The following is a 230686-nucleotide window of genomic DNA, read 5'->3' as shown; positions in this document are numbered from 1 at the left end:
TCCAGATCCGCAGCCCGGGGTCGAGGGCCGTCATCACGTACGGGATGAAGCCACCGCCGGTCGACATCGACAGGATCACGCTGACCCGGCCGCCCTCGACGAACCATTCGGGGGCCCAGGCCTTAGTGGTGAAGGGCGACAACGACGGGCCATCGCTCGAACCCGCCGATCCGGACGAGCCGGCCGAACCGGACCCGCTCGACGAGCCGAGCCCCCGGCCGTCGCCCGTACCCGGCAGGAACGCGCAGCACAGCGGGACGGGCCAGTTGTACAGGAAATCCCAGTTCATGCGGTCCCGGCTGCGCGCGAAGCCGATGTTCGCCCCGTCGGCGGTCGTGTACGTCACGTAGTACCAGCCGTCGGTGTGCCGGAAGATGCTCGCGTCCCGCACGTACCCCGTCGGCGGCCGATACGCGGATCTGCGAACCATGCGGTACTCGAGACCATCGGTGGACTCGTACACGTCCATGTCGCGTGCACTCGAATTGCTGAACGCCACCATCGTGTACCGCCAGCCCGAGGGGGCGGCGTCGCCGATCGCCGGCGTCGGGACGAGGAGTCCGGCCACGGCGAGCAGCACCACGGTCACCGCCGACAGGACGGTACGTCTGGAAAGAGTCACCGATGCAGTATCGACGACGACCGGCACGCGATGTGCAACTTTCACCGGGAACATCAGCGCGTGTCCGCCGAAACCACCGAGCCGCACGGATCGACGAGCAATCCGTGCGGCACGGCGAGGATCACGGGGTCCGTCGGACCCCCACGCGCTAGCTGCCGTTGGCGTACAGCGCCAGGAGCGGACCGATGAAGGCGAGCAGTGCGGTGAGACCGAGTTCAGACGAGGACACTGAGTTACCTTTCGAGATGCCGACTGGATGGCCGGTGAACACGACTGCGCTCATCGGCCAGGCAACACCATCTCATGCAACGTTTTGTTTGTCGGGCGAATGAGCGACAGAACCCGTTCCGGCACAGACTATTTGAGCATCACCGATCGGCCGGTCGTCTCAGTCAGGCGTCCCAGTCGGCGCGTGGGTGCGGCTCACGCAACCGCCTGTCGAGATCGGCCATCAGAACGCCGACGCGCGACGCGCCACGGCCGGGTTCCGGATATCTGCTCAGGATGTCCACGAGTTCGGGTGGCGTGCGGCTGCACACGGTCTCGATCATCTCGCTCCCGACGACGGGGTCGCCCCCGCTCTCGAGTTCGGCGACGAGAGCCCGATTCGCCGCAGCCCGCAAGATGTGCCCGACCTGGTGCGCTTTGGCGATCGGGTGCAGATAGGCGGCCGCCGCGGCGTCGCCGGCGGCCTGTGCGGCCAGTCGCGCGACCTCCGACGGCGCATCCTTCGCAGCCCGATGCGCCGCAAACGCCGAACTCCGATGCAGCGCGGATCTCCGTGCGCCGCAGGCAAATTCCTGCGCCGCCTCGATGGCTGCGCGCGGTCGCTCGTCATCGGGCTGCGCCCGCTCGAAGACCGGCAGGACTTCCGCGGCCCACTGTGCGGCATAGCGTACGACGGCGCGCAGGTCGTCGTCGGTCAACTCGAAGTCTGCCATTGGCCGAACGCTAGCAGCGTTCTCACCCGGTCGTGGACGACCCGTCGGCACCCGGATCGCGGAGCATCGAATGGACTACGAGACCCGTGTCGACCGGAGTCGTCGCGGTGACGACGAACCCGGCACGCTCGTAGAGCATCACATTGCGGTCGTCGGAGGTCTCGAGTGCGACTCGCGCACCAGCAAGGGTCTTGCTGTCGACCACGGCAAGCCCGGCGCGGACCAGAGAGCTCCCCAGACCCTTGCCCTGGCTGTCCGGGTGGACACCGAGGGTCGCCAGGTTCCATGCACCAGCCGGGAACGCGGGGGTCTGCGCCCGCGCGACCGCGGCCAACCGGTCGCCGTGCAGGCCGGCCACTTCTGTCTGGAACCGGCCGTCCGGCTCCGGCACGTCCGGGGGCAGCAAGGCGATCACACCCCGCCGATCCGTGGTGACCAGCACGACGCCGTGGTCGAAGGCATACCCCAGATACATCCGTTGAAGTCGGTGCAACCGTTCCGGATAACCGTCCTCGGGAATGGACCATCGGGTCCAGGGATAGGCGTCGAAAGCGGCGGCGAGAGTGCCGGCGGCATCGTCGAGATCCGCGATGATCGCGTGGTCGATGGAAATGTCACTGCCCTCGATGGTCTGCGTCGGGTGTCGGCGGGTCGACGGGTCACATTACCGCGCACCCGCATTCGGACGACAACGACTATCCCGCGCAACCCCGCCGGAGACACGCTGTGCGCAGGTCAGAAACTGCTGAGAGTCCGCGTCCACCTTGTCAGGAAATCCGCAGGATATCTGTAGCTCTGTTCACATGAGGTCCGGGCATCGTGGTGCCGTGAACACGCCCCAGACCCCCATGCCCCAGACCCCCGACGGCCATGATCCAATCACCGAACCATTTGTGCCGCCGCACGGATCGGCGCATCCGCCCGGGCCGTGGATGATGAACCAGCAGGCCACCTCGCCGCTGCCGCCACCGCCGATGCCGCCGGTGTCGCGGCCCCGTGCCGGGGTGACCAAACCGATCATCGTCACCGCGCTGCTGGCCGGGCTGCTCGGTGGCGCCGTCGGCATGGGCGGCAGTGCGCTGCTCGGGCACGACGCCGCGTCCGTTCCGGTCCTCAGCTCGCAACCGGCCGCGGCGGCCAATGCTGCTGACGCACAACCCGGTTCGGTGACCTACGCCGCGAGCGTGGCATCGAAGTCGACCGCGGACATCAAGGTGCAGACCGCGAACGGCACGGCCGTGGGCAGCGGGATCGTTCTCTCCCCCGACGGCTACGTCCTGACCAACCATCACGTCGTCGCCGGCGCCGGCTCCGGGAGCACCATCGTCGTCACCACCGGAGACGGACATCAGCACAACGCCACGGTGACCGGAACGTCCCCGTCGTACGACCTCGCCGTGATCAAGCTGCAGGGCGCGTCGGGACTGACCCCGGCGGCACTCGGCGACTCCGACGCGCTGAAGGTGGGCCAGCAGGTGGTGGCCGTCGGCAGCCCCGACAGCCTGTCCAACACGGTGACGTCCGGCATCGTCAGTGCACTGTCCCGCACGGTGACCGCCGGAGACCAGAACGGTTCGTCGCTCACCGTGTACAACGGTCTGCAGACCGACACCCCGATCAACCCGGGCAATTCCGGTGGGCCGCTGGTGAATCTGCAGGGGCAGGTGATCGCGGTGAACTCGGCCGTGGACACCGGTCAGGCCGCGAGCGGCGGACCGCAGTCCTTCGGGCTGGGCTTCGCCATCCCGATCAACACCGCCAAGCGCATCGCCAATCAGCTGTTGCAGGACGGCAAGGCGACCAAACCTGTACTGGGCGTGTCGGGTTCGCTGTCGGCCGGCGATCGGACCGAGGGCGCGTCGGTCTCGTCGGTGCAGCGTGGCGGCCCGGCCGCGGCGGCAGGCATCCGGCAGGGTGATGTCATCACGAAGATCGGGGACACCGCCGTCGCCGACTACGCCGATCTGATGGCGCAGATCCTCACCCACAAGCCCGGTGAGACGGTGCCGGTGACCATCGGTTCGGGCTCCGATGCCCGCACGGTCGAGGTGAAGCTGGACAGCGCCGTCGACGAGCAGGAGACGACAGTCCCGGAGTCCGGCAGCGGATCGGGCGGCTCCCCACTGCCGTTCGGCGGCAACCCCTTCGGCCAGAACCCGTGAGTCAGCTCGGCGAGAGTTGCTGGGCGAGCATGACGATGATGTCGCTCGGGCCGCGCACGTAGGTGAGTTTGTACAGGTCCTCGTAGGTGGCGACGCCGCGCAACGGATGACACCCGTGCCGCGCCGCCACTTCGAGAGCCGCGTCGATGTCGTCGACCGAGAACGCGACGCGATGCATCCCGATGTCGTTGGGCTGGGTGGGCCGGGTCTCGACGGCCTCCGGATGTATGTACTCGAAGAGCTCGAGGCGCCCGTGCCCGTCCGGGGTCTGCAGCATGGCGATCTTCGCGTGATTGCCGTCGAGCCCGACGGCGGTGTCGGTCCACTCCCCGCTGACGGTGTCCCGGCCGATGACCTCGAGACCGAGGTCGGTGAAGAAGGCGATCGCGGCGTCGAGGTCGCGCACCGCGATGGCAACGTTCTCGAGTGAGATGGGCATGACGGTCACGCTACGCCGGACCTCGACGCTGAGCGTGGCCGCGACCGCCAGACGTCAACTCGACTGCCAGACTTCGATCGAGGTCTGGCAGTCGAGTTGAGGTCTGGCGGTCGCTTCGTCAGGCCCGGTACTTGGTCAACAGCTCCGGCGGAAGGTGGCACGAGCTCCCCGGGAACCGCGCGAGCCGATCCTGGTGCTCGTCGGCACTGCGCACATAGTTCGTCAGCGGGAGCACCTCGACGGCGATGCGATCCGCGTCGTCCCGCGCCCTGATGAACTGTCGCGCCCGAACGAGGTGCTCCGGATCGTCGGAGTACACACCGGTGCGGTACTTCTCGCCGACATCAGGCCCCTGCCTGTTCAGGCTGTACGGGTCGATGATCTCGAAGAGGTACGCCACCAGTTGCTCGGTACTCACGACGGCCGGATCGAATCGGGTCCGCACACATTCGGCGTACCCGTCGTACTCGCCGTCGAGGGACGCGCTGCTGCCGTTGGCCCGACCGGCCTCGGTGAACGTCACCCCCGGCAGCGTCGCGAGAAACGCCTGCACGCCCCACAGACAGCCGCCGGCGAGGTAGATCTCCTCGTTCGGCGCGACAGACGTCATCGCCCGATCAGACGTTGAACCGGAACTCGACGACGTCGCCGTCCTTCATGACGTAGTCCTTGCCCTCCATGCGCACCTTGCCCGCGGACTTGGCCGCGGCCATCGATCCGGCGGCGTCGAGGTCGTCGAACGACACGATCTCGGCCTTGATGAAGCCCTTTTCGAAGTCGGTGTGGATGACGCCCGCCGCCTTGGGCGCGGTGTCGCCCTGGTGGATGGTCCAGGCGCGGGACTCCTTGGGTCCGGCCGTGAGGTAGGTCTGCAGGCCCAGGGTGTGGAAACCGGCGCGCGCCAACGACGTCAGGCCCGGCTCGTCCTGCCCGATGGAGTCGAGCAGTTCCTGGGCGTCCTCCTCGTCGAGCTCCAGGAGCTCACTCTCCACCTTCGCGTCGAGGAACACCGCATCGGCGGGCGCGACGGCGGCACGCAGCTCGGCCTTCTTCGCGTCGTCGGTCAGCACTCCCTCGTCGGAGTTGAAGACGTAGAGGAACGGCTTCGCGGTCATCAGATGCAGCTCGCGCACCGATGACAGATCAAACGAATCGCTTTGTGAGAACAGCGTTTTGCCGCTGTCGAGCAATTCCTGCGCCTTCTTGGCGGCCTCCAGGGTCGCGGCGAGCTCCTTGTTCTTGCGTGCGTCCTTCTCCAGGCGCGGGATGGCCTTCTCCAGGGTCTGCATGTCGGCCAGGATCAGCTCGGTCTCGATGACCTCGATGTCGGCGAAGGGGTCGACACGACCGTCGACGTGGACGACGTCGCCGTCGTCGAACACCCGGACCACCTGGCAGATGGCGTCGGCCTCACGGATGTTGGCCAGGAACTGGTTGCCCATGCCCTCGCCCTCCGATGCGCCCTTCACGATGCCGGCGATGTCGACGAAGGACACCGTGGCAGGCAGGATCCGCTCGCTGCCGAAGATCTCCGAGAGCCGATCGAGCCGGCGATCGGGCAGTTCGACCACGCCGACGTTGGGCTCGATGGTCGCGAACGGATAGTTCGCGGCGAGGACGTCGTTACGGGTCAGGGCATTGAACAGGGTCGACTTACCGACGTTGGGCAGACCGACGATTCCCAGGGTGAGACTCACGGGCGCCCAGTCTATCGGCAGCGGGCGCAGCGTCCGGCGGGGCGTCGGTCAAGCAGGTCAGTCGCGGTCGAGCAACCCCTTCACCGGGTTCGGTTTGTCCTCCGGCGGGTCCTTGTCGGGAACCCCGACCTGGGTCGTCACCGGGGTGTTCGGCGGGGGCAGCGACTCACCGGCGCGCTCTGCGATCTGCTCGTTCAGATAACGCAGCACGACGGCCAGAGAGGCCACCGCGGGCACCGCGAGGAAGGCCCCGGTGATGCCGAAGAGCGTGCCGCCGAGGGTGACCGACAAGAGCACGATCACCGCGTGCAGGTCCATGGACTTGGCCTGCAGCCACGGCTGCAGGACGTTCCCCTCGAGTTGCTGCACCGCGAGGATGATGCCGAGCACGATGAGCGCGGTGGTCAGACCGTTGGACACCAAGGCGATCAGCACGGCCAGCGCACCGGCGACGAACGCGCCGACGATGGGGATGAAACCACCGAGGAAGGTGATGACCACCAGTACGCCGGCGAGCGGCACGCCCAGGATGAACAGGCCCAGGCCGATGAGTGCGGCATCGACGAAGCTGACGATCGCCTGCGTCCGGATGAAGCCGCCCAGGCTGTTCCACATGCGGGTCAGGACCTCGCCGAGGTGGTTGCCCGACGGGCGGCCGACGGTGCGGTCGAGCCACGGCACGAACTTCGGGCCGTCCTTGAGGAAGAAGAACACCAGCACGAGCGAGGTGAACATCGTGATGAGGACCGAGGTGGCCGTCCCGACGCCGCTGAACACGCCTGCCGCGATGACCGATGCGCTGGACTGGAGCCGCCCGGTGATCGTGTTGACCATGTTGTCGAGTTGCTTGTCGTCGACGTTCAGTGGCGGACCCTGGACCCAGTCCTGCAGGTGCCGGACGCCGTCGGTCGCACGACTCGCGAGTTCGGGGGCCTGATCGACGACCGACGGGACGATCAGCCCGATCACGCCGCCGAGCACACCGAGCCCGATCAGCATCATCAGGAGCGACGCGGCGGCGGCCGGTATCCCGTGGTTGCGCATCCACCGCACCGGCGGCCACAGGATGGTGCACGCGATGATCGCCAACAGAATGGGTAGCAGGATCACCCAGAACTTCGCCAGCAACCAGAACAGCACCCACAACGCCGCGGCGACGAGCACGATCTGGAGCCCCACGGTCGCGCACGAGCGCAGGCCGGTCATCATCACCTGCAGTCGCGTCGGATACGACTTCTTACCGCCGCCGAGCACCGCATCGCCGCCGAGGACGGCATCGGCACCGAGCTTGCTGGTCTCCTGTGTCGCGTCGGCGGACGTGCCGTCCGCGCGCTGATCGTCCGAGCTGTCGGTCACCTGAGGATCCTCACACATCGCGGTGACAAAGCGACATCGACGCGGCGACGATCGGCCGAACATGTGATCGGACCGACGGCAGGATCAGCGACGGCAGGATCAGCGACGCCGGATCGGTGACGACAGGTCAGCCACCACCGATCAGCGACGCCGGAGCTTTCGCCCGAGATAGCGGATCAGGGAGTTGATCGCCTCGAGTTCCGCGTCGACCTGATTGAAGACGACCGGCTCGTCCCTGCGTCCGTCGGAACCGGCTCCCGATCGCGCCCGGTCGGTGTCGGCCGGGGAAAGTGTGGGCGCGGTGACCCGGGAAGACGGCCCGTCCGGCGGGGCCACGACCCCGAGTTCGGCCTCTTCGGCGCAGACACGCCTGATCGTCTCGGGGCCGTACAGGCCCATCATCATCTCCAGGCCCCACGCGGGGAGTCCGGCGAGCGGGAGGTCGTCGTGCCGGCTTCGTCGGCGGCCATCGAACCGGGTGGTCATGGCGCCATGGTGCCACACCCGTGTAACCCAGATCACACTTTTGGCCCGCTTGGTGAGACGACTGCTGTCATGTCCGATTCCCGCCAGACCGAGCCGCTGTCGGATGACACAGTGGACCGGTGAGCACAAGCACCACAGCCGAACCCGACCCTTCGGGTACTGCGCCGGACTTCGACCGGTGCTACCGCGCGGTGCAGGCCCGCGACGCCCGCTTCGACGGACAGTTCTTCGTCACGGTCCGCACCACCGGCATCTACTGTCGACCGTCGTGCCCGGCCCAGACGCCCCGGCCCGCCAATGTCGCATTCGTACTGACCGCCGCGGCGGCCCAGCAGCAGGGCTTCCGTGCCTGCCGGCGGTGCGCGCCCGATGCCGTACCCGGATCCCCGCTGTGGAACATCAACGCCGACCTCTCGGCTCGCGCGATGCGGCTCATCGCCGACGGAGTGATCGAACGCGGAGGAGTCGACGGACTCGCCACGCGTCTGCGGTATTCGCCCCGACACCTCACCAGAGTGCTGACCCAGCACCTGGGTGCCGGGCCGCTCGCGCTCGCCAGGGCACATCGCGCCACCAACGCACGGGTGCTCATCCAGTGCACGACGATGCCGATGACCGACATCGCCTTCGCCGCCGGGTTCGCCAGCGTTCGCCAGTTCAACGACACCGTCCGCGCGGTCTTCGGGCTCACCCCCACCGAACTCCGCCGGCTCCCTCGCCGGAAGAACGCGCCGAACGGCACCGACTCCGCTCCGGGGAGCGTCACCCTGCGACTGCCGTTCCGCGCGCCGTACCGCTGGCCGTGGATGCGGTGGTTCCTCGACGCGCACGCCGCCGCGGGCGTCGAGTCCGTCGTCGACGACCCGGACAGCCACCATGGCTGGCGCTACCGTCGGATCCTCACGCTGCCGCACGGCATCGCCTCGGCAGAAGTGGAGCCACGGGACGATCACGCCGTGGTGGCGCTCCGCGGACTCGACATGCGCGATCTGGGTGTCGCGGTCAACCGGATTCGTCGCCTGCTCGACCTCGACGCCGACATCACCGCCGCGCAGGACGCGCTGGCCGCAGACGACACGATGCGACCACTGCTCCAACGCGCTCCCGGGCTCCGGGCGCCCGGCAGTCTCGACCCGGCCGAGACGGTCATCCGCACCATGCTCGGTCAGCAGGTCAGCCTCGCGGCCGCCCGCAACCAGATCGACCGGCTCGTCGATGTACTCGGTGAACCCGTCGGCGACTGGTTCGGCCCTGCGCCCGGCGACGCTTCGACGGCAGCTGGCGAGCCGCCGTCGAAATCCTTCCCGACGCCGAGCGTGATCGCTGCCCGCGGACACGAGGTCCTGCGCGGACCGAGGCGGCGGGTCGACGCCGTGATCGGTGTCGCCGGGGCACTCGCCGACAAGCGAGTGGAACCGCATGTGGGGGTCGATGCGTCTGATCTTCGTGCCCAGCTTCTCGAACTGCCCGGCATCGGCCCCTGGACCGCCGACATCGTCACGATGCGAGTCACCGGCGATCCCGACGTCCTGCTCACGAACGATCTCGTCGTCGTCCGAGCAGCCGCCGACCTCGGGATCGATCTGCGCAAGACCGATCACTGGGCACCCTGGCGCTCGTACGCGACCATGCATCTGTGGCGGCACCGACTCGACGCCGCCGGGCAGATCGTGTGACGAGCACACATCCGACGACCGACTCCCCCTCGCCGTCCCTGTACCGATCTCCGCCCCACCGAACCCTCAGGAGCGACATGTCCACACCGACCACCACCTCCGACACCCCCCGCGGCACCGCCGGCCCCGAAATCATCGACACCGAATCCGTCGACACCGAGTCCACTGTTGCCGAAACACCGTTACCCACCACCACAATCGCCGGCCATGCCACCGTCGCCACGCCGAACGGTCCGTTCACCGTCGTCGCCGACCGCGACCACAACGTCCTGGCCTCGGGCTGGACCGACGACCCCGCCTACCTGACGGCGCTCGTCCACCGGGCTCTACGACCGGAATCGATCCAGCCGTCGGCCGCGCTGGGCGCGATCACCGACGCGGTGTCGGCCTACTACGCCGGAGATCTCACCGCGCCGGCCGGCATTACCGTCGTGCAACGATCCGGCGGCGTCTTCCTGGGCCCGGCCTGGGACGCCTTGCGCACGGTCGAGGCCGGGCATCCCGTCACCTACACCCGCTTCGCCGAACTGGCCGGCCAACCGGCGGCGGTGCGGGCCGCGGCGGCGGCTTGCGCGCGCAATGCGGCCGCGCTCTTCGTGCCGTGCCACCGGGTGAAGCGCAGCGACGGCTCCCTCGGCGGTTTCCGATATGGCCTGCCGATCAAGCAATGGCTGCTCGATTTCGAGGCCGGCACCCAGGACGCCGCTCCCGGGCGGTGACGCCCGCGGCCGTCAGGGCAGCCGAACTTGTCGGGGGTGTCCGACACCATCGGCGTCATGACTGCTGCTGCGCTCGCCCTCGTCGTCGGACTCGCCCTGGGGATCGCGCTGGGCTGGTGGGCGCACGCCGCCCGCAGCGCCGCCACCGTGGCGGCCGCCCGCGCCGAGGTCGAGATGCTGCGCGCCGGCCGCGAGGATGTCGCGTCCTCGCTGTCGTGGGCCACCGAGGACGCGGCCCGGCGGCAGTCGTCGGCGATCAGCAGTTCGGTCGCCCACATCGTCGAGCCGCTGCGCGCCAACCTGGCGCAGCTCGCCGACGAACTGCGCCGGGTCGAGAACAACCGGATCGGCGCCTACGCGGGCCTGACCGAGCAGGTCCGCGGAATCCACTCGGCATCGATCGCGCTGAACGACCAGACCCGGCAGCTCGCCAACGCGTTGCACAGTCCGCACGCCCGCGGCCGGTGGGGCGAGGTCCAGCTCGAGCGCGTGGTCGAGCTCGCCGGGATGACCAAGCACTGCGACTTCAGCACACAGGTGTCGGTTCCGGACACCTCCGCCTCCAACGGCTCGGGAGGCCGCACCGGCAACACACTGCGGCCGGACCTCGTCGTCCACCTCGCCGGCGGCCGCGACATCATCGTCGACGCCAAGGTGCCCCTCGACGCATACCTGCGAGCGGCCGAGGCCGGCGACTCGTCCGCACGCGACAAGCTCATCGGCGAGCACGCCCGCGCATTGCGCGCGCACATCGCACGCCTGTCGGCGAAGTCCTATTGGTCCGCTTTCGACAACACGCCCGAGATGGTGGTGCTGTTCCTACCCGGTGACGTCGTCCTCGAAGCCGCGGCGCGCACCGATCCGGATCTGCTCGAATTCGGGTTCGCCCGGAACGTGGTCATCGCCACCCCGACCACACTCATCGCCCTGCTGCGGACGGTCGCGCTCGGCTGGCGACACGATGCGATGGCGCGCGATGCCGCGGTCATCCATGACCTCGGCCTGCAACTGCACCAGCGGCTCGCCGGTGTCCTCGGTCATCTCGGCTCGCTCGGGACGTCACTGCAGCGCACGGTCGACGCCTACAACGCGACGATCGGTTCGGTGGACAGCCGACTGGGCGTGACCGCGAGGCGGCTGGCCGAACTCGATGCTCTCGGTGACGTCCCCGAGGCGCCGCGGCCGCCCGTGATCCACGACACCTGCCGGGGCGCAGGATCGAGGGTCACACCTGGGACGACGCCGGAGCCGGCACCGACGCCACGGCCCGGGGGTGGAACGAAATCCATCGACGAACCGGTACCGTGACAATGTGTCTTCCCCGCAACGTCTCCAAACCGCGGTACCTCTGGACCAGCAGTCGGTACTGCCCGCGGTCCGCGGTGTGCCGTGGTGGGGCGCCGTTCTCCTGGGTACCGGGATCACGGCCCTCGGTGCGGCGATCGACGCCGGCAGCAACGATTCGCTCGGGTCGATCTACAAGTTCTGTTACCTCGTCGGCTGCGTGATCGCCGCTCTGGCCGTCCGCCGCCGAGCACTGTTCACCGCCGCCGCGCAGCCGCCGCTCATCGCGTTCTTCGTCAGTATCGTCACCCTCTACGGCATCAATTCCGAGCAGGCGTCGTCAGGTTTGAAGAGCCTGATCTTCAACGTCCTACTCCCCATCGCCGCAGACTTCCCGTGGATGTTGACGACCTTCCTCACGACGCTGGCCCTTGTGCTCGCCCGGTGGTTCCTCACCCGCGACCCGGGCAAGTCCGGGAAGAGCGGGACCCCGAACCGCGCCAAGTCGGGCCGCAACCCGGCGAGCAGGGCCACAGCCGACAGCAGCACCGACCGTCAGCGAGGCCGCGCGACGTCGCATCGCCGGGCCAAGGGCGGTGGAACCTCCGAATCGGCCTCGGATGCCCCGTCGGCGTCGACCCCCTCGGCGAAATCCCCCACTTCGAGGCCTGCACCGAAGACGCAGGCAGCGAAGACGCAGTCACCTGGAAGCCGACCGAGGCCACGGACCAACGTGGCTTCGGACCGGCCGTCGCCGACCTCGCGCTCGGCGGGTGGGTCCCGTTCCACGCCGGGCGGCCAACGGCCGACGGTGGCCGATCTCGGGGCCCCCGACCTCACCCCGTCGGACGCCGCGCCGGCCACCCCGCGCCGCTCCGACATCCCGACCTACGAATCGGCGACCGACATCCCACCGGCCGGAGTCGCCGACACCCGGTCCTGAACCCTCAGCTCACCAAGTTCAGTTCCAGCCACCGACCCAGACGCCGTGCCGCGGCGTCGACGAGTGCGGGCCACTCCATCGCACCCTCGTCGGCATTGTCGGTGACCGCCTTGACCAGTCGGCAGGGCACCCCGAATTCGGCGCTCACATGCGCGACCGCGCAGCCCTCCATGTCGACGAGATGCGCGTGCTCCGCGAGTTCCCGGCGACGAACCGGATCGGCCACGAAGGTGTCGCCGGAGGCGAGCACGGTGCCGTCGCCGTCGGGGAGGTCCCAGCGGTCGGTCATCTCGTAGCCCATCGCCCGCAGCTCGGTGCTGCTGATGTCGTGCTCGAGCACCGTCGACGGCAGGAAGAGGCCCAGTTCGGCGTCGCCGGTGACACCGTCCCGCAGCGCACCGGCCGTGCCGATGTTGACGACCTCCGTGACCGGGGCCCCGCCGGCGAGTTCCCGGCTCAGCGACAGCGTCGCCCGCACCTTGCCGATACCGGTCACGAGCACCCGCGTACCGGGCGGCACATGTCTGGCCTCGGCCCGCGTCGCGGAGACGACGAGGACACCTTGTCGGGGCATTCCGTTGGGAGTCACGCGGACGATTATCGCGCGCGTCAACCACGCGCGAGCGCCGAGGCCGCCCGCGCCGCCCGCCCCAGCGACGACCCGTATCCAGGGCCGTGCCCGGCAGCGTGCACGGCGAGCGGATGCAGTTGATGGACGGCGACGCGGTCCGTCCTACCGGCGACGAGCGGGTGAACGTCCTGGTACCCGTCGACGATCGCATCGAGGTGCGGACAGCCGAAGAGCGCGAGCATCGCGAGGTCGGTCTCCCGATGACCGCCGTGCGCGGCCGGATCGATCATCACGACACCCGCGGGAGTCCACATCACGTTGCCGTTCCAGAGGTCGCCGTGGATCCGCGCCGGCCCCTCGTCGTCGTCGAACACGCCGTCGGCGATCAGTGCGCATGCGTCACGGACCGCGTCCTCGTCGGCGGCGGTGAGGTTGCCGGCCTCGCGGGCGGGCACGAGATACGGTTCCACCCGTTCATGCGCGTAGAACTCGCCCCAGGACCGGTACTCGACCGAACTCAGCGGCCGCCTCCCGATGAACAACTGACCGGAGAACGGCGTACCGTCCGGACCAGCAGGCGGAGAACCGAAATGCGCGGCCCCGGCGTGGTGCATCCGAGCGAGCGCGGCCCCGAAGTCGCGTGCAGCCGCGGGGGTCGGCCGGCCGAACTCGAGACGCTCCAGCTCGATGGCGTGTTCCTCGAGCGAGATCACCTGTACGACAGGAGCACCCGCGTCACGAAGCCAGCGCAGGCCTGCGGCCTCGGCCGCGAAGAAGTCGGGATGGCCGCCCGGCGGGCCGCTGTCGCGCAGCGTCTTGACGAAGGTGGGACTCACCGGGGCGAGTGCTCGTCGGCTGCCCTCGCCTCGAGGCTCCGCGCGCTCACCCGGGCGAGCCGGTCGAAGCGGTCGTTGGCCACCCGCATCGCTATCTCATAGGGCAGCGCGAACTTTCGCGCCCACCAATATCCGAAGCGGATGTCGAACGAGGTGTAGACCAGGAAGCGGTTCTTGCGGACGCCCTTCAGGATCGCGGCTGCCGCGACATCCGGCGACACCGCGACCTTGTGAAAGCCGTTGATGGCGGCCTTGATTCGCGGATTCTCGCGGTCGACACCGACGATCTCGACGGAGTCCACGAGGGGCGTGTCGACGCCACCCGGGCACACCAGCGACACCCCGATACCGTGGCGCCGCAGATCGAATCGCAGCACCTCCGACACCCCGCGCAGACCGAATTTGCTGGCGCTGTAGGCGGCGTGCCACGGCAGCGCCAACAGACCGGCTGCTGACGACACGTTGACGATGTGGCCGCCGCGGCCGCGTCGGATCATCTGCGGCACAAAGCTTTCGATGATGTGAATCGGCCCCATCAGGTTGACGTCGACCAATGTGCGCCAGTGGCGGTGTTCCAGGTTCTCCACCGTCCCCCAGGCCGAGATGCCGGCGATGTTCATCACCACGTCCATCACCCCGACCTCGGCGTCGACCTGCCTGGCGAACCCGGCCACCCAGTCGAAGTCCGAGACATCGCCCGCGACGTGATAGAGAACCGTTCCATCGGCCGCGGTGATGCCCGCGACGACCTCGTCGAGCTGGTCGGCGTGGAGGTCGGTCAGCACCAGTTCGGCACCCCGGGCCGCGGCGGCCTGGGCGGTGGCCCTGCCGATTCCGCTCGCGGCACCGGTGATGAGTACCTTGCGGCCGCGCAGCGACGGCACCGGGGTGTCCATGAACAGCAGCTCTTTGATACCCATGACGCGAGGTTAGCCGTCCGCCGCGGCCCAGCTGCGCCGATCGGCGGATCAGCAGGTCAGGCCCCATCTGTCAGCCGACCACACGCACTCAGCCGATCGGCAGCTTCCCGTCGAACAGTCCGTAGACGATGGTCAGCATCGCCTTGAGCACCTGAGCGGACACGTCTTGACCCTGCGTCATCAGGAGGCGCGCCACGGCTTCGGGGTCTTCGGTGGCGAGGAGTTGCTCGACGAACGGGATGATCGAGGACAGGCCACTCGCGTCGTCGGTGGGTGTCGACGGCGCCGGCCCGGCTCCGGTCGCGGCGTTCCCGTTGACGTAGTTCAGGATGCCGTCGGTGATGGCCATGGCGTACTTGACCTGACCGTCACGCCCGGCGAGGGCCTTCGCCTCCCCCGGATTGGCGAGATTGCCCATCTCGATGAACACCGCAGGCACCTTGGTCAGGTTCACCGCCGCGATGTCGGAACGGGTCTGGATGCCGTCGCGCACGCCGGCATAGTTGGCGGACGGGAACCCGGCCTTGACGAAGGCGTCCCGCATCGTCGTGGAGGCCTTGCGTCCTTCGCCGGACTGCACACGATCGACGGTGGCGTCCGGGACCGGCAGCGAGGGCACGATCATGTGAAAGCCCTTCTTGGACTCGTCGGCTCCACGCGCCGTCGAATCGGCGTGCAGGCTGACCGCGACCGCGGCACCGGACCGACTGGCTGCGGCCGCGCGTTCGTCCACGCAACCGCCCCACCCGGTGTCATCCGGGCGGCTGAGGACCACGCGTGCCCCCTGGCTCTCGAGACCGGCTTTGACGAGCTGGCCGATCTGCCAGTTGACGGCGTGCTCCCTGGCGCCGTTCACCCCGGTGGCGCCGCTGGTCTGACAGTCCTTCTTGCCGCCACGCCCATCGGGAACCTGCGCCTTCAGGTCGTGGCCGGCCGCCGAGGCCTGATGACCCGGGTCGAGGAAGACCGTCTTGCCCGCGAGGGCCGTGCCCCGGGCGGGGGCCGCGTCGGCCGTGGGCGCGAACAGGTTCGACGCCACCACCGTCGAGGTGGCCGCGACCACCGCGAACGCGATCGAGGTCAGGCGTCGTGTTGTCGTCTTTCGGAACATGTTCTGTCGAGGCCGCGACGCACGCTGGGTGCGCTGGTCACTTGCCTCACTCCCTCCCGTTGAGTACCACTGGTCACACTGGTCACAGACTTAACAGTGAAACAAATGAACCCGGGAATCCGAAATGGTCGTCCTGGCACAACGGGATTTCGTTAGGGAGATGTGACTTCCGCGATCGGCGTGTCCGGCGTGGCGCGGTCGGTCGGCGACGTTCAGTCCACCAGGTGCCGTAACACCCCGAGGATGCCGTTCTCGTCTGCAGCGTCCGCCGGGCGGGCGAGGGCGGCGTCGAGTTCGGCACGCACGGCCGCCACGTCGAGTCCACGCCCGATCGTGACCAGCTCGGTGACCGGGCGACGGTCTCCCCACGGCTCGCGCAGCACCCGGACGAATCCGCCCACACCGTGTACGACGAACCGCTGTCGGTGCCGCGGCACATCGAAATGGACGATTCCCTTGATCCGGAAACAACCATCCGGCGGTCGTTCGAGGAATCGGGCGAGGCGACGTGGGTCCATCGGCCGGTCGCTGGAGAACGACACCGACTCGTACGCCGCGTGCAGGTGCTCGTGATGGTCGTGACCACCCTCCTCCAGCAACAGCTCGTCGAGGGTCAACTGGCCGGGGCCGGCCTGTTCGACCTCCCGTCGGGCGAGGTCGAACAGCAGCTCCGGATCGATCGCCGCATTGCGGGTCGCCACCCGCGGGGCGGTCGCATTGAGCTGTGCGACAAGCTCTTCGACGGCGCGTCGGGTGTCATCCGAGATCAGGTCGACCTTGTTGACGAGGACGAGATCGGCGATCGAGACGTGCGCGTCCAGCTCCGGGTGCGTGCGGCGCACCGCTTCGATGTGTGCCGCGTCGACGACGTACACCAGTCCGCCGTAGCGGAGTCGCGCGTCGGCGACCGACGTCACCATCCGGATGAGCGCTTTGGGCTCGGCGATCCCGCTCGCCTCGATGACGATGGCATCGATCCCCACGCTCGGCCGGACCAGCGAGGTCAATGCGTCGGCGAGGCCATCGGCGTCGACGGTGCAGCACATGCACCCGTTGCCGAGACTCACCGTGCCGTCGGCCTGCGCCGAGACCAGCAAGGCGTCGATGTTGACCTTGCCGAAATCGTTGACCAGTACGCCGAGGCGCGTGCCGGTGGCCCCGGCGGACCGCAGCAGATGGTTGAGCAGCGTCGTCTTGCCCGAGCCGAGATATCCGGCCACCACCACGACCGGGACCGGACCGCGACGATCGGAAGTCCTCACGGTGCTCATCCGTGGGCTTCGGGTCCCAGGCAGTCCGGGCAGATGACGGCGAGGTCGCGTCCGTCCCGATCCGGATGGTTCGCGACGTTGCTCGTCGGACGGCCACAGTCGATGCACCGGCCGAGCACCTGAGCACGGTCGGAGAACTGCACGCCCATCCGGTCGTCGAAGACGTACAGCGACCCCTGCCACAGCCCGTCGTCACCGTAGCGCTCGCCATATCGCACGATTCCGCCGTCGAGTTGATAGACCTCGGAGAAGCCACGGTGCCGCATGACCGTGGAGAGGACCTCGCAGCGGACCCCGCCCGTGCAGTAGGTGACGATCGGGCGGTCCTTGAGGTGATCGAAGGCACCGCTCTCGATCAGCGGCACGAAGTCCCGGGTGGTGCGCGCCTTGGTGGTGACCGCGCCGGCAAACCGACCGACCTGCGCCTCGATCTCGTTGCGACCGTCGAAGAAGACCACGTCGTCACCGCGGGCGTCCACGAGCTCGTGCACCTGCTCCGGAGTCAATCGCGTCCCGGTGTCGACCACGCCGTTCTCATCGACCTCGATCTCGTCGGGGACCCCGAAGGTCACGATCTCCGGGCGGACGCGCACGCTCAGCTTCGGGAAGTCCCGACCGGTGCCGTCGGACCACTTGATGTCCGCTCCGGCGAACCCGGGGTACGCGCGGGTCGTCCTGACGTAGCGTTTGACCGCGGCGATGTCGCCACCGACGGTGCTGTTGATCCCGTGGCGTGACACGATGATCCTGCCCCGGACCCCGAGCGACTCGCACACCGCCAGCTGCCACAACCGGATGGCCTCGGGATCGGGCAGCGGGACGAAGACGTAGAACAGAACGATCTTGGGGGTCGGCACAGTGCAAGGGTACGGAAATCGGCGACCCCGCCCCGAATCCACATCGGGGTCTCGCGATCACCGATTCCTGCGCGTGATCTGCGCAACCGCGGCAATCGGGACGCTGTCCGTTTCGGCCGCCCTCGCCGGGTGCTCATTGCCGTCCGAGTCGGGCCCCTCTCGAATCGTCATTCCGCCCACCGACGAGTTGTCGACGGTGACCGAGACAGAGTCCTCGTCGACGACGTCGACAACCGGAGAGGACTCGGCGCAGAATCTGCCCGAGTGGACAATCGGGCGAGTGATCGCCATGGCCCCACGCGTCGACAATTCGCGTTTCCATCAGGGCTCGGTGACCGAGGATTCACCACTGCAGGATTCGTCCGGCTTCCATTTCTCCACACCGGACCGCGCGGTGAATTGCTCCACCGGCACCAACGGCACGTCGACGCTCGCCTGCCGGATCGACGACGAGCAGGGCGACGACTCCCCCGCACGACCTCCCTCGTCCGTCCCCGCGGCCTGCGACTGGGAGCGGGATCTCGCCATCCTCGGACCGGACGGCCCGCAGCGCGGAGCATGTGCCAATCGATATCCCGTTCTCTATCGGAGTTCGATTGTCGACTTCGGCCGGACCATTTCTATATCCCGCTTTTCTTGCCTCGTTGAGACCGCGGGGATGTTTTGTCTCGAATCCAGATCTAAATCGGGATTCGCAATCACACCGAACGGTTACCAAACGATCTATGCAGCAGATCGGGCACCTGAATCGCTGGTGAGCGTATCCCCCGAGGAATCGGACGAATCGTCCCGCCGGACCGCTGGGGCGGACTCCACGACCGTGACCACACCGACATCGAACCGGACCGCCACTCCGCGTAACCCGGGTCCGACCACCAGCACCGAGCCGACCCGTTAACAATCGGCCGTGTCTCGACTTCCCTAATGCTATTCAATGATTTATGGTCTAGGCGGGGGTTCTCAGCAAGTGCTCATGGTTTGAGTCTAAGCTGTGCACAGTTGGAATAGATCAAAACGGGGGGACGCAGGTTTCAGGCCTCGCGCGTCCGTCTTGGTCGGATGACACAATTCGAGGGGACAAGCGTTTCATGGCGAAAAAGGAAATCGTTCAGGTCATCGACGATCTCGACGGCAAGGTACTGGATCAGTACGAAACCGTCCGGTGGTCGCTCGACGGAAAGAACTATGAGTTCGACACATCGTCGAAGCATGCGCAGCAATTCCGCGATTCGCTGTCGAAGTACCTCGACATCTCCCGTCAGACCGGTCGTGTGACCAAGCGCGCGACGACGGCCTCGGCGGCGACCGGGGGCGGCCGCAACAAGGAGACCACCAAAGCGATCCGCGAATGGGCCATCAAAGAAGGTTACGAACTCAGCGATCGCGGTCGTATCCCGCAGAGCATCATCGAGGCCTTCGAAGCCGCACACTGACCGGTCAGACCTGACCGTCACCGAACACGAGACCCACTGCCCGGCCGCACTTCGCGAGCCGGGCAGTCGGCGTCGGGAGGACTGTTCACGATGAGGTCCTTCACCCCGCTGTCGGCCCCGGTCGACCCGGTTGGTGCACTCGAACGCATCTCGTGGCTGCTCGAGCGTCGTCGCGAGAGCACCTACCGCGTCGAGGCCTTCCGCCGCGCCGGACAGGCAGCGGCCGGACTCGATCCGTCTGAGATGCAGGCGCGAGCCGCCGCCGGCACCCTGACCGCGATCAAGGGCATCGGCAAGACCACTGCGGCCGTCATCAGCGAGGCCGCCGCCGGCGAGCTGCCTGGGTACCTCGCGCGGCTGCAGAGCGAGGACCCGCCCACCGCCCCCGACGACGCCGCCGGTCTCGTCGAGGCCGTGGTCGGTGACCTGCACGCCCATACCGACTGGAGCGACGGCGGGGCGCCGATCGACGAGATGGCCGCCGCCGCAGAGGCCTCGGGTCACGACTGGCTCGCCATCACCGACCATTCGCCCCGCCTCACGATCGCGAACGGGCTGAGCGCAGAACGCCTCGCCTCCCAGATCGAGGCGATCGATGCCTGGAATTCCGCTCACGCCACCAGTTTTCGCCTCTTCCGTGGGATCGAGATCGACATCCTCGACGACGGCGCGCTCGACCAGACCGACGAGATGATCTCGCGGCTCGACGTCGTGACCGCATCGGTGCATTCCAACCTGCGGATGGCGCACGCCGCGATGACCTCCCGGTTGGTCGCCGCGGTCTCCGATCCACGCGTGCACGTCCTCGGTCACTGCACGGGACGCCGGGTGCTGAGCGGTCGAGGCCATCGACCGCCCTCGACCTTCGATGCCGAGGCCGTGTTCGCCGCGTGTGCCGCCAACGACACCGTCGTCGAGATCAATTCCCGTCCCGAACGGGTCGACCCGCCCGACGAGTTGATCGAGATCGCGCGGGACGCCGGCTGCCTGTTCGCGATCGACTCGGACGCACACGCGCCCGGACAGCTCGACTTCAAGATCCTGGGCGCACGCCGCGCCGCGGCGCACGGTATCGACCCGGATCGGATCGTCACGACGTGGTCGTCGGAGCGGTTGTCGGAGTGGCTCGCCCGATGAGCCGGGCGATCAGCGGGAACAGCAGCACTGTCGTCGCTCCGGCAGCCACGAGAATCGACGCGAGTTCATCGGACATCAGCTCCGACGCCACGGCGACCTGGGTCACCGCGACGATGATCGGCAGGCCGGTCGCCGCGAAGAACGCCAACTGGGTCCGCTCGCGGGGCCTACGGAGGAAGTAGCCGTCGTCGAGCCGCCCGGCGCCGGCCCACACGGGTCCGCCCCGCGCGATCGCGATGGCGAGGATGAGCACCACCCACAGGCCCGGTTCCGACGCCACCGCCGAGACATCGATGTTCATCCCCGAGGTGACGAAGAAGATCGGGATCAGAATCCCGAAGCCGATGACCTCCAGCGACGTGCCCACCTGCGGGTGTTCGGGACCGATGAGGCGACGCAGGATGAGTCCCGCGGCGAAGGCACCCAACACGACGTCGAGGTCGAAGACGGAGGCCACCGTCATCAGCGAGACCAGCAACAGCACGACCACTCGGACGGGCAACTGCACTGTGCCCCCGGCGGCCTCGCGAATGGCGGCGCCGATGCCCGGCACGCGCGCCAGAATCCGCTGTGGCGCAGCCGATATCAGTAGCGCCGCGATCGCGAACAGCAGGAGTACGACCACCGCCGCGCCGATGCTGCGGCTCGTCAGCAACAGCGACATGGCCACCACCGGCCCCAACTCCCCGACAGCCCCGTGCGCCATCACCGCCCGCCCCAACCGGGTCCGTTCGAGTCCGGCTTGTTTGAGGATCGGCAGCAGCGTTCCCAGAGCGGTGGACGACAGGGCGATGGCCACCGCGACGTGGGCGGTGAAGCCGGTCTCGCCGAGGCCCAGCGCCAGGGTCACCGCGACCAGCGTCACGGCGGCCAGCGCAATCAAGAGACTGACCAGCCAGGAGATCTGCGCGATCCGGCCGGTCCGGCCGCCCAGCAGCTTCGGGTCGAGCTCGTATCCGGCGAGCAGGAAGAGCATGCCAAGCCCCAGCTGGCTCAACACGTCGATGCCGTCCTGCGAGGCCACGTCGAGCGCATGCGGGCCGATGAGGATGCCGAACCCGAGCAGCAGCACGGCGTCGGGCACATATCCGCGCGACATCCGGGACAGGAGCGGCGAGATCACCGCCACGAGCGCGATCCAGAACAGCGACACGGTCACCGAGGTCGCGGAGTCCCCGGACTCCGCGAGAACGAGCACAGGACCACTCGAGGCCGTGTCGACGAGCAGGGTCTCCGCCGGTGTCATGGATGACATGGTGGCACGACGGGCGCCGGGGCGACGTCAGCTCAGGGCACCGACGCGATCCCGGATCACCGGCAGCACACCTTCGGCGAACCAGTGCGCCTCTTCGATGTGCGGATAGCCCGACAGGATGAAGTGTGCGAACCCTTCGGATTCGTACTCGCCGATGAGCGCCGCGACCTCGTCATAGCTGCCCACGAGTGCAGTGCCGGCTCCTCCGCGGATGAGGCCGACACCCGCCCACAGACCGGGATGGATCTCGAGGGCGTCGCGCCGTCCGCCGTGCAGTTCGGCCATTCGTCGCTGACCGGTCGAGTCCGAGCCCGAGTGCAGGGCGAAGGCCGTCGCGATCTCCTCGTCGGAGATCCCCTGCAGCAGGGTGTCGGCAACGCGCCACGCCTCCGCGGAGGTCTCGCGTGCGATGACGTGAAGTCGCACACCGTATTCCAGCGACCGGCCGACGGCCGACGCGCGGCGCGCCACTTCCGCGATCTTCTCCCCCGCCACCGCAGGCGGTTCGCCCCACGTGAGATAGACCTCGGCCCGTGACGCGGCGACCGTCAGCGCCGGGTCCGACGAGCCGCCGAAGAAGATCTGCGGCTTGACCACCGGCGGATCGGGCAGGAACGCCCCGGCGATCTGATAGAACTCACCGTCGAAATCGACTGTCTCGCCGGACCAGAGCCGCTCGACGATCTGCAGGAACTCGTCGGTGCGCGCATAGCGGCGATCGTGGTCGACCCAGTCACCGAATCGTCGTTGCTCCACCTCGTCGCCGCCGGTCACGATGTTGACCGCAACCCGTCCGCCCGAGAACCGTTGGAGCGTCGCGGTCTGCTGCGCCGCGAGGGTCGGCGAGATCAGCCCGGGCCGGAACGCCACGAGGAACTTCAGTTGCTCGGTGTGCGTGATCGCGGCGGCGGTGGTGAGCCACGCGTCCTCGCACCAGGTTCCGGTCGGGGTCAGGACACTCTCGTAGCCGAGCCGGTCGGCGGTGCGTGCGACGTCGATCAGGTAAGGCAGCTCCGGCGCCCGGTAACCCGGGGGATGCCGTTTGGTCGCTGATGCGTGCGAGGCGCCGACGATTCCGCGGCTGTCGCCTGCGGTCGGCAGAAACCAGTGGAAATGACTCACGAAGATCCCTTCCTGCGGATGGATGGGCGGGTCTAGGACTGAGGCGTGCCGAACAGCGGTGCCAGCGATTCGTCGTAGCGGTTGTCGACGAATGACGCGAAATCGACCTGTCCCTGCAGCTGACCGGAGTCGGCGAAGGCGTCGGCGAGTTTCTGCTGCGACGCCACGACGCTGTCGTCGAGTGCGATGGCGGGCCGCAGGCTGCGGCCCTGCGCGACCTTGCCTGCCCGCGGATCGATCCCGACCTCGGCGGAGTACTGCTCGGCCCAGGCATCCGGGTTCGCCTTCGCCCAGTTCGCGGCGCGCGCGATGCCGGTCGCGAGTTCTCGGATCGCGGTGTTGCGACGCGGGTCGGCGAGCGCCTCGTCACCGGCGATACCGAAGCCGAAGCCGTTGGAGACGCCCTCGGCGGTGACGAGCGTCTTCGGAGTGTTCTCGAGCTGCACGATCGCGGTGTACGGATCCCAGATCGCCCACGCGTCGACGTTGCCGGAAGTGAACGCCGACAACGCATCCGCAGGCTGCAGGAACACCGGTTCGACGTCCTTGCCGGGCCCGAGGGTCAGGTTGACCTTGTTCAGTTGCAGCAGCAGATGTCCATGTGCCGAGCTGCCCTTGGCCACGGCGACCTTCTTGCCCTTGAGGTCGGCGACCGAGGCCAGGGGTGAGTCGCCCGGGATCAGGATCGCGTCGCCGCTGGCGTTGTTCGCGTACCCGGTGACGATCTTGACCTTCGCGTTCGCCGCTGCGCCGAAGATGGGCGGCGTGTTCCCGGTGACGGCGAAGTCGATCTTGCCCGCCGTCGCGGCCTCGATCTGCGGTGGGCCGGAGGTGAACGTGGAGAATTCGACGGTGAACGGGAGCTTCTCGAGCTCGCCCGAGGCACGCAGCAGGGCTTCGGTGCCGCCCTTCTGGTCTCCGACACGAAGAGTGAGGTCCTGCAGCGAGGCGACGTCGACCGTCTCGTTCGCGATCGATTCGGCGTTGTCCTCGCGTTGGACGCATCCTGCGAGGCCCATGGTCAGGGCGGCGGTGGCCACCACGGCGGCGAGCACACGGCGCCGTCGGGGACGGGCGGCGCGCACGGGGGCAAGGTCGTTGGTCATCGAGGGTGCCTTCGGGTTCAGGGGTGGACTGGTCAGCGCGTCGTGTCGGCAACGCCGAGAGCGGTCAGCAATTCGGCTCGCAGGCGCGGGATCTCGGAGTCGGGATCGTCGGGTTCACCGGTATGCCGCGGGCGCGGCACGGCGAGGTCTTCGACGATCGTGCCGCCGGCGAGGACGACGACGCGGTCGGCGAGCCGCAGCGCCTCGTCGACGTCGTGGGTGACGAGCAGCGCGCCGAAACCGTTGTCGCGCCAGAGACGAATGAGCAACTCGTGCATCGTGCGTCGGGTGAGTGCATCGAGGGCACCGAACGGCTCGTCGAGCAGCAGGAGCTGCGGACGTGCGACGAGGGCACGGGCGAGTGAGACCCGTTGCGCCTGGCCGCCCGAGAGCTGCGCGGGCCAGGCACCTGTCTTGTCGCTGAGACCCACCTCGTCGAGAGTGTGGCGCGCCCGCTCCCTGGCCTGCGACTTGCCGACCTTCTCGCGCACGAGGCCGAAGGCGACGTTCTGCAATACGGTGCGCCAGGGAAAGAGTCGCGGTTCCTGGAACGACACCGCCGGGTGGCCTGCGGTGCGCACGGTGCCCGCCTCGGTGGTCGACAGGCCGGCGAGAAGTCGCAGCAGCGTCGACTTCCCGCTGCCGCTGCGTCCGATGAGCGCGACGATCTCGTGCGCGCCGACTCGCAGCGTGACGTCGCGCAGCACGGGATTGTCCCCGTAGCTCAGGCTGGCGTGTTCGACTTCGGCGGCGTAGGCGACCGGGCCGGCGGGCTTCTCGGCGAGCGGAACCTCGAGATCTCGGGTGGCGATGGCGGTCATGATCGGGCCTCCTTGACTCGGGATGTTCGGGATGGGACCGTCACCGGTTCTGATACCGCGTCGTGTAGCGCTCCAACGCCCGCACGATGGCGTCGGTGATCAATCCCAGTGCGGCGTAGACGATCAGGCCGAAGAAGATGATGTCGGTGCGTAAGAAGTCACGAGCGTTGTTGATCAGGTACCCCAGTCCGGAGGTCGCCGCGATCTGCTCGGCGACGATCAGGCTCAACCAGGCGATGGCCAGGGCCTGTCGGAGGCCGACGAGGATCTGCGGCATCGCGCCGGGGATGATGAGGTCCCGGACGGTGGTCAGCCGCGAGAAGCCCAGGACCCGTGCGGTTTCCACCAACCGTCCGTCGATCTGGCGAATCGCGGCCGACGTGTTGAGATAGAGCGGGAACAGTGCGCCCAGTGACACCAGCAGGACTTTCGGCATCTCGCCGATGCCGAACCACAGGATGAACAACGGGATCAGACCGAACAGCGGAAGTGCGCGGATCGCTTGCATGTTCGGGTCGATGGCCGAGTCGGCGAACTTGCTCAGTCCGACCAGCAAGCCGAGCCCGATCCCGACCGCGACGCCGATCGTCAGTCCGATCGCGACCCGCTGCGCCGACGCCGCGATGGCGTCGAGGAGCTGCCCATTGCCGAGGACTTCCCAGCCGGCTTCTGCGATCAGCGACGGTGCGGGCAGCTTGTCCTGCGGGATGATCCCCAGTGCGCTGCCCACCTGCCAGAGCACGAGGACCGCGACGGGCGACAGGGCGCGCAGGATCGTGTGCAGCCGGGAGGATCTGGCTGCCTTGACCGACGCCGATGAGTCATCCGGCGAACCCGGCTTCGCTGCTCTCGGGACGCCGGGCGCGCTGATACTGAGTGTTCGGTCGGCCACGTGCGGCAACGTTACGAATCGGGAAACACTCGCGACACCGTTGAGGTCAGCGTGAGCACAAGTAGGTCGCGGGCCCCGGCATTCGCGTACTGCGAGCGTTCGGCCCCGTGTGACTTCAGCTCCGCTTGATCGTGATCCCGGTCATCCCCGACGCCGAACCGGTCAGTTCGATCACCGGTCCGCCCGGACGCGTCGGCGCACCGGCCTTGTCCTTCACCTTCGACCATCCGGACAGTTGTAGGTCGCCGTATCGGATCTCGTGATCGGGACCGATCCGCAGCTTCACCGTGGTGACGGACACCTGAAACTGCAACGTCGTCGACGGCCCGGGGAACGACGCGTGGGTGAAATCCAGATCGACGGTGCCCATGCTGCCAGTGACGAGGGTCGACGGCGGGACGTGCCAGGTCCCCTTGCGTCGAACCGTGTCCCATTCGGCCGCCAGGTGCACGGGTGCGGCCGGCGGCACGGCGACGGCCGGAGTCGCCGCAGCGGCTGGACTCGGGTCGTTGAACAGGCGACCGGCGTTCGGCAGGTTCGCCAAGACGGCTCGCAGGTCGGCGCGGGTCTTCGCCGCATACACCAGGCCGGATCGGTCCTCGAACTCCGCGATCTCCAGGTAACCGGCGGAGAAGGCGTCGTTCAGCAGGGTGACGGCACGTTCGCGTTCCGGGTTTCCGACCCGAAGATCGTCGTCGGGGAGGCGGTCGACCATGCTTGCCACCCTATTGCACCGCGCCGCGGCGTTGTTCGCGGCACGAGCGCCGGTGGTCGCGGCCCGATCAGTTCCGCGGGATCGGCGGCGCGGCGTCGGGTGCCATCAACGCGCCGATCTGCGCGAAGATCGGGTTGCCGCCGTTGTCGTAGGAGCCGTCGGGACCGAACGCCTCGGGGTCATAGGTCACCGACACCGCGATGGCGATCTTCTCCGACGGCAGATATCCCGCGACCGCGGAGTACCCGTTGAACAGCGGGTTCTGCACGACCCAGTCGCCGGTGCGGACGACACCCATGCCGTAGGTGTATCGGTCGCTCATCGTCATGCAGGTCGAGCAGCCGGCCAGTGGGCGCGCCACCCCGCGCAAGCTCGTGGAGACCATCGTGTCGTATGACTCCGACGACAACGTCTCACCCGCGAACAGTTTCCGTGCCGTCGCCTCGACGTCGTAGATGTTCGACGTCTGGATGGCGCCGTGGGTGATGCTCCACGAGGGGTTCCAGCCGGTGGTCTCCTCGTAGAAGGGTGTCGTCGGTGGAAGGTTCAGAATCCCGCGTCGCTCCGACGAATAGGCGTGCAGGGCGGGTTCGGGGATCACCGCTGTCAGATCCGAGACGGTATTGTCGAGGTCGAGCGGTTCGGAGATCCGCTGCCGGAGCAGATCGGCGACCGACTCGCCGGTGATCTTCTCGAGAGCCAGCCCGAGGATCACGTAGTTGGTGTGTGCGTAGTTCCAGTTGGTTCCCGGTTGGTAGAGCAACGGCTTGTCCACGGCGTAGGACAGCATCTCCTCGGTCGTCCACGCCTTGAACGGGTTCGTCAGCTCCTCGGTCTCGAATGCGTCGTTGCCGAGCACGTAGTCCTGGTATCCGGACGTCATTGTCGCCAGTTGCCGCAGGGTCACCCGGTCGCTGTTGGGGATCTGGGGAACCCATTTCGCGATGATGTCGTCGAGACCGACGGTCTTCTCGTCGGCGAGTTGCAAGAGCACGGCCGCGACGTAGGCGATGGCGACGGAACCGTTGCGGAAATGCATGTCCGTGGTCGCGGGGACACCGGTCTGCGATTCGCCGAACGCCTTGGTGATCACGTCCTGCCCGTCGTCGGTGACCCGCACGATCACCGACTTCAGGTGTTTGGTCTCCATCAGACCTTGGACGATCCGCTCGATCTGCGCCGCCTGCTGTGGGTTCGACGACGCGGCCGAGGAGGTCGCGGGTTCGGAGCCGCCGTCGGTACCGCATGCGGCGAGCGCGACCGCAAGGATCACGACAACCAGCGTCGACCAGCGCTTTCGCATCCTGGGATTGTTCCACGAGCGCAGAACTCCTGTCGGCGACTTCGGCGATCCCGGAGTAGCGTCGATCCCGTCCGCGCGGCGGACGGAGGAGGGCGTCGATGACAGCAGGACACGCGACCGGCCCGGCGTCGGTTTCGATGCCGAGGCCGATGCCGACCGCGTTCATCGGGCATGGCAACCCGATGAACGCACTCGAGCGCAACCGGTACACCGAGGCCTGGGCCGCCCTGGGCGCATCGGTGCCCAGACCCCGCGCGATCCTCGTGATCTCGGCGCACTGGTACACCAATGCCACCGCGGTCACCGCGATGCCGCGGCCGCGCACCATCCACGACTTCTACGGCTTCCCGCAGGACCTCTTCGACGTCGAGTACCCCGCCCCGGGAGATCCGGATGTCGCCGACATGGTTGCCGATGTCGTCAAACCCACATGGTGCGGTCACGACGTCGACAGTTGGGGCATCGACCACGGGACCTGGTCGGTCCTCGTCCACACGTTCCCGGATGCGTCGATACCCGTACTGCAGTTGTCGCTCAACGCCTTCAAGGACTTCGAGCACCACTACGACCTGGGCCGCAGGCTCGCGCCGCTTCGAGAACAGGGTGTGCTGATCATCGGCAGCGGCAACATCGTGCACAACCTGCGGGCAGTCGACTTCGCCAAGTCCGACAGCGGATTCGACTGGGCCAACCGATTCGACGATGCCGCCCGAGAGGTGTTGCAGGACAATCCGTCCGACATCCTCAGCCTGGACGGACATCCCGACTTCGACAAGTCCGTGCCGACTCCCGACCACTACCTGCCGTTGCTCTACATCGCCGGACTGGCCGGCGACTCGCCCCTGGACCTGTTGGTGAACGGCCATGCCGCCGGGTCGATCTCGATGGCCGCCTACACGCACGGGCTCGACGTCGAGCCCTCGGGGTCCGGCGCCAACGCTCCGGCCGCCGAACTACCCGAGGGGTTTCCGACACTCAACTCGAACCTGTGAGCCTCAGGCCGCGAGGAACTCGTCGATCTGGTTGATCGCCGAGGATGCACCTTCGACGACGCCCATGTCGAGCACCTTCTGCAATGCCTCGGCCGAGTCATAGGTGCTGATGTAGGTGGCGACCGTCGTGCCGTCTTTCTCGGTGAACGCGTAGGAGTTCCGAGACTCCGGCATGTCGGTGATCGGGTTGAGGTCCCCATCGGCGAAGCCGTCGAGGAAGGTGAAGCCGGTGGGCTCGTCGACGGACTCGACCTTCCAGTAGCCACCGAACTTCTCCCCCTCGGGACTCGTCATGTAGTAGGTGACCCGACCGCCGGGGCGGAGGTCGTGGTCGACGACGGTGGCCGGGTAGGTCGGCGGGCCCCAGATCTTCTCGAGCTGGCGCGGGTCGGCGTAGATCTGCCACACGCGGTCGATCGGCGCCGCGAATTCGGCATTGATGGTGATGGTGCGGGCGTCGAGGTCCGGCGTCACGTCGATGACAGGCATTGTTCATTCCTCCGATGAGGTTGTGGGTGAGGGTGATTCAAGTGAGAGCAGATCGTCGATGCGGGCGATACGACCGCGCCACACCTGTTCGAGCTCGGCGAGCATCGATGCCACCGAACGCACTGCCGCGACGTCGCCACTGGCCAGCTGCTCACGCCCGGAACGACGCTTGGTGAGCAGGCCGGCCTTCTCCAGGACGGCGACGTGCTTCTGCACTGCCGCGAAGCTCATGTCGTATTTCGCAGCCAGCACCGAGACCGAGTGTTCACCGGCGAGCACACGTCGCAGGATGTCGCGACGGGTGCGATCCGACAGCGCGTGGAACAGGGCGTCCGCCCGGTCCTCGTCGGTCGGTTCGCCCGCGTTCTCGGTCACCTCTCAAACATACAACCAATTGGTTGTATGTCAAGAGCCTGTTGCGATCACCCCGGGCGCAACCCTCGCCCTCGGCGTTCGGCGCGCCTTGACTTGTCCCGATCACCTCCTCGCCCGTGGCGGCACCTCCCCGACTCGCTCCGGCGACCCAGACCGAAGGACATCATCCGTGACCCGTCAGCTCCATCTCGGTGGATTCTTGATCGCCTCCCCCGTCACCCACTCACACGCCGCGTGGCGTCATCCCGGTTCGGTGACGGACTATTTCGGGCCGGACCACTATCACCGGGTCGGGCGGATCCTCGAGCGCGGCAAGTTCGATTTCGCCTTCTTCGCCGACCTGCTCGCCGCCCCGGTCCGATTCGGCGGCGATCAGTCCGAACCGTTCCGACGCGGCACGCAGGCCGCCGCGACGATCGACCCGAGCCTGGTGGCGGCGAGCATCGCCGCGGTCACCACCCGGCTCGGAATAGCGGTGACCAAGTCCACCACCTACTTCCACCCCTACGAACTCGCACGCGTCTTCGGGTCCCTCGACCACCTCACCCGGGGACGCATCGCGTGGAACATCGTGACGTCACTGTCGCAGGCCGAGGCGCAGAACTTCGGCTTCGACGACCACGTCGGACACGATGAGCGGTATCTGCGCGCCGAGGAGTTCGTCCGCACGGCGATCAAACTGTGGTCGAGCTGGGACGCCGATGCCGTGACCGCCGACAAGGAGTCCGGCGTCTGGGCGGACCCGGCGAAGATCCACACCGTCGACCACGACGGCGCGCATTACCGCACCCGAGGCCCGCTCAACCAGCCCCGGTCACCGCAGCACCGACCGGTCCTCATCCAGGCGGGGTCGTCGAACACCGGCAGGGATTTCGCCGCGCGGTGGGCGGAGGCGATCTTCGAGATCGACCCGACCCCGGAGGGGCGCCGCGCCTACTACGACGACGTGAAGTCGCGCGCCGTGAACTTCGGCCGTAACCCCGACCACGTCAAGATCTTTCCGTTCTTCATCCCGTTCATCGGCGAGACCGAGTCGATCGCCCGGGAGAAGCAGGCCTTCCACAACGAACTCGCCGACCCGATCTCGGGCCTGATCACGCTCTCGGTCCACACCGACCACGACTTCTCCGCCTACGATCTCGACGCCCCCGTCGAAGACGTTCAGGTGAGCGGCACACAGGGGCTGTTCGATGTCGCTCGACGCCTCTCCGAGCGGGACAGTCTCACCCTCCGCGACATCGGCAAGCTCTACGCGCAGGGAGTCCTGTTGCCGCAGTTCGTCGGCACGGCCGCCGACGTCGCGGACCAGATCGAGGAGTCGTTCTCCGGTGGCGAGGCCGACGGGTTCATCGTGTCGAGTGCCCAGACCCCCGGCACCTTCAACGACTTCGTGGACTACGTGGTGCCGGAGTTGCAGCGCCGCGGCCTGTTCCGGACAGAGTACGAGGGCACGACCCTGCGCGAGCACCTCGGACTCGGGACCGCGGAGGAGGATCTGCCCGCGGACGTGCGCGGGGTCGACACCCGGCTCGCGGGATGAGGCGGGGAGGACCTCAGCGCTCGCTGACCCGGCCGCCGTCGACGTCCCAGTGCCGGTCGACATGGACGTTCTCCAACATGCGCCGATCGTGGGTCACGAGAAGCACTGCGCCGTCGTAGGAATCGAGCGCGGACTCGAGTTGTTCGATGGCCGGCAGGTCGAGGTGGTTGGTCGGCTCGTCGAGGACGAGGACATTGGTGCCGCGCGCCTGGAGCAGTGCCAGTCCGGCCCGGGTGCGCTCGCCCGGTGACAGCTCGCCGACCGGCCGGTCGACGTGATCGGCCCGCAGACCGAACTTGGCGAGCAGGGTGCGCACGTCGGCGGTGGAGTATTCGGGCACGAGGGCCTCGAATCGTTCGGCGAGCGGCCGGGTGCCGGTGAACTGGCCACGCGCCTGGTCGATCTCACCGATCGCGACGTTGGCTCCGAGTTGCGCCGTTCCCTCATCGGGTTCGACCCGCCCGAGAAGCAGTCGCAGCAGCGTCGTCTTGCCGGCACCGTTGTGGCCGGTGATGCCGATTCGTTCGCCGGCATTCACCTGCAACGACACCGGCCCCAGCACGAAATCACCCTGCCGCACAACCGCTTCGTTGAGTGTGGCGACCACCGAACTGGAGCGTGGGGCAGAGCCGATGGTGAACTCGAGCACCCATTCCTTGCGCGGCTCGGCGACCTCGTCCAGCCGCGCGATCCGACTCTCCATCTGCCGGACCTTCTGCGCCTGCTTCTCGCTGGATTCCGTTGCGGCGCGGCGTCGGATCTTGTCGTTGTCCGGCGCCTTGCGCATGGCGTTGCGGACGCCCTGACTCGACCATTCGCGTTGCGTCCGCGCCCGGGCGACGAGATCGGCCTTCTTGGCCGCGAACTCCTCGTATTCCTCGCGGCGGTGGCGCCGGGCGACGGCACGTTCCTCGAGGTAGCTCTCGTAACCACCGCCGTACACGGTGTTGGTGTGCTGCGCGAGGTCGAGTTCGAGCACGCGGGTGACGCTGCGCGCGAGGAACTCTCGATCGTGACTGACGAGGACGACGCCGCCACGCATCCCGGCCACGACCTCCTCCAGCCGCGCGAGACCGTCGAGGTCGAGGTCGTTGGTCGGTTCGTCGAGGAGCACGATGTCGAACCGAGAACACAGCAGCGCGGCGAGCCCGACCCGCGCGGCCTGGCCACCGGACAGATCCGTCATCAGCGTGGCGTCCGGGTCGATGACGCCGTCGCCGAGACCGAGATCCGCGAGAACGGCGGGCAGTCGCTCGTCGAGATCGGCCGCCCCGGTGGCCAGCCAGTGGTCCAGCGCGGCCGCGTAGACCTCGGCCGGGTCTGCCGACGTCGCCGTGCCAGGATCGGCCAGCGCGTCGGCCGCGGCGTCCATCGCCGCAGTGGCCGCCGCGCACCCGGTACGGCGTGCCACATAAGCGCGCACGACTTCCCCGGGAAGTCGCTCGTGCTCCTGTGGCAGCCAACCGACGAAGGCGTCGGACGGCGCCCGGGTGATCGTGCCCTCCAGAGGAGCGAGGTCACCGGCGAGGACCCGCAGAAGCGTGGTCTTCCCGGCTCCGTTCGCACCGACCACGCCGATCACGTCCCCGGGGGCCACGGTGAGATCGAGGTGATCGAACAGAACGCGGTGGGCATATCCCCCGGCGACGTCCTTGGCGACGAGCGTGGCGGTCATCGGTCCATGGTCGCACCCTGGCCGCGGCCGACGAGGACCCGGCGGGCGGCACGGCCGTGTCCCCCGGTTTTCCCGACAGCCCGGCCGGGTATCCCCACGCATGACCTCAACTCGTGAGACCCGACACTTCGACGTCGTCGTCATCGGCGGCGGGAATGCCGGCCTCAGCGCAGCGGCGCGCCTGCTGCGCCTGGGCTTTCCCGACGTCGCGGTGATCGAACCGCAGGCCGTGCACACCTACCGCCCGCTCCTGTCCTATGTCGGCGGCGGCCAGGCGTCGCTTCGTGACGCCGAGCGCACACAGCGATCGGTCACGCCGGACGGGGTGACCTGGCTGCGGGACACGGCTGTCGTCGTCGACGCGGGCAAGCGAACGATCCGCTGTGCCTCGGGCGTCGACATCGGCTACCGAGACCTCATCCTGGCCGTCGGACTCGTGCCGGATCACGACGCGATGCCGGGGATCGACCTCGCGATCGCCGACCCGGCGGTCGCCAGCAACTATCTCGACCGAGCCGAACAGACGTGGGATCTGGTGACCTCGATGCCGCGGGGCGGACGCGCCGTGTTCACCGTCCCGCGTCCGCCGGTCAGCTGCACCGGCACCACCCTCAAACCGTTGTTCCTCGCCGCCGCCCAGTGGCGGCGGGCCGGAATACTCGAATCCCTCGACATCACCCTGACCGTCGACCGGCCGCATCTGCTCGGCGTCGACGGCCTCGATGCCCGTCTGTCGGAGTGCCTCGACGAACTCGGCGTCCGCGTCCTGCTCGACAGCTCCGTCCGGCTCCACCCGGTCGATCGCCGGGTCACCGTGGTGACGGGCTCGGACACGCAGGACGTGCACTACGACATGCTGCATCTCGTGCCGCCGTTCCGTGGACCCGACCTGGTCACCGACTCGGGCCTGTCCGGCACCCGCGACCGGGGACTCGTCGACATCGACCCGCACACCCTCCGACACCGGACCCACCCGTCGGTCTGGGGCGCCGGCGACGGGGCCGCGATCGCCACCGACCCGTCCGGCGGCGGGCTGCGACGACAGATCGCGGTGCTCGTCGACAATCTCGCCGCGGCGCGGGCCGGCGAGGAACTGACGGCCTACGACGGGTACACGGTCGCTCCGATCGCGACCGACGCCCACCATCTGATCGCCGCCGAGTTCGACCGCGACGGAACACTGACGTCGTCGTTGCCGTCGGTGATCGACCCGCTCAAACCGCGTCGGAGCGCGTGGGCCTTCGACCGTTACGTCCTGCCGCGCCTCTACTGGAACGCAATCCTGCGCGGCCGGGTGTGAAACGCGCCCACCTGCCCCATCGGTTCGGAATCGAGAAGCTCTGCGGCCCGACCCGCACTACCGTGGGAAACGCCTCGGCACCGGGGCGTTGACCACGAAAGGAATGCGAATGGGCGACTCGGGAGGATTCTCCGACCAGGAACGTGCCGCGATGAAGGAGCGTGCGGCGGAACTCGAGAAGGAGAAGGCCCGCGGGCGCGGCAACAAGCGCGCGGCCGAGGAACTCGATCTGCTCGCCAAACTGGAGAACATGGAGCCGGCCGATCGCGCGCTGGCCGAACGCATCCACGCGATCGTGACCGCGACCGCGCCGGACCTGGCGCCGAAACTCTGGTACGGGCAACCGGCCTACGCGCTGAAGGGCAAAGTGGTGTGCTTCTTCCGGAGCGGCCAGGACGACAAGGAACGCTACTCCACCTTCGGCTTCACCCAGAACGCGAACCTCGACGACGGCGGCTTCTGGCCCACGTCATTCGCGGTCAGTGCATTGGACACCGACGCCGAGAAGACCATCGCAACACTGGTCGCCCAGGCTGTGAACTGACCGTCCGGGTATCCGGGACAGGCCGCGGAAGCCACCCCTCTGGCCAAGAGGACTGCGACACGGTATATTTCGTCAGGTGTTGACTTCCTCTGAACAAAGATTGGGGGTCCACGTCGTGCGCGGTGAGTGCTGATGCGCCTCCCGCCCACGACTGGAATTCCTCCCCGCCTCGCCCCCTGGCTCCGCGCCCGTCAATTCGCGGTACCACCCTCCATGATCGACGCCGCCACCGCTGCGCGTCGTGCCGCCGACTGGATCGGCGCTTGCGCCGCAGCAGGTTTCGACGCCGACATCGATCTGGACGCCGTGCGCCGAAGGTGCGGCGCCGACCTGGCCGAACACCTTCAGGACGACCTCCTCCATCTCGCGCCCGACCTGCTGCGTTGGCATCTGCCGCGGATGGGCCCCGCCGGACACCTGCGCCCTGGCCTCACCATCGCACTTGCCCGATATGGACACGATCCCGGAAACCGTTTCGGCACAGCAGGTTCGGTATATCTCGTGGCACGGACCGCACCGCGGTGGGCCGACGCCGGACAGCGAGTGACGCTGACCCTGTGGGACGGGTCGACGCCCGTCCCCCATCCACACCCCCGGCCGGACCGCAGATACCGGCTCGACCTGCATCGTCACCTGTGGGACGTCCGCCGCACAGGAGAACTCCGAATGCGTTGCGGTGCCTCCTCATCACCGTCACCGCCGACCCCGCCCCCGCCGAGTGACCCGCCCGACGGATGCGCCGTCGATCGATGGGCAGCCGAAGCCGCCTTGGTCCTCCGCGCCGACGGCCGTCGGTCAGGGTGCGTGCGGATACGGCTCGGATCCGGTCGAGAACTGTTCCTGCACACCGACATCGACGATCTCGACGCCACCCGGTGGGTCGTCGACCCCCCTGCGGGAGGGATCACGGCTCTGCCGGTTCTTCCCGACGCCGCGACCAGGACGCTTCCGGATCTCGAACTGATCCGACACGGCGCGATCACACCCGATCGGTTGCACCCGCTGGTGGCGGCCGCGCTCACGCCCGAGTGCACCTCGGCACCTCGTGATCGAGAAGAGCTGAACGGAAACGGCTTTCATGCGGTGCGATGTCGGGGCGAGCTACATCGCATCGGGATCGCCGACGGACTTCTCTCGGCCCTCGATCACGACCGCGACGAGATCCGCCGCGAGGAGATGCTGGCCTCACTCACGGGCACACCCCTGCCCTGCCTGCAGGCCATCGACCGCGCCCACCGGCGGCCCGATTGCCTCGCCGGAGTACGAGAACGACTCGACTTCGGCGACATCGACGGCGCACTGGCGATCGTGGAACGACTACTCGGCCCGGAGGCGACCCTGCGGAACGGGCCGCTGCGTGATGCGGTCGAACGCACCCGCGCGCAACAGGAGATCTACGACGCGTATCGCGCCGGGGCGACAGATCCTGTTCCGCAGCCGGTTCCGGGCGGGCCCCGCCGTCGTCACCACCGCGGTCGGCGTCGGCGCGCCCGTCCGCGCCACGCAACTCAACTCTGACGCCGACAACACCCCCACTTCTCCCACCCCTAGGTGAATCATGTCCACACACACCATGCCCACTGTCACCACAGCCACTGACATCACGGCCACCGAGGCCCATTCGACATACCTCGGCAGGGCCGAACTCGACAGGGCCGCCTCGCTCCTCGCGATGCTCGAGGAGACGACCACCGAACAGCGGACCCATGACCAGCTCGAAGCGCTCACGCTCGCGGTGGCCGCCGACCTCCCGGTCCTGCTGTGGGGTGAACCGGGGATCGGCAAGACCGCGGCACTGACACAACTCGCCGAGTCCCTGGACCTGCCACTCACGACGGTGATCGCGAGCGTTCACGAGCCCTCGGACTTCTCCGGGCTACCCATCATCGGGGATGACCCGGCCACCCGGGGCGTTCCCATGGCACCACCGGACTGGGCCGTTCGTCTCGCCGACGCCGGCCGCGGGTTGCTCTTCCTCGACGAGCTCTCCACGGCACCTCCGGCAGTACAGGCGGCGCTCCTGCGACTGGTGCTCGAGAGACGAGTGGGCGCTCTGCAGTTGCCTCCCGATGTGCGGATCGTCGCCGCCGCCAACCCGCCGTCGTCGGCGGCGGACGGCTGGGAGCTGAGTGCACCGCTCGCCAACCGTTTCGTCCATCTGCACTGGACCCACGATCACGACGTCGTGGTCCGCGGCCTCGGCGGCACCTGGCCCACGACGGACCTGCCGACCCTGGACGCGGAGAAATTCCCCAGTGCAGTCGATTTCGCGCGCCGAGCCGTGTGCACGTTGCTGGCGGCGCGTCCCGCGCTGGTCCATCAGCTCCCCGGGAGCCAAACCCGTCGGGGCGGCGCCTGGCCCTCGCCGCGAAGTTGGGCCGCGACGGTGCGACTGATCGCGTTCGCCACCGCCGCGTCGGCGTCATCCGACGTCCTGTCGCTGTTGGTCCGCGGCACGGTGGGCGACGGGCCCGGCTTCGAATTGCTGGCGAGTATGGATCACATGGATCTGCCGGATCCAGAAACGCTGCTCGCCGATCCGTCAGCGGCGCAACTCCCCGAGCGAGGTGACCTGCGTCAGGCGACACTCGACGCCGTCGTCGCCGCGGTCCGGCGTCGCCCCGATCGGACCCGGTGGGACGCCGCATGGGAGGTGCTGGCCGTCGCGGTCCAGACCGGCGCACCTGATCTCGTGGTGGTTCCGGCGGCCACCCTGGCGACGCTACGACGGGACGACTGGCAGATCCCCGACACCATCGACCGACTGGCGGGGGTGGTGTCGGTGTCCCGCGCGGCCGATGAGGCCGCCGACCGGGTCGCCGCGCGCCCAGGACAGGACCGGATGCGATGACGGTGACCGAAGCATTGGTGGCGGCGCCATCGGTGTCGGTCTCAGACAAGATCTACGCGGCGCGCCTGCACGCGGTGCGCGCACGGCCGTACATGGCAACCGCGCTCTACGCCCTGCACCTCATCGAGTCGCCGCTCGTCCCGACCATGAGCGTCGACCGCTATTGGCGCTGCTACCTGTCGCCGGCGTTCGTCGCGAGCCGACCCGAGGAGGAGATCGCCGCTCTCCTGGTGCACGAGGTGTCACATCTCCTCCGGGATCACGCCGCCCGGTCCGACCGGTACGCCGAGGATCACGGCTTCGACAGCCCGGCGGAACGGTTGCGGATGAACATCGCCGCCGACTTCGAGATCAACGACGACGTGTACGGGTCCGGGCTTGTCACGCCCGACGACGCAGTGCACCCGTCCGCACTCGACCTGGACACCGGATTGCTGATGGAGGACTACCTCCGCTGGTTCAGTCTGGGTCCGCGGACCGAGGCGATGGCCTGGCTCGAATGCGGTAGCGGAGGCGACGGCCGACATCGCGAGTGGGAACGGGGGCCGGAGGGCGCCGATGGTCTGAGCGGCCAGGAACGCGACGCCGTCCGGTTCAAGGTCGCGACGGCGATCTCCGACCGCGCAGGCGATGTCCCGGCCGGCTGGCGGCGGTGGGCGCACGATGCCGTGCACCCGCCGCAGCCATGGCAGGCCCTGTTGGGCGCCGCGATCCGGGCCGCGGTGTCGACCTCCGGCGTCGGCGACGACTACACCTTCGGGCGGCCGGCGAGGCGGTCGGTCGCGCTGCCCGGTGTGATCGTGCCCAGTCTTCGACGGACCCCGCCGAAGGTGAGTGTCGTGATCGACACCTCGGGATCGGTCAGCGACGCCGAACTCGGCAGCGCGCTGCTCGAGGTCGCCGCGATCGCACGTGCCCTCAGCGGCCGACGCGATCTGCTCACCGTGGTGTCGTGCGACGCCGCGGCGCATGTCGCACAACCCATCTGCCGTGCGGAGAGCATCCCGCTACACGGCGGCGGCGGGACCGACCTGCGTTCCGGGTTCGACGCCGCCCTGCGTACCCGACCCGACGTTGTCGTCGCACTGACCGACGGACACACTCCATGGCCGAGTCACCGGCCCGCCTGCCGCACCATCGTCGGGCTCTTCGCTCGCGAGTATCGCGCGTACGCCCCGCTCAACGCCTCACCCGTGGCCGCATACGCCGGTGGCACCTATTCCGGCGGTGGGTCGGCGCCACCCGACTGGGCGCAGGTCGTGCGCATCGGCGAGCCGGGCCGGTGAGCGCCTCGGAGGGTCCTCACGACCCACACCACGACCCGCCGCGCCTCGATTTCCGTCCACCTCAGCAGGGTCGAAGGGCATATTGCCCTCGGAGGACGCTCACGAGGACGAGAAATTCCCGAACCACCGACCGATCCGCCGCGTCCCGGTCGAATGGTCATCCGCGTCGAGCACCGCCCGACGAAACGCGGGGCCGAACGATCCGGTAGATCTGGGGTGCGGCCAGTCGCAGGGAAGGTGACGCAACCGATGACTCTGTCAGACGTGAACCCCGAGCGGACCCTGTGGCGGGCCTACGAGCCGATCCACGCGATCTGCTACTTCGATCCGCTGTTCGCGACTGTCATGGCCGAGAGCGGGCTGACCGGCTGGTGGAACGGCTACTTCGCCGGGCGCGCCGCCCCGCTCGGCGCGACGCCGCCGGAAGTGGTCTCGGCGCTGTTCTACGGGTTCGCCCCGGCGATGGTCGCCCGAGCGATCCCCAAGGTGTGGACTCGCATCACTCCGCGGGATGCCCTCGACGCTCGTTTCGACGCCGCCGAGCGAGTCCTCGGTGAGCACGCGTCGGCCGGATCGACCGATGACCTGCGCCGGGCCACCGACAATCTGGAACGTGCTGTCGACGCCCTCTCCCACGACGGGCGGGCTCTGGCCGCCGCGTGGAGTTCCGTTGCCCGACCGGCGTCGATGCTGGGGCGATTGTGGTTGGCCACCACCGTTCTCCGTGAACACCGCGGCGACGGTCATGTCGCGGCCGCTACCGCCGCCGGCCTGACCGGACTGCAGGCGTCGATGACCCACATCGCCGGCGGGCACGTCGACCGGACGCTCATCCAGGACAATCGCGGCTGGACCGACCACCAGTGGGACAGCGCACGCCGCTCCCTCGAGGACATCGGAATCCTCTCTGGCGACGGAACTCTGACCGACCGCGGCGCCGCCCTTCGTGAACAGGTCGAGGCGACCACCGACCACCTCGCCAATTCGAGCGTCCGTTTCCTGCCCGACTCCGACTGGACCGTCCGGGTCCTCCGGTCGCTGTCACGTGCGCTCGTCGATCGTGGCGTGATCCCCTTCCCCAATCCCATCGGGGTGCCGCGCCCCTGAGCGGGGCATTCCGGCCGGTTCCGCCGGTGGTCCGACTACTCTGGCCGCCATGATCACCGCGGTACACACACTGATCTACTGCGACGACCCGGAGGCCGCCCGCGCCTTTTTTCGCGACGTCCTCGCCTTCCCGCACGTCGACACCGGTGGCGGATGGCTGATCTTCCAGACCGGCCCCAGCGAGTTGGGCGCGCACCCCGACAAGTGGGAGCACGAAGGGACCGCCGGCCGCACCGATCAGAAGTTCGATGTCTCGTTCATGTGCGACGACCTCGAGTCGACGATGCACGAACTCTCCGCGCGGGGCGCCGAATTCGTCGGCGCTCCGACCGACGAGGGATGGGGCGTGACCGTCGGGATCAAGGTTCCCGGCGCCGGGCAGATCACCTTGTACGAGCCGAAATACCCGCCGCCCGCGCTCCGGTGACCGGTCGGGCCGATGGTCGCGCGTCGCTCATTCGGTCGCATGAAAGCCGATCTCCCCGAGCGTCGCGCGCGGTAATCTCCCGAGGTCACCGACCGTGAGGAGCCGACCGTGGGCAGTCCCTACGACCCCAATCAGCCGACCGCCATGGGTCCGCAGGGGCCGCAGCAACCCGGATGGCCGCCGGCCGGCGGTCACCAACCCGGTGGACCGCACGCGACTCCGGGTCAGCCGCCGCAGGGCGGGCAGCCCTACGGTCAACAGCCATACGGCCAACAACCTTTCGGACAGCAGCCGTACGGCCAACCTTTCGGTCAACAACCGTTCGGTCAACAGCCATACGGCCAGCAACCCGTCGGTCAGCAGCCGCCGCCCCCGTCTTCCGGCGGCGGCAAGAAATGGTGGTTCATCGGCGGCGGCGGAGTCGTCCTCATCGTGATCGTCGTCGTGGCGGTGGTACTGGCCCTCACCCTGAGCGGGGGCGAGGACGAGCCATCGCCACCGACCGCCTCGGCGCTCGATCTCGTCCTGCCCGAGGACCAGTTCCCGGACATCACTGGCGATTTCACCACCGAGACGGGTAGCACCGACGACGACGGCAGCACCGTGGACAACGAGAAGTGCGCAACGCTGGTCGACTCGCAGCAGACCACCGGCGAACGAGCCGAACGTGAGCTCACCGAGACCTCGTCGTCGAGCGAGATCCTCTTCGGACTCGACAACTACAGTGCCGACGTGACCAAACCGGCCGACAACGGTTATGACGACTTCGACGAGATCGTTTCCGCCTGTTCGTCGTTCAACCTGACACTCGACGACGGTGATGTCCCGGTTGCGCTCACGCTCGACGAGGTCGAGCTGCCGATAGACAGTGACTACAAGGCGGTACGGATGACCGGCGCGTACGAGGTCGGTGAATTCCAGCTCAACCTGGCGGGAATCATCGTGATCGGCGAGGAGCGGGGCGTGTCGTTCTCGGTCACGCACAACACCGTCGACGACACCCCGCCCGCCGCGGACCCCGAGGTCAACAACAACCTGGCCGAGATGTTCACGGCGCAGCGACAGATCATCACCGACGCTGCCTAGAGTTACCTCCGCTCGCCGAGGAGCATCTGCGCCAACGCAACCGGGTCGTCGAAGATGCTCATGTGCCAGGCGTCGGCACGGACGATGAAGTCCGATCCCGGTATCCGACGATGCATGGCTTCCATGGAGGCGACGTCGGACACCGTGTCGTGTTCGGCCGCGAGCACGGTCACCGGGCATGAGATCGACGCCGTGCGTTGCGAACAGTCGAAGTGGGCGATCGCGCGGAGCGCCGACGCCCAGGACGCGTGGTCCGCTGCGGCCACGGCCTCGCGAGCGTAGCGGACGACCGGTCCGTCGTTGCGCAATTCGTCTGCGCTGAACCAGCGTCCGAGTGTGCCGTCGACGTCGACGGACCCCACTTCGACGGCGGCGGCCACCGCGTCGAATGCCGGGAAAGGCGTGTCCCGCGTGCACAACAGGGTGAGGCGCGAGACGAGATCGGGCCGCGCGATCGCGAGTTCGAGTGCGACCTGCCCACCGAAGGAATGGCCCACCACATGCCAGGGCGCCTCAACCGCAGCCGACTGCGCGACTTCGGCGGCAAGCCGTTGCTGCAGACCGAAACCTCTGTAGCCAGGCGGAGGCACCATCTCGGGGGTGATCACGTGCCCGTTCCCGGACAGTTGAGCCCGCACGCCGTCCCAGACTGCGGGTGACATCGGGGTTCCGGGAAGGAGCAGCCACACCGGGGGCGCTGTCGTCGTCATCTCTTCTCCTGCGGGATCGGCTCGCGACACGGTCACTGTACGTCCGGTCGACTCGTCCCACCGTGACCAGCGATCCGCCGGCCACCGGATCTCCTCGATTCCCTGCGGAGATGTGTCAGCAAACGCTAACGTTAGTCGTGAACGACGAATCTGGCACAAGGAGTCACCATGGGAGCACCGGTCGTGTTCTTCGAGAACACCTCTCACGACCCCCGCATCGACGACCTGCAGACCTCCCTCGACCGGGCCGTGACACTCGGCAGCAAAGCGATCGGACTCCCGACATGACCGACAAGGCGCCGGGCGTCGACGAGGCCCTGCGCGCGATGGCCGAGCCCCGGCGCCGCGCCATCCTCGAACTCGTCTCCGGCGCAGAGCTTTCGGCGGGCGAGATCGCCGCACGCTTCGATGTCAGCCGTACCGCGATCTCCCAGCACCTCACGGTGCTGAAGGACGCCGGATTGCTCGCCGAACGGCGCGAGGGAACGCGGCGCATCTACCGCACCCGACCCGAGGGCATCGACCGACTGCGCGACCTGCTCGACGACATGTGGGCGTCATCCCTCGACGTCGCGCGGCAGCTGGTAGAGGCCGAACGCGGGCTGACCGACGACGAGGTGAACCGTGCCGGGTGAGCGCGCGACCGGCGAGTCCCCCGGCGAGGGTTCCGTTCTCCCGCTGCGCCGCCCACCGATCCGCCGATCCACCACTGTCCGCAGCGATCTCGACCATGTCTTCACCACGTTCGTCCGGACGATCGGGGTCTGGTGGCCGCTACAACCGATGTCGATCGGTGGGGACCGGGCCCGCACCGTGACTATCGACGAGTACACCGGCGGGCGGGTGTACGAGACCTGGGACGACGGCACCACCGCCGAATGGGGCCGCCTCGCGGTGTGGGAGCCCCCGAATCGATTCGTCATGTCGTGGCTGAACACCCCGGCGCCGACCGAGGTCGAGCTGGCGTTCACCGCTCTCGGTCCGACACTGACGCGAGTGTCCGTGGAGCACCGCGGCTGGGAGCATCTCACCGAGGACCAGTTGCGCGAAGACTGCGCCACCCCCGGCGGTTACAGCTCCGGCGCGTACTCCGGCGGCTGGGCCGCAGCCCTGGCGGCGTCGGTCGCCGCCATCGAATCCACACTCCCCTGATCACAGGAGGCTCATCGCATGTCCCACTTCGTGTACAAACTCGTCCCACCCAGGCCCACCTTCGGTCCCGGGGACATGTCCGACGACGAGGCCGCCATCATGGGCCGACACAGCGCGTACTGGTCGGGTCTCCTCGCCGACGGCACCGCAGTCATCTTCGGACCGGTGGTCGACCCGGCCGGGAACTGGGGCCTGGGCGTCGTGCGCGCAGATTCCGAGGACGCGGTCCGGGCGATCAGTGCCGCCGACCCGGCCGTCACCTCCGGCCTCGCCCGCGTCGAGATACTCCCCATGCCCGTGGGCATCGGGCGCGATTGACCGTCGCGACCTCGCCGCAGCACTGTCCCCGCCGTCGCGTCGGAATGTTGCCGCGGATCGCGCCGACGTGATGTGACCGACTTCCCGCGGCGCCCGCGTCGAGTCACTACACTGGCCAAATGGGCGATCCGGCAACCGATCTGACGCGAGGTCAGTTGACGCGGGCAGTACGGCTGCTCCAAGGCCATGTGCACTTCGACGCCGCGCTGCTCATCCACCAGCCGGAGGGCGCTCGGTCTCGTATCGTGTCCCGGGTCGGGTACTCCTCGGGTTCGGCCTGGGCCTTGCAACACCTGTTCCCTCGTGATTATGAGGTCGGTTTCACGAACCGACTCAACCCCTCAGACGGCCTGCCTCTCTCGATCAGCGACGTCGGTGGACGGGTCCGCGACGAGTTCACCCGCACCGTGCTGTTCGAGCAGTACCTGCGGGCCGAGGGCTTCGCAGACGGGATGACGGTCGAGTTGTTCGACGGTGGCGATTACGTGGGTCTCGCGCACTTCTCTGCTCGACGCCCCGACGCATTCGCAGCGCCACAACGCGCGTTGGCCCGCGACCTGTCGGGTTTGCTGGCGCTGGTCCTGCGACCGGACCAGGCGTCGGAGAACATTCGGCGACCATCGTCGGACGACGCGGGCTCGGCCGTGCCGGCCCCGTCCACCGTCTACCTGCGCCGGGGCGCTCGGACCCTGTCTGCTGGTCCGGTGGACGTCCCGTTCGTCACCGAAGCCGCTTTCGTCCATGTGGTGGACGACTTCGTCGCCTGCGGCGTCGGCGAACTCCGACACCTGTGGTGGCATCGGGGAACCTGGTACCGGGTGATGCTCTCGCGCCTCGGCGACTTCGGCGACCTCAGGGTGACGGCCTGGCCGGTGACCTCCGAACAGGTGTGGCACCTGAGTCGACAGGAGGTGCGCGTACTCAGCGGGCTGGTGGTCGGACGCACCGACGTTGCGATCGCCACGGGACTGAATCTGAGTCCGCGGACGGTGCACACGCACATGGTGAACATCCGACGCAAGCTCGGGGTGGACCGACGGACCGAGGCGGCGGCCAGGGCGACGGCGACCGCAACCGTCGTCCCCGGCCCCGCGACAGCGCCCGTCGCCGAGCTGGCACGGATCTACCGCGACTCGTTCCCTACGTGATATCCGCCAGCAGCTCCGCGGCCGCGTCGACCGCCTCGCGCTCATGGGCGAGCAGGTCATCGCCGCCCATGGGACCCAGGATCGGTGCGAACGCGTCGGCGGTACCGGTGGAGACGCCGGCGAGCTCCTCGACCACCGCAAGCCCGCAGAACGGAACGTAGTACGGGCTGTAGCCACCCTCCTGGAGACAGATGAGTCTCCCGCCGGCCACCTCATCGGCCACGTCGATGATCTTCCTGGCCAGCGATCGGAATCCGTCTGCGCGCAACATCATCCGCGCCAGGGGGTCCATCATCGAAGCGTCGAAACCGCTCGCCACGATGATCAGTTCGGGACGGTAGGCGCGCAGCGCGGGCAGGACCACCGCGTCGAAGGCGTATTCGTATGCGCCACTGCCACCGCCGGGAGGCAGCGGGACGTTGAGGGTGAAGCCGAACCCGTCACCGGAACCCCGCTCGTCGCGGAACCCAGAGTCGGACGGGAAGCAGCGATCCTGGTGCACCGAGATGTTCAACACGTTCGACGACTCGCGGAAGATGTCCTGGGCGCCGTTGCCGTGGTGGACATCCCAGTCGACGATCGCCACGCGTGTCATCCCGAGCACGTCGAGCGCGTGCGCTGCGGCGATCGCGCCGTTGTTGAAGATGCAGAACCCACGGCCGGTGGCGCGCTCGGCGTGGTGCCCCGGCGGGTTGATGAGTGCGTAGGCGTTGCTCACGGTGCCGTCGGCCACCGCGCGAACGGCCTCGATCGCGCCTCCGGCCGCGAGCAGCGCGATGTGGTGCCCACCGTTGCCGAACGGCGACACCCCGTCACCGGCGTCGCCGCCCTTCGGGAGGGCACTCTCGGTGACGATACGGTCGTAGTGGGCGGCGTCGTGGACTCGGAGGACGTCCTCGCGGGTCGCGGGCGCCGGCTCGAGCTGTCGCAGCGAGTTGATCAGACCGGAGGCGCTGATCAACTCGTGGAGCCGCCTCTTGGTGTCGGGGTGTGCGACGTGATGCGCGATGGGCTGGGTCAGGGCGTCGACGCTGGGCGGGAAGATGCCGCCGCTGCCTGTGTCCGCCCAGCCATAAAGCGTGTTCCAGATGTATCCGGTGGTCGTTGCCACGATCGTTCCTTCCGTCCGAACCCGTGTGTCGGTGGACACAGCATCATCGGAGCGGTGACGACTGTCATCGGTACAAATACTGAGGTGGACGAGCCGGGGATCGGCGGTGGGGACGGTCGACAGCCAGCCTGGAGTCGTGGCAACCGATGAGAAAAGCCCGTCCCGACATCAGTCGGAACGGGCTTCGTTCGGTGGAGCTAAGGGGACTCGAACCCCTGACCCCCACACTGCCAGTGTGGTGCGCTACCAGCTGCGCCATAGCCCCGTATTTTGTTGTTCCGCCCTGTTCAAGGGCACTGGCGAAGTTACACCATCTCGGCGATACCAGCCAAATCGCCAGGACGCCGACCCGATTGGTGTCGGGTCGGCGTCCCGCGACTCAGGAGTTGCCCCTCTAGGAGTTGCCACCACCCAGGATGCTGTCGAGCCAGGCGTTGCCCTCGAGGACGCCGTCGACGGGCTCGCCGTCGTGCAGCACGGTCGGGGTGCCGACCTGGCCGCCCGTCGCCTTCGACAGTTCGTCGGTCGACTTCTGCGCGGTCTCCTTTGCCTGGGCGACCTTCGCGTTGTCGGTGATGCAGGTCGCGGTCGCCGGGGTCGCACCCTGTTCGGTCGCCATGCGTGCGAGTTCCGGGCTCGTGATGTTGCCGGTGCCGTCCTCGGGCGGCTGCGCGGCGAACAGCGCACTGTGGAACCGCAGGAACAGGTCGGTGTTCTGCTCGTCGGCCACGCAGGCCAGCGCGCCGGCCGCACGGGAGCTGTAGTCACCGGTCGCCGATCGCGAGTCCAGGAAGTGCAGCGTGTGGTAGCGCACGCGGAGCTTGCCCTCGGTGACGGCCTTGGTGATGGCCGGCCCGGACTGCTGCTCGAAGACCTTGCACACCGGACACATGGGGTCCTCGAAGACGTCGATCAGCGGCGCGGTCTCCGGACCCACGATCATCGTCGAACTCGACGCCAGCGCGGCCTGATCGGTCTCGCCCTTACCGCGTCCGCTCCACCAGATACCGCCGATGACGAGGCCCGCGATCACGAGGATGGCCACGCCGCCGAGCACGTACGTCATCGTGTTCGACGGCGCGCTCGGCTGATACTTCGAGTTGGAGGTGCGGGGCACCGATGCTCCCGGCTTGCGCTTCTTGCTCACATTCCGACAATAACGGCGTCGCGCTGAAAATTGTCTGAGGGATGAGCGCGGGCGGTGACCGCCCGAGACCGGACCGAGCCGGTCAGCTCCCCAACGCCGCGTCGACGACCTGCTGCGCCTCTTGTTGCACCTGCGCGAGATGCTCTGCGCCCTTGAACGACTCGGCATAGATCTTGTAGACGTCCTCGGTGCCCGACGGGCGCGCGGCGAACCAGGCGTTCTCCGTCGTCACCTTGAGACCGCCGATCGGCGCGCCGTTGCCGGGCGCCGACGTCATGATCGCCGAGATGGGTTCGCCGGCCAGTTCGGTCGCGGTCACCTGCTCCGGCGACAGCTTCGACAGCACCGCCTTCTGCTCCCGGCTGGCCGGGGCGTCGATCCGTGCGTAGGCCGTCGTGCCGTACTCCTCGGCGAGTTCGGCATACCGCTGCGACGGCGTCTTGCCCGTCACCGCGAGGATCTCCGACGCGAGCAGCGCCATGATGATGCCGTCCTTGTCCGTCGACCACGGGCTGCCGTCGAACGTCAGGAACGACGCGCCGGCGCTCTCCTCACCGCCGAAGGCCACGCGACCGTTCAGCAGGCCGTCGACGAACCACTTGAAGCCCACCGGCACCTCGAGCAGCGGGCGGCCGATCCCGGCGACCACCCGGTCGATCAGCGACGACGACACGAGCGTCTTCCCGACGGCCGCCGACTCCGACCACTGCGGACGGTGGGTGAACAGGTAGTCGATGGCGACCGCGAGATAGTGGTTCGGGTTCATCAGACCGGCGTCGGGCGTGACGATGCCGTGGCGGTCCGAGTCGGCGTCGTTGCCGGTCGCGATGTCATAGGAGTCGCGGGCGGAGATGAGCGAGGCCATCGCGTTGGCCGACGAACAGTCCATCCGGATCTTGCCGTCGGTGTCGAGGGTCATGAACGAGAACGTCGGGTCCACGGTCGGGTTCACGACCGTCAGATGGTCGAGGTTGTATCGCAGCCCCAGCAGGGCCCAATAGCCGACCGATGCGCCGCCCAGCGGGTCCGCGCCGATGCGGATCCCCGCGTCGTGGATGGCCTTCATGTCCACCACGTCGCCGAGACCGTCGATGTAGTTGAGCAGGAACGAGTAGTCCTGGACGTAGTCACCGCTGCGGGCGCGGTCGAACGGGATCCGCGCGACGCCGTCGAGCTTCTGCTCGAGCAGCTCGTTCGCCCGCGCCGCCACCACGGAGGTGATCGAGGTGTCTGCCGGGCCCCCGGTCGGTGGGTTGTATTTGAACCCGCCGTCGCGGGGCGGGTTGTGCGACGGTGTCACGACGATGCCGTCGGACAGCACCCCGGGGTTGTCGCGATTGAACGTGAGGATGGCGCGACTGACCGCGGGCGTCGGCGTGAAGGAGTCGCTCTCGGCGGTGTAGACGGTCACCTCGTTCGCCGCGAGCACCTCGAGCGCCGTGCGCCAGGCAGGCACCGACAGTGCGTGGGTGTCGAAGCCGATGAACAGCGGGCCGGAGATCCCGGCCGAACGCCGGTAGTCGACGATCGCCTGCGTCGTCGCGAGGATGTGGGCTTCGTTGAAGGCGTTGTCGAAGCTCGACCCCCGGTGTCCCGACGTCCCGAACACCACCTGCTGCAACGGGTCTGACGGATCGGGTGTGTTGTCGTAATAGGCACGCACCAGGGCGTCCACATCGACGAGGTCTTCGGGCAGGGCCAAGGTACCAGCGCGAGGATGTGCCATGACCGCGATTCTGCCACTCCACACGCCGTTCGCCCGGTTGACGAACCGATCCGTCCGGTCGCGGAAACCGAATCGCTACGGTGAGACGATCGTCGTCACCGCATCGGAGGGGCCCGCACACATGCTGATCTCGGGATTGCCGGGGCTGTTGTCACCCGGACGCCGTTCCCCCGGCCTGCTCGTGCTCGTGCTCCCGGGCGGCACGGACAACAGCCGCACACCGTTCAGTCCCTGGCAGCCCTCCGCGCTGCGCATGTACCCGTTCACCTGGTCGCTGCGCCTTCGCTTCGGCCGGTCCGTGCGCGTTCACCAGGTCGGTTATCGCGTCTACGGCTGGAACGGCGACGAGAACTCTCCCATGCTGCCCGCGCGCGCCGCACTCGACGAGATGTGTCGACGACACCCCGGTGTCCCCGTCGTCGCGATCGGCCATTCCATGGGCGGGCGCGTGGCCGCCCACCTCGCCGCCGACCGCCGGGTCATCGGTGTCCTCGGACTCGCGCCCTGGTGGCAGTTCGCCGACTGGCGGCACATCCAGCCCGGCGCGCGGGTCGTCGCGGTACACGGCGACGCCGACACCCGGACCCTTGCGAAGCGGACCCGCAAGGGCATCGACGAGCTGTCGACACAGGGGGTCGACGCCGAGTTCATCCCGGTCCCCGACGGCGGTCACGCCATGCTCGACCACATCGGGTTGTGGCAGCGCAGCGCTCTCGACTTCGTCGGTGAACGGTTGTCCGCGCTACGACCCGCCTGACGCGTCAGCCCTTCCGACGCGCCCCGGCCAGTTCGTCGACGAATTCGGGGTAGAACTCGACGTACTTCTCCCCCGCCAACATGTACAGCGGGTCGTCACCGGTCTCGGCGTACCCCTGCTTGCGCAGCTCGGTGCGCATGTTCTTGAACGTCGACGTGTGCTCGAGTTGCGGGACGATCCGCACGAACAGCGGCAATGCGTAGGCCGGCAGTCCGGTGCGAACGTGCCGCGCCAGCCCGTCCGCGTCGAACGACTCCCCGTCCTGCAAGCTGATGGCGGCCATGCCGGCCTTGCCGTCGACCCCCGGGATCGGCACACCGAACACGACTGCCTCCTCGACGGCCGGGTGGGCGTCGAGCACGGCCTCGACCTCGGTGGTGGCCACGTTCTCACCCTTCCACCGGAAGGTGTCGCCGATGCGGTCGACGAAACCGATGTGCGAGAAACCCTGATCGCGCACGACGTCTCCGCTGTTGAACCACTTGTCGCCCTTACGCTTCGCGTCGCGGACGATTTTCCGCTCGGTCGCCTTCGGATCGGTGTAACCGTCGAAGGGAACTCGCGAGTTGATCTGCGCCAGAAGCAAACCGGTTCCGCCACGGCCGACCGGCTTCACCCGGCCGTCGGGACCGCGCAGCGGCTCTCCGGTCTCCTCGTCGTATTCGACGATCGTGTACGGCAACGGCGAGAACCCGGCCGTCTTGGACAAGCCGAAGACATTGATGAATCCGATGTTCGCCTCGCTCGCCGCGTACAACTCGACGATGCGGTCGATGCCGAAGCGTTCGGTGAACGCATCCCAGATGTCCGGGCGCAGACCGTTGCCGACGGCGAGGCGCAGGCGGTGCGCACGATCGGTCGGCTTCGGCGGCTGCGCAAGCAGATAGCGGCACAGCTCACCGATGTAGGCGAACGCGGTGGCGTCGTTCTCGATGACCTCGTCGATGAACTTCGACGCCGAGAACTGCTTGCCGATGGCCAGGCACGCGCCCGACGCGAGGACCGACGACACCGAGATCGTGAGTGCGTTGTTGTGATAGAAGGGCAGCGCCGTGTACATGACGTCGTCGCCGCGCAGCCGGATTCCCAGACCACCGATGCCGTTCATGGCCACCAGCCAGCGATAGTGACTCATCTTGCTGGCCTTGGGATACCCGGTGGTGCCGGACGTGAAGATGTAGATGGCGGTCGATCCGACCTCGATCGACTCGGTGACCGCCAGGTCGAGGGGCGAGCAACGCGCGGTCAGGGTGGCGAGCTCGTCGAAGGTGAACTCCTTCGCCGGGCGGCACCCGGCGGGCACCGACTCGAGCGCCTCCAACAGATCGCGCTCGTAGAGAACGACTTTCGGCTCGATCAGACCGAGGCTGTGTTCGAGAACAGTGCCCCGCTGGTTGTAGTTCAGCATGCCGCAGATCGCACCCGTCTTGACGATGGCGAGCATGGTGATGACCACATCGGGGTGGTTGCGCGACAGCACGGCGACGACGTCCCCGCGACCGACGCCCTCCCGAATCAGGAAGTCGGCGAGCCGGTTCGCCCGCGCGTTGGCATCGCGATAGGTGATCGAGGTGCCCTCTAACCGGAGAAAATCCCGGTCGGGGTACTTGTCGACGCTCTGCTGGAAGCGCTTGCCGATCGACATCTTGGTCGTCGGCGGCTTGGGCAGCATCTGCGGCAAGGTGCGCAGGATCGTGCCGGCATCACCACGCAGCGACGCGACTCCCGACATCATGTCGGCCAACCGGATGTCCGGCAGGAGTCCCGTTCCCGATGCGTGATCAACCATGTTTTCCAGCCTCCCCTGTGTGTTGGACGACACACACCCTAGCCGGGATTCGTCGTCAATGACACGGCGGGGCGTAATTGTTCCAATCGATCCATGTGCGGTCGGGCCCGGTCACCGCCGCGCAACTCCCAACGCGATCCTCGCTGCGTCGATGTCGGAGCTTGGCGAGCGCCGGGTGACCGGCCACACTGTCCTGATGACCGACACCTCGCGACCGATGAGCGAACGCCCCGCCGGCCCCCTCGACGGCGTCATCGTGCTCGAGTTGGGCACGCTCATCGCGGGCCCCCACGCCGCACGACTGCTGGGCGACATGGGCGCCGAGGTCATCAAGATCGAGGCGCCGGGCAAGCCCGACCCGATCCGCACCTGGGGCCAGGCCGAGGTCGACGGCCACCGCTTCTACTGGACGGTTCACGGGCGCAACAAGAAAGCGGTCACCCTCGACCTGCGGTCCGATCGCGGCCGCGAACTGTTCCTCGATCTCGCCGAGCGCGCCGACGTCGTCGTCGAGAACTTCCGCCCCGGAACGCTGGAGCGGCTCGGCATCGGCCCGGACGTGCTGTCCGCACGCAACCCGGGCATCGTCGTGGTGCGTGTCTCGGGTTATGGCCAGACCGGCCCGGATTCGACCCGCGCCGGTTACGCCTCGGTCGCCGAGGCCGCGAGCGGGCTGCGTCATCTGAACGGGTACCCAGGCCAGCTCCCGCCGCGGATCGCCCTCTCGCTGGGCGACACACTGGCGGGGATGTTCGCGGCGCAGGGCGCACTCGCCGCGCTGGTCCGGCGTTCGGTGACCGGCAGGGGGCAGGTCGTGGACACCTCGCTCATCGAATCCTGTGTGGCGGTACAGGAATCGGCCATCGCGGACTACGACGCCGGGGGCGTCGTGCGCGGGCCGTCGGGCACCCGCCTCGACGGCATCGCGCCGTCGAACCTCTACCCCACCAGCGAGGGCACCCACGTCATCATCGCCGCCAACCAGGACTCGGTCTTCGCGAGGCTGTGCGCAGCGATGGGACAGCCCGAACTCGCGACCGACGATCGGTTCGCCGATCACGCCGCTCGTGGCCGCAACCAGGACGAACTCGACGCCCTCATCGGCGACTGGTCACGACAGCACTCCCCGGAGAAGTTGACCGAGATCCTAGGCGCGGCAGGCGTTGTCGTGGGTCCGGTGAACACCGTCGCCGAGGTGGTCGCCGACCCGCACCTGAAGGAGCGCGGGATGATCGCCGAACACTACGACGAACGTGCCCAGCGCACCGTGCTCGGACCGGGCGTCGTGCCGCAGTTCAGCGACACCCCCGGCGGCATCCGCAACGCCGGTCCCCCGGCCCCCGGTTGCGACAACGAGGCCGTCTACGGCGGGTTGCTGGGGTTGTCCGAAGACGAGGTCGCGGCGTTGCGGGAGGCCGGGGTCATCTGACACTCGGCTACGGTCGAGGCATGTCACTGGTCGCGACCGGGCTCTCGCGCACCTTCGGACGGCACACCGCCGTCGTCGATGCGAGCCTCGAACTCAGATCCGGCAGGATCACCGGCCTCGTCGGCCCCAACGGGGCCGGCAAGACGACTCTGCTCCTGCTCCTCGCCGGCCTGCTCGCCCCCGACACCGGCTCGATCACGGTCGACGACGCCCCGGTGCAGCCGACCGACATGCGTCGGCTGACCGGGTGGATGCCGGACATCTTCGGCACCTGGGAGAGTCTCACGGCGCGCGAGATCCTGACGACGTTCGGCAAGCTCTACGGAATGCCCACCACCCAGGCCCGGCAACGCGCCGCTGAACTCCTCGAGCTGGTCCACCTGACCGATCTCGCGACGCGGCCGGCACACGAGTTGTCGCGCGGCCAGAAACAGCGACTCGGCTTCGCCCGCGCCCTGGTGCATCGGCCCCGGATCCTCCTGCTCGACGAGCCGGCCTCCGGCATGGACCCGCGGTCGCGGATGGACTTGCGCAGTCAGTTACGCCGCCTCGCCGACGATGGATGCTCGATCCTCGTGTCGTCGCACATTCTCTCCGAGCTCGAGGAGATGGTCGACGACGTCGTGCTGATGACCGAGGGCCGGACCCACGCCCCGCAGGGCGCGGCCGGCGGGGTATGGCGCATCAGACTCGTCGGGCAGCCTCCCGGGCAGGCGCGGGACGTCCGTTTCGACGACGAGTCCGACGCCGCGCGGCACCTTGCACAACTGGTGTCCTCCGGGGCCGCGGTCAGCGAATTCACTCCCGTGTCCACCGGCATCGAAGACGCCTACCTCGCACTCGACCCGGAGCGCCGATGATCACGCAACCCGACGCGCCATCGTCGCGCACGTCATTCACCGGCTGGTGGCGCATGGTCGGGGTCATCGTCGAACTCGAACTGCGCCAGCGGCTCCGGACGACGAGGTGGAAGGCCACGCTCATCGTCGCCTTCGTCGTGATCTCGCTGGCGGTCTTCGGATCGATGTACCTGGCCGTGGGAGTGTTCGGCGGCACCTACACCGGATGGGCGTCGAACCTGTACGGGCTCCTGGTCGGATTCCTGTTGCTGCTCGGGATCATCGTGGCCCCGACGCTGGCGGCGACGACGATCAACGGCGACCGCAAGGATGCAACCCTGGCCGTGGTCCAGGACACCGCGATCGGCAACTGGCAACTGGCGCTCGGCAAGCTCATCGGGAGCTGGGTGGCCGGGATGGCCTTGGTCGCCGTCGCCACCCCGTATCTGATCTGGGGCGTGATCGAAGCGCCGCAACCGATCTGGCGCGGCGTGCTCGGCGCGATCGTCCTGGCACTGATCTTCGCCTGCTACGCGGGAATCGGACTCGGATTCTCCGCGGTGACGGCGCGCCCGGCGGGATCCGCGGTGTTGACGCAAGCGGCCGTCTTCTTCCTCCTCCTCGGCCTCCCGGTGGTCTTCGGCCTCCTGTATCCGACGGTCGCACAGACGCATTCGGTGGTCCGCACCGAGACGACGGTGACCGACCCATCGAGTCCGACGCCGACCTGGACGTGTCGGGAGGTCACCCGAGACGAGGAGTTCCACCATCACGAACGCATCTGGTGGCTCCTCGCCCCGAACCCGTTCTTCATCGTGGCCGACGCCGTGTCCTCGCCACCGGAGAACCCGATGAGATCCTCCGACAGCACGGCGGCTCAGGAGATCTCCCGGACGCTGTCGGCAGTGCGGGCGGGTCCGTACATCGGCCCACGGACGTGCGCCGACATCTCCTACGGTTACGTCGACCAGCACGCCCCCACCGGACACATCGCCCGCGAGGCCGCCCACGAGACGTCCGAGATGGGCCACTCGTGGGTTGTCGGCCTGGGGATCTATCTGGTGTTCGGTGGGCTGGGTTACGTCGTCGCCGCACGTCGTCTCCGGATTCCGGCCGGAAAACTCCCGCGCGGCGTCCGGATCGCATGAGTTCAGCTGACGACGACGCCGGGTTCCAGCCCGGATACGACGCGCTCGCCGACCTGTACGCCACGACGTTCCCGTCACCGTTCTCCAACACTCTGCAGCGTCACGTCATCGATGCCTTCGTCGACCATGTCCGCGGGAGCGGCGTCCCCGGAACCGTGCTGGACGTGGGCTGCGGGCCGGGTGGGGTGACGGCGGAAGTGGCGGCCGCGGGCCTCGATGTCATCGGCGCCGATCCGAGTACGGAGATGGTGCGGATCGCGAGAACATCGCATGCCGACCTTCGGTTTGTCCTCGACGATGCACGGCTGAGATCGCCAGAGCTCGACGAGATCGACATCGCCGCGGTGGTCGCGCGATTCAGCCTGATTCATGTGCCGCCCGGATCCGTCCCGGACATCCTCCGCGGCTGGGCCGCTCGGATGAGGCCCGGCGGCGTCGTGCTGATCGCGGGACAGACCACCGAGGCGGACGAGGTCATCGAGTTCGATCATCGCGTGGCGCCCGCCTGGCGGTGGCACCCGGATCGCATGTCCGCCGCACTGGCCGGAGCCGGGCTCGACGAGGAATGGCGAACGGTGCGCCGCGCCGACGACGACCACCGTTTTCCCGAGTTCCACCTGCTCGCACGGCGACGGTAGCTGCGAGCGCGCCCCGAACTAGAAAGTTCGGGCAGCCGAAACTATAGTGTCGGCATGCCCAAGCGCGCGCGTCGTCGGTTCGTCCCCGTCGGGGCCCTCCTTGCCGCCGTCTGCACGATCGTCGCGGGGTGCACGCTGTCGAGCCGGCTCCCCGACGAGAAGGTCGTGCTCACGACGTTCACCGTGCTCGCCGACATCGCCTCCGAAGTCGCCGGCGACCGCCTGGAGGTGGAGTCGATCACCAAGCCGGGCGCCGAGATCCACGGGTACGAGCCGACCCCCGGTGACATCCGGCGCGCCGCGACCGCCTCGCTCATCCTCGACAACGGTCTGAACCTCGAAGCCTGGTTCGCGCAGTTCGTCGACGGCCTCGACGTCCGGCACGTCGTCGTCAGCGAGGGTGTCGAGCCGATCGACATCGCTTCGGATGCATACGCGGGCAAGCCGAATCCGCATGCGTGGATGAGTCCGGTGAACGTGCAGATCTATGTCGACAACATGGTTCGGGCGTTCACGGAACTCGATCCCGACGGCGCCACCACCTTCGAATCCAATGCGGCCGCCTACAAGAAGCAGCTTCAGCAGGTGCAGACCGGCCTCACCTCCGCACTGGCCGGACTGCCTGCCAACGAACGGGCCCTCGTCACCTGCGAAGGCGCGTTCTCCTACCTCGCCCGCGACGCCGGGCTCACCGAACGCTATATCTGGCCGGTCAACGCCGAACAGCAGGCGACGCCGCAACAGGTCGCCGCGGCGATCGATTTCGTCCGGGAGAACCGGGTCCCCGGCGTGTTCTGCGAATCCACCGTCTCCGACGCCCCGATGAAGCAGGTCGTCAACGCGACCGACGCCCGATTCGGCGGCACCCTGTATGTCGATTCGCTTTCCGAAGCCGACGGCCCCGTACCCACCTACCTCGACCTCATCCGCCACGACGTCGCGACCATCGTGTCGGGCCTGACCGGGAGCAACACGTGAACGCCTCAGCGACTAGCGGTTCCGCCATCGAGGTGACGGACGTGACCGTGCGGTACGGCGACATCCTCGCCCTCGACCACGCGTCGGTGCGAGTACCCGCCGGCCAGGTGTGCGGCCTTGTGGGCATGAACGGATCGGGCAAGTCGACGCTGTTCAAGACGATCGTGGGGTCGGTGACCCCGACGACCGGCACGGTCCGGCTCGGCGGTCGGACGCCGGCCGCGGCGCGTCGAGCCGGCGCGCTCGGCTACGTGCCGCAGTCCGAGGACATCGACTGGACCTTCCCGGTCTCGGTCCGCGACGTCGTGATGACGGGTCGCTACGGCCATCTGGGATTCACGCGTCGCCCGAAACGGTCCGACCACGACGCCGTCGACGAAGCCCTCGCACGCGTCGAGCTCACCGACTTCGCCGACCGTCAGATCGGCCAGTTGTCGGGCGGGCAGCGCAAGCGGGCCTTCGTCGCCCGCGGCATCGCACAGGAAGCCGGGATTCTGTTGCTCGACGAGCCGTTCGCCGGCGTCGACAAACGCACCGAGGCCACCATCACCGCGCTGCTGCGCGAGCTCGCCGACGCCGGGACGACGATCCTGGTGTCCACCCACGACCTGCAGGTCCTACCCGAGCTGGCCGACGAGGCGATCCTGCTGATGCGCCGGGTGATCGCCCAGGGCGCGCCGACCAAGGTGATCACCACCGACAACCTCGTCCGCGCATTCGGCCTCGATCCACTCGCCCGACCGACTTCCGAACGCCGCGAGTTCGGGCGCCTCGACTCCGAACACCGCGAGGAGGTCTCGTGACCATCGTCGACATCCTTCTCGACCCGTTCGCCTACGCGTTCATGACGCGTGCGCTCTGGGCGACCCTGATCGCCTCGGTCGTGTGTGCGCTGCTGTCGTGCTGGCTCGTGCTGATCGGCTGGTCGCTGATGGGCGACGCCGTCTCGCACGCGGTCTTGCCCGGCGTGGTCCTCGCCTACATCGTCGGCGTCCCGTTCGCCATCGGCGCGGTGATCTTCGGCTTCCTCGCGGTGGCACTGATCGGCGCCGTCCGCGACGGCGGCCGGGTCAAGGAGGATGCGGCCATCGGCATCGTCTTCACGACCCTGTTCGCATTCGGGCTGGTGCTGATCTCGGTGACGCCGAGCCAGACCGACCTCAACCACATCATCTTCGGCAATCTGCTGGGTGTCTCGACGTCGGATCTGGTGCAGATCGCGATCCTGGGCGCGATCGTGGCGGCCCTGCTCCTCCTCAAGCGGCGCGACTTCACTCTCTACGCCTTCGACCGCACGCACGCCTTCGCGATCGGACTCAGCCCGCGGTTGCTGGGCGCGGCCCTTCTCGCGCTGCTCGCCCTCACGGCGGTGACGGCCCTGCAGGTCGTCGGCATCGTGCTGGTGGTCGCGATGCTCATCATCCCCGGCGCGACGGCCCGATTGCTCACCGACCGGTTCGGCCGGATGCTGATCATCGCACCGGCCATCTCGGCGATCTGTGGGGTCATCGGCCTGTACATCTCCTATTACCAGGACACCTCGCCCGGCGGGATGGTCGTCCTCGTCCAGGGCATCGCGTTCTTCGGTGTGTATCTGTTCAGTCCGACCCACGGGGTCATCACCAAACGACGCAAACACCGCGAGAGTGCGTCCCTCGACGCGCTGACTACCGGTTGATCGGCCCGAGCCCATGACAGACGAAAGCGCCCCACCTGAACAGGTGGGGCGCTTTCTCGTGGAGCTGCCGGGAATTGAACCCGGGTCCTCCGTCGTGTTGTTAGGGCTTCTCCGTGTGCAGTCCGCTATGTCTCTACTTGGATCTCTCGGTCACGCGAACAAGCCGAGATGACGATCCCAGTCGCTGTTTGGTGTTCCGACCTCACCCGCGACCGGCGAGGACGGTGAGCTCCCATGGATGATGCCGGCATCCGGGTCTGGGAGCATAACCCGGGCCGACAGACTAGCCGTCGCTACTCAGGCAGCGAGGGCGTAGTCGCGCTGATTGGAATCGGCGCTTAATTGGTTGCTGCGACGCTCACGGTGGTCTCCAGCCTGCACCGACACGCTTCCCCTATCTCGACGCACGAAGTCGAAACCGATCAGCCCCGAGTAGGACCCGCCGACCGGAGTCAGCGAGCACTTCAGTCTAACAACTCGTTCCGCAGAGTTCATTCCCGTTTCCCCCGAGACCTCCGGCGGGGGTCACTCTCGGCGGCGAAGACCATGGGCGCGAACGCGGTGACGACTCGGTCCTCCCAGTCACCGGCGACACCTCCGGTGCGGGCGCGTTCGGCGACGAGCGCCCCGACGATGCCGTCGACCAGCATCTCCGGCTCCATCGTCGCCGCGAATTGACCGCGCCGTTTGCCCGCGTCGAGTACCTCTCGGAGTTCGGCGCGGTGGCGCGCGAGGACCTGTCGGAAGAGCACGCCGAACTCGGGATCGGAATCGGTCAGCAGGGCCGCCATGCCGCCGAAACCGATTCCGTCGAGCACCATCGACGCCGCGTGGGTCACCACCCAGCGCAGCCGGGCCTCCGCGGGAAGGTCCACATCAGGCGGCTCGACGACAGCGACGTCGAGCAGAGCTGCGCCGAGCATCTCGTTCCGGTTGCGGTAGCGGCGATAGATCGTCGTACGCGCCACCCCGGAATGGGCTGCCACGCTCTCGATCGTGACCCCGGCTGGTCCGCGGGTCCGGAGCAACTCCAGGGTCGAACGGACGATCTTCGGGCCGCTGCCGCCTGCCACGTCGTGGTCACCTCACGCTTTCCCGCCGATTCCGGTTCCGACCGTCGGCAGGAATACTACCGCGCCACGAAACGCTACACGTAGTGTTGCGCTACAGTCACTGTAGCGATCCGGGTCGGGACCACTCAGCGAAAGGACTCCTTCATGCACGACACACCTCGATCGACATCCGTGGCTTTCACCGGATATCTGATCCTGCTTCTCGGATTTCTGTTCCTCGGGTTGTTCGTGATGGCACTGGCCGGCGGCATCGCCGCGCCCGCATGGCCGTTCGGCGCCGCCATGGCCGTCTTCCTGATCACGTCTGTCGCGTGCTTCCGGCATCAATCAGAGCTCAGCCGCCGGTCGCGGATCTCCGGCGGCGACATCGTGTCCGCTGATCCACTGACACCGCTCCTCCGACGAACCGACATCGAGCGCTACGAGCGCACGTACCGCCCCAGAGCCGACGTGTCGACCATGCACCGGACGGAGTGGACCAGCGTCGATCGCGCCGCCTGACGACGACAACCCACGCAATGGCGGAGTCGTCGAGCTGCCAGCTCATTCACAGCTGCCCGCCAGGCCCGGCCCAGGCGCCACCGGGATCGTGGAGACCTCGTGAGCCGAGGACGGACTCGGCCGACCGACGAGAGCGAGACCGACATGACCTCCCCGACCCCCGGCGAGCACGAACCCGACCGCGCCTCCCCCAACCCGCAGGCGCCCGACCCATCTGACGACGCCGCGACCACGCCGATCAGCCCGACGCCGACGCCGGGAGCGAACCCCCATGACTCCCTCGACGCGAACGGCTCCGCCGCCCACGGCATGCCCGCCGAATCCCACCCGGTCGCGCCGAAAACCGCGCCGGCGCGCTCGGCCCTGATCGCCGGCGCAGCCGGACTGGCCATCGTCGCGGGCGCGTTGGGTTTCGGGGCCGGTTACATCACCGGTGACACGACGTCCGAGCGTCCCGCACCGGCCGCCGTCTGGCAGCAGGGCGGCAACGGGCCCGGAATGGGAGGCGGCCCACAGATGAATGGACCCCAGATGAATGGACCCCAGATGGGTCAGCCCGGGATGGGCGGCCTACCGGGCAGGCAGAACCGCGACGGTGAGGGCGACCCCGAGTCCGACGAGCAGGACGGTCAGAACACGACGCCCGGGGCGCCGACGCAGCAACAGGGTCAGGCCGACACGGGCGCCTGACTCACCCCATCCCCTTCACGCGACGCCCGACCTCACGCTCGACCTCGCGTTGGGCGGTGCGCTTGGCGATGTCCTGGCGCTTGTCGTGGGCCTGTTTACCGCGGGCCAGGGCGAGCTCGACCTTCACCTTGCCGTCGTTGAAGTACATCGACAGCGGCACCAGCGTGAGATTGCCGTCGCGGATCTTGCCCACGAGGTTGTCGATCTCGCGCCGGTGCATGAGCAGTTTGCGCTTGCGCCGCACGGAGTGATTGGTCCAGGAGCCGTTGCCGTACTCGGCGACGTGCAGGGCATGAAGCCACACCTCGCCGTCGTCGATCGTCGCGAACGCGTCGACCAGCGACGCCTTGCCTGCCCGGAGACTCTTCACCTCGGTGCCCACGAGCACGATCCCGGCCTCGAAGACGTCGAGGATGGCGTAGTTGTGCCGCGCCTTGCGATTGGACGCGATCACATTGCGTCCCTTTTCCTTCGGCATGCACTCACCTCCTCGCTCTGATGGTGACCGCTGCGTTGCAGATCACCGACGTTCCGAACCGTCGAGACCGACGGATCATTCCCGGACATAGACACGAAGCGTGACATACGCGGTCGCGCCGGCCAACACAATTCCGCCGAGCACGAGCCACGGGGCGACGAACAGCACGTCGGTCAGCTCGATCCGCGCGAAGAAGCTGACCCCGTACAACTCGCGTAACGCGTTGTCGAAGAAGAACTTCTTGGCCAGCAGCAGGCCACCGATGGCCAACACCGAGCCGACGAAGGCCGACACCACCGCCTCGAGCAGGAACGGCAGCTGTGTGTACCACCGGGTGGCGCCCACCAGGCGCATGATCGAGACCTCGGTCCGTCTCGTGAAGGCCGCGACCTGAACGGTGTTGATGATCAACAGGATCGCGGCAATCGCCAGCACCGAGGCGATCGCGAACGTCGCGTTGCGTACGCCGTCGAGCACGCTGAAGATCCGCTGCACCAGTTTGCGGTCGTCCTTGAAGGCGTCGACTCCCAGATCCTTCCGGGCCGCGTATTTGGTGAGCACCGCATCGAACTGATTCGGGTCGGACACCCGCACACGCAGGGAGGCCGGCAGCGTGCCCTCCACGATGTTCTCGGCGAGGTCGGGGTTGTTCGCGAAGATCTCCTTGGCGCGCTTGAAGGCCTCGTCCTTGTCCAGGTAGGTCACCGAGGTGACGCCCGGCTCGTTCTCGAGACCCCGACGCAGCTGGGCACACGGGTCGGATTCGCACTGCGGATCCCGCTCGGTCACCTCGGGATTGAGATAGAACTCCATCTCCACCCGGTCGAGGAAGATCTGCTGGCTCTTGTCCGCCATCTGGATCACCAGCAGACCACCACCGAACATTCCCAGTGTGATCGCGGTGGTGATGATCATCGCGATGGTCATGGTCGCGTTGCGGCGGAGTCCGTGGAGAACTTCGCTGATGATGAAATTCGCTCGCATGTCTGCTCAGACAGTCCTTGGGTCTCGGGGAAGTGTGTCGGGGCCGGCTGCGCGTCAGCCGATCCCGTACACGCCCTGCGGGTCGTTGCGGACGAGTTGGCCGCTGTCGAACTCGAGAACCCGTCGTCGCATCGCATCAACGATGTGACGGTCGTGGGTGGCCATCACCACCGTGGTGCCGCGGCGGTTGACGCGATCGAGCACGTCGACGATCTCTTCACTGGTCTCGGGGTCGAGGTTGCCGGTGGGCTCGTCGGCCAAGAGCACCAGCGGCCGGTTCACGATGGCGCGGGCGATCGCCACGCGCTGCATCTCACCACCGGACAGTTCGTTGGGCATGCGGTCGTGCTTGCCTTCGAGGCCGACGTACTCGAGCACTTCCGGCACCACCTTCTGGACGGTGGAACGCGGTCGTCCGATCACTTCGAGGGCGAAGGCGACGTTCTCCGCCACCGTCTTCTTCTGAAGCAGTCGGAAGTCCTGGAACACACATCCGATGGACTGGCGCAGCTTCGGCACGGACCCTGCCCGCAGTTTGTTCACGTGGAACTCGCCGAGGTAGACCTCGCCGCTCGTCGGCCGGTCCTCCTTGAGAAGGAGTCGGAAGAACGTCGACTTGCCCGACCCCGACGGACCGATCAGAAACGCGAACTCCCCCTTGTCGACCTCGAGGCTCAGATCTTTCAGAGCGGGTCGACTGGACGCCTTGTACTGCATCGTGACGTTCTCCAGCTTGATCACGATGTGCCAGTGTAACGACGACTCCTGAGAGTGCGTTCAGGCGCGACACCCCGTTGCATCCACCCGCCTGACCAGCCGTTTTCCGGCCGGGTCAGCGTGTCGGGACCGTGGTGGTCGGGGTCTGCCCGCCGAAATTCGGGAGAGGGATGTTCGGCAGCCCGGGGATGGTCTCGCGGCTGGTGCTCGGCGTCTGCGACCGCGTCCCGTCCGTCGACGTGCCGTCCGTGCCGTCGACACCGCCGGTGGTGTCGGTCGTCGACGATTCGGTGGTGGTGCTCGTCGTCGACGACGTCGTGGACGGCGGCGGCTCGTAGGTCGGTTCGACCGTCTGCGATGACGTCGGCGCGGGCCGCGCGGGCGCCGGCGCCACGACGCCGTAGCGCTGCGAGGTGTACCCGTACAGCACACAGCACGCCAGGAACACGGCGACGAGGATCGCTGTGCTGGTCCGGATCCGCGTACGCGCGATGTGACCCCAGTCGATGCGCCGTCTGCGGTCGGATCCGGACGGCGACTCCTGCGGGGGCGGATCCTGCGGGGGGATGCCCTGCGTCGGGATGATCTGGGTGGGGTCGTCCGCGCCGGGGATGGGTCGGGCGGTTCTGTCCTCGTGGGGCCCGTCGCGGCCCGGGGTGTCACCTGGGATGTTCGAGTCGGCCATCAGTCTCCCCCGTCCCGGTTGCCCTGGTCGGCGTGCGTCGCCGGCGGACCTCCCGCGGACCGCACCTCACGTGCGGGGACGTTGATCCCCTCCCGCGCCAGCGCCCGGATGATGTGCACACGCAGCGCGCGCCCGACCTCGAACTGTTTGCCCGGCAGGGTGCGCGTCACCATGCGCACGGTGATCGCGTCGAGCTCGAGGCTGGTGACGCCGAGCGACGACGGCGCGTCGAGCAGGAGGTCGTGCCAGCGCGGCAACGCGTAGAACTCACGGCCGACCCGATCGAGCGTCTCGTTGACCATCCCGATGTCGGCCTCGGACGGGACCGGGACGTCCACGACCGCGCGTGCCCAATCCTTGGAGAGGTTGGTCGCCTTGACGATCTGACCGTTGGGAACGGTGATGACCTCTCCCTCGGCGGTACGCAGCTTGGTCACCCGGAGCGTGACGTCCTCCACGGTGCCCTCGGCCGGCGCGTTACCCGTCACCGTCAGGTTGACCACGTCGCCGTAGCCGTACTGCTTCTCGGCCACGACGAAGAATCCGGCCAGGATGTCCTGCACGATGCGCTGCGCGCCGAAACCGAGTGCCGCGCCGATCACCGCGGTGGGTCCGGTCAACCCGCTGAGTGGGATGCCGAACACCGACAGTGCGTGGATGATCACGATGATCGCGATCACCACGATCAGCGTCCAGGCGACGACGTCGACCAGTGCCCGCCGGTGCTTCGCATCTTCGGTCTGCACGATGAGATCGCTGGTCGAGAACCGCGAGTCCACGCGCGAGGCGTATTTGTCGGCACCCCAGCGGATCAGCCGGGCCAGGAGCACGGCACCCAGGATCCAGATGACGATCTCGAGTCCGCTCGTCGCCAACCAGACGTAGACCCGGCCGAGCAGAACTTCGGTCGGGGTCGGCGCAGCGGCCAGCACGAGGTCGGCGGCTGAGGTGATCACGCTTCGGTGGTCGCCATCCGCCAGCGGATCCCGGCCTCGATGAACTTGTCCAGCTCGCCGTCGAGCACGGATGTGGGGTTGTTGTCCTCGACGCCCGTCCGCAGGTCCTTCACCATCTGGTACGGGTGCAGCACGTACGACCGCATCTGGTTGCCCCAGCTCGAGCCACCGTCACCCTTCAGGGCATCGAGTTCGGCGCGTTCCTCTTGCCGCTTGCGGTCGAGGAGTTTGGCCTGCAGGACTCGCATCGCCGACGCCTTGTTCTGCAGCTGGCTCTTCTCGTTCTGACACGTCACGACGATCCCGGTCGGGATGTGCGTGAGGCGGACCGCGGAGTCGGTCGTGTTGACCGACTGCCCGCCGGGGCCGGAGGACCGGTACACGTCGACCTTGATGTCGTTCTCGTCGACGTCGATGTGGTCGGTCGTCTCGACCACCGGCAGCACCTCGACCTCGGCGAACGACGTCTGGCGCCGGCTCTGGTTGTCGAACGGACTGATGCGCACGAGTCGATGGGTGCCCTGCTCGACGGAGAGAGTGCCGTACATGTACGGGGCCTTCACCGCGAAAGTCGCGCTCTTGAGGCCCGCCTCCTCGGCGTAGGACGTGTCGTAGACCTCGACCCCGTACCCCTTCTGCTCGGCCCACCGGATGTACATGCGCATCAGCATCTGAGCCCAGTCCGCGGCGTCGACGCCGCCGGCACCCGAGCGGATGTTGACGACCGCGTCGCGCGAGTCGTACTCGCCGGCGAGCATCGTCTTGACCTCCATCGCCTGGATGTCGGTCCGCAGACTCTCGCGCTCGGCATCGGCGTCGGCCAGGGCGGCGACCTTGTCGTCACCCTCTTCGGCATCGGCGAGCTCGTACAGCACGGGGAGATCCTCGAGCCGCTGGCGCAGCTCGGAGACCTTCCGGAGTTCGGATTGCGCGTGCGACAGCTCGCTGGTGACCTTCTGGGCATGGTCCTGGTCGTTCCACAGGTCCGGGTCCGAGGCCTGCATCTCGAGCTCGTCGATGCGACGGCGCAGCTCTTCGAGGTCGAGCACCTTCTCCACAGTGGTCAAGGTGGCGTCGAGGGATTCGAGGTCTGCGGTCACGTCGGGATGCACGGTTATCCAGAGTACCGACAGTCCGGCGCGGGAGCGCCCGGGAGGATCAGAGTGGGTCGGGGCCGGGCTCGGGCATGACGCCGAACCGCCACGATGTCGCGGCCTTGTTCGGCTTGTAGAGAACCGGCAGATCGTCGCCGATCTGCGGCCAGGGGTCCCCTGCCCCGAGCACCAGCGTCCCGTACACCTCGGTGGGGCTGGTCTCGGGACCGACGATCGTTCCGGAGATCGTGCAGAAGCGGTCGCCGTTCTTGTCGGTGGCGCTCCGGGTCGGCTCGTCGTCGCGGTCGGAGACCCCGACGATGGTGAACGTGCCCTGCACGAACTGGGAGGCCTTCGCCGCCGACATCGGCTGCGGATTGCGTCCGCGCTGCCACTGAACCACCAGCACCACCACGAGTGCCGCGATCAACAGGGTGAACGTCACGGTCAGCAACATGACAGCTACCCTACCGGGCATGTCCGTCCCTCCCGGCCCGACGAAGTACAGCGACGACGTCGAACTCGCACTCTCACTCGCCGACTCCGCCGACGCGCTGACGATGGACCGGTTCGGGGCGGTCGATCTCCGCGTCGACGACAAGCCGGACCTCACACCCGTATCCGACGCCGATCTCGCCTGCGAGACGATGATCCGCGAACGGCTCGCGGCGCGCCGGCCCACCGACACCGTTCTCGGCGAGGAGTTCGGCGGCGACGCCGCACTGTCCGGACGGCAATGGGTCGTCGATCCCATCGACGGCACCAAGAACTTCGTGCGCGGCGTCCCGGTGTGGGCCACCCTGATCGCGCTTCTCATCGACGGCGTGCCGACGGTCGGCGTGATCTCGGCGCCGGCCCTCCGCCGACGCTGGTGGGCGGCAACGGGTCTCGGCGCCCATACCCGGTTCGACGACGAAGACGTGCGTCGCCTGTCGGTGTCCGGGGTCGCCGACCTCGGGTCGGCGAGCCTGGCGTTCTCGAGCCTGTCCGGGTGGGCCGACCGCGGTATCCGGGACCGGTTCGTCGACCTCACCGACCGGGTGTGGCGCGTGCGCGGTTACGGCGACTTCTTCAACTACTGCCTCGTCGCCGAGGGCGCGGTCGACATCACCGCCGAACCCGAGGTCTCGCTGTGGGACCTGGCACCCCTCGACGTCCTGGTGCGCGAGGCGGGCGGACGCTTCACCGCACTCGACGGCACACCCGGACCCGCCGGCGGTAGTGCGGTGGCCAGCAACGGGCTGCTCCACGACGAGGTCGTCGAGGCCCTGCGCGCCTGAGGACGTTCAGTCGGTGAAGGTGATCCGCACCGAGATCGGGTCACTCTGGAGCGCGCGGAACCCGGCCGAGGTCAGACCGGCGAACAGGGGGCGGGTCGCGAAGGAACGCACCCGTGCGGCCACGTCGTCGTCGGGGACGAACTGCGCAGTCCCCGTGCGCCACTGACGGCCCTGGCGGATGCGCACCGTCGGATTCGCCGTGATGTTGATTCCCCATCCCGAGCGCTTGCCATGCTGACTGATGACCCACGCGCCGTCGGCGTCGAAGGCGGCCGACACCGGAACCGTGCGAGCCAGACCGGATCTGCGGCCGACGGTCTCCAGATCCGTTGCCAGGTGGGTGCCGATCCCGAGTCGATTGAGCGCGGCCACAGCCGGATTGGCGAGGTGGCGTCCGACCCATCGCTCGAACCGGAACTTCCGGGCCGCCCTGGCGTCGGCCGAGGTCACGTTCCGGGTGCTCCGCAACGCGCCGATCCCGTTGCGCCGTACCGTCGTCACCGCGGTCCGCCACAGCGCACGGGCGGGGTCCGGGTCTCCGCCGCCGGCCATCCGGTGCAGTTGGTCGGTGTGCCACTGGAGATCGAGTGCCCCCTCCAGAGACCGGGCCGTCGCGGCGCTGGACAACCGGGCCGGAAGCGGCAACCGCTGCTGTTGTGATGTCAGACGATCGGCGTCGCCGGTCATCACGTCCCTTGCCGCCGTCGGCGCGGTCACCGTCGGCCGGCCTATCCCGACGATGTCGCACGCGCCCTCGGCGATCGCCGCCGCCATGGCCGTGTGCGTGCGGAAACCGCCGGTGACGGCCAGCGGAATCCCGGCGGCGAGTTCGCGGACGGTGACGGCATACTCGAGGAAGTACGCCTCCCGCTCGCGCGTGCTCGCCGACTGGACAGGTCGACCCATCATCGCGGGGGACTCGTAGCTCCCGCCGCTGATCTCGATGAGATCGAGCGCCTCCGCCGCGAGCAGCGCGATCACGGTGCGCGACTCCTCCTCCGAGAATCCACCGCGCTGGAAGTCCGCGGAGTTCAGTTTGATGCCGACACCGAAACCCGGCCGGACGGCGGCGCGCACCGCTCGGACGACCTCGAGGGCGAAGCGGGCCCGGTTCTCGATGGAGCCGCCCCACCGATCCTCGCGCCGGTTGGCCAGCGGCGAGAGGAACTGCGACAGCAGGTATCCGTGGGCACCGTGGATCTGCACACCGTCGAAGCCCGCGGTCTCGGCCACCGCGGCGGTGGTGGCGAACCGCGTGATGATGTCCTCGATCTCGGCCTCGGCGAGCGCACGAGGCGTCGGCACCCCGGGGATGGCCAACCGGACCGCCGACGGGGCCACCACACGCCCCTCGGTCGTCAGCGGATTGGCCTGCCGCCCCGGATGATTGATCTGCATCCAGATGGGTGATCCACCGTCCTGGGTGGTCTTCGCCCAGCGCGTGAGCGCGTCGAGGTGACGGTCGTCTTCGACCACGACGTTCCCGGGTTCCCCGAGATACCGGCGGTCGACCATCACGTTGCCGGTGATGACGAGACCGTAAGAGCCTGCGGCCCAGCGGGAGTAGAGACGCTCCAGACGAGCGTCCGGGCCGGCGTCCGCGTCGCCCAGCCCCTCGCTCAGAGCCGCTTTCATGATCCGGTTCGGCAGAACCTGGCCCGACGGAAGCGTCAAGGGTGCGGACAGTGTCACCGTGTCGGTCATGTTTCGTCTCCTACGACTGATCGCGCGTCCCCCGCGTGACGGACCGCTATGTATACCGATTGGTCTACCGCCCTGAACCCTAGTAGACCGCTTGGTATACTGCAAGCGTCGGTGGCCAGCGACGCCCCGGCACGACGAGGAGTGGCACCGATGGCAGCGCGCGACCAATTGATCGAGGCGACCGCAGATCTCATGCGACGGCACGGCGTCGCGGGCACCGCCATCTCGGACATACTCGAGAGCAGTGGTGTCGCCCGGCGATCCATCTACCTCAACTTCCCGGGCGGCAAGTCGGAATTGGTGGCGGCGACGACGCGCAGTGTGGGCGACACGATCACCACACTCCTCACCGACATCGTCGCCGAGCCCGATCCGATCATGGCGTTCGCCGAGATGTGGTCGGCAGCGTTGTCCGCGACCGACTTCGAGGGCGGGTGCCCCGTGGTGGCCGCCGCACTGGGCCGCCTCTCGGCACCGGAGGCGGCGGCCGCGGCCACCGAGGTCTTCGACGAATGGCGAGGCCTGATCGAGCGCCGGTTACTGGATGACGGCGTCGCGCCCGACGTGACCGCTTCGCTGGCCGCCACCATCGTCGCGGCGATCGAGGGTGCGGTGGTCCTCGCCGAGGCCGCACAGACCACCACGCCGCTGATCCAGGTGGCGACTCATCTCAACGAGCTCGTCGCCCTGCACCGACCGAAATCGGACGACACCCGGAGCGAGTGAGGCGATCTCCTGCTCCCTGCGGTGCGAGCGAAGCGACCTCCTGCTGCGAGTGGGTCTGTGGTTCTTTCGGATCAGCGAGCAGGGCGGGGTGACACTCACACCTGCGTGGCGTGTTCCTTCTCCAGCACCGTGAACTCGGTCGCGTCGTCCTTCATGTCGGCGAGTCGTCCGTAATGGATTCCACTACCGGCGTCGGACAGGATCGCCTGATGGATCGGCACCGCGACCCGGGGTGCCATCGCCCTCAGATAGTCGACCGACTCGCTGAGTTTCATCCACGGAGCGGCCGACGGCAGCGCGAGGACGTCCACCTGCTCGAACGGGATGTAGAACGAATCACCGGGATGCATGAACTGCCCCGGCTGCTCGGCGGTACCCAGGACGTAGGCGACGTTGTCGATCACCGGGATCTCGGGATGGATGACCGCGTGCCGGCCGCCGGTGAAACGTGCGGTGAGCGAACCGATCCCGATCTGATCGCCGCTGCGGGCGGCCGTCCACTCGCCGGCCACGGCGTCGCCGTTGAGCTGTTTCGTCGTCTGCGGATCGGCGTACAGGATCGCGTCGGGGTTGGCCGCGACGAGATCGGGCAACTTCGCGACGTCGCAGTGGTCGGGATGCTGATGGGTGATCAGAATGGCGTCGAGGCCGCTGATGCCGTCGAATCCGTGCGAGAAGTTCCCCGGATCGAAGAGCACCTTGGTCCCGTCGATCTCGACGAGCAGACAGGAATGGCCGAAGTGGGTGATCTGCATATGTCCACTGTGCACGTTCACACGGCGGCATGGTCGGACAAACGCTCGCTCACACGACGATCGCGAAGACTCCCCAACCGAACACAGCGTCGAGAATGCGCACGACACCATAGGTGAGCCACACTCCCAGCAGAACGGCACCGACCGGGCCGAGTACGAGGTCGCGCCACGTGGACAGCGGCGCCCCGCGACGGCGCACCAGGGTGAGGGTCGCGGTCACCACGGTCACGGCGGTCAGCACCAGGAACACCGGTCCGAACACATTGAACGTGAACGCCGACCCGACGTCGCCGTGCATGAGCGCCACCCAGCTACGAGTGAGGCCACAGCCGGGACACGGAAGGCCGGTCATCACCGCGAACGGGCAGAGTTGCGGCCCGTTGTCGACACCGCCCGGGGTGAACACGCAGGCGGCACCGAGTGCGGCCGCGCCGGCCACCGCGACGGTTGTCGCGCCCACCACCTGATTGGCCGATAAGCCCTGTTCGCGGCGGTGATCGAGGGTCATGCGGCCAGCCTAGCGGGTGGGCGGGCAGGCGGTGTCGGACAAGTGCGTGACAAACTTCTTACTCCAAAGTAAGGTTGGGACTTACTACCGAGTAAGATCGGTCGCATCGACCCTGTCCACCCATTCCGGTGGATCCACGCAGAGACCCCGACCGGGGCGACTGGAAAGAAACGGCTGGTGATCATGACAACTCACACCGAACCGCGCGACACCTCCGCAGTCGGCCGCAACCCGCACCCGCGTAACTTCATCGGCACCGCGATGCGCGTCCTGACCACGGTGACGGGCTCGGAGTTCGCCGAGAAGTACAACATCCGCGAACCGATCAACCGCATCGCCTACCAGGGCACCAAGACCGGGTTCCAGACCCTCGGTGCGGCGAACCGCGCCTTCAGGGCAGCCCAGGGCGGCGGGTCCGGCCAGGCCAAGCGCCTCACCAGCGCGCCGAAGGACTACTTCAACCTGACGCCCGACGACGAGCAGCAGATGATCGCCGAGACGGTGAAGGAGTTCGCCACCGAACTCCTGCGCCCGGCGGCCCACGACGCCGACGCCGCTGCAGCAGCGCCCGAGGAGCTCGTCGCGCGCTCGGCCGAGCTCGGCATCACGATGATCAACGTCCCCGAGGAGTTCGACGGCGCCGCGTCCGAGCGTGGTGTGGTGACCAACGCGCTGGTCGCCGAGGCGATGGCCTACGGCGACATGGGACTCGCACTCCCCCTCCTCGCGCCGAGCGGTGTCGCCACCACGCTCACCAACTTCGGCACCGACGAGCAACAGCGCACCTACCTGCCCGACTTCGCCGGTGAGAACGTGCCGCAGTCGGCGGTCGTCATCGCCGAACCGCGCCCCCTCTTCGACGCGTTCGCGTTGAGCACCAAGGCAACTCGCGTACCCAGCGGATTCCGGTTGAACGGCGTCAAGTCGTTCGTCCCGGCCGCCGGATCGTCGGAACTGTTCCTCGTCGGCGCGCAGCTCGACGGCAAGCCCGCGCTGTTCGTCGTCGAGTCCGACACCAAGGGACTCATCGTCGAGGCCGATCCCGGGATGGGCGTGCGTGCGGCGGGTATGGGTCGTCTGCTGCTGCAGGACGTCGCCGTCCCCGCATCCGCCATCGTCGGCGGTGAGGGCGATGCCGCGGCAGCCGCATACCGCGACGTCGTACGCCTCTCGCGCCTCGGCTGGTCGGCGCTGGCCGCCGGCACCGCACGTGCCGTCCTCGACTACGTCATCCCCTACGTCAACGAGCGTGAGGCCTTCGGCGAGCCGATCTCCAACCGCCAGGCGGTGGCCTTCATGGTCGCCACGATGGCCACCGAGGTCGACTCGATCCGCCTCGTCACGCTGCGTGGTGCCGCCCGCGCCGAGCAGGGCCTGTCCTTCGCCCGCGAAGCCGCACTGGCTCGCAAGCTGACCATCGACAAGGGACTGCAGATCGGTCTCGACGGCGTCCAGCTGCTGGGCGGCCACGGGTTCACCAAGGAGCACCCCGTCGAGCGCTGGTACCGCGACCTCCGCGGCGCCGGCATCGGCGAAGGCATCGTCGTCCTCTGACCAGCTCTCTGACCAGCTCTCCGACGTAGCGAAAGAACCTCTCATGAGCATCAATCTCGAACTCCCGAAGAAGCTGCGCGTCACCGTCGATCAGGCACACCAGGCGGCGGCCGAGATCTTCCGGCCCATCTCGCGCAAGTACGACCTCCGCGAGCACGACTACCCCGTCGAACTCGACACTCTCGCAAGCCTGTACGACGGTCTGTCCGAGACCGGCCAGGCCGGTGCGGGCGCGGACGGCGGCCGTAGCCAGCAGAAGAAGGAGAAGCCCCGGGCCGAGGGCGCCGTGGTCAACGGCGGCAACATGCAGTCCGTCGTCAACGTCATCGAAACGTCCTGGGGCGACGTCGGACTCATGCTGAGCATCCCGTATCAGGGTCTCGGCAACTCGGCGATCGCCGCCGTGTCCACCGACGAGCAGCTCGAACGCTTCGGCAAGGTGTGGGCGGCCATGGCCATCACCGAACCCGGTTTCGGCTCCGATTCGGCCGCCGTCTCGACCACCGCCACTCTCGACGGTGACGAGTACGTCATCAACGGCGAGAAGATCTACGTGACCGCCGGGTCGCGCGCCACCCACATCGTCGTCTGGGCGACCGTCGACAAGAGCGCCGGCCGCGCCGCCATCAAGAGTTTCGTGGTCCCGCGGACGCATCCGGGCGTCACCGTCGAACGTCTCGAGCACAAGCTCGGCATCAAGGTCTCCGACACCGCCGCGATCCGCTTCGAGAACTGCCGCATCCCCAAGGAGAACCTGCTCGGTTCACCCGAGGTCGACACCAAGAAGGGGTTCGGCGGGGTCATGCAGACCTTCGACAACACCCGTCCCCTGGTGGCGGGTATGGCGGTGGGTGTGACCCGGGCGGCTCTCGAGGAGTTGCGCCGGATCCTCGACGAGGCCGGCATCGAGGTCGATTACGATCGCCCCGCCGCCGACCAGCACGCCGCCGCGGCCGAATTCCTGCGCATGGAAGCCGATTTCGAGGCCGCCTACCTCCACACGATGCGGGCCGCGTGGATGGCCGACAACAAGCAGCCGAACTCCACCGAGGCGTCGATGTCGAAGGCCAAGGCCGGGCGCACCGCCACCGACGTCACCAACAAGGTCGTCGAACTGACCGGCACCCTCGGCTACTCGGAGCGGCTCCTCGTCGAGAAGTGGGCGCGTGACTCCAAGATCCTCGACATCTTCGAGGGGACCCAGCAGATCCAGAACCTGATCATCGCGCGGCGTGTGCTGAACAAGAGCAGCGCCGAGCTCAAGTGATCGCCTGACCCAACGCCTCTCGGCCCCGCCACGGAGTTTCCGTTGCGGGGCCGAGTCGTTGGTGTGCCGAATCGTCGGTGGGCCGAGTCGTCGGTGTGCCGGCGATCAGACGAGCCAGGCGACCCACATGCCGACTGCGCACGCGGTCACCGACGCGACGAGTGTTCCGACGGCGTACGCCCCGGCCCGCCACCGGTCGTTCCGCTGCACCAGCCGTACCGTCTCGAACGAGGCGGTGCTGAATGTCGTGTAGCCACCGCAGAACCCGGTGCCGACGATCAGCTGCCACTCGTGTGGCGCCCCGTGGAAGACCACGACCCCCGCGAGCACACCCAGCAACGCCGAACCGCTGACGTTGATCGCGAACGTGCCCCACGGCGTGGTCGTCGGCCATCGGTGTCTGACCGCTCCGTCGACGACGAACCGGGTGACCGCACCGAGCGCCCCCGCCACCATCACGGCCAGCGCGATCATACCCGCGCCGCCCGGGCGGCGAACGCGATCCCGCAGGCTGCCGCCGCGAGACCGAGTACCACGCTGACAACCGCGTAGGTCAGCGCGGTCACCACCGCGGACGCCCGTGTGAGTTCGGTGATCTCCAGCGCGAAGGTGCTGTACGTGGTCAGCGCTCCGCAGATGCCGGTACCCCCAAAGAGGCGTATGCGCTGGCGCCACCCCTCGTCGTGACCGAGTCGGGCAAGCAATTCCAGGAGCGACCCCAGGATGAACGCGCCGACGATGTTGACCCCGAACGTCGCCCACGGCCAGTGCCCGTGCTGGGCCGGGAACATCTCCTCCGCCCAGTACCGTACGCCCGTGCCGATCAGTCCCCCGGCGAACACCCAGGCGAGCGCATGCACCCGGAGGTGGAGCGGACGTTCGTCTGGGTCGACGGGGAGTTCACGGTGCTCGTCTCGGTGCACGGGCCAAGTCTCCGCTACGTGACGATCACGTACAACACGATCAGATAGATCGGAACGAGCACGTCGAAGAAGAAGATGGGTCCGGCGTTGCCCGCCGTGAAATTCCGGCGGGTCACCATCTCCCGCACATGGCCGACGGCGGCGCCCAGGTAGAACACCGAGAACGCGATGATGGTGGCCAGGGTGAACTCGTCACCGAAACCCGAGGCGATCACGCCCAGCACACCCGTCGCGAGACTGGCGAGACCCACCTCCCACTGCCACGGCGTCTTCGGGGGCCACCCGATCGACTCGGCGATCGGCTCGCCGACGAACATGTGACCGCAGCCGGTCATCCAGCCCTGGACGCCGATCATCCACAACACGGAGTTCTCGAGCAGGTCCCGGCCCAGATCACCGCCGGGAGTGAACGAGTCGACGACAGTGGCGATGATCGTGCCGACGATCCCGACGAACGGTACGAGCCGGATCGCGGTGCGCACCGCGGCGTCGAGCACTGCTCAGTCCTTCAGCTGTTCGGCCAGGGCCGCCAGGACATCCGGGTCCTCGATGGTCGACGGCACCGTGTAATCCTCGTGATCGGCGATCTGGCGCATGGTCTTCCGCAGGATCTTGCCCGATCGGGTCTTCGGCAGTGCCGGCACGACCGTGACGTCGCGGAACGTGGCGACCGCCCCGATCTCGTCGCGCACCATGGACACGAGCTCGCTGCGCAACGTCTCGGACTCGATGTCGACGCCGGACTTGAGCACCACGTATCCGCTGGGGCGCTGGCCCTTCAGGTCGTCGCGGATGCCGATGACCGCGCACTCGGCGACGGCCGGGTGCGACGCCACCACCGCCTCGATGCTGCCGGTCGAGAGTCGGTGTCCGGCAACGTTGATCACGTCGTCGGACCGGCCGAGCACGAACACGTAACCATCGGCGTCGACGTAACCGGAGTCGCCGGTGAGGTAGTAACCGTCGAACGCCGACAGATAGGACTTGCGGTAGCGCTCCTCGTCGCGCCACAACCCGGCGAGGGTCCCGGGCGGCAGCGGCAGGCTGATGACGATGTTCCCCTCCTCTCCCGCTCCCAGCAGCGTGCCCTCTGCGTCGACGACTCCCACCCGATACCCGGGCACCGGCACCGTCGGTGAGCCCGCCTTGATCGGCATCGGTTCGAGGCCACGGAGATTCGCCGCGATCGCCCAACCGGTCTCGGTCTGCCACCAGTGGTCGACGACCGGGACGCCGAGCACCTCCGACGCCCAGGTGAACGTGTCGGGGTCGAGGCGCTCGCCGGCGGCGAACAGCGTCTGCAGCGATGAGGTGTCGTACTCGGCGAGTTCGGTGGCGTCGGGATCGGCCTTGCGGATCGCGCGGATCGCTGTCGGCGCGGTGAACAGTGCCTTGACCCCGTGATCGGCGATGACCCGCCAGAACGCGCTCGCATCGGGGGTACCGACCGGCTTGCCCTCGTACATCACGGTCGTCGCCCCCACGAACAGCGGCGCGTAAACGATGTAGGAGTGCCCGACGACCCATCCGACGTCCGACGCCGTCCACCACACGTCACCCGCCGAGATGTCGTAGATGTTCTTCATCGACCACGTCAGCGCCACCGCGTGCCCGCCGTTGTCCCGGACGACCCCCTTGGGCTTGCCGGTGGTCCCCGACGTGTAGAGGATGTAGAGCGGATCGGTCGCGGCGACCGGCACCGCGCCGACCGGGTCGGCGGCGTCGGTGACCTGGTCCCAGTCCAGCCAGCCGGTGTGATCGGCTGCGCTGCCGACGATCTCGGGGCGATCCTTGACGATGACCGTGCGCGGTGGCGTCGCCGACATCTCGATGGCCCGGGCCACCATCGGCAGGTACTCGACCGTGCGTCCCGGTTCCAGACCGCCCGACGCGGTGACGACGGCGACGGGTTCGGCGTCGTCGATGCGGGTGGCCAGCTCCCGCGCGGCGAAGCCGCCGAACACCACCGAGTGCACCGCGCCGATGCGCGCGCAGGCGAGCATCGCGATGGCCGCCTCCGGGATCATCGGCATGTAGATCACCACGCGGTCGCCGGCCGAGACACCCTGTGCGGTCAGCACTCCCGCGAAGCGGGCGACCACGTCGAGCAGCGCCGCATAGGTGTAGTGGCGTCGCTCCCCGGTCATCGCCGAGTCCCAGATCAGCGCCGTCCGCCCGTCGTTGCCGTCCACCAGATGGCGATCGAGCGCGTTGTGGCAGGTGTTCAGCGTGGCGCCGGGGAACCACCGGTAGAACGGGGCATCCGAGTCGTCGAGCGCGGTGGTCGGTGGGGTGTACCAGTCCACCGCTTCGGCCGCGGAGAGCCAGAACGCCTCACGATCATCGCTCGCCTGTGTGAACGCCTCGCTGTAGCTGCCCATGGCCTTCCCTTCACCGTCTCGTCGTGGCGCGCACCCGAAATCGTCGCGGGGTGCCGCATCGCCCTTAGAGGGTATCGGTGTGATCGCCGCCACGAAACGCAATCGGCGGTCCTGCGCCGACCGGCCGGCGACCCGCGCCGAGCGGTCAGTACAGGTACTTGCGGTACTGCTCGTCGGTCTCCCGGTCGTCGACCAACGGGACATCGAGCTCGGGCATGACCATCCTGGTGATCGCCGCCACCGACGGCAGCGTCCGCGGAGTCCACGACTCCGGTTTCCACAGATCCGCACGCAGAAACGCCTTGGAGCAGTGGTAGAAGACCTCGTCGACGTCGATCTCCACGGCCAGGATCGGACGCTTCCCCGTCACCGCCAGGGCGTCGAAGTAGTCGGCGTCGTCGACGATGCGGGCGGCCCCGTTGACGCGCAGGGTGTCGTTGCGGCCGGGGACGACGAAGATGGTGCCCGCGTGCGGGTTGCGCAGGATGTTCAGGTAGCCGTCGACGCGTCTGTTCCCGGGACGTTCGGGGATCGCGATACGCGTGTCGTCGACGATGTGCACCACTTTGCCTGCGGGGTCGCCCTTGGGTGAGACGTCGACGCGTCCGTGGTCATCGGAGGTGGCCAGGAACACCACCGGCGAGGCGGCCAGCCATGCTCGATCGATGTCCGAGAGCGTCGGCCTGACCTTGTCACGAACGACGGCGGCCGGTTCGCCGACGATCTCCCGCAGCCTCGCCTCGTCGGTGATGTGCATGCGGACATCGTGTCACGTGGGCAGAGCTACGCGGGTCCCGGCGCCGGCGTCGGCCACCGCAGAATCCACTCGGAGCCGCGCGAACGCCCGGTGACCACGGACCGCCGACGGAGATGGGACGACCCGTCGGTCACGATGAGGGTGACGTCCTCATCGAGGCGTGTGGCGAGGCGCCGGGCCGTCCAGCCCGGGCGTGCGTTCCCGGTTCCGATGACAACAGCGCCGGCGCCGGCGCGTTGCGCGGCCCGGTGCAGGACCGCCGTCGGGTCACCGACCTCACTCGTGGTCGACACCGTCCGCGCACCGTGCCATCTCGCCAGTTCGGCGGCGGTCCGCAGGCATTCGTCGATCGCGGCCTGTCCGGACAGCAGATAGGACTCGTCCTTGAGGGCGTCGTGGAGACCGGTGCTCACTTCTCTCCGGCGGCCGCGGGTGGCGCAGATCAGGATCAGATCGCCGGAGTCGCCGAGCAGGCGAACCGCGACCTTCACCGCCCGCAACGAACCCTCGCTCCCGTCGACGCCGACGACGACCGGATGGCCGAGTCCGGCCGACGGGGCGAGAGCAGTTGGCACGTCTCGGGTTTCGAGAGGTTCCCAGCGCCGGGGTTGTGTCCGCAGCGTCATCATCGTGTCCTCCTGGGTCGGCGATATCAGCTGCTCACAACGCTATGGAGACAACGAGCCCGAATCGCCATCCCGCGGGTTGACCGTTTCTCCACCCCAGGGTGGACATCGGAATCCACCGTGGGGCGGTCGTCCGACCGCGGTGCGGAACTATCCTGGAACGGTGACGGGCTTCACAGCGAACGCGGGCGCCGGGCTGTGGCGTCTCATCGAACGGGCCGGCGGCGACTATCCCCCGCTCTATCCCGCGGTGATCCTGTCGTCCAGCGTGGTGGTCACGCTGGTGTCGACAGCACAGCGCTTTCCGTTCGACCAGGTCTGGTGGGTGGTCGCGGCCCTGGTGCTGGCGGCACTGACGCTGGCGATGGATCTGTCGCTGCCGCCGACCTCGTACGCGTGCTTCGGGATCATCACCAGTTCGGTCTGCTTCCTGATGATCCCGACGCCCACCGACGCCGCGCCACTCCAGCTCGTCCTCATGGCGGCGATCGCGGCTGCGATGTATCCCCTGCTGACCGGCGTCGCCGTGACGGTCGTGTGCATCGCGGTGATCGTCTGGTTCGGCGCTGTCGGCGGCCTCGACTCGCCTGCGCTCTACGCACTCGGCGTCGCCTGCGGGTGGTTGATCGGCTACATGATGCTGATCCAGAAACGGCTGGCCGACAACCGGGCTCGCGTCCTCGCCGAACGGGCCGATCGCGCCGCGGGCGACGAGCGGCGGCGGATCGCGCGCGAGATCCACGACGTGATCGCGCACTCGCTGTCGATCACGATGCTCAACGTCACCGGTGCCCGCCGCGTGCTCGAACAAGATCGCGACGTCGACGAGGCACTGGAGGCGCTCGCCGACGCCGAGCGCCAGGGCCGGCAGGCCATGACCGAGATCCGCACCATCGTCCACGTGCTGGGAACAGCCGGGCCGGCGGGGACGACCTCGCCGTCGCCGGGTGCCGACGATCTGGAGCGGCTCGTGGCGGACTACCGCAAGGCCGGGGTGGACATCGACTTCACCCTCGACGGTGATGTCACCGAGCTCTCACGGCCGGTCGGTGCGGCCCTGTTCCGCATCGCCCAGGAGTCCCTGGCGAACGTCGTCAAACACTCGGCGGGCAAGCGTGCGTCGGTGTCGGTGACGGTGTCCGACGAGGTCGCGCTCACGGTCGAGAATCCCGCGGCAGAGGGCAGGCCGCGGCACTGCGACGGCACCGGCATCGAGGGGATGACCCAGCGCGCGGCGTTGCTCGGCGGCACCCTGCACGCCTCGCACCGCGCGGGCACCTGGTCGGTGCGAGCGACGTTGCCCGCCCGGTCGACCGCCGACGGGGTACCGGTATGACGACGAGCGGCCCGGCCGAGACCACCTCGGTCCCGATCAGGGTCCTGCTCGTCGACGACCAGGAACTCATCCGCACCGGGCTGCGTCGCATCCTCCGCCTCCGGGACGGCTTCGACATCGTGGGTGAGTGCGCGGACGGTTCCGAGGTGCTCGCCGGGATCGCCGAGCACCGGCCCGACATCGTCCTGATGGACCTGCGGATGCGCAATGTCGACGGCATCACCGCCACCACCATGGTCCGCACCCTGCGGGAACCGCCGCCGGTGCTCGTGCTGACCACCTTCGACGACGACGACCTGCTGTCGCGGGCCCTGCGCGCGGGAGCCGCCGGGTTCATCCTCAAGGACTCGCCGGCCGAGGCACTGATCTGGGCGGTCCGTGCCGTGGTTCGCGACGGCGCCTTCCTCGACCCCGCGGTCACCGAACGAGTCCTTCAGGGATTCCGGCGATCGGGCCGCGAACAGGTGACCACCGCGCCCGGGCTGACCGACCGCGAGACCGACGTCCTACGACTCATCGCGCGCGGCCGGACAAATGCGGAAATCGGTTCGGCTCTGGGCATCTCGCAGGTGACGGTCAAGAGCCACGTCAATCACATCTTCACCAAACTCGACCTGCGTGATCGCGCGGCGGCGATCGTGTACGCCTTCGACCGCGGACTCGTGGTCGCCGAGTACGACTGAGCCCCGCGTCGATCAGTCGTGCGCGGATCAATCGTGCGCGTCGAGCACCTCGACGTCGACCCCGTCGACGAACCGGTACGGGCCCGCGACGAGCAGACCGCCGAAGTGTTTGCGCAGACGGGACATCTCGGCACGCACTGTGACCGTCCGGTCGTCGACGCCGAACAGATGAGTCGACATCCGGGCCGCGGTGACTCCGTCGGGGTGACGCGCCAGGAAGGTGAGGATGTCACCGTGGCGCGGCGAACAGCGGTGTGTCCACGCGCCGCTGGCGCCTTCGACGGTCACCTCGACATTGCCCGCACCCGGCGGACCGGTGGGCACCCGTACGACCACCCGCGTGGTAGACGCGTCCGACGTCTCCGCGACCCGCACCAACCACCCACCGGGTAGCGCCTCGACATCGCACTCGCCGAGCGCGCTCACGAAGATGCGGCCGGGACCGAGGCGCGGCGGCAGGATGAGGCGTGATCGAGGCGACACGGTGTCCACCGCGGCAACCCACCCGTCGGTGTCGACCGCCAACGCCGGGCCGGGCATGCGGGCGAGAATCGGTGCGGCAACCGCGCGCAACGAGTCGAGGCGACGGTGATGACTCTCGCGGAGTTGCGACTCGGCGAGCCGGGCGACCGCGTGCACCAGCGCCAGGGTCGTCGGATGGATCGTGGCGGCCGGACCGCTGACGTCGACCACACCCAACACCTCACCGGTCCGCGGATCCTTGATCGGCGCACCGGTACAGGTCCACGAGTGATGACTCCGCACGAAGTGCTCCGCCGAGAACACCTGTACCGAACGACCCGACATCAGTGCCGTACCGATCGCGTTGGTCCCCACCGAGCCCTCGGCCCAGTCGGCACCCTCGACGAATCCGAGGGTGTCCGCGCGCGTGAGCACCTTCGACGACCCGCTCCGCCACAGCACGTGTCCGTCGGCGTCCGAGACGACCAGGATGTTGTCTCCGTCGGCGATCAGCGAGTCGAGACCTCGTGCCAGTTCGTCGACGATCTCCGCCAGGCCGGAGCGCCGGCGGCGCTCCTCCAGCTCGTCGAGCGGAAGCGTCCGTTCCCCGACGCAGTCCACGTCCGGGTCCAGGCCGGCACGTCGGAGTCGCTGCCACGAGTCGTCGATGACACCGCGCGGACGGGCCGGCATGCGCCCACCCGACATCGCGGCGTCGTGGACCGCGCTGAGAACCGACGCGAACTCGCGCGGATCGTCGCCGGCATGCACCGCGGGCTCCAGCTCGGAGGCCGACTCGTAAGCGTTCATTACCTCGATTGTGCGTCACGTCACAGGCCGACGACAACGGGCCCACCCCTCGCAACCCCCTGCAACCCTTGCCGCGACCCGGCGCGGAGGCGTCTGCTGTCCACAACCCGCTGTGTTCCACATCACGTTCGCGGGGCGCACATATGAGGAGGCATCATGACCCAGACCCTCGAGCCGGTCGTCGCGCTCGATCGCACCCCGCAGCAGCGGGTGGAGACCTGGCTGCAAGAATTCGAGTCCGCACTCGCTGCACTCGACATCGCTCGCGCGACGAACGCCTTTCTGACCGACAGCTACTGGCGCGACCTGACCGCGTTCACCTGGAACATCAAAACCGTCGAGGGTCACGAGCAGATCGCCGACATGCTGTCCGCCCGTCTCGCCGACACCCGGCCGTCGAACTTCACCACCACCGAACCGGCGACCGACGACGGCGACGGGGTTGTCTCCGCGTTCATCGCATTCGAGACCGCCGTCGGACGCTGCGAAGGTCACCTTCGAATCCGTCCCGCCGACGAGGGTCGGGACGGCGGCGATGAGGGTGCCGGGGCGGACAAGGCCTGGACGCTGCTGACGACGATGCAGGAACTCAAAGGGCACGAGGAGTCGGCCGGACCGAGCCGACCGCTCGGGGCGGTTCACGGCACCGATCCCGACACCCGCTCCTGGGCAGAGAAGAAGGCCGACGAGGAGCTGGCGCTCGGTCGGACCGCGCAGCCGTACGTTCTGGTGATCGGCGGTGGACAGGGGGGCATCGCGCTCGGAGCACGGCTCCGGCAGCTCGGCGTACCCTCGGTCGTCGTCGATCGTCATGACCGGCCCGGAGACCAGTGGCGCAAACGCTACAAGTCGCTGTGCCTGCACGACCCGGTCTGGTACGACCATCTCCCGTACCTGCCGTTCCCCGACAACTGGCCGGTCTTCGCACCGAAGGACAAGATCGGGGACTGGCTGGAGTTCTACACGAAGGTCATGGAGGTTCCGTACTGGAGCAAGACGACGTGCCTGTCCGCCGAGTACGACGAAGCCGAGGCACGCTGGACCGTCGAGGTCGACCGGGACGGTGAACGTCTCACGCTTCATCCGACGCAGCTGGTCCTCGCGACAGGGATGTCCGGCAAGCCCGCCGTCCCATCCGTTCCCGGTCAGGATGTGTTCGCCGGCGAACAGCACCACTCGAGCGCCCACCCCGGACCTGATGGCTACGTCGGCAAGAAGGTCGTCGTCATCGGCTCCAACAATTCCGCGCACGACATCTGCAAGGCTCTCGTGGACAACGGGGTCGACGCCACGATGGTGCAGCGTTCCTCGACCCACATCGTGAAGTCCGACTCCCTCCGGTCGATCGCCCTCGGCTCCCTCTACAGCGAGGAGGCTGTCGCCTCCGGAATGACCACCAAGAAGGCCGATCTGACCTTCGCCTCACTCCCGTACCGGATCATGCACCAGTTCCAGGTACCCGTGTACGACCAGATCCGGGAGCAGGACAAGGACTTCTACGATCGGCTCGAGGCGGCCGGCTTCCAGCTCGACTTCGGCGACGACGACTCCGGACTCTTCATGAAGTACCTGCGCCGCGGGTCCGGCTACTACATCGACGTCGGTGCGAGCGAGCTCATCGCCGACGGCACGATCAAGCTCGTCCACGGCCAACTGGACCACCTCACCGAGAACTCGGTGGTCCTGACCGACGGCACCGAGATCGAGGCCGACGTGGTCGTCTACGCGACCGGCTACGGATCGATGAACGGCTGGGCCGCCGATCTCATGGGGCAGGAGGTCGCCGACCGTGTCGGCAAGGTCTGGGGACTGGGTTCCGAGACGACCAAGGACCCGGGCCCCTGGGAGGGCGAACAGCGGAACATGTGGAAGCCAACCCAGCAGCCGGGCCTGTGGTTCCACGGCGGGAACCTGCACCAGTCGCGTCACTATTCGCTGTATCTGGCCTTGCAGCTCAAGGCTCGCTATGAGGGAATTCCGACGCCCGTGTACGGCCTGGGCGACGTCCATCATCTGAACTGATGGGGATATGAGAAAGGCCCCGCAACCTGAGGTTGCGGGGCCTTTCTGAAATTGTGTTCGGCGGTGTCCTACTCTCCCACACTGATTAGGGTGCAGTACCATTGGCGCTGGAGGGCTTAGCTTCCGGGTTCGGAATGGGGCCGGGCGTTTCCCCTCCGCTATAGCCGCCGTAACTTTGTGAAACACTTTTTCACACAACAGTGTTTGTTTGTTGTGTGTTGTTTCAGAAGTACATAGTGGATGCGAACACCACCACAGTCACTTGCGTGGTGATGTTGTGGGTGTTGTTGGTAAGTCCTCGGCCGATTAGTACCAGTCACCTGAACACATTGCTGTGCGTACAGTTCTGGCCTATCAACCCCATGGTCTGTAGGGGGCCTTAACCCCGCTGAGGGGGTGAGAAACCTCATCTTGGAACAGGCTTCCCGCTTAGATGCTTTCAGCGGTTATCCCTTCCGAACGTAGCTAACCAGCAGTGCCCCTGGCGGGACAACTGGCACACCAGAGGTTCGTCCGTCCCGGTCCTCTCGTACTAGGGACAGGTTTCCTCAAGTTTCTTACGCGCGCGGCGGATAGAGACCGAACTGTCTCACGACGTTCTAAACCCAGCTCGCGTGCCGCTTTAATGGGCGAACAGCCCAACCCTTGGGACCTACTCCAGCCCCAGGATGCGACGAGCCGACATCGAGGTGCCAAACCATCCCGTCGATATGGACTCTTGGGGAAGATCAGCCTGTTATCCCCGGGGTACCTTTTATCCGTTGAGCGACACCGCTTCCACTTGCCGGTGCCGGATCACTAGTCCCGACTTTCGTCCCTGCTCGACATGTACGTCTCACAGTCAAGCTCCCTTGTGCACTTACACTCAACACCTGATTGCCAACCAGGCTGAGGGAACCTTTGGGCGCCTCCGTTACCTTTTAGGAGGCAACCGCCCCAGTTAAACTACCCACCAGGCACTGTCCCTGAACCCGATCAGGGTCCGAGGTTAGAAGTCCAATACGATCAGAGTGGTATTTCAACAACGACTCCATGAACACTGGCGTGCCCACTTCACAGTCTCCCACCTATCCTACACAAACCGAACCGAACACCAATACCAAGCTATAGTGAAGGTCCCGGGGTCTTTTCGTCCTGCCGCGCGTAACGAGCATCTTTACTCGTACTGCAATTTCGCCGAGTCTGTGGTTGAGACAGCAGAGAAGTCGTTACGCCATTCGTGCAGGTCGGAACTTACCCGACAAGGAATTTCGCTACCTTAGGATGGTTATAGTTACCACCGCCGTTTACTGGGGCTTAAATTCTCAGCTTCGCCACCGAAATGGCTAACCGGTCCTCTTAACCTTCCAGCACCGGGCAGGCGTCAGTCCGTATACATCGTCTTACGACTTCGCACGGACCTGTGTTTTTAGTAAACAGTCGCTTCTCTCTGGTCTCTGCGACCCACACCAGCTCAAGCAGTACATGCCGTCACCAGGATGGGTCCCCCTTCTCCCGAAGTTACGGGGGCATTTTGCCGAGTTCCTTAACCACAGTTCTCTCGATCGCCTTAGTATTCTCTACCTGACCACCTGTGTTGGTTTGGGGTACGGGCCGTGTACCAACTCACTAGAGGCTTTTCTCGGCAGCATAGGATCATGGAATTCACCTCAACGGCTACGCATCACCTCTCAGGCTGCATGAGTGACGGATTTGCCTATCACTCGCCCTACAGGCTTACACCAGTACAACCACTGACTGGCCCCACTACCTTCCTGCGTCACCCCATCGCTTGCCTACTACCAGCCAAGGTCCCATGCATCACCCCAACTCGGCACCCGAAGGTGCTCCCGGGGGATCAGGATGGTTAGTACAACTGATTCAGCATGGGCGCGGATACACGGGTACGGGAATATCAACCCGTTGTCCATCGACTACGCCTGTCGGCCTCGCCTTAGGTCCCGACTCACCCTGGGCGGATTAGCCTGGCCCAGGAACCCTTGGTCATTCGGCGGCAGAGTTTCTCACTCTGCTTTCGCTACTCATGCCTGCATTCTCACTCCCACACCCTCCACACCTGGATCACTCCGGCGCTTCCACGGATGCAGGACGCTCCCCTACCCACCCACACACCTGGCCGACCCTCCGTAGAAGATCGACGGGCTATATGTGAGTGCCGCGGCTTCGGCGGTGTACTTGAGCCCCGCTACATTGTCGGCGCAGGATCACTTGACCAGTGAGCTATTACGCACTCTTTCAAGGGTGGCTGCTTCTAAGCCAACCTCCTGGTTGTCTTCGCGACCCCACATCCTTTTCCACTTAGTACACGCTTAGGGGCCTTAGCCGGCGATCTGGGCTGTTTCCCTCTCGACTACGAACCTTATCGCCCGCAGTCTCACTGCCACACTCTCACTTACCGGCATTCGGAGTTTGGCTGACGTCAGTAACCCTGTGGGGCCCATCGGCCATCCAGTAGCTCTACCTCCAGTAAGAAACATGTGACGCTGCACCTAAATGCATTTCGGGGAGAACCAGCTATCACGGAGTTTGATTGGCCTTTCACCCCTACCCACAACTCATCCCCTCCATTTTCAACTGAAGTGGGTTCGGGCCTCCACGACGTCTTACCGACGCTTCACCCTGGCCATGGGTAGATCACTCCGCTTCGGGTCTAGACCCGGCGACTCAAACGCCCTATTCAGACTCGCTTTCGCTACGGCTACCCCACACGGGTTAACCTCGCCACCGAGCACTAACTCGCAGGCTCATTCTTCAAAAGGCACGCCATCACCCGCAGCCACAAGGACTCACAGGCTTTGACGGATTGTAAGCGTCCGGTTTCAGGTACTATTTCACTCCCCTCCCGGGGTACTTTTCACCTTTCCCTCACGGTACTTGTCCGCTATCGGTCACCAGGAAGTATTCAGGCTTACCGGGTGGTCCCGGCAGATTCACAGCAGATTCCACGAGCCCGCTGCTACTTGGGGACACCGTCACGCAAGACCATGTGTTTTCAGCTACCGGACTCTCACCGACTACGGCAGACCATTCCAGGCCACTTCACCTAACACATGATTTTCTCACTCACGCTTCCACAGGCAGATGGAAGAAGACGAACCCCACAACCCCACACGCACAACCCCTACCCGGTATCACATGCGCATGGTTTAGCCTCCTCCGCTTTCGCTCGCCACTACTCACGGAATCACAATTGTTTTCTCTTCCTATGGGTACTGAGATGTTTCACTTCCCCACGTTCCCCCCACACAGCCTATACATTCAGCTGGTGGTAACACGACATCACTCGTGCTGGGTTTCCCCATTCGGACACCCTCGGATCACAGCTCGTTTGACAACTCCCCGAGGACTATCGCGGCCTACCACGTCCTTCATCGGCTCCTGGTACCAAGGCATCCACCGAACGCCCTTACACACTTACAACAACACCTACAAACAACCCCCACAACCACAACCCCACAACAGGGCCGCACCGCGAGGACCGAATGTAGACATCACACACTACATTTTTCTGCTAAATCACAGACCAACAAAAAAGTTGATTTGAAATAAAGATGCTCGCATCCACTATGCACTTCTCAAACAACACACACCGTTCCACCGCACACACCTCCGCATCCCATCACAGGACACCTCACCGGCATGACTGATCGAACAGCAAGGTCAGAGACAACACTCGCGTGTTCCCTCAGAACCCCGATAGCGTGACAATGAACCCGCCGGCCCTCACAGGCACGGCCGTAACCCCCGACCCTCCCACACGTGTGGAAGCGGTGAGTCTGTCTGATGTTTCACCCTCGAACACACACCCACCGCAACACAAACGGTCACGTAGAAGGTGTTGTTGTGTGCTCCTTAGAAAGGAGGTGATCCAGCCGCACCTTCCGGTACGGCTACCTTGTTACGACTTCGTCCCAATCGCCGATCCCACCTTCGACAGCTCCCTCCCACAAGGGGTTAGGCCACCGGCTTCGGGTGTTACCGACTTTCATGACGTGACGGGCGGTGTGTACAAGGCCCGGGAACGTATTCACCGCAGCGTTGCTGATCTGCGATTACTAGCGACTCCGACTTCATGGGGTCGAGTTGCAGACCCCAATCCGAACTGAGACTGGCTTTAAGGGATTCGCTCCACCTCACGGTATCGCAGCCCTCTGTACCAGCCATTGTAGCATGTGTGAAGCCCTGGACATAAGGGGCATGATGACTTGACGTCATCCCCACCTTCCTCCGAGTTGACCCCGGCAGTCTCCTGCAAGTCCCCGGCATAACCCGCTGGCAATACAGGACAAGGGTTGCGCTCGTTGCGGGACTTAACCCAACATCTCACGACACGAGCTGACGACAGCCATGCACCACCTGTACACCAACCACAAGGGAACGACTATCTCTAGCCGCGTCTGGTGTATGTCAAACCCAGGTAAGGTTCTTCGCGTTGCATCGAATTAATCCACATGCTCCGCCGCTTGTGCGGGCCCCCGTCAATTCCTTTGAGTTTTAGCCTTGCGGCCGTACTCCCCAGGCGGGGTACTTAATGCGTTAGCTACGGCACGGATCCCGTGAAAAGGAACCCACACCTAGTACCCACCGTTTACGGCGTGGACTACCAGGGTATCTAATCCTGTTCGCTACCCACGCTTTCGCTCCTCAGCGTCAGTTACTACCCAGAGACCCGCCTTCGCCACCGGTGTTCCTCCTGATATCTGCGCATTTCACCGCTACACCAGGAATTCCAGTCTCCCCTGTAGTACTCAAGTCTGCCCGTATCGCCTGCACGCCTGCAATTGAGTTGCAGAATTTCACAGACGACGCGACAAACCGCCTACGAGCTCTTTACGCCCAGTAATTCCGGACAACGCTCGCACCCTACGTATTACCGCGGCTGCTGGCACGTAGTTGGCCGGTGCTTCTTCTCCAGGTACCGTCACTCACGCTTCGTCCCTGGTGAAAGAGGTTTACAACCCGAAGGCCGTCATCCCTCACGCGGCGTCGCTGCATCAGGCTTGCGCCCATTGTGCAATATTCCCCACTGCTGCCTCCCGTAGGAGTCTGGGCCGTGTCTCAGTCCCAGTGTGGCCGATCACCCTCTCAGGTCGGCTACCCGTCGTCGCCTTGGTAGGCCATTACCCCACCAACAAGCTGATAGGCCGCGGGCCCATCCCACACCGCAAAAGCTTTCCACCAACCACCATGCGACAGTTGGTCATATCCGGTATTAGACCCAGTTTCCCAGGCTTATCCCAGAGTGCAGGGCAGATCACCCACGTGTTACTCACCCGTTCGCCACTCGAGTACCCAGCAAGCTGGGCCTTTCCGTTCGACTTGCATGTGTTAAGCACGCCGCCAGCGTTCGTCCTGAGCCAGGATCAAACTCTCCATGAAAAAACAGTGAAACAAAACCAACCCCCAAAAAGAGCCGGCGTTTCAACACAAATCAGGAAAGCACAACCTGACCAAAATAAACCTAGCAGTATGTGACACCCAGACGGGGCCGAGCGCCACACAAAAAAACAAACATCAACATCCACAAAAGATGCTCGATGCCATCACATTGGCATCAGACAATTCATCATCACACTATCGAGTTCTCAAAGAACACACACCCACCAGCTACCCACCCCTTCACAGGGCCCTCACCAGCAGACTTGCATGTCAACCAACCAAGCCACCCCGTCTCCGGGGCAACTCTTCCAGCCTACCAGACCCAAACCGCAGTCCGCAACTCCGAAAAACTTCGGACTCAAGGAACCTGGCAACCCTCACCATCCTACCCGAGACACAAACAGTCCCAACCAGAACAAACAAGGGGCGGCCAACGAAAAACCCGGTCTCCACTCCCCGCCATCAGACCCTCTCAGGCCCTCCGGGGCGGCGCCGTGGCTCGCTGACTTGAAGAAAGTTACGCAACGGGATCGCCGGGGTCAAATCGCCTGGTCAGCAGGGGTCGTGAGCAACCGACCGAGGTTCGTCTGCGCAGACTCCATCGGTTCTGCCGGCGGCCCTGGTCCGGGTCGACTCCCGGGATGCCGGCCGGGCATCCACGCGCCGTCGGCTCTCCCCCGTCCCCACCTCCGCACGCATGGTGCCGGCGGCTCTGAAAACCAGGCTTCGAATATTCACGGTGTGAGATCACGCGGATCGAGGACCGACGATGTGCAGAGCTGACAGCTCGAGGACCGACGCCGACCCGGCCGGCGGCTCTTCCTCGCCGGCGCTCGTTCGCCGAGAGGCGCCCTCGGTCACCGGCCCCGACACAAACCAAGAACCCCCGCCCGGCATCCCGGGCGGGGGTTCTTGGTGTTGGTAGCGGGGACAGGATTTGAACCTGCGACCTCTGGGTTATGAGCCCAGCGAGCTACCGAGCTGCTCCACCCCGCGTTGGTGAACACAACGTTACACACCGGTTCGTCAGCGATGCAAATCGATACCCCAACCCGCTGCGACCTGGGCAAATGACAGTGACGGCGGTCACTCGCACACGTGTACCCGCAGGTCGGCGGTGGCCCACTGACCGATGTCCGATCACCTGTCGATATGTGATGCCCATCACATCGGGCGTACACTCGGCACACGAGAAGCCACCGCCGAGGAGGAACCATGAACACTCACCGCTTCCACCACGAGAGTCACGGCAACCACCCGATGAGCTTCGTCGGTTTCGTCCTGGCTCTCGGCGGATTCGCGATGGCCGCACTCTGGCTGGTCCACATGGCGGTCGGCAATGTCGGTCCCGCCATTCTGTGCGGCCTGCTGATGGTGGCCGCCTTCGCCACTGCGGTGTCGATCTTCTTCTCGCTCGGCCATCGCCATCACCACAGCCCCGTCCTCCCCGACAACACCCCCAACGAAACCGAGCGCTACCTGCGGAAATACCGCGGATAGCGGCACTTCGCGCAGACAGCGCTCGGTGTTCGGGCAGCCCGTGACTAGTTCGGGGCGGCCAGCGACTCGTACCTGGCAACCGCCTGACTCAACTGGTCGAGCGCCTGACCGTACGCGGCGAAGTCGCCACCCTGCTGGGCCTCACGCAGGGCCGTGATCGCATCGCCGATGGCCTTGGCAGCGGCATCGCGCTCAGGCGAATCACCCTGCTGCGGAGGTTCATTCGGCGTCGGCGTGTTGGTGTCCGGCGTCCCGGCCTGGTCCGGCTCGGTCGGCTGCTGATCGTCGGGCACCACGCCGGCGGCGGGCGTGATGCCGACCTGCCGAAGTGCCTCGCCGGTCGTCGGCGCATACCCGATCCGGGCCTCCCGCTCGGCGGGCTCATACCGGGTGATCACGCGGAAGAGTCGGGGGAACGCTTCCTCACCCTGGGCCTGCGCGTACATCGGGACGACGTACAGGATGCCGTTGTCCCCCACGGGCAGCGTCAAGAGGTTTCCGAAGGTCACCGTCGCCGTGTTCTCCAGCGACTTCAGTGATTCGGCGACACGTCCGTCGGTCCGCATCGGGTTGAAGGCCTGCTTCGGACCCGATCGTTGGGCATTGCCGGGCAACTGTTTGACCGTCATCTGCCCGTAGTTCTCAGGGTTCGACGAGACCGTCACGTACGCACCCAGGATCGGCCGGTTGAGGCGGGTGAGCACCGAGGTCAGCTGGAACGTCGGTTGTCCGCTCTCCGGATCGGACGCCACGAAGTAGTACGGCGGCTGATCGAGCCCGCGCTGGTCGGCATCGGGATCGGTCGGGTCCGAGGGAACCGACCAGAAGTCGCTCGCCTGGAAGAACGTCTGCGGCGAATCGACGTGGTAGCGCGTCAGGAGCTGCCGCTGGATCTTGAAGATGTCCTCGGGGTAGCGGACGTGATCCCGCAGCGAGGTCTGCGCGTCGAAGTCGGCACGCGACTTCACCGTTCCGGGGAAGACGTCCATCCAGGTCTTCAGTACCGGGTCCTCGGTGTCGAACTCATAGAGCTCCACCTCACCGGTGTACGCGTCGACAGTCGCCTTTACCGAGTTGCGCACGTAGGACACGGTCTTGTTGATCTGCGTGCGTCCGGTCTGCCCCGGGTTGAGGTCCTGGGCGTCGGCGGTCGCGCTCTGCAGCGAGGTGGGCTGCGAGTACGGGTAGTTGTCGAGGGTCGTGTATCCGTCGACGATCCACTTGATCGAGCCGTCCTCCATGACCGCGGGATACGTCTTCGAGTCCACGGTCAGCCACGGTGCCACCTGTTCGACTCGGTCGCGGGGGTCGCGGTTGTAGATGATCTTCGACGCCGAGTTGATCTCACCCGACAGCAGGAAGTTGCGCTCGGCGTACTTGCCCGCATAGAGCACCCGGTTGAACCAGTTGCCCAGGGACACCCCGGCCGGCCCCTGATAGGTGTACTTGTCGTCACCGATGTCGTGCTCACGTGCCTGACCGTCGTCGGAGCCGACGATCGCGTAGTCGGGGTCGATCTTCGCGAGCAGCTCGCCGAAGTAGATGCGGGGCTGGCTCACCTGGATCGGTGCGTCGCGCTTGTACTCCTCGGACTGGTAGTTCGAGGTGTCGCTGACGTAGTAGAACGGGTCGCCACCGCCGTCGATGTCGTTGACGTCGCGCGACTCGTTGACCCGGTTGGCCGGAGCTGCGACGAACCCGTCGCCGTGGGTGTAGACGAGGTGCTTGTTCAGCCAGTTCTGCTGGTTCTCGAGGTAGCGGCTGGGGTCGAGTTCACGGACCGCGACCACGAAGTCGCGCAGTTCACCGTCGATGCGGTAGCGGTCGACCGCCAGCTGCGTGGGGAAGCCGTAGAAGTTCTGCCGCTGCTGCTGCTGGATGAACGTCGGCGACACGACGTTCGGGTCGAGGATGCGTACGTTCGACAGCGTCGGTACGTCGCTGTTGACCAACGCAGGCGTTGCCGGCCGGGCGGTCCAGTCGTTCTGGGTGACGACCTTGTCCGGCCCGATCCCATACGCCTCACGTGTCGACGTGATGGCGCGGTCTATGTACTCGGCTTCCTTCTGCGCGGCATTCGGCTTGACCGAGAACTGCTCCATCGTGAGCGGCCAGCCGACACCGATGAGCAACGCGGAGAACAGCATCAAGACGGTGGCGAGTGCCGGCACCCGTAGGTCGCGCAGCACGATCCCGGCGAAGAACGCGACCGCACAGATGATCGCGATCGCCATCAGGATGAGCTTCGACGGCAGCACCGCGTTGATGTCGGTGTAACTGGCACCGGGGAAGATCTCGGCTTTCCGCTGACTCGAGAGCAGCGAGTACCGGTCGAGCCAGTAGGCGGCCGCCTTCAGCAGGAGGAAGGTCCCGGCCAGGACCGCGAGCTGGATACGTGCCGCGGTGGTCACCGAACCGCCGCCCTGCCCCAGCCGGATACCGCCGAAGAGATAGTGGGTGACGAGGTTCGACAGGAAGGCGACCACGACGACCACGAACAGCAGGTTCAGCACGAACCGGTAGAACGGCAGGTCGAAGGCATAGAAGCCGATGTCGAGATTGAACTGGGGATCGGTCCGCCCGAACGACTGCCCGTGCAGGAACATCTGGACGGTCGCCCACGAACCCTGCGCGACGAGGCCGGCCAGCGCGCCGATGATCACCGCGGGGACGATCGCGAACCAGCGGACCTTGCCCATGATGGCGGTGCGGTAGCGCGCGAGCGGATCATTCGGGCCCGCGGTCGGGACGAACACCGGACGGCTGCGGTATGCCAGGGCCACCGCGCCGAAGATGATGGCACCGACGACGACCGTCGTGATCAGGAACAGGATCACGCGCGTCCAGATCACCTTGGTGAAGACGCCCGAATACCCGACGTCGGAGAACCAGAGCCAGTCGGTCGCGAGACCGATCAGGCGCGGTCCGACGAGCAACAGCACCAGGACGGCCACACCGAGCCCGATGATGATCTTGCTCCTGCGTGACAGTGTCGGCATTCCCGCCGGCCCTCGGACGCCCACCAGACCCACTCTCCAAAGCTCTCAATCCGGACACCGCCCGCACACGACTGCCTGCTGGGCGTGGTGCCCACTGTACTGGCACCACCCGGGTGACCATCTCACTCGGGGCGCCCGCTCAACGATCGCGACACGTATGCGGTTCCCCACCGGCACCGCGGACTCGTCGTCGAACCGCGCCTCGGGGCAGGATGAGCACGTGGCCGACCAATCGAATGCCCCGCGTGTCTACTCAGCCGACGACCTCGGCAGCGCCCTGAGCGAGATCATGGAACATGTCGACACGCGCGGTTGGGGACAACAACCCTCGGTATTCGCGCTGGCACCCACGGACCTGCTCGCCGAACGGCTCCCCGACGTGATCTCTGCGGACGGCCCGGCCCTCACGCCCGTGGAAGAGGACGTCGACGACCTCGACGAGTTCCTGGCGTCGGCGGTCTGGCCGCGAGACGTCGTCGGCGCGGCGGTCGCGATCGAGATCCTCGTCGTGGAGCCCGAAGACGACGACCACACGCCTCGCTACGTCGTCACCGAGACCGGCGACCAGCATGCGGACGAGGAGGTCGCCCGCCTGGTGGTCGGGGTACTGCGCAGCGGCGCGGACCTGGCGTTGATGCGATTGCGTCCGGGAACCGACGAGGAACGCGAGCTGCTGACCCATCCTCAACTGGCCCTCGAACTGCGTGCCGCGCTCCGCGGCACCTTCGCTCCCGACGTGCCCGAGGAGTCCGCGCGGGGCTGACCCCACGCGTCCGGGACCGTGTCAGCAGGTCGGCGCCGGACGTCCGGCGCCGATCGCACCCAGCGCGTCGACGGCGCCGTCGAGGGTGTCGACCTTGACCAGCTCGAGCCCGTCCGGTCGCTCGGAAACAGCTTCGGCACAGTTGCGGGCAGGCACGAGGAACACCGTCGCACCGGCGTCGCGCGCGGCTCGGGTCTTGTGGGTGATGCCGCCGATCGGGCCGACCGCGCCCTCGTCGGTGATGGTGCCGGTGCCGGCGATGAACTTCCCGGAGGTCAGCTCGCCGGGACTCAGCTGGTCGATGACCGCCAATGCCAGCATCATCCCGGCCGACGGCCCGCCGATGTCGCCCACCGTGTAGGTGACCTCGAGCCGGGGATCGGCGTTCACGACCTCCGGGACGACGCCGAGGTAGCCGGCCTCGGGGTCCGCGGGATGCTTGCCGAGCGTGACCGACACCGTCTGCTGTGCGCCGGCCCGGACGATCTCGAGCGGCAGCACCGTTCCGGGCGGATTGTCACCGACGACCTTCCGGAGCTGTTCGCCCGTCTCCACCGGTACGCCTCCGGCCCGCACGACCTCGTCGCCGGCGCGCACCACCCCGACGGCCGGTCCGTCGGGTCCGACGCTCGCGATGCGCAGGGCCGTCGGACGGTCCAGGTAGCGGAGTGCGGCGACCGTCGCGTTCTCCTCCGAACCCGTCATCTGCTGGGCGTTCTCCTGCTGCACCTGTTCGGTGGTGCGATCCGGCGGATAGACCTGGTCACGGGGAGTTAGCGAGTAGGTGCCCGACAACCACATCCCCAGGGCGTCGAAGAGCGACAGCCCATCTCGGACGGAGACGGTGGTGAGATTGAGGTGGCCGGTCGTCGGATCGGTTGCCGCACCGTCGATCTGCACGACCTTGCGCTCGACGACCGCGCCGTCGTCCTCCACCTTCGCGGTGCCGAGGGTGTTCAGCGTCGGTCCGGGTCCGAGCGCGGCGTAGGGCACCTGCACCTGTGTGCCCAGGACCAGCAACGCCAGCAGGACCACGGTGGAGACCGCGGCCGCGGCGATTCTCCGGAAGCGGGGGCTCGAACTCATTCCGCACACGATAGTGCCCCGCGGCGGGGCCGAGCGGGTGCGCCGAGGACGCCGCGGCCACGCAACGCAAACCATGAGCCGACTACGCGCAGGGCGAACAGTCGTCGCCGTTCACCTACCTCACCGGGCGGTACGGTGGAACCCATGAGTGATCTGCCCTTCGGCTTCTCGTCGTCCGGTGACGGCGACGACGACCGCGACAAGAACAGCGGTGACAAGAACAAGCCGGGCGACAATCCCGGCGGCAACCCGTTCGGCGGGTCCAACCCGTTCGGATTCGGGGGCGCCCAGGGCTTCGGGGGCGGCCCGGGCGGCGACTTCGACCCGTCGAAGTTCGATCCCAACATGATCGGTCAGATGTTCTCGCAACTGGGCAACATGTTCAGCGGTATGGGCGCCGGTATGGCCGGTGGCGGGCAAGGTCCGGTGAACTACTCGGTGGCCACCAACCTCGCCCGGCAGCAGATCGGTTCGTTCACCCCGATCCTGGAGAAGGAGAACACCGCATCCGCAGACGCCGTCCGTCTCGCCGACGTCTGGCTCGATGACGCGACCAACTTCCCCAGCGGGGTCACCCAGACGGTGGCGTGGACCCCTGTCCAATGGCTCGAGGAGTCGATGGACACGTGGAAGGGACTGTGCGATCCGGTTGCCGAGCAGCTCGCCCGCACCTGGCAGGACAACCTCCCCGCCGAGGCCGCGCAGTTCGCCGGCCCCATGATCGGGATGCTGACGCAGATGAGCGGCATGGCGTTCGGCACACAGCTCGGACAGGGCCTCGGCCAACTCGCCAAGGAAGTGCTGACGTCGACCGACGTCGGCCTGCCGCTGGCACCCGAGGGCATCGCCGTCCTGCTTCCCGAGGCGATCGCGAAGTTCGCCGAGGGACTCGAACAGCCGGCGCAGGAGATCATCGTCTTCCTGGCCGCGCGTGAGGCCGCGCACGTGCGCCTGTTCACCCATGTCGGCTGGCTGCGTCAGCGGCTCCTCGCCACCGTCGAGGAGTACGCCCGCGGGATCAGTATCGACTTCAGCGGCATCACCGACGCCACCGCCGGGATCGACCCGACCCAATTGCTCTCCGACCCTTCGAAACTCGAAGAGCTCATCAGTTCGTCGACGACGTTCGAGCCGACGACGACGCCGGAACAGAAGGCAGCACTCGGCCGCCTCGAGACCCTGCTGGCGCTCATCGAGGGCTGGGTCGAGCAGGTCGTGACCCGAGCACTGGGCGACCGGATCCCGAGCACCGGGGCACTCACCGAGACGATGCGGCGCCGACGCGCCTCGGGCGGTCCGGCAGAGCAGACGTTCGCAACACTGGTCGGTCTCGAGTTGCGACCCCGCAAGGTCCGTGAGGCCTCGGAGTTGTGGCGTCGCGCGCTGGAGGCGACCGACGTCGCGACCAGGGACGGCGTGTGGGCTCACCCCGATCTGCTGCCGGATTCCGACGACCTCGACAACCCCGCCGGTTTCATCGACCGACTCCTGGGCGGCGACGAGCTCGACGACCCGATCGCGCAACTCGAGAAGACCATCGCCGACGAACGGGCTCGCGGCAAGGGCGATGACCGCGAGAGCCCCGATGGCGAGGGTGACAGCGGTGACGGCTCCGCCCGAGGCGGATCGTAGAAGTCCACACCCCCGGTGGATCCGGCCATGTTGTGGATAACCCGCTCGCCGAGCGTCCGTGAGGGCGTCCGGCTGGCACAGTTGCCGCATGTCGCCAGTCCGGACGAGTGCCCGCGCCCTCTCGGCTCACATCGTCGCGGGGAGTCCGTTCGCGGTGCCACGGCTGCGTCCGGGTACCCCGATTCTCGTCCAGCCCGGGAACTCGGTCCGCGTCGGGATAGATCCGGCCGACAGCCTGCTGCTCGATCTCGACGCCTCGGTGTCGGCGCATTCCGTTGCGGCGCTGCTGCGTTCACTCGAGGACGCATGTACCTCGGACACGTTCTCTCGCCGAGCACGCCGGGCGGGTCTGCAGGACGACGATCTCGTCCTCGTCCTGAGCAGTCTGGTGTCCGCAGGTCGGGCGGTCGCCGAAGTCGAGCGCCGCAGCTCGGACTTCCACGTCCTGATTCACGGGCAGGGACCGCTCAGCGAGCATCTGACGAGTTCGCTGTCCGGATCGGGCACGTCGTCGGCCCGGCACACCATGCGTCGGCTCCCCGACGGCTCGCTCGACGCCGTCGACACCGACCTGGTCATCCTGACCGACTTCGTCGTCCACGACCCGCAGGTGGTGTTCGCGCTGACCCGCGCCGGGATTCCGCACCTGCTGGTGCGAGTCCGAGACGGGGTCGGGATCGTCGGTCCGCTGGTGCTGCCCGGGCTGTCCGGTTGCCTGATGTGCGCCGATCGTCACCGCTCCGACGCAGACCCGGAATGGCCGGCATTGGCTGCGCAGCTGATCCGCACGTCGGGACAGGCGAGCGCGACCGTTCAGGCGATGACCGCCGCCATCGCGTACTCCCAGATCGAGTGGCTGGTGGCCGCCGTGCACAGCCGTCGGTCCGGGTCGGACTCGCCTGCGGCCCCGCAACTGCTGGACCGAGTTCTGGAGGTGCGAGATGACCCGACTCGACTGGACATCAAGCGGTGGTCGCCGCACCCGGGCTGTGATTGTCGTGCCGTACGAGATCAACGAGCCAGGTCGTCTATTGTGTGACGCGGAAAGGATGCTATGACCGACATCACCAAAGGACAGGGTCGCCGCAACGCGAAACTGGCTTCTCTTCCGATCGGTATGGCCGGTCGGGCCGCTGCCGGCTTCGGCAAGCGCATGGTCGGCAGAGACAAGGACGAGGTCAACCAGGAGCTCCTGGAGAAGTCCGCCGAACAGCTCTTCGCCGTCCTCGGCGAGCTGAAGGGCGGCGCCATGAAGGTCGGGCAGGCGCTCTCGATCATGGAAGCCGCCATCCCGGACGAGTTCGGTGAGCCCTTTCGCGAAGCCCTCACCAAATTGCAGGCCGACGCTCCCCCGATGCCGGCGGAGAAGGTCCACAAGGTGCTCGACCAGCAGCTCGGCACCCGCTGGCGCGAGCGTTTCCAGGAATTCTCCGACGTACCGGCCGCCTCGGCGTCCATCGGGCAGGTCCACAAGGGTGTCTGGTCCGACGGCCGTGAGGTCGCGGTCAAGGTGCAGTATCCCGGCGCGGACCACGCACTGAAAGCCGATCTGAAGACCCTGTCCCGCATGTCCGGACTCCTGCAGCGGCTGTCTCCCGGCACCGATGTCAAGGCGATGATGGACGAACTCATCGACCGGACCGAAGCCGAACTCGACTACCTCGGTGAAGCCGACAACCAGCGCGCTTTCGCCAAGGCCTACGACGGACATCCCGACTTCCTCATCCCGAAGGTCGTCGCGAGCGCCCCCAAGGTCGTCGTGTCGGAGTGGGTCGACGGCGTCCCGCTGTCGAAGATCATCACCACAGGCGATCAGAAGACCCGCGACGATGCGGCCGCGAAGATGGCCGAGTTCGAGGTCAGCTCCCCCTACCGGGTCGGACTCCTGCACGGCGACCCGCATCCGGGAAACTTCTTCGTGGCGACCGATGGACGTTTCGGCGTGCTCGACTTCGGCGCGGTGGGTCACTACCCGGAGGGGCTCCCGCCCGAGACCGGTCCGATCCTGCGGCTGGCGCGTGACAAGAAGTACGACGAACTCAAAGAGCTCATGATCTCGGCCGAGTTCATCCGCCCGTCCCACGCGAACAAGGTGACGAGTGCCGATCTCGAGGCCTACCTTCGTCCGTACGTCGATCCGCTCTACTCCGAGTCCTTCCACTTCACCCGGAAGTGGATGCAACGAGCCGCGGGCAAGGCCACCGATGTCCGCGGCGACGTGTACAAGACCTCACGAAACCTCAACGTGCCCAAGCGTTTCGTGATGGTCTTCCGTGTGCTCGGGGGCTGCGTCGGCATCGCCTCGCAACTCGAGGCACACGCCCCCTACCGCGCCATCATGGAGGAGTGGGTTCCCGGCCTGGGCGACTGACACCACTCCACAGACACGACACCGACGCCGCGAGCATTTCTGCTCGCGGCGTCGGTGTTGTCGTCACGCAGCGTTCTTGCGCGGACGGCCGCGGGGACGCTTGCGCGCGATGACGGCGCCACGCTCGAAGATCTCGCCGCCCCAGACCCCCCAGGGTTCGGACCGGTCGAGCGCGGCCTGCAGGCACTGGGCCCGCAGCGGGCACTCGGCGCACATCGCCTTCGCACGCTCGAGGTCACGGGGGTCTTCGGCGAACCACAGATCTGCGTCGGCGACCTGGCAGGGCAGGTCGAGCCGGGCGGTCGCTGCGCGGTCCGCCGACATACAGGACTCGAGTACGCATTCGACAGTCATTGGGAATCTCCACATCTGCTCGTTTGGGGTGTTGAACCCGAGTCCTCGATGTGGCTCTGTGTCCGAGACCCCGGAACGGGGCGGAGATTCGGATGACAGAAAAAGAGGGCCACGGGTGTCGCCTCTGCGATTCGCCCGTGGCCCGGATTGTCTCGGAGATCTAACTCCGGGAACTTCGGAACAGAACGGGGAACCGACGCGGCGCGGGTGCTACTGCTGCTGCGGGCGGTGCGATTCGCGCTACGCGCGCTTCGGCTGCCAGGTGCAGAGCCGCCGGAGGGAGGGCGACCGGGCGTGCGAAGCTGGTGCACGCTCGGGCGACCGGCATCCAGGAGCGGGTGCGACCGGTACGCGCGATGGCGGGCTGATTGCGCTTTGCAGCATGCGATGTCGTCGCATGCGTGTTCGCCGCACTCAGTTTCGCCGCAGACTGGCAGGTGCCGGCCTGGCGCACGATGATTCCGTTCACTGATCCACTCCCTTCTGGTGTCGTGGCTTTCCGCGTTGTCGTCGGTCGTCGGTGACTGTGGGGGCCTCGTGACGGACGCACTCGACCCATCCCCGTACTGACGGGAATCAGACTAGACGCTGGGCCGAAACCCGCACAACCTATTTTTGACCTGCAGTTTTGACGAGTTCGAGGATGTCGTCGCCGTAGTCGTCGACCTTCTTGGCGCCGATTCCCGAGATCGCCACCAACGCAGCGGTATCGGTGGGTCGTTGCTCGGCGATCGCGGTGAGTGTCTTGTCGGAGAAGACGACGAACGCCGGTACCTTTTTCTCCTGCGCCCGCTCACGACGCCATTCCTTCAGCGAGACCAGCAGCCCTTCGTCGAGATCCGAGGGGCACCCCGCGCAGCGACCGAGCAGTGTCGCGGTCGAGTCCATCAGGCGCGAACCACAGACCCGGCACGTCGGCCCACGACGGGGTGCTCGCTCCTTCGCTATCGGCGAGGCGGGCGAGTCGTCGGGAACGAGATCGGCAAGGAAACGTGACCGCCGTCGAGCGCGGCCACCCTCGTTGCGGGCCAGCGCCCACGACAGATGCAGATGCTCGCGGGCGCGGGTGACGCCGACGTAGAAGAGGCGTCGCTCCTCCTCGACCTCTTCCCACGACCCCTTGATCGCCTGGCTGATGGGCAGGGACCCGTCGGTGAGTCCGACGAGGAACACCGCATCCCACTCGAGTCCCTTGGCCGCGTGCAGCGACGACAGCGTGACACCCTGCACGGTCGGTGGGTGACGAGCTTCGGCGCGCGACGCGAGCTCGGCCGACAGCTGCGGCAGCGTCAGCTCGGGATTCTCGGCCACCATGTCCTCGGTCAGCTGGACCAGCGCTTTCAGCGACTCCCAGCGGCTCCGCGCCTGGGCGCCCGACGGCTCCTCCTCGGTGAGTCCGAGCTCGCCGAGGACCGCGCGCACGACGTCGAGGATCTCCACGTCGGGCCTGACCTCCCGGCCGGCGACCGTGGCGAGCTGCCGCATGGCCTGCCGAACCTCGGTGCGCGCGAAGAACGCCTCGCCCCCGCGGACCTGGTACGGGATACCCATCTCGGTGAGCGCCTGCTCATAGTTCTCCGACTGCGCGTTGACCCGGTACAGGATGGCGATCTCCGCGGGTGCGACCCCGGCGCGGAGGAGGTGCTTGATCTCGATGGCGACGGCAGTCGCCGCAGCGGGCTCGTCGTCGTACTCGGCGAACTGCGGCGCCGGACCGGCGGGGCGTTGTCCGACGAGGCGGAGCCGGGTTCCCGCGATCCGGCCGCGGGCCGCACCGATGACCCGGTTCGCGAGGTCGACCACCTCGGGGGTGGACCGGTAGTCCCGCTCCAGCCGGACGACCGTCGCCTCCGGGAACCGGCGACTGAAGTCCAGCAGGTGGTTGGGGGACGCGCCGGTGAAGGTGTAGATCGTCTGGTTGGCATCGCCGACGACCGTCAGATCGTCGCGCTCCCCCAGCCAGGCGTCGAGCAGACCCTGCTGCACGGGGGTCACGTCCTGGTATTCGTCGACGACGAAACACCGGTACCGCGAACGGAACTCATCCGCCGCGCCGGGCTCGGCGGTGAGGATCTGGGTCATGTAGATGAGCATGTCGTCGAAGTCGAGCAACCGGTCACCATCGGGCGAGACCTTGGCGTCCTCGTAGTGTCCGTACACGGCGGCGACCTTCGCGGGCGGCGCCGGCGACTCCCGGCCGAGCCGGCCCACGGCCTCGACGTAGCTCTCCGGCGAGATGAGCGAGGCCTTGGCCCACTCGATCTCCGACGACAGGTCGCGCAGGGTGTCGGTGGCGGTGTCCAGACCGGAGCGTCGGGCCGCCCGCGAGATGAGCGGGAACTTGTTGTCGAGGAGTTCCCAGCGGGCGTCACCGAACGCGCGCGGCCAGAAGTACCGCAGCTGCCGCATGGCGGCGGCGTGGAAGGTCTGGGCCGCGACGCTGCCGCCCGAACCGCCGCCGACACCGAGACCGCGCAGTCGGGTCCGCATCTCCCCCGCGGCCCGGGCAGTGAACGTGACCGCGAGAACCTGACCGGGGTTGACCTGGCCGGTGTCGATGAGGTGGGCGATCCGGCGGGTGATGGTCCGGGTCTTGCCCGTGCCCGCGCCGGCCAGTACGCACACCGGTCCTCGCGGCGCGAGGACGGCGGCGCTCTGTTCGGGATCGAGCCCCTCGACCGCGCCACGACTCACCGGCGCCGAGGCGCGACGCGAGGACTCGGGATTCGCGGCAGAAGTCGGGTGAGGCACGGCGTCCACTATGTCACCAACCACCGACGCCGCCCCCAGATGGGAACGGCACAGCAGCGAACAGCACAGCAGGGAACAGCTACGGGCGAGAACGATGCCGACGGGAACAGCGGGCCCGGACATGGTGTTATGGGACCCATGAGCAACGTGATCGACGACGAGGCCGGCGCCCGCACCTCCGACACCGGCGAACTGACCATGTACACGACGTCGTGGTGCGGATTCTGCGCCCGCCTCAAGCGCGGCCTCAAGAGCAGCGGAATCACCTGGCAGGAGATCGACATCGAGCTGAACCCCGACGCCGCCGAGTTCGTGGGCAGTGTCAACGGCGGCAATCACGTCGTGCCCACCGTCCTCTACGCCGACGGCACCACAGCCACCAACCCGTCGATCGCCGACGTCAAGGCCAAGCTGGGCGTCTGAGACGCATCGGGTCTGCTCGGCGCGGGTTACCCGGCCGCCCAGGCCTCGATCATCGATCGCGCGATGGAGATCGACCCGGGAAGGCGCAGACGATCCGCGTCGTCGGCGCCCGGCGCCTCGGCGCGTGACCAGCCGTCGCCGCGGGCAAGAGCCTCCCGGACCTCATCGCGGTGGAACCACTGCGCGTCGCCGATCTCTCCGTCGAGGAATGCCAGCTCGTCGGTCGGGTCGCCGATGGCCGCGAAACCCAACATGAGCGACCGTGGGAACGGCCAGGGCTGGCTGCCCAGGTAGCGCGGTTCGCGCACCACGATGCCGACTTCTTCGTGCACCTCGCGGAGCACGCACTGTTCGAGCGACTCCCCCGGCTCGACGAAACCGGCAAGCGTCGAATACCAGCCGTCCGGCCACACGGCCTGCCGACCGAGCAGGATGCGGTCGGCACCGTCGTGGACGACGGTGATGATCGCCGGGTCGGTACGCGGGAACTCGTCTCGTCCGGAGTCGACGCTGCGCCGGACCCACCCGCCGCGAGCGGGTTGGGTGGGCGAACCGTCGACCGGTGAATGACGGGCGGTCTCATGCCAGTTCAGGATCCCCAGTGCGGTGGCGAGCAGGCCCGCCTCGTCGGCGGACAGCCGCGTAGCACCACGCCGGGCGTCGTCGGTCGGGCCGTCGATGTGGTGCACACGACGCGTCCACAGGTCGGCGCCACCGTCGGCCGCGTCGAAGCCGAGGATGACCGCGTCGGCCGGTGGAGCCTCGGCGACAGTGGTGGCGGCGACCCAGTGCAACGCACCGGCATCGCTCACCGGGTATCGACCGGCCGCGTCGATCAGCAACACCTTCGCCGTCGGCCATCCGGCGGCCATCCGGTGCGCGTCGTCGCGGATGGCGTCCGCGCGGTCGAACACCGCACGCGACAGCAGGGGCGGTTCGGGCAGCTCGAAATGCACTGGCGCACAAGCCTTTCTCAGAAGCGGCGGATCGGTCAGTCGTCGTTGGGGCTCTTGCGGACATACAGCAGGCGGTCGCCGACCTCGATCTGTTCGACCGCGCTGTCGTCGACACGATGCAGTACGCCGTTGCGCACGACGCCGAGGACGATGTCGCGGGTGTGGGCAGGCGACCCGCCGGTCTCGGTCGGATCGACCTCACGTTCGGCGATGGCGTAACCGGCGTCCGGGGTGAGAAGGTCCTCGATCACCTCCACCACCGACGGGGTCATCGTCGCGATGCCGAGCAGGCGACCGGCGGTCTCCGACGACACCACCACCGAGTTCGCACCGGACTGCCGCATCAGGTGGGTGTTCTCCGATTCCCGGATCGACGCGACGATCTTCGCCCGCGGGTTGAGTTCGCGGGCGGTGAGTGTGGCGAGGACCGCGGTGTCGTCGCGGCTGGTGGCCACGACGATGCTCGCGGCGTGGGCCACGCCGGCCAGCCGCAGCACATCCGACTTCGTGGCGTCGCCGCGCACCGTGACCAGTCCGTCGGAGGCGGCCGCCTCGAGGACCGTGGCGTCGGCGTCGACGACGACGATCTCGGAAGGCTTGATGCCGTCACCGCGCATCGCGTCCACCGCGGTGCGGCCCTTGGTGCCGTAACCGATGACCACGGTGTGATTGCGCACGGTATTCCTCCAACGCTGGATCTTGAGCGCCTGTCGAGACCGTTCGGTGAGCACCTCGAGGGTGGTACCGATCAGCACGATCAGGAACAGCACGCGCAACGGCGTGATGATGACGAGGTTGATGAAACGGGCGAACGGCGTGATCGGCGTGATGTCGCCGTAGCCCGTCGTGGAGAGGGTCACCGCGGAGTAGTACAGCGCATCCAGGTACGACAGCTCGTTGTCCTGTGCGTCGCGGTAGCCGGCGCGATCCAACCAGACCACGACCGAGGTGAACAGCAGCGCCAGGGTCGCCCAGAAGACGCGTCGGCCGATCGCCCGGCTCGGACTCTGCTGGAGTTCGGGGATACGGACGACGCCGACCAGTGCATGGTCGGGCCGGTTGACCAGATCGGTACCGCCGAAGCGTCGGCGCAGGCGGTTAGCCACCGGCGCGCTCGCGCTCGTCGAGTTCGCTCACACGCTGCAATGTAGCCCACCACGGCGCCCCACAACTCATCTGGCGGGACTCCCCTCGCGTCACGGGCCGGCTCATCGGGCGAGCTTGGCGGCGAGGGTCGCCTCGTCGGGCAGGTCGTCGGCCTCCAGCGTGTGCCCGTCGCGCACATAGTGGAAGGCGGCCCGGACCTTCGTCGCCTCCACCCCGGCCAGCTGCGCCCACGCCAGGCGGTACGCGGCGAGCTGGATGAACAACGATTCCCGGCGGGCGGGTTCGGGGATCACACCGGTCTTCCAGTCGACGACCGTCCACGAGCCGTCCTTCTCGGCGAAGACCGCATCGATCCGTCCACGCACCACGATCCCGCCGATGACGGTCTCGAAGGGCACCTCCACCTCGGTGGGACTGCGATTCGCCCAGGGCGAGGAGAGGAACGCCGCCCGCAGTTCCTCGAGATCGGCGTCCGGGCTCGCGGTCGCGTCTGCGGCACCGGGTAATTCGTCGATGTCGAGGAGTCTGGTCGCGCCGAACCACCGTTCCACCCACGCGTGGAACGCGGTGCCGCGCCGAGCCATCGGGTTGGGCCGGAACGGCGTCGGGCGGCGCAACCGACGGGCGAACTCGGCTTCGTCGGCGTCGAGTTCGACCAGCTGGCTGACGGACAGGTGGGTCGGCAGCGACACCTCGACGAGCGCCTGATTCGCCTGGTGATGCTCGGCGAGCAGGGCCGACACCTCGGCCTCCCAGGCACCGATCTCGTCCGCCGGATCGGCCGGAGGCGTGGTCGCGGTCGCCGAGTCGACGGCCGGTGCGTCGAACAGCGCGGGCGCTGCGCGGGTGGCGATGGCGTCGGTGACCAGGTCGGCCGCGCGCTGCACCGAGTCGCGGCGGCCGCCGAGCGGATCGCGCGGCCACGGTGCTGCGATCGCACGCTCGGCCAACGGATTCGGGCTGTCCGGCTCCGGCGGCGGCGTGCGCACCGCGATCGACAGCCCGGTCGAGTCGACACTCGGGTCGGTGATCGCCTCGTCGATGCCGACCATCAGCTCGTCGAAGAAATCCGAGCCGCCGCGCGGCTTGTCGCCGGTCTCCGACCAGTGGTGCGCCGAGATGAGCAGATCGTGCCGAGCGCGGGTGAGCGCCACGTACAGCAGCCGCCGATCCTCTTCGAGGCGACGCTCGCCGATCGCGGCCTTGTGGTCGGTCAGGGCGTCCTCGAGTTGTTTGCGGTCGGCGACCGTGTCGATCGTCAGGATCGGAAACCCTTCCGGCGCACCGTCGGCCGCCTCGGCCGGGATGGCCAGATCACCGCGCAGGTCGGCCGGGAGCTCGCGTGCACTGCCCAGCCACGTGGTGTCGGCCTTGGCGCTGGGGAAGATCCCCTTCGCCAGGTGCGGTATCGCGACGACGTCCCATTCGAGTCCTTTGGCCGCATGCACGGTGAGGATCTGTACGCGCTGTTCGGCCACCTCGATGCGCCCCGGCTCCAGACCCTTCTCGATCGTCTCGGCGGCGTCGAGGAACGCCAACAGGCCGGGCAGGTTCGCGCCCGGGCGATCGGCGTAGTGGCTGACGTAGTCGGCGAAGGCGTCGAGATGTTCCCGGCCGGTGATCGCGCCCCGCATGCGGCGCGCCCGGATCTGGGCCTCGACGCCGACCCCGATCGTGTTCTCCACGTCGGCGACGAGTTCGGGGAGCGGCTGTCCGATCCGACGCCGCAAGGACTCCAGCTGCGCACCGAACGCCCGGATGCGCGCGTACCCTTCGGGGCTGTAGTCGGTGGGTTCGCCCGGATCGACGACGGCGTCGGCGATTCCCGCCCGGTCCACGATCTCGGTGGGCAGCACGGCGTCGAGTGCCGCGTCGAGCGCCTCTCGGCTGGTGACGACGCCGCCCGCCTCGGCGAAACTCTCCGCCGCGAGAGTGGTGGCCCGGCGCCACAGCGCGGCGAGGTCCTTGGCGCCCAGCCGCCAGCGGGCCCCGGTGAGCAGACGCATCACGGCGGTCCCGGCCATCGGGTCGGCCATCACGCGCAGGGTCGCGACGATGTCCTCGATCTCCGGGACGTGCAGCAGACCGCCGATGCCAACCACCTCGGTGGGGATGCCCCGGCTCTCGAGTTCGGCGGCCAGCGGTGCCGAATCCTCGTTGCGCCGCACCAGGATCGCGGTGGTCGGCGGTGCCTCGTCCGCGGCCTGGGCCGCGCGGTAGCGTTCCTCGATCGCATCGGCGATGACGTTCCGTTCGTCGACGACGGTCTCGGTCAGCGCGATCGTCGCCGTGCCGTGGGGGGCGTCGGGACGGGGCCGGAGCACGCTGACCGGGATCCCGCGGCGTCGGAGCTCCTCGGAGATCTGATTGGCCAGCCGCAAACCCTGGGCCGCGTTCCGCCAGCTGGTGAGGAGCTCCAGGCGACGGGCGGGAGTCCCGTCGGGACGCGGGAAGTCGCGGGCGAACCGCGGCAGGTTGGCCGCGGAGGCACCCCGCCACCCGTAGATGGACTGGATCGGGTCGCCGACCGAGGTGACCGCGACCGGGGCGCGCCCGTGCCCGCCGAACAGCGTCGACAGCAGCACCCGTTGCGAGTGACCGGTGTCCTGGTACTCGTCGAGCAGGACCGCGCGAAACGCGGTGCGTTCGGCGGTGACGACCTCGGGGTTGGACACCACCAGCCGTGCCGCGAGTGACATCTGGCTGCCGAAGTCGAGCGCGGACTGCGCCCGCATCGTCTCGCCCAGCGCGATCACCATCGGGATCAGCTCACGCCGTTCGTCGATGACCTCCTGCACCTTCAGCAGCGCCTGCGTCGGCTTGTCGCGCTGTTTGGGACCCTTCGGAAGGGTGTCGACGAGCTCGTACAGCGTCGAACCCGCCTGCGCGAGGTCGGTGATGTCGACCAGGTGCTCCGACATCTCGCCGTACAGTTTGAGCACCGCCTCGGTGACACTCGCCGGCACCTTCTTGGTGTTCAGTTCGCCCGGCCACGCGGAGACGAGTGAGAACGCCAGCTGCCAGAGCTCGGTCTCGGTGAGCAGTGTCGACGACGGTTCGACCGGCAGGAGCAGCCCGTAGTCGGCGATCAGCCGCCCGGCATAGGCGTGGTAGGTGCTCACCTCCGGATCGGCACCGCGTAGCCGGGCGGCCAACGCGCCGTCGGGATCCCAGTTCCGCAGCGCCGGCGACCCGGCGAGCATCGAGAGGCGCCGCCGGATGCGGGCGCCGAGTTCGCTCGCGGCCTTGCGCGTGAACGTGAGTCCGAGGATCTCGTCGGGGGCCACGAGCTGGTTGGCCACCAGCCACACCACGCGCGAGGCCATCGTCTCGGTCTTGCCCGCACCCGCGCCGGCGACGACGAGCATGGGTTCCATCGGCGCCTCGATCACCGCGACCTGCTCGGGCGTGGGGTCGGGCAGTCCCAGCGCGGCCGCCAGCGACTTCGCCCCGACGATCGGCCGGTCGATCCGGTCCTGCAGATCAGTCATCGGTCACCGCCTTCCCCGGGATCTGTGCGGGACAACTCGTGGTGAGAGTGCAGTGCACACAACCGGGATTGGGTGTCGCGCTGTACGTCGGTCCGACGCTGGCCCGGGCCGCGCGGCGTACCACCCCGATCCACTCGTCGAGCAACTCCGGTGTCAGCGGCGACTGGACGCGTTCGGCCGCACCGGAATTGCGGTTCGCGGTCGACACGTAGACCAGTCGAGCACCGCCGGGCGGGGTGTCGCCGAACTGCGGCACCCCGCCGTGCGCCAGCGCCACCTGATAGGCCGCCATCTGGGCGTGCTCGTCGGCGTCGGCCTTGGTGATCGGCGTCTTGGAGGTCTTGACGTCGACCACGACCGGCCTGCCCTCGGCATCGGTCTCGAGTCGGTCGACGCGTCCGCGGAGGCGGACCTCGAGCTCGTCGGGGCCCGCGGTGGGGTCGGCGGGAATGGTTGCGTCGACGGGCAACTCGACGCCCACCTCCTCGAGTTCGGAGCGCGAGATGCGCAGCCACTCCCGGAAATGCCCGAGCATGCCCTCGGCGCGCTCGAGTTCGCGGGCCGAGTACCAGCCGGCACCGGTGTCGACACGTTCCCAGATGTCGCGGAGCGCTGCGGTCACCTCGGCCGGATCGAGTTGGCCGGCGACCGCCTGGACGAGCGTGTGCACGAGGCTGCCGGTCAGTGCCGGGGTGCCGTCGCCGTCGCGCCCGCCGTTGCGTTCGAGAACCCACCGCAACGAACAGCGGGTCAGCGCATCGACATTCGACGGCGAGAGGGTCAGCGGACCCGACTCCGGCGTCCACAACGGAGCGTCGGTGCTGGGTGCGGCGAGCCCGAACCAGTCGCGCGGATGCGCACCCGGGATGTCGGAGTCGGCGAGTTCGGCCAGCAGACGCGCCGCGGCCGTCGTCCGGGGCGCATCGGGTTCGTCGGCGCCGGCGATCACCGCCGATCGCAGCGTCGCGACCAGTGAGGGCAACGAGAGCACCCGGTCGACGCCGGGGTCGAGCCGGACCTCGGCGCGGGCCGACTCCGCCGGATCGTCGGGATCGCCGACCAGATCCGCGAGTTCGGTGATGAAGCGCGACGGTGACGCGTCCCCGCTGCCGTCCTCGACCGCGGTCACGAGCAACCGGCTACGGGCCCGCGTGCACGCGACGAGGAACAGCCTGCGCTCGTCGGCCAGTGCGGTCGCCCCGCGGGCGACGGTGTCCACGGCGTCGGCGTCCATGCCGTCGAGGATGTCGACGAGTTGTCCGGTGGCCAGAACGCCTCCGCGACTTCGCAGCGACGGCCACAGCCCGTCCTGGACGCCCGCGACGGCGACGACCTCCCATTCGCGTCCCACCGCGGCGTGTGCGGAGAGCACCGTCACCGATTCGGTTGCCGCCGTGGCCGTCCGGCTGTCGCGCGGGATCTGCAGCTGGGACAGGTAGTGCACGAACCCGGCCGGCCCGGCCGCGGGCAGCGTGTCGGTGAAGTCCGCGGCGGACTCGAACATCGCCATGACCGCGTCGAGGTCGCGGTCGGCCTGCTCGCCCGCCGGGCCGCCGCGAACGGCCGATGCCGCCCACCGCCGCTCGAGCCCGGTGGCCTGCCACGCCGCCCACAGGGTCTCCTCGATCCCGCGCCGCGCGTCGTGCACCCGTTGGGCCGCGCCGACGACGTCGAGCACGCGCGCCAGCGGCATCGCCTCGGTCTCGGTGAGTCGGCGACGGTAGCGCGCGCCGACCTCGGGGTCGAGGATCGCGCGGGTCAGGGACGTGAGCGAATCCGGTTGTCCCGCCGGGTCGTCGGCGTCGTCGAGGCGGCGCACACCGCGTCGTAACCGGCGCATCGATCCCGGATCGGCCGCACCGATCGGACCGGACAGCAGCGTGAGCGTGTCCTCGGTGGTGAAGTGGTCGAGCGTGTCGGTGGAGTGCGCGTCCGGCGAAGCCGGGCTCGCCGCACGCGCGGCGACCGCGCGCAGCACCAGCATCAAACCGATGACGGCACGTTGCCGATGCAGCGGCAGGTCACTGGCGGGCGTCGTCAGGGGTACGCCCGCGGACCGGAAGGCCCGTCGCAGCGGCGGCAGCGCCAGCGACACCGACCGGACGACGACCGCCATCTGCGACCACGGCACCTCGTCGAAGAGATGGGCACGCCGCAGCAGGTCGGCGATGGCGGTGGCCTCCTTGGCCGCGGACCCGTACACCCGCACGGCGGCCGCGCCGCCCCCGTTCGCGGGGCCCGACCCCTCCGACTCCGGCTCGGCGGCATCCACATCGGTGGCCGGCCGGGGATAGGGATGCGGGCGGGCGCCGGGCAACCGGGCGGCGATCGCGCGTCCGAGCCGGGACAGCTCGGGCCGGGACCGGAAGTCGTCCTCGAGGAGGATGTCGAGCGGGCTGCCCGGTTCGGCCAGCCCGTCGGCGAAGCGCGGACTCGCACCCCGGAACCCGAACACGGACTGGTCGGTGTCGGCCGCGATGATCGTCGAGAGGGTTCCGGTCCCGACCAGCGTGATGAGCTGCGCCGCTTGCGGATCGAGATGTTGCGCATCGTCGACCAGCAGGTGCCGGATGCGGCGGCGCTCGCCGCTCAGCAGGTCGGGATCGGTGGCGAACGCCGACAGCGCCGAACCGATCAGCTCGGCCGCGTCGACCGCGGGTGCCGAGGCACCCGGCGTCTCGAGACCGACCGCCCCGCGCAGCAGCATGTTCTGCTCGTACTGGGCGTACGCGCGAGCGGCCGCGGTCCACTCCGGCCGCTTGTGTGTACGTCCCAGCGCGGCAAGCTCTTCGGGGCCCACGCCGCGTTCGGCGGCGCGCATCATCAGGTCGCGCAACGCCTGGGCGAAACCGTCGGTGCCCAGCGCGGGCCGCAGGTGAGCCGGCCAGTAACCCGCGCCGTCCTCGATGTCACCGGCGAGGAGCTCGCGCAGGACGACGTCCTGTTCGGAGCCCGTGATGAGCCGCGGCGGCGGATTGTTGTGGGCCTGGGCCTGCAGGCGCAGGATCGCGAAGGCGTAGGAGTGCACGGTCCGCACGAGCGGCTCGCGCAGCGCACCGCCGAGAACCCGGCGGCCGCTCGATCCGGCGGACAGGACGCGCCGGGTGATCTCCTCGCGCAGGGCGACGGCCGCGCGCCGGCTGGACGCCAGGACGAGAACGGACTCCGGATCGGTGTCCGGGTCGAGCAGTCGGGCCACCGCGGCGTCGACGATCAGCGCAGTCTTCCCGCTCCCCGGACCGCCGTGCACCCGTACCGGACGCCAGGCCTGTTCCTCGTCGGCCGGGCGGCTCGTGGGCGGCTCGATGACCTCGGCCACCGCAGGCGGCCAGTGCCGGGGACGATCCGTGGAGTCGGGGGCCGCGACAAGTCGCGCGAGCAGCGCGCTGCGCGGGGTCTGGGCACCCGGTCTCCGACTCATGCACCCATCGAATCACGGCCCACCGACGCTCTCGGCGGGGCGCCGCCACCTGCGTCGGTTCCCGTCCGCCACCTGCATCGGTTTCCGCCGGGGGCCGTACGGCAGGATGGACGGGTGGCAGCTCTCAACACCCATGTCTTCGGCAGCGGTCCTGCGGTTCTCGCCATCCACGGGCTCACCGGCCACGGCCTTCGCTGGGCAGCGCTGGCCGACCACCTCCCCGGTGTCCGGCTCGTCGCACCGGACCTGATCGGTCATGGCCGGTCACCGTGGCGCCCGCCGTGGAGCATCGAACACCAGGTGCGGGCGCTGTCGGCGGTGATCGACGACCACATCCCCGCCGACGAGCAGCCGGTCGTCGTCGTGGGGCACTCGTTCGGCGGCGCGCTGGCGCTGCACCTGGCCAACCGCCGCCCGGACGCGGTCAAGGGCCTGGTGCTGCTCGATCCCGCGCAGGGCCTCGACCCCGAGTTCGCGCTCGAGGTGGCCACCGACAGTCTCGACAACTGGGACTACGCCGACGCCGAGGCCGCACGCTCGGCGAAACGTGCCGAGGGCTGGGCGGCCGTTCCCGACGCGCTCATGGAGAGCGAGCTCGCCGAGCACCTCGTCCCCCGGCCGCGAGGGCGGGTCGGCTGGCGGGTCAGCGCCCCGGCCGCCGCGGCGTCGTGGAGCGAGATGGCAAGACCCGCAGTGCTTCCGCCACCCGGCACACCAACCCATGTGGTGGTCGCCGATCAGGTCCAGCCGCCGTTCGTGCGGCCGGCCTTCCTGGATGCCTGCGCAAGCGAACGCGGCACCGAGGTCACCGTCCACCACGCCGACTGCGGGCACATGGTGCCGTTCCTCGAACCCGGGCTCAGCGCCACCCTGATCCGATCGCTGCTGTAGCGCGGATCATCCACGCGGCTCGCCGAGTCGGGCCCGACGAGAACGACGGGAGGTCTGCGCCGATGGCGGCCATCACCGAGGAGCAGGTGGAACGGGTCCGCGCACTGGTGTCGGCGATCCCGGTGGGGCAGGTGAGCACCTACGGCGACCTGGCCGTGGCAGCCGGATTGTCCAGTCCCCGGATCGTGGGCTGGATCATGCGGACCGACACCGCCGACCTGCCCTGGCACCGCGTGGTACCCGCCGGCGGCCGGCCGGCACCCCACCTCGCGACCCGGCAGCTGGAACGCCTACGGGCGGAGGGTGTTCCGATCACCGACGGGCGGATCCGACTGCGGGAGTGCCGCTGGGACCCCTCCGCCTGAGGGGTTGCCTACCTCAGACGCGCCGCGGCGGTCCGCCGATACGGACTGATCGCCGCGCGCATCCGCGTCACGATCAGGTCGACGATCCGCGGGTCCGGCCCCAGCGGTGCGGCCACCGCGTCCGCACCGTAGGTGTTCAGCCGCTGATGGAACAGGCCCGGTGCGAGGAGATGGCTCGCGATCACGACCCGGCGACCCGTTCGCCGCGCTCGTTCGACGGCGTCGGGCACACTGGGCGTCGCTGTCGTGATGAACCCGACCTCGACTCGCCCGCCGATGAGCGATTCGAGCTGCCGGGCCGCGAGATGCACCTGGCCACAGGCACTCTCGTCCGACGAACCCGCAGCGGCGAGCACGACCGCGTCGCCCGGTTCCCAGCCCGCTTCGGCCAGGCGGAGTCGCGCGACCGCGGCGATGGCCGGGTCGGGTCCGAGCGCCCGGGTGACCACGGTGTCCTCCCGGCCGGCGGCCGCGACGTGTTCGGGTAGGTCCTTGCGGACGTGGTAGCCCGAGGCGAGGAACGCCGGGACCAGGACGGCGGGGCGATCCAGGTCGGCGATGACCTCGCTCGGTGTGGGCCCGAGGACGTCGACGAACGCGGTACGGGTGAGACCGATCCGGTCGCTGACGGCCTCGGCGATCTGGGCGATGACCGAGACCCCGTGGGGATTGCGGGTCCCGTGCGCGACCAGGACCGGGCTGTACCCCTGTAGACGGTCGCCGTGCGGAAGCCGTACATGGTTGTCGTGCATGTGTTCTCGCTCCTTCCTCACTCGTCTTCGGCGTCGTACTCGAGGTCGACGGCGAGTCGGTAGCCCCGTTTGACCACGGTCTGCACCATCTTCGAATCCCCCAGCGCGGCACGGAGTCGCGCGACGGCGACCTCGACCGCATGGGTGTCGGAGCTGTCCCCGGGCAACCCCGCGAGCAGCTCCTGGCGGGAGACCACGCGGCCGGGGTTACGGGCCAGCAGCTTGAGCAGGAGAAGACTCGTCGCCGACATCTCGCGGAGCTCGCCGTCGACAACCACGGCCTGTCCGCGGATGGCGGTGTCGTGACCGGCGACCCGCAGCAGATGGCTGCGGCGCGGCAGTTCGTCGGTGATCAGCCGCGCCAGCGCACCGAGCCGGAACCGGCGCGGGTAGATCGTGGGGATCTGCAGTGCCTCCAGCGGACTGGCGGTCACCGAGCCCACACACATGACCGGCACCGCGGTCCGCAACGCATGGACGAACTGCTGCAGCTTGCCCAGCTCCTTGGCGCGGGTCAGGATCGATGCCGCCGCCGGCGCACTCGTGAAGGTGATCGCATCGAGATCGCCGCGGAGCACCGCCGCGATCATCTTGTCGATGCGCGCCACGTCGGGATGCATGTTCCAGCGGTACACCGGGATGGGCACCACCTCCGCACCGGCGGCGCGCAGAACCGTGCAGAAGTCCGGCAGCGGCTCCCATTCGCTGGTGGCGCCGTGCAACTGCACGGCGATCCGGACGCCCTCGACGCCCTCCTCCAGCAACCGGTCGAGCACCTCCGAGGAGGACTCGCTCTCCGGCGACCACTCCTCGCGCAGACCCGCCGCCCGGATCGCACCCTTGGCCTTCGGGCCGCGGGCGATCAACCGGCTCGCGGACAGCGCCCGCAACACGGCTTCGGCGTTGCCCCAGCCGTCGGCGGCCTCGACCCATCCGCGGAACCCGATGCCGGTCGTCGCGACCATCACCTCCGGCGGGTTCCCGATCAGTTCCTCGGTCACCCGCTCGAGCTCGGTGTCGTCGACCAGCGGCAGGATGCGGATGGTCGGGGCGTGCATCACCTCGGCACCGCGTCGTTCCAGCAACACCGCGAACTCTTCGGCGCGCCGGGCCGCGGTGATGCCGATGGTGAATCCGGCGAGTGGCAGCGGATCCGCTCCCGGGGGGCCTGAGCCGGCGGGGTCTGCACCGGTGGGGGTCATGGTGTTCACGCCGGGAAGTACACCTCGACGATGCGGTTGCTCACGCGTACTCCGTAGCTCGGGACCGACACCGTCTCGTCGTCCAGGCAGAGTCCGGTCCGGAGCGCGAAGACCTGCTTGCCCAGCGGCGAGGCGACGGTGGGTTCTCCCCCGCGGTCGCCGGTGAGCCCCCGCGACAGAACCGCGGCACGGCCGAACGGATCGATGTTGCCGATGGCGTACAGCCGGGAGCGGCCCGGTGCCGCCTCGCGGTCCGACTCGGCCGCGGGCAGCCGGAACAGGGCGGCCTGGACGCCGTCGGGACCGAGCACGGCGACCCCCCGTCCGACGATCAGATCGTCGATGGAACAGGCGCGCACCCAACTCCCCTCGCGCACCCCGACGGCGGTACCGGTGGGTGTGGTCTCTGCGGACATGGTGTCGGCCTCCCCTGGCGCGATGGTCATGTGGGCACTCCTTCTCTCACCGGTGCGGTGCTCGACGCTCCCGGGCTCGACACGTCTGCTCCCGGGCGGACCGACGGCATGTCGAGCAACACCGGCGCCTTCCGTTCGTGGTCGGCGAACCGGATGGTCGGGTCGACGACATCCGGCGCGTTCACGAACGACACGAACCGCTTGAGCTTGTCCTCGTCGGCGAGTACCGCCGCCCACTCGTCCTGATAGCCGCCGACGTGGCGGGCCATCGCGTCCTCGAGTTCGGCGGCGAGGCCGAGGCTGTCCTCGCAGACGACGTCCTTCAGATGGTCGAGGCCACCTTCGAGCGACTCCAGCCACGGCGCTGTGCGCTGCAGTCGATCGGCGGTTCGGATGTAGAACATGAGGTACCGATCAATGTAGGCGACGAGGGTCTCGTCATCCACTCCGCTGGCGAGCAGGACCGCGTGCTTCGGGCTCTGGCCGCCGTTGCCGCCCACGTACAGGTTCCAGCCGTGCTCGGTGGCGATCACGCCGACGTCCTTGCCCCGGGCCTCGGCGCATTCACGGGCACACCCCGACACCCCGAACTTGATCTTGTGAGGCGAGCGCAGACCCCGATATCGCTTCTCCAGCAGCACTGCCATGCCGACCGAGTCCTGCACGCCGTACCGGCACCACGTCGAACCGACGCAGCTCTTCACCGTCCGCAGACTCTTGCCGTACGCCTGGCCCGATTCCATCCCGGCGTCGACGAGGCGCCGCCAGATCTCGGGCAGCTGGTCGACGCGCGCCCCGAACAGGTCGATGCGCTGGCCACCGGTGACCTTGGTGTACAGCCCGAAGTCGCGGGCGATCTCGCCGATGACGATCAGCTGTTCGGGGGTGACCTCGCCGCCGGGCATCCGCGGCACCACCGAGTACGACCCGTTCTTCTGCATGTTCGCCAAGAAGTGGTCGTTGGTGTCCTGCAGCGCGGCCTGCTCGCCGTCGAGGATGTGCTCGCTGGAGGTCGACGCCAGGATCGACGCGACCGTCGGCTTGCAGATCTCACATCCCAGGCCGGTGCCGTATCGCTCGATGAGCTCGGAGAACGTCCGGATGCCCGTGACCGCGACGATCTCGAACAGTTCGGCGCGCGACTGGGCGAAATGATCGCACAGCGACTTGCTCAGTTCGACCCCCGACGCGGCGAGCAGCTGCTTGATGCTGGGCAGGCAGCCGCCGCACGTGGTGCCGGCCGAGGTACAGCCTTTGACCGCGGCGATGTCGCACGCCCCGTCGGCGATCGCCGAGCAGATCGAACCCTTGGAAACCCCGTTGCACGAGCAGATCTCCGCGTCGTCGGGCAGTGCGTCCATACCGACCGCCGCACCGCCCTCGGGTGCGATGAGCGCCGCCGGGTCGCCCGGGATCTCTCGGCCGACCATCGGCTTGAGCATGGCGTAGGCCGATGCGTCGCCGACGAGGATGCCGCCGAGAAGCGTCTTTGCGTCGTCGCTCACGACGATCTTGGCGTACCTGCCGGCGACGGCGTCGTGATAGGTGATCTCGAGCGCGTTCGCGGTGGCGCCGAATGCGTCCCCGAAGCTGGCGACATCGACGCCGAGGAGCTTGAGCTTGGTGGACAGGTCGGCACCGGGGAACTCCGACGTGCCGCCGAGCAGACGGTCGGCGACCACCTCGGCGGTCGAGTACCCGGGGGCGACGAGGCCGTAGCAGCGGCCCTCCACGGCCGCGACCTCGCCGATGGCATAGATGTTCTCGTCATCGGTGACACAACCGGTGTCGACGAGCACGCCGCCCCGCTCACCCACCGCCAGTCCCGATTCCCGCGCCAGCTGATCGCGCGGCCGGACACCCGCCGAGAAGACGACCAGCGAGGCGTCGATCGTGGATTCGTCGGACAGCGTCACCCGCAGGCCACCGCCTTCGGCGTCGGCGATCTCCGATGTCCCGACCCCGGTGTGGACCTCGAGTCCGAGATCGGTCACCAGGTTCTTCAGGATCGCGCCACCGCCCTCGTCGACCTGCATCGGCATCAGGCGCGGGGCGAACTCCACCACGTGCGGGGTCATCCCCATGAGCTTGAGGGCGTTGGCCGCCTCGAGCCCGAGCAGCCCACCGCCGACGACGACGCCGGTCGCCCCGGGACCGGCCGCCTCGGCCGCGGCCCGGATGTCGTCGAGGTCGTCGAGGGTGCGGTAGACGAAGCACCGGTCGTTGTCGTGCCCGGGAACCGGCGGGACGAAGGCGTAGGAACCGGTCGCGAGAACCACGGCGTCGTAGTCGATCTCCCGGCCGCCCGAGGTGACGACCCGCCGCGCCTCGCGGTCGATGCCGGTGACGGTCTCCCCGAGATGCGTCACCACGTGGTCGTCGCCGGCGTACGTGTTGCCCTCGAGTGCGAGTGAATCCCTCAGCCAGGCACCGACATACGAGGACAACCCCACCCGGTCGTACGCCGGGTCGATCTCCTCGCTGACGATCTCGATCCGCCACCGGTCGGTCGCGTCACGCGCGCGGAGCGCCTGCACGAAGCGGTGACCGACCATGCCGTGGCCCACCACCACCACTGTCTTGGTTGTGCGCGTTGCGGTTTCGCTGTTCACTGCTTTTGACTCCCTTGCCTCGCCGGACCCGTGCGGATCAGGCCAGCGCTTCGTTGGTTGCCTGCTTGTCGGTGCCCTCGGACGCGACACCGGTCGGTGCGCCCTCGTCGCCGGTGGAAGCCCCACCCTCCGGGGTGCCGGCCACCGACAGATCGGTGGTCTCCGCGAGGACGATCGGGCGTCGGGCGTAGAACCACCAGGTCACGACCGCCGCCAGGACGTAGAAGAGCATGAACACCCAGAAGGCCATCGTCGCCGACTTGTTGGTCTGGTAGCTGGCCCGCAGCACCAGGTTGATACCCACGCCGCCGAGACCTCCTGCTGCACCGGCGATCCCGATGAGAGCGCCGGACATGCTCCGCGACCACTTCGTCTTGCCGAGTGAGTTCAGTCCACTCTGCGTCCGCGCCTTGTGCTCCCAGATGGTCGGGATGATCTTGTAGACCGACCCGTTGGCCAGGCCCGACAGCAGGAACAGCAGGATGAAGCCGATGATGAAGGCCGTCAACGTGGCGCCGGTGATCGTCTTGCCGTTGTTGTCGGCGATCGTGCCGGCGACGACGAGGATCGCCGCGGAGAAGACCATCGCGATGAAGGTGTACAGCGTCACCTTGCCACCACCCACGCGATCGGCCAGCTTCCCGCCGTAGGGGCGGATGACCGACCCCAGCAGCGGGCCGATCCACACGATCTGCGCTGCCGCCAGCGCCGGCTTCGCCACTCCGGCCTCGGTGAAACTGATGTTGAGGACCTGGCCGAAGGCGAACCCGAAGCCGATGAAGGAACCGAACGTGCCGATGTAGAGCAGGCAGATGAGCCACGTGTCGCGGTACTTGAGGCAGTCGATCATCGCCCGACCGCTGGCCGTCTGGTGGTCCAGGTTGTCCATGTAGATGGCGGCACCGATGCCGGCGACAGCCAGGGCGACGAGGTAGATGGCGCACACGATCTCCGGCTGGTCGGCGAAGAGCCAGATGACCAGCAGACCGATGACCTGGACGACCGGCACGCCGATGTTGCCGCCGCCCGCATTGAGGCCCAGGGCCCAACCCTTGAGCCGCTGCGGGTAGAAGGCGTTGATGTTGGTCATCGACGACGCGAAGTTGCCGCCACCGAAACCGGTGATGGCCGCGACGGCGAGAAACCAGCCGAACCCGAACTCGCCCGGGTTCATCATCAGCATCATCGTCAGCCCGGTGGGGATGAGCAGCACGACGGCGGAGAAGATCGCCCAGTTGCGCCCGCCGAACCGGGCGGTGGCCTGGGTGTAGGGGATCCGCAGGCAGGAACCGACCAGGGTCGCGGTGGCGGCGATGACGAACGTCTGGTCCATGCTGATGCCGTACTCGGGGCCCATGAACAGGGCCATCACCGAGAAGAGCGACCAGATCGAGAAGCCGACGTGCTCGCAGATCACCGACCAGATCAGATTGCGTTTGGCGATCGCGGCGTTGCCGTTGTCCCAGGCGACCCGATCCTCGGGATCCCAGTCGGTGATGGTGTGGTCGCGTTTCAGGTTGGCTGTGAGGTCTGCGAATGCCAAGGCTCCGCCTCCGATGGTTGCTGGTCTACGTGGTGTCACTGCCGTGCACGGGGCCGGACGTGCAGTGGTGGCTGTCGTGGAAGACGCCGACACCGATGTCGTGCGACTCGAGACCAAGTGTGGAGGGGGTGTGTTGCGCGGATTTTCCGCGAGGTGACCGCATGGTCACGTTGTCCTCACTCCGTCACAACGACGGTGTGAGAACCCTGTCAGCTCTCGATCAGGGCTGTGAGCTGCGGTTATACGAGCAAACGTACATGTTCGACGACTCGCTGCAACCCGGGCAGTGCGCCCGAGGTCGACCGCGGGTGCAGGGCGTGGACGGCCAGCCGGAACATCGTCGCCCGCAGCATCATCTGCGGCCACTCGGGCTGATCGGACCAGCGCTGGATGAGCTCGGTGTCGGCACCGCCCCAGGCGAGGGCGTCGACCACCGCGACCGCCGCAGCCCACGGCGCGGGCCGCCAATACGGGACGATGTCGGTGATGCCGGGGGCCGCGGCCCCCGCGAACAGAACCGTGCCGAAGAGGTCACCGTGCACGACCTGAGACGGCAGATCCACCGGTTTGCGAAGCTTCGCAAGGGTTTTCAGCATGTCGACGCTCTGCACGCCGTCCGGCGCGGTCGGTTCGGCCATCCCCGCGGCACGGGCCGATCGCAACGGAACCTCTTCCCACGCGGCGCGGTCGGCGGCGGTGAAGACATCGACATCGGTGTGCGGCGGGGCCGGCGGCTGGAGCAGGAACCGGGGCCGTTCGAGCGAGGCGGTCGCCTCGTGCAGGCGGTCGGCGACCAGCACGACCTCGTCGTGCCTGGGTTCGGGGGTCCCCGCGATGTAGGTGTCCGCCCGCCACCCGGACACCACGTACCGCCCGTCGGTGGCGCGGAAGGGACGCGCGATGCGCATGCCCTCGACGAACAGGGACTCCCGCACCGACGCCGACCACGCCGCACGCGCGTGGTCGGGAACCAGGGACAGCACGACTTCGCCGACACGCCACCCGCCGACCCACGATTCCCCCATCGCGATGGGCGGGTGGGCGGTGAGCCCGAACGTGTTCAACACATGTTCGGGCGGCTCGACGGTGTTCACGTTGGCCAGATTACCGAGCGCGGATGCCCGGTCACGGAAGGCACGCGGCAGCCATCACGCGCAGACAGCCGGATCGACGGACGGGATCAGTAGACCGGAAGCGTCTTGTCGACCTGGTTGGCCCATGCGGTCACGCCGCCCTGCAGGTGTGTCGCGTCGGCGAAACCGGCTCGCTTGAGCGCGGCCAGTGCCTCCGCGGAACGGATACCGGTCTTGCAGTACAGGACCGTGGGGCGGTCGTGGGGTACCTGCGCGAGCCCCTCACCGGAGAGGATGTCGCCCTTGGGCACGAGTGTGGCGCCGTCGATGCGGACGATGTCCCATTCGACGGGCTCCCGGACGTCGATGATCGCCAGCTTCTCCCCGGCGTCGATCTTCGACTTGAGTTCGACGGCGGTCAGCGTCGACCCCGCTGCGGCATCGGACGCCTCGGAGGAGACGACGCCGCAGAAGTCGTCGTAGTCGATGAGGCCGGCGATGCGTTCGCCTTCCGGGTCCTTGCGGATCTTGATGGTCCGGTAGGTCATGTCCAGCGCGTCGTACACCATGAGACGGCCGAGGAGGGGTTCGCCGATCCCGCAGATCAGCTTGATCGCCTCGGTGCCCATGATCGAGCCGATCGAGGCGCACAGGATGCCGAGGACGCCGCCCTCGGCGCACGACGGCACCATGCCGGGCGGCGGCGCCTGCGGGTAGAGGTCGCGGTAGTTGAGCCCGCGACCGTCGGGAGCGTCCTCCCAGAAGACCGACGCCTGACCCTCGAATCGGTAGATCGACCCCCACACGTAGGGCTTGTGCGCGAGGACCGCGGCGTCGTTCACCAGGTACCGGGTCGCGAAGTTGTCGGTGCCGTCGAGGATGAGGTCGTACTGCGAGAACAGTTCGATCGCACCCTCGGGCTCGAGCCGCTGGTCATGCAGGTTGACGGTGACGAACGGATTGATCTCCAGGATGGAGTCCCGCGCGCTCTCGGCCTTGGGCCGCCCGATGTCGGACTGGCCGTGGATGACCTGGCGCTGCAGGTTCGATTCGTCGACGATGTCGAACTCGACGATGCCGATCGTGCCGACCCCGGCCGCGGCGAGATACAGCAGTGTCGGCGAGCCCAGTCCGCCGGCGCCGATCACCAACACCTTGGCGTTCTTCAGACGCTTCTGACCGTCCATGCCCACGTCGGGGATGATCAGGTGACGGCTGTAGCGGGCCACCTCTTCGTTGCTCAGTTCCGCGGCCGGTTCCACCAGCGGCGGCAGCGACCCAGTGGGCGACCCTTGCGACGACACGAACGCCTCCATTGTTCAGGCTGACTACGGACTCCTGACACAACGGCAGAGCTCGCGGCCGCATTCCCTCAGCGGGTGGGGAACGGCCACGGGTTGGGCCGGCACACGAAGGTGCGGTTGGCCTTCATCTGCGGGTCGAGGGCCATGATCTCGGCGTTCGCGACGCCGAAGGACTGCTGCATCATGATCGGCGCGAGCGCGCCGTCCTCGCGGCACGCCTCGTGGGATTCATAGCCGATGCCGTGCCCGACCTCGTGATTGATGAGGTACTGCCGGTAGGCGACGTCGTCGCCCTGATACGACAGGGCCCCGCGCACCCAGCGCGCCTCGTTGAGCGTGACCCGGGCCTGCGGCGGGTAGTAGCACGACGTCTCCAGCCGGATCTGGTAGCCGCAGAGCTCACGGGTGGTGCCGGTGGAGGTGAGGGTGATGCGCAGGTCGGGCTCGCCACGGTCGACCCTGCGGAAGGACACCCGTCCGTCGCCGATCCAGCTGCGCGGGTTGGCCAGCGTGGTGTCGACCATCTTCGCGAAGGTCGGGTCACCGCCGTAGTCCTGCGGGTCGAGACCGTTCTCGACCTCGACCGTGTAGGTGTAGACCTGACCGCCGGTACCGACGGGCGGACCGCCACCGCGCAGCACCCGGAAGGTCTTGCGGGCCCGCTCGGTGAACGGGCCACCCTGCGGCAGCGTGCCGGCCGGCAGCGCGGCCGCCTGGATGTCGCCGGTCGGCGCTCCGATCGGGCGGGTCTCCTTGCTGATGTCGGTGTTGCGCGCCGCGGAGTCGGGGCTGGCGGCAGCAGCCGGTTCGAGCGCATCGGTGCGGCCGTCCCGGACGGTGACGACGATGAGCGCGATCGTCAGGATCGAGAGCACCGGGATGGCGTACGCGCGCCAGCCGTAGGTCGAGACGAACCGCCCGAGAGCGGACTGCTTCTTGTATTCCGGCTGTGCATCGCGGTCGACGCGGGGACGTCCGCTGTCGTCGGTCGGATCCCAGCGCGCTCGAAGCGGCTGGTCCGGTCTGGGGCGTCCCGACGATCTCGGGCCGACGTCCTTGGCACGCACCCGGCCGCGTTCGGGCTCGGGGCCACCGTCCTCAGTGCGGCTCACCGGTCAACTTTCTCACAGCAGACCACCGATACTGCGCAGGAAGCTCCCCCGAGTACTCTCTTGGGCATGTCGACCGCAACCAATGCATCCGCCGTGCCTGGACGCAGCACCCGCCTGCCGCGCAGCGCACGACGTATGCAGTTGCTCGACGCGGCCAGTGAGATCTTCGTCGAACGCGGCTACCACGCCGCCGGCATGGATGAGATCGCAGTGCACGCGGGCGTGAGCAAACCCGTTCTGTATCAACACTTCCCATCCAAACTCGACCTGTACATCGCGGTCGTCGATTCGCACGCCGAGAAGCTGGTCAGCGACGTCAACACCGCTCTGCGGACGACGACGGACAACCGCCGGCGCGTGCGCGCAGCGGTCCAGGCGTTCTTCGACTTCATCGACCAGGACAACTCGGGTTACCGGTTGATCTTCTCCTCCGACGCCTCCGACCCCGCGGTCATCCGGCGGGTGGAGGGTGCCACCGAGGCGTGTGTCGACGCGGTCTACGGACTGGTCATGCACGACTCCGGTCTCGATCCCTATCGCTCACGCATGCTGGCGTCGGGACTCGTCGGCGCCAGTCAGGTCAACGCGCGCTACTGGCTCGAGGCCAAGCGGCCCGTCGACAAGCAGACCGCCGTCGACACCACGGTCGCGCTGCTGTGGGGCGGGTTGTCCCACTTCCCGCGTCAGACGGCTGCGGCCGAGGCGCAGCCTGCGGGCGCCGAGTCCGAGGGTGTGACCGGCGCCGGGAGCCAAGCGAGCGGGCCGAATCTGACCGGCGCCGGGAGCCAAGCGCGCGGGCCGAGTGTGACCGGCACTGCCTGAATCCACTCGAGCACATGAGAAGGGGCCTGTACGCCATCGGCGTACAGGCCCCTTCTCGTCGATCTACGCGCTCGGGTGTCTCGTCAGGAACCGAACCCGACGCGCCGGTTCTCCGATGCCCCCACCTCGACATAGGCGATCTTGGTGACGGGGATGAGGTAGCGCGCGCCCTTGTCGTCCACGAGGGACAGCAGTTGCTGCTTTCCACCCAATGCCGCCTCGACCTCGGCGAAGGCCTTGTCGCTGGTCAGGGTCGACGCGATGGTCAGCTCCCGCGGGCTGTCGGTGATGCCGATCTTCACTTCCACGGCCATGTGCCGCCCTCCTCGGTGTCTAACAACGCTTGCCGCACAAGGCTAGTGCAGCAGCTGCACGGCGGGACAGGCACTCCGCTGAGAGCGAAACGCGCCGGCGGCAATCGCGGAGGTCAGGTGCGACTCAAGCGAGTCCGAGGTCGGCCATCCGATCGGCGTGTTTGCCGGCGACGACGTCGAAGAATCCCGCGACACCGGTGAGCGAACTCGCGCCGGCGAAGAGCAGATCGGTGACCTCTTCCTCGGCGGCGAGGACCCACTGTGCATGTGTGATGGCCTCGCCGAGCAGCCGGCGGCCCCACAGCACGAGTGCCGACTTGATGGACGGATCTGCCTCGACCGCAGCCCGTACCTGGTCCCGGGCGAACTCCGAGTTGGCGGTTTCCGACATCACCTCGGCCATCACCGCTTGCGAGTCCGGGGGCAGCATGTCGGAGAGTTCCGCGTAGAAGTCGGCCGCCAGTCCGTCGCCGACGTACGCCTTGACGAGCGCTTCGTACCAGGTCTTCGGCGTGGTCGCGCGGTGGTACTGGTCGAACACCGAACGGTAGCGCTCGACGGCCTCTGCCGCCCCGAGGCCGGTCATCGCCTCCACGCGCTCGGCGAGGCGGTCGAAGTGGCCGACCTCCGAGGCGGCCATGCGGGCGATCGCGATCCGACTGGGCACGTCCGGCGCCATGGCCGACTCCTCGATGAGCCGGTGGAAGGCGGCGAACTCGCCGGCAAGCAGCACGGCGAACAGCTTCCCGATGGCCGAATCCTGCATCTCGGCCGACACCACCGTGGTGGACGTCGCAGCTGACGGGATCGACTCGGACGGGTCGGGTGCAGGCGCCATGAGGTGATGGTAGCGGGCCGCCGCCGGGCACCAAGTACACTCGACGGCGGTGCACTCCGACGGGACCCCCCGTCGCTTGCCCGCTGAGCTGCGCGGCCGCGCGTGCTCGCCGGCGCGAGCGTGTGGATGTGACGACGGCGGTGCTCGCGAGTGATCTCGCGGGACCTGCGAGTTCTTCGCGATACCCGGTCACATCCCCGGTGCCACTACGACATATGCGCGTGCACTTTCGAGCCTTCCTCGTGCGCGCACCGAAACACATCGCGCGCAGACCGGCCCAGAAAGGCATACAACCGCACATGAGCGATTCCGCCGTGCAGACGACCATCGTCGACGACACCCACACCGCGCCCACCTTCGCCGAACTCGGCGTCGACGAGCGTATCGTCTCGGCCCTCGCCGCAGACGGCAAGACCCACACCTTCGCGATCCAGGAACTGACCCTGCCGCTCGCGCTCGAAGGCCACGATCTCATCGGTCAGGCCCGCACCGGCATGGGCAAGACCTTCGGCTTCGGCATCCCGCTGCTGCATCGCCTCGCACACGCCGAGGAGACCGGGGTCCGTCCGCTGGACAACACCCCCCGCGCGCTGGTCATCGTGCCCACGCGTGAGCTGTGCGTGCAGGTGACCGGCGACCTCCAGGTGGCGGCGCCGTCGCTCGAGGTGACCTTGGCCGACGGGCGCAAGCGCCCGTTGAAGGTCACCTCGATCTATGGTGGCCGCCCCTACGAGTCCCAGATCGCCGAGCTGCAGTCCGGCGTCGACGTCGTGGTCGGCACCCCGGGTCGTCTCCTCGACCTCGCCCAGCAGGGCCATCTCGTCCTCGGCAAGGTGTCGATACTGGTCCTCGACGAGGCCGACGAGATGCTCGATCTCGGCTTCCTGCCCGACATCGAACGCATCATGTCCGCGCTGCCGACGCCTCGTCAGACGATGCTGTTCTCGGCGACCATGCCCGGCCCCATCGTCACCCTGGCCCGCACCTTCCTGAACCGGCCGACCCACATCCGGGCCGAGAACGCCAACGATTCAGCAGTCCACGATCGCACCAAGCAGTACGCCTACCGCGCACACGCGCTGGACAAGGCCGAACTCGTCGCCCGCATCCTCCAGGCCGACGGCCGCGGCGCGACGATGATCTTCACCCGCACCAAGCGCACCGCGCAGAAGGTCGCCGACGACCTCGCCGAGCGCGGCTTCAAGGTCGGCGCCGTCCACGGCGACCTCGGCCAGGTCGCCCGCGAGAAGGCACTCAAGCGGTTCCGCGACGGCACCATCGACGTGCTGGTCGCGACCGACGTGGCCGCCCGCGGCATCGACATCGACGACGTCACGCACGTCATCAACTACCAGTGCCCCGAGGACGACAAGACCTACGTGCACCGCATCGGTCGTACCGGTCGCGCGGGCCGAACGGGTATCGCGGTGACCCTCGTCGACTGGGACGAGCTGCACCGTTGGGAACTCATCGACAAAGCGCTGAACCTCGGCATCCCCGACCCGCCGGAGACCTACTCGACGTCGGAGCACCTCCGCTCGGATCTGTCGATCCCCGAGTCGAAGACCGGTCGTGTCGCCGCGCCCAAGCCGCCGCCTGATCCCGACGAGACCAGGGAGACGCGCGCGGACCGCGAGCCCCGCAAGCGCTCGACCCGCACCCGCCGGCGCACCCGAGGTGGGCAGACGGACGGCGACACGGCATCGGTGGCATCCGGTACAGAGTCCGCCTCGACCGAGTCCGCCGGCTCGGCCGACGCGGCGCCCGCCGACGCCGGCACCCCGGCCGGTGACGGCACCTCGAAGCCGCGTCGCCGCCGTCGTCGCCGCGGGGGCGCCAACCGCACGCCCGCCGGCGACCAGACCGCGTCGTCCGGCAGCGAGGCGAGCGCCGAGTCGTCAGCGGCCGTCGCCGACTGACCTGACCCACGTGGCACGAGTCCGGCCCGAACGGCGCCGCCCGATCGACCTCGCGGTCACCGCGGCCATCCTGGTCGTCGTCGCAGCCCTCTGCGTCACCGCCTGGGCGCTGAGCCCGGTCCGTCACACGACCAGCGTGCAGGCCCAGGCCGAGCCCGCCGCGATCGAACCGGCGAAGTCCGTGCCGGAGCGCTTCGTCGCCCGCTGGCAGGCCGACTCCGACGCCACCACCGTCCCGGCCGTCGGTACCTCGGTCGTCGTCACCGGCAACGGTGGCCGGGTGGTCGGACACGACCCGTCGACCGGACGCGAACTCTGGTCGTACAGTCGCGATCTCGATCTGTGCACCGTCGGCACCGCCTGGACCGCGAGCTCGGACCTGGCGCTGGCGGTGTACCGCAACAGCCGCGGATGCTCGGAGGTGACCGCACTTGACGCGGGCACCGGGGGGCGTGCGGGTGCCCGTACCAGCGACGCCGACCCACAGATCCGGCTCGTGACCGACTCGGGATATGCCGTCGCGCAAGGCTCCCGGCGGATGGAGACGTGGGGGTCCAACCTCGTCCGCGGCATCGAGTACGGACGGGTCGAGGCACCTGTTCGCCCGGAGGACGCGCCCGACCGTGCCGACTGCGAGTTGTTCTCGTCGGCGGTGTCCGGTGATCGCGTCGCCGTCGTCGAACGCTGCGCCGACGATCCCGGGTATCGGCTCACCGTCCTCGGCGCGGTGCTGGGGAACGACGAGAACGTCGAACAGTACGGGTCGTCACTCATCACCGGCGACGTGAGCGGCCCGCCACCGACACTGATCGCGATGTCGTCCTCGGGGATCGCCGTCTACGACGGCGGGGCGGCACCGGCCGAGCCCCCGACGATCGGCGCGGAGAGCGGCCCGGCGATCCGGCGCTTCGACACCGACGGCATCGCGGCCGGGACCAACACCGTCGCCGGTGACGCCACACCCCCGGCGGGAAGTGTCCCGATCTCCTCCGACGGGGTGGTCACCTACTGGACCGGCAAGGCGACGGTCGTCCTGAACGCGCAGACGCTCAACCCGATCTATCAGGTTCCGGGCACTCTCGGACCCGGCCAGGTGATGGCGGGACAGCTCCTGTTGCCGAGCGCGACCGGGATCAGCGTCCGCGACGTGGCGACCGGCCGTGAGATCCGGTCGATCCCGTTGGCACGGAGCGCACCGGCCGCGCCGGTCGTGAGTCTGCGGGTACTGGGCGACGTCGTGGTCGAGCAGCACGGACCGCGCGTCGAGGCCTTCGGTCCGGGCTGACCGGCACCCGCAGACCGCCGACGCCGGGCCTCAGACCTGGAAGGTGCCGACCTTCTCGCCGGCCTCCCAGTGCTTCCACAGATTCTCGGCCAGAACGCGATATGCCGTGGCGCCCTTGTTCTTTCGACCCCGCATCACCGAGGTTCCGGATGCCGAGGCCTCCGCGAAACGCACGGTGCGCGGGATCGGCGGGTCGAGCACGGGCAGATCGTAACGATCGGAGACGTCGGCGAGCACGTCGCGGCTGTGCGTGGTGCGGGCATCGAAGAGAGTGGCCACCGCGCCCAACATCGTCAGATTCGGGTTGGTGATCTGCTGGACCTCCCGCACGGTGCGCAACAGCTGCCCGACGCCACGATGGGCGAGCGTCTCGCACTGCAGCGGCACGATGACCTCGTCGGCCGCGGTCAGACCGTTCAGGGTGAGCACGCCGAGCGACGGCGGGCAGTCGACGATGACGACGTCGAAGTCCTCGGCCACCTCTGCGAGCGCCCGCTTGAGCGCGTACTCCCGACCCGGCCGCATCAGCAACAATGCCTCGGCGCCGGCGAGATCGATGGTTGCCGGCAACAGCGTGACCTTGTCCTCGGTGTCGAGCAGGACGTCGGCGATCTCCTCGTCACCGAGCAGCACGTCGTGGACCGAGGAGCTGAGCTGGTCGGGATCGTGCCCGAGCGAAAAGGTGAGACAGCCCTGGGGGTCGAGGTCGACGACGAGCACCGAGACGTCGAGGTCGGCGAGGGCGGCCCCGAGGGACTCCACCGTGGTGGTCTTGGCGACCCCACCCTTCTGGTTGGCAATCGCGAGGATGCGCGTCATGCGCCCTACTGTACGACCGCCCGGGCCGGAACCGTCGGGTAAGACCCCCGGCGGTTCGACTCTCAGGCGCCGGGCTCGGGCCCCTCGGCGAGCCAGCGCACCGAGGGCGGACTGAAGAGCATCACGAGGGCGGCGAGGGCCGCCAACGCCAACGGGACCGCGAAGACGGCCCACCCGCTGGTGAAGATGTAGTAGGACACCGGCAGGAGCAGGATCTGCGCCATCATCGCGATCGTGCGACCCCACCGCCGGCCGGTGAGCAGTGCGAGCCCGCCGAGCAGGACCCCGCCGCCGATGATCCCGAACCATCCCGCGGTGCCGTACCCGCTGATCGCCGCCTCTTCGTGTCCGGCGAGGCCACGGACCACGAGAACCACCGCGACCAGGACCCCGGCCAGCCCTTCGATCGTGGTCACCGCACCGGCGATCTTGATCTGGCGCGGGGTCACCGACGGATCGGTGTCGGGTTCCGGACGGCCGCTGTCGGTGCTCACCGCCCCAGGATATTTGGTGGGCTCGCGCGCACCGCCGGGGGTCCACACACGAGCGCGATCACACCTGTCCGCACGAGCGCGATTACGCGCGGGCGGGCCCGACCCCATATCCTCGGGTGTCGTGCGCGTCATGCTCATCGTCAATCCGTTCGCCACCGCGACCAGTCCCGCTGGACGCGACGCACTGGCGCACACCCTGAGCGCGCACTTCCACCTCGACGTCGAGCTGACCACCCACCGCGGACACGCGTTCGAACTCGCCGCGCGCGCCGCTGCCGAGGACTTCGACACCGTGATCGTGCACGGCGGCGACGGATCGGTGAACGAGGCCGCCAACGGTCTCCTCGACCCGCCGTCGAGCAGCGACCCCGACCGGGACCGTCCCGCACTGGCCGTGATCCCCGGCGGCAGCGCCAACGTCTTCGCCCGCACGCTGGGAATCGACCCCGACCCGTTGCTCGCGACGCAGCAGATCATCTCGCTGCTCGACGCGGGCCAGAGCCGCCGGATCGGCCTCGGTCACACCGACGACCGGTGGTTCCTGTTCAACGCCGGCATGGGCATGGACGCGGTGGTCGTCCACGCGATGGAGGACAAGCGCCACGCGGGCAAGACGGCGACCCCGGCCCGCTACCTGTGGACCACGATCACCAGCTTCCTGAAACAGTCCGGCTCGTCGGCCACCTTCGACGTCGAGATCCCCGGGCGTGACCGGATCATCGGCGCCCGTTTCGGTTTCGTCTCGAACACCAGCCCCTGGACCTACCTCGGACCGCGGGAGATCCGCACCAACCCCGACACCGGGTTCCATACCGGCCTCGGCGTGTTCGTCGCGACCTCCACCGGCGTCCTCCGCAACCTCCCACTGGCGACCAGGCTCCTGTCCCAGGCAGACCCCAAGGCGCGCCATCTCTTTCGAGACGACGACGTCGACGAGGTGTGCTTCCACGCCGAGGCACCGATAGACGTGCAGATGGACGGCGATTACATCGGGGCGTTCCGCGACATACGCTTTCGCCATCGCCGCGACGCGCTGACCGTCATCGCACCGCCGATCAACATCCCCGAGACCACGACGTAGGGCAGCGCGGCGACGACGAAGAGGCCGGCAGGCCCCAGCCACGCCGAGCCCAGCGCCCAGCCGGCGTACGCCAGGATCGCGACCACTTCCTCACCCATCCCGGCCAGCGACGTGACGGTGGCGCGCGAAGTCGAACTCAGCCGGTCCTGCAGTTCGGCGTCGGCGACGACCCGCGCCCAGCCCAGGACGCCGAATGCGACGGCGACGCCCAGCGCTGCCACCGGGTGCCCCCACAGCGCGGCTCCGATGAGCGCGATGGCGCCGAGGCCCACGGCGGGCCCGATCGCGGCAACCGACCGAAACCGGCCCGCGGCGAGCGCGCCCGCGATGTCGCCGACCGACACCACGGTCATGAGCAGGGCGACCCCGCCCGGATCGGTGTGCCCCGACCCGCCCGCGTCGTCGCCCAGGAACGACCCGATCAGCAGCGGGAGGTATTCGTCGAGCGCCGCGACCCAGGTCAGGGCGACGCCCAGCAGCAACATCCGTCGCGCCACCGGTTGTGTCCGCAGCGACCGCCGGCCACTGCGGACGATCGCGTACCAGCCCGGGTCCGGTTCGCCGTCTGCGGACCCGAGGTCGTCGTGGTCCGGCCGGTTCCGATCGGCGCGCGTCTCGGGCAGCATCGCCGACAGCAGCGAACACACCAGGCAGGCGACGACGCTCGCGACGCCGACCAGGCCATAACCACCCCAGGAGAACAGCGGCGCAGCCAGGGCGGTGCCGCCGATGACCCCGAGCGCCGCGGCCGCCCGCATGCGCCCGGACAACCGTGCGTAGTCGTGCGTGCGGCCCAGTCGAACCAGTTCGTCGTAGACCAGGGCCTGGGTCGTACCGGACCGCAGGGAACCCCCGAGTGCCCACAGCACGAATCCGGTGGCGAAGGAGAGGAACGACGGCGCCGCCGTCCAGAGCGCGAAACCCGAGGCAGTGATCAGCGGACCGACGACGAGCAGCTTCCGCCGGGACAGGCGGTCGGCCAGCACTCCGGTGGGAACCTCGACGATCACCGACGACACCGACCAGATCACGAACAGGGCCGAGATCTCGGCGGGCCCGAGGCCGGCGCCCGGGACTCCGGGGTCGGCGAAGAGCACGGCGTAGAGCGGATAGAGCGGATAGAGCGGGATCAGGTCTTCGAGGAGGGCGGCACCCACTGCCGCGACGGTCAGCCTGCGGTGGGTCCGATCAAGCGGTGTGGATCAACATCGTCGGCGCATGTGGTGAAGAATACCCTCGCGCGTCCGGCCACGTCACGAGCTGTTTCACACAGGGTCGAGGTCGCGACCAGCAGAAAGTCGTCGACAGTACCGTCGCGAGACGAGTAGGCTACTACAAGGCCGTGAGACACACTGCCCGGACCCCCCTCCGGGGGGTCGGCGACCGAAGTGCTAGGCGAGCGACGTGATGTTGCCCACGTGTTAAGCAAACCCATTGACTTCGGCTCGATTCGTGAAAGTATTCACAAGCAACAACGCGGAAACATTTGGTGCGCCGCGTGAACTGAGAGTTACAGCCAACAATCACCAGCACGACGATCGAGTGGTGCAAACGCGCCCGAAGGAGTAGAGGAATGGACTGGCGTCACAAGGCCATCTGTCGCGACGAGGATCCGGAACTGTTCTTCCCCGTGGGGACCAGCGGCCCGGCCATCGCGCAGGTCGCCGACGCGAAGCTCGTCTGCGCACGGTGCCCCGTCACCGCCGACTGCCTCTCGTGGGCTCTCGAGTCCGGCCAGGATGCCGGCGTCTGGGGCGGCATGAGCGAGGACGAGCGACGCGCCCTCAAGCGCCGTACCGCACGTACGCGTACCCGGAGCAGCGTCTAGGCCTTCACCGGCCGGCCCTGTTCCGGATTCGAAGAAACCCGGCCCCGGCCGGGTTTTTTCGTGCTCGCGCTCGTCGCCTCCGGCCGAAGCCTCTGCCGGCCAACCGGGTTCGCGACCGGGGTCTCACGCGCGCAGCGGAATGTAGACACCCACTTCGGTTCCCACGCCACCGGGGTTGGCGCGGACCTCGAGCTCGCCGCCGAGCTCGATGGACACCAGCGTCTTCACGATCTGCAGGCCGAGGTTCTCCGAGGTCGTCAGATCGAACTGCGCAGGCAGCCCGGAACCGTTGTCGCGGACCGCTATTCGTAACCCACGTACATCCCGTTCGGCGACGACCGCGATCTCGGCGTCGTCGCGCGGAGCTCCGTCGAAGCCGTGTTCGATCGCATTCTGGATGAGCTCGGTGAGGACCATCACCAGCGGCATCGCGAGTTCGGCGGTCAGCACACCCAACCGATCACGGTGGCGCACAGCCACCCTCGCCTCCCCCGACGCGACATCGACCAGGATCGGTACGAGCCGATCGACGACCTCGTCGAGATCGACCTCCTCGTCGACACTGCCCGACAACAGCTCGTGGACGAGTGCGATGGAGGCCACTCGGCGGACCGCCTCGTTGAGGGCCTCTCGCGCGTCCGAGTTGGACGTGCGCCGCGCCTGGAGCCGCAGCAGCGCCGACACCGACTGCAGATTGTTCTTCACCCGATGATGGATCTCGCGAATGGTGGCGTCTTTGCTGATCAGGGCGCGATCGCGCCGCTTGACCTCGGTGACGTCGCGGATCAGGACCACGGTGCCGGTGATCTCCCCACGCGGACGGAGCGGCACCGCGCGGATCAGGGCCGTGGCCCGTCGCGCGTCGGCCTCCACCCGCATCCCGATGTCACGGTAGGGACCGGTGGGCACCTCGGTCACGCCGGCCGCGATGTCGAGCATCAGGGCGACGTCGTCGGCTTCGAACGGCTCGGTGATGAGTTGCTTCACGACGTCGGAGAGGTGCGTGTGATTGAGTTCGGCGGTCCATCCCATCCGGTGAAATGCCGACAGCGCATTCGGGCTGGTGTAGGTCACCATCCCCTGGCCGTCCAGACGCACGAAGCCGTCGCCCGCACGCGGTGTCGACAGTCCGCGCGGATTGCCCTCCTCGTGCGGGAAGGTCCCATCCGCGACCATCTGACACAGGTCGTCGGCCGAATCCTGGTACGCGAGCTCGAGCGGCGACGGCAGGCGCGGGTGGGTCAGATCGACCGCCCGGGTGGCCACCGCGATCACTGCGCCGTCGTGGCCGACCGGGACGGCTTCCTGCCGCATCGCCGTCGCGCCGAACCAGGTCGGATCCTCGTCACGGAGGATGCGGTCGGAGGTGAAGGCGCGCAACACCTGCGGATGGGCGTCCGTGTCGATGACCCGGCCGACCTCGTCGGTCGGGAAGACCGTCGACGCGGTGTTGGGACGGCACTGGGCGACGGTGACCACCGCCCCGGACTCCGTGCGCACCGACAGCAGGAGGTCGGCGAACGACAGATCGGCGAGCAACTGCCATTCGGCGACGAGCCGTTGCAGGTGGGCAGCTGCCGAGTCGGACAGCGTGGTGTGTTCGGCGAGGAGATCGGAGAGGGTCGACATCTCAGGACACGGGGCGTCGAGCGGCCGGCGCGGGGCGCCGCTACTCGAAGACGGCGATCACATCGCCGGCCTGGATGACATCGCCAACCTCGACCTTGACCTCGGCGAGCGTGCCCGGCTCCTCGGCCAGCACGGGGATCTCCATCTTCATCGACTCGAGCAGGACCAGCGTGTCGCCGACCTCGATCTGCTCGCCCGCAGCGACGCGCACCTCGAGGACACTCGCGACGATCTCTGCCACCACGTCTTCTGCCATGCACCCAAATTAGCCCACGGCGCCCCGCCCGGAAGCTCCGGTGCCGGGGCGTGAGCGGAGGTGTTTTTGGCGCATGGGAGAATCCCTGAGACACTGTGATGTCCCGATCAGCAGGGATGTCCTCCCCGGCCGATGTCAGGGTTGTCTCAGCACTCTGTGCGAACCAGCACACGGGGCGAACCAGTACACGGCGGGCCCGCTATCGGCGACGCCCGCCCCGCAATGAAGGAGATGCGTCATGGGAAAGCGCGGACGCAAGAAGCGTGCTCGTAAGAAGAACGCTGCCAACCACGGCAAGCGCCCCAACGCCTGATCACCGCTCACCGCGGTCTCGGCGAACGAGCAGCGAAAAACGCCCGGGTACGGCCATCAGGCCGCCCGGGCTTTTTCGTGTGCTCGTGGCGTCACCGTTCGGATTCGGTGACCTCGTGCACGATGACGGTCTTGCGGATCTCGATGCGCAGGCGATCCCGCAGACCCTGCGGGGCCTGATCGCCACCGCACTTGCGATTGACGAGCGCCTTGAGCTGCTGCTCGATGCCATAATGCGCCAGGCAGGACGGGCAGGAGTCGAGATGCCCCTGAAGGCGTTCGCGGGCGTTCTGGTCGCACTCGTTGTCGAGCAGGAGCCAGACGTCGGCGATGACGGCGGAACAGTCGAGCTGGGTCAGCTCCGGATCGACGTCGCTCATCGGGCCACCTCCGCATCCGTCACGCGTGCGGAACGGTTGAAGCCGCGCTCGCGCGCGACGTCGGCCAGCAGCTCACGCAGCTGGCGACGTCCGCGATGCAGGCGGGACATGACGGTACCGATCGGGGTGTCCATGATCTCGGCGATCTCCTTGTACGGCAGGCCTTCCACATCGGCGTAGTACACGGCCATCCGGAAGTCCTCCGGCAACTCCTGCAGTGCGGCCTTGATCTCGTCGTCGGGAAGGGCGTCGAGCGCCTCGATCTCCGCCGACCGCAACCCCTGCGAGGTGTGCTCGGCGGTCGCGGCGATCTGCCAGTCGGTGATCTCGTCGGTCGGGTACTGCGCGGGCTGACGCTGCTTCTTGCGGTAGCCGTTGATGTAGGTGTTGGTGAGAATCCGGTAGAGCCAGGCCTTGAGGTTGGTGCCCTCCCGGAACGAGGCGAATGCGGTGAACGCCTTGATGTAGGTCTCCTGGACCAGGTCCTCGGCGTCGGCGGGATTGCGGGTCATCCGCAGCGCGGCACCGTACATCTGGTCGAGCAGCGGCAGCGCATCGCGCTCGAACCGTTCGGTCAGCTGCTCCGGCGACTCGTTCGGATCGGCCCGGCGGGGCGCCTTGGCGGTCCCGGTTCGGCCGGTCTCGGACGACTCTGTGTCGGATGCTTCTGTGTCGGACACTACGATCCCTTCGATGGGAGGCATCACGGAGATGTTGTCGATCAAGCTTACCGACCCGTCCCCCACCGAGAGCGACCTCGGTTCGGTGCGCTGCGGGAGTTCCATCACGGCCGCGGTACTCATCTGCCTCCCGACCTCCTTCGTGTCCGTGTGCGTACGTCCGTTGTCCGAACAGTCCCAACAGAGCACGACCGGCGGTTTGTTCCCGGGTCGCCGTCGTGATCGCCACGCCCGGCCCACACCGGCGACGGGTCGCGTCCCCACGATGTCCCTGTCCACCACCAGGAGGTGACCGAACGATGGCGTCCACTCCGGCGATCGCCGCTCTCGAACGCGCTCGAATCGCCCACTCCGTGCATCGGTACGCACACGATCCCCGATCCGAGGCCTACGGTGCGGAGGCCGTCGCCGCGCTCGCCGACGCCCTCGGCGTACGCGCCGAGCAGATCTTCAAGACACTGGTCATCGAACTGTCCGGCGGCGAACGATCCGGACTGGCGGTCGCGGTGGTCCCGGTGCCCGGCAAGCTCTCGCTGAAGTCGGCGGCGGCCGCGCTCGGGGCGTCGAAGGCGACGATGGCCGAGACCAAGGCCGTCACCCGGACCACCGGTTATGTCCTCGGGGGCGTCTCCCCGGTCGGCCAGCGAACCCTGTTGCCCACCGTGATCGACTCCTCGGCGACGGCGTTCGACAAGGTACTGTGCAGCGCGGGCAAACGCGGCCTCGAGATCGAACTCGCCCCGGCCGATCTGGTGACGATCACCGAGGCCGTTGTCGCCGACATCGCCGCAGGCTAGTCGCCCGCTGTCGCACCATTAGGGCAGCATGGACACCATGTGCGGACGCTATGCGGTGACCACCGACCCGGCGAAGCTGGCGGCAGAGATCGACGCCGTGAACGAGGTACCCGACCCCGCGGGTGAGGATTCCACCGATCTCGATGCCACTCCCCGGTCGCCGGGCGTGAACTACAACGTCGCACCGACGACGACCGTGATGACCGTCGTCAAGCGACACTCACCCGGGCAGCCCGACGACGATCCGTTGTTGCGCATCCGGGCGATGCGTTGGGGCCTGGTGCCGCCGTGGGCCAAAGAGGTCGGGAAGGGGCCGCTGCTGTTCAACGCGCGAGCCGAGAGCGCAGCGGAGAAGAGTTCGTTCCGTTCCTCGGTCAAGTCGCGGCGTTGCCTCGTACCGATGGACGGCTGGTACGAGTGGAAGAAGGGGCCCGCCGACAGCAAGGGCAAGCCGACCAAGATCCCGTTCTACATGTCCCCGCAAGACGGAACCCGGCTCTTCATGGCGGGCCTGTGGTCGGTGTGGCACCCCAGGACCGGCCCCGACTCACCCGATCAGCCCCCGCTGCTCAGCTGTTCCATCCTCACCACCGACGCGGTCGGCGACCTCCGCGATGTCCACGACCGGATGCCGCTGATCATGCCGTACGACAGCTGGGATGCCTGGCTCGATCCCGACGGCCGCGCACCCGACGACCTGTTCGCCCCGCCGGCCGAATCGCTGGTCGACGCCATCGCGATCCGCGAGGTCGCCCCACTCGTCAACCGGGTCGCCAACAACGGACCCGAGCTGCTGAACCCTTCGTGACGCTCGCAAGCTCGCTCCTCAGGGAACGGTGGACGCCCGCAAGCTCGCTCCTCAGGGAACGGTGGACGCCCGCAAGCTCGCTCCTCAGGGAACGGTGGACGCCCGCAAGCTCGCTCCTCAGGGAACGGTGGACGCTCGCAAGCTCGCTCCTCAGGGAACGGTGGACGCTCGCAAGCTCGCTCCTCAGGGAACGTGGTGAGCGAGGTGTTCTCGTGAGCGATCAGCTGAACTCGTAGTCGCGCAACGGGAACGAGTTCATCTCGCGCAGGGTGCGCAACGTGGAGGCCGGACGCAGGAGCGTCGCCTCGCCGTGCTGGTTGAAGTAGTAGCTGCGCGAGGTCGCACAGTCCCCGTTGTAGAAGACCGAGGACTGCAGCCGGTCGGTCACCTCGTCGAGGAAGGCATCGTTGGCCGCCTCGGTGACCTCGAAGGTGTGCCGGCCGCGGCGTCGGAGTTCGCCGAAGAGGCGTGCGATGTGTTTCATCTGCCCCTCGATGGTCGTGAAGTACGACAGCCCGCTGTACGAATACGGACTGTTGAGGGACAACAGATTCGGGAACTTGGGGACCGTCACACCCTCGTAGGCCTGAAAACGGTTCTCGCGCCAGAAGTTCCCGAGGTTGCGTCCGTCCCGACCGATGATGTCGAAGGCCGGGAAGTTGACGTCCCAGAGGTTGAACCCGGTGGCGAGGACGAGGGTGTCGATCTCGGTGCGCGTGCCGTCGGCCGCGAGGATCGCATCGGCCTCGAGGCGGGCGATGCCACTGGTCTCCAGCGTCACGTTCGGCTTGGCGAAGCTGGCGAAGTAGGTGTTGGAGAAGGTCGGACGCTTGCATCCGAAGTCATAGTCCGGCGTCAGCTTCCACCGCAGTTCCGGGTCGTCGATCTGCGAGCGCAGGTGCGCCTTGGCCAGTCGGGCGGCCAACCGGTTGCCCGGCTTGACCTGCTTGAAGTGCAGGACGCCGAACACCATCAGCAGCTCCAGCAGCGACGAATTGACTCCTCGCGCAGCCCGTTGCGTGACCGGAATCCGCCGGAACAGCTGTTGCACGACCGCCGGGATCGCGAAATCGATCTTGGGGACCACCCAGATCGCGGTGCGCTGGAACACGGTCAGGGCGTCGGCGCGGGCGGCGATCTCCGGGATGAGCTGCACGGCGGTGGCTCCGGTGCCGATCACCGCGACCTTCTTGCCCGTGAAGTCGAAGCCGTCCTTCCAGGCAGCGGTGTGCAGGATCGTGCCCGCGAAGTTCTTGATCCCGGGGAACTCCGGGACGTGCGGTTGCGACAGGAACCCCGTCGCGGTCACCAGATAGCGGGCGGTGCGCTCGCTCCCGTCACCGGTGCGGACACGCCACAGCTGATCGTCGGGGTCCCATGAGGCGGACTCCACGAGCGTCCCGAACTCCATGTGCCGCTTCAGGTCGTATTTGTCCGCGACGTGATGGGCGTAGCGCTTGAGCTCGGCGCCCGGCGCGAACAGCCGGGACCAGTTCGGGTTCGGTTCGAACGAATAGGAATAGGTGACCGAGGCGATGTCGACGGCCAGTCCGGGGTAGTGGTTCACGTGCCACGTACCGCCCAGGTCGTCTTCGCGTTCGAGGATCGCGATGTTGTCCAAGCCCTGGCGCTTGAGTTCGATCGCGGCGCCCATTCCGCCGAAGCCGGCACCCACGATCACGACGTCGAGTTCTGGTTGCATCCGACACCCCCAACTAGCTGTTCGGCGAACTTAACTGTTACCACCAGTTACTGTAACTCAGCACACAGCGCCGGACCAGAGCCGGACCCGTCGGACCGCGTCGGTAGCGTGTCAGCTGCCATGTCTGACCGTGCGAATACTCCCGCCTCCCCCGCCCCGACCGGCGCATCCTTCGCCGCTGCCGTCTACGCCTTCGCGGTGATCATGCTGGGCACCACGCTGCCCACGCCGCTCTACGCGATCTACGGCGAGGAACTCGGTTTCGGCGTCACCACCACGACCGTGATCTTCGCCGTCTACGCGGCCGGCGTCATCGCTGCACTGATCGGTTTCGGACGCTGGTCCGACGTCATCGGCCGACGCAAGATGCTCATCGCCGGCGCGATCCTGTCGGCGATCAGCGCCGTCGTCTTCCTGACCGCCGGCCCGGTCTGGCAGTTGCTGCTGGGCCGCGTACTGTCCGGCCTGTCCGCAGGCATCTACGCCGGCGCCGCCACCACGGCGGTCATCGAACTGGCCCCGGCCTCGTGGCGCGGCCGCGCCCCGGCCGTGGCGACCGCCGCCAACATCGGCGGCCTGGGGCTCGGACCGCTGATCGCCGGACTCCTCGCCGAGTACGCCCCGTCCCCGCTGCACACCCCGTTCGTGCTCGATCTGGCCCTGCTGGTCCTGGTCTTCATCGGCATCTGGCGGCTGCCCGAGACGGTCGACGTCGTGCCGGGCGCGCGGCTGAGCGTGCAGCGGCTCTCGGTCCCGGCCGACATCCGCGGCGTCTTCGTCCGGGCGTCGATCGCGGCGTTCGCCGGGTTCGCGGTGATGGGCACCTTCACCGGCGTGATGCCCTCCTTCGTCACGAACATCCTCGGCATCGACGACCACGCCTTCACCGGTTTCCTGGTGTTCGTGCTGTTCGCGTCCTCGGCCGTCACCCAGATCGTCGTGCGCCGGATGCCCACCGAACCGGCCCTGATCGCCGGCTGCGCCATCCTCATCCTCGGGACGGGCCTGTCGATCCTCGGACTCGTCGCCGCATCGACCCCGGCGTTGCTCGGCGGAGCGGTGATCTGCGGTGTCGGGCAGGGTATGTCGTTCAGCAAGGGACTGGCGTCGGTGGTCGCGGCGACCCCGGCGGGCCGCAAGGCCGAGGTCACCTCGACCTACTTCGTCGTCGCCTACGTCGCGATCTCGATCCCGATCGTCGGCCAGGGGATCACCGCGCAGCACTGGGGCCTGCGGCCCGCCGGGATCGCGTTCAACATCGGGGTCGCCGTGCTGGCCCTCGTCGCACTCGTACTGACCATCGTCTCGGTCAGGAACCTGGCACGCCCGACTCGTTGAGAACCGACACGAGGCGCCGGAACCGCACGCTGCTGACGAGATCCTCGACGAGGACCACATCGCCCTCCGCATTCGCGAGTGGGACACGCCAGTTCGGATATTGGGTGCTGTCGGTACCCGGTTGGTTCTGAATCCGTCGCTCCCCCACCGCATCCACGAGGGCGACGCTCAGCAGCACCGACGGGGTACATGCGATCACCGCGTACAGCGCGTCGACGACCGCGGGATCCGTCAGCGGTGTGTCCCGGGACAGCAGGCCGCGTTCGTAGGCCAGTTCGAGCACGGCGTCGCGTTCGCGCGCATCGCGCCCCCGCTCGGCGTCCTCGCCGGAGGCGAGCAGGCCCAGCCGCGATCGCAGCGCGATGTGGTCGCCCGCCAGATATCCCACGGTCGGGGGCAGGTCGTGCGTCGTCACCGAGGTCAGACACAGCTCGCGGTAGTCCTCGGGCGGGATCGCCGCGTCGGGTCCCTGCTCGAACCACAGGATCGAGGTGCCGAGGATTCCCCGTTCGCGGAGCGAGTCCTGCACCGACGGTTCGAAGACCCCGAGATCCTCACCGACGACCACGGCGTCGGCGCGTTGCGCCTCGAGCGCCAGGATGCCGATCAGTGCCTCACTGTCGTAGTGCACGTACGTCCCCTGCGCGGGACTGCTCCCGTCGGGAATCCACCACAGCCGGAACAGGCCGAGGATGTGGTCGACCCGCACACCTCCCGCGTGCCGCAGGACGGTGCGGATCATGTCGCGGTACGGCTCGTACCCTGCCTCGGCGAGGCGCCGCGGATGCCACGGCGGTTGGTCCCAGTTCTGTCCTTGCTGGTTGAAGCCGTCGGGCGGCGCCCCCACGGTCGCCCCTGACGCGAGCACGTCACCGAGCGCCCATGCGTCGGCGCTGTGCCGGGCGACACCCACCGCGAGGTCGGCCATCACGCCGATCCCCATGCCCGCGGAGCGCGCCGCGTGAGCGGCGGTGGCGAGTTGCTCGTCGCAGAGCCATTGCAGCCACATGTGGAAGTCGATGCGGCGGGCCAGTTTCCGGCGCTTCTTCGTCAGGTACTCGCGGTCGAGGAACTTGCCGTGCCAGCGCGGGTCGTCGGCGTCGTAACGCTCGGCGAGCGCGCACCATGTCGCGAAACGCTTGAGGCCCTTGCCCTCCCGACGCCGGAACTCGCGGTACGCACCGGCGCGGGCGGGGGCGAGCGGGACGCCGTAGATCAGTTCGAGGGCCTCCATCTTGGCGCGGAAGGCCTTGTTGCGCCGGATCTTGTCGGTGGCGGTGTTCTCGGCGAGGAAGCTGCGACCGAGAGCCCGGACCGACTTGCGCTGCGACTTCGACAATCCGTCGAGTTCGGGGATGTCGGTGATCCGGATGTAGAGCGGATTGACGAAGCGTCGTGTCACCGGCAGATACGGTGACGCCTCGATCGGCACCTGCGGCTGTGCGGCATGCAGCGGATTGACCTGGACGAAGTCGGCGCCGTACGCGCTCGCGGCCACCTCGCAGATACCGGCGAGATCGGCGAAGTCGCCCACGCCCCACGAATCCGCCGACCGGATCGAGTACAGCTGCACGGCAAGGCCCCACCGCTGCCGGCCGGTCAACCGGTCCGCGGTGTGCAGGCGGCGCGGCGTCACGATCAGCGGCGCACTCGACGCCGACGAATCGTCGAGATCGAGCGCTTTGATCTGGTGATACCCGGGTGGCAGGTCATCGGGCACGGCGAACGTCGCGCGCCCGACGAGCACGGCGTCGACCTCGCGCGGTTCGACCCAGACGTCGAGTTGCGGCGCGGCGACGTCGTCGCCGGTCTCGCTGACGATCCACACCTTCACCAGATGTCCGTGCGGGACATGGACGGCGAACGTGGCACCGGACCCCTCGGTCACGACCGTCACCGCAGGCACGAATTCGCGCCACGGTTGGTCGTCGATCTCGCGGATCGACTCCTCGATCTCCTCGTCCGACCCGGCGGGCACCTCGAGCGCCCGGAGGACAGCGACCAGGGTCTCGGGGTCGACGTCGTGGCGCTTCTCACCCCAGCCGACGTAGTCGGTGGCGACACCGTAGCGGTGCGCCAGTGCGGTCAACCGATCGAGGTTCACATCAGCCACCTGTGCATGATCGCAGTAATTCCGCACGCGCGCCGTGCTCGTCGCCCGGTTCCCTCCGAGAGCACGGTGCTCACCCGAACAGCACCCCCGGATTGAGCAACCCCCGCGGGTCGAGTGCCGTTTTGATCGCGCGCATGGTCGCGAGATCGGTGGTGTCGCGGCCGAGGTGGGTCCAGGCCACCTTCGCGCGCCCGATGCCGTGCTCGGCGCTGATGCTGCCACCGTTGGCGGCGACGATCCCGAACACGGTGTCGGTGACCGCAGTCGTCTGTTCCGGCGGGACGTCGAGCAGATTGACGTGGATGTTGCCGTCGCCGATGTGTCCGAAGAGAATCGGCCGGCAGGGGAAGGGGTCGTGGACGCCGACCCGGGACAGTTCCGCGAACGCCTCGGGCAGGGCTCTGATCGGCACCGAGATGTCGAGTTTGACGACCGGCGTCGAACTGGAGCGGGCGATGGCCTCGGTATGACCTTCGCGACCGGCCCAGAGTGCGCGGGCGGGCGCCGGCTCGAGCACTGCATCGATGATGCCCGCCGTGGCGTCGAGGAGTTCGGTTGTCGCCGACTCGATGTCACCGGTTCCCGACAGCTCCACGAGGACGTAGAACGGTCCGGGCGTCGTGGTCGGTCGCCGATGCCCGTGCCGAGCCACGAGCGCGACACCGGCGTCGGTCATCAGTTCGGCGGCCTCGACGGTCAGCCCCGCCGACGCCGCCGCGCCGAGCAACTCGACGGCGTTCTCGACACGTTCGACCGACGCGACCGCGACCGTGGCGGCCGCGGGCGGTGCGACGAGCCTGAACAGAACGCGGGTGATCACCGCGAGGGTTCCTTCACTCCCGGCGAGGAGAGACGGGAGGTCGTATCCCACGTTGTCCTTGACCAGCGAGGTCCATCTGCGCAGGACGCTGCCGTCCGCGAGGACCGCCTCGATCCCCAGGATCTGCGATCTGGCATTGCCCCGGCGGATCATCCGCGTGCCACCGGCATTGGTCGACACCACCCCGCCCGCGGTCGCGCTCTGCCGGGAGGCGAGGTCGACGCCGAACGCCAGACCGGACTGTTTCGCCCGGTCATCGATCGACTCGACGGTCGCGCCGGCCTGGACGCCGACGCAACGGCCGACGGTGTCCACGTCGTCGATGTCTGTCATCCGCACCGTCGACAGCACGATCAGCGGATCTGCCGACCCGTCGCGCGCCGGTGGTACCGAACCGCCGACGAGCCCGGTGTTGCCGCCCTGCACGCAGATCCGCACCCCCGAGCGGGCGCACCCGGCGACCACGCGCGAGACCTCGTCGGTGGTGCGGGGGCGGATCACCGCGTCGGCCTCACCGCGGTACCGGCCGGTCCAGTCGGTCAGGAAGCCGGCCATCGCGCCGGGGTCGGTGAGGACATTCGTCCCGCCGACGATCTCCCGGAGCGAGGTCAGGACTCCGTCGATCTCCGGCGGCGGGGTTGGGTCGGGATCGCCCCGGCGAGAACCGAGATCGTCAGGACCGTGGGAACGCATCGAGGATCGGGGTGTCGCCGTCGTTGAACTCGATCACCTCGTGCACCGACGCGGGATGGCCGATCACGGCGGCCGCGACCTGGGCGACATTGTCACGGCTGACCTCGTCACCCTCGACCCGGTCGCCGCCGAGCGTGATGCTGCCGCTGCCGTCCTCGTCGGTCAGCTTGCTGGGCCCGAGGATCGTCCAGTCGAGTTCGGTGGATTTCAGGTACGTGTCCGCGGCCGCCTTGGCCTCGGCATAGACGTGGAATGAGTTGTCCTCGGGCACACCGTGATCGGGTCCGGCGCCGAAGTAGGACACCATCACGTACCGGCGAACCCCGGCGCGCACGGCAGCGTCCATGGACCGGATCGCGGCATCCCGGTCGACGGCATACGTCCGCGACGCATCCCCGCCGCCGGCGCCCGCGGTCCACACCACGGCGTCGTGGCCGGAGATCGCGGTCGCGATGCCGGTGGTGTCGAGGGTCTCGACGTCGGCGACCACGGGCACGGCGCCGGTGTCCGCGACGTCCTCGGCGTGTTCGGGGTTACGGATGATCGAGGTCACCTCGTCACCGCGGGCCGTCAGGATCCGGGCCAGTCGCACTGCGATCTTGCCGTGTCCGCCGATGATCGCCACTCGAGTCACTGGATGCTCACTTTCGGTTGCTCATTTGGGCCGTCGCCTTGTCCTCGTACCCAATCCAACGTACGCACATGCGCTGGGTCGGCCGATCTCCTGCGGACACGACTCCGCCCCGGCGCCGAGATGTCGGCGCCGGGGCGGAGTCGGGCTGTACGGGTCCGAAGAGACCTCTAGACGCGGGTACGGCCGCGCCCGGTCACCAGCTTGACGAGGAACAGCAAGATGCACGCACCGGCCAGGCAGGTGATGAAGCTGAAGATCCACCCTCCGCCCTCGACGTCGACCCCGAACAGGGTCAGCAACCAGCCACCGAGGAGGCCGCCGATGACGCCGACCACGATGTTGAGGATGATCCCCTGCTGTGCATCGGTCTTCATGATCTTGCTGGCGATCCAGCCGGCCAGTCCACCGATGATGATCCACGCGATGATGCCAATTCCCAGCATGTCTACCTCCTGAGGTTCGTCGTTGATCCGTTGTGCGAATCGTTTGGGATCGCGAAGATCCCTCGAATCGCTACAAATCGGAACGTACCCAGGCGTGCAGCGGTTGAAACAGCCTCCGCGTGAAATGTGTACACATCGAGACCGGACCCGTCACCGGATCGAGACCCGGGGGCCGGGAACCCGGCTCAGGGGCAGGTCACCTTGATCTCGTAGGACTTCGTGACCTGTTCGGTCGGGTTCGCCAGGTCGATACCGGACGCCTCGCCGCTCACCGTGTAGGTGTCACCGTCTTTGGTGACATCGGCGCTCCCCCCGCCCGCACCCTTCTGGTAGCCAAGTGTCACCCCGTCGAGCGAACCCAGACCCACCGATTCGACCTCGGGGGAGTCACCCGAGGTCAGGACCACGCCGATACCCGAGCCCGAGCCCGAACCGATTCCGATGGTCACCTTCCCTGCGGAATCCGTGCAACCGACCGTCTTGTCCGCCAGTTCCAGCTCCTTGCCGTCGACGGTCACCGTGGCCTCCGCGTCGGTGCCACCCGACGCCGAGTCGTCGGAACCGCATGCGGTGAGGGCTACGGCCAGTGCCGCGGCGCCGAGAACCGAAGTGATGTGCACTTTGCGCATGATGGGAGGTCTCCTGAGGAGTCGACGAGGTGCCACCGGTCGGCGGCTGAGATGAATTTAGACGCCTGAGCTGCGGTTCGGCGTCAGTTGATCGAATGGGCGCGGGAACCCGCCGTGGTCACGGGGAGTTTGGCGTCGGCCTCGACCATGACCGCGCGGGTGAGGTCGCGGAGCTGCTCGTAGTGCCCGTGGTAGCCGTACTTCGCGTGCACGCTGGGCCACGACGCGAACTCGGCGGCCGCACCGATCGCGTTGGCCTCGTGCACGTAGGCGGGTAAGACGTTCTGGATGGTGGGGTCCCGACGGAGTCGCCGCACCGTGTCCTGGTGGAGGCCCGATCCGGCACGGTACTTGGTGATCACGACCCCCAACTCGACGATGTCGCGCCCCAGTTCGGCGCCGAAACCGGCGACCTGCCGCTGCACGTGTGGGATCGCGTACGTGGACAACACATCGGGGATCGTCGGGATCAGGTACCCGCCGGCCATGGCCAGGCCGTTGAGACTGAACGGTCCGACGTTGGGCGGGCAGTCGATGAGGATGTAGTCGTACCTGCCGGCAACCGGGTCGAGGACGTTTCCCAAGACCTCGACGGCCGCCAGGTGATCGTCGGCCGCGACCCGATGGGCGCTCAGCTCCTCGGCCAGTTCGATGAGGTCCAGCGAGGACGGCAGCAGGTCGATCCCGGTCAGTCCGCTGACGGTCGAGACGTCGCGCTGCACGCTGCTCTCGAGATCGAAGTCCCGGGTGCCGTCGAGTACGTCGGCGAACAGTGTCGCGACGGTCTGCCGTCGCGCATTGCACGCGAGCCAGCGCTCCTGCCCGATCATCATGGTCGTCAGGTTCGTCTGCGCGTCCAGGTCGACGAGAAGGACCTTCTTACCGAAGACGCCGGCGAGGAAATCGGCGAGCGCTCCGGTGAGCGTGGTTTTCCCGACCCCGCCCTTGAGGCTGATGGTCGCGATCACCGTCGGCATGATGTCCCCGGTCTGCTCGGTCGTCGTGCGTCGCGAGTCAGATTACCGAGCCGACGCCGAGGCCACCGGGCGTAATCGGAACCCCGTCCGCCGGAGGTCGCCCCGTCGGGAGTCCTCGATCCGAAGTCCCGCGGTCGAGATGGGGTCCGGCGAACCTGGCGAGCCCATTCTGCGAGAATTCTCCGAATCTGTGACAATGTTCGCGTCGAGAGTATTGATGGGCTATTTCGGTGAATTCGATATCCGTATTCGGAATTGGATGAGAAACGATCATCGAAACAAAGCCTCGAATTCGGCGACGTGCGAACTCTCGTGAGCACCGACCCGCAGAATTCCCACGTGGAAGGACAACCGTATGAGTATCCGAGTCCGAAAGGTCACCGCCGGCCTGGCGGTCTGCGCCGCAGCGGCCTTCGGCGCGGCCCACACGCCCGCAGCCGAGGCCGCGCCGACCGATGTCACCGCGACGGCCTCCGTGTCCGGCAGCACCGTCACGCTGACGGTCACGAACAATTCCGCTAAACGCATCGGCTGCGAGATCGTCGGGGTCCCGGCAGGCGGTGCCCCGACCAACGTCGTCTTCGGATACCAGACCCCCGAGGAGCTGGGCGCGCTGATCACCACCGGATCGTCGAAGTCGTTGCCGCTGCGGATTTCTCAGGGCACTCCGCCTGCCCCGACCGGAACGACGACGATCCCGGACGGTGCTTACGACATCTACTGGGGCTGCACCACGATCACCCTGCCGCCGGGCACCGGGGCAGCCGAGGAGTTCTGGGGCACCAACCCACCGGTGACGGGAACGACCCCGACGGTCGCGGAGCCGATCCGGGTGACCGTGCCGGGCGGCGCGGCGACACCCCCGGCGCCGAAACCCGACGCCCCGGCCGCCCCCGGTCTGCCGACCATCCCGGGGCTGCCGAACATTCCCGGACTCCCCGAGATCCAATTGCCCGCGGAGATCTGCTCGACGTCGTCCTGCCTCCCCGTCGGATGACCTGCCGGGTGTGACCGCTCGCCCTCGGTCACACCGGCGGAGTCTGTCACCGAAATCCGCGGTGTGTCCGATCGAATATGTGCCGACAGCGGCCCGGTGAATCGTGCGCGGGCGAGGGCACGGCGCGAATCCGCGGATTCGTCACCGGGGATTCGCCGTCGTGATCACCGTGATCTCGATTCGCCGCGACCGGCGGCGAAGGGGGTCTCACCGGGCGAGTGATGACCGGTTTGGGCAATGCACTTCCGGGACCCGGGTGCGGTTGTGCATACTTCGACCATGCCAACATCCGATGTCACGCCTCTGCATCTCGCGGCCGAAGGCGGCGGGGCGGCGCTCGATCAGGTCTTCCTGATGTCCGCGGTGGCCGCCGTCGTGTCGATCGGTCTGCTCTGGATCGGATACCTGCACCGCACACGCAAGATCACCTGGCTGACGACGTTGTCCGAGTGGGCCGCGCGCCGCGTGAACCGGCCGCCGTGGGCGGCCCTGCCGATCTTCCTGTTCACCAGCACGATCATCTGCGCCCTGTTCGGCTTCCTCTGGGATGTGAGTCTGCACATCGGCGATGGCCGCGACGAGGGACCGCTCGCGAACCCCGCGCACTACTTCATCCTGGTGGGCCTGTTCCTGCTGTTCATCTCCGGCATGCTGTCGGTGTTCCTGCCGTTCGACAAACCCGGCCGCTCGGCGGTCCGGATCACGCGCCACTGGTATGCGCCGGTCGGTGGAATCCTGTTGGCCGGCTGTGGTTTCTACGCGTTGCTGGGATTCCCGCTCGACGACGTCTGGCACCGGATCTTCGGCCAGGACGTCACACTGTGGGGGCCGACTCACCTGATGCTGATCGGCGGCGCGGGTCTGTCGCTCATCGCGGTCGTGATCCTCGACCGGGAGGGGCGGGCCGCGATGGGTCCCGACGCCCCGCAGGACGGGCGGAGTCAGTGGCTCGTACGCTGCTTGGCCTTCGGCGGACTGGTGATCGGGATGTCGGTGTTCCAGATCGAATACGACTTCGGTGTCGAGCAGTTCCGTCTCGTCCTGCAGCCCATGATGATCGCCGGCGCCGGCGCATTCGCGCTCGTGGCCGCACGGATCAGCCTGGGGCCGGGCGCGGCGCTCGTCGCGGCGGTGTTCGCGATCCTGTTGCGCGGTGTCGTCGCCGTCGTCGTCGGACCGGCTCTGGGCGCACCGATCAACGTGTTCCCGCTCTACCTGGGCGCGGCCGTGGTCATCGAACTGCTCGCGCTGACCCCCCTCCTCAAACGCCGGGTGCTCTTCGGCGCGGTGGCCGGTCTGGGCGTCGCGACTCTCGGGCTCTGGATCGAGTCGTGGTGGATCGCCGCGGCCTATCCGTTCCCGTGGGTCACCGGAATGTGGGGCGAGGCACTGGCCATGGCCATCCCGGTGGGGGTCGTCGCCGGAGTGTGCGGCGGACTGCTCGGCCTCGTCAGCGTCGGCGAACGACTCCCCCGACGCTGGATCAGTGTCACCGCCGTCGTGCTCTCGGTCCTGGTGATCGGCGGCGCCGTCGCCAACGGGCTGCGGGTCTCGGTGCCCGCGGACACCACCGCGCGCATCGTCCTGACCCCCGCCGGCCCCAACGCGGCCGCCGAGCAGAACGTCACCGCCGAGGTCTTCCTCAACCCGACCGACGCACTCAGCGGTGACCCGGAATGGGTGACGCTGATGTCCTGGCAGGGCGGGATCGACAACGACCGCGGCATCGTCATCGACCGCCTCGAGCGGGTGGGTCCCAACCGGTTCCGGTCCACCGAACCGATGCCGGTGTCGGGATCGTGGAAGACCATCCTGCGGGTGCAGGACGGGACCACCATGGCCGGTGTACCCGTCTACCTCCCGGCGGATCCCGCGATCGGCGCGGAAGGCGAACCGGCGCAACAGACGTCGACGAAGCCGTTCGTCGCGGAGATCTCGATCCTGCAGCGCGAGCGCACCTTCGACTACCCGTCGTGGCTGTTCGGTGCCGCGTCCCTGGTGGTTCTCGTGTGCTCGCTGCTGCTCATCGCCGCACTCTCCTGGGGGGCCGGCCGGGTGAACGCCCGCGAGGCGACCTCGGGCGCACGGGAGCCAGAGCTCCAGCCGCAGCCGTGACCGGTTCCGCGGCGGCCGTTGCCGTCCACCATCTCGCCACCCATCCGCTCGTGCTGGCCCTGCCGGCCGTGATCCCCGCGTTCCTGCTGGTGGGCGTCATCGTCACGATCGCGATCCTCGACCGCCGTCGCGGGGACGAGGACGAGGACGAGGACGACGGTGACGCCGCCGGCACCGGCGGCGTCGATCACTCCACCGACCCGGATCCCACCGCTCCCCCGACCCGGAACGAGGCCGATGACCCCGCCCGCGAGGCCGACTGACACTCTGCTCGCCCACGGACTGGGAGGTTCGGAATACCTGCCCGTTCCGCTGACCGCGGTGTTGATCGGCTGCGCGTGGGCACTGACGATCTCTTTCGCGATCATCGCCTTCGCTTGGCGCACACCGCGGTACGGACGACCCGACGCCGGCCGTGAGCTTCCGCCGTGGGTGACGACGACCGTGGACAACCGCTGGGTTCGCGGTGTGATCAGCGGACTCGCGGTGGTGCTCACCGCGTGGCTCATCGTCGCCGCCTTCGGGCCCGACACCGACGAGAACCCCCTGCCCGGCGCGTTCTACGTCCTGCTCTGGGTGGGCATGACCGTGCTGTCGGCGCTCCTCGGCCCGGTGTGGCGGCTGTTGTCGCCGGTCCGGACCGTCCTTCGCCTGGCGCAGGGCATCGCGGGCCCGCGTGTCGTCGGCCTGACGGACTATCCGCGACGTCTCGGGTGGTGGCCCGCAGCGCTGGGTCTCTTCGCCTTCGTCTGGCTGGAACTGGCGTCTCCCGACCCGAGTTCGGTGGCGTCGGTGCGGATCTGGTTGATCTGCTACCTCGTGATCACCTTCGCCGGTGGCGTGGTCTTCGGACTGCGCTGGACTGATCGCGGCGACCCGTTCGCGGTGTACAGCACGGTTGCATCGCGTCTGTCCCCGTTCGCCCGGAACCGCGAGGGTCGGGTGATCGCCCGGAGTCCGATGAACTCGCTGACCACGCTGCCGGTGCTCCCGGGTACCGTCACGGTCCTCGCGATCCTGCTCGGCTCCACCGCCTTCGACAGTTTCTCGGCGATCCCGCTCTGGCGGGATCTCGTCGCCGAGGGCGCGGGCGACAACCAGGTGATCGCCACCTGCTACTCGACCGCGGGCCTACTGGTGTTCATCGGCATCGTCGCGGCGACGTTCTGGACGGCCGCCCGCGCCGTCGGCGGTGTGCAACCGGATCTCCGGCGCCGCCTGCCCGGCCTGATGGCGCACTCGCTCGTCCCGATCGTGATCGGCTACATCCTCGCCCACTACCTGCAGTCGCTGGTCGAGCAGGGCCAGGAGACCGTACTCGCACTGGGCGATCCGCTGGGGCGAAGCTGGAACGTGCTGTGGCTCAGCGATGCCCATCCGGTCTACGTGATGTCGGACCATCCGACCGTCACCGTGACCCTCAAGGTGGCGTTCGTCCTCGGCGGGCACCTGCTGGGGGTCGCCGCCGCGCACGATGCGTCACTGCGGCTGCTACCGCGGAAGCACCAGCTGACCGGGCAGCTCACCATGATGGTGACGATGGTCTTCTACACGTTCCTCGGCCTGTACCTGTTGTTCGGCGGATGAGTTCGGCGGAGAGGTCCGCCGGTCGGTCGGCCGGGCTCAGTAGGTGGTCGGCGGGGTGCCCTTCTTGTTCGAACGGAACAGCATGTAGCCGCCGTAGAGGGCGAGTGCGATGAGGGCGATCCAGAACAGTCCCTCGAGCAGCGGGCCGAGGACGGCCAGCGCGATCAGTGCGACCGCGAGGACGCCCAGGACTTTCCAGAAGGTCATGCCGGTGGTGGTGTTCGTCGATGTGCTCATGCGCCCAGTCTGCGCCCGCCGAAGCGGGAAAGCGATGGTCGAGGGCACTTCTGGGGCGAACTTCAGGGACTTCCCTGAGAGAGCCCCCACCGCGGGAACCCCTACCGCGCGAACCCCTACCGAGCGAACCAGGCCTCGGCGTTGCCGCTGAGTGCCTTCTCGATGCGCAGCGCGGACGTGTCGGTGAGGTCGGACGGCAGTGCGTCGGGTGCGAACCACGCGACGTCGGAGTTCTCGTCGTCGGCGGCCCGCGGATCGCCGTCGACGTATCGCGCGAGAAAGCAGACGTCGAGATAGCGGGTCTGGTCGCCATTCGGGTAGGTGATCAGCGGGGTGACGTCGATGCTGGTCAGCCGCACGATGTCGGCGGTGACCGCGGTCTCCTCCCGTACCTCGCGCAGGGCGGCCCGCGCCGGCTCCTCCCCCGGTTCGAGGACGCCGGACACGACGGCCCACTGCCCGTTGTCGACGCGCCGGGTGAGCAGCACGCGCCCCGAGTCGTCGAGGACGACGACGCTGACGCCGGACAGCCAGAGTGCGCGGTGACCGACCTGGGCTCGCAGATCGCGGATGAATTCGGGGATGGGCACCCCCAAATCCTGCCCGGCGGGGTCACACGGTGCCGACGGAGCGCCGTCGGGGTGCGGGTCGGACGACGATCTCCGCGCCGCGCACAATGTGACCCATGAGGATCTCCCGACGCGCCGAAGGGATCGCACCGTTCCAGGCGATGGAGTACGCCAAGCGCGCGGCCGAACTCGAGGCGGCAGGTCATCCGGTCGTGAAGCTGAACATCGGCGAACCCGACTTCGGGCCGCCGCCTGCGGTTCTGGCCGCGGCCCGCGAAGCGACCGGGCGCCCCCTCGCGTACACCGGCGCTCTCGGTCTCCCCGCATTGCGCGAGGCCATCGCGGACTTCTACGGCCACCATTTCGGGGCCACGGTGGATCCGGCTCGGGTCGCGGTGACCGCCGGCGCGTCGGCGGCACTCCTGATGGCCTGCGCGGCGCTGATCGACCCGGGCGATGAGGTGCTCATCGGCGATCCCTCCTATCCGTGCAACCGTCAGTTCGCGCACGCGTTCGGCGCGCGGGTGAGGCTTCTGCCGACCACCCCGGCGACCCGGTTCCAGCTCACGACCGCCGAAGTCGGGGAGGCGTGGACGGATTCCACCCGCGGGGTCATCGTCGCCACCCCCTCGAACCCGACCGGCACGTCGATGCCCTACGAGGAACTCGTGGCCATGTGCGATCTGGCTGCCGTGCGTGGCGGATGGTCGATCGTCGACGAGATCTACCTCGGGTTGTCCGACCCCGCGCCGGACGGACGGCCGCCGCGCAGTGTCCTGGCCACCGACTCGCCCGGCGTCGCGGAGACGGTGGTGGTCAACAGTTTCTCCAAGTACTTCGGGATGACCGGGTGGCGGTTGGGTTGGTGCATCGTCCCCGACGAACTCGTGGGAGTGATGGAACGGCTGGCGCAGAACTTCTATGTGTGCCCGCCGACCCCGTCGCAGTACGCGGCGCTGGCCTGCTTCACCCCGGAATCCCTCGCGGTCGCCGAACACAACCGCCGTGAGTTCGCGCGTCGACGCCAGCTCGTCGTCGACGGACTGGCCGATGTCGGACTCGAGGTGCCCGTCATCCCCGACGGCGCTTTCTACGTCTACCTCGACGTGAGTTCCACTGGGTTGACGTCGACCGAGTTCTGCGACCGGGTGCTCGCCGACGCCCACGTCGCCATGACCCCGGGCAACAACTTCGGCGTGGCGGGCGCGGACCGGCACGTCCGGCTGTCCTACGCCGCTTCCACCGACGACCTGACCCTCGCCATCGAACGGATTCGCACGTTCGTCGGCGCCGGTCACGTCCCACTTCGATGAGGAGAAACCAGCACATGAGCTTCGCGGGCACAGTCCGTTCCGAACGCCTCGCCGACGAGGTGACCCCGATCCTGACCGCGCGCACCGAGGGCGATCCACGGGTTCCGGGTGTGGTCGCGGGCGTGACGACCGACGAGGAGACGGTGTTCCTGGGCGCCGCCGGGGTCCGCGCCCTCGACGACCCACAACCGATGACCGTCGACTCGGTGTTCGCGATGTTCTCCGCGACGAAGGCGGTCACCGCGACCGTTGCGCTCCAGCTCGTCGAGGACGGGGATCTCGACCTGCACGCACCCGCGCGCTCCTACGTACCGGAGCTCGGCGAACTACAGGTGATCGACGGCTTCGACGACGACGGTCAGCCGCGCCTCCGCCCACCCGCCTCCGATGTCACAACACATCAGTTGCTCACCCACACTGCCGGTTTCGGTTATGACTTCTTCAACGAGACCTATCGACGACTCACCGCCGACCACGGCGTTCCCCCAGTCGCCACGGCGACCCGGGCGTCATTGCGGACCCCACTGTTGTTCGATCCCGGCACGGAGTGGGAATACGGTTCCGGAGTGGACTGGGCCGGACAGGTCATCGAGGCCGTCGCCGGACGCCGGCTCCGCGAGGTGATGGACGACCGGGTCCTCACACCACTCGGCATGTCCGACACCGGTTTCGCGCTCTCCGACGACGCCCGCAGCAGGCGGGCCGTCCTGCACATGCGCAAACGGGGCGAGCTGGTACCCAACCACCGTTGGGAACAGCCCGCCGATCCCGAGATCGACATGGGCGGACAAGGCCTTTGGTCCACGGTCCCCGACTATCTGACATTGCTGCGAATGTGGTTGCGCGGCGGGCGTTCCGACAGCGGCGAGCAGATCCTGCGACCGAACACCGTCGAGGGCGCGTTGCACAATCAGATCGGCGACTTGGCGGTTCGACGGTTACCCGGCGTGATCCCGCCGTTGAGCCACGACGTCGAATTCTTCCCCGGCACACCGAAGTCGTGGTCCTATCCGTTCATGGTCAACGACGCCGACGCGCCGACCGGCCGCCCGGCCGGGTCCCAGTCGTGGGCCGGGCTGGCGAACCTCTACTTCTGGATCGATCCCCACACCCGCATCGGCGGCTTCTGGGCGACGCAGGTCTTCCCGTTCTTCGACCCTGCCTCGGTCGACGGCTACCTCGACTTCGAGGCAGCCACGTACCGGGCACTGCAGGCCTGAAACACATTCTGAAACCACCCGTCAGAACGTCGCCGCCGACATATCGTCGACGGCGCCCCTCCTGAGGGTGGTTTCCAGGGTCGCCGCCCGACACCCCCAGACTTCTGGGAAGGCACTGCCCCAGAACTCTGGCGCGCACAGTTCCCGCGTTCGAGGGATGGCGGGAACAAAAGGGCCTCAGCCACTCTGAGTCGCATGGAGCAGCCGGTCCCCGGCGCACCACCGACTCGAAGGAAGCACCGTGTCCATCACCTCCGAACCTCTCGACTCCACCGACTTCGACGCCCTGCTCTCCGCGGTTGCCGGGCCGGTCCTGACCCCGGCTGACGAGGGTTACACCGGCGAACTGTCCGGCTTCAACCTCGCGGCGATCCCGGCAGCCGACGTGGTCGTCGGGGCGACGAACGCCGCCGATGTCGCCGCCGCCGTGCGGTACGCGCGGTCCAACGGATTGCGCATCAGTGCGCGCGCCACCGGGCACGGCTCCCCCATCGAGGGGCGGGGCACGGTCGTCGTCACGACCTCCCGGATGACCGAGATCAGCGTCGACCCGGTCACCAGGACCGCTCGTGTGGGCGCCGGTGTGCGGTGGCGCGACGTGGCCGCCGCGACCGCGCCCCACGGTCTCACGGGGCTCGTCGGCTCGTCGTCGTCGGTGGGCGTCGTCGGGTACACCCTCGGCGGCGGCCTCAGTCCCCTCGGTCGGCAGTTCGGTTACGCCGCCGACCATGTCCGTTCGATCGAGCTCGTCACCGCCGACGGCATCGTCCGGACAGTCGACGCGTCGGCGGGTTCGGACCTGTTCTGGGCGCTGCTGGGCGGCCGCGACGGTTTCGGCATCGTCACCGCACTCGAGTTCGAGCTGTTCGATCTGCCCACGGTCTACGGCGGCGGGATCTTCTTCACCGGTTCGGCGGCCGGCGACGTCTTACATGCGTGGCGGGAGTGGGCCCCTTCCCTTCCCGAGAAGGCCGGGACCTCGGTGGCCATCCTCCGGCTCCCGCCGGACCCCAACCTGCCGCCGCCCCTGCAGGGTCAGCTCGCCGTCCACGTGCGCTACACGCATACCGGCGACCCGGCCACCGCCGCCGCCCTGCTGGCACCGATGCGTTCGGCCGGGCCGATCCTGCTGGAGAACATCGACGTCTTGCCGATCGCCGCACTCGATGCCGTGCACATGGACCCGCCCGGGCCGATGCCCAGCGCCGAGCGTGGCTGCCTGCTCACCGGTTTCCCGCCATCGGCCGTGGACGCACTGCTCGCCGTCGCCGGCCCCACGGTGACGAGTCCGCTGGCCATCGTCGAGGTCCGTCTCCTCGGTGGCCGGTTGCGGTCGCCGCAACGTGTACCCAACGCCGTGGTCGGACGCGACGGCGCGTTCTCCGTCATCGCCATCGGCGTCCCCGCGGGCCCGATGGGCCACCAGGTCGGTGAGCATCTCGCCGCCGTGAACGACGCGCTGGCCGCCCACTCGTCGGGAGCCCTGCTGAACTTCTCCGGGCGGACGTCCGCCGAGCGCGACGCGTTGTGGCCCGACGATCAGCGGATGCGTCTGGAGACCATCCGGCGTCGCCACGATCCGAACGGTGTCCTCCAACCAGGTGATCCCACGATTGTGGGATAGACATCACCGCAGCTCACGCCGACAATTGTCGGATGACATCGAGTCTGACCGCCGAGCGTGTGCGCCGCGACATCGAGGTCGTGGCCCACGCCGGCCTGACTCTCGACGAGTTCTTCGCCGAGACCGTGGCCTCGCTGGGCCGCGCGGTGCCCGCCGACGCCTTCTGCATCGGCACCTTCGATCCCAACACCGTGCTGCTGACCAGCGCCCGCAAGTACGGCGCACTGCTCGGCCAGGATCATCGGGATCCCGATTGGGGCCTCCTCGAGTACGGTCAGGTGGAGCCGACCGCGTTCCGTCAGATGGTCGCCGAGAGGCGCGACGCAGTCGGCATGAAGATGCTCGAACGAGATGCGCCGGAACACTCGAACCGCATGTCGCAGTTGATGATCCCGGAGTACTGCTTCCACGACGAGGCGAGGCTCGTACTGCGCGACGGCGACCGGGCGTGGGCCGGTATCTCGCTGTTCCGCAGCGGTTCCGGATGCCGGCCGTTCGATTCCGACGAAGTGGAGTTCCTGGCCTCGCTGTCACGCACGCTCGCACACGGCGTCCGGGTCGGCCTGCTGAGCAGCGTGGTCGCCGACATGCCGAGCGTGCCGGGTCCGGTTCCCGCGGCCGTGCACGGCCCGGCGGTCCTGATCATCGACCGCAGCAACGAGATCGTCCAGATGAGCGCCGGCAGCCAGGAGCGCATCGCCGACCTCGCGTCCGGTCCCAACGGTGCGGCGGTGATGAACCCCATCTACGGCCTGATCGGGGCCGCACGACGGTACGGGTCCGGTGAGTCCTCCGTCCCGCCGCGCCTCCGGGTGCGGGGTGCGTCGGGCATGTGGCTGGTCATCCACGCATCGCCGCTGTCATCGGCCGACGGCCGGGTGGGCGAGGTCGTGGTGACGATCGAGGAGGCGCGCCCGCCCGAGATCATTCCGCTGGTCGTCGAGGCATTCGGGCTCACCGCTCGCGAACGCGACGTCACGCAGATGGTGCTGCAGAGCGTGGCCACCAAGGACATCGCCACCGCCCTGCACGTCTCGGCCTACACCGTGCAGGACCACCTGAAATCCATCTTCGACAAGGCCGGCGTCCGCAGCAGACGCGAGCTGATCGCGCGGATCTACTTCGATCAGTACGCCCAACGTCTCAACGAACCGCTGTTGCCGTCCGGATCGTTCGCCGCAGCCGACAACGAGCTGTAGCGAGCTCCTCCCCCTCCGAACCCCCAACGAACCCGCCCTGTGCGCGCCGCACTCGGCGGGTTCGTTGTCGTCGTCTCACAGTGAGACGTTTGTAATCCACGTCACAGGGTTGTATCGAAGTCGCTCCAGTCCATGCGGGCCGGCAGTCCGCCGGCTCTCCACCAAGGAGGCGCACTTTGAGCAGGCAGAGCTTGACAAAAGCCCATGCGAAGATCACCGAGTTGTCCTGGGAGCCCACCTTCGCCACCCCGGCCACCCGGTTCGGTACCGACTACACATTCGAGAAGGCCCCCAAGAAGGATCCGCTCAAGCAGATCATGCGGTCGTACTTCCCGATGGAGGAGGAAAAGGACAACCGCGTGTACGGCGCCATGGACGGCGCCATCCGCGGCAACATGTTCCGCCAGGTGCAGGAACGTTGGCTGGAATGGCAGAAGCTGTTCCTGTCGATCATCCCGTTCCCCGAGATCTCTGCGGCCCGCGCGATGCCGATGGCCATCGACGCCGTCCCCAATCCCGAGATCCACAATGGCCTGGCCGTGCAGATGATCGACGAGGTTCGTCATTCGACGATCCAGATGAACCTCAAGAAGCTGTACATGAACAACTACATCGACCCGGCCGGCTTCGACATCACCGAGAAGGCGTTCGCCAACAACTACGCCGGCACCATCGGCCGCCAGTTCGGCGAGGGTTTCATCACCGGCGACGCCATCACCGCGGCCAACATCTACTTGACCGTCGTCGCCGAAACAGCCTTCACCAACACGCTTTTCGTCGCCATGCCCGACGAGGCCGCCGCCAACGGCGACTACCTGCTGCCGACCGTGTTCCACTCCGTCCAGTCCGACGAGTCGCGACACATCTCCAACGGCTACTCGATCCTGCTCATGGCACTCGCCGACGAGCGCAACCGCCCCCTGCTGGAGCGCGACCTGCGCTACGCATGGTGGAACAATCACTGCGTCGTCGACGCCGCCATCGGCACGTTCATCGAGTACGGCACCAAGGACCGTCGCAAGGATCGCGAGAGCTACGCCGAGATGTGGCGTCGCTGGATCTACGACGACTACTACCGCAGTTACCTTCTGCCGCTGGAGAAGTACGGGCTCACCATCCCGCACGACCTTGTCGAGGAGGCGTGGAACCGGATCACCAACAAGCACTACGTCCACGAGGTCGCCCGCTTCTTCGCCACCGGCTGGCCGGTCAACTACTGGCGCATCGACGCCATGACCGACAAGGACTTCGAGTGGTTCGAGCACAAATACCCCGGCTGGTACAACAAGTTCGGCAAGTGGTGGGAGAACTACAACCGGCTCGCCTACCCGGGCCGCAACAAGCCGATCGCCTTCGAAGAGGTCGGGTACGAGTACCCGCACCGGTGCTGGACCTGCATGGTGCCCGCCCTCATCCGCGAGGACATGGTCACCGAGAAGGTCGACAACCAGTGGCGCACGTACTGCTCGGAGACCTGCTACTGGACCGATGCGGTGGCGTTCCGGGGCGAGTACGAGGGTCGTGAGACCCCGAACATGGGTCGCCTCACCGGTTTCCGTGAATGGGAGACGCTCCATCACGGCAAGGATCTCGCCGACATCATCCAGGACCTGGGTTATGTCCGAGATGACGGCAAGACCTTGATCCCGCAGCCGCACCTCGATCTGGACCCGAAGAAGATGTGGACGCTCGACGATGTCCGCGGCAACGTCTTCAACAGCCCGAACGTGCTGCTCAACGAGATGTCCGACGAGGAACGGGACGCCCACATCGCGGCGTACCGCGCCAACACCAACGGGGCCGTTCCGGCCTGAGGCGGCAGGGGTGGTGGACGGCGCGAACCTCCGCAACCGCGCCGTCCACCACATCCGCAACTGAACCGTTTCGTCGCAATTCCCTTCGCTCAGGAGCTTCCGTGGCCGACACACATCGCATCAACTTCGCCCCCGTCGACATCGAGATGGAGGTGGGCGAGGACGAGACCATCCTCGACGCCGCATTCCGGCAGGGCATCCACCTCATGCACGGGTGCCGGGAGGGTCGGTGCTCGGCGTGCAAGTCCTACATGCTCGACGGCGACGTCCAGATGGACGACTACTCGACCTTCGCCTGCAACGACGCCGAAGAGGCCGAGGGGTACGTCCTGCTCTGCCGCACCTATGCCTACAGCGACTGCGACATCGAGTTGCTGAACTTCGACGAGGACGAATTGCTCGGCGGCGCACCGATCCAGGACGTCAAGACCCGCGTCGCGGCGGTCGAGTCGATGACCAAGGACATCGTCTCTCTTCGTCTGGACGTCGTCGAGCCGGCGACCTTCGAGTTCAAACCCGGCCAGTACGTGGACCTCTCGATCCCCGGGACGGATGAGAAGCGGTCATTCTCGATCGCCACCACGCAATCCACCCCGGACACACTCGAGTTCCTCATCAAGAAGTATCCGGGCGGCGTGTTCGCCGGCATGCTCGAGAGCGGACTCGAACCGGGCACCGAGATCATGGTCAACGGTCCCTACGGATCGTGCACCCTCCGCAACGGACATGTGCTCCCGCTCGTCTGCATCGGCGGGGGCGCGGGCATGGCACCGCTGCTGTCGCTTCTGCGGCACATCAGCGAAGCCGGAATTCAGCGCCCGGTGCGCTTCTACTACGGCGCTCGCACCGCGGCCGATCTGTTCTGTCTCGACGAGATCGCCTCGCTCGGTGAGAAGATCGCCGACTTCAGCTTCACCGCATGTTTGTCCGAGTCCGCCGCCGACGCACCCGCAGGCGTCTCGGTGGCCGAGGGCAACGTCACCGACATCGTCAACGAATGCGAATCCGACCTGTCCCGAACGGAGGTGTATTTCTGCGGACCCCCGCCCATGGTCGACGCGGCGTTGGCTCTCGCCGAACAACATTCGGTGCCCCGTGACCAGATCTTCTATGACAGTTTCACCAGCCCGGCATTCGACTAGCCCACTCAGATCCCCGACAGCCGCCGACATCCCGAGGAGCGCGCAGTATGTCCGCACCCACCGCACCCAAACCCAACCAGCGGGAACGCAGTTTCCCGTCCATCGAGTTCACCGACGCCGAGGCCGGCGCCAAGGACTTCCCGAGTTCGAAGAGCCGTAAATACAGCTATTACCAGCCGGCCAAGAAGCGGGCGACGACGTACGAGGACGTGACCGTCGATGTGCAGCCCGATCCCGAACGGCACCTGAGTCAGGGCTGGATCTATGGCTTCGGCAACGGTCCCGGCGGCTACCCGCAGGAGTGGACGACGGCGAAGTCGAGCAACTGGCACGCCTTCCTCGACCCGAACGAGGAGTGGGACCAGACGATCTACCGGAACAACTCGGCGGTCGTCCACCAGGTCGACCTGTGCCTGCAGAACGCCAAACGGGCACGCGCCTACGATTCCTGGAATTCGCCGTGGCTCAAGTTCATCGAGCGCAACCTCGGCGCCTGGATGCACGCCGAGAACGGGTTGGCGCTGCATGTGTTCACCTCCATCCAGCGGTCCGGACCGACCAACATGATCAACACCGCCGTGGCGGTGAACGCCGCGCACAAGATGCGCTTCGCCCAGGATCTCGCACTGTTCAACCTCGACTTGTCCGAGGCCGAGGAGGAATTCGACGGCGGGGCGCACAAAGAGGTGTGGCAGGCAGCGCCGGAGTGGCAGCCGACCCGCGAGGTCGTCGAGCGTCTCACGGCGGTCGGCGACTGGTGCGAGCTCCTCTTCGCCACCAACATCGTCTTCGAGCAGCTCGTCGGATCGCTGTTCCGTTCGGAGCTGGTCATGCAGGTCGCCGCCCGAAACGGCGACTACATCACCCCCACCATCGTCGGCACCGGTGAGTACGACTACGACCGCGACCTGGCCTACACCCGGAGCCTGTTCCGAATCCTCACTCGCGACGGGGAATTCGGAGATCAGAACAAGGAGCTGTTCGCCCAGTGGCTCGCCGTGTGGGTACCCCGGTGCCTCGAGGCGGCCCGTGCGCTGCAACCGATCTGGTCCCAGCCGGCCGACAAGTCGATCACCTTCGCCACCAGCCTGGACGCGGCGACCGCCAAGTTCACCGACCTGCTGACATCCATCGATGTCGCCATCCCCGAGGAGTTGACCAAGTGACCATGCAATTCGGCGCGGAGACCGAGTTCTCCAACATGTGCGGCGTGACGCTGATGAACACCCCGATCGGCCGCGTCGTCGCCGACGTCATGGGTTCGAAGGACGGGGTCGAACTCACCGAGTACCCGTCGATGATCCGCGTGGACGGGGTCAACCGGCTCGAGTTCGACTACGACGAGCTGACCGACGCACTCGGCCAGGACTTCGACGGATCGATCTTCGAGGAGATCAGCTCGACCCATTACGGGCGGATGGTGCACCTCGACGACCGGACCTTCCTGTTCGCCAGCCCGGAGGACGCCGCCGAGTACATCGGTTTCGACCTCACCGCCCAGAGCTGAGAACTCGCACCAGGCCTGCGTCGTGACCGCCGGCGGACCGTTCCCGGCGGTCACGACGTACACCAAACCATCTCTTCCAGCCCCTGTCCCCCGCCCCGCCGACCACATCCGAGACAGCCCGGCACCACCCGCCGAGACCACCCCGCCGAGACCACAGCCCACGATCGTCAGGAGCACACGATGTACGAGAAGAATGGCGACAAGTACTTCATCGTCGACGCCCACGTCCATCTCTGGGACGGACGCGAATCCAACCAGAAGAACATCCACGGCAAGCAGTTCATCGATTGCTTCTACGACTATCACCGCAACCTCAGCCCCGAGGACAAGGTGTGGGACTACGACACCTACACCTACTACGGCCCGGACCGGCTGATGCGTGACCTCTTCGAGGAGGGCCCGGCCGACCACGCGATCTTCCAGGCCACCATGCTGAGCGACTTCTACGTCAACGGTTTCGCGCAGGTCGACGACTCGCTGAAACTGTGCGAGGACAATCCCGGTCTGCTGACCTACAACCACGCCTACGATCCCCGGCACGGCGAGGCGGGTCTCGAGCAGTTGCGCCGCGACGCCGAGGTGATGAACCTCAAGGGGGTCAAGCTCTACACCGCCGAATGGTTCGGTGACTCACGCGGATACAAGCTCGACGACGCCTGGTCGCGCCGCTATCTCGAGGAGTGCATCAAGCTCGGCATCAAGAACGTCCACATCCACAAGGGCCCCACCATCCGGCCGCTCGACCGCGACGCCTTCGACGTCGCCGACGTCGACAAGGTGGCCACCGACTATCTCGACCTCAATTTCGTCGTCGAGCACGTCGGTCTCCCGCGGCTGGAGGACTTCTGCTGGATCGCGACCCAGGAGTCGAATGTGTTCGGCGGCCTGGCCGTGGCCATCCCGTTCATCCACACCCGCCCGCGGTACTTCGCCCAGATCATCGGTGAGCTCCTGTACTGGATCGGCGAGGACAAGATCCTCTTCGCCAGCGACTACGCGCTGTGGACACCGCAATGGCTGGTCGAGCGGTTCGTGGATTTCCAGATCCCGGAGGACATGACCGAGTACGCGCCGATCACCGTCGAGCAGAAGAAGAAGATCCTCGGTCTCAACGCAGCCGCGCTGTACCCGCACATCGAGGTGCCCGAAGAACTTCGATTGCCCACGAGCGCAGCCGATCCGGATGCCGAGGTGGCCGCGGGCGCGAAGGATGCGGTGAACGCATGACCGCGCTGGACCATCGTCCGGCGCCCGGCGTCGAACACCCGACCCGTCTCGAGCACGACATCCTGGCCGCGCTGGACACGGTCCTCGACCCCGAACTCGACGAGCCGATCACCGATCTCGCCTTCGTCCGGTCGATCCTGATCGACGACGCCGGGGTGACGGTCCACCTGCGACTGCCCACCTCGTTCTGCTCGCCGAACTTCGCCTACCTGATGGGATCGGACGCCCTCGACGCGCTCGAGGACATCGACGGGATCGGCCAGGTCCGGGTCCTGCTCGACGACCACCACGACAGCGACAAGATCAACGCCGGCCTCGACGCCCACGCGGGATACCGGGGCACATTCGGGGTGGAGGCACTCGACAGTCTCGACGAGCTGCGACTCACGTTCCGGCGCAAGGCACACACCGCCGCGATGGAGCGTTGCGTCGCAGCCGAGATCACCGCCGGACGGGTCCTGGTCGCCGAGGTCGAGCGTCTCGCGCTCCGCGATCTCCCGCGCGGCCACCGGAAGTCGGCGTTGGTGCGCCGGCGGATGGAGCTGGGACTCAGCGTCTGTCCCAACAGCCTTGTGGTCGTCGACGAGGAGGGACGCCCGTTGCCCGCCGAGCAGGTGCCCATGCGCCTGCGTTTCGCACGGTCCGTGCGGATCTCGATGGAGGGCAACAGCCACTTCTGCCGCGGCCTGCTCGCCACCCGCTACGCCGACGACACCGTCTGCGACGGCCGGAGCGGACCCGTCATCACCGATCTGCGGGCCACGCGCAGCGGCACCACCCGAACGGAACAGGAGTAGATCATGCGCGCAGTACAGGTCGTGGGCTACCACGACAAGTTGCAACTCAACGAGGTCCCGGCGCCGGAGGTGACCGGCCCCCTCGACGTGATCGTGAAGATCGGTGGCGCCGGGGTGTGCCGCACGGACCTGCACATCCTCGAGGGGCAGTGGGAGGAGAAATCCGGTGTGTCGCTGCCGTACACGATCGGGCACGAGAACGCCGGCTGGGTCGACGCGATCGGGGACGCGGTCACCAACGTCGCCGTCGGCGACAAGGTGATCCTGCACCCACTCATCACGTGCGGCCTGTGTCGAGCGTGCCGGTTCGGCGACGACGTCCACTGCGAGAACAGCCAGTTCCCCGGCATCGACACCAACGGCGGGTACGCCGAGTATCTGAAGACCACCGCCCGCAGCGTCGTCCGGATCGACGATTCGCTCGAGCCCGCCGACGTCGCGGCACTCGCCGACGCGGGCCTCACCGCCTATCACGCCGCCGCCAAGGTCGCGCGTATGACGCGGCCCGGTGACACCTGCGTGGTGATCGGCGCCGGAGGACTGGGCCACATCGGGATTCAGGTCCTCGCCGCCATCTCTGCCGTCCGGCTCATCGTGGTGGACCGCAACCCCGATGCCGTCGAACTCGCCCAGCAGATCGGGGCCGACGTCGGCATCGTCGCCGACGGCACACACGTCGACAAGGTCCTCGAACTCACCGGCGGGCACGGCGCCGAGGCCGTGCTCGACTTCGTCGGAGAGGGCGGGGCCACCGCCGAGGGCACCGCGATGCTGCGGCGCGCAGGCAACTTCTTCGTCGTCGGTTACGGCGAGAACATCGACGTGCCGACCATCGACGTCATCTCGACCGAGATCAACTACATCGGCAACCTCGTCGGTTCCTACAACGACCTCGGGGAGCTGATGGACCTCGCCGCACGGGGAAAGGTCAAGCTGCACACCAGCACCTACGCCCTCGACGACTTCCAGCAGGCCCTCGACGACCTCGACGCCGGCCGGGTCCGCGGACGGGCGATCCTCGTTCCCTGACCCTTCGTGACGCTCGCAAGCTCGCTCCTCAGGGAGCGGAGGGATGAGCAGCACAACAGATTCACCGCAGTACACAGCCGAGAACACCGAACGAAAGGCAGGACGACCATGGCCAAGGAGTTGCGCTACAACGCCGAAGCGCGGCTGCGGCTCGAGCGAGGGGTCAATGCACTCGCCGACGCGGTCAAGGTGACGCTGGGACCGAAGGGACGCAACGCCGTCCTGGAGAAGCTCACCGGCCCTCCCACCATCACCAACGACGGGGTGACCATCGCCCGCGAGATCCAGTTGCGCGACCCGTTCGCCAACATGGGCGCCCAGTTGGTCAAGGAAGTGGCGATGAAGACCAACGGGGTGGTCGGTGACGGCACCACCACCGCAACCGTGTTGGCGCAGGCGATGGTTCGCGAAGGTCTGCGTGCGGTCGAGCAGGGCGCCAACCCGATGCGGGTGCGGCGCGGCATCGAACGTGCCATCGCCACCGTGATCGAGTCGCTGTCGGAGCAGTCCGTCGCGCTCGGCGGTCGCAGCGACCTCGAGCGGATCGCCACCCTGGCCGCCAGCGACGACGAGGTGATCGGGTCCGCGATCGCGGCGGCCGTGGAATACGTCGGGCGCAACGGCGTCATCACGACCGAGGAGAGCGACACGCTCGGGCTCGGAGTCGACGTCGTCGACGGCATCGAGTTCGACCACGGGTACATCTCGGGTTACATGGTCACCAATCACGAACGCATGGAAGCGGTTCTCGAGAACCCGGTGGTCCTGCTCACGAACAAGAAGATCACCACGGTCCAGGAGATCATGCCGAGCATCGAGGCGGCCAAACGCGCCGACCGACCGCTGCTGGTCCTCGCCGAGGACGTCGACGGCCCGGCACTGCAACTCCTCGTCGGCGGCAACATGCACAAGACGATGCAGTCGGTGGTGGTCCGTGCCCCGGGCTTCGGGCATCGGCGTGTCGCCGAACTCGAGGACCTCGCCGTCGCCCTGGGCGGTCAGGTGATCGCCAAGGACACCGGTCTGGAGCTATCGGAGGTGTCCGTCGAGCAGCTCGGCACGTGCGACCGGGTGACCATCACCGAGGACGCGACGACGATCGTCGGCGCGCGTGGCGACCAGGGTCTCGTCGACGCGCGCGTGGCCCAGCTCGAGGCACAGCACGGCCGTGCCCGCATCGACGCCGACCGCGACAGCCTGGAACTCCGGATCGCGCGGCTGACCGGCCGGGTGGCGGTGATCCGGGTCGGCGGGGTCACCAGTGTCGAACTCAAGGAACGCATGCTTCGCGTGGAGGACGCGCTCGCCGCCACGCGTGCAGCGGTCGAGGACGGCATCGTCTCCGGCGGCGGGACGGCCCTGGCCCAGGCGCACCGGGCCCTCGAGTCGATCGCCGACGTTTCGGGCGACGAGGGCGTCGGCGTCGACGTGGTCCGCCGCTCCATGGCCGAACCGCTCTTCTGGATCGCGACCAACGCCGGGTTCGACGGCGACGAGGTGGTCCGGGTGGTGAGCGGACTGCCGACGGGACACGGCTTCAACGCGATGAGCGGCGGCTACGGCGACATGTTCGACGAGGGAGTCATCGACCCGGCGAAGGTCACCAAGGCGGCGCTGGAGAGCGCGGCGTCCATCGCGGCCCTGCTCATCACCACCGAGACGGCCGTCGTCGAGGAGGTCCTGACCCACCCCGGCGCCATCGAGGCACCCGGCTTCGGCGACCTCGCCGAGGGGATGGTCCGGCCCTCCAACATCTACTAGCGCCGACATCCACTGGCGCGGACACCCGAACCGCCGCCGGCCGTCCACCCCGGCCGGCGGCCACCGACCCCGGCGGGGACGTCACCGCACAACGGTGACGGGGGCCGGTCGCGATCGGAATTCGTTCTCGGCGTCGATCGCGGCCGGCCCACTGCCGGGCCGTCGGCGGGACCGTGCAACCCAGGGGCGTCCGGACCAACCGGCTCGCCGGACTCGTACCCGGTTCGACGCCCGTCACCAGCACTTATTCTGTACACTGCTGTTGATGTGAGACGTACATCACAGTAGGGAGTTGTCTACCGCGGTGAAGCACCAGCCCACAGCCCAGGCCCGCAGATCGACCACCTTCGTCGCACGTGCGCGCGAGCGTTTCCTCAGCGACGACGAAGTCCCTGACGACCGCATCGACGGCACCGTCCGCGATGCCATCTCCACCTCATGGCGGCGCTCGCGCTCCTTCAAGGTGCAGGCAGACCGCCTCGAGTTGCCGTTCGTCCGGGAACCGAACACCGACAGCCCACTCATGAGCGCCGCCCGCCCGGTGCTCGATCAGCTGGCCATTGATCTGTCGGACGAACCGGTGAGCATCATCCTCACCTCGCCGGACGGTGTCGTGCTGTCGCGCGCGGCCGGCAGCGGTGAACTCCTCACCCAACTCGACGCCGTATCCCTCGCGCCCGGTTACAGCTACAGCGAAGAACACGCCGGTACCAACGGAATCGGCACCGCACTGGAGTCGAGGCAGGCAACCCTCGTCACCGGACCCGAGCACTACGCGGGCGCTCTCGCCCAGTTGAGCTGTGCCGGCGTCCCGATCCGGAATCCGTTCTCCGGCGGCATCGTCGGCGCGCTCGACCTCACCGGCTGGGTCGAGGAGGGCGGTTCGCTGCTGCTGTCGCTGGCCAAGTCGGCCACCGTCCAAATCGAACAACAGATGCTGGCGAACGCCAGTGAGCGCGAATCACGCCTTCTCGCAGCCTACCTCGCCACCTGTCGACGAGCGCCCCAGATGATGGTCCTCGCGCTCGCCGCCGACGTCGTGCTGATGAACCGCCGGCTCCGCCAGAGCATCGACCCGCAGGACCAGGTGTCGATGCTCGAGCACGCGGTGGACCAGGCCCTCGACGCCGGTGCCGTCCGGCGCGTCAACACGCTGCCCAGCGGCCGCACGGTCCGGCTGGCGCCGGTCGCCGAATTCTCCGACACCGATGCCGGCATCGCGGTCTTCCACGTGCATTTGATGGACCCCGGGTCGTTCTCTGAACCACGCCGTCGACCGGCCGCGACCGCAACGCTGCCGGGGATCGTCGGCCGCAGTTCGTCGTGGCGGGAATGCTGCGACCGAATCGCGCAGCACGTCGGGGCGGGGCGCTGGATCGCGGTGTCGGGCGAGCGCGGAAGCGGCCGGGCCGCGGTGCTGCGCGCAGCCGCGGGCCAGTACCGCCGCGGCACCATCCGGGTCTTCTCCGCCGAGGATTTCTCCGACGCCGACACCCTCGACAGTTTCAGCGCCGAGATCGAGCGCGACGACTTCGCCATCATCCTGCGGGACATCGACGAGTTCGACGACGACATGCTCTTCGACGTCGCCGACGTGCTGCAGGGGCGCGAACACGCGGGATGGCTGGGCATCACGCTCAGTACCGTCGACACGCTGCCCGCCCTCGGCGCGACGCTGCTGCCGTTCTTCTCCCACACCGTGGAGGTCCCGCCACTCCGGCATCGCATCGAGGATCTGCAGGTCCTGGTGCCCGCCATCCTGCGGCAACTCACCCGGGGGAAGGAACTCCCGGTCGCGCCGGACGCGATGCGCCAACTCAGCAAGTACACCTGGCCCGGCAACGTCGCCGAACTGCGACAGGCACTGCGCGACGTGGTCACCCATCACCGGTCCGGGACGATCACCGTCAAGCAGCTCCCCCCGACCTATCGGGCACAGAGCCGGCACACCCTCACCCGCATCGAAGCGCTCGAACGCGACGCCATCGTGCGCAGCCTGGAGGAGAACGGCCACAACAAACTGGCCGCCGCCCACGCGCTGGGCATCTCCCGCGCGACGATCTACCGCAAGATCAAGGAGTTCGGCATCGACGTCTGACGGCGGATGCCGCACGCACCGGGGTCTCGCGAGCGGCCGTGTCCGGCCGGGGCATGATGGACGGGCGACGGACATCCGAACCAGCGTCCGACCGCCCGATCCACGAGGAAGTGCGATGACCACACCCATGTCCCGGCAGGACCTCGAGTTCCTGCTGTATGAATGGCTCGACGTCGAGACCCTGACCTCCCGAGACCGTTTCGCCGCGCACTCACGCGAGACCTTCGACGCGGTCCTCGAACTCAGCGCCGACATCGCGATGAAGTGCTTCGCGCCCGCCAACAAGATCGGCGACGCCCACGAGCCCTACATCGGGGACGACGGCAAGGTCGTGCTGCCCGACGAGGTCGTCGCCGGCCTCGCCGAGTACCGCAAGGCAGGTCTGATCTCTGCCTCCTTCGACGACGAACTCGGCGGCATGCAGTTGCCGACCGTCATCCGCCAGGCCTCGGCCGTGTGGTTCCAGGCCGCGAACGCCGCCATGTCGTCGTACAACTTCCTCACCGTCGGCAATGCCAACCTGCTCGCCGAGTACGCCACCGACGAGCAGCGCGAGACCTGGGTCCGCCCCCTCGTCGAGGGCCGCTTCTCCGGCACGATGTGCCTGTCCGAACCACAGGCCGGGTCGTCGCTCGCCGACATCACCACCAAGGCCGAACCCGTCGGCGACGGCACCTACCGGATCACCGGCACCAAGATGTGGATCTCGGCCGGCGACCACGAGCTGACCGAGAACATCGTCCACCTCGTGCTGGCGAAGATCCCCGGCGGCGGCCCCGGCGTCAAGGGCATCTCCCTGTTCATCGTGCCCAAGTACCTCGCCGACGGAACCCGCAACGACGTCGCACTCGTCGGCCTCAACCACAAGATGGGCAACCGCGCCACCACCAACACCCTGCTCAACTTCGGCGACGGCACCTTCGGAGCCGACTCCGCTCCCGGTGCTGTTGGTTTTCTCGTCGGCGACGAGCACCGCGGCCTCTCCTACATGTTCCACATGATGAACGAGGCGCGCATCGGCGTCGGATTCCTCGCCACCGCACTGGGTTACGCCGGATACCGGGCCTCGCTCGACTACGCGAAGGTGCGCACCCAGGGCCGGCCCGTCGACCAGAAGGACCCGTCGACCAAGCCGGTGCCGATCATCGAACACGCCGACGTCCGGCGCATGCTGTTGGCGCAGAAGTCCTATGTGGAGGGCGCACTCGCCTTCGGGCTGTACTGCAGCGTCCTCGTCGACCAGGCTGCGACCGCCGCCGACGCCGCCGAACGAGCGCGGATCGAGTTGCTTCTCGAGGTGCTGACCCCGATCGCGAAGAGTTGGCCGTCGCAGTGGTGCCTCGAGGCCAACAGCCTCGCGATCCAGGTACACGGCGGCTACGGTTACACCCGCGAGTTCGATGTCGAACAGTACTACCGGGACAACCGTCTGAACCCCATCCACGAAGGCGCACACGGCATCCACGGGATCGACCTGCTCGGCCGCAAGGTGATCATGCAGGGCGGCGCCGGCCTCACGGCCCTGGCCGAGACCATCGAGGCCACCGTCGATCGTGCGCGCGGCGCAGACGGGCTGGCCGGTTACGCCGACGAGCTGCACTCCGTCGTGGACCGCCTGGTGAAGGTGACCGCGCACATCTGGTCGGCGGGCGACCCCAAGCTGTCGCTGGCCAACGCGACCGTCTACCTGGAGACCGCCGGGCACATCGTGATCGCCTGGATCTGGCTCGAACAGCTCCTCGCGGCCGGCAACCGGTCCGGCGACTTCTACGACGGAAAACGCGCTGCGGCACAGTACTTCTTCCGCTACGAGCTACCCAAGACCGGGCCGCAGCTCGACCTGCTGACCGCCCTCGACCGCACCACCCTCGACGTCGAGCCGTCCTGGTTCTGACGCGTTCCCGCGCCGCCGACGCGCCGCGTCGGAAGAGTTGCCGACTATCTAAGGGAGACAACGATGTCCGTGATGGATCTGTTCGACACCGCCGGCAAGGTGGTCATCGTGACCGGCGCCTCGTCCGGGCTGGGGGTCTCGTTCGCGCGTGGCTTCGCCGAGGCCGGTGCCGACGTGGTCCTCGCCGCACGGCGGGCGGAGAAGCTCGCAGACACCGCCGCGGCCGTCGAGGCGCTGGGCCGAAAGGCGTTGGTGGTACCCGCCGATGTCGCCGACCCCGAGCAGTGTCAACGCGTCGTCGACGCCGCGATGGAGACCTTCGGCAAGGTCGATGTACTCATCAACAACGCAGGCATCGGAACCGCGTTCCCGGCGACCCGCGAGACACCCGAACAGTTCCGCGGGGTCATCGACGTCAACCTGAACGGCTCCTACTGGATGGCCCAGGCCTGCGGTCGGGTCATGCAGCCGGGCAGCGCGATCATCAACATCTCGTCGATCCTCGGCATCACCACCGCCGGCCTGCCGCAGGCGGCGTACGCCGCGAGCAAGGCCGGCGTCATCGGACTCACCCGCGATCTCGCCCAGCAGTGGGGCGTGCGCAAGGGCATTCGGGTCAACGCCATCGCCCCCGGGTTCTTCGAGAGCGAGATGACCGACACCTACCAGCCCGGTTACCTCGACTCGCAGATGCCGCGGGTCCTGCTCGGCCGGACCGGACACGGCGAGGAACTCGCGGCCACCGCGATCTGGCTGTCGTCGGCGGCTGCCGGATACGTCACCGGTCAGACGCTCCCCGTCGACGGCGGCATCACGGTCACCTAGCGCCGGGGGGACCACCCCTAGACTGACGGCAATGGACCCTTCACCTGATCCGCAACTGCCGGCGCACGCCGAGGTGCATCCGACCCTGCGCGAACCGGCCAATCGGGTCGATCCGCGCGCGAAGACCCTGTGGCGCATCGGCCCGCTCGTCCTCGGCGTACTCGGCGTTGCCGCCGCCGTCGTCGTGGCCGTCGTGGTCGGCGAGGCTCGATGGATCGCGGCGCTCGCGGCCGTCGTCATCGCCGTCCTGGCCGCTGCCTACGCCGCGGTCGTCCCGCAGTGGCGCTACCGATTCCACCGGTGGGAGGTCAGCGACGACGCGGTGTACTCGCAGTCGGGATGGTTCGTCCGGCACCGCGTGATCATTCCCATCGCCCGGATCCAGGTGGTCGACACCGAGGCCGGCCCGATCGAGCAGTTCCTCGGCCTGGCGACGCTCACCGTGACCACGGCCTCGTCGGCGGGGACCATCCACGTCGCCGGCCTCGACGCCGAGGTCGCGCGGGCGACCGCCGCCGACCTGACCATCCGTACCCAGGCGTTCACCGATGACGCGACCTGACCGGTTCGTCGTCGACGGGCCCGACGACTGGCACCGGCTGTCGCCCTGGATGATGGCGGTCAAACCCGTCGAGCTGCTGCCCTCGCTGGTGCCGGTGGTCATCGCGCTGGTCTTCGCCGGGTCGGGCGCACCGCTGTTCACGCTGATCGCCACCGCGGTGATCGTGCCGTTCGTGACGGTCGTGCCGTGGCTGACCACGCGTTATCAGGTCACCGACGAACACGTCCGGGTGCGCAGCGGACTGATCACCCGCAAGGTCGCGACCGCGCGCCGGGACCGGATCCGCAGCGTCGACCTCACCGCCTCCCCCGTGCACCGCGTGCTGAAACTGCAGAAGGTCAAGATCGGTACCGGCGGCGACGACGAATCGTCGGCGGTCGTCCTGACGGCACTCACCGCCGACGAGGCGCGGGCGCTGCACGACAACCTGATGGCGACCCGCGCCCGTCGGGGGCCGTCGTCGCCGGCCGTCGGAGTCGCCCCCGCCGATCCGACCGCTCCGGAGCCCGACGTCGAGGTCCTGGCCCGGTTCCAGTCGTCCTGGTTGCGCTACTCTCCCTTTTCCGTCGCCGGCCTCGCGCTGGCCGCCGGTGCGGCCGGTCTCGCTGCCCAGATCGCCAATGACGCCGGCGTCTTCACCGAGGGGATCGGCATTGCGCGCGACGCCGTCGACGCGGTACGCGAGACCGCGATCGGCCTGGTCATCCTGGGGGTGTGCCTTGTGGTCGTCGTCGTCGGCGGGGTGCTCTCGGTCCTGGGTTATGTCCTGAACTACTGGAACTTCCGGCTCCTCCGCCACCCGGACGGGACGCTGCGCACCGAGCGCGGCCTGCTGACGACCAACGCGATCAGCTTCGACGAGCGGCGCATCCGGGGCAGTCACCTCACCGAGCCGGTCCTCATGCGACCGCTGAAAGGCGCTCGGCTCCAGGCGATCGCGACCGGCAGCACCAAACACCCGCTGCTGCTCCCGCCGGCGCCGATCGACGAGGCCATGCGCGTCGCCGGTCTCGTCACCCACGAACGAACCGAGCTGACCACCCCGCTCGTCGGACACGGGACCACCGCCCGACTGCGTCGCCTCAACCGCGGATTCCTCAGCGGGGCAGCCGCACTCGCCGTCATCGGCGTCGCCGTGGTCACCCACGCCATCCCGGCCCCATGGCTCGCGGTGGGTGTCGTCGCGGTCCTCGGCTCGACCGCACTCGGCATGGTCCGCGCCCGCCATCTCGGACACCGGTTGACGGCTCGTTCGGTGGTCATCGCCCCGCCGAGCGTCGCCCGGCAGCGCGTCGTCGTCGACCGGGACGGCGTGATCGGCTGGGCGAGCCGCACCTCACTGTTCCAGCGTCGGGCCGGCGTGACGACGCTGATCCTCGCCACCGCCGCGGGCGCCGAACACTACGCACTCGTCGACGTCGACGAGGAGACCGCGGCGGGCGTCGCCCACGAGGTGTCGCCCGACTGGATCCGACCGTTCCTGACGTCGTGACCGAGCCGGACAGCAGGTCGGGCTCGGTCAGGTCAGCGGCAGACCGACTGCCGCGGCGAGCAATCCGAGCACCGCGCAGACGGCCAGGGTGCGGAGCACGGACTGCTTGAGCGGGTAGATCAGGACGAAGGCGATCACGGTGATCACCACCGCGAGCGGCCGCAGGGTGTCCAGGTGTGGGACCGCGAGGTGCAACGGTCCGGCGGTGACGACCGTGGTGTCGCGGAAAAGCGTGTGCAGGGCGAAGTAGAGCGCGAGATTCGCGATCACACCGACCACCGCCGCGGTGACACCGTTCAGCGCGGACGTCAGATGCCGGTTGTTGCGCAGCTTCTCGATGAACGGCGCCCCGAGAAAGATGAACACGAAACTCGGCACGAAGGTGACCCAGGTGGTCAACAGCGCGCCGATCGTCGCCGCGACCCAGGGATCCAGTCCCCCGGGATCGCGGTAGGCGCCGAGGAACGCGACGAACTGGACGACCATGATGAGCGGGCCGGGCGTCGTCTCGGCGAGTCCCAGCCCGCGCACCATCTCGCCGGGGCTCACCCAGCCGTAGACGTCGACCGCCTGCTGGGCGATGTAGGCCAGGACGGCATAGGCACCGCCGAAGGTGATCAGCGCGGTCCAGGTGAAGAACGTGCCCTGCTGGGTGAACACACTGCCCGTCCCGGTGGTCGCCACGACGATGCCCATCGGGACGACCCAGGCCAGGACACCGAGCCCGAGCACGATCCCGGCGCGCCGCCACGACGGGGAGGCCGTGTGGATCGCGTCGTCGGCGATGACCGGCGCAGGGCCCTCGTCGGACGGTTCTGAGTCGGCCACTTCTCCGCCGGTGCCGACCCGATGGCGCCCGGTCAGCCAGCCGATGACACCGGCCACGACGATGACGATCGGAAAGGGCACGGCGAACACCGCGAGCGCGATGAAGGCGGCCACCGCGATCCCGATGTGCAACGGGCCGTGCAGCGCCCGCTTGCTGACCCGGGTGACCGCCTGGGCCACGATGGCCAGCACCGCCGGTCCGATACCGGCGAACAACCCGGCCACGATGGTGGTCGCCCCGAAGGCGACGTAGATCGCCGACAGTCCCAGGATCGCGATCGCGCCCGGGAGGACGAAGAGGATGCCGGCGATCAGCCCCCCGGCGGTGCCGTTGAGCAGCCAGCCGACGTAGATGGCGAGCTGCTGCGCCTCCGGGCCGGGCAGCAGCATGCAGTAGTTCAATGCGTGCAGGAATCGACGCTGACCGATCCAGCGTCGATCGTCGACCAGCGCCCGCTGCATCACCGCGATCTGTCCCGCGGGACCCCCGAAGGTCTGTAGGGAGATCAGGAACCACGCCCGCGTCGCGGCTCGGAGCGACACTCCTGCCGACGGGTCGACCTGAGGGCCCGCTTCCGGTGGCGCCTCCGGACGCCTCGAGGCGTCAGACCCTCCGGACACACCGGATCTCTCCGACATCGCCCACCCAACCCTTCTCACCTACCGCGTGCCTTCGGCGCCGCGTGTGTGCGCCAACCCAGCAGATGCAACCACGGTTACAATCATGTTGTCCAGGGTTGAACGCATGGTGATCGACGGGTCACGACATCGATGGCAGGCGCATGATCTGATGGCAAGGCGAGGGGGTGCTCGATGGCCGAAGACTGGGTGATGCTCGTGTACCGGGTGCCACGAGAACCGTCGACCCCGCGGATTGCCATCTGGCGCAAGCTCCGCAAGTACGGCGCGTACCAACTGACCGACGGGGTGGTGCTGCTGCCCGCGAGCCCCCGAACGCGCGAGCAGCTCGAATGGGTGGCCGAGGACGCGGTCAGCGCCGGGGGTTCGGGCGAGGTCTGGGAGGCCGCGCCCACCAATCCGTCCGAGTGCGAGCGAATTCGGACCGAACTCGAACTCGCGCGCGGCGCCGAATATGCCGACATCGTGGCCGAGGCACAATACGCGCTGGAGCACGCCGATCCCGCCAAACAGCTCGGCGCGCTGCGTCGCCGGCTCCGCGAGATCACCCGTCGGGACCACTTCCCGACCGAGTCCCGGGAGACGGCCCGGCAAGCGCTCCGCACACTGGCCGACCAGATCGCCGACACCGAACCCGCGCGGCCGTCATGAGGTGGGCGACGCGCGTCGGCGTACACATCGACCGGGCCGCCTGCGCATGGCTCATCCGCCGCTACATCGACCCCGCGGCAGAGTTCGTGTTCGTCACGAGTGCCTCCGAAATCCCCTCGGATGCCACACCTTTCGACATGCGCGGGGTCGAGCTGGGCCATCACGACGGCGACTGTACGTTCGAGACCATCCTCCGCATACACGATCTGGGCGACCCCGTTCTGTGGGCGATCGCCGAGATCGTTCACGAGGCCGACATCGAGGACGGTCGATACGACGCCCCGGAGGCGCCGGGACTCGACGTCGTCCTGCGCGGGTTGTCACTCTCCGGCGACGACGCCCGGACGCTTCAGGTCGCGGATGCCGTCTTCGACGGCCTGTACGAGTATTTCCGGCAGCGCACCCTCACCGGCCGCGAGCCGTCGTAGGCCCACGCCCCACGAGCCGCGCACCGACCCTGAGACGATTTTCCAAAACCGTCCGACCCCGCTTCGTGCTGTGGTAGACATCACACCAGATGAGTCAATGCTGACTGTTCTCGGTCGGCGGCGATCGTATCGACGAAGGGGTCGTGGGGATGTCGGACACCAAAACCAACTCGAAAGTGAACTCGCCGAACGGTTTTCCACGCCGATCCGTGCTGCGCGGCTCGGCTGCCGCTGCCGTGCTCGCCGGGACCGCGGTGGCGTTGCCGGGGATCGCCGTTCCCTCCGCACGGGCGGTGCCCCGCCACGGCGCCGGCCGCGGACGCGACGTGGCGATCTTCGGCGGCGGGATGGCCGGCCTGTCCGCGGCGCATGAACTCGTCGAGCGCGGTTTCACCGTCACCGTCTACGAGCCGTCGCGACTCGGCGGCAAAGCCTACAGCCACGACGTCCCGGGCACCGCGCAGGGCGGCCGCCTCGCGCTCCCCGGCGAACACGGCTTCCGCTTCTTCCCCGGCTGCTATCAGCACGTGCCCGACACCATGGAACGAATTCCCGTCGGTGGCAGCAATGTTCGTGACCGGCATCTCATCAACGTCGAGTCCGCGGTCATCGCCTTCGACGACGCCGGGTACGCCCCGACCACGGCCCCGGCATCGATCATGGGCTTTGTCCAGCATGCGAACGAGATCGTGACGCTCGACAATCTGCGCAACGCGTTCATGACCGGACTCAAGTTCGTCGTCGACGTCCCACCGCCCGAGCTGGCGTTCTTCGTCACCCGCGAACTGATCATCGCGACGAGTTGCACCGAGCGTCGGATCGGGCAGTGGGAGAACCAGTCTTGGATGCAGTTCGTGAAATCCAAGGGCAAGTCCCGCGCCTATCAGCGATACCTCGTGGGCGCGCTCACGCGGGCGCTCGTCGCGGCCAAACCCGACACCGCGTCGGCACGCACCATCGGTCAGATCGGCTTGGCACTGGCCACCTCGGCGACCGGACTCATCAGCGGCTACGACGCCGGGCTCGTGCACGGCGGTGTCGACCGAATCCTCAACCGTCCCACCAACCATGCATGGATCGACCCCTGGGTCGCCCACCTCCGCGGCCGCGGGGTGCGCTTCGAGATGGGGACCGGCCTCACGCGATTGAACCTCGCCGGCGGCCGCATCACCGGGGCGCAAGTGAGCTCGGGTGCGTCGGTGGATGCCGACTGGTACGTCGCCGCGATGCCGATCGACCGGCTCCGTCCGCTGCTGTCGCCCGAACTGGTCGACGCCGATCCGTCGCTGGCCGGTCTCCATGCGCTCAAGGACGACTGGATGGTCGGCATCCAGTACTTCCTCTCCCGCCGCGCCGACATGCCGCCGAGTCACATCGCCGCGCTGGGAACCCCGTGGGCGCTGACCGGCCTGTTCCAGGCGCGGCCGTGGAACGTCGACTTCGGGCGTACCTACGGGGACGGACGCGTGAAAGACTGTCTGTCCATGGACATCTCGGAATGGGAGAAGCCGGGCATCCTCTATGGCAAGCCCGCCAAACAGTGCACCCGGCAGGAGATCGCACGCGAGGTGTGGGCGCAGATGAGCCGCGCGATGAACTCCGGGGCTCGCAAACTCCTGCGCTCGGAGGAGATCGTCACCTGGTCCCTCGACCCCGGGATCTCCTGGTCGCCGTCCATCGCCAACGCCACCCCGCTCATGGTCAACACGGCCGGCTCGTACAAGAACCGGCCGCACGCCCACACGTCCATTCCGAATCTGTTCATCGGTGGCGACCACGTCCGGAGCAACATCGACCTCGCCACGATGGAGGGCGCCAACGAATCCGGGCGCCGGGTGACCAACGCGATCATCGCGGCCGCCGACAGTCCCGCCCGCGCGGCGACCGTGTTCCCGCTCTGGGAACTGCCGATGCTCGAACCGCTGAAGCAGATCGACCGCGACCGCTACCGGGCGGGACTCCCCCACATCCTCGACGTGTGACGCGTCGATGATCCGCGCCGCGCCGAACTACGATGCCTCCGTGACCACCTCTCCCGGCGCCGCCCGGCGGGCGCGGCAGCAACGCAGCGGGGTCACCCAGACCCGCATCCTCGACGCCGCGATCCGCGTCCTCGTCGACCGCGGATACGCCGCGGCGAGCACTGTGGCGATCCAGAACGAGGCGGGCGTCAGCCGCGGCCGGTTGTTGCACCACTACCCCTCGCGCGACGTGCTGCTGATGGCGGCGGTCGGACACCTCGCCCGGACCCGCATCGCCGAACTGCCCAGCCGCGTGGACTGGCCTGCCGACCCGATCCAGCGCATCGCGCTCGCGACCGATGTCGGGTGGTCGACGTTCCACCAGCCGTACTTCGTGGCGTCGATGGAGCTGTGGGTCGCGGCGCGGACGAACACCAACCTGCGGACGGCCCTCCTGCCGACCGAGCGGGAGATCGGACAGACCGTGCGCCGCGCAGTGGCCGGTTTCCTCGGTCCCGAGCTGACCGCGTCGCCACGCTACGCCGACCTCTATCCGCTGCTCCTGACCAGCATGCGCGGCGCGGCGACCACCTACCTCATCGACCGTCGCGACCCGCTGACCGATCCACACCTCCCGCTGTGGCGCGACCTCACCCGCGTCTACCTGCTCGGCGACAGCGCCTCGAGCAGCCGGTCGACGAACGGCGCCTGAGCGGGGTTCAGCCTGGTCCGCGCGAGATCGGTCGAGCACCACTCGGCGCGATCGATCTCGGGGAACGCCTGCATCCGGCCGGAGCGCGGCGGCCACATCAGATCGAAGGTGTTGCTGACGACCGTCGCCACGTCGAGGTCGCCTTCCACGGCGAACCCGGTCACGCGCTTGCCGCTCTTCAGGGTGACCTCGCCGAGTTCGATCGGCGGGCCGTCCGGAACCGGGCTGCCGATCTCCTCGGCGTATTCACGCCGGGCGGCGGACCACTCGTCCTCTCCCGGTTCGACGAGGCCCTTGGGCAGCGACCACGACCCGACGTCGGGCTTGCGCGCCCAGATCGGACCACCGGGGAACACGAGCAGGACCTCGACACCGGTGTCGGCGCCGTCCGCCGACGTTCGGCGATAGAGCAGGATTCCCGCGCTGCGGCGGGACGAGGTGGAGGTCACGGATACATCTTGGCGGAAACCTCGCGGACATACGTCTGCACAGTCGCCGAAACGTGGGAACCGTAGAACTCTGACCATGTCGATTCTCGATGTCGTCCGGAACGGGAGGGCCGCCGCACACCCGGTGGACGAGATCCCGCCGTTCGTCCGCCTCTTCCCACTCGGCCTGCAGCACGTCCTGGCCATGTACGCCGGAGCCGTCGCGGTACCTCTCATCGTCGGCGGCGCGATGGTGGGTGCCGGACAGCTCGAGCAGGGCGACATCGTGCACCTGATCATGGCCGACCTGTTCGTCGCCGGGATCGCGACGATCCTGCAGGCCGTGGGCTTCTGGCGGTTCGGCGTCCGCCTCCCGCTCATGCAGGGCGTCACCTTCGCCGCCGTCGGACCGATGATCACGATCGGGACGTCGTATGGGATCACCGCCATCTACGGTTCGGTGATCGCCTGCGGTGTGTTCATGATCGCGGTCGCGCCGATCGTCGGGAAACTGATCCGGTTCTTCCCACCACTGGTCACCGGGACGATCATCCTCATCATCGGCGTGTCTCTGATGCGGGTGGCGGCAGGCTGGTTCGGTGGCGGCACCGCCGCGGGTCCCGACTTCGGCGACCCGAAGAACATCGCCTTCGGATTCCTGACGCTCGCCGTCATCGTCGGCATCGAACGCTTCGCCCCCGCCGCGATCCGCCGGGTGTCGATCCTGCTCGGTCTCGCGATCGGCACGGTCATCTCGATCCCGTTCGGGATGACGCACTGGGATCAGGTCGGCGAGTATCCGTGGGTCGGCATCCCCCAGCCGTTTCAGTTCGGCGCGCCCACCTTCGAGGTCAGCGCGATCATCTCGATGATCATCGTCGGGGTCGTGATCATGACCGAGACCACCGGTGACATCGTCGCCGTCGGCGAGATCGTGGACAAGAAGATCACCCCGCGCAAGCTGGCCGACGGCATGCGCGCCGACGGTCTGGGCACCGCGCTCGGCGGCGTGTTCAACACCTTCCCGTACACGGCGTTCGCGCAGAACGTCGGCCTGGTCGCGATCACCGGCGTCAAGACCCGGCACGTCGCGACGTGCGCGGGCGTCATCCTGGTCGTCCTGGGCCTCCTGCCCAAGATGGCGGCCGTCATCGAGGGCATCCCGCTGCCCGTCCTGGGTGGGGCCGGCGTCGCCCTGTTCGGCATGGTCGCGGCCAGCGGCATCCGGACGCTCGCCAAGGCGAAGCTGAACAACACCAACATCCTGGTCGTCGCGATCTCGGTCGGTGTGGCGATGCTGACCGAGGCGAAGATCTACTACACCGATCGCGAACTCGGTGAGGCGCCGGTCGACGTGGTCCTGGATCTCTACTCACAGTTCCCCGACTGGTTCCAGACCATCTTCCACTCGGGGATCTCGGCCGGCGCCCTCACCGCGATCGTGCTGAACCTCCTGTTGAACACCCGGAGCGTCTCCGCCGACCCGGTCGACTACCACAACACCGGGGACATCGCGGTGGTCGGCGCCCCGGGCGGATCGACCGATCTCTCCGGCGCGGACGGTGTGCGCGCCGCCGCCTTCGACCCGCGCGACGCACTGGCGGCCGCCGACCCCGACACCCCGGCCGACACCCTCCGTTATCTGGCCGACCACGACGCGTCGCTGCACCCGTTCATCGTCACCAACCCGGCGACGCCCAAAGACCTGGCCGATCACATCAAGGGCCTCGGCGACCCGAAGGTGTTGCGACTCTTCGACACCTGGGACGGTTACACCTCGGGTGGATTCTCTCGTCGCGGGTCCTGACCGGATGGACTCACCCGGTCGCGGACCTCACCCGTGCTGTTTCGCGTAGTTGCTGGCGCCGTAGAAGTCCACGAGGACCACGGGGTCGTCGCCGACCACCCAGGCGTCGTGGCCGGAGGGCAGCGAGGTGATCTCGCCGGGTCCCGCGTCGAACTCGGTTCCGTCCGCCATCACGACGTGTAGGACACCGGCGGCGTGGTACTGGAAGTGCGGCGCCTCGCAGAGTTCGGTGCCGGCCATCGGTTTGACGTCGACCGACCATCGCCAGCCGGGCTGCAGGGTCATCCGGCCGATGTCCGAGTGCCCCACGTTGAGTACTTCGATCTGGCCGTGTCCGAAGGTGCGGACCTCGTCGGGTTCGGCGAAGGCGCGGTGTTCGGTCCGGTGCTCGGTGCTGGTCATGATCCCTCCCGGTGATCGCATGCGAATCCCCCGGCCCACGACAACGCTAGGCCCGCGACCTTGCGGTTGTACTGCGACGACCGCACGATCGCGCAACGGTGTCCGTCCCTCGAGTCCCGGCGCGCTCGCACCGGTTCGGCCTATCGTGGAGCCCATGTCCCCCAGACACGACCCCGAGCCGGCAGACGACGACGGGCGCATCATCGACCCCGACGTGCCGCACGAATGGCCACATGACTCCGCGTTCGCCTTCGGCGATTCGGCGCCGATCGGTGAGACCGACCGCCTGGCCCGCGAACGCGCGGCCTACGACGCGGCCAGCCACGGCAGCGATGTCAACCGCGGTCACGCGCTCGGCGGTTCCGCCGGAACGACCGAGGGGCAGTAGATGGAGGTGCTGTCCAGCCGGGTGCTCCTGCTCTCGGCCGATCCCGAACGCCTGCAGTCGTTCTACCGCGACCGGCTCGGGCTGCCGATCCATCGCGAGTATCCGGGCGGCGTGGTGTTCTTCGCCGGCAACGGGCTCATCGAGATCTCGTCGCACATGAAGACCGACGCGCCCGCCCCGGCGAGCGATTCGGTTCTCTGGCTGCAGGTCCGGGACGCCGAGGCGGTCGCCATCGAGTTCCGCGAGAGCGGGGTTCCCGTGACCCGCGAGCCGCGTACCGAGCCCTGGGGTCTGATCGAGATGCACGCGACCGACCCGGACGGCCGCACCCTCATCGTCGTCCAGATCCCCGCCGATCATCCGTTGCGCAAGGACACCCGGTAGACACGGACACCGGTCCGATCGGTGGCCGAGGACGTGGACGCACCATGACAGACTGGACGCCATGAGTTCCTGGAACGCGCCGACCGTCACCGGTGGACACGATGCGCCCAGCGGAAGCGGCCTCGATGCCCCCGCCGGAGGCGGCCTCGATGCGACCGTGGAGTTGCCGGGTTCCAAGTCGATCACCAACCGCGCACTCGTCCTCGCCGCCCTCGCCGACGGACCGTCGACCGTCCGCGGAACCCTTCGGAGTCGCGACACCAACCTGATGCTCGCCGCGCTCGAGGCACTCGGCACCGAGATCCGGATCGACCCCGCGAGCGAGACCACGGTGTCCGTCCTGCCCGGACCACTCCACGGCGCCGCGGTGGATTGCGGCCTCGCCGGGACCGTGATGCGTTTCCTGCCCCCGGCCGCCGCCCTGGCCACCGGTCGCGTGCTCTTCGACGGCGATCCCCATGCGCGCGAACGGCCGCAGACGACGATCCTCGACGCCCTGCGCGGGCTCGGTGTCGCCGTCGACGGCGATCGGCTGCCCTTCACCATCGACGGCAAAGGTTCCGTCCCGGGCGGCGAGGTCACCATCGATGCGTCCGGATCCTCGCAGTTCGTGTCCGGACTCCTGTTGTCGGCGGCGCGATTCGACGCCGGCGTCGTGATCCGGCATGACGGACCACCCGTCCCGTCGACCCCGCACATCGACATGACGGTGGAGATGCTGGCGACGGCCGGCGTCGTCGTCGACACCTGTGTCCCCAACGTCTGGAGTGTCGCGCCCGGACCCATCGCGGCCGTCGACTGGACCGTCGAACCCGATCTGTCGAATGCGGCCGCATTCCTCGCCGCGGCGGCCGTCACCGGCGGCACCGTTCGGGTGCCGTACTGGCCGGCGGTGACCACCCAGCCGGGCGCGCGCATCGCGGACGTCCTGGCCGGGATGGGTTGTGCCGTCGAACATCTCGACGGAACGCTGTCGGTCAACGGACCCGGGGTGCTCAAGGCGGTCGACCTCGACCTCCGCGACATCGGCGAACTCACCCCCACGATCGCCGCACTGTGCGCACTGGCCGACGGGGAGTCGGTGCTCTCCGGGATCGCGCATCTCCGCGGGCACGAGACCGATCGGCTCGCCGCACTCACCACCGAGATCACCCGCCTGGGCGGGACGTGCGCCGAGACCGACGACGGCCTCCGCATCATCGGCACCGCGGGCGCACCGTTGCACGGGGGCACGTGGGAGTCCTATGCCGACCATCGGATGGCCACCGCGGGCGCGATCATCGGCCTCGTCACACCCGGCGTGACAGTCGCCGACATCGAGACGACGAGCAAGACGCTGCCCGATTTCCCGGGTATGTGGCAGCGGATGCTGGGGCGCGCATGAGTGGTCGAGGACGGGCGCGCCGTTGAGTCGCCGCGCGGCGAGCTACGACGAATCCGACGTTCGGGTTCGTCCCGGAAAGGGCACCCGACCGCGCACCAAGACGCGACCGTCGCATGACGACGCCGAGCAGGCCATGGTGGTGTCGGTGGACCGGGGCCGCTGGGGCGTGGTGCTCGACGGCGACCCGGCCCGGCGGGTGGTCGCGATGCGCGCCCGGGAGCTGGGACGCACTCCGATCGTCGTGGGCGACGACGTCTCCGTCGTGGGTGACCTGTCCGGACGGCCGGACACGCTGTCGCGCATCGTGCGCGTCGCCGAGCGACGAACCGTGTTGCGACGCACCGCAGATGACTCCGATCCGTATGAACGGATCGTGGTGGCCAACGCCGACCAGCTCCTCATCGTGACCGCCATGGCGGACCCGCCGCCGCGCACCGGCTTCGTCGAACGCGCGCTGGCCGCGGCGTATGTGGGCGGACTGTCCCCTGTCCTGTGTCTGACCAAGTCGGACCTCGCCGATCCGGCCGAGTTCACCGCCGCATTCGCCGATCTCGACCTGCCGGTGGTGTGCGCGGGGCGTGATGACCCCCTCGACGAGATCCTGGCGACGCTACGGGGCCGGATCACCGCGTTCATCGGCCACTCCGGGGTGGGCAAGTCCACCCTGGTCAATCGCCTTGTGCCGGACGCCTATCGAGCGACCGGCGTGGTGTCGGGCGTCGGCAAGGGCCGGCACACCTCCACCCAGTCGGTGGCCCTGGCACTGCCGGACGACGCGGGCCCGCGCGGCTGGGTCATCGACACACCCGGCATCCGGTCCTTCGGACTCGCACACGTCGGACCCGACGACATCGTCGCCGCCTTCGACGACCTACATGCCGCGATCGAGGAATGTCCGCGCGGCTGTACACATCTGGGCCCACCGGCGGATCCCGAGTGCAGGCTGGACGAACTGACCGGTCACTCGTACCGCCGCGCCATGGCGGTGCGCCACCTCCTGGTGGCGGTCAGCGGCGGCGACGGCGATGTGGCCGAGGAGCCGCGGACGCCGGAGGGGTGACCGGACTGATCGTCACCGCCGACGACGACGGGCGCGCAGCTCGCGGATGGCGGTCTTGAGGCCGGTCGCGCGGGGAGCCATCCCGGCAAAGCGCTTCTCCGACGCGGTTTCCGGGGCGTCGTCGGCGGTGTCGCGCAGGAACGAGTCGGGCAGCGCCAGCTTGTTGATGGTGCGCAGAGTCTGAAGATACTGCACCACAATCGATCCCGTGGTGTACGGCAGGTCGTACTTGTCGCACAGTGCCCGCACGCGCACCGCGATCTCGGCGTACCGATTGCTCGGCAGGTCCGGATACAGGTGGTGCTCGATCTGGTAGCAGAGGTTGCCGCTGAAGAACGCCATCGCCGGGCCGGCGTCGAAGTTCGCCGTACCGAGCATCTGCCGCAGGTACCACTGGCCCTGTGTCTCGTTCTCGAGCGTGTCCGCGGTGAACTTCTCCGCGCCGTCCGGGAAGTGGCCGCAGAAGATCACCACGTAGGCCCACACGTTGCGGATGAGGTTCGCGGTGAGGTTGGCCGTGAGCGTGTGCGTGAAGTTCGGTCCCGACAGCGCCGGGAACAGAACATAGTCCTTGGCGAGCTGCTTGCCGACCTTGCGCGCGAAGACCTTCAACTGCGGGACGGCGACCTCTTTGGGCTTCTTGCCCGAGATGGCGTCCTTGATGTCGAGGTCGTGCAGGCCGATGCCCCACTCGAACAGTGCGGCGAGCAGGATGTTGGTGACCGGCTGGAGAAGCTGCTTGGGCTTCCACGGTTCGTCGCGCGTGACGCGCAGCGTCTTGTAACCGACGTCGTGGTCCATGTCCAGGACGTTGGTGTACTTGTGATGGATGTAGTTGTGGGAGTGCTTCCAGTGCGGGGACGCGCACACCATGTCCCATTCCCAGGTGGTCGAGTGGACCTCCGGGTCGTTCATCCAATCCCACTGCCCGTGCATCACGTTGTGCCCGAGCTCCATGTTCTCGATGATCTTCGAGAGTGCGAGCGCCCCGGTGCCCAGCAGCCACAGGGGCCGTGAGCGGCTGCCGAGCAGCGCGACGCGGCCCGCGACCTCCAGGGCGCGATGCGCGAAGATGGTGCGCCGAAGATATCGGACGTCACGCATGCCGCGGTCCGCCTCGATCTCGCGGCGGAGCGCGTCGAGCTCGGCGCCGAGTGCTTCCACGTCGGCGTCGGTCAGATGCGCGTACTCGTTGATATCAGTGATTGCCATTGCGCCTCATTATGCCCCTGCCGGGGCCACTGCCTCGTTCACGCTGACTGTCGGTCGCCTGACCTGCGCGGATCAAGCGGCCCGCTCGTCGGAACGGACGTCCGACGCGTCGATGTCGTTCCGGGTCCGACGGGACCGGAGCGCGCCCGGCATGGTCCGACCGCCCCGCCGGGAGCGAAGCGACGCGATGGCCGAACGCAGTCCCCGGCGCGCACCGGTCGCCTCGTCGATCGTCGCCTGCAGTCGCGCACCTTCGGGCAGCCCCTGCTTGAAGCGACGTTCCGAGGCGGTCTCGGGAGCATCGTCCGCGGTCGCCGACAGGTACTTGTCCGGCAGCGAGAGCTTGGCGATCGTCCGCCACGCCTTCGCATACTGCACCGGGAAGGGCCCCGAGGTGTAGGGCAGGTCGTACTTGTCGCACAGGGCTCGCACGCGCACCGCGATCTCGGCGTACCGGTTGCTCGGCAGGTCCGGGAAGATGTGGTGCTCGATCTGGTACGACAGGTTGCCGCTCATGAAGGCGAGCGGGAACCCCGCGTCGAAGTTGGCGCTGCCGAGCATCTGCCGCAGGTACCACTCCGCCTGCGTCTCGTTGTCGATGTCCTGCTTGGTGAACTTCTCCGCACCGTCCGGGAAGTGCCCGCAGAAGATGACGGCGTTGCTCCACACGTTGCGGATGACGTTGCCGAGCGCGGTCGCGGTCGCCGCCTTGGCGTAGGCGCGGCCGTACCCGACCTTGTGTCCGGTCGCGGCGCTGACCAGCGCCGGGTATGCGAGATAGTCCTTGGCGACCTGCTTGCCGATTTTCGACAGCACGTCGTTGCGGTTGCGCCGGAACTCTTCTTGCGCCTCGGGGGTCTTGCGCTTCTTGCCGAGTTCGAGGTGCTGCACCGCGACGCCGTACTGGAACGCCAGCGCGAGAATGGTGTTGTAGACGAGGTTTCCGTAATTGAACGGGCGCCACCGCTGATCGCGGGTGACGCGCAGGAGACCGTAACCCACGTCGTCGTCCATGCCGAGCACGTTCGTGTACTTGTGATGGATGTAGTTGTGGGTGTGCTTCCAGTGCGCCGACGGGTCGGTGTTGTCCCACTCCCAGGTGGTGCTGTGCACCTCCGGATCGTTCATCCAGTCCCACTGCCCGTGCATCACGTTGTGCCCGAGCTCCATGTTCTCGACGATCTTCGCGACGCCGAGCGTGCAGGCACCCGCCCACCAGGCCGACTTCCGGGTCGACCCGAACAGCAGCACGCGACCGGCCATCTCCAGGCCACGCTGGAATCGGATCGTGTTCCGCAGGTAGCGCGCGTCGCGCTCGCCGCGATCGGCTTCGATGTCGGCGCGGATCACGTCGAGCTCGGCGCCCAGGGCGGCGACGTCGGATTCGGTCAGATGTGCGTATTCGGGGATGTCGGAGATCGCCATGTGTGTGGTTCCCTTCGCCGGTGGTCGGTCGCGCGGGTGCTGAGGTGCGCCTGTTGACCGCTGCCTACGCCTACGTTTCCGTAACTTACGCAAGCGTAGGTTGGCGGCGGCGTCGTGTCCAGTGAGTGTGACGAACCTGGGCTCGGACAGTGGAGAACGAGCTCGGGCGATCGCGAACGAGCTCCGTCGTGGGACCGCCCGGGCGCACAGTCGACGGAAATCAGCGCACAGTCGACGAAAGCCGCGGTCCGGTCAGTTGTTGCGGTGGGCCTCGTAGTCGTCGCAGAACAACTCGAAGCCGACGAGATCCTCGAAGACGCCGTCGGATCGGGCGGCGAGCTTCTGGGTGCCGAATTCGCGGAAGCCGGCGTTGCGGGCGAGCTTCTTGCTGCCCTCGTTGCTGTCGGCGGCGAACAGGGTCAGGCGACGGAATCCCAGCTTGTCGAAGGCGTATCGAACCGCAGCCGGGAACGCTTCGGCGAGAACACCTTTCCCACGCGCCTCCGGGTGCGTGTAGAAACCCGCCTCGGCTCCGGTGACCTCGTCGATGTGCAGGAGGGTGATGTCGCCCAGATAGTCGTCGGTCTCGCGGTCGGCCACGGCCCACGTGCACGTCGTGCCCTGCGCTGCGGTCCACCATTTGCGGAGACGCTCGGCGGCGGCATGTTCGAGCTCCAGCGGATCGGGCCGCGCGAAGAGGTACTTGCGCGACGCCGGGTCGTCGAGCGTCTCCCGGATCCGGGGGTCGTCGGACTCCGCGAGCGGCCGGAGACGGAATCGCTCCGTCTCGAAAACGTCTGTCCGCCAGTCGGTTTTCGGGTGTTGCGGATCGTCCGCGTGCAGCGATCCCACCCAGGCGTCGCGAATGTGACCGCGGACCTCGACGCCGTTCTGCACCGCGGCGTCGAGACGGAAGCCGCACGAGTGGGCCACCCGCAGCGCGTCGATGTTGCCGGCCACGGTCGTCCAGCGGACGACTTCCTTGCCTGCCTCGCCGAACGCATAGTTGACGGCGAGCAGGACGGCGCGCTTCATCACGCCCCACCCGCGGGCGTCGGGATGCAGGTCGTAGCTGAGCCGCGTCAGCGGGCCCTCACCCTCGATGTCGACGGTGCCGACGAATCGCCCGTCGAATTCGACAGCCCACAGCATCCGGGTGCCGTTCGCCCAGCTCCGCGGTGCATAGTCGAGCGCGAAGCGCTCTGCTGCCGCACGGCTGTACGGAGCGGGGATCGGGGTCCACCGCATCATGGCCGGATCCGCCGCGAGTTCGACCATCCGATCGAGATCGTGGGGCTCGTGCGGCCGCAACGTGACCCCTCCGTCACTCAGGACGGGGATCGGGCTGGGGACCGGGGCCTCAGCTCTCACTGGTGCCTTCGCCGGCGTTTCCACGGGCCGGTTTCCTCTCACCACGCACGTCGTTCACCCTACCGGGTCACTGGTCGGCACGAGCGGCACGCGGCGAACTGCCTGGTCAGACGTCGAGTGTGCAATCCCCCGCCGCGGCGCTGACACAGGTCTGGATTCGTTCGCCCTCGACATGTTCGACTCCCGAACGCAGATCGCGCACACATCCCTTGTCGAGCATGACCACACAGCTCTGACAGATACCCATCCGACATCCGAAGGGCATCATCGCGCCCGCCGACTCCCCCGCCTCGAGCAACGTGGTCGCTCCGTCGACGGCCGCCGACTTCCCGGACCGCGAGAACGTGACGGTGCCGCCCTGGGCCCCGACGACGCCGCGCTCGAGGGCGAACCGCTCGATGTGCAACCGGTCGGCGAGATGCGCCTCCGTGTACAGACGCTGCAGGCCGTCGAGGAAACCGGCGGGGCCGCAGGCCCAGGTCTGACGTTCGCGCCAGTCGGCGCACAGGGACGGCAACACCTCCGGGGTGATCTGCCCGTCCGATCGCGTGTACTGCACGTGCAGATCGACGATGCCGTCGGCCGCCAGGCTCTCGAGCTCGTCGGCGAACAACAGGTCGGCCGGGGTCGGTGTCGAGTGGACGAGCCGGATGTCGGAGCGCTGGTCGCGGTGCCGGACGGTGCGCAGCATCGAGATGATGGGCGTGAGACCACTTCCCGCGGTCACGAACAGCACCTTCTCCGGCAGCGGGTCGGGCAGGACGAATTCGCCGCGCGGCGCCGCGAGACGAACGACGGTCCCCGGCTGCAGACCGTTGACCAGGTGGCTCGACAGGAATCCCTCGGGCATCGCCTTGACCGTGATCGAGATCGTCTTGTCGTCCGCGGATGAGTCGGGGGTCGAGGTGAGCGAATAGGAGCGCCACGCCCAGCGCCCCTCCATCAGCACGCCGATGCCGACGTACTGGCCCGGGGCGTAATCGAAGGAGAAGCCCCACCCCGGCCGGATTCGGATCGTCGCGGTGTCCTCGGTCTCCCGGGTCACGGAGACGACCTTGCCGCGCAACTCTCGCGCCGACCACAGCGGATTCGCCAGGTGGAGATAGTCGTCGGGGAGAAGCGGGGTCGTGATCCGGGTGAGCGCGGCCCGAACCCATTGCGAGCCGCGGCTGCGCGCCGCGACCCCCGAAACCGGTTCCTCGAATCGTTCGAGCAAGCCCATCTCACAAACCGCCTTCGACGTGGGAGCGTGTCGGGGACACAGTAACCTACGGAACCGTAGGTTGGCCTGCCGGCTCAGAGAAGTTCGAGGAGGAACGGCAGCTCCTGGGTTGCGTACCACGCGAGATCGAAGTCCTCGACATCGCCGACGGCGAGTTCGGCGTCGAGGTCACCCATGTCGGCGGCGTCGATGACGACCACGGCCGCCCGGACCTTCGGCTCCGCCTCCTCGACGTCGACGTGAACCGATGCGATCGCCGACAGCGGGATCGGTCCGGAGACCTTGACCACCGCGTCGTCCAGGTCGGGGCGGGGCGTCACGTTCTCGACGTCGGCCGCGATCACCACCCGCCGAGGCGGAAGACGCGGGGTGTCCGCCGACTCAGTGACCGACTCGTCGGCGGCGAGTTCCGCCTCGGCATCGGTGTCACCGTCCTCCGGGGCCTCCCCGGCGAGCAGGCGGAGCGACGCGCGCGCCGCCTCGCGCAAGGCGACCTCGGACAGTTCTTCGTCGTCGCCGGAGACGAAGGCCTCGCGCAGCGCGGGCGTCAGCGCGAAGCCCGTGCCACCGAGCGGATGGAACTCGCCGTCGGCGTTGAGCCGCATCAGGATCGCCAACGTCGCCGGCAGGTACACCCTCATTCGTCAATTGCTCCCGTCGGCTCGCGGTAGGGCTGGCTCAGCTCTTCGAAGGACTCGGACACGTAGTCGGCCATCGCCGGTAGATCGGCGATGACCCCGCGGTCGGCGACGAAGGCGAAGTGCAGATCGTCACGGTACTCGACGATGCTGATCGCCAGCGCACGCTGCGACACGAGGGTGGGAATCGAGAACGCCTGAGACACCGGCGCGCCGAGCACGAACCGGTCCGGGACGGGGGCGGTACCCATCGCCACCGGCACGTTATAGGCACGGCTGTTCAGTGACCGGAATGCGCGCGAACTGAACTCCGGGAACGGCACCACACCCAACTCGGGGAACAGCGGGCTCGGGCCGAGATTCATCCGACGGGAGGACTGCGCGTACCGGTCGGCGAGCCCGGCCACCTGGGCCAGTCGAACAGCCGGATTACTTTCTCCCACCGGAAGATCGGTGACGAAGCTGGGCCTGCCCACCCCGATCCAGCCGGGTTCCGACTCTGCCGCGTGTTCGACCCCCGGGTCGCGCGCGGACAGCGGGACGACGACGCGCACGGTGTCGGCGGGGACCTCGGCCGGGTCGAACGAGAGCATCCACCTGCGCATGACACCGGAGATGATCGCGAGTTCGACGTCGTTGATGGTGCAGCCGTGATGTTCGGCGACCTTCGCGCACCCGCGCCGCGGCAGCGTGACGGTGGTGAACGACCGGGTCGTGGTGCCCGCGTTGTTGAGTGGACTGCGCGGCGCGGAGTCGGACAGCTGCGACACCACATCCCCGACGCGTCGCACGGTTGTTCCGACGGCGGACCGCATCTCAGAGACGATCCCGTTGCCGTGCAGCACTGTGTCGACGAGATCTCCCGGACGCGCGAACGCCTCGGCGAGAGCACCGACCACGAGGTGGGTGCCACCCGGTGGCGAGCCCGGCATCCACAACTCCTCCGGCAGCGTGTCGGTCTGCTCGCTGCCGTCGCAGATGATCTCGCTGATCTCCCGGCTGCCCGCCTCGTCGATGAGGCACCGGTGCGACTTCGTGAGGATTGCGAGCCGGCCGTCGGCGAGGCCCTCGATGAGGTACATCTCCCACAGCGGCCGGGTGCGGTCGAGCGGCCGCGACATCACGCGCGCGACGAGGTCGTCGAGGTCGACGGTGCCGCCCGGTCGAGGCAGGCCGGCACGACGGATGTGGAAATTGATGTCGAAGTCGGGGTCGTCGACCCACACCGGGCGCGCCAGCCCGAGGGTCACCTCACGGACGACCTGCCGGTACCGCGGGATGAGTTGCAGACGGTTCTCGACCAGAGACACCAGGCACGCGTAGTCGAGGGTCGACTCGCGGGGCGTCTCACCGGCCGGGGCGTCGGAGTCGGTGACGGGAGACTCGCCCGAGGGGTTGTGTTCCGCCGTGGGATCGACGATCAGCAGAGCCCCGAGGTGGGTCGTCGACCGCGAATCGTCGAGGAAGTAGTACATCGCGTCGCGGGGCGACAGACGGGTGACCACCTCGCCGATCCTAGTCGGCGACGCTGATTCTCGTGGCCTGCGGAGTCCGATGGCCCCGCGATGGCCTCCCGTCGACGAGCGTGTCGTCAGTTGAATTCCAGCGCGATCATCTGCCAGCGGTACTCGACACGGCGCAGTGAGCCACGGCCGGCGGGTCCGGCGCCTCGGACCCGGATCGGCTTGCGCTCGATGCGCCCGGCGAACGCCCTGGTCCGTCCCCCGCCCTCATACGATCCGAACACCTCCGCGGCGCTGGGATCGCACAACTGGACGTGCACCCGCCGCAGCACGTTCCCGGTCGGGACCTGCGTCGCGGCGGGCGTCGACACCGCTCCTGACGCCGCGGCGGCGTGTGCCTCGGGAACCCGGAAGGCGTCGTGCCGCACAAGCGCCGCGACCTGGTCGGCGACGGCCGGCGACACGACATCACCGAGATGTGTGACCGAGCGGCGACGGTCCACCACCTCGAACAGCAGGCGGGACACCGCCACGGCGAAGCGGCGGGCCTCGGCGGCGGCCGACGCGGTCTTACGGGCCGAACCCGTGCCAGGTGTGGACGCCGGGAACGGACGGACGGTCGACGAGGGCGCGACGCCGGGCATGGCGGCCACCACCGGACCGGCCGGCTCGTACGGCGGGGCGGGACGAACCCGCACCCGTGGTGTCTGCATCGGCCCGGACACGTGCGGCCAGGACGTGCCGGCCGGGGCGGGTTCAGGACCCGTGAGGAGTGGGTGCATGGGACTTGGACGCACCAGGCGGCGTCCCGGTTCCCTATGGTCCGAAAAAAAATCGCCGGCGGCCGGCCCCGGAGAACCAGGGCCGACCGCCGGCGGTCAGAACACGTGTCAGCGGCGCTGCTTCTTGGACTTCGGGGGCTTGGGCCGGGCCCCCTTGGTGGTCGCACGGGCCGCTGCGCGGCGCTCACGTCGGCTGGCGGATTCCGCCGCGCCCGAGAGCTCCTCCTCCTCGGAGTGCACGACCGTTCCGCCGCCCTCGCCCGGACCGGAGTACGTGACGGCCGGGTCACCCGACTGCGCCGGTGCCCGCAGGGCGGCCGGGGCCTGTGCACCGGACTCGGCCACCGGGGCCGCCGGCACGGGGGCCGGGGCGCCCGCGCCCACCGCCGCGCGCAGGTCGGCCGCGCTCGGGAGCGGCTGCTGCTGGGCCGGCTGCTCGGTCTGGACCTGGGCGTTGAACAGGATGGTCAGCGCCTCTTCCTTGAGGCCCTCGAGCATTCCGTGGAACATGTCGAAGCCCTCGCGCTGGTACTCGACGACCGGGTCACGCTGCGCCATCGAACGCAGGTGGATGCCCTCGCGCAGGTAATCCATCTCGTAGAGGTGGTCGCGCCACTTGCGGTCGAGCACGCTCAGCAACACACTGCGCTCGAGCTGGCGCATCGCGCCCTCGCCGGCGATCGAGTCGATCTGCTTCTCGCGGGCGTCGTATGCGGCACGAGCGTCGTCGACGAGCTTCTCGCGCAACTCCTCGGCCGAGATGTCATCGCGCTCACCGTATTCGGACTCGCCGACGACATCTTTCGGATCGAGTTCGATCGGATACAGCGCGCGCAGGGCCGACCACAGCTCGTCGAGATCCCAGTCCTCGGCATATCCCTCGGCCGTCGCGCCCTCGACATAGGCCCCGACGACATCGGAGACCATCTGCTTGACCTGCTCGTGGTGATCCTCGCCCTCGAGGATCGTGCGGCGCTCGGCGTAGATGACCTTGCGCTGCTCGTTCATCACCTCGTCGTACTTGAGGACGTTCTTGCGCATCTCGAAGTTCTGCTGCTCGACCTGCGTCTGAGCGCTACGGATGGCCTTGGTGACCATCTTGGCCTCGATCGGCACGTCGTCGGGCAGGCGGTTCATGATCGCCTCGAGCGCACCGCCGTTGAATCGGCGCATCAGTTCGTCGGCGACCGACAGGTAGAACCGCGACTCGCCCGGGTCGCCCTGGCGGCCCGAACGACCGCGCAGCTGGTTGTCGATACGACGCGACTCATGTCGCTCGGTACCGAGCACGTACAACCCGCCCGCCGCGCGGACCTCCTCGGCCTCCTTGGCCGCGCCGGTGCGCGCGACCTCGATGGCCTCGTCCCACGCGGCCTCGTACTCGTCGGGCGTCTGCACCGGGTCGAGTCCGGCCTTGCGCAGCCGGGTGTCGGCGATGATGTCGGGATTGCCGCCGAGCACCACGTCGGTACCACGACCGGCCATGTTGGTCGCGACGGTCACCGCACCGAGCCGGCCCGCCTCGGCGATGATCTGCGCCTCCTGCTCGTGGAACTTCGCGTTCAGGACGCTGTGCGGCACCTCGCGCTTCTTGAGCTGGCGCGACAGGTACTCCGAACGTTCGACGCTGGTTGTACCGATCAGGACCGGCTGGCCGGTCTCGTGGCGCTCGGTGACATCGTCGACCACGGCGGCGAACTTCGCCTCTTCGGTCTTGTAGATGAGGTCGCCCTGGTCCTTGCGGATCATCGGCTTGTTCGTCGGGATCGGCAGCACCCCGAGCTTGTAGATCTGGTCGAACTCGGCGGCCTCGGTCTCGGCGGTACCGGTCATACCGGACAGCTTCTCGTAGAGACGGAAGTAGTTCTGCAGCGTGATCGTGGCCAGCGTCTGGTTCTCGGCCTTGATCTCGACGCCCTCTTTCGCCTCGATGGCCTGGTGCAGACCCTCGTTGAAGCGACGACCGTCGAGCACACGCCCGGTGAACTCGTCAACGATCATGACGTTGCCGTTGCGGACGATGTAGTCCTTGTCCCGCTGGAACAGCTCCTTGACCTTGATCGCGTTGTTCAGGTAGCTGACCAGGGGCGAGTTGGCGGCCTCGTACAGATTGTCGATGCCGAGGCGATCCTCGACGAACTCGACGCCGGCCTCGTGGACGCCGACCGTCTTCTTCTTGATGTCCACCTCGTAGTGCACGTCGCGCTCGAGGAGCGGGGCGATCCGCGCGAACTCGGTGTACCACTTGCTCGACCCCTCGGCGGGACCGGAGATGATCAGCGGCGTCCGGGCCTCGTCGACCAGGATCGAGTCGACCTCGTCGACGATGGCGAACGCGTGACCGCGCTGGACGAGATCCTCGAGGGAATGCGCCATGTTGTCGCGCAGGTAGTCGAAGCCGAACTCGTTGTTGGTGCCGTAGGTGATGTCGGCGGCATAGGCCTCCCGACGCGCGGCCGAGCTCATCCCGGTCAGGATCACCGCGGTGTCCAGACCCAGGAACCGGTGCACGCGACCCATCCACTCGGAGTCGCGTTTGGCCAGGTAGTCGTTGACGGTGACGACGTGGACGCCGTCACCGGAGAGTGCGTTCAGGTACGCCGGGAGCACACAGGTGAGCGTCTTGCCCTCACCGGTCTTCATCTCGGCGATGTTCCCGTAGTGCAGCGCCGCGCCGCCCATGATCTGGACGTGGAAGTGCTTCTGGTCGAGGACGCGCCACGCGGCCTCACGGGCCACCGCGAACGCCTCGGGCAGCAGCTCGTCGAGCGACGCCCCGTCGGCGATCCGCTCCTTGAACTCGTCTGTCTTGGCGCGCAACTCGGCGTCGGTCAACGCCTCGACATCATCGGACAGCGCCTCGACGTGCGATGCGATCGCATCGAGTCGCTTGACCATGCGGCCTTCGCCGACACGCAACAGCTTGTTCAGCACCGTGGATCGAGTCCCTCACCTGTAGAAAACACACGGAATCCGGCCCGCGCGAACGCACAGACCGGATCCCATGGTAGCGAGGTGAGCTGAGCAGACCCTGATCGGACCGTCAGGTGGTCCCGAGTTCCTCGCTCGGGACCGAACCGGTGACCGCCGATCAGGGCCGCTCGGGGGTCACGTCAATCTGATGAGGCCGTAGTCGAAGGCATGCCTGCGGTAGACCACGGACGCCTTGTCGGTCTCCTTGTCGTGGAACAGGAAGAAGTCGTGGCCGACCAGTTCCATCTCGTAGAGCGCGTCGTCGACGGTCATCGGTACCGCGGTGTGCTCCTTGACGCGCACGATCTGGCCCGGCGTGTACTCCTCCACACCGTCGTCCCACCGTTCGGCCGTGTCGACGGAGTCCGTCCCGGGATCACCGACGAGGCCGTCGACCGACAACTGGTTGTCGCGCAGGGGTGGCGCACCGATCTCGGTGGCCTCGGCGACCGAGAGCGGCCGACGGTTGCCGTGGTGGACACGCCTGCGGTCCTTGACGCGACGGAGTCGGGACTCGACCTTGTCCAGCGCGTGTTCGAGCGCGGCGTAGAAGTTCTCGCCACAGGCCTGCGCCCGTACGATCGGCCCCTTGCCCGTCGCGGTGATCTCCACCTGCTGACAGGACTTGGACTGTCTCCGGTTGCGTTCGTGGTTCAGCTCGACGTCGAATCGGTAGATGGTCGGATCGAAACGCTCGAGGCGAGCGAGTTTGTCGCCGACGTAGATGCGGTAGTGGTCGGGGATCTCGACGTTGCGGCCGCTGAACACGACCTTGGCTGTGGGTTCGGCGGGATCGTCGGATTCCACCGTTCCCGGTGGGCGGACGAAGGCGAACTCTGGATCGTAGGAATCGTTCTCGGCTGGCTGGCGGTCGGGCGCGAGGCCCTCCTCCACGGTCGGCCGTGGGTCGGCGGTCTTCGGTTCGCGCTGGCCTTTGCGGTGGATGACTGTGGACATTCAACTACCTCCTGAATTGTCCCGAAGCCGGTTGAGTCATCGTGATCTGTTGTCGCACTGATGATTCGAACGGCACCGAGGATGTGTCCATGTCAGCTGACAGCTGACACTCTGGCTACAGGGGCATCACCTCCCGGCAAAAGCGGTCGTGGCCGGCGCCGGCCTCGAGGGCCGCCGGCAACCTGCTGTACCCCCGACCGTAGCCGCAAGTTCCGGTATCGGCCACGTTTTGCGGCGCCGCGTCGGCATGTCGGGACGATCGGGGTAGAAGGTCCCGGCCGAGCCCCCCGCGCCGGTTGTCCACAGCCTCGGCCGGGACCCGCCGCACCGGATCGGGTTGGTCTACCGTCGGCGGGTGACACGGCAGTGGGGCATCTTCCGTGCCGGGGCCGATCTCGTGCTCCCGGTCCTCTGCGGTGGGTGCCGGCGCCCGGGGACCCGATGGTGCCCGCGGTGCGAACACGCCCTGTCCGACGTTCCGATCGCCGCCCGTCCACGGGTCGAACCGGGCGTCGCCGTGTGGGCGCTCGGCCGTTATCGGGGTCCGCACCGGCAGGCGATCATCGAGATCAAGGAACACGACCGCCGAGACCTCGCGCGCCCGCTCGGCACCGCACTCGCCCGCGGCATCCGCGTGCTCGCCGGCTGGGGCGAGCTCCCCGACGCCGACCGGATGCTGTTGATCCCGGCCCCCACACGCCGGATGACCGCGCGCCGGCGGGGTGGCGACCCGGTCACCGCGGTGGCGTCGTATGCGGCGCCGGTCCTGGGCCGACGCGTACGCGTGGCACCGCTTCTGAGGACGGCGGCGACCGCACGGGATTCCGCCGGACTCGATGCCCGGGCCCGTGCCCAGAACCTTCGAGGTGCGGTGCGACTACACGCTGGCGGCCCGCCGACCCGAGGGTCGACCGCCATCCTGGTCGACGACGTACTGACCACCGGCGCGACCGCGGCCGAGTCGGTACGCGTGCTGTCCGAGAACGGGATCGACGTCGTCGCGGTCGTGGTGCTGGCCGCTGCCTGAGGACCGTTCTCGACCCGGATCTCGCCGCGTCGAGCGCACCGGCCGAGGTCGCATGCGTTCTCGATCCGACCGGCGGCCGCAGAGACCGTCTGCCGATCAGGGCAGAACGGGGATCGCGCCGCCGATCATCGCCGGCTCGACCTCGGTCCAGTACTGGTCGGGCTGTCCGTTGCTGCTGCCCAGACGGAGGACCCCGCGCTGATCACCGACGTAGATCGTGGATGTGTTGGCGACCACGGCCCGCACCGGCGGTGACACGTTGCCGCTCAGCAGGCCCACTGCCGGGGTGCCGTCGATCGACAGCTGCACGACCGGCGACTCCGGCGCCTCGCGCGCGATCATCAATGTCGTCGGCGACGCCCAGTCCACCGAGACCGCACGGTTGCCGATGTTGTAGGCGGCTATCCGTGGACTCGTCAGCGACACCCCGCCCTCGGCGTTGGTCGACAGGACGGCGAAGACGATCTGTCCCCCGACCACGAGGGCCGCGCGCACCCCGTCCGGCGCCACCTGCATCTCGGTGATCGCACCGCGGGCCACCGTCGGGATCGACGACGCCTCGACGGGCACCGTCTGGGTACCGTCGTCGTCGCGTTGCCACTGGATCGGCTTGCCGTCGACCACGACCCAGACCGTGTTCTCGTCGGCGCCGAAGGACGGACGGGTGATCGAGGAGCCGCCGACGATCGGACCGATGTCGCCGCCGTAGTCACCGATCACCAACTCGAGCCTGCGATCGGGCCCGGACAGGCCGCGGACCGCCGCGACCCGCGCCCCGTTGTCGGAGATGGTCGCCGAACGCAGGTCGCGAGCGGTACCCAACGGCCCCTGAACGGGCACCGTCGCGGTGTCGGTCACCGCGCGCAGGGCTCCGCCGGTGATGATGTTCAGCCCGACATCGGTGGTGGGCACGGAGTTGGGGTCGAAGGCCCGGACGTCGGCGGTCTGCCATCCGGAGGCCCGCTCGGCGGCCAGCGGGGCGCCGTCGGCGTCGATGACATAGGGGCCGGAGATGTCGGCGCCGTCGAGAGTCCAGATGATCTGGGCGGCGAGCACGGCGCGATCACGGGCCGGCGCGCTCCCGATGCCGTCGAGGTCCACCCGCACCCCGCCGCCGGCGAGACCCACGACCGGGCCCCGCAGCGCGGCGTCGTTGGGGAAGCCGCTGTCCACGGCCGCCGCCAGATCCGAGGCGGGGCCGGCGATCAGACGGTTGACCAGGACGGTGGGGTCGGTGGCCTGGCCGGCATAGAGCCAGCGCGGGTCGGGCACCAGTCGGCGCCCGGTTCGGTCGCTGAAGTACAGCGAGACCGGGCGGTAGGTGTTGTCGAACTGGTCGCGGTCGATCATCGTTCCGCTCGGCAACGGACCATCGATCCGCCACTGATCACCGGATCGCGTGAGGCTGATGCTCGTCTCCACCCGCCCCGACGCCGGGAGCAGCTGACCGTCGGACTTGAGGGTCCCGACGTTGTCGCCGATCAGCCGCATCCGCACCGAGTCCTCGTTGCGCTGGTCGACGAAGGTGTTGATCTCGTCGACGATGAGCGCGTCGCCGCGATCGTCCCATTGCTGGGAGGCGACCGGGGTCAGGAATGCCCGGGCTGCACGATGAGCCGAGTCGGGATCGACCGTGGACTTGAGGAAGGCCCGCACCAGCGCCTCGGGGTCCATGTCGGCCTGCGGCACCGGGACCGCGTTGGTGGCGCCCTCCCGCTCGAACGACTTGATGGGTTGCGGCGAGGAGTCGTTGGGGATCGCGCCGCACGCGGAGACCACGAGGAGCGCCGCGACGGCCAACGCCAGCGCGAGAACACCGCGGGCCGACCGGGATGACCGGCTCATTCCGCACCCACCCCCGGGCTGCCCGGAACTCGGCCGGACGTCTTGGGCACGGACGTGCGCTGCAGGGTGCCCACCGACTTCAGCGGCAGCGGGGAGCCCAGGACCTTGTGCCCGCGCACGAGCGGCAGGGTCAGCCGGAAGCACGCACCCTTGCCCGGCTCGCCCCATGCCTCGAGCCTCCCCTGGTGCAGGCGCGCGTCCTCGATGCTGATCGCCAACCCGAGACCGGTACCGCCCGAGCGCCGGAACCGCGACGGGTCGGAACGCCAGAATCGGTTGAACACCAGCTTCTCCTCCCCCGGACGCAGTCCGATGCCCTGATCGCGCACGGTGATCGCCACCGCGTCACCATCCGAACGCATGGTCAGCGTCACCGGTTTCCGTTCACCGTGGTCGATGGCATTGGCGAGCAGGTTCCGCAGGATGCGCTCGACGCGACGCGGGTCGATCTCGGCGAGGACCGGTTCGGCAGGCAGGTCGAGGACGAGCTCGGTGCCGGTCTCCTCGGCCAGATGACCGACCGTGGCGAGGGCGCCGTCGATCGGGATCGCCATGTCCATGCGTTCGGCGGCGAGTTCGGCCATGCCGGCGTCGTGGCGCGAGATCTCCAGCAGTTCGTTGAGCAGCGTCTCGAAACGGTCGAGCTCCTTGTCGAGCAACTCCACCGACCGCTTGCGGACGGGGTCCAGATCCTCGCGGCCCTCGTAGAGCACGTCCGAGGCCATCCGCACCGTGGTGAGCGGGGTGCGCAACTCGTGACTGACGTCGGAGGTGAACTGGCGCTGCAGCCCGCCGAACTCCTCGAGATGGGTGATCTGTTTGGACAGACTCTCGGCCATGTCGTTGAACGACATCGCGAGCCGGGCCATGTCGTCCTCACCGCGGACCGGCATCCGCTCCTTGAGTCGGCCATCGGCGAACCGCACCGCGATCCGCGACGCCGACCGCACCGGGATGACGACCTGCCGCGAGACGAGCCAGGCGATCGCGGCCAGCAGACCGAGCAGCACGATGCTGCCGGTCAGCAGGGTGCCGCGGACCAGATCGAGCGTGTTCTGTTCGGCGGTCAGCGGGAAGACGAGGTACAGCTCGAGGCCGGGCACCGAGGCGTTCGTGGGACTGCCCACGATCAACGCGGGCGCCCGCCCGCCCGTCCCATCGGGGACCTGGGTGTACTGGTAGGCCACCTGCCCGCCGCGCACCATGTCACGCAGGTTCGACGGCACCTCGGCGGTCGGTCCGACGCCGCTCGCGACCCCGTTGTCGGAGCCTCCCGGCACCAGCAGCACGGTGTCGAAGGCACCGACCGCGCCCGACGCCTGGCCGGTGTCGGCATCTCGGTCGGTGAGCAGCGATCGCGTCTGACGCAGTCGGTTCTGCACCGACATGTTGCCCGCACCGCTCGAGAGGTCACGTTCCACGGAGATGCGGGCCCGGTCGATCTCCTCGGTCGCCGCGGCCAGCTTGACGTCGAGCAGCCGGTCGGTGATCTGGGTGACCAGAACGAAGCCGAGGATGAGGAGCACGACGACCGACAGCACCAACGTGGACACGACGACCCGCAACTGCAGCGAGCGCCGCCAGATGTGCCCGAAGGCACGTCCGACAGCGCCGGCGGTGCGGGTGAAGCGTCCGAGAGTGCTGTTGACCCGTCGTCGAGATCGACCGATCACGGCGGGCCGGCCTTGTAGCCGACCCCCCTCACCGTCAGGACGACCTCGGGATTCTCCGGGTCGGTTTCGACCTTGGCGCGTAACCGCTGGACATGCACGTTGACGAGTCTAGTGTCCGCCGGATGCCGGTATCCCCACACCTGTTCCAGGAGGACATCGCGGGTGAAGACCTGACGGGGCTTGCGCGCCAGTGCCACCAGCAGGTCGAACTCGAGCGGGGTCAGCGAGATCGGCACGCCGTCGCGCGTGACCTTGTGCGCCGGGACGTCGATCTCCACCGGCCCGATCGACAGCAGCTCGGCGGGTTCCTCGTCGGTCCGGCGCAGTCGCGCGCGTACTCGGGCGACGAGTTCCTTGGGCTTGAACGGCTTCACCATGTAGTCGTCGGCGCCGGACTCGAGTCCCAACACCACGTCGACGGTGTCGGACTTCGCGGTCAGCATCACGATGGGCACACCGGAGTCGGCGCGGAGCACCCGGCACACATCGATGCCGTTCATGCCGGGCAGCATGAGGTCGAGGAGTACGAGATCGGGTCGGATCTCCCGGACGGCGGTCAGAGCCTGTGTGCCGTCGCCCACCACGAAGGGCTCGAAACCCTCGCCGCGCAGCACGATCGTCAGCATCTCGGCGAGCGCGGCGTCGTCGTCCACGACAAGGATGCGGGGCTTCATGATGTCAATGGTGACATCACCGTGATGAAACCGTGGTGATCGACGCGCCGGGACGGACGTTCTGACCCGATCGGTCCAACCCCCTAGACTCCCCCGCGTGGGTCAATTGATAGCCGTCGAAGGACTCGACGGCGCCGGGAAGAACACGTTGGTCACCGGTTTGATCGATCGGTGGTCGGCGGCCGGACTGCGGGTCGCGACCTTCACGTTCCCGCGCTACGGCCGGTCGGCAACCGCCGACATCGCCGCCGAGGCCCTGCACGGTTCGCACGGTGATCTCAGCGACAGCGTGTACGCCATGGCCTTGCTCTTCGCGCTCGACCGAGCCGGCGCGGTCGATGACATCCAGGCCGCGACCGACGCCCACGACATCGTGATCCTCGACCGCTATGTCGCGTCCAACGCCGCATACAACGCGGCGCGGCTCGACCAGGACGCCGCCGGTGAGGTCGTGCGCTGGGTCGTCGACCTGGAATTCGGACGATTCGGCATGCCCGTCCCCGACCGCCACGTACTGCTCGGGGTCTCCCCCGAGGTCGCGATGCAGCGCGCCGCGGCGCGGGCCGAGCGGGATGCGACACGGGCCCGGGACGCCTACGAGCGGGACGAAGCGCTCCAGCGTCGCGTCGACGCCGTGTATCGCGACCTCGCCGACGCCGCGTGGATGTCACCCTGGTACCGCTACGACGGCGAGAACATCCAGGACCTGGCCCTCCATCTGAGCGCAGGCCGGACGGCACCGACCGAATGACTCGATCGATGCTCCCGTCGCGCGGTTTCGATAGCCTTGGACCAACGATTTCGGAAGGCGTTCCATGACCTATCAGCCACCTCCACCTGGTGGCGGGCCATCGCCCTACGGCCCACCCGGCCCCGGTCAGCAGGGTCCCGGTCAGCAGCGTCCCGGTCAGCAGGGTCCGGGACGTCCGTATCCCGGTCCGCCCGGCCCCCGCGGGTACGGCCCCCCGCCCGGCCGCGGCCCGGTGCCGCCACCCGGCGCTCCGTATGGCCGTCCGCCGTTCGCTCCCGGACAATACGGGCCGCCCGCGCTCGCCCCGGGCTTCGGCGGTCCGCCCGGGCCACCACCGCCGCCCCGCCGCAACACCGGGGTGATCGTCGCGTGGGTGCTCGGCGGCGTCGCGGTCGTCGCGGTGATCGCGCTCGTGGTGACGGTCGTGGCGACCAGATCGTCGTCGGAGGACTCCGCGGCTGCCGGCACGTCGAGCCCCTCATCCGCCCCGACCTCGACCACGAGCGACCCCTCGCCGAGCGGGACCGGATCGGAGCCGGGGTCGACCGACTACACGGCGCTGGCCGAGATCCGCTCCGCGTTGCTCGCCTACATCACGGCACACAACGCGCGCGACGTCGGCCGGATGCGCGCCGCGGTGTGCACCCAATCCCGCGATCGGGTCACCGAGGCACCACCCGCCGACGGCGGCGACATCGTCCTCGACGGTTTCCTCGACACGGCCTTCGACGGCAACGTCGCCCAGTCCGAGGTCGTGTCTCACCTCGAGAAGGGCACGGAGAGAACGGCTTCGGAGAAGTCGAGGGAACGGTTCCTCAAGGAGCAGGGTTCGTGGATCTACTGCCCCGACGCCGAACCCGACATCGGCACCTGACCACATCCGTACCTGACCGCACCCGCACCATACGACGCCGGCACCATACGACAAGGGGCGTCCCACCTCGGTGGGACGCCCCTTGTGTCGTTGACGATCAGTAGCGGTAATGCTCGGGCTTGTAGGGGCCCTCGACGTCGACGTTGATGTACTCGGCCTGCTCCTTGGTGAGCTTGGTGAGCGTGCCGCCGAGTGCCTCGACGTGGATGCGCGCAACCTTCTCGTCGAGGTGCTTGGGCAGACGGTAGACCTCGTTGTCGTACTCGTCGTTCTTCGTCCACAGCTCGATCTGCGCGATCACCTGGTTCGAGAAGCTGTTGCTCATCACGAACGACGGGTGGCCGGTCGCATTGCCGAGGTTGAGCAGGCGCCCCTCGGACAGCACGATGATCGACTTGCCGTTCTCGAAGATCCACTGGTCGACCTGCGGCTTGACGGTGATGCGCTTGGCACCCGACCGCTCGAGCCCGGCCATGTCGATCTCGTTGTCGAAGTGACCGATGTTGCCGAGGATCGCCTGGTGCTTCATCGCCCGCATGTGCTCGAGGGTGATGATGCCGAGGTTGCCGGTCGAGGTGATGACGATGTCGGCGTTGCCGATCGCGTCCTCGACGGTGACGACGTCGAAGCCGTCCATGAGCGCCTGCAGTGCGTTGATCGGGTCGATCTCGGTGACCTGGACACGGGCGCCCTGGCCGGCGAGCGACTCCGCGCATCCCTTGCCCACGTCGCCGTAACCGCAGATCAGCACCTTCTTGCCGCCGATGAGGACGTCGGTGCCGCGGTTGATGCCGTCGATCAGCGAGTGCCGGGTCCCGTACTTGTTGTCGAACTTCGACTTGGTGACGGAGTCGTTGACGTTGATCGCCGGGAAGGCGAGATCGCCGGCGGCGGCGAACTGGTACAGGCGCAGAACGCCGGTGGTGGTCTCCTCGGTGACGCCCTGGACCGATTCGGCGATCGCGGTCCACTTGCCCTTGTCGGTCTCGAAGCGCTTGCGCAACAGTTCGAGGAACACCTTGTACTCGGCCGGATGATCGTCCTCGGCGGGCGGGACCACGCCGGCCTTCTCGAATTCGGCGCCGCGCAGCACGAGCATCGTCGCGTCACCGCCGTCGTCGAGGATCATGTTCGCCGGTTCACCCGGCCAGGTCAGCATCTCCTCGGCCGCCCACCAGTACTCCTCCAGGGTCTCGCCCTTCCAGGCGAAGACCGGCACACCCTTCGGCTCTTCCGGGGTGCCGTTCGGGCCCACCACGATCGCCGCGGCGGCGTGGTCCTGGGTGGAGAAGATGTTGCACGAGGCCCAGCGGACCTCTGCGCCGAGCGCGGTCAGGGTCTCGATGAGAACGGCGGTCTGCACGGTCATGTGCAGCGAGCCGGAGATCCGAGCCCCCTTGAGCGGCAACACGTCTGCATACTCGCGTCGCAGTTCCATGAGTCCGGGCATCTCGTGCTCGGCGAGCTCGATCTCCTTGCGGCCGAAGTCCGCGAGGGACAGGTCGGCAACCTTGTAGTCGATTCCGTTGCGGCTGTCGGCCTTCAGCTCGTCCTGAGCAGTCGTCATCTGATCCCCTTGTCGTTCGCGTCGGGCGCCTGATGATGCAGGCGCGAATGCGTTCGATCCAGGCTATCGGAACGACCGGCCGGTTCCGAGGGGCAGGGGCGTCGGATTCAGCTACCGCGCGCGGGACCGTCGTCGGCGGCGACCCCGTGGGCAGACGCATCGACCTCGCCCACCAGCTCCCCGCGCTCCCTTCGCGCGAAGACCGACTTGCGATAGCCGTAGGCGAAGTACACGACGACGCCGAGGACCATCCACACGACGAACCGGATCCAGGTCTCGACCGACAGGTTCAGCATCAGCCACAGGCACGCGAGGATCGACAGGATCGGTACCAGCGGGACGAGCGGCACGCGGAAGCCACGCTCGAGATCGGGCCGGGTCCGGCGCAGGACGATGACTCCGACACTCACCAGCACGAAGGCGAAGAGCGTGCCGATGTTGACCATCTCCTCCAGCGTCCCCATCGGGAAGAAGGCCGCGAGCACGCCCGAGACGACACCGACCAGGATGGTGAATCGCACGGGGGTCCCGCGCTTGCCCGTACGGGCAAGCGATCGGGGCAGCAGGCCGTCGCGGGCCATCGCGAATCCGACGCGGGTCTGGCCGAGCATCAGCACCATGACGACCGTCGTCAGACCGGCGAGGGCACCGAGGTTGATGACCCAGCCGGCCCAGGTCACCCCGTGATACTCGAACGCGGTGGTGAGGGTCGACCCGGACACCTCACCGGTCGCCGGGTCCGTCTTGTCGGCCAGTTCCGGGTACGGAACCATGCCGGAGACGACCAGGCTGACGCCGACGTAGAGAACGGTCACGATCGCAAGGGATCCGAGGATGCCGCGGGGCATGGCCTTCTGCGGATTCTTGGTCTCTTCGGCGGTGGTCGCCACGACGTCGAAACCGATGAAGGCGAAGAACACCAGCGACGCGGCGGCGAGCAGGCCGTACCACCCGAAGGTGCTGCCCTCGGCACCCGTGATCGCCGAGAACAGCGTCTGGTGCAGACCCGACTCTCCTTCGGCCGGCGGAGCAGCGGGGGGTACGAACGGGTCGTAGTTCTTCGCCGAGATGTAGAAGGCGCCGACAACGATGACGAGCAGGACGACGAAGACCTTGATCGTCGTGATGACGAGCGACACCCGCGACGACAACTTGGTTCCGAGGGCGAGCAGGACCGTCAAGACCGCGATGAGCAGGACCGCACCCCAGTCGAAACTGATGGAGTCGGTGATCTCGATGGATGCCGACGTCCCGAGGATGTTGCCCAGGTAGAGGGACCACCCCTTGGCGACCACGGACGCCGCCAACGCGAACTCCAGGATCAGGTCCCACCCGATGATCCAGGCGATGAATTCGCCGAACGTCGCGAAGGTGAAGGTGTACGCACTACCGGCGACCGGCACCGTCGATGCGAATTCGGCATAACAGAGGGCGGCGAGTCCGCACGCGATGGCGGCCAGCACGAAGGCCAACGACACCGAGGGTCCGGCGAGATTGCCCGCCGTGCGCGCGGTGAGAGTGAAGATTCCGGCGCCGACCACGACGGCCACACCGAAGACGGTCAGATCCCACGAGGTGAGGTCTTTGCGGAGTTTGGTATCGGGTTCGTCGGTGTCGGTGATCGATTGCTCGACCGACTTGACGCGCCTGAACGGGCTACTCATCGGGTCCTCCCATGGTCCGGCGGAACCAGAGTCACTGGCCCACCCGCGGTCGTGCGACGAGGACGAACTCGCCTGGAGCGAATGCCTACGCTATCCGAACGATGTTCGGATCGAAGCACATCCGCAAAGGCGTGTCAGTCGACGTGCGAAGCACCTTTCCCAGTTGCCCGACACCGGAAACCTCGGGACGGCTCCTGACCGACGCCGTTGTGCCCGCCCTGGGAGGCGGGCGAAGCGAACGGGGACCCTTTCGGGCGCGTGCCCGGTGGGGTCCCCGTCTGGCGTCTGGGCAGTGCGAGGCTTCGGCGGTCAGACGAGACCGCGGAAACCCGTTCCGATCGCTGCGTCGGTGTCCTGCATGACGCGGCTGGCGTTGCTCACACCCTGCTCGAGCGAGGTCAGCGAGTCACGAGACTGGGTGAAGATTCGATCGAACGCGCCCTGCGCGTCGACGTAGGCAGCCTTGGCCTGCTGCGAGTTCCAGTTCCCGTCGAGCGCGGCGACCTGCGCCTTGAGCTGAGAGTTGAGGTCCTCGAGCTGGGTGAAGGCAGCCCGGAGGCCGCCGCTGAGATCGCCGAGAGCGGCGAAGTCGTAATTGATCGAGCCGTTCATGGATGTTCCTTTCGCAGAACGTGGAGTTGAGAAGGCAGGCCGTGGTCAGACGCCGGTGTCAGACGCTGGTGTTCAATCCGCGCGCCGCAGCCGCGTCCTGGTCCTCGTAGCCGGCGAAGCCGTTGGTGAGCTGGGTCTTGATCTGCTCCAGCAGCTGGTTCATCGTCAGCGCGGCCTTGTTCCAGTCGGTGTGCGTTCCGTCGAACGCGACGCCGGCCGAGCCCTGCCATGTCGGCGTCGCATTGCCGGCGTGCTGCGCGATCTGGTTGATGACAGCCTTCATGTCCTCGACGAGACTGCCGACCTTGGCTGCGGTGGCCTGTCCGTCCGCGACGTTCACGGTGACGCCGGCGCCGCCGCCTGCTCCGGGCAAGTTCAGCATGAGTGCTCCTCCTGTGTAACGGCACCGTTTGGCGATGCCCCCGTTGGTATCCGTGACACAGATACCCCTGACAGTTGATTCCCGCGGCGGTCTGTTCCGCGGAATCCCCCGATGCGGATCATGGCATCCATTTCCCGTCGGGCAGGGTCTCTATCAACAGGCTGACCGCCTGTGCGATTCGATGACCCGTTCCCGGCGAGAAGGTGGTCCACACCCGACCGTCCGGGGACTTGCTGGGACTGGACACGATTCGACCCCGCTCGGTGTCGAAAACCGCCACAGCTCCAGAAGATTGAGCGAATCGTCCGTCCTCGTTCATCGAGGCGACGATCTCGGTGCGCGTCCGGCACGACGCGAAGGCGGCCGACACGACGGCGGCATCCGCCGGAGTCGCTCCCAGCGCGTGCAGGGCGTCGGTCGTCTCGATTCCCGTCCGACAGCGGCCGAGCCGGTCGACCACCTCGTCGGACGGAGCCGCGAAGGCCGTGAAGTCAGCCGGCGTCGACGCATCGGATCCGGGTGCGTCGAACTGTGCCCGCACGATGCCGGCGAGTTCCGCCACATCGCCGACGTCGACAACCGTGATGTCGACCCCCGGCCCGGTTCGCTTCGCGAGTACATGCTGGTGACCGTTGCGCGCCAGGCATATTCGGCGAACGGCACCGTCGGAGAACGATCGGATCTCGATCTCGCGCCATGGTTGCGCCAGCACCCTCAGCACCGTCGCGGCCCACGCCGACGGCTCGCCGTGCTCGACGAGTCCGAGTGCCTCGATCGTCGCGTCGGCTTCGGAGTCCGAGTCGGAGTCGGCGGTCGTAACGGATTCCGTGTCAGCGCCGTCATTCTCGGCGACGTCGCCCAGATCGAGAACGACCGGCCAGGTCTGGACCCCGAAGCGTTCGCCCAGCCTGCGCAGGACCGCGGCGTCGACGAGCAGCCCGGCGTCGTTCGTGATCGGCATCATCGGCGCTCACCCGGGTTGCCGAGCATGAGCGTCTCCGATAGGTATCGGGGATCGACATCCGGACGGAGGTCGGTGTCCGGCTCCGAGACATAATGTGCGGCAGGGCGATCCGACGTGGCCAGATCGGCCCACGTGGCCGTCTGCTCCGTCGTTTCGCTCGCCGAGGACGTCGGTGCGTCCGGCGAGTCGAGATCAGCGGCGACCGTGCGAACGACTGCACCGCGGTCTGCCGCGGCGACGCCGGGGGCCACCGGAGGTGGTACGCCGGGACCCGGACCGGGAGCCGACGTGGCCGGCGCCCCGCCGGGCGTCGTGGTGGTGACCTGCGGTGAGCTGCTCGCCACGATGGTCGGTGCGTACTTGAGCTTCTCGGGCGGCGGTACGAACACTCCCCCGAAGCCCACGGGCGTCACCGCACCGGGAGGCGCCGCGGACGCCGGAGTCGGCAGCGGTGGTGCCGATGCACGCGCTGCGGCCGCCTGCTCGGCAGCGAGCGGGTCACCGGACACCAGCACCGGCGCCGGCCGTGCCGATTCCCATGGCGCGGCAACCGATTCGGTGGCGTTTTCATACGTCTGCATCACCCGCGCGGCGCGCATGCGCTGGTGCGCGACCGCGCGCTCGGCCTGGGCGGCGGCGCCGGCGATGATCGGGGCGACCGCCGTGGCCGTGGTGGCGATCTCATGCAACTTCTCGACGACGTCGACCTCCGCGAGGTCGGGCATGTTGAGCCGCGCGACGGTGATGGCTGCGGCCTGCGATTCGGCGCGCGCCGCATTCTCGACGGCCTCGGCCGCGACGTCGGCGAACCATGGTGCCAACCGCGTCAGTTTCTCGAAAGCCGCACTTGTGTGGGCTGACTGCCAGTGTGCGCCCAGCCGTGCCAGCACGGCCGCGTACTCGACGCCCGCTTCCCCGACCTCGGCGGCGAGGGCGGCCCAGGCCAGCCCGGCTTCCGCCAGCGGCGCGGGGCCGGGCCCCGCGCCGAGGTCGGCGGCGAGTTGTTCGGTCGGACGGGTGTCCCAGTTGACTCCGGTGAAGCCGATCACGAGCGCCTCCCTTCGATGCCGGCGGATTGTGGGTGTGTGAGCTGAGTGGCGCTGCTGCGCAGAATGTTTCGGGCGCTACTAGAGCGCCACCCGGAAGGCGTCCGACGCCGCGGCATCGCCCTCGATGAAGCCGGCGGCCTGCGCTCGGAGGACGGCGGCGATCTTCCGCATCTCCGTGACTCCCGTCGCCGTGTCCGTCTCGAACTTCTCGGCGACCGCGGTGAAGCTCGCGGCGGCCGCGGTCGACACCTCGTCTCGGCCCTGGGCCGCGACCGGGAGTGCGCGGCCCGCGCCGGTGAGCGCCAGTTCGAGGCGATCGGCGATCCGGTCGAGGTCGCTTGCCGCCGAGATCAGTTCGGCGGGTTCGACGCGGAGTCGGGAGTTGCTCATACTTCCTCGTTTCGTTTCGGACCGGGCACGCCCAGTCGGAGTTCGATGTCCGGACTCGGATCGCTGTCGGCGGCTTCGTCGAAGCCGATGACAGCCGGCGCGACCTCGGGTGACTCACCGACCACGCGACGACCGTTGTCCTCGGTGACCAGATAGTCGGGGACCGCGTGCTGGTCTTCTGCGGCGCCCGCGCCCCGCGCACCGGCCGCACCCATCGGGGCACCGGCCATCGGCGCGCCGCCCATCGGCATCGCCGCGGGTCCGGTCACGGTTCTGGCCGTCGTCGATCCCCCGAGGGCGGGTTCGCCGAGGGAGAAGTTCGTCGGGACGGTCGGCCGAGAAGCACCGAGCGGCGTCATGACTCCACCCACGCCGCCGATGCCGCCGCCACCACCGCCGCCTCCCCCACCGCCGCCACCGCCGCCTCTGGACTTCGGTGACAGCGCGGCCGGGACCACGGCCGGCGATTCGTGATCGACGTTCAGCATCTTGCTGATCGGCTGCATCAGGGAGGTCGGCAACTCGGTGGCTGTGGACATGGCCGGCGACACGACGTCGAGAATGGAACTCGCGAGCGTGAACGGCGATTGTCCGGCGCCGGCCGTGGGTGCGCCGGTGACCGCGACCGGTGCTCCGTTCACCGCCATGGCAGTTGTCGGGCCGAGTAGTTCGGCCCGGGTCACGGCGACCGCGGCGGTCGCCTGCGACAGTCCGATGGAGGCGAACCCGGCCGCAGCCGCGAAGCCCGCGCCGACCGCCGGTGTCATCATCATGGGGACCGCCATGCTGGTGATCTTTGCGACTGTTGCCGCGATGATCCCCTGCACCACCGCCAGCCCCTTCGCGACGATGGCGGCAGCGGTCTTGGTGTCCAGCGAGATCCCGGAGCCCTGCGTCGCGAGTGACGAACTGTTGGCACCTGCTTCCGCGGTCTTGGCGCCGGCACTCACCGCACCCTGCCCGGTCCACAACTGGTCGGCGAGCTTGAGTGCGCTCTGCCCCATCGTCATCGACGTCTCGAGCACCTTGGTGAGGCTTTCGAAGATGACCGTCGGGTCGAAGCCGCCGCCGGAGAGGTCACCGGTGCCGAAACCACCCAGCAGATCGGTCATCGGCTTGATGAACATGTCCAGATTCGGCGGCTGCAGCGGAGGCAGTCCCGGCAGCGGCGGCAGCGGCGGCAGAACGGGCAGCGGCGGCAACCCCATCCCGCCGAGCACGTCTGCGACGGTTCGGTCCAGGATCGGCCCGAGCGGTGTCGCCTCGATCATCTGCTGCACCGTCATGTGGTTCAGGGCCGGCACATCGGGGATGCCGGGTGGTGCCGGCATCTGCGGTGGAACCGTCACAGCACCGAGCGGATGGCCGCGGCGCTCGAGGCATCGGTGCCCTCGAATTCGGCGAGACCCGCCGCGGTGGACGCGGCGGTGGCTGCGTGTACGGCCGCCAGCTGGCCCACCGACATGAGATGACTGGCCTGCGCCGCGATGAACGCGGCGAGAAACTCCTGGCCGATCAGCCCGAAGACGGGGACCATCGCTGCCGTGTTGGCCGCGGCGTCGATGGAACCCGCGGTCCCGACCGCGGTCGCCATCGCAGCGTTCGTTGCGGCGAAGCCCTCGAGCACCTCCGGCGTCACCTTGACGTCCGTCATTCTCGAACCCCCTCGTTCTCGTGAGTCTGATGAAACGATTCCGTGTCGGCCGAACCCGTCATTCGGCCGGACGAGCGGCCAGCATGTCGCCGAACGACTCGTTGAACTCCTCGGTCACCGCGGCGATCCGGGCGTAGACCTTCTGCGCGGCCAGCGCGGCGGTCGTCACGACCTGGTCGGCCAGGCGGCTCGCACCGAGTTCGTTGGCGCCGTAGGCGAATTCGAGGTCGACGAGCGCGCCCTTGCCGTCCACCTCGGCGGTGACCAGCCCGTCGGACGACGTCTCCCGCACCGAGATCCCGCGCAGTTTCTCCTGGAACTCGTGCAGGCCGTCGAGCTGCCGTTGCGCGCGCGCCTCGAGTTCGTCCATTCCCCAGGTCATCGCTGCAACCACGACGCGGGGGCGTCGGCTTCCTCGTCGTCGCGCCATTCGGCTCGCGCGAGATCGTCCGGGCGGGGCAGCTGCATCTCCTGCACAAGGTCACGGTCGATGCCGGCGGCAAGGAGGTTCTCGCGGAGCCGGATTCCCGCGGACGTCGCCGCCTGCTGACAGAGTCGGAGGATGTCACCGGCGAGCAGAGCCGGGTCCTTGGCGAGCTCAGACGGTTCGATACGGACCGATACGGGCAGGCCCTGGGCGGTGGTTCGGACGCCGAGCCCGCCGGATCGGGATCGAGCGGTCGTGTACTCGTGCATCACCGCCCACGGGTCGTCGGCGTCACCGTCGACGGGATCCCGAGGATCGTTGGAGTAGGTCATGGAAAGCTGCACCCCCTTCACGCCGAATATGACGCAGCCGGGGCCCCTTTCGGTTCCATCGAATTCTCGTTCGACGGAAGCAGACCTCCCACATGCGGATCGGTGAAGATCCGCGCACCCCGCTGCGCACATGTGTGAGTGCCTGATACTGCCATACTCACCTCAACGCCACCACACCAGCGATACGCAATGCCAAACGTATGCCCTGAGACGGTGTGTGGATCTCGTCCGGACCAGGTCGACGGGCTTCGGTAGACTGCCGCAGGACGCAGCCGGGGTTGATCGACAAAACGGGGTGGATTCGCTGCACGCCTCGCCGAACTCGCAGCCTGTCGCGATCGGCGCCCGGCCGCTTGACCAGAGGATTCCCCGATGACGTATGAGAACCCCACGAGGCCCGACGGACCTGGGGCCGACGGCTCGAATGCCGACGCGCCTGCGCCGCCGCCGTGGCTGCAGTTCGCGCCGCCGCCGGCCGATTCCGGGCCGCCACCGCCGACCCGGCCGTCCGCTCATCCGAATGACAGTGGATCACCCGCCGGCGCACCGACTCCCCCGCGACCCGAGGCCGACGCCGGCCGCGTCGCTCCGATGTCCGATCAACACGACTCCCCACACCCGCCTGTCCACGAATTCGGCCCGGCGACGTATCCCGGAGCCGCGCCCGCCGATCCCCATCCGGCCGGCGGGGCTCCGTCGCCACACTTCCGTCCCGAGTTTCCGCCGCCGACGAATCCAACCGCTGCCCCGTGGCCGCCGCACGTTCCGCCCGGCCCCAGATCGGATCACCTCGGCCCGGATCACTTCGGCCCCGACCAGTTCAGCGGGCCGGCACCGGCGTCCGGAGGATCGCCGCACCCCGTCGACCCGCGCTTGGCTCCTCCGCCGCCCGTCCCGCCCGCGTCTCATCCGGGCGATCCGGGACCTGCTCACCAGTCGATGCCGGTCACCGCTCACCAACCGCCCCCACACCCGGGTCCCGCTCCGGTCGGTCCCGGCCCCGGCCCTGCCCCGAACTTCCCTGGACAGCCCTTCCCCGGACAGCCGATGCAGCACGGATACGGGCCGCCGCCGGGAGGCCCGTCGCTCGACGAGGTCGCGCTGATCCGCAAGGCCCGTCGTGCCCCTAGCCGCGGCTGGCGTCGCGCGGTGCACACGTTGTCGGCCGGTGCGATCAATCCCGGAGAGTCGCAGGGCGACATCGAATACCAGCAGCTGCTCGAACGTGTGAACCGGCCGGTCCGTGGGGACTATCGCATCGCTGTGCTGTCACTCAAAGGCGGCGTCGGCAAGACCACGACCACCGTCGGCCTCGGCTCCACGTTCGCCTCGCTGCGCGGCGACCGCGTCATCGCCGTCGACGCCAATCCCGACCTCGGTACACTCGCACAACGGATTCCGCAACAGACACGGTCGACGGTCCGCGACCTGCTCGCCGACGAGAACGTCTACCGCTACTCCGATGTCCGGGCACACACCTCGCAGGCCCCGAGCCGACTCGAAGTCCTTGCCTCCGAGCGAGATCCGGCGATGGCCGAGGCGTTCAACGAGGAGGAGTACCGGGGCGTCATCACCGTGCTCCAGCGGTTCTACAACATCATCATCACCGACTGCGGCACCGGCCTGAGCCACTCGGCGATGAACGGCGTCCTCGATCTCGCGAACATGATCATCCTCGTCAGCTCTCCTGCTCTCGACGGTGCTCGCAGCGCCGGGGCCACCCTCGACTGGCTGGAGGCGCACGGGTTCGGACATCTCGTCTCGCGGGCCGTCGTCGTCCTGAGCTCGTCGCGGCCCGGTTCGTCGACCATCGACACCGACCAGCTGGGCCAGCACTTCCTCACGCGATGCCGCGCCGTCCACAAGGTCCCGTTCGACGATCACCTCGCCGAAGGCGCGGATGTGGACCTGGAACTGATGTCGAAGCCGACGAAGCGTTCTTTCGTCGAGCTGGCGGCCACCATCGCCGACGATTTCTCCGGAGGTCCCGCGCACCGGGAGGAGCCGTTCCTCCGGTGATGTTCCGGATGCCGAGGGCGCCGACGCCTACGCGGCTTCCGAGCGGTCCGCTCGCCGGTCCCGCCGCGCGATCCGCCACCGCCGCGCCAGATGGATGAATGTCGGTATGACGATCGTGCACACCGAGGCGATGATGAAGATCTCGATGTTGTCGCGGATGACCGGGACGTTGCCGAGGAAGTAGCCCAGCAGGATGATCCCGGCCGCCCAGACGAAACTGCCCAGCACGCTGAAGAAGGTGAACGTGCGGTGCGGCATGCCGCTGAACCCGGCGACCAGCGGGGTGAGAGTGCGGACGATGCCGATGAACCTGCCGAAGAACACGGTGAGCGGGCCGAAGCGATCGAAGTAGTGGTTGGTCTTGGCGAGGTACTCGGGTCCGATGGTGCGCATCAGCTTGCCCTCGACGACACCACGACCCACCCGGCGGCCGATGAAGTAACCGCACTGGTCGCCGATGATCGCTGCCAGCGGCACGGCGAGGCACAGCAGCCACAGCGGTGCGAAGGGATCGGGTTGCGCCGCGAACACGCCGGCTGTGAAGAGCACCGAGTCACCGGGAAAGATGAAGCCGACCAGGATTCCGGTCTCCACGAAGATCAGCACGCAGAGACCGATGAGGCCACCGGTGGCCACGAATGACTCGATGTCGAAGGGATTCATCGAATCCCACAGTAGTGGGGCGGAATGCCCAGTGGAGTACGGTGACCGGCTCCACCGGCTGGGCGTCGGCAATCGTTCAGCCCCCGGTAACCCCGACCCCGCCCGGACCCGACGCGCATGGCGGCCGGGGATGCGGTTTACTCGACGTCTGAGGAGTACGACGGCCGCGGCCGTGTACCGGTCCGTCGCCGAGGACGCGACCTGACGCCCGCACGCGCGACACCGAGGGGAGACGCAGTGCCCACCACGCATCGGGATTCGTCCCCGACCGTAACCGGCCCGACGCTGCGAACGGTGGCCCGCACCGACGTCCGCGTCGATTACCACACCATTCACGGCTACCGCCGCGCCTACCGGATCGCCGGCAGCGGTCCCGCGCTGCTGCTCATCCACGGCATCGGCGACAACTCGTCGACGTGGGACGAGGTCATCCCGATCCTCGCGCAGCACTACACCGTCATCGCGCCCGACCTCCTCGGGCACGGGAACTCCGACAAGCCCCGCGCCGACTACTCGGTGCCCGCCTTCGCCAACGGGATGCGCGACCTTCTCGTCGTCCTGGGGATCAGCAAGGTGACGGTCGTGGGCCACTCACTGGGTGGCGGCGTCGCGATGCAGTTCTGCTATCAGTTTCCGCGCTTCGTCGAGCGCCTGGTGCTGGTCGCGGCCGGCGGGGTCACCCGCGACGTCAACCCCGCCCTGCGGCTGTTCTCGCTGCCCGTCGTCCCGCAGGTGCTGTCGGTGCTCCGCGTCCCCGGCGTGGTCCCGGGTCTCACGACACTCGCGAAAGCGATCGTCGCCGCTCCGGCGCCGCCCCTGTTCCCGTCCTCGGCGACACCCGAACATCTCCTGGCCGACCACGAGGACCTCATGCGGGTCCTCGGCGGGCTCGCCGACCCGACCGCATCGGCAGCCTTCCTCCGCACGTTGCGCGCCGTCGTCGACTGGCGCGGGCAATCCGTCACGATGCTCGACCGCTGCTACCTCACCGAGCGCCTGCCGGTCCTGCTCGTGTGGGGTGACCGGGACATCGTGATCCCGCACCACCACGGTGAACTGGCGCATTCGGCGATCCCCCACTCCGAGTTCGAGACCTTCACCGGGTCAGGCCATTTCCCGTTCCATGACGATCCGGAGCGTTTCTGCCGAGTCGTCATCGACTTCATCTCGCGCCACGCGCCGGTCGAGTTCGACCCCCTCAACTGGCGGCATCTCATGTCCGAGGGCGCCCATCCGGAGCAGTTCGTCGGGGACGACGACACCGTCGACGAGGTGCTCGAGGCCTTCGAAGACGAGCGCAACGCCACCTGACCCGAAACACACACGCGTATGCCACCATTGCTGGATGACCTACCCGGGCAGTGACGATCACGGCACACGTCCGTTGCCACCTCAGCCGAACGCGTACGATTCCAGCCCCGGATTCGTGCCGACTCCTGCCGACTACTCGCATCCGGCCCAATTCCCGAGCGCCGGTCCGGCTCCCGCGTACGGCGGCCCCTACGTCGACGCGGGTGCCGCAGCGCTGCCCGAACCGCCGCTGGTGGTCATCGGCGACATCACGTGCACGCAGCACTACGTGATCACGCCGTCGGGCACATTCCCACTCGCGGGTTCGCAGTGGGAGGTCACCGACATGTCCGTGTCCTCCGAACAGATGTCGCAGACGGGCCTGGTGCTGGCGCTGGTCGGGTTCTTTCTGGTCTGCTTTCTGAGTCTGCTGTTCTTGCTCATGAAAGAGCGGCGCACGACGGGTTACATCCAGGTGCGGGTCCGGGGGGCGGGCGGCGTCATGCACGTCACCAACATCCCGGCGACCTCACCCTGGGCGATGAGCGACGTCTCCGGTCGCGTGTACTACGCACGACAACTGGCCGCAGCCGTCTGAGTCGCCTGACCCGTGATCCCACGATCCGAGCACGCCGTCCCACCCGAGTCACGAGGAGGATCCACCCGATGACCACACCAGAGAATCCCGGCGACAAGCCCAACGACCCGTTCGTGAAGCAGCCACCGCCTGCCGACCCGGCGCCGTCCCACGGCACCGACTCCACCCAGCAGCCGGCGGGTCCGGATCACGGCGCGGCGACGTCGCAGCCCGGCTTCGAGAATCCCCAGTACGGCGACCAGCAGTATGGAGGACAGCAGTACGGGGACCAGCAGTACGGCGCACCCCAGCAGTACGGGAATCAGCAGTACGGCGCACCCCAGCAGTACGGGAACCAGCAGTACGGGGGTCAGCAGTATGGGGCACCCCAGCAGTACGGGGCTCCGCAAGGCGGGTATCCGGCGGCACCCGGGTACGGCTACGGCGGCGCACCCGACCCCACCGCGCCGTACGGCCGGGACCCGGCCACCGGTGAACCGCTCTCCGACAAGTCGAAGCTCGTCGCGGGCCTGTTGCAGATCTTCCTCGGCAGCCTGGGCGTCGGCCGCTTCTACATCGGCGACAACACCACCGGCGCCATCCAACTCGGTCTGACCATCATCGGGTACATCACCGCGATCTTCATCGTCGGGATCTTCATCGTCTTCGGTGTCGCCGTGTGGGCACTGATCGACGGCATCATGATGCTGACCGGCAATGTGCGGGACAAGAACGGTCTCAAGCTCGGCAACTAGCCCCCGTCATCGCCAGCACGCCCCGGCAAGCCGCCCACCAGAGAGCCACGGCCGACCTATCGTCGCCGGTCATCTCCCGGAGGACGGGTTCCCGGGGCGTCGTGCGTCAGCCGCCGCAACAACCGATGGGCCCGCGTACGTCGCGGGTCACGGTGTTGCGCGCGGCGAGTTCGTCGTCGGCGGGATAGTCGACACCGACCAGGCACAGCCCGCGGGCCTCGGCCACGGGCACTTGGCTGCTGCGTTCCCGCTCGCCGAGAAGCCCACGGCACCAGGCGATGTCGCGCCTGCCGTCGCCGACACTCGCCACCGCACCGACCAGCGAACGCACCATCGACCAGCAGAATGCATCCGCGCTCACCTCGCCGACCAGGACACCGTCGGAATCCCTGGTCCAGGCGAATCGCTGGAGATCCCGGATGGTCGTCGCACCCTCGCGCCGACGACAGAACGCCGCGAAATCGTTGAGGCCCAGCAACACCGACGACGCAGCGTTCAACGCGTCGACGTCGAGAGGTCGACGCCACGTGGCAGTCGTCCGTGCAACCACCGGCTCGGCACCCCACCGGGCATCGGTCAGGCGGTACCGGTAGTGACGGCGTAGGGCCGAGAACCGCGCGTCGAATTCGCCGGGCACCACCCGTGCCGCCGTCACCCGCACGTCGTCGGGACACATCTTCGCGAGACGTCCGACGAGGGTCGACGGATCGCCGCCGATCGATCTGGTCTCCAGCGTCGTCCGCGGGACATCGGCGTGTGCGACCTGCCCCGTCGCATGGACACCGGCATCGGTTCGGCCCGCCACGGTCAGGCGCACCGGCACCCGCAGCACCGTCGACAACCGGGTCTCGAGTTCCTCGCAGACGCTGCGCTGACCGACCTGCCGTGCCCATCCGGCGAAGTCGGTTCCGTCGTAGGAGATGTCGAAGCGGAGACGACAGAACCCGCCGGCACCGGGATCCGGGCCGACGGGTTCGGTCTGCGATTCTCGACTCAGTCGACTACTTCTTGTCGCCGTCGACGTCTGCTCCGGCTGCCTCGGCATCGGGAGCGGTCGCCGCGGTGGACTCGTCGTCGACGGCCTCGGCCACGGCCTCGGCGTTGGCGACCTCGGCATCGGTGGCGTCGGCCTCGACGGCCTCCACCACGTTGTCCGCGCCATCAGCCGAATCGGTATCGGCGACAACCTCTTCGGTGGCGTCGAGCTTGTCCTCGGCGGCCTTCTTGGAGGCGGCGACGCGGGTCGCGCGGCTGGCCTCGCTCGACGCGGTGGTCTCGCGCACCAGCTCGATCACGGCCATGGGGGCGTTGTCACCCTTGCGCGGCAGCGTCTTGATGATGCGGGTGTAGCCACCCGGACGATCGGCGAAGAACGGGCCGATCTCGTCGAACAGTGTGTGCACGACGTCCTTGTCACGGATGTCCTTCAGCACCTCACGACGGTTGGCCAGCTTGCCGGCCTTGGCGTGGGTGATGATCTTCTCCGCGTACGGACGCAGGCGCTTGGCCTTGGCTTCCGTGGTGGTGATGCGGCCGTGCTCGAAGAGCGAGGTGGCGAGATTCGCCAGCATCGCCTTCTGGTGGCTGGCCGACCCGCCGAGGCGGGCACCCTTGGTGGGCTTGGGCATTGTCTTCTCCTAGGAGGACCCCGCATCACTCGATGCGGAAGTCAGGGTTGGGCAGTGACAGCTACCGCCGCGTCAAAGCGACTACAGCTGCTCGGTCTCCGCGAAATCCTCACCGGAATCGGCGTCGAAGGACGCGTCTTCCGACCACGTGCCGGTGGCCGGGTCATAACCTGCGACCTGCGACGGATCGAAGCTCGCCGGGCTGTCCTTGAGCGACAGACCGAGCGCGTGCAGCTTGACCTTGACCTCGTCGATCGACTTCTGACCGAAGTTGCGGATGTCGAGCAGATCCGACTCGGTCCGGGCAACCAGCTCGCCGACGGTGTGCACACCCTCGCGCTTGAGGCAGTTGTAGGACCGGACGGTCAGCTCGAGATCCTCGATCGGCAGGCTGAACGACGCGATGTGGTCGGCCTCGGCCGGCGACGGCCCGATCTCGATGCCCTCGGCCTCGACGTTGAGTTCCCGGGCCAGCCCGAACAGCTCCACCAGGGTCTTGCCCGCCGATGCCAGCGCGTCACGCGCACTGATCGAGTTCTTGGTCTCCACATCGAGCACCAGGCGATCGAAGTCGGTGCGCTGCTCGACACGGGTTGCCTCGACCTTGTAGGTCACCTTGAGCACCGGCGAGTAGATCGAGTCGACCGGGATACGGCCGATCTCGGCACCCGACGCCTTGTTCTGCACGGCCGGAACATAGCCGCGGCCCCGCTCGACGACGAGCTCGATCTCGAGCTTGCCCTTGTCGTTCAGGGTGGCGATGTGCAGATCGGGGTTGTGCACGGTGACACCGGCCGGGGGCACGATGTCGGCGCCGGTGACGGTGCCCGGACCCTGCTTGCGCACGTACATGGTGACCGGCTCGTCCTCGTCGGAGCTGACCACGAGGCCCTTGAGGTTCAGGATGATGTCGGTGACGTCTTCCTTGACCCCGGCCACGGTGGTGAACTCGTGGAGCACGCCGTCGATACGAATGCTGGTGATGGCAGCACCCGGGATCGAGCTGAGCAGGGTACGACGCAGCGAGTTGCCGAGGGTGTAACCGAAGCCCGGCTCGAGCGGCTCGATGACGAACTTCGAACGGTCCTCGGCAAGGACTTCCTCGGTGAGGGTGGGTCGCTGTGAGATGAGCATTTCTTGGATATCTCCTTTGGCCGACCGCTATATGACGGCCTCGAGGGTGAACCGAACAGCTGCTGCTGTCTGGCGGTGTGTCTTACTTCGAGTAGAACTCGACGATGAGCTGCTCGGTGAGCGGGACGTCGATCTGAGCACGCTCGGGCACGCTGTGCACGAGGATGCGCAGGGTCGACGGCACGACCTGGAGCCAACCCGGGACCGGACGATCGCCGACGAGCTCCTTGGCGATCTGGAACGGGACGGTCTGCAGCGACTTCGGGCGGACGTCGATGATGTCGTACTGGCTGACGCGGTAGCTGGGCACGTCGACCTTCACACCGTTGACGGTGAAGTGGCCGTGGCTGACCAGCTGGCGGGCCTGGCGACGGGTCCGGGCGATGCCCGAGCGGTACACGACGTTGTCGAGACGGGTCTCGAGCAGCTTCAGCAGTTCGTCACCGGTCTTGCCGGTGCGACGGTTCGCCTCTTCGAAGTAGCGGCGGAACTGCTTCTCCATGACGCCGTAGGTGAAGCGCGCCTTCTGCTTCTCCTGCAGCTGGAGCAGGTACTCGCTCTCCTTGATCCGCGAACGGCCGTGCTGGCCGGGCGGGTAGGGGCGACGCTCGAACGCTGCGTCTCCACCGATGAGGTCGACGCGGAGACGACGGGACTTCTTTGTTGCGGGGCCGGTATAACGAGCCATGTCTTATCTCTTCCTTTCCCGCTAGACCCGGCGCCGCTTGGGCGGACGGCAACCGTTGTGCGGCTGCGGGGTCACATCGGAGATGGTGCCGACCTCGAGGCCGGCTGCCTGCAGGGAGCGGATGGCGGTCTCGCGACCCGAGCCCGGTCCCTTGACGAAGACGTCGACCTTCTTGACGCCGTGTTCCTGGGCCTTGCGCGCAGCATTCTCGGCCGCGAGCTGAGCCGCGAACGGGGTGCTCTTGCGCGAACCCTTGAAACCGACGTGGCCCGACGATGCCCAGCTGATGATGTTGCCGCTGGGGTCGCTGATCGACACGATGGTGTTGTTGAACGTCGACTTGATGTGCGCGTGGCCGTGCGGGACGTTCTTCTTATCGCGACGGCGGGTGCCCTTCTTGGGGCCTGCGCTACGTGACTTCGGAGGCATTACTTCTTCTTCCCGGCGATGGTCTTCTTCGGGCCCTTGCGAGTGCGGGCATTGGTCTTGGTGCGCTGTCCGCGCACAGGCAGGCCACGACGGTGGCGCAGACCCTGGTAGCAGCCGATCTCGATCTTGCGACGGATGTCGGCCTGCACCTCGCGACGCAGGTCACCCTCGACCTTCACCGAGGCTTCGATGTACTCACGCAGCTTCGAGACGTCTGCGTCGGTGAGATCCTTGGCTCGCAGGTCGGGGCTCAGGCCCGTTCCCTCGAGGATCTCCTTGGAGGTGGTACGCCCAACTCCATAGATGTAGGTCAGTGCGATCTCCAGCCGCTTCTCGCGGGGGAGATCCACACCAGCAACACGTGCCATGTGGCGGATTTCCTTTTCGATTCTCAGAGGTCTGCTCCCAGTCCGTCCCGCGAGCTGGTGCCGAACCGTGTGTCCGGCCTCGTGGGCTCCGGCCTCTGATCCGGAGGTAGGCGGTGACGCGTCTGTCGCCGCTGGTGTTGGGAGGTCCTTGTGTGTTCAGTTGTCGATCTTCAGTTGTTCTGACTCAAGCGACCCGGAGGGTGCGCGTGATCAGCCCTGACGCTGCTTGTGACGCAGGTTCTCGCAGATCACCATGACCCGACCGTTGCGGCGGATCACCTTGCACTTCTCGCAGATCGGCTTGACGCTCGGCTGAACCTTCACGTCAATCTCTCCTGCTCGGCTCGCCCGCGCGCACGCCGAAAGCGGCCGTGCACGTGGGTGTCGGTCTCCTCCCGAACGGATGTCCGGGAAGTCTGTCCCCGGCATCGCCGGGAAAGTCTCACTTGTAGCGGTACACGATTCGCCCACGAGCCAGGTCGTAGGGCGAGAGTTCCACGACGACCCGATCCTCGGGCAGGATGCGGATGTAGTGCTGTCGCATCTTGCCGCTGATGTGGGCGAGAACCTTGTGTCCGTTCTCCAGCTCAATACGAAACATCGCATTGGGCAGGGGTTCGATCACTCGACCCTCGACCTCGATGGCCCCGTCTTTCTTCGCCATGTCCTCCGCGATCCTGGCCGTGACCACGACATCCGGGTGATGCCGCGGCGCATCGGCCGGGTTGAATCAGTGTTTGTCCGTTAGGGTGTGGGCACCGGTCCGCGAGGACCTGCACCCGGTGTGCGCCGACCGGGCCCACGTGCTGACACGCTGATGCCCGGCACGCGATGCGCACCGACGATCCATGTTACGCGAACGAGCAGGCCAGGCCAAATGCGTGCTCAGCGCCACGGAGAGAGGCCGCACCGGATGGGCACTGTCGACGACTATCTCGACGGACTCGACCCCGCCGACCGCGAGGTGGTCGGACGCATCTACGCCGTCGCCCGCACCGCGGTCCCCGACACCGCTCAGGGCAAGGGCTACGGCATGCCGGCCCTGACATATCGCGGGAGCCCGCTCCTCTCGGTGATGCGCACCAAGAAGCACATCGGTCTGTACCCGTTCAGCCCGGAGGCGGTCGACGCCGGGCGACCGTTCCTCGACGGTTTCGACGTGGAGAAGGGCACCGTTCGGTTTCAGCCGGGGGCTCCTCCTTCCGACGATGCGATCCGCGCGATGATGTCGTTTCGGCGCGATCAGATCGACGGCTGACCGCCCGACGTCGAACTACCGGTGTTCAGCGGGTCGACTTTGCTGGGCTAGGGTCGAAGACGCATGTGGTTCGCCGCGTCGGAGGTCGTGTCAGCTCTCCGTCCGCGGCGTCGAGTCGCCGGCATCCCGCCGGCGGACGAGAGGGAATCCGGTTCGAATCCGGAGCTGTCCCCGCAGCGGTATGCCGTAACGACCACCGTCATCAGCACTGAGCTCCGGCTTGGGAAGCGACGGTCAGTAGGAACTTCGATCAGAGGGATCTCGATCGAGAGCGACGGTGAGCCCGAAGACCTGCCAGGTGTACCGGACGCGCCGCGTCCGGTGGCTCGCCGCCTCGAGGATTGGGCGCAGGTCGAACCGGCGATCGTCGCGCGCCCTCTGCCGGGCGTGACGTGGGTCCGATCGATCTCCCCTGCTGGGCGGTGAACCATCCACCGTCAGTAGGAGAAGTCGACGTCCATGTCCGACACCGTCCGCCGCAGCTCCGCGGCACCGTTCACCACCACCGTCCTCGGCACCGCACGCATCGGCCCCCGGCGCGAACTGAAGAGGGCCGTCGAAAGCTATTGGTCCGGCCGCATCGACCGGACCGAGCTCGCCACCGTCGCGCAGCGCCTACGCAGCGAGCAGTGGGCCGAGCTCACCGAGGCCGGCCACGACTCCGTCCCGGTCAACACGTTCTCGTACTACGACCAGGTGCTCGACACCACGGTCCTCCTCGACGCACTGCCGCCGAGGTTCGCCGAGATCGACGATCCGCTCGATCGCTACTTCGCGGCGGCCCGCGGAACCGCCGAGGTGACCCCACTCGAGATGACCAAATGGTTCGACACCAATTACCACTACCTGGTCCCCGAGATCGGCCCGTCGACCACGTTCCGGTTGAATCCGGCGAAGGTACTGGCCGAGGTCGCCGAAGCCGGGGAGCTGGGTCTCCCGGCCCGCCCGGTGATCGTCGGCCCGGTGACGTTCCTGGCGCTGTCGAAGGCGGTCGACGGGGCGGGTGCGCCGCTCGATCGCCTCGACGAGTTGGTGCCCCTGTACCGAGACCTCCTGACGCGGTTGGCTGACGCCGGCGTCGAGTGGGTTCAGCTGGACGAACCCGTCCTGGTGACCGATGCCGCCGCGGACCTGGGTCCGCGGACCGAATCGGTGTACAACGCCCTGGGCTCCCACGAGCGCCGTCCGGCCATCGCGGTGGCGACGTACTTCGGTGACGCCGGTGATCGGTTGGCACACTTGGCCCGGACGCCGATCGAGGCCATCGCGGTCGACCTCGTCGACGGCTCGGTCGAGACGGTGGCCGGCACCCCGGGCCTGGCCGACAAGCTGCTGATCGCCGGCGTGGTGGACGGCCGCAACGTGTGGCGCACCGACCTGGACCAGGCCGCGGCGACGCTGGCCACCGTGCTCGGTTCCGCCCGCTCGGTCGCCGTGTCGACGTCGTGCTCGACCCTGCATGTCCCCTACACCGTGGACGCGGAGGACGAGCTCGACACCAACCTTCGCGGTTGGCTCGCGTTCGCTGCCGAGAAGTTCCGCGAGGTGGCGGTGTTGTCGTCGGCGTTGAGCGAGGGGCGCGCTGCTCAGGCCGCCGCCTTCGCCGAGAGCTCGACGGCACTGGCCAGCCGTGCCACTGATACTCGCCTGCACAACGCCGACGTCCGCGCACGCCTGGACGCCGTCACCGATGCCGACGCGACGCGCGGCCCGGCCGAGCAACGGCTCGCCGCACAGAAGGAACATCTGGGACTGCCCCCGCTCCCGACCACCACGATCGGTTCCTACCCACAGACCTCGGCCATCCGACTGGCGCGGGCCGCGCTCCGCTCGGGCGAGATCGATCGCGCCGAGTATGAGAACCGGATGAAGACGGAGATCGCGGATGTCGTGGCCCTGCAGGAGTCGATCGGCCTCGACGTTCTCGTCCACGGGGAACCCGAGCGCAACGACATGGTGCAGTACTTCGCCGAACAATTCGAGGGCTACTTCGCGACGGCGAACGGTTGGGTGCAGTCCTACGGCTCGCGGTGCGTGCGGCCACCGATCCTGTTCGGCGATGTGAGCCGACCGAAGCAGATGACAGTCGACTGGATCACCTACGCACAGACGCTGACCAGCAAGCCGGTCAAGGGCATGCTGACCGGCCCGGTGACGATTCTTGCCTGGTCTTTCGTTCGCAACGACCAGCCACTGTCGGCGTCTGCCGAGCAGATCGCGCTCGCCATCCGTGACGAGACCGTCGACCTCGAGAGGGCAGGGGTCGGGATCATCCAGGTCGACGAACCCGCTCTGCGCGAGTTGCTGCCGTTGCGTGACGCGGACAAGCCCGCGTACCTGGCGTGGGCCGTTCGGGCGTTCCGCATCGCGACCTCCGGGGTCCGCGACGATACGCAGATCCACACGCACCTCTGCTATTCGGAATTCGGCGAGGTCATCGGAGCGATCGCCGACCTCGACGCCGACGTCACCTCGATCGAGGCGGCGCGGTCGCACATGGAGGTGCTCGACGACCTCGACGAGGCCGGCTTCCGTAACGCGGTGGGCCCGGGTGTGTACGACATCCACTCACCGCGCGTGCCCGACCAGGACGAGATCTTCTCGGCCCTGTCCTCGGCATTGTCGAGCGTCGGCGCCGGGCGCCTGTGGGTCAACCCGGACTGCGGTCTCAAGACCCGCGGGACCCCGGAGGTGGTGGACTCGCTCACCAACATGGTGGCCGCGGCAACACGACTGCGCGAGACGATCCCGCTGTCCGGCTAGGCAGTCAACCGGCGCCACAAATGACCCCGGCCGTCGCACTCTCCCGTGAGTGCGACGGCCGCGGTCTGCAATGCCGACTGCGTTGTTGTGCGTCAACCGATCTCGACGAGCAGATCGCCAGGCGCGACCTGCGTGATCGCGTCGATCGCCAGCCTCGCGACCCTGCCGCCGACGGGTGCGGTGATGGTGGCCTCCATCTTCATGGCCTCGATGGTGCCGATGGCCGCGCCGGCGGCGACCTCGTCGCCGACACCGACACTCAGCGAGACGACCCCGGCGAACGGTGCGCCGACGTGACGGGGATTGGACCGGTCCACCTTCTCGGCGACGGCCACCTCGGCGTCGACCGATCGATCGCGCACCTGCACCGGCCGCAGCTGTCCGTTGAGGATGCACATGACGGTGCGCATGCCCTTGTCGTCGGGTTCACTGATCGCCTCGAGTCCGATGAGCAACTCCACACCCGGTTCGAGCTCGACGCGGTGCTCCTCGCCGTACCGCAGGCCGTAGAAGAACTGGTTCGCCGACAGTCGTGAGGTGTCGCCGTAGGTTTCTTGATGGTCGTCGAACTCCTTTGTGGGGCCGGGGAACAGGAGCCGGCTGAGGGTGTGCTGCCGTTTCGGTCCTGGCGTGTCGAGTGCCACCGAGTCCTTGGCCGACAGGCCCTCGGTCGACGCCGCGTCGGCGCGTCCTTCGAGCGCGACCGTTCGCAACGGTTCCGGCCACCCGCCGGCCGGGTCGCCGAGCTCGCCGCGCAGGAAGCCGATCACCGAGTCCGGGATGTCGTGGGACCGCGGATCGGCGGCGAACTCTTCGGCGGTGATCCCCTTGCCCACCAGTGCCAGCGCGAGATCGCCCACGACCTTCGACGACGGGGTGACCTTGATCAGCCTGCCCAACATGCGGTCGGCGTCGGCATATGCTTCCTCGACCGCCTCGAACCGGTTCCCGAGCCCGAGCGCGATGGCTTGTTGCCGCAGGTTCGACAGTTGCCCGCCCGGGATCTCATGGGTGTACACACGTCCGGTCGGCGACGGAAGCCCGGATTCGAAGGGCGCGTACACTTTTCGCAGCGCTTCCCAGTATGGTTCGAGATCGCAGACCGCCTGGAGGTCGAGGCCGGTGTCGCGGTCGGAATGCGCGGCCGCGGCGACGATAGCGGACAGCGCGGGCTGGCTGGTGGTGCCGGCCAGCGCGGCGCTGGCGCCGTCGACCGCTGACGCTCCGGCCTGCCACGCTGCGAGATAGGTCGCCAACTGCCCACCGGGGGTGTCGTGGGTGTGCACGTGCACCGGTAGGTCGAATTCGCGACGCAACGCCGACACCAGCGTTGTCGCAGCAGGGGCACGCAGCAGCCCGGCCATGTCCTTGATGGCCAGCACGTGCGCACCGGCGCCGACGATCTGTTCGGCCAGGCGGAGATAGTAGTCGAGGGTGTAGAGGTCCTCGTCCGGATTCGCCAGGTCACCGGTGTACGACATGGCCACTTCCGCCACCGCCGTGCCGGTCTCGCGGACCGCGTCGATCGCCGGTCGCATCGCCTCGATGTTGTTGAGCGCGTCAAAGATCCGGAAGATGTCGATGCCGGTTTCGGTCGCCTCGGCGACGAACGCGGTCGTCACCTTCGTCGGATACGGGGTGTAGCCGACTGTGTTCGCGCCACGCAGCAGCATCTGCAGGCAGATGTTGGGCACCGCCTCGCGCAGCTGTGCCAGCCGGTCCCACGGGTCTTCCTTGAGGAAGCGCAACGCGACGTCGTAGGTGGCACCACCCCAGCATTCCAGCGACAGCAACTGCGGGGTCATGGCTGCCACGTACGGGGCGACCATCATCAGGCCGTTGGTGCGCACCCGGGTTGCCAACAGTGACTGATGGGCGTCGCGGAAGGTTGTGTCGGTGACACCCAGTGCTTTCGAATCGCGCAGGTCGTCGGCGAAACCCTGTGGTCCCAACGCGAGCAGTCGCTGCCGGGACCCGTCCGGCGGCGATGCCAGTGTCGCCCGGTCCAGGATGGGTAGCTTGTCGCGCGGGTAGACCGTGGTCGGGCGCTCGCCGTGGGGCTTGTTGACGGTGACATCGGCCAGGTACGTCAGGATCTTGGTGCCGCGATCCGCCGACGACCTCGACGTCAGGAGCCAGGGCCTGTCCTCGATGAACGAGGTCGTGACCCGGCCCTCCCGGAAGTCGACATCGTCGAGCACCGCCTGCAGGAACGGGATGTTCGTGGCCACACCGCGGATGCGGAACTCGGCCACCGCGCGCCGGGCACGGCGCACCGCGGTCGCGAAATCACTCCCACGACAGGTCAGTTTGACGAGCATGGAGTCGAAGTGACCGCTGACCTCCCCACCGAGTACCGCGCCACCATCCAGGCGCACCCCGGCACCCCCGGGACTGCGGTAGGCGGTGATACGCCCGACGGCAGGCCGGAAGTCGTCGGCCGGATCCTCGGTGGTGATGCGGCACTGCATCGCCGCACCGCGGATCTGTAGCCCGTCCTGACTCAGACCCAGGTCGTCCAACGTTTCGCCCGAGGCGATACGCAATTGCGCGGCCACCAGATCCACGTCGGTGATCTCCTCGGTCACCGTGTGTTCGACCTGGATGCGCGGATTCATCTCGATGAACACGTGCCTGCCCTGTTCATCGAGCAGGAACTCCACGGTCCCGGCGCAGGTGTATCCGATGTGACGAGCGAATGCGACGGCGTCGGAACAGATCTGTTCGCGCAACTCCGGCGACAGGTTCGGCGCCGGGGCAAGTTCGATCACCTTCTGATGGCGCCGCTGCACCGAGCAGTCCCGCTCGAACAGATGGACCACGTTGCCCTGGGTGTCGGCAAGGATCTGCACCTCGATGTGGCGCGGGTTGACAACAGCCTGCTCCAGGAACACCGTCGCATCACCGAAAGCGGCCTCGGCCTCGCGGGAGGCTGCTTTGATCGCCTCGGCCAGGTCGGCGATCTCCCCCACCCGACGCATACCGCGACCCCCGCCACCGGCCACGGCTTTGACGAACACCGGGAAAGTCATGTCGCCGGCAGCCCGCACCAACTCGTCCACGTCGGCCGAGGGCTCCGACGACGCCAGTACCGGCAGCCCGGCCGCTTTCGCCGCCGCGACGGCGGTCGCCTTGTTCCCTGTCAGCTCCAGCACCTCGGCCGACGGACCGACGAAGGTGATCCCCGCATCGGCGCACGCCCGGGCCAGGCCCTCGTTCTCCGACAAGAATCCGTATCCGGGGTAGATCGCGTCGGCGCCACAGCGTTCCGCGGCCGCGATCACCTCGTCGACGGACAGATACGCGCGGACCGGATGTCCCGGGTTCCCGATTTGGTAGGACTCGTCGGCTTTGGCGCGATGCACGGAGTTCCGGTCTTCATAGGGGAAGACCGCAACTGTGCGGGCGCCGAGTTCGAAGGCCGCGCGGAAGGCGCGCACAGCGATCTCGCCACGGTTGGCGACCAGGACTTTCTCGAACACGTGGCTCTCTCTCGTCGGGCTGGGTGTGGTGGCTGGGCCGCGGTGGTTGTCAGGCCGCGGTGGTGTCAGGCCGCGGTGGTTGTCAGGCCGCGGTGGTTGTCAGGCCGCGGTGGTTGTCAGGCCGCGGTGGTTGTCAGGCCGAGGTCAGCGACCGTTGGGGCAAGCCCGAGTACTGACTGAGCGGACGTATCAAGGCGTTGGAGGCGACTTGTTCCATGATGTGGGCGGTCCAACCGGTGATCCGGCTCATCACGAAGATCGGCGTGAACGAGGCGATGTCGAAGCCCATGAGGTAATACGCAGGGCCGGTGGGGAAATCGAGGTTGGGTTTGATCCCGGTCCGCGCGTCCATGACTGCTTCGAGTTCGGTGTAGATCTCACACCATTTGGTCTCGCCGAGATGATCAGCGACGTCGAGGAAGGCCTTCTTCATGGTCGGCACGCGCGAGTCACCGTTCTTGTAGACGCGGTGGCCGAATCCCATGACCTTCTCTCTGGCGTCGAGTTTGGCGGTGAGCCATTGCGCGGCACGGTCGGGGCGGTCGATGTCGATCATGTCGTACATGACCGCTTCGTTCGCCCCGCCGTGCAGTGACCCCTTCAATGCCCCGATCGCGGCGGTGACCGCGCTGTAGATGTCGGACTGTGTCGAAGTGACCACGCGGGCGGCGAAGGTCGACGCGTTGAAACTGTGCTCGGCGTAAAGCACCATCGACTTCTCGAAAGCCCGGACGATCACGGGATCGGGAACTTCACCGAAGCACATACTCAGAAAGTTCTCGGCGTAGCCCAGTCCGTGGTGCGGGGCGATGGGATCCTGACCGCGCCGGCGGCGCATGTCCGCTGCGACGATGGTCGGCAGGACCGCGAACATCCGTAGCGACTTGTCGTAGTTGGCCTCCGGGGTGCTGAGTTCCTCGTCGGGATCCTCGGTGCCCAGGAAGCTGATGGCCGTCCGCACGACATCCATCGGGTGGCAGTTCTCCGGGATCCGCTGCAGGACAGACTGAGTCGTTCGATCCAGGCGCCGACTGGCGCGCTCACGCTGCATGAACAGCGCGAGCTGCCCGTCGGTGGGCAGTTCGCCATGCCAGAGCAGGTAGGCGACCTGCTCGAACGAGCGGTGTTCGGCGAGATCCTGCACGGCGTAACCGCGATAGGTCAGCGAGTTGGTCTCGGGCACGACCTTGGAGATGGCGGTGGTGTCGACGACGACGCCGGCGAGCCCTTTGTAGATGGTGGGGGTCTCGACCGCGTTCGCGGCGCCCGCTTCGGCTGTGGTCATTGCGGTGCTCCCTCGATGGTGAAGTTGAACAGGTCGGAGTCGAAGTCGTTGTAGTCCTCATACCGGAGCAGTTCGTACAGCCTGCTGCGGTGCTGCATCTCGTCGAGCAACCCGGATTGCGTTCCCTGCGTGAGGATGTCACGCAGTCCGCGTTCCACCGCACCCATGGCGATACGCAACGTGGTCACCGGATAGATGACGGCGTTGTAGCCGACACCCGCCAACTGTTCAGCGGTCAGCAGATCGGACTTTCCGAACTCGGTCATGTTGGCCAGCAGCGGCACGTCGACGGCCTTGCGGAACTGCTCGAACTCGCCGAGGTCGCGCAGGGCCTCGG

The 230686-nt window shown here is 67.9% G+C and carries 215 protein-coding genes, 2 tRNA genes, 3 rRNA genes, 1 other RNA gene and 1 riboswitch (2 of these 222 cut by a window edge); of the genes, 95 read left to right on the top strand and 126 right to left on the bottom strand.

Annotated features, from left to right (window positions below):
• The 4 genes from AB4Z55_RS10445 to AB4Z55_RS10430 all read right to left on the bottom strand — a co-directional run.
• Window positions 1-676: the 5' portion of an arabinofuranosidase gene (locus tag AB4Z55_RS10445; RefSeq protein ID WP_180819425.1), read on the bottom strand. Its footprint begins 365 nt before the window's first position; only the first 676 of its 1041 coding nucleotides appear in the window; its start codon is at window positions 674-676; the stop codon falls past the left edge of the window.
• A 94-nt stretch (window positions 677-770) separates the two neighbouring features.
• Entirely contained in the window at window positions 771-905 is a 135-nt protein-coding gene (locus AB4Z55_RS10440) for a hypothetical protein (protein ID WP_257881275.1), read from the bottom strand.
• A gap of 109 nt (window positions 906-1014) precedes the next feature.
• On the bottom strand, window positions 1015-1563 hold the full coding sequence (locus AB4Z55_RS10435) for a putative immunity protein (protein ID WP_369519680.1): 549 nt from the start codon (window positions 1561-1563) through the stop codon (window positions 1015-1017).
• Between the two features lie 22 nt (window positions 1564-1585).
• Window positions 1586-2038 (bottom strand): GNAT family N-acetyltransferase, encoded by a 453-nt coding sequence (locus tag AB4Z55_RS10430; protein ID WP_082932103.1) that lies wholly within the window; start codon window positions 2036-2038, stop codon window positions 1586-1588.
• A gap of 328 nt (window positions 2039-2366) precedes the next feature.
• Here AB4Z55_RS10430 and AB4Z55_RS10425 point away from each other — a divergent pair, with 328 nt between their 5' ends.
• Complete coding sequence (locus tag AB4Z55_RS10425) at window positions 2367-3725, top strand: S1C family serine protease (protein ID WP_369519679.1); 1359 nt, start codon at window positions 2367-2369, stop codon at window positions 3723-3725.
• A gap of 1 nt (window position 3726) precedes the next feature.
• Here the strand turns inward: AB4Z55_RS10425 and AB4Z55_RS10420 are convergent, their stop codons facing one another.
• From AB4Z55_RS10420 to AB4Z55_RS10400, 5 genes are all read right to left on the bottom strand, one after another.
• Entirely contained in the window at window positions 3727-4164 is a 438-nt protein-coding gene (locus tag AB4Z55_RS10420; protein ID WP_033205734.1) for a VOC family protein, read from the bottom strand.
• Between the two features lie 118 nt (window positions 4165-4282).
• A complete protein-coding gene (locus tag AB4Z55_RS10415; protein WP_369519678.1) occupies window positions 4283-4774 on the bottom strand; it encodes a peptide-methionine (S)-S-oxide reductase in 492 nt (163 codons plus the stop codon).
• 7 nt (window positions 4775-4781) lie between these two features.
• Window positions 4782-5861, bottom strand: a complete 1080-nt coding sequence (gene ychF, locus AB4Z55_RS10410) for a redox-regulated ATPase YchF (protein WP_101821086.1) — start codon at window positions 5859-5861, stop codon at window positions 4782-4784.
• 57 nt (window positions 5862-5918) lie between these two features.
• Window positions 5919-7217, bottom strand: coding sequence for an AI-2E family transporter (locus AB4Z55_RS10405; protein WP_239402617.1), 1299 nt, complete (start codon window positions 7215-7217; stop codon window positions 5919-5921).
• A 141-nt stretch (window positions 7218-7358) separates the two neighbouring features.
• Window positions 7359-7703, bottom strand: a complete 345-nt coding sequence (locus tag AB4Z55_RS10400; protein ID WP_369519677.1) for a hypothetical protein — start codon at window positions 7701-7703, stop codon at window positions 7359-7361.
• A gap of 119 nt (window positions 7704-7822) precedes the next feature.
• Here AB4Z55_RS10400 and AB4Z55_RS10395 point away from each other — a divergent pair, with 119 nt between their 5' ends.
• The 4 genes from AB4Z55_RS10395 to AB4Z55_RS10380 all read left to right on the top strand — a co-directional run bounded on the left by AB4Z55_RS10395 (window position 7823) and on the right by AB4Z55_RS10380 (window position 12325).
• Complete coding sequence (locus AB4Z55_RS10395) at window positions 7823-9379, top strand: AlkA N-terminal domain-containing protein (RefSeq protein WP_369519676.1); 1557 nt, start codon at window positions 7823-7825, stop codon at window positions 9377-9379.
• Window positions 9380-9576: 197 nt separating this feature from the next.
• On the top strand, window positions 9577-10098 hold the full coding sequence (locus AB4Z55_RS10390) for a methylated-DNA--[protein]-cysteine S-methyltransferase (protein ID WP_369520998.1): 522 nt from the start codon (window positions 9577-9579) through the stop codon (window positions 10096-10098).
• Window positions 10099-10155: 57 nt separating this feature from the next.
• Window positions 10156-11406: a DNA recombination protein RmuC gene (locus AB4Z55_RS10385; RefSeq protein WP_369519675.1), complete on the top strand. Its 1251-nt coding sequence runs from the start codon at window positions 10156-10158 to the stop codon at window positions 11404-11406.
• Between the two features lie 4 nt (window positions 11407-11410).
• Window positions 11411-12325 (top strand): DUF6542 domain-containing protein, encoded by a 915-nt coding sequence (locus AB4Z55_RS10380; RefSeq protein WP_369519674.1) that lies wholly within the window; start codon window positions 11411-11413, stop codon window positions 12323-12325.
• A gap of 4 nt (window positions 12326-12329) precedes the next feature.
• Here the strand turns inward: AB4Z55_RS10380 and AB4Z55_RS10375 are convergent, their stop codons facing one another.
• The 6 genes from AB4Z55_RS10375 to AB4Z55_RS10350 form a co-directional block, all read right to left on the bottom strand.
• Window positions 12330-12899: a nucleosidase gene (locus AB4Z55_RS10375; RefSeq protein WP_033205737.1), complete on the bottom strand. Its 570-nt coding sequence runs from the start codon at window positions 12897-12899 to the stop codon at window positions 12330-12332.
• Between the two features lie 35 nt (window positions 12900-12934).
• Window positions 12935-13732, bottom strand: a complete 798-nt coding sequence (locus AB4Z55_RS10370; protein WP_369519673.1) for a fructosamine kinase family protein — start codon at window positions 13730-13732, stop codon at window positions 12935-12937.
• Window positions 13729-14652, bottom strand: a complete 924-nt coding sequence (locus AB4Z55_RS10365) for an SDR family oxidoreductase (protein WP_004022565.1) — start codon at window positions 14650-14652, stop codon at window positions 13729-13731. Before AB4Z55_RS10365 ends, AB4Z55_RS10370 begins: the two co-directional genes overlap by 4 nt.
• Before the next feature lie 88 nt (window positions 14653-14740).
• Window positions 14741-15763 carry an N-acetylmuramoyl-L-alanine amidase gene (locus AB4Z55_RS10360; RefSeq protein WP_369519672.1) on the bottom strand — a complete coding sequence of 341 codons (1023 nt, stop codon included), beginning with the start codon at window positions 15761-15763 and terminating at the stop codon, window positions 14741-14743.
• Window positions 15764-15975: 212 nt separating this feature from the next.
• On the bottom strand, window positions 15976-17034 hold the full coding sequence (locus tag AB4Z55_RS10355; protein ID WP_369519671.1) for a GTP-binding protein: 1059 nt from the start codon (window positions 17032-17034) through the stop codon (window positions 15976-15978).
• Window positions 17031-17891 (bottom strand): rhodanese-related sulfurtransferase, encoded by an 861-nt coding sequence (locus AB4Z55_RS10350; protein WP_369519670.1) that lies wholly within the window; start codon window positions 17889-17891, stop codon window positions 17031-17033. The genes AB4Z55_RS10355 and AB4Z55_RS10350 overlap by 4 nt, the downstream gene beginning before the upstream one ends.
• Window positions 17892-18171: 280 nt before the next feature.
• On the opposite strand from AB4Z55_RS10350, the gene AB4Z55_RS10345 reads away from it, so the two are divergent.
• The 3 genes from AB4Z55_RS10345 to AB4Z55_RS10335 all read left to right on the top strand — a co-directional run bounded on the left by AB4Z55_RS10345 (window position 18172) and on the right by AB4Z55_RS10335 (window position 20461).
• Window positions 18172-18789: a hypothetical protein gene (locus AB4Z55_RS10345; RefSeq protein WP_231895983.1), complete on the top strand. Its 618-nt coding sequence runs from the start codon at window positions 18172-18174 to the stop codon at window positions 18787-18789.
• 190 nt (window positions 18790-18979) lie between these two features.
• Window positions 18980-19324, top strand: a complete 345-nt coding sequence (locus tag AB4Z55_RS10340; RefSeq protein ID WP_004022570.1) for an Lsr2 family protein — start codon at window positions 18980-18982, stop codon at window positions 19322-19324.
• 90 nt (window positions 19325-19414) lie between these two features.
• Complete coding sequence (locus tag AB4Z55_RS10335; RefSeq protein WP_004022571.1) at window positions 19415-20461, top strand: PHP domain-containing protein; 1047 nt, start codon at window positions 19415-19417, stop codon at window positions 20459-20461.
• On the opposite strand, the gene AB4Z55_RS10330 is transcribed toward AB4Z55_RS10335, so the two are convergent.
• The 7 genes from AB4Z55_RS10330 to AB4Z55_RS10300 form a co-directional block, all read right to left on the bottom strand.
• Window positions 20415-21707 carry a cation:proton antiporter gene (locus AB4Z55_RS10330; protein ID WP_354562262.1) on the bottom strand — a complete coding sequence of 431 codons (1293 nt, stop codon included), beginning with the start codon at window positions 21705-21707 and terminating at the stop codon, window positions 20415-20417. The genes AB4Z55_RS10335 and AB4Z55_RS10330 overlap by 47 nt on opposite strands.
• A gap of 36 nt (window positions 21708-21743) precedes the next feature.
• Entirely contained in the window at window positions 21744-22838 is a 1095-nt protein-coding gene (locus AB4Z55_RS10325; protein ID WP_004022573.1) for an LLM class flavin-dependent oxidoreductase, read from the bottom strand.
• A 32-nt stretch (window positions 22839-22870) separates the two neighbouring features.
• Window positions 22871-23944, bottom strand: a complete 1074-nt coding sequence (locus tag AB4Z55_RS10320) for an ABC transporter substrate-binding protein (RefSeq protein WP_369519669.1) — start codon at window positions 23942-23944, stop codon at window positions 22871-22873.
• Between the two features lie 32 nt (window positions 23945-23976).
• Window positions 23977-24765: an ABC transporter ATP-binding protein gene (locus AB4Z55_RS10315; RefSeq protein ID WP_004022575.1), complete on the bottom strand. Its 789-nt coding sequence runs from the start codon at window positions 24763-24765 to the stop codon at window positions 23977-23979.
• Window positions 24766-24805: 40 nt separating this feature from the next.
• Window positions 24806-25657 (bottom strand): ABC transporter permease, encoded by an 852-nt coding sequence (locus AB4Z55_RS10310; protein ID WP_064571109.1) that lies wholly within the window; start codon window positions 25655-25657, stop codon window positions 24806-24808.
• A gap of 115 nt (window positions 25658-25772) precedes the next feature.
• Entirely contained in the window at window positions 25773-26372 is a 600-nt protein-coding gene (locus tag AB4Z55_RS10305) for a DUF1707 domain-containing protein (RefSeq protein ID WP_369519668.1), read from the bottom strand.
• A gap of 67 nt (window positions 26373-26439) precedes the next feature.
• Window positions 26440-27675, bottom strand: coding sequence for a serine hydrolase (locus AB4Z55_RS10300; protein ID WP_369519667.1), 1236 nt, complete (start codon window positions 27673-27675; stop codon window positions 26440-26442).
• A gap of 98 nt (window positions 27676-27773) precedes the next feature.
• Between AB4Z55_RS10300 and ygiD the strand changes: the two genes are divergently transcribed.
• Window positions 27774-28667, top strand: a complete 894-nt coding sequence (gene ygiD, locus AB4Z55_RS10295; protein ID WP_369519666.1) for a 4,5-DOPA dioxygenase extradiol — start codon at window positions 27774-27776, stop codon at window positions 28665-28667.
• Between the two features lie 3 nt (window positions 28668-28670).
• Here ygiD and AB4Z55_RS10290 read toward each other — a convergent pair whose 3' ends face one another.
• Window positions 28671-29156, bottom strand: coding sequence for an SRPBCC domain-containing protein (locus AB4Z55_RS10290; RefSeq protein ID WP_004022580.1), 486 nt, complete (start codon window positions 29154-29156; stop codon window positions 28671-28673).
• A gap of 3 nt (window positions 29157-29159) precedes the next feature.
• On the bottom strand, window positions 29160-29531 hold the full coding sequence (locus AB4Z55_RS10285) for a helix-turn-helix transcriptional regulator (RefSeq protein ID WP_101821105.1): 372 nt from the start codon (window positions 29529-29531) through the stop codon (window positions 29160-29162).
• A 169-nt stretch (window positions 29532-29700) separates the two neighbouring features.
• Here AB4Z55_RS10285 and AB4Z55_RS10280 point away from each other — a divergent pair, with 169 nt between their 5' ends.
• Window positions 29701-31071, top strand: a complete 1371-nt coding sequence (locus AB4Z55_RS10280) for an LLM class flavin-dependent oxidoreductase (RefSeq protein WP_369519665.1) — start codon at window positions 29701-29703, stop codon at window positions 31069-31071.
• A 13-nt stretch (window positions 31072-31084) separates the two neighbouring features.
• Here AB4Z55_RS10280 and abc-f read toward each other — a convergent pair whose 3' ends face one another.
• Entirely contained in the window at window positions 31085-32746 is a 1662-nt protein-coding gene (gene abc-f / locus AB4Z55_RS10275; protein WP_248643158.1) for a ribosomal protection-like ABC-F family protein, read from the bottom strand.
• 100 nt (window positions 32747-32846) lie between these two features.
• Between abc-f and AB4Z55_RS10270 the strand changes: the two genes are divergently transcribed.
• The 8 genes from AB4Z55_RS10270 (at window position 32847) to AB4Z55_RS10235 (ending at window position 41347) form a co-directional block, all read left to right on the top strand.
• A complete protein-coding gene (locus tag AB4Z55_RS10270; protein ID WP_101821108.1) occupies window positions 32847-34046 on the top strand; it encodes an NAD(P)/FAD-dependent oxidoreductase in 1200 nt (399 codons plus the stop codon).
• Window positions 34047-34155: 109 nt separating this feature from the next.
• Window positions 34156-34590: a DUF1801 domain-containing protein gene (locus tag AB4Z55_RS10265; protein WP_369519664.1), complete on the top strand. Its 435-nt coding sequence runs from the start codon at window positions 34156-34158 to the stop codon at window positions 34588-34590.
• A 213-nt stretch (window positions 34591-34803) separates the two neighbouring features.
• A complete protein-coding gene (locus AB4Z55_RS10260) occupies window positions 34804-36108 on the top strand; it encodes a hypothetical protein (RefSeq protein WP_369519663.1) in 1305 nt (434 codons plus the stop codon).
• Between the two features lie 154 nt (window positions 36109-36262).
• Window positions 36263-37441, top strand: a complete 1179-nt coding sequence (locus AB4Z55_RS10255; protein WP_369520997.1) for an AAA family ATPase — start codon at window positions 36263-36265, stop codon at window positions 37439-37441.
• Complete coding sequence (locus tag AB4Z55_RS10250; RefSeq protein ID WP_369519662.1) at window positions 37438-38727, top strand: VWA-like domain-containing protein; 1290 nt, start codon at window positions 37438-37440, stop codon at window positions 38725-38727. The genes AB4Z55_RS10255 and AB4Z55_RS10250 overlap by 4 nt, the downstream gene beginning before the upstream one ends.
• 249 nt (window positions 38728-38976) lie before the next feature.
• The gene (locus AB4Z55_RS10245) at window positions 38977-39834 is read left to right on the top strand and encodes a hypothetical protein (RefSeq protein ID WP_369519661.1); all 858 of its coding nucleotides are present in this window, start codon (window positions 38977-38979) and stop codon (window positions 39832-39834) included.
• Between the two features lie 49 nt (window positions 39835-39883).
• Entirely contained in the window at window positions 39884-40261 is a 378-nt protein-coding gene (locus AB4Z55_RS10240) for a VOC family protein (protein WP_064571672.1), read from the top strand.
• A gap of 108 nt (window positions 40262-40369) precedes the next feature.
• Window positions 40370-41347 carry a hypothetical protein gene (locus AB4Z55_RS10235; RefSeq protein WP_369519660.1) on the top strand — a complete coding sequence of 326 codons (978 nt, stop codon included), beginning with the start codon at window positions 40370-40372 and terminating at the stop codon, window positions 41345-41347.
• A gap of 2 nt (window positions 41348-41349) precedes the next feature.
• On the opposite strand, the gene AB4Z55_RS10230 is transcribed toward AB4Z55_RS10235, so the two are convergent.
• Window positions 41350-42057, bottom strand: a complete 708-nt coding sequence (locus AB4Z55_RS10230) for an alpha/beta fold hydrolase (RefSeq protein ID WP_369519659.1) — start codon at window positions 42055-42057, stop codon at window positions 41350-41352.
• Between the two features lie 284 nt (window positions 42058-42341).
• On the opposite strand from AB4Z55_RS10230, the gene AB4Z55_RS10225 reads away from it, so the two are divergent.
• The 4 genes from AB4Z55_RS10225 (at window position 42342) to AB4Z55_RS10210 (ending at window position 44675) form a co-directional block, all read left to right on the top strand.
• Entirely contained in the window at window positions 42342-42692 is a 351-nt protein-coding gene (locus tag AB4Z55_RS10225) for an ArsR/SmtB family transcription factor (protein WP_369519658.1), read from the top strand.
• Window positions 42682-43209, top strand: coding sequence for a hypothetical protein (locus tag AB4Z55_RS10220; RefSeq protein ID WP_248643170.1), 528 nt, complete (start codon window positions 42682-42684; stop codon window positions 43207-43209). Before AB4Z55_RS10225 ends, AB4Z55_RS10220 begins: the two co-directional genes overlap by 11 nt.
• An 18-nt stretch (window positions 43210-43227) precedes the next feature.
• Window positions 43228-43527, top strand: a complete 300-nt coding sequence (locus AB4Z55_RS10215; protein ID WP_064571669.1) for a YciI family protein — start codon at window positions 43228-43230, stop codon at window positions 43525-43527.
• Between the two features lie 119 nt (window positions 43528-43646).
• The gene (locus tag AB4Z55_RS10210; RefSeq protein WP_369519657.1) at window positions 43647-44675 is read left to right on the top strand and encodes a LuxR C-terminal-related transcriptional regulator; all 1029 of its coding nucleotides are present in this window, start codon (window positions 43647-43649) and stop codon (window positions 44673-44675) included.
• On the opposite strand, the gene AB4Z55_RS10205 is transcribed toward AB4Z55_RS10210, so the two are convergent.
• From AB4Z55_RS10205 to pgm, 4 genes are all read right to left on the bottom strand, one after another.
• Window positions 44668-45786 (bottom strand): class II histone deacetylase, encoded by a 1119-nt coding sequence (locus tag AB4Z55_RS10205; protein WP_369519656.1) that lies wholly within the window; start codon window positions 45784-45786, stop codon window positions 44668-44670. The two genes, AB4Z55_RS10210 and AB4Z55_RS10205, sit on opposite strands and share 8 nt — an antisense overlap.
• A 192-nt stretch (window positions 45787-45978) precedes the next feature.
• Window positions 45979-46051 (bottom strand) — tRNA-Ala (locus AB4Z55_RS10200).
• Window positions 46052-46180: 129 nt separating this feature from the next.
• Entirely contained in the window at window positions 46181-46933 is a 753-nt protein-coding gene (locus AB4Z55_RS10195; protein WP_004023680.1) for a DsbA family protein, read from the bottom strand.
• Window positions 46934-47015: 82 nt separating this feature from the next.
• Window positions 47016-48659 carry a phosphoglucomutase (alpha-D-glucose-1,6-bisphosphate-dependent) gene (gene pgm / locus AB4Z55_RS10190; protein ID WP_033205641.1) on the bottom strand — a complete coding sequence of 548 codons (1644 nt, stop codon included), beginning with the start codon at window positions 48657-48659 and terminating at the stop codon, window positions 47016-47018.
• Between the two features lie 121 nt (window positions 48660-48780).
• Here pgm and AB4Z55_RS10185 point away from each other — a divergent pair, with 121 nt between their 5' ends.
• A complete protein-coding gene (locus AB4Z55_RS10185; RefSeq protein WP_101821122.1) occupies window positions 48781-49416 on the top strand; it encodes an alpha/beta hydrolase in 636 nt (211 codons plus the stop codon).
• A gap of 4 nt (window positions 49417-49420) precedes the next feature.
• On the opposite strand, the gene AB4Z55_RS10180 is transcribed toward AB4Z55_RS10185, so the two are convergent.
• Window positions 49421-51205, bottom strand: coding sequence for a long-chain-acyl-CoA synthetase (locus AB4Z55_RS10180; protein ID WP_369519655.1), 1785 nt, complete (start codon window positions 51203-51205; stop codon window positions 49421-49423).
• A gap of 196 nt (window positions 51206-51401) precedes the next feature.
• On the opposite strand from AB4Z55_RS10180, the gene AB4Z55_RS10175 reads away from it, so the two are divergent.
• From AB4Z55_RS10175 to AB4Z55_RS10145, 7 genes are read left to right on the top strand one after another with little or no spacing between them, the layout of a single operon-like run.
• Window positions 51402-52634: a CaiB/BaiF CoA transferase family protein gene (locus AB4Z55_RS10175; RefSeq protein ID WP_369519654.1), complete on the top strand. Its 1233-nt coding sequence runs from the start codon at window positions 51402-51404 to the stop codon at window positions 52632-52634.
• Window positions 52635-52654: 20 nt separating this feature from the next.
• The gene (locus tag AB4Z55_RS10170) at window positions 52655-53494 is read left to right on the top strand and encodes an ABC transporter ATP-binding protein (RefSeq protein WP_064571666.1); all 840 of its coding nucleotides are present in this window, start codon (window positions 52655-52657) and stop codon (window positions 53492-53494) included.
• The gene (locus AB4Z55_RS10165; RefSeq protein ID WP_064571665.1) at window positions 53491-54621 is read left to right on the top strand and encodes an ABC transporter permease; all 1131 of its coding nucleotides are present in this window, start codon (window positions 53491-53493) and stop codon (window positions 54619-54621) included. Before AB4Z55_RS10170 ends, AB4Z55_RS10165 begins: the two co-directional genes overlap by 4 nt.
• The gene (locus tag AB4Z55_RS10160) at window positions 54618-55259 is read left to right on the top strand and encodes a bifunctional 2-polyprenyl-6-hydroxyphenol methylase/3-demethylubiquinol 3-O-methyltransferase UbiG (protein ID WP_004023687.1); all 642 of its coding nucleotides are present in this window, start codon (window positions 54618-54620) and stop codon (window positions 55257-55259) included. The genes AB4Z55_RS10165 and AB4Z55_RS10160 overlap by 4 nt, the downstream gene beginning before the upstream one ends.
• Before the next feature lie 54 nt (window positions 55260-55313).
• Window positions 55314-56237 (top strand): metal ABC transporter substrate-binding protein, encoded by a 924-nt coding sequence (locus AB4Z55_RS10155; protein WP_101821126.1) that lies wholly within the window; start codon window positions 55314-55316, stop codon window positions 56235-56237.
• Window positions 56234-57040 (top strand): metal ABC transporter ATP-binding protein, encoded by an 807-nt coding sequence (locus AB4Z55_RS10150; RefSeq protein ID WP_369519653.1) that lies wholly within the window; start codon window positions 56234-56236, stop codon window positions 57038-57040. The genes AB4Z55_RS10155 and AB4Z55_RS10150 overlap by 4 nt, the downstream gene beginning before the upstream one ends.
• Window positions 57037-57915 carry a metal ABC transporter permease gene (locus AB4Z55_RS10145; protein WP_369519652.1) on the top strand — a complete coding sequence of 293 codons (879 nt, stop codon included), beginning with the start codon at window positions 57037-57039 and terminating at the stop codon, window positions 57913-57915. The genes AB4Z55_RS10150 and AB4Z55_RS10145 overlap by 4 nt, the downstream gene beginning before the upstream one ends.
• Before the next feature lie 56 nt (window positions 57916-57971).
• On the opposite strand, the gene ssrA is transcribed toward AB4Z55_RS10145, so the two are convergent.
• Window positions 57972-58345, bottom strand: a transfer-messenger RNA (tmRNA) gene (gene ssrA / locus AB4Z55_RS10140).
• A gap of 61 nt (window positions 58346-58406) precedes the next feature.
• On the bottom strand, window positions 58407-58988 hold the full coding sequence (locus AB4Z55_RS10135; RefSeq protein WP_369519651.1) for a TetR/AcrR family transcriptional regulator: 582 nt from the start codon (window positions 58986-58988) through the stop codon (window positions 58407-58409).
• Between the two features lie 144 nt (window positions 58989-59132).
• Between AB4Z55_RS10135 and AB4Z55_RS10130 the strand changes: the two genes are divergently transcribed.
• Both AB4Z55_RS10130 and AB4Z55_RS10125 read left to right on the top strand, forming a co-directional pair.
• The gene (locus tag AB4Z55_RS10130) at window positions 59133-59489 is read left to right on the top strand and encodes a hypothetical protein (protein WP_239402656.1); all 357 of its coding nucleotides are present in this window, start codon (window positions 59133-59135) and stop codon (window positions 59487-59489) included.
• 144 nt (window positions 59490-59633) lie between these two features.
• Window positions 59634-60179 carry a hypothetical protein gene (locus AB4Z55_RS10125; protein WP_354562291.1) on the top strand — a complete coding sequence of 182 codons (546 nt, stop codon included), beginning with the start codon at window positions 59634-59636 and terminating at the stop codon, window positions 60177-60179.
• A gap of 1 nt (window position 60180) precedes the next feature.
• On the opposite strand, the gene smpB is transcribed toward AB4Z55_RS10125, so the two are convergent.
• From smpB to AB4Z55_RS10090, 7 genes are all read right to left on the bottom strand, one after another.
• A complete protein-coding gene (gene smpB / locus AB4Z55_RS10120; protein WP_004023694.1) occupies window positions 60181-60657 on the bottom strand; it encodes an SsrA-binding protein SmpB in 477 nt (158 codons plus the stop codon).
• A gap of 75 nt (window positions 60658-60732) precedes the next feature.
• On the bottom strand, window positions 60733-61641 hold the full coding sequence (gene ftsX, locus AB4Z55_RS10115; RefSeq protein ID WP_004023695.1) for a permease-like cell division protein FtsX: 909 nt from the start codon (window positions 61639-61641) through the stop codon (window positions 60733-60735).
• A gap of 54 nt (window positions 61642-61695) precedes the next feature.
• Window positions 61696-62382 carry a cell division ATP-binding protein FtsE gene (gene ftsE / locus AB4Z55_RS10110; RefSeq protein ID WP_004023696.1) on the bottom strand — a complete coding sequence of 229 codons (687 nt, stop codon included), beginning with the start codon at window positions 62380-62382 and terminating at the stop codon, window positions 61696-61698.
• 91 nt (window positions 62383-62473) lie between these two features.
• Complete coding sequence (locus AB4Z55_RS10105) at window positions 62474-63043, bottom strand: hypothetical protein (protein ID WP_004023697.1); 570 nt, start codon at window positions 63041-63043, stop codon at window positions 62474-62476.
• A complete protein-coding gene (locus AB4Z55_RS10100) occupies window positions 63043-63999 on the bottom strand; it encodes a mechanosensitive ion channel family protein (RefSeq protein WP_004023698.1) in 957 nt (318 codons plus the stop codon). The genes AB4Z55_RS10105 and AB4Z55_RS10100 overlap by 1 nt, the downstream gene beginning before the upstream one ends.
• Window positions 63996-65111: a peptide chain release factor 2 gene (gene prfB / locus AB4Z55_RS10095; RefSeq protein WP_004023699.1), complete on the bottom strand. Its 1116-nt coding sequence runs from the start codon at window positions 65109-65111 to the stop codon at window positions 63996-63998. The genes AB4Z55_RS10100 and prfB overlap by 4 nt, the downstream gene beginning before the upstream one ends.
• 46 nt (window positions 65112-65157) lie before the next feature.
• On the bottom strand, window positions 65158-65550 hold the full coding sequence (locus AB4Z55_RS10090; protein WP_064571658.1) for a hypothetical protein: 393 nt from the start codon (window positions 65548-65550) through the stop codon (window positions 65158-65160).
• 19 nt (window positions 65551-65569) lie between these two features.
• Between AB4Z55_RS10090 and hisN the strand changes: the two genes are divergently transcribed.
• Window positions 65570-66373: a histidinol-phosphatase gene (gene hisN / locus AB4Z55_RS10085; protein ID WP_101821144.1), complete on the top strand. Its 804-nt coding sequence runs from the start codon at window positions 65570-65572 to the stop codon at window positions 66371-66373.
• Window positions 66374-66379: 6 nt separating this feature from the next.
• On the opposite strand, the gene AB4Z55_RS10080 is transcribed toward hisN, so the two are convergent.
• Window positions 66380-68077 carry a nitroreductase family deazaflavin-dependent oxidoreductase gene (locus AB4Z55_RS10080; protein WP_369519650.1) on the bottom strand — a complete coding sequence of 566 codons (1698 nt, stop codon included), beginning with the start codon at window positions 68075-68077 and terminating at the stop codon, window positions 66380-66382.
• Between the two features lie 150 nt (window positions 68078-68227).
• Between AB4Z55_RS10080 and AB4Z55_RS10075 the strand changes: the two genes are divergently transcribed.
• Window positions 68228-68803: a TetR/AcrR family transcriptional regulator gene (locus AB4Z55_RS10075; RefSeq protein WP_369519649.1), complete on the top strand. Its 576-nt coding sequence runs from the start codon at window positions 68228-68230 to the stop codon at window positions 68801-68803.
• A 95-nt stretch (window positions 68804-68898) separates the two neighbouring features.
• On the opposite strand, the gene AB4Z55_RS10070 is transcribed toward AB4Z55_RS10075, so the two are convergent.
• Together AB4Z55_RS10070 and AB4Z55_RS10065 are read right to left on the bottom strand one after the other, a co-directional pair.
• The gene (locus AB4Z55_RS10070) at window positions 68899-69558 is read right to left on the bottom strand and encodes an MBL fold metallo-hydrolase (RefSeq protein WP_101821147.1); all 660 of its coding nucleotides are present in this window, start codon (window positions 69556-69558) and stop codon (window positions 68899-68901) included.
• 49 nt (window positions 69559-69607) lie between these two features.
• Window positions 69608-70066 carry a DUF2752 domain-containing protein gene (locus AB4Z55_RS10065; protein ID WP_354562299.1) on the bottom strand — a complete coding sequence of 153 codons (459 nt, stop codon included), beginning with the start codon at window positions 70064-70066 and terminating at the stop codon, window positions 69608-69610.
• Between the two features lie 183 nt (window positions 70067-70249).
• Here AB4Z55_RS10065 and AB4Z55_RS10060 point away from each other — a divergent pair, with 183 nt between their 5' ends.
• Window positions 70250-71620 (top strand): acyl-CoA dehydrogenase family protein, encoded by a 1371-nt coding sequence (locus tag AB4Z55_RS10060; protein ID WP_369519648.1) that lies wholly within the window; start codon window positions 70250-70252, stop codon window positions 71618-71620.
• Between the two features lie 43 nt (window positions 71621-71663).
• Window positions 71664-72887, top strand: coding sequence for an acyl-CoA dehydrogenase family protein (locus AB4Z55_RS10055; protein WP_004023707.1), 1224 nt, complete (start codon window positions 71664-71666; stop codon window positions 72885-72887).
• A gap of 105 nt (window positions 72888-72992) precedes the next feature.
• Here AB4Z55_RS10055 and crcB (AB4Z55_RS10050) read toward each other — a convergent pair whose 3' ends face one another.
• The 6 genes from crcB (AB4Z55_RS10050) to AB4Z55_RS10025 all read right to left on the bottom strand — a co-directional run bounded on the left by crcB (AB4Z55_RS10050) (window position 72993) and on the right by AB4Z55_RS10025 (window position 77523).
• Window positions 72993-73361, bottom strand: coding sequence for a fluoride efflux transporter CrcB (gene crcB / locus AB4Z55_RS10050; protein ID WP_369519647.1), 369 nt, complete (start codon window positions 73359-73361; stop codon window positions 72993-72995).
• Window positions 73358-73810: a fluoride efflux transporter CrcB gene (gene crcB, locus AB4Z55_RS10045; RefSeq protein ID WP_369519646.1), complete on the bottom strand. Its 453-nt coding sequence runs from the start codon at window positions 73808-73810 to the stop codon at window positions 73358-73360. Before crcB (AB4Z55_RS10045) ends, crcB (AB4Z55_RS10050) begins: the two co-directional genes overlap by 4 nt.
• A 14-nt stretch (window positions 73811-73824) precedes the next feature.
• A complete protein-coding gene (locus AB4Z55_RS10040; RefSeq protein WP_248643194.1) occupies window positions 73825-74307 on the bottom strand; it encodes a DUF6790 family protein in 483 nt (160 codons plus the stop codon).
• 3 nt (window positions 74308-74310) lie between these two features.
• Complete coding sequence (locus AB4Z55_RS10035) at window positions 74311-76191, bottom strand: propionyl-CoA synthetase (RefSeq protein ID WP_369519645.1); 1881 nt, start codon at window positions 76189-76191, stop codon at window positions 74311-74313.
• A gap of 145 nt (window positions 76192-76336) precedes the next feature.
• Window positions 76337-76948: an MSMEG_1061 family FMN-dependent PPOX-type flavoprotein gene (locus AB4Z55_RS10030; protein WP_369519644.1), complete on the bottom strand. Its 612-nt coding sequence runs from the start codon at window positions 76946-76948 to the stop codon at window positions 76337-76339.
• A gap of 26 nt (window positions 76949-76974) precedes the next feature.
• Window positions 76975-77523 carry a universal stress protein gene (locus AB4Z55_RS10025; RefSeq protein ID WP_369519643.1) on the bottom strand — a complete coding sequence of 183 codons (549 nt, stop codon included), beginning with the start codon at window positions 77521-77523 and terminating at the stop codon, window positions 76975-76977.
• A 214-nt stretch (window positions 77524-77737) separates the two neighbouring features.
• On the opposite strand from AB4Z55_RS10025, the gene AB4Z55_RS10020 reads away from it, so the two are divergent.
• Together AB4Z55_RS10020 and AB4Z55_RS10015 are read left to right on the top strand one after the other, a co-directional pair.
• Window positions 77738-78910 carry a sensor histidine kinase gene (locus AB4Z55_RS10020; protein WP_369519642.1) on the top strand — a complete coding sequence of 391 codons (1173 nt, stop codon included), beginning with the start codon at window positions 77738-77740 and terminating at the stop codon, window positions 78908-78910.
• Entirely contained in the window at window positions 78907-79593 is a 687-nt protein-coding gene (locus AB4Z55_RS10015; RefSeq protein WP_064571653.1) for a response regulator transcription factor, read from the top strand. The genes AB4Z55_RS10020 and AB4Z55_RS10015 overlap by 4 nt, the downstream gene beginning before the upstream one ends.
• Window positions 79594-79620: 27 nt before the next feature.
• Here AB4Z55_RS10015 and AB4Z55_RS10010 read toward each other — a convergent pair whose 3' ends face one another.
• Window positions 79621-80865 (bottom strand): GAF domain-containing protein, encoded by a 1245-nt coding sequence (locus AB4Z55_RS10010; protein ID WP_369519641.1) that lies wholly within the window; start codon window positions 80863-80865, stop codon window positions 79621-79623.
• 156 nt (window positions 80866-81021) lie between these two features.
• On the opposite strand from AB4Z55_RS10010, the gene AB4Z55_RS10005 reads away from it, so the two are divergent.
• A complete protein-coding gene (locus tag AB4Z55_RS10005) occupies window positions 81022-82887 on the top strand; it encodes an NAD(P)/FAD-dependent oxidoreductase (RefSeq protein WP_239402669.1) in 1866 nt (621 codons plus the stop codon).
• Between the two features lie 55 nt (window positions 82888-82942).
• Here AB4Z55_RS10005 and rrf read toward each other — a convergent pair.
• The 4 genes from rrf to AB4Z55_RS09985 all read right to left on the bottom strand — a co-directional run bounded on the left by rrf (window position 82943) and on the right by AB4Z55_RS09985 (window position 89262).
• Window positions 82943-83059: ribosomal RNA gene (gene rrf / locus AB4Z55_RS10000) — 5S ribosomal RNA — on the bottom strand.
• 114 nt (window positions 83060-83173) lie between these two features.
• Window positions 83174-86307 (bottom strand): 23S ribosomal RNA (locus AB4Z55_RS09995).
• A 436-nt stretch (window positions 86308-86743) separates the two neighbouring features.
• A 16S ribosomal RNA gene (locus AB4Z55_RS09990) occupies window positions 86744-88266 on the bottom strand.
• Together the 16S, 23S and 5S rRNA genes form the textbook arrangement of a ribosomal RNA operon.
• A gap of 919 nt (window positions 88267-89185) precedes the next feature.
• A tRNA-Met gene (locus tag AB4Z55_RS09985) sits at window positions 89186-89262 on the bottom strand.
• A 219-nt stretch (window positions 89263-89481) separates the two neighbouring features.
• Here AB4Z55_RS09985 and AB4Z55_RS09980 point away from each other — a divergent pair.
• Window positions 89482-89766: a hypothetical protein gene (locus tag AB4Z55_RS09980; protein WP_004023415.1), complete on the top strand. Its 285-nt coding sequence runs from the start codon at window positions 89482-89484 to the stop codon at window positions 89764-89766.
• A gap of 44 nt (window positions 89767-89810) precedes the next feature.
• Here the strand turns inward: AB4Z55_RS09980 and AB4Z55_RS09975 are convergent, their stop codons facing one another.
• Entirely contained in the window at window positions 89811-92798 is a 2988-nt protein-coding gene (locus AB4Z55_RS09975; protein WP_004023416.1) for a UPF0182 family protein, read from the bottom strand.
• A gap of 187 nt (window positions 92799-92985) precedes the next feature.
• On the opposite strand from AB4Z55_RS09975, the gene AB4Z55_RS09970 reads away from it, so the two are divergent.
• A complete protein-coding gene (locus AB4Z55_RS09970) occupies window positions 92986-93528 on the top strand; it encodes a PPA1309 family protein (protein ID WP_354562894.1) in 543 nt (180 codons plus the stop codon).
• A 21-nt stretch (window positions 93529-93549) separates the two neighbouring features.
• On the opposite strand, the gene AB4Z55_RS09965 is transcribed toward AB4Z55_RS09970, so the two are convergent.
• A complete protein-coding gene (locus AB4Z55_RS09965; RefSeq protein ID WP_033206044.1) occupies window positions 93550-94614 on the bottom strand; it encodes a PDZ domain-containing protein in 1065 nt (354 codons plus the stop codon).
• Window positions 94615-94758: 144 nt separating this feature from the next.
• Here AB4Z55_RS09965 and AB4Z55_RS09960 point away from each other — a divergent pair, with 144 nt between their 5' ends.
• The 3 genes from AB4Z55_RS09960 to AB4Z55_RS09950 all read left to right on the top strand — a co-directional run bounded on the left by AB4Z55_RS09960 (window position 94759) and on the right by AB4Z55_RS09950 (window position 98617).
• Entirely contained in the window at window positions 94759-96246 is a 1488-nt protein-coding gene (locus tag AB4Z55_RS09960; RefSeq protein ID WP_004023419.1) for a zinc-dependent metalloprotease, read from the top strand.
• 88 nt (window positions 96247-96334) lie between these two features.
• On the top strand, window positions 96335-97285 hold the full coding sequence (locus AB4Z55_RS09955; RefSeq protein ID WP_354562895.1) for a hypothetical protein: 951 nt from the start codon (window positions 96335-96337) through the stop codon (window positions 97283-97285).
• Window positions 97286-97300: 15 nt separating this feature from the next.
• Entirely contained in the window at window positions 97301-98617 is a 1317-nt protein-coding gene (locus tag AB4Z55_RS09950) for an AarF/ABC1/UbiB kinase family protein (RefSeq protein ID WP_004023421.1), read from the top strand.
• A 63-nt stretch (window positions 98618-98680) separates the two neighbouring features.
• Here AB4Z55_RS09950 and AB4Z55_RS09945 read toward each other — a convergent pair whose 3' ends face one another.
• Window positions 98681-98971 (bottom strand): WhiB family transcriptional regulator, encoded by a 291-nt coding sequence (locus AB4Z55_RS09945; protein ID WP_033206051.1) that lies wholly within the window; start codon window positions 98969-98971, stop codon window positions 98681-98683.
• A 609-nt stretch (window positions 98972-99580) separates the two neighbouring features.
• The gene (locus AB4Z55_RS09940; RefSeq protein ID WP_369520996.1) at window positions 99581-101731 is read right to left on the bottom strand and encodes an ATP-dependent helicase; all 2151 of its coding nucleotides are present in this window, start codon (window positions 101729-101731) and stop codon (window positions 99581-99583) included.
• A 129-nt stretch (window positions 101732-101860) separates the two neighbouring features.
• Between AB4Z55_RS09940 and AB4Z55_RS09935 the strand changes: the two genes are divergently transcribed.
• A complete protein-coding gene (locus AB4Z55_RS09935; protein WP_004023425.1) occupies window positions 101861-102145 on the top strand; it encodes a mycoredoxin in 285 nt (94 codons plus the stop codon).
• Window positions 102146-102171: 26 nt separating this feature from the next.
• Here AB4Z55_RS09935 and nudC read toward each other — a convergent pair whose 3' ends face one another.
• From nudC to AB4Z55_RS09915, 4 genes are all read right to left on the bottom strand, one after another.
• Window positions 102172-103101, bottom strand: a complete 930-nt coding sequence (gene nudC / locus AB4Z55_RS09930; RefSeq protein ID WP_248643203.1) for an NAD(+) diphosphatase — start codon at window positions 103099-103101, stop codon at window positions 102172-102174.
• A 35-nt stretch (window positions 103102-103136) separates the two neighbouring features.
• A complete protein-coding gene (locus tag AB4Z55_RS09925) occupies window positions 103137-104207 on the bottom strand; it encodes a TrkA family potassium uptake protein (RefSeq protein ID WP_369519640.1) in 1071 nt (356 codons plus the stop codon).
• A gap of 102 nt (window positions 104208-104309) precedes the next feature.
• Window positions 104310-107699 carry an ATP-dependent helicase gene (locus AB4Z55_RS09920; RefSeq protein WP_369519639.1) on the bottom strand — a complete coding sequence of 1130 codons (3390 nt, stop codon included), beginning with the start codon at window positions 107697-107699 and terminating at the stop codon, window positions 104310-104312.
• Window positions 107692-111120 (bottom strand): ATP-dependent helicase, encoded by a 3429-nt coding sequence (locus AB4Z55_RS09915; protein WP_369519638.1) that lies wholly within the window; start codon window positions 111118-111120, stop codon window positions 107692-107694. The genes AB4Z55_RS09920 and AB4Z55_RS09915 overlap by 8 nt, the downstream gene beginning before the upstream one ends.
• Before the next feature lie 114 nt (window positions 111121-111234).
• Here AB4Z55_RS09915 and AB4Z55_RS09910 point away from each other — a divergent pair, with 114 nt between their 5' ends.
• Complete coding sequence (locus AB4Z55_RS09910; protein WP_369519637.1) at window positions 111235-112011, top strand: alpha/beta fold hydrolase; 777 nt, start codon at window positions 111235-111237, stop codon at window positions 112009-112011.
• A gap of 62 nt (window positions 112012-112073) precedes the next feature.
• Window positions 112074-112376 carry an MGMT family protein gene (locus AB4Z55_RS09905; RefSeq protein ID WP_239404023.1) on the top strand — a complete coding sequence of 101 codons (303 nt, stop codon included), beginning with the start codon at window positions 112074-112076 and terminating at the stop codon, window positions 112374-112376.
• 8 nt (window positions 112377-112384) lie between these two features.
• Here AB4Z55_RS09905 and AB4Z55_RS09900 read toward each other — a convergent pair whose 3' ends face one another.
• The 8 genes from AB4Z55_RS09900 to AB4Z55_RS09865 form a co-directional block, all read right to left on the bottom strand.
• Window positions 112385-113128: a sirohydrochlorin chelatase gene (locus AB4Z55_RS09900; RefSeq protein ID WP_064570860.1), complete on the bottom strand. Its 744-nt coding sequence runs from the start codon at window positions 113126-113128 to the stop codon at window positions 112385-112387.
• Window positions 113129-113145: 17 nt separating this feature from the next.
• Window positions 113146-114330 carry a uroporphyrinogen-III synthase gene (locus AB4Z55_RS09895; protein ID WP_033206084.1) on the bottom strand — a complete coding sequence of 395 codons (1185 nt, stop codon included), beginning with the start codon at window positions 114328-114330 and terminating at the stop codon, window positions 113146-113148.
• A gap of 5 nt (window positions 114331-114335) precedes the next feature.
• Window positions 114336-114746: a nitrite reductase small subunit NirD gene (gene nirD, locus AB4Z55_RS09890; protein ID WP_172622109.1), complete on the bottom strand. Its 411-nt coding sequence runs from the start codon at window positions 114744-114746 to the stop codon at window positions 114336-114338.
• Between the two features lie 26 nt (window positions 114747-114772).
• Window positions 114773-117358, bottom strand: coding sequence for a nitrite reductase large subunit NirB (gene nirB / locus AB4Z55_RS09885; RefSeq protein WP_369519636.1), 2586 nt, complete (start codon window positions 117356-117358; stop codon window positions 114773-114775).
• Window positions 117359-117395: 37 nt separating this feature from the next.
• Entirely contained in the window at window positions 117396-118901 is a 1506-nt protein-coding gene (locus AB4Z55_RS09880; protein ID WP_369519635.1) for a nitrate/nitrite transporter, read from the bottom strand.
• A 239-nt stretch (window positions 118902-119140) separates the two neighbouring features.
• Entirely contained in the window at window positions 119141-119995 is an 855-nt protein-coding gene (locus AB4Z55_RS09875) for a TIGR02569 family protein (protein WP_004023438.1), read from the bottom strand.
• An 86-nt stretch (window positions 119996-120081) separates the two neighbouring features.
• A complete protein-coding gene (gene moeZ, locus AB4Z55_RS09870; RefSeq protein WP_004023439.1) occupies window positions 120082-121290 on the bottom strand; it encodes an adenylyltransferase/sulfurtransferase MoeZ in 1209 nt (402 codons plus the stop codon).
• A gap of 56 nt (window positions 121291-121346) precedes the next feature.
• Entirely contained in the window at window positions 121347-122390 is a 1044-nt protein-coding gene (locus AB4Z55_RS09865; protein WP_064570863.1) for a DUF3152 domain-containing protein, read from the bottom strand.
• 66 nt (window positions 122391-122456) lie between these two features.
• Between AB4Z55_RS09865 and AB4Z55_RS09860 the strand changes: the two genes are divergently transcribed.
• Window positions 122457-123212 (top strand): TetR/AcrR family transcriptional regulator, encoded by a 756-nt coding sequence (locus AB4Z55_RS09860; RefSeq protein ID WP_354562904.1) that lies wholly within the window; start codon window positions 122457-122459, stop codon window positions 123210-123212.
• Between the two features lie 83 nt (window positions 123213-123295).
• On the opposite strand, the gene AB4Z55_RS09855 is transcribed toward AB4Z55_RS09860, so the two are convergent.
• Entirely contained in the window at window positions 123296-123526 is a 231-nt protein-coding gene (locus tag AB4Z55_RS09855; RefSeq protein ID WP_004023442.1) for a DUF3107 domain-containing protein, read from the bottom strand.
• A 124-nt stretch (window positions 123527-123650) separates the two neighbouring features.
• Window positions 123651-124364, bottom strand: a complete 714-nt coding sequence (locus AB4Z55_RS09850) for a ferritin-like fold-containing protein (protein WP_064570864.1) — start codon at window positions 124362-124364, stop codon at window positions 123651-123653.
• A gap of 299 nt (window positions 124365-124663) precedes the next feature.
• On the opposite strand from AB4Z55_RS09850, the gene AB4Z55_RS09845 reads away from it, so the two are divergent.
• Both AB4Z55_RS09845 and AB4Z55_RS09840 read left to right on the top strand, forming a co-directional pair.
• On the top strand, window positions 124664-126283 hold the full coding sequence (locus AB4Z55_RS09845; RefSeq protein WP_369519634.1) for a DEAD/DEAH box helicase: 1620 nt from the start codon (window positions 124664-124666) through the stop codon (window positions 126281-126283).
• A 10-nt stretch (window positions 126284-126293) separates the two neighbouring features.
• Entirely contained in the window at window positions 126294-127568 is a 1275-nt protein-coding gene (locus tag AB4Z55_RS09840) for a hypothetical protein (RefSeq protein WP_354562907.1), read from the top strand.
• Between the two features lie 30 nt (window positions 127569-127598).
• Here the strand turns inward: AB4Z55_RS09840 and AB4Z55_RS09835 are convergent, their stop codons facing one another.
• Together AB4Z55_RS09835 and AB4Z55_RS09830 are read right to left on the bottom strand one after the other, a co-directional pair.
• A complete protein-coding gene (locus AB4Z55_RS09835; protein WP_248643212.1) occupies window positions 127599-128387 on the bottom strand; it encodes a ParA family protein in 789 nt (262 codons plus the stop codon).
• A gap of 62 nt (window positions 128388-128449) precedes the next feature.
• A complete protein-coding gene (locus AB4Z55_RS09830; RefSeq protein ID WP_004023447.1) occupies window positions 128450-128881 on the bottom strand; it encodes a hypothetical protein in 432 nt (143 codons plus the stop codon).
• A gap of 130 nt (window positions 128882-129011) precedes the next feature.
• Here AB4Z55_RS09830 and AB4Z55_RS09825 point away from each other — a divergent pair, with 130 nt between their 5' ends.
• A complete protein-coding gene (locus AB4Z55_RS09825; protein ID WP_354562992.1) occupies window positions 129012-129962 on the top strand; it encodes a diacylglycerol kinase family protein in 951 nt (316 codons plus the stop codon).
• Here AB4Z55_RS09825 and AB4Z55_RS09820 read toward each other — a convergent pair.
• Window positions 129866-131119, bottom strand: coding sequence for an MFS transporter (locus AB4Z55_RS09820; RefSeq protein ID WP_369519633.1), 1254 nt, complete (start codon window positions 131117-131119; stop codon window positions 129866-129868). The two genes, AB4Z55_RS09825 and AB4Z55_RS09820, sit on opposite strands and share 97 nt — an antisense overlap.
• Before the next feature lie 416 nt (window positions 131120-131535).
• Between AB4Z55_RS09820 and AB4Z55_RS09815 the strand changes: the two genes are divergently transcribed.
• Window positions 131536-131790: a WhiB family transcriptional regulator gene (locus AB4Z55_RS09815; RefSeq protein ID WP_004023450.1), complete on the top strand. Its 255-nt coding sequence runs from the start codon at window positions 131536-131538 to the stop codon at window positions 131788-131790.
• Window positions 131791-131913: 123 nt separating this feature from the next.
• Here AB4Z55_RS09815 and AB4Z55_RS09810 read toward each other — a convergent pair whose 3' ends face one another.
• The 4 genes from AB4Z55_RS09810 to AB4Z55_RS09795 form a co-directional block, all read right to left on the bottom strand.
• A complete protein-coding gene (locus AB4Z55_RS09810) occupies window positions 131914-133419 on the bottom strand; it encodes a sensor histidine kinase (RefSeq protein WP_101820608.1) in 1506 nt (501 codons plus the stop codon).
• A 40-nt stretch (window positions 133420-133459) separates the two neighbouring features.
• Window positions 133460-133675 (bottom strand): biotin/lipoyl-binding carrier protein, encoded by a 216-nt coding sequence (locus AB4Z55_RS09805; RefSeq protein WP_033206071.1) that lies wholly within the window; start codon window positions 133673-133675, stop codon window positions 133460-133462.
• Window positions 133676-134079: 404 nt separating this feature from the next.
• Entirely contained in the window at window positions 134080-134367 is a 288-nt protein-coding gene (gene rsrA / locus AB4Z55_RS09800; RefSeq protein ID WP_004023453.1) for a mycothiol system anti-sigma-R factor, read from the bottom strand.
• The gene (locus tag AB4Z55_RS09795) at window positions 134364-135170 is read right to left on the bottom strand and encodes a sigma-70 family RNA polymerase sigma factor (protein ID WP_033206094.1); all 807 of its coding nucleotides are present in this window, start codon (window positions 135168-135170) and stop codon (window positions 134364-134366) included. The genes rsrA and AB4Z55_RS09795 overlap by 4 nt, the downstream gene beginning before the upstream one ends.
• Here AB4Z55_RS09795 and AB4Z55_RS09790 point away from each other — a divergent pair.
• Genes AB4Z55_RS09790 through AB4Z55_RS09780 form a run of 3 tightly spaced genes read left to right on the top strand, consistent with a single transcriptional unit; the run spans window position 135061 to window position 136652 of the window.
• On the top strand, window positions 135061-135339 hold the full coding sequence (locus AB4Z55_RS09790) for a hypothetical protein (RefSeq protein ID WP_248645708.1): 279 nt from the start codon (window positions 135061-135063) through the stop codon (window positions 135337-135339). The genes AB4Z55_RS09795 and AB4Z55_RS09790 overlap by 110 nt on opposite strands.
• Window positions 135340-135346: 7 nt before the next feature.
• Window positions 135347-135844, top strand: a complete 498-nt coding sequence (gene ybaK / locus AB4Z55_RS09785) for a Cys-tRNA(Pro) deacylase (RefSeq protein ID WP_248643214.1) — start codon at window positions 135347-135349, stop codon at window positions 135842-135844.
• Window positions 135845-135881: 37 nt separating this feature from the next.
• Window positions 135882-136652 carry an SOS response-associated peptidase gene (locus AB4Z55_RS09780; RefSeq protein WP_064570896.1) on the top strand — a complete coding sequence of 257 codons (771 nt, stop codon included), beginning with the start codon at window positions 135882-135884 and terminating at the stop codon, window positions 136650-136652.
• Window positions 136653-136872: 220 nt separating this feature from the next.
• On the opposite strand, the gene AB4Z55_RS09775 is transcribed toward AB4Z55_RS09780, so the two are convergent.
• A complete protein-coding gene (locus AB4Z55_RS09775; RefSeq protein ID WP_369519632.1) occupies window positions 136873-138354 on the bottom strand; it encodes a flavin-containing monooxygenase in 1482 nt (493 codons plus the stop codon).
• Window positions 138355-138474: 120 nt separating this feature from the next.
• On the opposite strand from AB4Z55_RS09775, the gene AB4Z55_RS09770 reads away from it, so the two are divergent.
• The gene (locus AB4Z55_RS09770) at window positions 138475-139692 is read left to right on the top strand and encodes an MFS transporter (protein WP_004023458.1); all 1218 of its coding nucleotides are present in this window, start codon (window positions 138475-138477) and stop codon (window positions 139690-139692) included.
• On the opposite strand, the gene malQ is transcribed toward AB4Z55_RS09770, so the two are convergent.
• The 6 genes from malQ to AB4Z55_RS09740 all read right to left on the bottom strand — a co-directional run bounded on the left by malQ (window position 139664) and on the right by AB4Z55_RS09740 (window position 146001).
• Window positions 139664-141796, bottom strand: a complete 2133-nt coding sequence (gene malQ, locus AB4Z55_RS09765; RefSeq protein WP_369520995.1) for a 4-alpha-glucanotransferase — start codon at window positions 141794-141796, stop codon at window positions 139664-139666. The genes AB4Z55_RS09770 and malQ overlap by 29 nt on opposite strands.
• A 79-nt stretch (window positions 141797-141875) precedes the next feature.
• The gene (locus AB4Z55_RS09760; protein WP_369519631.1) at window positions 141876-143318 is read right to left on the bottom strand and encodes an FAD-binding oxidoreductase; all 1443 of its coding nucleotides are present in this window, start codon (window positions 143316-143318) and stop codon (window positions 141876-141878) included.
• Window positions 143299-143952: an SDR family oxidoreductase gene (locus AB4Z55_RS09755; RefSeq protein ID WP_369519630.1), complete on the bottom strand. Its 654-nt coding sequence runs from the start codon at window positions 143950-143952 to the stop codon at window positions 143299-143301. Before AB4Z55_RS09755 ends, AB4Z55_RS09760 begins: the two co-directional genes overlap by 20 nt.
• Before the next feature lie 167 nt (window positions 143953-144119).
• Window positions 144120-144395, bottom strand: a complete 276-nt coding sequence (locus AB4Z55_RS09750) for a GlsB/YeaQ/YmgE family stress response membrane protein (protein WP_004023462.1) — start codon at window positions 144393-144395, stop codon at window positions 144120-144122.
• Window positions 144396-144580: 185 nt separating this feature from the next.
• Window positions 144581-145024, bottom strand: coding sequence for a lipoprotein LpqH (locus AB4Z55_RS09745; RefSeq protein WP_239404083.1), 444 nt, complete (start codon window positions 145022-145024; stop codon window positions 144581-144583).
• Between the two features lie 83 nt (window positions 145025-145107).
• Window positions 145108-146001, bottom strand: a complete 894-nt coding sequence (locus AB4Z55_RS09740) for a ParA family protein (protein WP_354562914.1) — start codon at window positions 145999-146001, stop codon at window positions 145108-145110.
• A 355-nt stretch (window positions 146002-146356) separates the two neighbouring features.
• Between AB4Z55_RS09740 and AB4Z55_RS09735 the strand changes: the two genes are divergently transcribed.
• The 4 genes from AB4Z55_RS09735 to AB4Z55_RS09720 all read left to right on the top strand — a co-directional run bounded on the left by AB4Z55_RS09735 (window position 146357) and on the right by AB4Z55_RS09720 (window position 150700).
• Window positions 146357-146998: a hypothetical protein gene (locus tag AB4Z55_RS09735; protein ID WP_239404081.1), complete on the top strand. Its 642-nt coding sequence runs from the start codon at window positions 146357-146359 to the stop codon at window positions 146996-146998.
• Window positions 146999-147277: 279 nt separating this feature from the next.
• The gene (locus AB4Z55_RS09730; RefSeq protein ID WP_101820598.1) at window positions 147278-149113 is read left to right on the top strand and encodes a hypothetical protein; all 1836 of its coding nucleotides are present in this window, start codon (window positions 147278-147280) and stop codon (window positions 149111-149113) included.
• Complete coding sequence (locus AB4Z55_RS09725; protein WP_369519629.1) at window positions 149110-149376, top strand: hypothetical protein; 267 nt, start codon at window positions 149110-149112, stop codon at window positions 149374-149376. The genes AB4Z55_RS09730 and AB4Z55_RS09725 overlap by 4 nt, the downstream gene beginning before the upstream one ends.
• Window positions 149351-150700, top strand: a complete 1350-nt coding sequence (locus AB4Z55_RS09720; RefSeq protein WP_354562919.1) for a hypothetical protein — start codon at window positions 149351-149353, stop codon at window positions 150698-150700. The genes AB4Z55_RS09725 and AB4Z55_RS09720 overlap by 26 nt, the downstream gene beginning before the upstream one ends.
• Window positions 150701-150736: 36 nt before the next feature.
• Here the strand turns inward: AB4Z55_RS09720 and AB4Z55_RS09715 are convergent, their stop codons facing one another.
• Together AB4Z55_RS09715 and AB4Z55_RS09710 are read right to left on the bottom strand one after the other, a co-directional pair.
• Window positions 150737-150937, bottom strand: coding sequence for a hypothetical protein (locus AB4Z55_RS09715; RefSeq protein WP_354562921.1), 201 nt, complete (start codon window positions 150935-150937; stop codon window positions 150737-150739).
• 116 nt (window positions 150938-151053) lie between these two features.
• Window positions 151054-151527 carry an NUDIX domain-containing protein gene (locus AB4Z55_RS09710; protein WP_369519628.1) on the bottom strand — a complete coding sequence of 158 codons (474 nt, stop codon included), beginning with the start codon at window positions 151525-151527 and terminating at the stop codon, window positions 151054-151056.
• Between the two features lie 95 nt (window positions 151528-151622).
• Between AB4Z55_RS09710 and AB4Z55_RS09705 the strand changes: the two genes are divergently transcribed.
• From AB4Z55_RS09705 to AB4Z55_RS09625, 17 genes are all read left to right on the top strand, one after another.
• Window positions 151623-152819, top strand: a complete 1197-nt coding sequence (locus AB4Z55_RS09705; RefSeq protein ID WP_369519627.1) for an aminotransferase class I/II-fold pyridoxal phosphate-dependent enzyme — start codon at window positions 151623-151625, stop codon at window positions 152817-152819.
• A gap of 14 nt (window positions 152820-152833) precedes the next feature.
• Entirely contained in the window at window positions 152834-154039 is a 1206-nt protein-coding gene (locus AB4Z55_RS09700; RefSeq protein WP_369519626.1) for a serine hydrolase domain-containing protein, read from the top strand.
• A 241-nt stretch (window positions 154040-154280) separates the two neighbouring features.
• Window positions 154281-155663, top strand: a complete 1383-nt coding sequence (locus AB4Z55_RS09695) for an FAD-binding oxidoreductase (RefSeq protein ID WP_369519625.1) — start codon at window positions 154281-154283, stop codon at window positions 155661-155663.
• Window positions 155664-155695: 32 nt separating this feature from the next.
• On the top strand, window positions 155696-156862 hold the full coding sequence (locus AB4Z55_RS09690; protein ID WP_004023475.1) for a helix-turn-helix transcriptional regulator: 1167 nt from the start codon (window positions 155696-155698) through the stop codon (window positions 156860-156862).
• A 176-nt stretch (window positions 156863-157038) separates the two neighbouring features.
• Window positions 157039-158676: an aromatic/alkene/methane monooxygenase hydroxylase/oxygenase subunit alpha gene (locus AB4Z55_RS09685; protein ID WP_004023476.1), complete on the top strand. Its 1638-nt coding sequence runs from the start codon at window positions 157039-157041 to the stop codon at window positions 158674-158676.
• A 101-nt stretch (window positions 158677-158777) separates the two neighbouring features.
• Window positions 158778-159818 (top strand): 2Fe-2S iron-sulfur cluster-binding protein, encoded by a 1041-nt coding sequence (locus AB4Z55_RS09680; protein ID WP_239404073.1) that lies wholly within the window; start codon window positions 158778-158780, stop codon window positions 159816-159818.
• Window positions 159819-159865: 47 nt separating this feature from the next.
• Complete coding sequence (locus AB4Z55_RS09675; protein ID WP_004023478.1) at window positions 159866-160984, top strand: aromatic/alkene monooxygenase hydroxylase subunit beta; 1119 nt, start codon at window positions 159866-159868, stop codon at window positions 160982-160984.
• Window positions 160985-160986: 2 nt separating this feature from the next.
• Window positions 160987-161325, top strand: a complete 339-nt coding sequence (gene mimD / locus AB4Z55_RS09670) for a propane 2-monooxygenase effector subunit MimD (RefSeq protein ID WP_172622110.1) — start codon at window positions 160987-160989, stop codon at window positions 161323-161325.
• A gap of 180 nt (window positions 161326-161505) precedes the next feature.
• Window positions 161506-162552 (top strand): amidohydrolase family protein, encoded by a 1047-nt coding sequence (locus AB4Z55_RS09665; protein ID WP_004023480.1) that lies wholly within the window; start codon window positions 161506-161508, stop codon window positions 162550-162552.
• The gene (locus tag AB4Z55_RS09660) at window positions 162549-163349 is read left to right on the top strand and encodes an iron-sulfur cluster assembly protein (protein ID WP_239404070.1); all 801 of its coding nucleotides are present in this window, start codon (window positions 162549-162551) and stop codon (window positions 163347-163349) included. Before AB4Z55_RS09665 ends, AB4Z55_RS09660 begins: the two co-directional genes overlap by 4 nt.
• Window positions 163350-163352: 3 nt before the next feature.
• Window positions 163353-164378 carry an NAD(P)-dependent alcohol dehydrogenase gene (locus AB4Z55_RS09655; protein ID WP_004023482.1) on the top strand — a complete coding sequence of 342 codons (1026 nt, stop codon included), beginning with the start codon at window positions 163353-163355 and terminating at the stop codon, window positions 164376-164378.
• A gap of 108 nt (window positions 164379-164486) precedes the next feature.
• Window positions 164487-166139 (top strand): chaperonin GroEL, encoded by a 1653-nt coding sequence (gene groL / locus AB4Z55_RS09650; protein ID WP_248643227.1) that lies wholly within the window; start codon window positions 164487-164489, stop codon window positions 166137-166139.
• A gap of 304 nt (window positions 166140-166443) precedes the next feature.
• Window positions 166444-168237 (top strand): sigma-54-dependent Fis family transcriptional regulator, encoded by a 1794-nt coding sequence (locus tag AB4Z55_RS09645; protein ID WP_248643228.1) that lies wholly within the window; start codon window positions 166444-166446, stop codon window positions 168235-168237.
• Window positions 168238-168352: 115 nt separating this feature from the next.
• Entirely contained in the window at window positions 168353-170131 is a 1779-nt protein-coding gene (locus AB4Z55_RS09640) for an acyl-CoA dehydrogenase (RefSeq protein ID WP_369519624.1), read from the top strand.
• Window positions 170132-170194: 63 nt separating this feature from the next.
• Entirely contained in the window at window positions 170195-170956 is a 762-nt protein-coding gene (locus tag AB4Z55_RS09635; protein WP_369519623.1) for an SDR family NAD(P)-dependent oxidoreductase, read from the top strand.
• 31 nt (window positions 170957-170987) lie between these two features.
• On the top strand, window positions 170988-171518 hold the full coding sequence (locus tag AB4Z55_RS09630) for a PH domain-containing protein (RefSeq protein WP_369519622.1): 531 nt from the start codon (window positions 170988-170990) through the stop codon (window positions 171516-171518).
• Window positions 171505-173010, top strand: a complete 1506-nt coding sequence (locus AB4Z55_RS09625) for a PH domain-containing protein (protein WP_369519621.1) — start codon at window positions 171505-171507, stop codon at window positions 173008-173010. Before AB4Z55_RS09630 ends, AB4Z55_RS09625 begins: the two co-directional genes overlap by 14 nt.
• Window positions 173011-173037: 27 nt before the next feature.
• Here the strand turns inward: AB4Z55_RS09625 and chrA are convergent, their stop codons facing one another.
• Complete coding sequence (chrA, locus tag AB4Z55_RS09620) at window positions 173038-174477, bottom strand: chromate efflux transporter (RefSeq protein WP_354562935.1); 1440 nt, start codon at window positions 174475-174477, stop codon at window positions 173038-173040.
• A gap of 174 nt (window positions 174478-174651) precedes the next feature.
• Here chrA and AB4Z55_RS09615 point away from each other — a divergent pair, with 174 nt between their 5' ends.
• The 4 genes from AB4Z55_RS09615 (at window position 174652) to AB4Z55_RS09600 (ending at window position 178229) form a co-directional block, all read left to right on the top strand.
• Complete coding sequence (locus AB4Z55_RS09615) at window positions 174652-175128, top strand: Chromate resistance protein ChrB (RefSeq protein WP_239399310.1); 477 nt, start codon at window positions 174652-174654, stop codon at window positions 175126-175128.
• On the top strand, window positions 175125-175556 hold the full coding sequence (locus tag AB4Z55_RS09610; protein WP_064570885.1) for a chromate resistance protein ChrB domain-containing protein: 432 nt from the start codon (window positions 175125-175127) through the stop codon (window positions 175554-175556). The genes AB4Z55_RS09615 and AB4Z55_RS09610 overlap by 4 nt, the downstream gene beginning before the upstream one ends.
• Window positions 175557-175705: 149 nt before the next feature.
• Entirely contained in the window at window positions 175706-177538 is a 1833-nt protein-coding gene (locus AB4Z55_RS09605) for an FAD-dependent oxidoreductase (protein ID WP_369519620.1), read from the top strand.
• A 40-nt stretch (window positions 177539-177578) separates the two neighbouring features.
• The gene (locus tag AB4Z55_RS09600) at window positions 177579-178229 is read left to right on the top strand and encodes a TetR/AcrR family transcriptional regulator (protein ID WP_033205172.1); all 651 of its coding nucleotides are present in this window, start codon (window positions 177579-177581) and stop codon (window positions 178227-178229) included.
• Here the strand turns inward: AB4Z55_RS09600 and AB4Z55_RS09595 are convergent.
• Complete coding sequence (locus AB4Z55_RS09595; RefSeq protein ID WP_369519619.1) at window positions 178178-178678, bottom strand: NUDIX domain-containing protein; 501 nt, start codon at window positions 178676-178678, stop codon at window positions 178178-178180. The genes AB4Z55_RS09600 and AB4Z55_RS09595 overlap by 52 nt on opposite strands.
• A 76-nt stretch (window positions 178679-178754) precedes the next feature.
• Here AB4Z55_RS09595 and AB4Z55_RS09590 point away from each other — a divergent pair, with 76 nt between their 5' ends.
• Window positions 178755-180464 (top strand): nucleobase:cation symporter-2 family protein, encoded by a 1710-nt coding sequence (locus tag AB4Z55_RS09590; RefSeq protein WP_248643234.1) that lies wholly within the window; start codon window positions 178755-178757, stop codon window positions 180462-180464.
• A 27-nt stretch (window positions 180465-180491) separates the two neighbouring features.
• Here AB4Z55_RS09590 and AB4Z55_RS09585 read toward each other — a convergent pair whose 3' ends face one another.
• Window positions 180492-180866 (bottom strand): cupin domain-containing protein, encoded by a 375-nt coding sequence (locus tag AB4Z55_RS09585; protein ID WP_004023496.1) that lies wholly within the window; start codon window positions 180864-180866, stop codon window positions 180492-180494.
• 154 nt (window positions 180867-181020) lie between these two features.
• Between AB4Z55_RS09585 and AB4Z55_RS09580 the strand changes: the two genes are divergently transcribed.
• The 4 genes from AB4Z55_RS09580 (at window position 181021) to rsgA (ending at window position 184082) form a co-directional block, all read left to right on the top strand.
• Window positions 181021-181254, top strand: coding sequence for a hypothetical protein (locus AB4Z55_RS09580; RefSeq protein WP_239399318.1), 234 nt, complete (start codon window positions 181021-181023; stop codon window positions 181252-181254).
• Complete coding sequence (locus tag AB4Z55_RS09575) at window positions 181255-181638, top strand: VOC family protein (RefSeq protein ID WP_101820574.1); 384 nt, start codon at window positions 181255-181257, stop codon at window positions 181636-181638.
• 61 nt (window positions 181639-181699) lie between these two features.
• A complete protein-coding gene (gene aroA, locus AB4Z55_RS09570) occupies window positions 181700-183022 on the top strand; it encodes a 3-phosphoshikimate 1-carboxyvinyltransferase (protein WP_369519618.1) in 1323 nt (440 codons plus the stop codon).
• 22 nt (window positions 183023-183044) lie between these two features.
• Window positions 183045-184082: a ribosome small subunit-dependent GTPase A gene (gene rsgA / locus AB4Z55_RS09565; RefSeq protein WP_239399324.1), complete on the top strand. Its 1038-nt coding sequence runs from the start codon at window positions 183045-183047 to the stop codon at window positions 184080-184082.
• Window positions 184083-184094: 12 nt separating this feature from the next.
• On the opposite strand, the gene AB4Z55_RS09560 is transcribed toward rsgA, so the two are convergent.
• From AB4Z55_RS09560 to raiA, 9 genes are all read right to left on the bottom strand, one after another.
• On the bottom strand, window positions 184095-185294 hold the full coding sequence (locus tag AB4Z55_RS09560) for an acyl-CoA desaturase (RefSeq protein ID WP_239399326.1): 1200 nt from the start codon (window positions 185292-185294) through the stop codon (window positions 184095-184097).
• A gap of 72 nt (window positions 185295-185366) precedes the next feature.
• Window positions 185367-186719: a fatty acid desaturase gene (locus AB4Z55_RS09555; RefSeq protein ID WP_369519617.1), complete on the bottom strand. Its 1353-nt coding sequence runs from the start codon at window positions 186717-186719 to the stop codon at window positions 185367-185369.
• A gap of 252 nt (window positions 186720-186971) precedes the next feature.
• Window positions 186972-188090, bottom strand: a complete 1119-nt coding sequence (locus AB4Z55_RS09550) for a GNAT family N-acetyltransferase (protein WP_354562948.1) — start codon at window positions 188088-188090, stop codon at window positions 186972-186974.
• A gap of 106 nt (window positions 188091-188196) precedes the next feature.
• Entirely contained in the window at window positions 188197-189312 is a 1116-nt protein-coding gene (locus AB4Z55_RS09545; RefSeq protein ID WP_369519616.1) for a ferredoxin reductase, read from the bottom strand.
• 74 nt (window positions 189313-189386) lie between these two features.
• Entirely contained in the window at window positions 189387-189953 is a 567-nt protein-coding gene (locus AB4Z55_RS09540; RefSeq protein ID WP_004023505.1) for a hypothetical protein, read from the bottom strand.
• Window positions 189950-191455, bottom strand: coding sequence for a wax ester/triacylglycerol synthase domain-containing protein (locus tag AB4Z55_RS09535; protein ID WP_369519615.1), 1506 nt, complete (start codon window positions 191453-191455; stop codon window positions 189950-189952). Before AB4Z55_RS09535 ends, AB4Z55_RS09540 begins: the two co-directional genes overlap by 4 nt.
• Before the next feature lie 86 nt (window positions 191456-191541).
• Complete coding sequence (locus AB4Z55_RS09530; RefSeq protein WP_369519614.1) at window positions 191542-192126, bottom strand: Rv3235 family protein; 585 nt, start codon at window positions 192124-192126, stop codon at window positions 191542-191544.
• A gap of 177 nt (window positions 192127-192303) precedes the next feature.
• Window positions 192304-195129: a preprotein translocase subunit SecA gene (gene secA, locus AB4Z55_RS09525; RefSeq protein WP_004023508.1), complete on the bottom strand. Its 2826-nt coding sequence runs from the start codon at window positions 195127-195129 to the stop codon at window positions 192304-192306.
• A 174-nt stretch (window positions 195130-195303) separates the two neighbouring features.
• Entirely contained in the window at window positions 195304-196125 is an 822-nt protein-coding gene (gene raiA, locus AB4Z55_RS09520; RefSeq protein ID WP_064570067.1) for a ribosome-associated translation inhibitor RaiA, read from the bottom strand.
• A gap of 355 nt (window positions 196126-196480) precedes the next feature.
• On the opposite strand from raiA, the gene AB4Z55_RS09515 reads away from it, so the two are divergent.
• Window positions 196481-197152: a ComF family protein gene (locus AB4Z55_RS09515; protein ID WP_369519613.1), complete on the top strand. Its 672-nt coding sequence runs from the start codon at window positions 196481-196483 to the stop codon at window positions 197150-197152.
• Between the two features lie 96 nt (window positions 197153-197248).
• Here AB4Z55_RS09515 and lpqB read toward each other — a convergent pair whose 3' ends face one another.
• The 3 genes from lpqB to mtrA are packed head-to-tail and all read right to left on the bottom strand — an operon-like array spanning window position 197249 to window position 201353.
• Window positions 197249-198997 (bottom strand): MtrAB system accessory lipoprotein LpqB, encoded by a 1749-nt coding sequence (gene lpqB, locus AB4Z55_RS09510; RefSeq protein ID WP_239399342.1) that lies wholly within the window; start codon window positions 198995-198997, stop codon window positions 197249-197251.
• Entirely contained in the window at window positions 198994-200670 is a 1677-nt protein-coding gene (gene mtrB, locus AB4Z55_RS09505; RefSeq protein WP_248643245.1) for an MtrAB system histidine kinase MtrB, read from the bottom strand. Before mtrB ends, lpqB begins: the two co-directional genes overlap by 4 nt.
• Window positions 200667-201353, bottom strand: a complete 687-nt coding sequence (mtrA, locus tag AB4Z55_RS09500; RefSeq protein ID WP_081487056.1) for an MtrAB system response regulator MtrA — start codon at window positions 201351-201353, stop codon at window positions 200667-200669. Before mtrA ends, mtrB begins: the two co-directional genes overlap by 4 nt.
• 88 nt (window positions 201354-201441) lie before the next feature.
• Here mtrA and AB4Z55_RS09495 point away from each other — a divergent pair, with 88 nt between their 5' ends.
• Together AB4Z55_RS09495 and AB4Z55_RS09490 are read left to right on the top strand one after the other, a co-directional pair.
• Entirely contained in the window at window positions 201442-202095 is a 654-nt protein-coding gene (locus AB4Z55_RS09495) for a dTMP kinase (protein WP_248643246.1), read from the top strand.
• 64 nt (window positions 202096-202159) lie between these two features.
• The gene (locus AB4Z55_RS09490; protein WP_248643247.1) at window positions 202160-202969 is read left to right on the top strand and encodes a hypothetical protein; all 810 of its coding nucleotides are present in this window, start codon (window positions 202160-202162) and stop codon (window positions 202967-202969) included.
• A gap of 97 nt (window positions 202970-203066) precedes the next feature.
• Here the strand turns inward: AB4Z55_RS09490 and ahcY are convergent, their stop codons facing one another.
• The 11 genes from ahcY to AB4Z55_RS09435 form a co-directional block, all read right to left on the bottom strand.
• Window positions 203067-204536: an adenosylhomocysteinase gene (gene ahcY / locus AB4Z55_RS09485; protein WP_101820560.1), complete on the bottom strand. Its 1470-nt coding sequence runs from the start codon at window positions 204534-204536 to the stop codon at window positions 203067-203069.
• A 107-nt stretch (window positions 204537-204643) separates the two neighbouring features.
• Window positions 204644-206200 (bottom strand): amino acid permease, encoded by a 1557-nt coding sequence (locus AB4Z55_RS09480; protein ID WP_004023517.1) that lies wholly within the window; start codon window positions 206198-206200, stop codon window positions 204644-204646.
• 309 nt (window positions 206201-206509) lie between these two features.
• Entirely contained in the window at window positions 206510-206812 is a 303-nt protein-coding gene (locus AB4Z55_RS09475; protein ID WP_004023518.1) for a WXG100 family type VII secretion target, read from the bottom strand.
• A 58-nt stretch (window positions 206813-206870) separates the two neighbouring features.
• On the bottom strand, window positions 206871-207194 hold the full coding sequence (locus AB4Z55_RS09470) for a WXG100 family type VII secretion target (RefSeq protein WP_014927790.1): 324 nt from the start codon (window positions 207192-207194) through the stop codon (window positions 206871-206873).
• Between the two features lie 118 nt (window positions 207195-207312).
• On the bottom strand, window positions 207313-208158 hold the full coding sequence (locus AB4Z55_RS09465; protein WP_369519612.1) for an ESX secretion-associated protein EspG: 846 nt from the start codon (window positions 208156-208158) through the stop codon (window positions 207313-207315).
• The gene (locus AB4Z55_RS09460) at window positions 208155-209207 is read right to left on the bottom strand and encodes a PPE domain-containing protein (RefSeq protein ID WP_369519611.1); all 1053 of its coding nucleotides are present in this window, start codon (window positions 209205-209207) and stop codon (window positions 208155-208157) included. The genes AB4Z55_RS09465 and AB4Z55_RS09460 overlap by 4 nt, the downstream gene beginning before the upstream one ends.
• A gap of 78 nt (window positions 209208-209285) precedes the next feature.
• Complete coding sequence (locus AB4Z55_RS09455; protein WP_004023522.1) at window positions 209286-209597, bottom strand: PE family protein; 312 nt, start codon at window positions 209595-209597, stop codon at window positions 209286-209288.
• Window positions 209594-210928, bottom strand: coding sequence for a hypothetical protein (locus AB4Z55_RS09450; protein WP_369520994.1), 1335 nt, complete (start codon window positions 210926-210928; stop codon window positions 209594-209596). The genes AB4Z55_RS09455 and AB4Z55_RS09450 overlap by 4 nt, the downstream gene beginning before the upstream one ends.
• Before the next feature lie 14 nt (window positions 210929-210942).
• On the bottom strand, window positions 210943-211251 hold the full coding sequence (locus tag AB4Z55_RS09445) for a type VII secretion target (RefSeq protein WP_004023524.1): 309 nt from the start codon (window positions 211249-211251) through the stop codon (window positions 210943-210945).
• Window positions 211252-211309: 58 nt separating this feature from the next.
• The gene (locus AB4Z55_RS09440; RefSeq protein WP_033205141.1) at window positions 211310-211621 is read right to left on the bottom strand and encodes a YbaB/EbfC family nucleoid-associated protein; all 312 of its coding nucleotides are present in this window, start codon (window positions 211619-211621) and stop codon (window positions 211310-211312) included.
• A gap of 8 nt (window positions 211622-211629) precedes the next feature.
• Window positions 211630-212010 (bottom strand): hypothetical protein, encoded by a 381-nt coding sequence (locus AB4Z55_RS09435; protein WP_369519610.1) that lies wholly within the window; start codon window positions 212008-212010, stop codon window positions 211630-211632.
• A gap of 372 nt (window positions 212011-212382) precedes the next feature.
• Here AB4Z55_RS09435 and AB4Z55_RS09430 point away from each other — a divergent pair, with 372 nt between their 5' ends.
• Window positions 212383-214029: an AAA family ATPase gene (locus tag AB4Z55_RS09430; RefSeq protein ID WP_369519609.1), complete on the top strand. Its 1647-nt coding sequence runs from the start codon at window positions 212383-212385 to the stop codon at window positions 214027-214029.
• A 27-nt stretch (window positions 214030-214056) separates the two neighbouring features.
• Here the strand turns inward: AB4Z55_RS09430 and AB4Z55_RS09425 are convergent, their stop codons facing one another.
• Entirely contained in the window at window positions 214057-214692 is a 636-nt protein-coding gene (locus AB4Z55_RS09425) for a DedA family protein (protein ID WP_004023528.1), read from the bottom strand.
• A gap of 237 nt (window positions 214693-214929) precedes the next feature.
• On the opposite strand from AB4Z55_RS09425, the gene AB4Z55_RS09420 reads away from it, so the two are divergent.
• From AB4Z55_RS09420 to AB4Z55_RS09410, 3 genes are all read left to right on the top strand, one after another.
• Complete coding sequence (locus tag AB4Z55_RS09420) at window positions 214930-216003, top strand: alpha/beta hydrolase (RefSeq protein ID WP_354562962.1); 1074 nt, start codon at window positions 214930-214932, stop codon at window positions 216001-216003.
• Window positions 216004-216037: 34 nt separating this feature from the next.
• Entirely contained in the window at window positions 216038-216580 is a 543-nt protein-coding gene (locus AB4Z55_RS09415; protein ID WP_101820553.1) for a hypothetical protein, read from the top strand.
• Window positions 216581-216648: 68 nt separating this feature from the next.
• Window positions 216649-217314: an NINE protein gene (locus AB4Z55_RS09410; protein ID WP_354562964.1), complete on the top strand. Its 666-nt coding sequence runs from the start codon at window positions 216649-216651 to the stop codon at window positions 217312-217314.
• A gap of 106 nt (window positions 217315-217420) precedes the next feature.
• Here the strand turns inward: AB4Z55_RS09410 and truA are convergent, their stop codons facing one another.
• From truA to infA, 8 genes are all read right to left on the bottom strand, one after another.
• Window positions 217421-218359, bottom strand: coding sequence for a tRNA pseudouridine(38-40) synthase TruA (gene truA / locus AB4Z55_RS09405; RefSeq protein ID WP_101820551.1), 939 nt, complete (start codon window positions 218357-218359; stop codon window positions 217421-217423).
• Window positions 218316-218942: a 50S ribosomal protein L17 gene (rplQ, locus tag AB4Z55_RS09400; protein ID WP_004023533.1), complete on the bottom strand. Its 627-nt coding sequence runs from the start codon at window positions 218940-218942 to the stop codon at window positions 218316-218318. Before rplQ ends, truA begins: the two co-directional genes overlap by 44 nt.
• A gap of 81 nt (window positions 218943-219023) precedes the next feature.
• The gene (locus AB4Z55_RS09395) at window positions 219024-220076 is read right to left on the bottom strand and encodes a DNA-directed RNA polymerase subunit alpha (RefSeq protein ID WP_004023534.1); all 1053 of its coding nucleotides are present in this window, start codon (window positions 220074-220076) and stop codon (window positions 219024-219026) included.
• An 82-nt stretch (window positions 220077-220158) separates the two neighbouring features.
• Window positions 220159-220764, bottom strand: a complete 606-nt coding sequence (gene rpsD / locus AB4Z55_RS09390; protein ID WP_004023535.1) for a 30S ribosomal protein S4 — start codon at window positions 220762-220764, stop codon at window positions 220159-220161.
• Window positions 220765-220785: 21 nt separating this feature from the next.
• Window positions 220786-221193, bottom strand: coding sequence for a 30S ribosomal protein S11 (gene rpsK / locus AB4Z55_RS09385; RefSeq protein WP_004023536.1), 408 nt, complete (start codon window positions 221191-221193; stop codon window positions 220786-220788).
• A complete protein-coding gene (gene rpsM / locus AB4Z55_RS09380) occupies window positions 221193-221561 on the bottom strand; it encodes a 30S ribosomal protein S13 (RefSeq protein WP_004023537.1) in 369 nt (122 codons plus the stop codon). The genes rpsK and rpsM overlap by 1 nt, the downstream gene beginning before the upstream one ends.
• 210 nt (window positions 221562-221771) lie before the next feature.
• Complete coding sequence (rpmJ, locus tag AB4Z55_RS09375) at window positions 221772-221885, bottom strand: 50S ribosomal protein L36 (protein ID WP_005207978.1); 114 nt, start codon at window positions 221883-221885, stop codon at window positions 221772-221774.
• Window positions 221886-222003: 118 nt separating this feature from the next.
• The gene (infA, locus tag AB4Z55_RS09370; protein ID WP_004023539.1) at window positions 222004-222225 is read right to left on the bottom strand and encodes a translation initiation factor IF-1; all 222 of its coding nucleotides are present in this window, start codon (window positions 222223-222225) and stop codon (window positions 222004-222006) included.
• Between the two features lie 249 nt (window positions 222226-222474).
• Between infA and AB4Z55_RS09365 the strand changes: the two genes are divergently transcribed.
• Together AB4Z55_RS09365 and metE are read left to right on the top strand one after the other, a co-directional pair.
• Window positions 222475-222819, top strand: coding sequence for an iron chaperone (locus tag AB4Z55_RS09365; protein ID WP_369519608.1), 345 nt, complete (start codon window positions 222475-222477; stop codon window positions 222817-222819).
• Window positions 222820-222907: 88 nt separating this feature from the next.
• Window positions 222908-223133: riboswitch (cobalamin riboswitch) on the top strand.
• A gap of 145 nt (window positions 223134-223278) precedes the next feature.
• Window positions 223279-225582, top strand: coding sequence for a 5-methyltetrahydropteroyltriglutamate--homocysteine S-methyltransferase (metE, locus tag AB4Z55_RS09360; RefSeq protein ID WP_369519607.1), 2304 nt, complete (start codon window positions 223279-223281; stop codon window positions 225580-225582).
• Window positions 225583-225674: 92 nt separating this feature from the next.
• Here metE and AB4Z55_RS09355 read toward each other — a convergent pair whose 3' ends face one another.
• The 3 genes from AB4Z55_RS09355 to prpB form a co-directional block, all read right to left on the bottom strand.
• Entirely contained in the window at window positions 225675-229064 is a 3390-nt protein-coding gene (locus AB4Z55_RS09355; RefSeq protein ID WP_369519606.1) for a pyruvate carboxylase, read from the bottom strand.
• A gap of 133 nt (window positions 229065-229197) precedes the next feature.
• Complete coding sequence (locus AB4Z55_RS09350) at window positions 229198-230349, bottom strand: bifunctional 2-methylcitrate synthase/citrate synthase (protein ID WP_354562970.1); 1152 nt, start codon at window positions 230347-230349, stop codon at window positions 229198-229200.
• Window positions 230346-230686: the final stretch of a methylisocitrate lyase gene (gene prpB / locus AB4Z55_RS09345; RefSeq protein ID WP_369519605.1), read on the bottom strand. Its footprint extends 634 nt past the window's final position; the window shows 341 of its 975 coding nt (coding positions 635-975); its start codon lies off the right edge, out of view — the gene reads right to left on this strand; the stop codon is at window positions 230346-230348. The genes AB4Z55_RS09350 and prpB overlap by 4 nt, the downstream gene beginning before the upstream one ends.

Origin of the sequence: Gordonia sp. ABKF26, assembly GCF_041103195.1 — a bacterium.
In the GTDB taxonomy this organism is placed as follows: domain Bacteria; phylum Actinomycetota; class Actinomycetes; order Mycobacteriales; family Mycobacteriaceae; genus Gordonia; species Gordonia terrae.
This window is presented reverse-complemented; position numbering and strand designations above follow the sequence as displayed.

Excerpts from the sequence above, each read along its gene's own strand:
- lpqB (WP_239399342.1), bottom strand. The coding sequence starts at position 198,997 with ATGAGCCGGTCATCCCGGTCGGCCCGCGGTGTTCTCGCGCTGGCGTTG.
- AB4Z55_RS10210 (WP_369519657.1), top strand. The coding sequence starts at position 43,647 with ATGGGCGATCCGGCAACCGATCTGACGCGAGGTCAGTTGACGCGGGCA.
- AB4Z55_RS10060 (WP_369519648.1), top strand. The coding sequence starts at position 70,250 with ATGACAACTCACACCGAACCGCGCGACACCTCCGCAGTCGGCCGCAAC.
- AB4Z55_RS10170 (WP_064571666.1), top strand. The coding sequence starts at position 52,655 with ATGTCACTGGTCGCGACCGGGCTCTCGCGCACCTTCGGACGGCACACC.
- AB4Z55_RS09585 (WP_004023496.1), bottom strand. The coding sequence starts at position 180,866 with ATGACCAGCACCGAGCACCGGACCGAACACCGCGCCTTCGCCGAACCC.
- AB4Z55_RS09700 (WP_369519626.1), top strand. The coding sequence starts at position 152,834 with ATGAGCTTCGCGGGCACAGTCCGTTCCGAACGCCTCGCCGACGAGGTG.
- infA (WP_004023539.1), bottom strand. The coding sequence starts at position 222,225 with ATGGCGAAGAAAGACGGGGCCATCGAGGTCGAGGGTCGAGTGATCGAA.
- AB4Z55_RS09675 (WP_004023478.1), top strand. The coding sequence starts at position 159,866 with ATGTCCGCACCCACCGCACCCAAACCCAACCAGCGGGAACGCAGTTTC.
- AB4Z55_RS10015 (WP_064571653.1), top strand. The coding sequence starts at position 78,907 with ATGACGACGAGCGGCCCGGCCGAGACCACCTCGGTCCCGATCAGGGTC.
- AB4Z55_RS09860 (WP_354562904.1), top strand. The coding sequence starts at position 122,457 with ATGTCGACCGCAACCAATGCATCCGCCGTGCCTGGACGCAGCACCCGC.
- AB4Z55_RS10185 (WP_101821122.1), top strand. The coding sequence starts at position 48,781 with ATGCTGATCTCGGGATTGCCGGGGCTGTTGTCACCCGGACGCCGTTCC.
- AB4Z55_RS10240 (WP_064571672.1), top strand. The coding sequence starts at position 39,884 with ATGATCACCGCGGTACACACACTGATCTACTGCGACGACCCGGAGGCC.
- AB4Z55_RS09905 (WP_239404023.1), top strand. The coding sequence starts at position 112,074 with ATGGCGGCCATCACCGAGGAGCAGGTGGAACGGGTCCGCGCACTGGTG.
- AB4Z55_RS09900 (WP_064570860.1), bottom strand. The coding sequence starts at position 113,128 with ATGCACGACAACCATGTACGGCTTCCGCACGGCGACCGTCTACAGGGG.
- AB4Z55_RS10250 (WP_369519662.1), top strand. The coding sequence starts at position 37,438 with ATGACGGTGACCGAAGCATTGGTGGCGGCGCCATCGGTGTCGGTCTCA.
- AB4Z55_RS09555 (WP_369519617.1), bottom strand. The coding sequence starts at position 186,719 with ATGGCGATCTCCGACATCCCCGAATACGCACATCTGACCGAATCCGAC.
- AB4Z55_RS09665 (WP_004023480.1), top strand. The coding sequence starts at position 161,506 with ATGTACGAGAAGAATGGCGACAAGTACTTCATCGTCGACGCCCACGTC.
- metE (WP_369519607.1), top strand. The coding sequence starts at position 223,279 with ATGTCCGACACCGTCCGCCGCAGCTCCGCGGCACCGTTCACCACCACC.
- AB4Z55_RS10430 (WP_082932103.1), bottom strand. The coding sequence starts at position 2,038 with ATGTATCTGGGGTATGCCTTCGACCACGGCGTCGTGCTGGTCACCACG.
- rpsD (WP_004023535.1), bottom strand. The coding sequence starts at position 220,764 with ATGGCTCGTTATACCGGCCCCGCAACAAAGAAGTCCCGTCGTCTCCGC.
- AB4Z55_RS10270 (WP_101821108.1), top strand. The coding sequence starts at position 32,847 with ATGACCTCAACTCGTGAGACCCGACACTTCGACGTCGTCGTCATCGGC.
- AB4Z55_RS10385 (WP_369519675.1), top strand. The coding sequence starts at position 10,156 with ATGACTGCTGCTGCGCTCGCCCTCGTCGTCGGACTCGCCCTGGGGATC.
- AB4Z55_RS09580 (WP_239399318.1), top strand. The coding sequence starts at position 181,021 with ATGTCCCCCAGACACGACCCCGAGCCGGCAGACGACGACGGGCGCATC.
- AB4Z55_RS09775 (WP_369519632.1), bottom strand. The coding sequence starts at position 138,354 with ATGCAACCAGAACTCGACGTCGTGATCGTGGGTGCCGGCTTCGGCGGA.
- ftsX (WP_004023695.1), bottom strand. The coding sequence starts at position 61,641 with ATGCGAGCGAATTTCATCATCAGCGAAGTTCTCCACGGACTCCGCCGC.
- rpsK (WP_004023536.1), bottom strand. The coding sequence starts at position 221,193 with ATGCCTCCGAAGTCACGTAGCGCAGGCCCCAAGAAGGGCACCCGCCGT.
- AB4Z55_RS09895 (WP_033206084.1), bottom strand. The coding sequence starts at position 114,330 with ATGACCCCCACCGGTGCAGACCCCGCCGGCTCAGGCCCCCCGGGAGCG.
- rsrA (WP_004023453.1), bottom strand. The coding sequence starts at position 134,367 with ATGAGCGACGTCGATCCGGAGCTGACCCAGCTCGACTGTTCCGCCGTC.
- AB4Z55_RS09590 (WP_248643234.1), top strand. The coding sequence starts at position 178,755 with ATGTCGATTCTCGATGTCGTCCGGAACGGGAGGGCCGCCGCACACCCG.
- AB4Z55_RS10070 (WP_101821147.1), bottom strand. The coding sequence starts at position 69,558 with ATGCAGATCACCCACTTCGGCCATTCCTGTCTGCTCGTCGAGATCGAC.
- AB4Z55_RS10260 (WP_369519663.1), top strand. The coding sequence starts at position 34,804 with ATGATCGACGCCGCCACCGCTGCGCGTCGTGCCGCCGACTGGATCGGC.
- AB4Z55_RS10375 (WP_033205737.1), bottom strand. The coding sequence starts at position 12,899 with ATGCCCCGACAAGGTGTCCTCGTCGTCTCCGCGACGCGGGCCGAGGCC.
- AB4Z55_RS09810 (WP_101820608.1), bottom strand. The coding sequence starts at position 133,419 with ATGTCGACCCTCTCCGATCTCCTCGCCGAACACACCACGCTGTCCGAC.
- AB4Z55_RS09625 (WP_369519621.1), top strand. The coding sequence starts at position 171,505 with ATGACGCGACCTGACCGGTTCGTCGTCGACGGGCCCGACGACTGGCAC.
- AB4Z55_RS09920 (WP_369519639.1), bottom strand. The coding sequence starts at position 107,699 with ATGACTGATCTGCAGGACCGGATCGACCGGCCGATCGTCGGGGCGAAG.
- AB4Z55_RS10420 (WP_033205734.1), bottom strand. The coding sequence starts at position 4,164 with ATGCCCATCTCACTCGAGAACGTTGCCATCGCGGTGCGCGACCTCGAC.
- AB4Z55_RS09630 (WP_369519622.1), top strand. The coding sequence starts at position 170,988 with ATGGACCCTTCACCTGATCCGCAACTGCCGGCGCACGCCGAGGTGCAT.
- AB4Z55_RS10400 (WP_369519677.1), bottom strand. The coding sequence starts at position 7,703 with ATGACCACCCGGTTCGATGGCCGCCGACGAAGCCGGCACGACGACCTC.
- AB4Z55_RS10425 (WP_369519679.1), top strand. The coding sequence starts at position 2,367 with ATGAGGTCCGGGCATCGTGGTGCCGTGAACACGCCCCAGACCCCCATG.
- AB4Z55_RS10230 (WP_369519659.1), bottom strand. The coding sequence starts at position 42,057 with ATGACGACGACAGCGCCCCCGGTGTGGCTGCTCCTTCCCGGAACCCCG.
- crcB (WP_369519647.1), bottom strand. The coding sequence starts at position 73,361 with ATGATCGCGCTGGCCGTGATGGTGGCGGGGGCGCTCGGTGCGGTCACC.
- AB4Z55_RS09955 (WP_354562895.1), top strand. The coding sequence starts at position 96,335 with ATGTCGCCAGTCCGGACGAGTGCCCGCGCCCTCTCGGCTCACATCGTC.
- AB4Z55_RS09410 (WP_354562964.1), top strand. The coding sequence starts at position 216,649 with ATGACCACACCAGAGAATCCCGGCGACAAGCCCAACGACCCGTTCGTG.
- moeZ (WP_004023439.1), bottom strand. The coding sequence starts at position 121,290 with ATGGAGGCGTTCGTGTCGTCGCAAGGGTCGCCCACTGGGTCGCTGCCG.
- AB4Z55_RS10175 (WP_369519654.1), top strand. The coding sequence starts at position 51,402 with ATGACCGACACCTCGCGACCGATGAGCGAACGCCCCGCCGGCCCCCTC.
- AB4Z55_RS09950 (WP_004023421.1), top strand. The coding sequence starts at position 97,301 with ATGACCGACATCACCAAAGGACAGGGTCGCCGCAACGCGAAACTGGCT.
- AB4Z55_RS10315 (WP_004022575.1), bottom strand. The coding sequence starts at position 24,765 with ATGACCGCCATCGCCACCCGAGATCTCGAGGTTCCGCTCGCCGAGAAG.
- AB4Z55_RS10355 (WP_369519671.1), bottom strand. The coding sequence starts at position 17,034 with ATGAGCACCGTGAGGACTTCCGATCGTCGCGGTCCGGTCCCGGTCGTG.
- AB4Z55_RS09615 (WP_239399310.1), top strand. The coding sequence starts at position 174,652 with ATGGCCGAAGACTGGGTGATGCTCGTGTACCGGGTGCCACGAGAACCG.
- AB4Z55_RS09610 (WP_064570885.1), top strand. The coding sequence starts at position 175,125 with ATGAGGTGGGCGACGCGCGTCGGCGTACACATCGACCGGGCCGCCTGC.
- AB4Z55_RS09640 (WP_369519624.1), top strand. The coding sequence starts at position 168,353 with ATGACCACACCCATGTCCCGGCAGGACCTCGAGTTCCTGCTGTATGAA.
- AB4Z55_RS09915 (WP_369519638.1), bottom strand. The coding sequence starts at position 111,120 with ATGAGTCGGAGACCGGGTGCCCAGACCCCGCGCAGCGCGCTGCTCGCG.
- AB4Z55_RS10320 (WP_369519669.1), bottom strand. The coding sequence starts at position 23,944 with ATGACCAACGACCTTGCCCCCGTGCGCGCCGCCCGTCCCCGACGGCGC.
- ybaK (WP_248643214.1), top strand. The coding sequence starts at position 135,347 with ATGGCGTCCACTCCGGCGATCGCCGCTCTCGAACGCGCTCGAATCGCC.
- AB4Z55_RS10330 (WP_354562262.1), bottom strand. The coding sequence starts at position 21,707 with ATGACACCGGCGGAGACCCTGCTCGTCGACACGGCCTCGAGTGGTCCT.
- AB4Z55_RS09470 (WP_014927790.1), bottom strand. The coding sequence starts at position 207,194 with ATGCTGAACTTGCCCGGAGCAGGCGGCGGCGCCGGCGTCACCGTGAAC.
- AB4Z55_RS09445 (WP_004023524.1), bottom strand. The coding sequence starts at position 211,251 with ATGACGGACGTCAAGGTGACGCCGGAGGTGCTCGAGGGCTTCGCCGCA.
- nirD (WP_172622109.1), bottom strand. The coding sequence starts at position 114,746 with ATGTCCGCAGAGACCACACCCACCGGTACCGCCGTCGGGGTGCGCGAG.
- AB4Z55_RS10335 (WP_004022571.1), top strand. The coding sequence starts at position 19,415 with ATGAGGTCCTTCACCCCGCTGTCGGCCCCGGTCGACCCGGTTGGTGCA.
- chrA (WP_354562935.1), bottom strand. The coding sequence starts at position 174,477 with ATGTCGGAGAGATCCGGTGTGTCCGGAGGGTCTGACGCCTCGAGGCGT.
- AB4Z55_RS10265 (WP_369519664.1), top strand. The coding sequence starts at position 34,156 with ATGGGCGACTCGGGAGGATTCTCCGACCAGGAACGTGCCGCGATGAAG.
- AB4Z55_RS09790 (WP_248645708.1), top strand. The coding sequence starts at position 135,061 with ATGGGAGGCATCACGGAGATGTTGTCGATCAAGCTTACCGACCCGTCC.
- AB4Z55_RS09815 (WP_004023450.1), top strand. The coding sequence starts at position 131,536 with ATGGACTGGCGTCACAAGGCCATCTGTCGCGACGAGGATCCGGAACTG.
- AB4Z55_RS09730 (WP_101820598.1), top strand. The coding sequence starts at position 147,278 with ATGCCAACATCCGATGTCACGCCTCTGCATCTCGCGGCCGAAGGCGGC.
- abc-f (WP_248643158.1), bottom strand. The coding sequence starts at position 32,746 with ATGACCGCCACGCTCGTCGCCAAGGACGTCGCCGGGGGATATGCCCAC.
- AB4Z55_RS09455 (WP_004023522.1), bottom strand. The coding sequence starts at position 209,597 with ATGAGCAACTCCCGACTCCGCGTCGAACCCGCCGAACTGATCTCGGCG.
- mimD (WP_172622110.1), top strand. The coding sequence starts at position 160,987 with ATGCAATTCGGCGCGGAGACCGAGTTCTCCAACATGTGCGGCGTGACG.
- AB4Z55_RS09705 (WP_369519627.1), top strand. The coding sequence starts at position 151,623 with ATGAGGATCTCCCGACGCGCCGAAGGGATCGCACCGTTCCAGGCGATG.
- AB4Z55_RS09560 (WP_239399326.1), bottom strand. The coding sequence starts at position 185,294 with ATGGCAATCACTGATATCAACGAGTACGCGCATCTGACCGACGCCGAC.
- AB4Z55_RS09850 (WP_064570864.1), bottom strand. The coding sequence starts at position 124,364 with ATGGCGCCTGCACCCGACCCGTCCGAGTCGATCCCGTCAGCTGCGACG.
- AB4Z55_RS10290 (WP_004022580.1), bottom strand. The coding sequence starts at position 29,156 with ATGCCTGTCATCGACGTGACGCCGGACCTCGACGCCCGCACCATCACC.
- AB4Z55_RS10435 (WP_369519680.1), bottom strand. The coding sequence starts at position 1,563 with ATGGCAGACTTCGAGTTGACCGACGACGACCTGCGCGCCGTCGTACGC.
- AB4Z55_RS09825 (WP_354562992.1), top strand. The coding sequence starts at position 129,012 with ATGCTCATCGTCAATCCGTTCGCCACCGCGACCAGTCCCGCTGGACGC.
- AB4Z55_RS09805 (WP_033206071.1), bottom strand. The coding sequence starts at position 133,675 with ATGGCAGAAGACGTGGTGGCAGAGATCGTCGCGAGTGTCCTCGAGGTG.
- AB4Z55_RS09415 (WP_101820553.1), top strand. The coding sequence starts at position 216,038 with ATGACCTACCCGGGCAGTGACGATCACGGCACACGTCCGTTGCCACCT.
- AB4Z55_RS10360 (WP_369519672.1), bottom strand. The coding sequence starts at position 15,763 with ATGTTCCGAAAGACGACAACACGACGCCTGACCTCGATCGCGTTCGCG.
- AB4Z55_RS10155 (WP_101821126.1), top strand. The coding sequence starts at position 55,314 with ATGCCCAAGCGCGCGCGTCGTCGGTTCGTCCCCGTCGGGGCCCTCCTT.
- AB4Z55_RS10030 (WP_369519644.1), bottom strand. The coding sequence starts at position 76,948 with ATGCACATCACCGACGAGGCGAGGCTGCGGGAGATCGTCGGCGAACCG.
- AB4Z55_RS09745 (WP_239404083.1), bottom strand. The coding sequence starts at position 145,024 with ATGCGCAAAGTGCACATCACTTCGGTTCTCGGCGCCGCGGCACTGGCC.
- AB4Z55_RS10105 (WP_004023697.1), bottom strand. The coding sequence starts at position 63,043 with ATGGCCGACTCGAACATCCCAGGTGACACCCCGGGCCGCGACGGGCCC.
- AB4Z55_RS09395 (WP_004023534.1), bottom strand. The coding sequence starts at position 220,076 with ATGCTCATCTCACAGCGACCCACCCTCACCGAGGAAGTCCTTGCCGAG.
- AB4Z55_RS10305 (WP_369519668.1), bottom strand. The coding sequence starts at position 26,372 with ATGGTCGACCGCCTCCCCGACGACGATCTTCGGGTCGGAAACCCGGAA.
- AB4Z55_RS10090 (WP_064571658.1), bottom strand. The coding sequence starts at position 65,550 with ATGTTGCTGACCGTGACGTTCACCCTGTTGATCGCGGCACTCGTGGTG.
- AB4Z55_RS10125 (WP_354562291.1), top strand. The coding sequence starts at position 59,634 with ATGACCTCCCCGACCCCCGGCGAGCACGAACCCGACCGCGCCTCCCCC.
- AB4Z55_RS09490 (WP_248643247.1), top strand. The coding sequence starts at position 202,160 with ATGACCTATCAGCCACCTCCACCTGGTGGCGGGCCATCGCCCTACGGC.
- AB4Z55_RS09435 (WP_369519610.1), bottom strand. The coding sequence starts at position 212,010 with ATGACCTACTCCAACGATCCTCGGGATCCCGTCGACGGTGACGCCGAC.
- AB4Z55_RS09980 (WP_004023415.1), top strand. The coding sequence starts at position 89,482 with ATGAACACTCACCGCTTCCACCACGAGAGTCACGGCAACCACCCGATG.
- ygiD (WP_369519666.1), top strand. The coding sequence starts at position 27,774 with ATGACAGCAGGACACGCGACCGGCCCGGCGTCGGTTTCGATGCCGAGG.
- AB4Z55_RS09740 (WP_354562914.1), bottom strand. The coding sequence starts at position 146,001 with ATGCCGACGGTGATCGCGACCATCAGCCTCAAGGGCGGGGTCGGGAAA.
- rplQ (WP_004023533.1), bottom strand. The coding sequence starts at position 218,942 with ATGCCCAAGCCCACCAAGGGTGCCCGCCTCGGCGGGTCGGCCAGCCAC.
- AB4Z55_RS09945 (WP_033206051.1), bottom strand. The coding sequence starts at position 98,971 with ATGACTGTCGAATGCGTACTCGAGTCCTGTATGTCGGCGGACCGCGCA.
- AB4Z55_RS09960 (WP_004023419.1), top strand. The coding sequence starts at position 94,759 with ATGAGTGATCTGCCCTTCGGCTTCTCGTCGTCCGGTGACGGCGACGAC.
- AB4Z55_RS09655 (WP_004023482.1), top strand. The coding sequence starts at position 163,353 with ATGCGCGCAGTACAGGTCGTGGGCTACCACGACAAGTTGCAACTCAAC.
- ahcY (WP_101820560.1), bottom strand. The coding sequence starts at position 204,536 with ATGACGACTGCTCAGGACGAGCTGAAGGCCGACAGCCGCAACGGAATC.
- AB4Z55_RS10055 (WP_004023707.1), top strand. The coding sequence starts at position 71,664 with ATGAGCATCAATCTCGAACTCCCGAAGAAGCTGCGCGTCACCGTCGAT.
- pgm (WP_033205641.1), bottom strand. The coding sequence starts at position 48,659 with ATGGCACATCCTCGCGCTGGTACCTTGGCCCTGCCCGAAGACCTCGTC.
- aroA (WP_369519618.1), top strand. The coding sequence starts at position 181,700 with ATGAGTTCCTGGAACGCGCCGACCGTCACCGGTGGACACGATGCGCCC.
- AB4Z55_RS09545 (WP_369519616.1), bottom strand. The coding sequence starts at position 189,312 with ATGGGCTTGCTCGAACGATTCGAGGAACCGGTTTCGGGGGTCGCGGCG.
- AB4Z55_RS09770 (WP_004023458.1), top strand. The coding sequence starts at position 138,475 with ATGTCTGACCGTGCGAATACTCCCGCCTCCCCCGCCCCGACCGGCGCA.
- AB4Z55_RS10065 (WP_354562299.1), bottom strand. The coding sequence starts at position 70,066 with ATGACCCTCGATCACCGCCGCGAACAGGGCTTATCGGCCAATCAGGTG.
- AB4Z55_RS10255 (WP_369520997.1), top strand. The coding sequence starts at position 36,263 with ATGCTCGAGGAGACGACCACCGAACAGCGGACCCATGACCAGCTCGAA.
- rpsM (WP_004023537.1), bottom strand. The coding sequence starts at position 221,561 with ATGGCACGTGTTGCTGGTGTGGATCTCCCCCGCGAGAAGCGGCTGGAG.
- AB4Z55_RS09480 (WP_004023517.1), bottom strand. The coding sequence starts at position 206,200 with ATGAGTAGCCCGTTCAGGCGCGTCAAGTCGGTCGAGCAATCGATCACC.
- AB4Z55_RS09635 (WP_369519623.1), top strand. The coding sequence starts at position 170,195 with ATGTCCGTGATGGATCTGTTCGACACCGCCGGCAAGGTGGTCATCGTG.
- AB4Z55_RS09350 (WP_354562970.1), bottom strand. The coding sequence starts at position 230,349 with ATGACCACAGCCGAAGCGGGCGCCGCGAACGCGGTCGAGACCCCCACC.
- AB4Z55_RS10165 (WP_064571665.1), top strand. The coding sequence starts at position 53,491 with ATGATCACGCAACCCGACGCGCCATCGTCGCGCACGTCATTCACCGGC.
- hisN (WP_101821144.1), top strand. The coding sequence starts at position 65,570 with ATGTCCGTCCCTCCCGGCCCGACGAAGTACAGCGACGACGTCGAACTC.
- AB4Z55_RS10225 (WP_369519658.1), top strand. The coding sequence starts at position 42,342 with ATGACCGACAAGGCGCCGGGCGTCGACGAGGCCCTGCGCGCGATGGCC.
- AB4Z55_RS10300 (WP_369519667.1), bottom strand. The coding sequence starts at position 27,675 with ATGCGAAAGCGCTGGTCGACGCTGGTTGTCGTGATCCTTGCGGTCGCG.
- AB4Z55_RS10130 (WP_239402656.1), top strand. The coding sequence starts at position 59,133 with ATGCACGACACACCTCGATCGACATCCGTGGCTTTCACCGGATATCTG.
- AB4Z55_RS09795 (WP_033206094.1), bottom strand. The coding sequence starts at position 135,170 with ATGAGTACCGCGGCCGTGATGGAACTCCCGCAGCGCACCGAACCGAGG.
- AB4Z55_RS10365 (WP_004022565.1), bottom strand. The coding sequence starts at position 14,652 with ATGGGTATCAAAGAGCTGCTGTTCATGGACACCCCGGTGCCGTCGCTG.
- AB4Z55_RS10415 (WP_369519678.1), bottom strand. The coding sequence starts at position 4,774 with ATGACGTCTGTCGCGCCGAACGAGGAGATCTACCTCGCCGGCGGCTGT.
- AB4Z55_RS10005 (WP_239402669.1), top strand. The coding sequence starts at position 81,022 with ATGACCCAGACCCTCGAGCCGGTCGTCGCGCTCGATCGCACCCCGCAG.
- truA (WP_101820551.1), bottom strand. The coding sequence starts at position 218,359 with ATGCCGAGGCAGCCGGAGCAGACGTCGACGGCGACAAGAAGTAGTCGA.
- AB4Z55_RS09425 (WP_004023528.1), bottom strand. The coding sequence starts at position 214,692 with ATGAATCCCTTCGACATCGAGTCATTCGTGGCCACCGGTGGCCTCATC.
- AB4Z55_RS09365 (WP_369519608.1), top strand. The coding sequence starts at position 222,475 with ATGGGCACTGTCGACGACTATCTCGACGGACTCGACCCCGCCGACCGC.
- AB4Z55_RS09760 (WP_369519631.1), bottom strand. The coding sequence starts at position 143,318 with ATGCGTTCCCACGGTCCTGACGATCTCGGTTCTCGCCGGGGCGATCCC.
- AB4Z55_RS09715 (WP_354562921.1), bottom strand. The coding sequence starts at position 150,937 with ATGAGCACATCGACGAACACCACCACCGGCATGACCTTCTGGAAAGTC.
- AB4Z55_RS09720 (WP_354562919.1), top strand. The coding sequence starts at position 149,351 with ATGACCCCGCCCGCGAGGCCGACTGACACTCTGCTCGCCCACGGACTG.
- AB4Z55_RS10160 (WP_004023687.1), top strand. The coding sequence starts at position 54,618 with ATGAGTTCAGCTGACGACGACGCCGGGTTCCAGCCCGGATACGACGCG.
- AB4Z55_RS09965 (WP_033206044.1), bottom strand. The coding sequence starts at position 94,614 with ATGAGTTCGAGCCCCCGCTTCCGGAGAATCGCCGCGGCCGCGGTCTCC.
- AB4Z55_RS09440 (WP_033205141.1), bottom strand. The coding sequence starts at position 211,621 with ATGGACGAACTCGAGGCGCGCGCGCAACGGCAGCTCGACGGCCTGCAC.
- AB4Z55_RS10440 (WP_257881275.1), bottom strand. The coding sequence starts at position 905 with ATGAGCGCAGTCGTGTTCACCGGCCATCCAGTCGGCATCTCGAAAGGT.
- AB4Z55_RS09835 (WP_248643212.1), bottom strand. The coding sequence starts at position 128,387 with ATGACGCGCATCCTCGCGATTGCCAACCAGAAGGGTGGGGTCGCCAAG.
- AB4Z55_RS09935 (WP_004023425.1), top strand. The coding sequence starts at position 101,861 with ATGAGCAACGTGATCGACGACGAGGCCGGCGCCCGCACCTCCGACACC.
- smpB (WP_004023694.1), bottom strand. The coding sequence starts at position 60,657 with ATGCCGAAGGAAAAGGGACGCAATGTGATCGCGTCCAATCGCAAGGCG.
- AB4Z55_RS09605 (WP_369519620.1), top strand. The coding sequence starts at position 175,706 with ATGTCGGACACCAAAACCAACTCGAAAGTGAACTCGCCGAACGGTTTT.
- AB4Z55_RS09450 (WP_369520994.1), bottom strand. The coding sequence starts at position 210,928 with ATGCCGGCACCACCCGGCATCCCCGATGTGCCGGCCCTGAACCACATG.
- AB4Z55_RS09690 (WP_004023475.1), top strand. The coding sequence starts at position 155,696 with ATGACATCGAGTCTGACCGCCGAGCGTGTGCGCCGCGACATCGAGGTC.
- AB4Z55_RS09780 (WP_064570896.1), top strand. The coding sequence starts at position 135,882 with ATGTGCGGACGCTATGCGGTGACCACCGACCCGGCGAAGCTGGCGGCA.
- AB4Z55_RS10035 (WP_369519645.1), bottom strand. The coding sequence starts at position 76,191 with ATGGGCAGCTACAGCGAGGCGTTCACACAGGCGAGCGATGATCGTGAG.
- AB4Z55_RS09530 (WP_369519614.1), bottom strand. The coding sequence starts at position 192,126 with ATGCAGACACCACGGGTGCGGGTTCGTCCCGCCCCGCCGTACGAGCCG.
- AB4Z55_RS09855 (WP_004023442.1), bottom strand. The coding sequence starts at position 123,526 with ATGGCCGTGGAAGTGAAGATCGGCATCACCGACAGCCCGCGGGAGCTG.
- AB4Z55_RS09540 (WP_004023505.1), bottom strand. The coding sequence starts at position 189,953 with ATGAGGGTGTACCTGCCGGCGACGTTGGCGATCCTGATGCGGCTCAAC.
- AB4Z55_RS09845 (WP_369519634.1), top strand. The coding sequence starts at position 124,664 with ATGAGCGATTCCGCCGTGCAGACGACCATCGTCGACGACACCCACACC.
- AB4Z55_RS10340 (WP_004022570.1), top strand. The coding sequence starts at position 18,980 with ATGGCGAAAAAGGAAATCGTTCAGGTCATCGACGATCTCGACGGCAAG.
- AB4Z55_RS10010 (WP_369519641.1), bottom strand. The coding sequence starts at position 80,865 with ATGAACGCTTACGAGTCGGCCTCCGAGCTGGAGCCCGCGGTGCATGCC.
- AB4Z55_RS09660 (WP_239404070.1), top strand. The coding sequence starts at position 162,549 with ATGACCGCGCTGGACCATCGTCCGGCGCCCGGCGTCGAACACCCGACC.
- AB4Z55_RS09575 (WP_101820574.1), top strand. The coding sequence starts at position 181,255 with ATGGAGGTGCTGTCCAGCCGGGTGCTCCTGCTCTCGGCCGATCCCGAA.
- AB4Z55_RS10075 (WP_369519649.1), top strand. The coding sequence starts at position 68,228 with ATGGCAGCGCGCGACCAATTGATCGAGGCGACCGCAGATCTCATGCGA.
- AB4Z55_RS10245 (WP_369519661.1), top strand. The coding sequence starts at position 38,977 with ATGACTCTGTCAGACGTGAACCCCGAGCGGACCCTGTGGCGGGCCTAC.
- AB4Z55_RS10180 (WP_369519655.1), bottom strand. The coding sequence starts at position 51,205 with ATGGTTGATCACGCATCGGGAACGGGACTCCTGCCGGACATCCGGTTG.
- AB4Z55_RS10080 (WP_369519650.1), bottom strand. The coding sequence starts at position 68,077 with ATGACCGACACGGTGACACTGTCCGCACCCTTGACGCTTCCGTCGGGC.
- AB4Z55_RS09430 (WP_369519609.1), top strand. The coding sequence starts at position 212,383 with ATGACGTATGAGAACCCCACGAGGCCCGACGGACCTGGGGCCGACGGC.
- AB4Z55_RS10215 (WP_064571669.1), top strand. The coding sequence starts at position 43,228 with ATGTCCCACTTCGTGTACAAACTCGTCCCACCCAGGCCCACCTTCGGT.
- AB4Z55_RS09735 (WP_239404081.1), top strand. The coding sequence starts at position 146,357 with ATGAGTATCCGAGTCCGAAAGGTCACCGCCGGCCTGGCGGTCTGCGCC.
- AB4Z55_RS09750 (WP_004023462.1), bottom strand. The coding sequence starts at position 144,395 with ATGCTGGGAATTGGCATCATCGCGTGGATCATCATCGGTGGACTGGCC.
- groL (WP_248643227.1), top strand. The coding sequence starts at position 164,487 with ATGGCCAAGGAGTTGCGCTACAACGCCGAAGCGCGGCTGCGGCTCGAG.
- raiA (WP_064570067.1), bottom strand. The coding sequence starts at position 196,125 with ATGTCCACAGTCATCCACCGCAAAGGCCAGCGCGAACCGAAGACCGCC.
- AB4Z55_RS09475 (WP_004023518.1), bottom strand. The coding sequence starts at position 206,812 with ATGAACGGCTCGATCAATTACGACTTCGCCGCTCTCGGCGATCTCAGC.
- AB4Z55_RS09465 (WP_369519612.1), bottom strand. The coding sequence starts at position 208,158 with ATGATGCCGATCACGAACGACGCCGGGCTGCTCGTCGACGCCGCGGTC.